Origin of the sequence: Streptomyces sp. NBC_00322, assembly GCF_036147535.1 — a bacterium.
Classification (GTDB): Bacteria; Actinomycetota; Actinomycetes; order Streptomycetales; family Streptomycetaceae; genus Streptomyces.
Genome location: NZ_CP108019.1, coordinates 6,822,511 through 7,049,029, shown reverse-complemented (window position 1 = coordinate 7,049,029; position 226,519 = coordinate 6,822,511). Strand labels below are relative to the sequence as shown.

Here is a 226,519-nt window from a genome sequence, read left to right as displayed (position 1 = left end):
GACGGCATCGATGTGGTGGTGGTCGCGGTCGGCATCTTCGCCGTCGGCGAGGCCCTGTGGGTGGCCGCGCATCTGCGAAGCAAGCCCACGGGGGTCATCCCGGTCGGCGTGCCGTGGATGGGCCGACAGGACTGGAAACGGTCATGGAAGCCGTGGTTGCGCGGCACAGCGTACGGTTTTCCGTTCGGGGCCATGCCGGCCGGCGGCGCGGAGATCCCGACGTTTCTGTCGTACGCCACTGAAAAGAAGCTGACCAAGCACCCCGAGGAGTTCGGCAAGGGGGCGATCGAGGGTGTGGCGGGCCCCGAAGCCGCCAACAACGCGTCCGCGGCGGGCACTCTGGTGCCGATGCTCGCCATCGGGCTGCCGACGAACGCGACCGCCGCGGTGATGCTCGCGGCGTTCCAGTCGTACGGCATCCAGCCGGGCCCGCTGCTGTTCGAGCGTGAGTCGACCCTTGTATGGGCGCTGATCGCCAGCCTTTTCATCGGCAACCTGTTGCTGCTCCTGCTGAACCTTCCGCTTGCGCCTGCCTGGGCCAGGCTGCTGCGCATCCCGCGCCCCTACCTGTATGCGGGGATCGTGTTCTTCGCATCCATGGGCGCCTACGCGGTCAACGCACAGCCGCTGGACCTGTTCCTCCTCCTGCTGCTGGGCCTGCTCGGATTCGCCATGCGGAGATTCGGGCTGCCGGTCCTGCCGCTGATCGTGGGCGTCATCCTCGGCCCGCGCGCAGAACTGCAGGGCCGGCGGTCGCTCCAGCTGTCGGGCGGTGACCTGTCCGGCCTGCTGGGCGGGCCGGTGTCCTACGTGATCTACACGGTGATCGTGCTGTTGCTGGCCTGGCCGCTGGTCCGCCGGTACATCGTGCGTCCGGCCCTCGAGCGACGTGCCTGAGAAGGAGGCAGCCATGACCGTACTGGTCGGATATGTACCGACGCCGGAAGGCGAGGCCGCCCTGCGGGCGGGAATCGACGAGGCCCGCACCAAGGGCGAGACCCTGCTGGTGGTGAACACAACGCGAGGCGACGCTTATGCCGACCGCGCCTTCGCGGAGCAGAGATACCTCGACCACGTCCGGCGGGAACTGACCGGGCTGGGTGTCGACTTCGAGATTCGCCAGGTGGTCGGCGGGCGCGACGCCGACGAAGAGATCCTCGACCTGGCGGCGTCGTCCGAAGCCTCCCTGATAGTGATCGGGCTGAGGCACCGCAGCCCGGTCGGCAAACTCATCATGGGCTCCGCGGCGCAGCGGATCCTCCTGGGCGCGCCGTGCCCGGTTCTCGCGGTGAAAGCCAATTCCTGACGTCCCGGCCCTGGGTAGTCCCCCGGAACATAGCCGCGTGCGGCCCCGGGGAGGCCCGTGCGAACGGGGACCCGTACACAACGATTGGGTAGCCAGTGGTACTGAAAACCTTCGGCTGGTCGTTCGCAGTCACTGCGCTCGGCCTGGTCGCTGCGGTGTTCTACGGAGGCTGGGCGGCCTTGGGGCTCGTCGCCATCCTCTCGATTCTCGAGATCTCGCTGTCCTTCGACAACGCGGTGGTCAACGCCGGCGTGCTGAAGAAGATGAGCGAGTTCTGGCAGAAGATCTTCCTCACCATTGGTGTCCTGATCGCCGTCTTCGGCATGCGGCTGATCTTCCCTGTGGTGATCGTCGCGATCACCGCGAAGATCGGGCCCATCGAGGCCGTCGACCTCGCGTTGAACAACCACGACAAGTACGAGCAGCTGGTCACCGACGCCCACCCGGCGATCGCCGCCTTCGGTGGCATCTTCCTGCTGATGATCTTCCTCGACTTCATCTTCGAGGACCGGGACATCAAGTGGCTGGGCTGGATCGAGCGTCCGCTCGCCAAGCTCGGCAAGGTCGACATGCTTTCGGCCTGCATCGCGCTGATCGTTCTGCTGGTCACCGCGGCGACCTTCGCGGTCCACGCGCACCAGTACGGCGGGGAGCACGTCGACAAGTCGGGGACGGTGCTCACCGCGGGTATCGCCGGCCTCATCACGTACATGGTCGTCGGCGGTCTCTCCGGCTACTTCGAGAACAAGCTCGAGGAAGATGAGGAGCGCGAGCACGAGGCCGAGGAGGAGGCCAGGAAGGCCGGCAAGCCGGTCTCGGCCGTCAAACTCGTCGGCAGGGCCGCCTTCTTCATGTTCCTGTACCTCGAGGTCCTCGACGCGTCGTTCTCCTTCGACGGCGTCATCGGCGCCTTCGCGATCAGCAACGACCCGGTGGTCATCGCGCTCGGCCTCGGTATCGGCGCCATGTACGTCCGGTCGCTCACGGTCTACCTGGTCCGCCAGGGCACCCTCGACGACTACGTCTACCTGGAGCACGGCGCGCACTACGCGATCGGCGCCCTCGCCGTGATCCTGCTCGTCACCATCCAGTACGAGATCAACGAGGTCATCACCGGTCTCGTCGGCGTCGTGCTGATCGCCTGGTCCTTCTGGTCCTCGGTACGCCGCAACAAGGCGCTGGCGACCGCAGATCTCTGTGCAATTTCGCAGGCTGACGGAACCGCTGCCTGACGGGGCCTGTCGGGCTGGATGCAGGCCGTCGTCGCGAAGACGGCTACCGCAGGAGCCAGTTCCTGGTCAGGGCCATGACCTCCGCGCGGCTGTGGCCGCCGTGGTCGGCGGCGATGACATAGCTGCCGATCCGCACCGAGAAGGTGAGCATGCAGCGGACCTCGACGTCGTCCTCGTCGAGACAGAACTCGCCGAACAGCGAACGCAGGTAGTCCATGCGCCGGTTGTCGGCGCGCCGCAGCCGCTCGGCGACAGCCTCGTCGCGCCGGGCCCAGTCGCGGATCGCGAGGTCGGCCGCCACTCCCGTCGTCGGCTCGTCGCCGTAGGAGGCGACGATCGTGAACAGCCGGTCCAGCCTGGCCCTGGCGTCTCCGCCGCCGCTCTCGACCCGCTCGATCACCGCCTCGGTGACCTCGCGCTCCCACGTGTCGAGCATCTCGGTGACCAGCGCGCCCCGGTTGCGGAAGTACCCGTAGAAGCCGCCCTTGCTGACGCCGAGCGCCTGCGCCAGCGACTCGATCCGGACGGCCTCCGGGCCGCCTACGGCGAGCGCCCGCAGCCCCTCCTCGATCCACTTGCCGCGAGGCGTGCGGGTCGTGCCCATGATGTGTCTCCGCTCCCGTCTCCACCCATCTATACGGTGCCGTATAGATGAGTGCTAGCCTTTTTCTATACGGCATCGTATAGATAGGGGCTTGCTCATGAGACTCCCGAAAACCGCCCACACCTCCCGTCCCTGGCGGATCCACGAGATCGCCGGTGACTTCCGCATTGAGGACGTGTGGGCACTGCCGACACCAGGCGGCCCCGACGACCTCGCACGGCTCGTGGACCAGTTCGCCAGCGGCAAGGGGGATCCCGTCCCCTCTCCCGTGGGGCGCATGCTCTTCGCACTCCGCTGGAAGCTCGGGGCCCTGCTCGGCTGGGACAAGCCCGCCGACGGCCTCGGCGGCCGGGTTCCGACGCTGCGCGACCGGCTGCCGGCGGACCTCCGCGAGGGCCCCCGCGGGCCGGACCTCAACGCGGTTCCGTTCACCTCCGTCTACCAGACACACGACGAGTGGGCGGCCGAGACAGCCAACCGGACCATGCATGGGGTGATGCACATCGGCTGGGTCCCGGACGGGGCCGGTGGCTACCGCGGCCAGATGACCGTCCTGGTGAAACCGAACGGGGTGTTCGGCGCCATATACATGCTGGGTATCAAGCCCTTCCGGTACCTGGGGGTGTATCCGGCGCTGCTTCGAGGGATCGGACGCGAGTGGGAGGCGAGGACCGGGGAGAAGAGCGCGGGCTGACGATCCGATGCGTTTGCCGAAGCGGCAACAAGACTCGCGACGACCGCGCCGAACCCCGCATGATCGGGAACAGGATCTTGGCAGACGGCGGATCGAGAGTCCCGGAGGATTCATGTCGCAGCAGTCGACGCAGCAGGCCACTTGGCAGCCCACGGAGGTCACTCACCGGCTGGTCCCCTCGCCCACGGGCCGGATCCACCTGGTGGAGCAGGGCACCGGGCCGCTGGTGCTCCTCGTGCACGGCTTCCCCGAGTCCTGGTACTCCTGGCGCCACCAGCTGCCGGTGCTGGCCGCGGCCGGGTACCGCGCGGTCGCCATCGACGTCCGCGGCTACGGCCGTTCCTCCAAGCCCGGTGGCACGGACGCGTACCGGATGCTCGATCTGGTGGCGGACAACGCGGCGGTCGTGCACGCCCTGGGCGAACAGTCCGCGGTGATCGTCGGCCACGACTGGGGGGCGGCCATCGCCGCCAACTCCGCCCTGATCAGGCCGGACGTCTTCCGCGCGGTGGGGCTGCTCAGTATTCCCTACGCCCCGCGCGGCGGACCGAGGCCCAGCGAGCTCTTCCAACAGATGGGCGGCGAAGAGGAGTTCTACGTCTCCTACTTCCAGGAGCCCGGTCGCGCCGAGGCCGAGATCGAGCCCGACGTGCGCGGCTGGCTCGCGGGCTTCTACGCCGCCCTGTCCGCCGACACCATGCCCGCACCCGGCGCGCCCGCCCCGCACTTCGTCAGCCGGGGCGGGACGCTGCGTGAGAGGTTCCCCGCCGGCCGGCTGCCCGCCTGGCTCAGTGAAAGCGACCTCGACGTCTACGCCGGGGAGTTCGAGCGGACCGGCTTGAGCGGGCCGCTCAACCGCTACCGGAACATGGACCGCGACTGGGAAGACCTCGCCGCGTTCGACGGCGCCCCCATCACCCAGCCGTCCCTGTTCATCGGCGGCAGCCAGGACGCCTCCACCACCTGGCTGGCCGACGCGATCAAGGCGTACCCCGTCACGCTGCCCGGCCTGACCGCCTCCCACATCCTCGACGGCTGCGGCCACTGGATCCAGCAGGAGCAGCCCACCGAGGTCAACCGGCTCCTGACCGACTGGCTCGCCGCCCTGCCCGTCTGAAGTCCGACTCGAAGCCCGGACACCTGTCCGGAGAGCGACTTCCCCCCTCACCCGCCAGACGTAATTCCCCCGCCGAGGTTTCGACGAGATCCGGGGCGCAGCGCAAGCGCGCACCATATGGCCGCCGCCGTCAGTGCGGCCGCGGCCATCGCACTCAGCACCGGTGTCTCCGGCCGCCAGCCCAGCGAAAGGTGGGTGCCCAGCATGGTGAGCACGACCGCGATCGGCCCCGGGGCGTAGACCGGCACCCTGGCGGCGGCAGCCCGCAGTACGGCTGCCGCCGCCAGGCCGGTCACCGTCCAGGCGACCAGATACGGCCATTTGGGCCCCGCAGCGGCGGCCGGCAGCCCGTACTCCTCGGGGCCGATACGGAACAAGGCGCCTGCCCAGCCCAGGCCCACTCCGAGGACGGTGATGCCCGCCACCCACAGGGCGTGGCGCCACAGCGGTCCGGACAGCAGGGCTTCTTCGTCATTGTCAGGGCTGGAGGGGGTGAGGAGTTCGGTCACGCCCAGAAGGACGCGCCCCGGCGGCCGCACGTTGCCCCCGAACGTCATCCGCCGCACTCGTTCAATACGTCCCACCATGAGCCCGGAGGCGTATCGTCCCGGCCGTGACCAGCGGTGGAAGCCGGTGGAACACCGGCCGCTGACGACTCTGGTGAGGACCGCGATGCGAAAGATCATCCTGATGATGTCGGTGTCCCTCGACGGCTTCTTCGAGGGCCCGGACCGCCAGATCGACTGGCACCTCGTCGACGACGAGCTGCACCGCCACTTCAACGACCAGCTCAGGACGATGGGCGCCTTCCTGCACGGCCGCTTCACCTACGAACTCATGGCGGAGTTCTGGCCCACGGCCGACGCCGACCCGTCAATTACCGCTCCCATGGCGGAGTTTGCCGGAATCTGGCGGGAGATGCCGAAGATCGTGTACTCCCGCACCCTGAAGCGGGCCGACTGGAACACGACGATCGTGCGGGACGTCGTCGTGGACGAGGTCATGGCCCTCAAGTCCCAGCCGGGCGGCGACCTGGCCCTCGGCGGGGCGGACCTCGCGGCGACCTTCATGGAGCACGACCTGATCGACGAGTACCGCGTCTACATCCACCCGGTCCTCATCGGCCGGGGCAGGCCCCTGTTCCCGATGTCGGACGCGAGGACGCCGCTCCGGCTCGCGGAAACGCGGGCGTTCGGTAACGGGGTTGTGCTCCTGCGGTACGAGCGCGCCGGGTCTCCCTCGCCCGGGTAGTCGTCGCGCAAGTACAGGGGGCCGGTGTGGAGGCGGCGGGCCTGACCGCACACGGCGTCAAGCAGTGGACGGAGTTGCTGCTGTGGCGTACCCACGCCGGGGCGAGGTGACCAAGGCTTGCTAGGCCTCGATCGCGTAGATGCCTCAGGCTGAGCCGGGCTGAGGCTCGCAGGAGTTCAAGCTGCCTGCTGGCCTGTCACTCCGGGGTGAACTCGTACTGCAGCTCGTAGAGATGTCCTGCCTTGACCATGACCGTGGCTTCGATGGGGCGGTCGTGGTCGCTGTACACCACGCGCAGGGTCCGGAGGACGGGCAGATCGCTGGGCAGTTGAAGTGCCGTGTACTGCTCCTGCGTGGGAACTCGCGCGGAGATCCTGTCCACGCTCAGCCGAGGCGGGTGTCCGAGTTCGGCGAGGAGCGTCGGTGTGCCGCCCTTGATCTTGCGGCGCTCCATCATCGCCGTACCGCGGGCAATCTCCAGTGGGTAGTAGGACGTGACCAGTTCCGCCGGCTCTTCGCCAAGCATGAGCACCTGGCGACGCATCAGCGCCGTGCCGCCCTCCGGAAGATTCAGGGCGGCGCAGACGTCCGCAGGGGGCACGGCTTCCCCGACCTCGAGCAGACGGCTCCGCGCGGGCGCGCCGTGCTTGGCAGCCTCGGTGAGCCACCGGTACGGCGCACCTGCCTCCGCCGGAGCCATGTACGACGCAGGCCGCATGGTCCGCTGCCGGTGCTCGCGGACCGTCACGGCGGCGCCTGCCCGTCCGATGACCAGGCCCTCGTCCTTGAGAAGCTGCAATGCCTTCTGCAGGTCGCGTTCGAGGCGTCGAACCTGGCCTTGAGCTGCACGGTCGATGGCAGCTTGGCCCCGGGGCCGAGGTCGCCGCTCATGATTTCGTCGCGCAGGTCGGCGGCGATCCGCTCGTGCAGGGAGCGGTGGTCGAACGCGTTCGCTTCGGTCGTGGGCACTGTCCGCGAAGACTTCCTTGTCGGCCAGTCGGTCGTTTTCTCGACCGAGGCGCTCATGCGCAGCCGGGGCGACATCGTGCACGGCCCAACCGCGCTCGTGATCGGCTTCGGCAAGCTCGGGTCCAGCATCGCCCGCCTGCTGCACGCCAAGGGTGTACGGGTCACGGTGTACGACATCGATCCCGTGCGCCGAACCCAGGCACTCTCCCAGGGCTTCACCGTGGCCCGCGACCGCGACGCCGGACTGGCCGACGCCGGGCTCGTGTTGTGCGCGACCGGGGGCGCTCTCCCTGCGCGGCGAGGACTTCCCCCGACTGCGCAACGGCGCCCACGTCGCCACCGTGACCAGCAGCGAGGACGAACTCGAACTCGAAGGCCTTCCAGACGTGTACGAGCGATCCCACATCGGTGAACACGTCACCCGCTACTTGACGACCGGCCACTACTTCTACCTGCTCAACGGCGGCAACGCCGTCAACTTCCTGCACGGCGCCGGCGTGGGCCCGTTCATCTTCCTCGTCCAAGCCGAGATACTCGCCGCCTCCACCGCACTCGCCCGAGGCGGCCTCGACCCCGGCATGCACGAGACCAGCCCCACCGATCGCGCCGCCATCGCGGCCACCTGGCTCGACTACTTCAACCGGTAAGGACACCCGTGCCCATCACGCCCGACCACATTCGCGAAACCCTCGACGACTATCTGGACGCCCACCCCGACGAGAAGTGGCAACTCGCAGTCATCGCCGAACTCCTCGACGCCGCAGCCGACCTCGCCTGCCGCAAGGAGTTCCGCGGCCACGTCACCGCCGGAGCGATCCTCACCGATCCCATCGGCCGCGTACTTCACATCAAACACCGCGCCCTCAGCCGCTGGCTCCTACCCGGCGGCCACCTCGAACCCGACGACACCAGCCTCCTCGCCGCCGCACAGCGCGAACTGACCGAAGAAACCGGCATCACCGCCTCGGTCGTCATCCCGGCCGGACGCCGCCCCCTACACATCGACGCCCACCACATCCCCGCCAACCCCACCAAGGGCGAACTCGACCACCAGCACTTCGACTTCCGATTCCACTTCCACACCTCGGCCGACGTCATCGAGCTTCAAACCGAAGAAGTCACCGCCGCCGCCTGGCACCACGCAGACACCATCGAGAACGACACCCTGCGCAACCGCATCCTCGATGCGGTTCGGTGAGCCGGCCTTTACCTCCACTGGCACAACCAGCGTTGATTGACTCCGTGGCGGCGGGCATCGCCCTTTTATTCAACGCCGCTAGCCAAGGTTTCATTCGGGACGGGTTCGGACTTCGGGAAGATCAGCCGGTAAAGGCCGGCCGCCAGGATGCCACCCGCGAGGGGGGCGATGATGAAGAGCCAGACCTGGGAAAGGGCCGTCCCGCCGACGATGAGGGCAGGACCGAGACTGCGGGCCGGGTTCACCGACGTTCCAGTGATCGGAATCCCGATGAGGTGGCACACGGCGAGCGCCAGCCCGATTGTCAGCCCTGCCACGGTGGCATTCGCGGCCTCATCGGTCGCGCCGAGGGCGACGAAGACAAAGAGAGTGGTCAGCACCACCTCGGTCAGGAAGGCGCCGCCTCCATTGATGTGGATAGCGCTGGCGGCACCCCAGCCGTCGGCCCCAAGGCCGGTGACCGAACGGCTGTACCTGGGTGAACCGGCGAACGTGGCCCACAGGAGCAAAGCCCCGAGGATGCCGCCGATGAACTGCGCAACCCAGTAACCGACCGCCTGGACCAGCGGAATTCGGCCCGTCAACAGGGCTCCGATGGTGACGGCTGGGTTGACGTGACAGCCGGAGACAGGCCCGAGCACGTACGCCAGTGCCAATAGGACGAGACCGAACGCGAGCGCGGTAGCGACCACACCAGCGGCGTAACTGCTCCCCGCAGTCCCGAAGCCGAACGACAGGGTTGCCACCCCGACGGCGAAATATACGAGCAGTCCTGTTCCCAGCAGTTCCGCAGCCAGCTTACGGATCATATTGTTCCCTTCCCGGACGGATGGGCGCCCGGCGAGTATTTCGGTCTGCGAAGTCCCGGGCTGAGCCAGAATCTCTACCCTATACATGGAGTCATCGAATAATTGCGTAGAGTGAGGCTTGTTCCAGGCCGGTCAGAGAGTGCGACGGGCAGGCACGGGAGGTGACGCCGACCGAGCACAGCCTGATTCGGGCCCTGGCCAAGGACCCTCGTCAGCTGATCCCCTGGCGCCGCAAGGTGGTGCAGGCAGGCCGCATGGGCGCGGCGGGTTGCCCGGTCTGGCGTTTCCGCGCAGTCGGTCAGGGCTTCGACCACGGCCTCGACGCGCTCGCACGCAGCTACGGAGTAGACGTCGAAGGCTCACGATGTAGGGGCACCAGGGTGGGCGGCGCCCCCACGGAGCCGGACAGCCAGTGCTGTTGGACGACTGCTCTCCCACTTCGGAGCACCGCTAAGAGGCGCCCTCGGGGTCGAGGGAGAAGTCAGCTTCGAGGTCCTCGACGTACAGGCGCTGTCCCGAGCGGTAGGTGAATCGGCATCCTTCGGTGCGCCCGGTGCCCGGAGCCGTCGTCGGCTCGACCCGGAGGTAGTAGTGGATGGGGCTCTGTTCGCCGGGGGCGATGCGCACGGGCTTGGTGGAGTAGTCCTTGTTCATGCCGGGCTCTTCGGCGAACGTTTCGTCGTAGGCGCCCAGCCCCAGGACGCCGACGTCGGTCAGGCTGACGGCCCGGACAGGGCCGGTCTTCCATACGGCCGGCGGGCCGATCAGCTCCACGTCGATCACCTCGATGGGCGCGGACGACGTGTTCTCCAAGGAGGGGCAGGTGAACCAGTATCCCTTGCCCACGGTTACCTGCCAGAAGCCGAGCGAATAGGCCGACCCTTCCGCGCCGCCGGCCAGCGCCTGTCCCGCCGCCTCGGCCCCGGACGCACCGATTCCCAGCCCCGCCACCACCATGACGGCCCCCGCAACGAGCATGCTTCGCCTCATCGCAACCCCTCCCCTTTGTTGTTCTCTGCGCAGGGGATCACACGATCTGACCAGCGCAAAGCTATTTGAGGCGCCTCAGAGGTAGGAGCGGAGGCGGGGGACGGGCGCGGCGGTCCTCCCTGGACGACCACGGACGATGAGCCGCCTTCACAGGGGGCGGGCCGCCTCAGCGCTGCCGCTTCCTGAGCCCCTCCTTACCGCGTCCTTAAACGCACCATAAGGATGGCCATCACCCCCTCCCAGCAGGCGATTTCCCCCTTCCGAGCGGCTAGCTTGCTCGTCGTCGGGGCCGGTTCGAGCGGTCGGCGCAGATGTCCTACGGGGGGCCGCGCCGCCCGGTCGGGCCCGCCGCCGGTCCCCCCATATGCCGCCGCTGAAGGAGTACGTCACCATGACCGCTCGCCGTAAGGCCATCTCCCTCGCCGCCCTCGGGTTCGCGCCCCTCGCGCTCGCCGGGGTGGCTGCGGGGCCGGCCTTCGCGCACGGGTCGATGACCGACCCGGTCAGCCGGGTGTCAGCCTGTTTCGCCGAGGGGCCCGAGAGTCCGAAGTCCGCGGCGTGCAAGGCCGCGGTCGCCGCCAGCGGGACGCAGGCCTTCTACGACTGGAACGAAGTCAACATCGCCAACGCCGCGGGCAATCACCAGCAGTTGATACCGGACGGCAAGCTGTGCAGCGCTGGCCGTGACAAGTACAAGGGGCTCGACCTGCCGCGCGCCGACTGGCCCGCCTCGACGTTCGCCTCGGGCAATCACACCTTCCACTACAAGGCGACCGCCCCGCACAAGGGGTCCTTCGAGTTGTACCTCACGAAGGACGGGTACGACCCGGGCAAGCCCCTCAAGTGGTCGGATCTGGAGGACAAGCCCTTCGCGAAGGTCTCCGACCCCAAGCTGGTCAACGGTGAGTACGTCTTCGACGGCGTCGTCCCCAACAAGTCCGGGCGGCACCTGATCTACTCCATCTGGCAGCGCTCGGACTCTCCCGAGGCCTTCTACACCTGCTCCGACGTGGTGTTCGGGCAGGACAACGCCAACACCGGCGGTGCGCCCGCGCCGACCGCGTCCGCTCCGTCCGACGAGGAGATCGCGGACGACGCCGACAAGTCCACGGTCGACCACGGCGGTCACGGGGGCGATCACGCGGAGAATTCGACGGCTCCGGAGAACACGACGGCTCCGGCTGCTCCCGCCGACAACGCTCCCGAGGTCAACGGCTCCGCCGGGTCCGAGAACCTCGCCGCGACCGGCGGCGAGAGCAGCACCCCGTACATCGCCATCGGCGGTGCCGCCGCCCTCGCCCTCGGTGCCGCGGTGATGTTCGGCTCCGTCCGCCGTAGCCGTCACTCCCGCTAGGGCAGGGCACGACTGCGGTCCGCCCCCACAGAGGGGGCGGACCGCAGTTGCGTGCTCCTAGGAGAAGACGGACGCGCAGTTCGTCGGCGACGCATGCGCCGGGTCCAGCGCGTTCGCCACCTCGTGGTACGCGATCCGGTCGAGCAGCCCGATCGCCACATGCTCCGACAGGTCGACCGCACACAGGTCCTGCAGCAGGACATTGTGTACGTTCGCCCCGTCCAGGTACTGCGAGCGCCAGGGGGTCGCCACCTCGTCGTACTTGGTGGAGATGACGGTGTAGCGCACGCCGGGCACGGTGTCGCCGCCCGCGTTGAGCTTGCTGAGGAAGTCGGAGCCGACCATCTGGTCGGCCAGCCCCGGGGTGGCCGCGTTGAGCAGGTCCTCCGCGCCCGGGAAGTACGGCAGCAGCTTGGTCAGGCCGCTCAGCGTCGTCCCGTGGTTGTCGGGCGCGAGGCCGATCAGGGCGTTCACCTTGTCCGCCCCACCCAGGAACTTGAGGTAGTAGCGCGGCATCATGCCGCCCTGGGAGTGGCCGACGAGGTCCGCTTTCGACGCGCCGGTCGCGGCGAGCACGTTGTCGACGTACGTGTCGAGCTGCTCGGCCGACTTGTCGATCGGGCCGAGGCCGTGGAAGAAGGGCACGCCGGGGAGCTGCCCGTAGTCCAGGCTGAAGACGCAGTAACCGCGGTTCACCAGGTACGGAGCGAGGGCGAGCCAGTTGTCCACGGAGTTCCCGAGGGTGCCGTGGACGAGGACGACGGGGCGGGGGTGGGTGGTGGAGGGCTTGCAGGAGTAGTTGTTCCAGCCGCTGTGGGGAGCCGATTCGGTGGCTGAATCGGCGTTCGCGGCGGCGGCGGGCGTGAGGACGGCAGACGCGGCCAGCAGTAAGGCGGCCAGCGGTCTGAGGGCACGTTTCCAGGGCAGCATCGGGCAGTCTCCTTGCGGCTCAAGGGAGTAGCGATGGCTGGTGCGATGGGCGGTCGCGATGGGTGGTCGCGATGGCTGGTTTTGCAGCTCGCTCATGTCAAATTACGCACGGGTAACCGAAGAATGGAAGTTACGCGCGAGTAAAAACTGAATCCGTGTCAATAAGCCGCGTCTGTACAGCGTTACGCGACCAGTGCGTCACGCGGCGAGTGAGCCCGGCACGACCGCCCGCGGCCCGAACCTCGCCCGCGCCCGGTCCGCCACCGCCTCGATCCGCCGCGCCCGTTCGTCCGCGGGGTCGAACGTCAGCTGTCGCGCGGCCCGTTCGACGGGTGTCAGGTCCTCGGCCCGCAGGGTGAGGCTCCGGACCCGGGCCCGCTGCAGGCCGAGCGACTCATGGATCCGGTACGCGGCATCGGTGAGCGCAGCGGAGTGGGCGGTCGGCTCGCGCAGGGTGCGCGCCCGGGTGGTCATGGACCGGTCGGCGTACCGCACGGTCAGGCTCAGCGCGCGGCACACCTGGCCCTCGCCGCGCATCCTCAGCCCCAGCTCCTCGGCGATCGAGAGCAGCGCCCTGCGATGGCGTACGGGGTCCAGCTCGTCGCGCGAGAAAGCCCGTTCGGCCGCGACCGAGCGCGCGGCGGCGTTCGGGACGACCGTCGTACGGTCGATGCCGCGCGCCCGCTCCCACAGCTCGCGGCCGGCCCGCGCGCCGACGATCCGCTGGAGCACGGCGAGCGGCGCCTCGGCGACCTTGCCGACGGAGTCGAGGCCGTACGCACACAGGGTGCGGGCCGTCGCCGTCCCCACGCCGTCCAGCGCGGCGACCGGTTTGCCGGCCAGGAACCCGGCCGTCTCGGCGTCCGTCACCACCAGGGTCGTCCCGGGCGCGGCTTCCCGTGCCGCCATCCTGGCCAGCATCGGGCCGGGGCCCGCTCCGATCGCGCAGTCCACCCCGCAGTGTGCGAGCGCCCGCACCCGCAGCAGCGAGGCGAGCTGGGCCGCGTCCCGGCCGAAGTACCGTTCGGCGCCGCGCACATCGATGAGCGCGGCGTCGGGCGGGAGCGCCTGCACGAGGGGGCTGATGTCCTCGGCCAGGCCGAGCAGGGACGGCAGGGCCGCCTCGACCCCGCCGGTTCCGAGCGCCGGGGCGAGCCGGAAGCGTACGTAGAGGATCATCCCGCGCTCCCCGGACTCTGGTGCCACAACTTCCGTCCGGTGGGGGTCCCTTCGCCCGGCGGCTGGAGGTCCGCCCAGGGGTTCATCTCATAGCCCGTCGAGAGCTGGATACGGCGGCCGCTGTCCGCCGGAGCCGCGTCCGGAACCTCCGCGGGTACGGGCTCCGCCAGCCGTGCCGCGACCGCGTCGAGCCCGCCCGTACGCCGCAGCTCCACCAGTTCCGCCAGATTCCAGGCCGCCGCGCCGACCACGCTGAGGCTGCGCGGTCCGCGCCGCTGCACCACTCCGCGTACCAGCAGCAGCCAGGAGTGGAAGACGGTGTGCGCGCACGCGGCATGGCTGTCGTCGAAGAAGGCGAGGTCGACCAGGCCCGTGCCGTCGTCGAGCGTGGTGAAGATGACCCGCTTGCCGGACCGGATCGGCGGGGTCTGGGTGGCCGCCTTCGCACCCGCGACCAGCACCGTCTGCCCGTGCTCCGCCGAGCGCAGCCGGTGTGCCGAGACCACTCCCAGCTCCTTCAGGAAGGCGTGGTGATCCGCCATCAGATGGCGGGAGGCGTCCATGCCGAGGACGCCGAGCTCGGCGCTGAGGCGTTCCGCGTCGCCCAGGTCCGGGAGGCCGACGGGGGCGGTCTTCTGCCCGTCGTCGAGCGGGAGTTGACTGCCGTACCTGCCCGAACCCCGCTGCCCGCGGTGGAGTTCGGCGAGATGCAGCAGCAGATCGCGGCGGTTCGCGCCGAAGGCGTCCAACGCACCGACCTGCGCGAGCCGTTCGGCGACCGGGCGCCCGGGACGGGCCCGCTGCCAGAAGTCCAGCAGTGAGGAGTAGGGCTGCCCGGCCTCGATCCGTGCCGCCTCGGCCTCGCTGATGCCATGGACGTCCGAGAGCGCGAGCCGCAGGCCCCACCGATCAGGAGAACCAGACACCAGTTCGATTCGATGGGCGGCCGCTGACCGGTTCACATCCAGCGGCAGCACCGGCACCCCGCGCCGCCTCGCGTCCGCCAGCAGCAGCCGCTTCGGATACATCCCGGGGTCATGCGTGAGCAGCCCGGCGTAGAAGGCCGCCGGATGGTGCGCCTTGAGCCAGGCCGACTGATAGGTCGGTACGGCGAAGGCCACCGCGTGCGCCTTGCAGAAGCCGTACGAGCCGAAGGCCTCGATGATCTCCCAGGCGCGGGCGATCACTTCGGGCGCGTACCCCTTCGCCTCCGCGTGCTGGGCGAACCAGACCTTGATCTTCCCCTGCGACTCGGGGTGGGACAGCCCGCGCCGTACCCGGTCGGCCTCGTCGCGACCGCAGCCGGTCATGATGTTCACCATCTCGATGATCTGCTCGTGGAAGACGACCACTCCGTACGTCTCCTCCAGCGGCCCCTTCAGGTCCGGGTGCGGATAGCGGACGGGCGCCCGGCCGTGCCGGGCCTCGATGAACGGCCGCACCATGTCGGCGGCGACCGGCCCCGGCCTGAAGAGCGAGATGTCGACGACCAGATCGTGGAAGTCCGACGGCTGCAGCCTGCCGACCAGATCTCGCTGGCCCGGCGACTCGATCTGGAAGCAGCCCAAGGTCTCGGTGGACTGGATGAGCCGATACGTGGCCGGGTCGCCCGGCGGCACCTGCTCCGGGTCGTCGAGGTCGAGCTCCTGACCCGTCGTGCGCCGCAGCTCCGCGACCGCGTGCGCCATCGCCGACTGCATCCGCACCCCCAGGACATCGAGCTTGAGCAGCCCAAGGTCCTCCACGTCCTCCTTGTCGAACTGCGACATGGGAAAGCCCTCGCCGCTGGTGGGCATCACCGGCGTACGGGTGAGGAGGGCGGCGTCCGAGAGCAGCACCCCGCACGGGTGCATGGCGATCCCGCGCGGCAGCGCGTCCAGCGCCTCGACCAGCTCCCACAGCCGTCCGTATCTGTCCTTCTCCCCTGCCAGCGAACGGAGTTCGGGCAGTTCCTCCATGGCCGCGCGGGCGTCGCGGGCGCGGATGTGCGGGAAGGACTTGGCGATCTTGTCGATCTCGGCCGGGTCCATGGAGAGCGCGGCGCCCACGTCCCGTACCGCATGGCGCACCCGATAGGTCTCGGGCATGGCGACGGTCGCGACCCGCTCCTCGCCGAAACGGCCGATGATCGCGCGGTAGACCTCGAGCCGGCGGGCGGACTCCACATCGATGTCGATGTCGGGCAGTACGGAACGCCGCTTGGACAGGAAGCGCTCCATCAGCAGCCCCTGCTCGACGGGGTCGGCGTGCGCGATGCCGAGGAGATGGTTGACGAGCGACCCGGCGCCGGAGCCGCGTGCCGCGACCCGGATACCCATCTTCTTTACGTCGTCGACGACTTGAGCAACCGTCAGGAAGTACGAGGCGTAGCCCCAGTGCGCGATGATGTCCAGCTCGTGATGCATCCGCTCCCAGTACTCACGACGGCCGTCGTAGCCACGCAGCACCATTCCGGCGGCGGCCCGGGAGGCCAGCACCCGCTGCGGGGTACGGCGCCCGGCGCCGACCAGATGCGGCTCTGGGAAGTGGACGGAACCGAGCCCCAGATCGTCCTCGGGGTCGACCAGGCATGCGGCCGCCGCCTCCTCCGTCATGGCGAGCAGCCGGTGCGCGGTGTCGCGGCGGAAGCCGGCGGCCTCGGCGACGCGCTCGGCGATCCGGGCCATTGCGGCCGGTTCCTTGAGCCAGCGCTCACCGCTGTCGAGGCCCTTGTGAGGGTCGATCGGGACCAGGCGGCGGGCCGAGTCGAGGACGTCGGCGACCGGGCCCTGTCCCTGGTCGGCGTACCGGACGGCATTGGTGAGCACGGCCCGTACGCCCTGTTCGGTGGCGAAGCCGAGCGTGCGGGCGGCCTGGCGCAGCGAGCCGGGCCCGGTGCCCTTGAGGCCGTGGTGCACGACCTCCAGGCGCAGACTGTCGCCGTAGCACTCCCGCCAGGGCACGAGCAGCTTGGCCGCACGGTCGGGGCGTCCCGCGGTCAGCGCACGGCCGATCTCGGAGGCCGGTCCGAGCAGCACGGTCAGGTCCTCGCCGTGGTTGTCGGCCCAGGGCAGCAGCGGGCTGCCGTCGCCGGCGGCGTGGGCGGCGGTCACCAGTCGGCACAGTTCGGCCCAGCCCTCGCGGGACCGGGCGAGATAGACCGTACGGGGCGCGGACTCGTCGACGAACGCGCCGCCGCGCACCGGGGTGCGCCGCCGCTCGGAGGGTCCCTCCTTGTGCGCCCGCTCCCCCACCGCGAGATCGACACCGAAGAGCGGCCGCACCCCCACGCCCTCTTTCGCGCAGGCCTTGGCGAAGCGGACCACGCCCGCGACGGTGTCGCGGTCGGTCAGCGCGAGGGCGTCCATACCCCTCTCGGCGGCGCGCTCCGCAAGCCGCTCCGGGTGTGAGGCCCCGTACCGCAGGGAGAACCCGGAAACGGTGTGCAGATGCGTGAACCCGGGCACCTGCACCTCCTGGATCTCAGTCCGTCTCACCTCCCCCGCTTCCACCATAGACCAAGTTTCGAACATTCGTGCGACACGTGTCACGCGCGCGCCACCTCAGCCATTCGGCCCCGTCCCACCTGCGAAAACACCGGGCGACACGGAGCGTGGGGCCCATGAACCGGACATCTGACGGCCCGCGCACCGGCTTCGTCGACGAGCTCAAGGACGCGGTGAGCGTGCGGGCGGCGGTCCTGGTCATCGGGGTGCTGGCGCTCCAGCTCGCCTTCATCACGTCGTACATCGGCGCCTTCCACAATCCGAAGCCGCACGAGATCCCTCTCGCCGTCGTCACGCCCGCGGCGCAGATCACCGACCAGGCAGTACAGCGGCTCTCCGCGCTGCCCGGCGATCCGCTCGACCCGCGGGCCGTCGAGGACGAGGCGACGGCGGTGCGTCAGATCCAGAACCGCGACGTCGACGGGGCGCTGATCGTCGACCCGCGGGGCGCCGCCGACAAACTCCTGGTCGCCGGCGCATCGGGCGCCTCGCTCTCGCAGGCTCTCACCGAGGTCATCGCCACGACGGAAAGAGCGCAGCGGCGGACGGTGGCCGTCGTGGACGTGGTCCCCAACGCCAGTGGCGACGCGCGCGGGCTCTCCTCGTTCTACCTGGTCATCGGCTGGTGCGTGGGCGGCTATCTGTGCGCCGCGATCCTCGCGATCAGCCATGGCGCGCGGCCCGCCAATACGGCGCGTGCCCTGATCAGACTGGGTGTGCTGCTCGTGTACTCGATCGCGGCCGGCCTGCTGGGTACGGTGATCGCGGGCCCGATCCTGGACGCGCTGCCCGGCAGCATCATGGCCCTGTGGGGGCTCGGCACACTGCTGGTCTTCGCGGTCGGGGCGATCACGCTGGCCTTCCAGGGCCTCGCGGGCATCGTCGGTGTCGGACTGGCGATCCTGCTGGTGGTCGTCTTCGGCAATCCGAGCGCCGGCGGGGCGTATGCCTACCCGCTGCTGCCGCCGTTCTGGCGGGCCATCGGACCGGCGCTGCCGCCGGGCGCGGGCACCTTCTCGGCGCGCTCGATCGCGTACTTCAAGGGCAACGGCATGACGGGCCCGATGTGGGTCCTCGCCGCATGGGCGGCGGGAGGGGCACTGGTCACGACGGTGCTGGCGCTGCTGCGAAGCCGTCGGCGGACGGCCTGAACCGTGGGCTTCGCCCCGGACCCAGCGCCTCGATCGGCCAAGGGTCCGGGGCGAAGCCCCCAGAGCGTCAGCCGATCTCGGCGCCGAACGTGGACAGCGCCTCCGTCACCGGCTGGAAGAAGGTCTCACCGCCCGATGAGCAGTCGCCGCTGCCGCCCGAGGTCAGCCCGATCGCGGTGTCGCCCGCGAAGAGCGAGCCGCCGCTGTCACCCGGCTCGGCGCAGACCGTGGTCTGGATGAGGCCGTTGACGATGTCGCCGTTGCCGTAGTTCACGGTGGCGTCGAGCCCGGTGACCTCGCCGTCGTGCACCTGGGTGGTCGAGCCGCTGCGGGTCACCTTCATGCCGACGGTGGCGTCGCCCGCCTTGGTGATGGCCTGCGTGCTGCCGTTGTAGAGGTTGACCTCGCTGGGGTGCTCGACATCAGCGGTGTACTTGACCAGGCCGAAGTCGTTGTCGGGGAAGCTGGACTCCGCGTTCTGGCCGATCTCCTTGCCGCTGCTGTCGGACCAGGTGGAGATCGACTCGGTGCAGTGCCCGGCCGTGATGAAGAACGGCTCGCCGTCCTTGACGACGTTGAACCCGAGCGAGCAGCGGCCGCTGCCGCCGGTGATCGCGTCGCCGCCCGCGATGAAGGGCTTGAACTCCCCTGCGGACTTCTTCAGTTCGGCCTTGCCGCCCAGAGCCTCGACGACCTGGGTGAGCTTGGTCCACCGGGCACCCTTGACCGTACGGTCGGCGGTGACGACAACCCGGTTGGTGACCGGGTCGACGGCCCACGAGGTGCCGGGGATGGTGGCCTTGGCGGTGAGGGTCTGCCGGGCGGACTTCAGCTCGGCGAGAGTGTTCTCCACGATCCGGGCCTTGCCGCCCGCCTTGCGTACGGAGTCGGCCGCCTTCTCGTCGAGGACGTTCACGACGAGCGCCTTGGTGTCGGCGTCGTAGTACGTGCCTGCGGCGTCGCCACCCAGGGTCTTGCCCAGGGTGGAGGCAAGATTTCCGGCCGCAACCGCCGACAGCGGCTTGACGGCGAACTGCTCAGTGTCGTCACTGGCGTTCGCACTCTGGAAGGTGACGCCCGCGGCCACCAGGGCGGCAACCGCGCCGCCCGCCATCGCCGCTTTTCTCTTGGGTATCCGTCGGTGCTTCAACATCGACCTCCTGTGGGGCCGCGCCCGGGCAAGTGGGGTGCCAGGACACGGAGGATGGGGCGCCCACTATTCCGATACCGACTAGTAGGACACAAGGTCGACTTCAGGACGGGCACACGACAACACAGGTGCGTTCACAGCGCCTTCACAGGAAGCGTTCACACTGGGCGGTTCCGATATGCGAACACCGCGTGCAATCGGCCCATGGGCGAGGCGTAAGGACTAGTCCTGTCCTGTTCCCGACTGCGCAGGGCCGGAATCCGGCGGCGGCAGTGGCTGCTGGGGCGGCTGTGGCTGCTGTGCCCGCTCGAGGAAGCGCAGCAGCTCCACCGGGAACGGCAGCACCAGCGTGGAGTTCTTCTCCGCCGCGACGGCCACCACGGTCTGCAGCAGCCGGAGTTGGAGCGCTGCGGGCTGCTCCGACATCACGCCGGCCGCCTCGGCCAGCTTCTTGGACGCCTGCAACTCCGCGTCGGCGTTGATGACCCTCGCCCGCCGCTCACGGTCCGCCTCCGCCTGCCGCGCCATCGAGCGCTTCATCGTCTCCGGCAGGGACACGTCCTTGATCTCGACCCGGTCGATCTGCACACCCCAGCCGATCGCCGGACTGTCGATCATCAACTCCAGCCCCTGGTTGAGTTTTTCGCGGTTCGACAGCAGATCGTCCAGATCGCTCTTGCCGATGATCGACCGCAGCGAGGTCTGCGCCATCTGCGAGACCGCGAACCGGTAGTCCTCCACCTGCACGATGGCCTCGCTGGCGTCCACGACCTTGAAGTAGATCACCGCGTCCACGCGCACCGTCACGTTGTCCCTGGTGATGCCGTCCTGCGCGGGCACCGGCATCGTCACGATCTGCATATTGACTTTACGGAGCCGGTCCACGAAGGGGACTATCAGCGTGAAACCCGGGCCGCGTACGGAAGATCGGACCCTTCCGAGCCGGAAGACCACACCTCGTTCGTACTGCTTCACGACCCGGGCCGCCGCCATGACATAGACGACGCCCGCGGACGCGACGGTCGCTGCGGCCGCCACCAGTGCCTCTACCATCACGGCCCCCTGGGGTGCGATGTGGACGCGCATGCACGTTCCTCTTCGACGGTAACCCCCAAATGACGTCAAAGGGAGTCCCGGTGAGGACCCTGATGGGTAATCATCGAATGGGCGGGGAATGCCTGGCTCAGCCTGTCTGCACAGGGCACGTACTGGCGCGGACCGGCACGTACTACGGAGGGGGGCGCGGGAGTGCTGCGACGTCGGGTGCGCGCGACGGACGGGCGGCATCTGATGGTCGAGCGGCTGGGGGATCCGCGCGGCAGACCCGTCTTCCTGCTGCACGGCACCCCGGGCAGCAGGCTCGGCCCGGCGCCGCGCGGCATGGTCCTGTATCAGCGCGGCACCCAGCTGATCGCGTACGACCGTCCCGGCTACGGCGGTTCGGACCGGCTCGCGGGCCGCAGCGTCGCCGATGTGGCCCAGGACGTACGGGCGATCGCCGACGAGCTCGGCCTGGACCGGTTCGCCGTGGTGGGCCGCTCGGGAGGGGCGCCGCACGCGCTGGCCTGCGCGGCCCTGATGCCGGAACGGATCACCCGCACCGCCGCGCTGGTAACGCTCGCGCCCAGGGACGCGGACGGGCTCGACTGGTTCGAGGGCATGGCCGCGTCGAATGTCCTGGAGTACACCACGGCGTCCGACGACCCGGCGGGGCTGACCCAGCGGTTCATCCTGCGGTCCGCCGAGATCAGAAAGGATCCGATCCGGCTCCTCAATGATCTGCGCCGGGAACTGACGGACTCCGACCGGATGGTGGTGGCGGATGCCGGCGTCAGGTCCATGCTTCTTCGCAACTACCAGGAGGCGCTGCGCACTTCGGCGTACGGGTGGATCGACGATGCGCTCGCGTTCTGCAGCCCTTGGGGGTTCGACCCGGCGGACATCAAGGGACCGGTGATGCTGTGGCACGGCGAGAAGGACGTGTTCTCGCCGGTGGGGCACTCGAGGTGGCTGGCGCAGCGGATTCCGGGGGCGACGGCGGTGCTCGAACCGGCGGCGGCGCATTTTGATGCGCTGCATGCGTTGCCACGGGTGCTGACGTGGCTGCTGGAGGCGTGACCTTTCCCCACCCCGCCCCTTCCCGAACTGGGGGCAGGCCCCCAGACCCCGAGCGGGGGCTCCGCCCCCGAACCCCCGCGCCTCAAACGCCGGCGGGGCTGGATTTTCCGCCGGTCGGCCTGAATTTTCAGGCCGACCGGCGGAAATTCAGCCCGTCCGGCGTTTGAGGACATGCGGCCGGAGGTCGCCTTCGGGGGCTTGGGGCGGAGCCCAGGGCAGGGCCGAGCCGTCGTCAGCCCACCCCGGGCCCCGGGGCGGGCATCCGGCCGGGCCCGGGGCGGAGCCCCTGTCAGACTGCCAGGGGCTCCAGGTCACGGTGGACGCGGCGTTCGTCGCGGGCGATTCGCGTCAGTGCGTGCTCCTCGCCTAGGAGCCGCTGCAGCTCCTCCACTGTCTCCGCCCTCAGCTGCGCCGACTCGTCCTTGCGGCCGAGCAGGCCGAGCGTGACGGACATGTTCGACGCGATGCCCAGCACCTCGGGATGGTGCTGCCCCAGCACGTCCCGCAGCCGGGTCACCGTCCGCTGTTCGATCTCCAGCGCCTCCTCCAGACCGCCCAGATCGGCAAGGGCGTTGGCCAGGTTGATCGTGCCGTATAAGGCGTGCGGATGGCTTTCGCCCAGGACCTCCCGCATCGTCCTGGACACCTTCAGCAGCACCGCCTCCGCGGCCTCCGCATCGCCGCAGCCCCACAGGAAGATGCCGAGGTTGTTGCTGGCGGCGAGGGTGTACGGATGCCGTTCGCCCGGCACCTTCCGGTACTGGTCGACGACCTCCTGCGCCAGGTCCCGCGCGGCCACCGGCTCCCCGGCCGCGAACAGGTCGGCCGCAAGGTTCAGATCGCAGGCGAGCGAGTCCGGGTTGGCCGAGGTGTACTTGGCGCGATAGCGGTTGCGCGTGGCGGTGGTCAGCCGGCGCGCGTCCTCCAGCCTGCCTGCCCTGCGCAGCGAGACGGCGAGGCTCTTGGCCGCGGCCAGCGTGCCGGGGAAGGTCCGGCCCAACTGCTCCTTGTAGAGCTCGTACGTGCGGCTGAGCAGCGAGACCGAGTCCTCGTACCGTCCGACCTCACGCAGGTCGCGCGCCAGGTTCATCGCAGAGGACAGGGTGTACGGGTGCTCCGGGCCCAGGACTTCGGTGCGCCGGTCGAAGACCTCCTGGTCGATCTCGCGCGCCCTGGCGTACTGGCCGACCATGCGCAGATTCAGCGCCAGGTTGTTGGCGGCGGCGAGCGTACGCGGATGGGACTCGTGGAAGATCTGGCTGAATCCCTCGTGCGCCTCGGTGGCCAGTTCCATCGCCCTGCCGTACTGGCCGAGCGTGCCCAGGTCCATCGCGAGGCCGCTGGTGGTCATGTACGTGTGCGGATGGGACGGGCCCAGAACCGCCTGCTGGCGCTCCAGGGTGACCTCGTCCAGCTCCTTGGCCTCCACGTAACGCCCTTGTGAGCGAAGGATGTTGGAGAGGTGGAAGCGCAGATACAGATACTGGAGATCGTCGTTGCCGAGCATCTCGCGCCAGCTCTCGCGCAGTTCTTCGGCGAGCGTGTACGCGGTGTTCAGGTCGCCGCGCTTCCACAGGTAGCGCACCCGGTCGATCAGCAGCCGCCGGGTCTCCGGCTCCTTGCAGAACCGGGCCTCGGAGGTGCCCAGATGCGGCCAGATGGTGGCGAACCGTGGCCATGTCTCGGGGTTGTCGATCGGCTCGTCGTCGTCGGGCCGGGCGCCGGCGAGGACGCGGTGGACGGCGTGCCGTGCGTCCTGCTGCTCCTGCTCGGTCAGCTGGGCCCGGATGACCGCCTGCACGAGCCGGTGCACCTGGATGGAGTTGGAGACCTGATCGACCTTGGCCAGCGCGAACCGGCCGATCTCGCGGATGACCCGGCCGAGGACGAGCTTCTCCTGGAGGGAGGCGTCGTACGGCTTGAGCGCGTCGATCATCTCCTTGCTGTAGAGGAGGTTTGCGGAGATCGGTTCGGGCGCGAAGAAGGCGCAGAGCTGCAGCAGGCGCACCGCGGCTGGCGAGCGTTCCTTGAGCCGCTCGATGGAGACGTTCCAGGTCGCGGCCACCGGCTCGGGGTAACCGGCGGGCTGGTTGAGCGCGAGGACGCTCGCGGCCTGGTCCTTGAGCTGTTCCAGATACTCGGCGACCGGTGTGGCGGTCTCCGCGATCCAGGCAGCGGCCTGTTCGACGGCGAGCGGCAGATCGCCGACGGCGGTGGCGACCTGGTCCGCGTCCTCGATGCTCAGCCCGCGGGCGCGCCGCTGGAGGTGCTCGATGGACTCCTCGCGCAGGAACACGTCGACGGGCAGCGCGTCCCCGTACTGCGACCAGGTCTGGTTCCTGGAGGTGACGAGGATGTGCCCGGGTCCCTGGGGCGGGAAGAACCTCTTCAGCTGCTCGGGGTCGTCGGCGTTGTCGAAGACCAGCAGCCAGCGAGAGGACGGCACTCCGCGCCGCAGCAGATCGATGGCTTCCTGGGACGCGGCGGCCATGTCCTCGCCGCCCTGGGCGCCCAGGCGTACGGCGAGTTCGGCGAGGCCCGCGACCACGTCGTCGGGCTGCTCGGAGGAGATCCACCACACCAGGTCGTAGTCCGCCATGAAGCGGTGGACGTACTCCAGGGCGACCTGGGTCTTGCCTACGCCGCCGAGCCCGTACAGCGTCTGCGGCTGGGGCAGTACCGCGGCCACCGCCATGCCGCCGCCGAGCTGGTCGCGCATCCGCTCCAGCACCACCGAGCGCCCGGTGAATCCGGGGTTGCGGGGCGGCGCGTTCCAGATCTTGGGCACCGTGCCGGGGAATCGCGGACCGGGCGATGCGCTGTCGGGCAGCTGGACCGGGCGGTCGAGTGCGCGCAGCAGCGCGGTGGTGGCGTGCACCTCGTCGAGCCGGAAGAGATCGACCGGGTTGCGGTCGATGTAGGGGGTGGTGAGTCTGACGTCCCCGACCCGGATCGGCAGCAGATGGTGCCGACCGCCGCCGGGGTCCTCGGCCGCGGCGCGCGACCATACCTCCACCGCGCGGGAGGACTTGAGATAGGCGCTGGACAGCAGCACGACGGTGCGCGCGGCGTTCTCGGCGGCGAGTTCGGCCGCGTCGGCCGGATCCCGCTCGGCCGAGACGTCGCGCGGCACGACCCGGAACCCGGCCCGGGTGAGCTGGTACTCGACCCAGTCGGCCCACATGCGGTTCTCTGCCACGTAACTGAGGTAGAGGTCGGCGGGCAGGGCAGGGCGTCGGCGGGTGAAGGCGTCCCTGATGCGGAGCCTGACCTCTTCGCCGACCGCGGGCATCGAGGTGATCCGCTGTTCGGTGACGACCGAGGTGAGCCGTTCGAAGGCGGAGAGCAGGGAGTTGGTCAGACCCGCTTCGTCACCGAAGGTGGCGAGGGTCTCCTCGTAGGCGTAGTAAGGGCGATACGGAATCTCCACCGCGCCCCAGTAGGCGGTGAGGTCCTCGCCCGCGAGACCGTTGGGGAACCGGTCGAACTTCAGCCGGGCCAGGGCCCGTCCGGCGTCCGCCTTCTCCTTCTCGCCCTCGTCGATCCGCATCGGGACCGGGTAGATCTTGATGCCGCGGCCGCCGTAGCGCTCGTCGATCTGCCGGGCCACCGCTGCCGCGCCGTCGATGGACTGGTCGCTGAGGGTGAAGCAGTCCACGAGCACGTCGGGCAGATGGACGGTGCAGATGTCGGCGATGTCGCTGAGGCCGGTACGGCTGTCGATGAGGACGTAGTCGTAGTTGGCCTTCATGTCCTCGCGCAGCGCGTCGAAGAAGTGGCCGCCGCCGAGACGGTCGTAGAAGTTGTCCCAGTCGAAGGTGGAGACGGTCGCGGAGTACTCGCGGTTCTGCTTGCCCGCGGAGACGAAGTCGAGCGTGCCCCCGTCGGGGAACTCCCAGCCCAGGTTCTCGGGGGTGAGCGAGACGGCATGTGGCTGGATACGCGCGTAGTCACGGTGCCAGTCGTCGCGGCGCGGCTCGGGGCTGGTCGCCGCCCAGGCGTACTCGGTGATCAGATCGATGACCCCGGTGGTGGCACCGAGCGTGGAGGGGTCGAGGAAGGGATGGAAGAAACGGTGCAGGCCGGGGGCTTCGAGATCCCAGTCGACCGCCAGGACCCGCTTGCCGTTCGCGGCGAGGATCCAGGCCACGTTGGCCAGGGCCATCGTGCGGCCCGTACCTCCCTTGTACGAATAGAAGGTGACGATGCGCCCGTCACGACTGGCTGTCATCCGTGTCCTCCGCATCGGGGGCGATTCCACGCGTGTTCGGGACGTAGTGAGTGGTGCCGTACTCGGCCATCGGACCGCGCAGCCGGGGCCGCTCGGACGAACGGGCTCCGGGGGGCGGCGGCGCCGCGGGCGGGAAGACCTCCGCGTGCCGCAGATACTCCTGGGCCGCCGATTCCACCACCTGGGGCAGGATCTGGCCGAAGGCCTCCATGCTGAGCACTCCTCTGGCGGCTGCCCGGCTTGCCGCCCGGCCGTGGCGCAGCTGATGCGGCATGGTCCGCTCCAGTTTCTCGGCCAACTCGGCCTCGGTGGCCCGGCTCTGCGGGTCGTCACGGTTCCAGGGGACGATCACGCTCACCCAGGGGCGCGGCTCCGCGTCGAAGGCGGCGAGGCGCTGACGGCGGTCCTCGTCCTCCAGGGCCCAGCGGTCGACGAGAAGTATCTCGGGCCGGGTGGGCGGCTGGCCGGCGTCGGGCGGCGACTCGTGGTCGAACGAGGAGACCGTCGCCTGGTAGTTGAGCGAGCGCACCAGATCCTGGGCGACATACGCCAACGGCCTCGCGGAGTCCGGGTGGTACGGATTCCAGTCCTGGGACTGTTTGCCGTAGTAGTCGGGGGCCCGTCCTTCGGGCAGGTCGTGGCTGGTCGGCGCGGCAACCGTCACATGCATCGGACGGGGGCCGCCGGTGGGCTTGCCGAAGGCGCTGGGCGCCTGCCGGTAGTCCACCGGGCTGCCGGAGCCGACGCGCGTAGTGTCGGCGACGCTGACGATGCGTTTGGCGAGTTCATAGACGGCAGCCTCGTACTCCTCTGCGAATATCCGGAGTTTGATCAGTCCGTAGAGCCCGTCGGTGACATAGCGGTCGCCGAAGGCGCGGTGATTGAACTGCAACCGCTCCGCGGGGCCCGGCAGTTGCTCCGGCGGTATGGGCACCCACAGGGCGGGCACGATCGCCTCGGCGGGTCTGTTGCTCTTCGCCTGGTGGTAGATCGCCCGCTGGGCGAAGGCGTACCACTCCTTGCCGCACATCTCGCTGGCGAAGTACCGCGGCGAGAAGAGCGGGACGAACACCCGGCAGGTGGCCAGAACTTCACCCAGCCGCTCCGACCAGCCCTCGCCCGAGCGGATCTCGCGGTCCATGAACCCGGCCGGCGCTCCGGCCGGCAGATCGGTCATGGCCATCACATGGCCGCACAGATCACGGAAGAGCCGCTCCACCCACATGTCCGGGTCCGGGCCCCCAGCCCCGTACCTCGGCGTATGCGCATAACTCAAGAAGAAGTACGGCCGATGATCCGCCGCCCGTTGCGCTGAATCCGACACACGACCCCCGTCCTGCTGAACGCCCGACCTCACACCCAGCATCGATGAGAGATGCGAGCGAATTAATCATTCCGGAGCCCGACACACTCCATCCCCCCGACGTTCAGTCAATCAACACCGCTTTTCGGTCATCCAGCGCTCCGCATGGTCGACCGCTTCCTTGATCGAGAAGAACCTTGCCGGTCTTCCCCCCAGTTGTCCCTTCTGCTCCATACCCCAGGCGAAGGCAGCGCCGATCGCGCCGAAATCGCTGTCGTCAAGTTCGATGTCTTCGTACTCAGTCCATTCGTTACCCCCACCATGTCGCTGCACCACACAACGGTAGGTCCGGGCAGGAGCACGGGTCTTGTATTCGGCGAGATGGAATGCGGTGCAGACATCGAAATCCACATTGATCATCAACACCTGGGCCCGCGCCCGGTACAGGGCTCCGAGCGGCGAGTCCTCGCCGAGATGCGAGGTCAGCGGATGCACGGCGAGCAATTCGGCGGCCCGCCGTCCCACCGCGGCGAAGGAGGTCTGCGGATGGGCGCTGCGCACGGCCCCCTCGGCGGTCCGCACGGACTCGGCCAACCGGCCCATGCCCTGACTGGGCGTCGTCGCGGCGTCGAAGGCCGGCATTTCCGCCCGGAAGGCCGCCGACTGCTCGGGTGTCATGCCGCGCACGCGGGCCCGGTACGAGGGCGAGGTGTCGGAGTTGCTTGCGGTGAAGGCGGGCACGACGAGCGTGCCGTCCTCGCCCAGCACCTCGAGGAGCGCGTCACGGAGGCTTTCCGCCTGAAGTCCGGTGGCGCGCAGGGAGGCATGGACGAGCAGCGTCATGCCGTCCTGTACGCCCAGCCCCCGTAAGGACCGCGTCAGTCCTCGCAGGGACGGCGCCAGTGCGCTTCTTGGCCCGCCCTCACCCACGGCCGGCCTCTTTCCAGAGTTCGTCCAGCAGGCGCTGCCCACCGACGGTCAGCTCCGCCGCCCGTCCCAGGGTCTCCAGCGCGCGCTTGGCCTCCTCGGCCAGGTCCGGCTCGAAGGGCGCGAGCCCCACACGCTCGTACGCCCCCGCCAGCAGCTCGGACACCACGACCGGTTCGTCCTGCCAGGGCGCGGGGTGGCGCCACGAGCCGTCCTGCGCGTACAGATCCGTGACGTCGAGCAGCGCGTGCAGCCGGGCCCGCCGAAATCCGCGCAGCAGCGCGGGCGCGAGCTCTCCGGGCGTGGCGGGCAGGGCGATACCGAGTGCCCCGAAGCCGTGCAGGCGCGCCGTCGGCTCGCCCGCGGCCAGCGGGGTCAGGGTGGTCAGACAGTCCGCGGCGTCGGTCGCCTGCTCCGGTGCGGCCCGCCGCAGCAGGGCCCATGCCTCGGCCAGCCGTGCGCCCCACAGGGCAGCCTCCCGCGAGCTGAGGCGCTCCCGTACCGGGACGCCGAAGCAGTCGCGGTACGGGTCGAGGTCGTCGAGCCGCAGCGCGGGCTGGCCTTCGGCGGCGAGTGTGCGGACGGGCCGCCAGTCGGCGCTCTCCTCGATGGTGTGTACGTGGCGCGGCTCGCGCCCCTCCACGCGTACCAGGAGCCCGTTGTCGGCGGGCCGCACCTCGGCCTCGCCCCGCCGGGCCGGGCTCGTCAGCCGCAGTTCGCCGAGCGTGGGAAGCCGGAGCCTGCCGCCCTCGTACGGCACCCGGACGGGGACGTCGAGCCCGCCCCGTACCGCTGCGGCGGCGAGGTACGCGGGCAGCCGGAGAGCGAGGGCGGGCGCCTCGGGCAGCCCGTCACGCAGGGCGGCCAGGCAGGCCTGCAGCCAGGTGTAGGTGTAGGGATGGCCGTAGACGGCGTCGAGCGCGTCGGAGCGCCCTTCCAGAGCGGAGGCCAGCTCCCAGGCCTCGTCCCAGGTTTCGCCGCCGCGCCCGTCGAGTTCCGCATGGAGGTCGGCGAGCAGCATGCGCGTCAGGTCCTGGTGCTCGGCCATGAGTACGCCGGGATCCGTGACCGCGAGGGAGACCGTCGATGCGGCCGTGCGCTGCTCGATGCCCCGGATCAGTGCTTCGAGGTCGGTGCAGTACACGGAGGTGTTGTCGAAGTCGTTGCGGGAGCTGTAGCGGTGGGTGTAGAGCCCGCCGCCGCAGGACCGTACGACGGGACACTGCCGGCAGGTCGCGCTGACTCCCGCGAGCCCCAGTTGACGCGCCCTCACACCGGGATGGGCCGCGACAGCGTCGAAGGGGTGCGTGAAGACGTCGAATCCGGTCGCTGCCGCGCCTTCGTAGGCGCTCTTGAGCGAGTCGACCTGCTCCAGGGTGCCGTCGGTTTCCACGACGACGAGGTCGGTGGGGGCAAGGCCGAGGGACTCGGTGAGGCTGGGGCCGCCGCTGAGGGTGGAGAGTACGGACTCGAAGAGCCGTACCGGCACGTTCCTGCCCTGCTGGTTCCAGCGGTCGAAGATCGCCAGGATCCAGTCGGCGTAGGCGGTGGGTGAGCCGTCGGGGCGGGCGGGCGGGTCGTCCCAGGTGCTGTGCGGCAGGAGGAAGTCGATCCGCGGGGGTTCCAGCTCGGTGAGCGCGTCGTACACGGCGATCGGGTCGTTGGCCACGTCGATCGTGCAGAGAAGGCCGAGGTAGAGATGGCGGTAGCGGTCCTGCCTGAGCAGGTCGACGGCTCTGAGGACCAGAGGGTGGCTGGTGCGGCCGTCGGCGAAGCGGCGATGGCGGTCGTTCGCGGCCTTGTCGCCGTCGAGGGAGATCCCGACCCTGACGTTAAACTCGCTGAAGAGGTCGAGGTACGAGCGGCTCAGTTGTAAGCCGTTCGTATGGATGCGAAGGTCGAGTCCGGCGACCGGGTCGAGTGCTCTCGTGAGCTCCTCACAGACGCGTCGCAGTCGTGCGGGCCCCGCCAGAAGAGGCTCCCCTCCGTGCAGGATCACTGACACGGAGGGCAGGGCATGGCTCTTGGCATGCTCGGCCAGTCGCAGAGCTGTCCAGGAAATCGCTTCGTCAGAGATTGCCTTCGGGCGGGTACGCCAGCTCTGATCAGCGTGTTCGTAGATATAGCAATGGTCACATGCAAGATCACATCTGCTGTGGACCTTCAAAACGATCTCGCGGAATGGGACCAGGGGTCCTGTCATTCCGCCAGTCTAGAGCGCCGAGTTGAAGGTGGAAGCACGCAGAGAGCGGTCGGTGGCGGCCGGGAGGACCCGGGCCAGCTTGCTCGCGGCATCGGTGCCACGCACATCGATCTGTGCCAGTGGAACGCGGTTCTTCTTCGCAGCGGCGAAGGAGGCAGAGGTTTGAAACGTCATGGAGGCCGTCCTTGATGTTGTGTCCAGCACAGATACCATGCACCGTTGCGATGCCGGCGGCACGACTTTACTCTCATGGCCACTCGCAGCAACTCAGCACGTGGATACGCAACAAAAGAGTTGCGGCGCATTCTCGCAGGACGGCACGGAACAAGCCATTCCGCCTAAAGGGTGAAGACAAAACTGCAGACGGGGGTGCACATGACCGGTTTTACCGGCCCACTGCAAAGCATGGTCTTCCGTAACACTGATCTGCCGGTTCTCTACCACCACACGGACTCCATCGCGATCGCGCGCCAGCGTGAGGCCGTGGGCGCCACGCGCTACCAGCTGCTGTTGCTGGTGGCGGGTGCCGCTCTGGCCGCGCTGCCGTCGTCGCTCAAGCTGGGCTCCAGTTTCCAACTCCCCGGCGCCCTCAGCGCGTTGGCATACGCCGGGGTGTTGATCTTCAGCTATCGCTCGTCGAGCCGTAGAGCAAAGTCGCATTGGCAACTCAACCGCTCCGCAGCGGAGTTCATCAAGTCTCTCTGCTGGCGGTACTCCGTCCATGGAGCGCCGTTCGACTCGCACTCCACCGACGCCGACGCTTTGTTCACCGTGAGGCTGGAGGAAGGACTGCGGGAGCTGACCAAGGTCGGCTGGGAGGACCCCCGCACCAGCGTGCCCAAGGTGGCCGCCGGGGAGCTGATCACGACACCGATGCGGCAATTGAGGGCCAAGTCATTCAGTGTGCGCAAGGAGACCTATGTGAGGGACCGCCTGATTGAACAGCGCAATTGGTACCACCGGCGCACGGAGATATCCCGCCGCGCCACCCTTCTGTGGTCCGCGTCCATCGGACTGCTCACGATGCTCGCGCTCTTCCTCGCCCTGCTGAGGACCTTCTCGCTCGCCGAATCGGTCGATCTGGCGGGCCTGTTGTCGGCAGCGGCGGCCGCGTGTCTGGCGTGGAGCGAGATCCGTCGCCATCAACCACTCATCGCCGCACACTCGTTGGTCGAACAGGATCTGGCGACGATGCACACGGCGATGGAGACGTCAGTGAGTGAGGTGGAGTGGCCGTCCGCGGTCTACGAGACCGAGCGCATTGTGTCCCCGCAGCACACGGACTGGCTGGTCAGACACCGCAGTTGAGGGCCACTTCAGTCACAGGCGCTCCAGACCGTCGCGCCAGATGACCGTGACGGGCTTGCCCCGGTCTCGTGCGTAACGGACGATGTCGCCCGTGCCGCCGAGGCCGCGGGCGGGGTGGCCGTCCCAGACCGCCAGGAGCCGGTCGCAGTTGTCGGCGATATAGGCGCCCGCCGCGTAATAGGCCTCGTCGGTGGAGTAGGGAAAGGCCAGCTGGATCTCCCGGCTGGCAAGGCCTCGAAGGTGCTGGAAGCGGGCCAGCTCCCCGGGGACGGTGAAGCCGTCCTCGTAGTCCCCGCTGGGAATCACCACGGTCAGCTCGGCCCCGCAGTCCAGCGCCACGTCGGCGAACAGCTGGTCGGCGCCCGCAGCAAGGCTGGAGAGGGCTTCCATCGAACCCTGATGGCCGCACAGGACGGCACGCATTCCGGCGCGGATATGGCCGTACGCCTCGGGAGGGATTCCCCTGTGGCCGGTCACTCCGATGCGTTTCACTGACCGCAACCCCCGTCCCTCCACGCCCGACCGCCCTCACATCCTCTCAAATGGGGGCGCGACGTCGAGCCCCCGTCCTGTTATACGGACGAGGGCTCGACTGCTGCCGACTGCACAAGTGGTGCGTCAGTAGACGCTGACCCCATAGGCGCTGAGCGCTTCGGTCACCGGCTGGAAGAACGTCGTGCCGCCGGAGGAGCAGTTGCCGCTGCCGCCGGACGTCAGGCCGATGGCCCGGCTGCCGGAGTAGAGCGAGCCGCCGCTGTCGCCCGGTTCGGCGCAGACGTTGGTGCGGATCATGCCGTAGACGATGTCACCGCCGCCGTAGTTGACGGTGGCGTTCAGCCCGGTGACGGAGCCGCAGTGGATGCCGGTGGTCGAGCCGCGGCGGCAGACGGACATGCCGACGGTCGCGTTGGCGGCGCTGGTGATGTCCTGGCTGCCGACCATGCCCGGGTGGGAGAGCGAGGTGTTGGAGTACCTCACGATGCCGTAGTCGTTGCCCGGGAAGCTGGATCCGGCCGTGGGGCCGATGCTCGTGGTGCGCGAGGAGTTGGTGTACCAGGGCGGGTTGCCGTCGGTGCAGTGACCGGCGGTCAGGAAGTAGTAGGTGCCGCTGCTGCTGCGGACGTTGAAGCCCAGGGAACAGCGCCAGCTGGTGGCGTAGATCGCGTCGCCGCCCGAGATGAGCTTGGAGAACTTGCCGGCGGTGCGCTCGATGCGTATCGCACCGGCATTCGCCCCGGCTTCCTTCTTGATCTTGGCGATCCCGGCCTGGGAGACGGTGCTGTCGGCCGTGACGACCAGGGTGTTGGTCGTCTTGTCGATGAGCCAGGCGGTGCCTGCCACATCCGCGTCGAGTACGGCGTCGCTCGCGGCGCTGAGCTGGTTGACGCTGAAGGTCTGTGCCTGGGTGGCGTTGGCGGCGGGGACGGCCAGCGCGGCGGCGGTGATCAGGCCAGTAGTGACGGCGAGCAGACGCAAACGTCTCGCCATGCCACTGCGTGGGGTGGTGCGCTTGATCCTCACTTGTCGTTCCTCCAGAGGGGAATCGGGGGCCCGTTGTGGGGTTCGGGGCCCGTGAGGCGCAGTCATGAAGCACGGGGGACGTGTTCGGCTTCCGGACACGACGTGCTCCTGACAAGCGCTGCTCGGGAGTATTGGGTGCGCCAACATCCCGCGCAAGGGCGTCTTTCGGCCGCTCGCTCACGCACGACGTACGGCCCCGGCAGCTCGATGGCTGCCGGGGCTGTGCCGTACGTGTCCGCCTGTAAGACGGGTCAGCCGCCGAGAAGGTTCCGTTCACCGTCGTACGAGGTCGCACCGATGGCCTTGACGGTTTACGTCGGCTTGCGCCGAGACGGATTCGGCCGGTGAGCGGCTTGCTGTCGGCGGCGGGACCGTCCTCGTGGGCGGCGGTCGGCGCTACCTCGTCGCTGTCCTCACGCCACACGCGGGGACGGCCGGAATTCGCCCTTCCGCCGCCCGGTCAGCAGCCGTCGCAGGGGCAGCAGCAGTCACAGCCACCGCAGTCGCAGTCGCAGTCCCGGCAGCAGCCCTCGCGCTTCTTGCGGGACCAGGGGCCCTCGTACTCCTTGGCGCAGCAGATCTGGCAGGTGCAGAACAGCCCGGTGAAGACCGCGCAGCCCGCCCAGAAGCCGCGCCGTTTGGGCTTGGGCGGTTCACTGCCGAACTGCGGAGGGAGCCCGCCGGGGCCGCCTGGGCCGCCCGGCGCTCCCGGGTTGCCCCCGCCGTAGGGGTTGTTCGAGCCGTACGGTCCCTGGCCGTGCGGCCCGTAGCCGCCGCCCTGGTGGGGATTCTGCGGGTCCTGCGCCGGCCCGTACCCCTGGTGCGAGCAGGTCGTGGTGCCGAAGGCACGGTTCACCGAGGTCCGCAGCTCATGGGCGAGCAGCACATGCACCAGTGCGTCGTCCACGAATCGCGCGTCGCGCAGCGCGAGGCGCACCCCGTGCACCGCGTCGTCGGCGAGCCTGCGTGCCTCGGCGAGCGAGGTGCCGGTCGCCGTGAGCGGGTTCCACGCACCCGACGTCGCGTCAGCTTCCCTGTCCTCCACGGCATCCAGCAGATGCGCGAGCCGCCCGAAGAGCTTTCCGGCCTCGGCCAGCGGCGCGATGTTCTCCGGCCGCCCGGCCAGTACGGCGGTGTGCGCGAAGGCGGCCGCGGTCGCCGTCTCGGTCGGCTCGGTGACCGTGAGCAGCGGGGTACCGGGACCGGCCAGCGCCTCGATGCCGCTCTGGCGGTCGACCGCGTCGAGCAGCACCGCCGTGTCGAAGCCGAGCTCCGCGCCGGTGCGGGCGCCCGCACGGTCCCAGCCCGCGGCGATCTTGCGGGCGGTGGCGGCCACGGGCCTGCGGGCCAACACCCCGTCCCGGTCGACGACGTGGTCGCGTATCTTCGCCGACGCCAGCACCAGCGAGACGGTGGCCGCCAGCCGTGCTCCCTCGCCCAGGGCGACGGGCGCGGTGCGCATGGCCCGCAGCGGGCAGGGGCCCGCGGTGCGCCGGGAGGCGGGGGTCCGCTCGGTCTGAGCCTCCGTCAGAACCGAGACGATCAGGCCGTCGTAGTTGGTCACGACCCGGGCGAACTGGCCGTGGTCGGCGCGAAGTGCCAGGCAGAGCCCGCAGAGATGGGCCATCCACTCGGTCTTCAGCCCCTCGCTGAGCCGGTGTGTGCATGGCCTGACGATTCCGAACACGACGGTCCCCCGAGATCGTTCGACAGTGCGGTGCGCATCGTATCGAGCAATCCGTTCACCCGTACGCCCCACGATCACCCGTCTGGCCCGACTTTCATATTTTGGGCTCGCCACGCCCCGTACGCAGCAGGAATCTTGACGAATCGCCACATGTTCTGCACCAGTACCGTCACGAATCCCCTGCGCGGCGACTATCTACTTGGCGCGCGATCCGCATTATGGACGACGATAGGGACGCGGAACGGAAGAAGACCGCAGTGAGCGGACCGCAGTGAAAGGAGGCGTCCATGGGATCTGTGCGCAAGGCGAGCGCCTGGCTGGGACTCGTCGAGGACAGCGACGAGCGTTACTACGACGACGAGTACGCCGAGGGTGCGGAGTCGAGTGAAGCGTGGGTCACCGACCCGCGGGTGCGCGTTGCCTCCGAGGCCGCCCAGGAAGAGGGCCGGCGGATCGCCACGGTGTCGCCCTCCAGCTTCCGGGACGCCCGCGGTATCGGTGAGCTGTTCCGCGACGGCGTCCCGGTCATCGTGAACCTCACGGCCATGGAGCCCTCCGACGCCAAGCGCGTCGTGGACTTCGCCGCCGGGCTGACCTTCGGGCTGCGTGGCTCCATCGACCGCGTCGCGACCCGGGTCTTCCTGCTGAGCCCCGCGGACACCCAGGTGGTCAGCGGGGAAGCCGCGGGTCGTGGGCAGGACGGTTTCTTCAACCAGAGCTGAGCAAGGGTCTCTCCGGCCGCTTCCCGGTCACCGGAAAGCGTCGAGGCCGGTGAGCGCCTTGCCCAGCACCAGCTGATGCATCTCGACGGTGCCCTCGTAGGTGAGCACCGATTCGAGGTTCGTCGCATGCCGCATCACGGGGTACTCCAGCGAAATTCCGTTCGCACCGAGGATGGTGCGCGCGGTGCGGCAGATCTCGATCGCCTCGCGCACATTGTTGAGCTTCCCGAAACTGACCTGCTCGGGCCGGAGCTTGCCGGCGTCCATGCGGCGGCCCAGATGGTGGGCGAGCAGGATGCCCTTGTGCAGTTCGACGGCCATGTCCGCGAGTTTGGCCTGGGTGAGCTGGAAGCCGCCGATCGGCCTGCCGAACTGCTCGCGCGTCTTCGAGTACTCCAGGGCCGACTCGAAACTGGACCGGGCGGCCCCCATCGAGCCCCAGACGATTCCGTAGCGGGCGTGCGTGAGGCAGCTCAACGGCCCCTTGAGGCCGGTGACGTCCGGCAGTACGGCGTCGGCGGGCAGCCGCACCTCGTCCATGACCAGTTCGCTGGTGACGCTCGCGCGCAGCGACCACTTGTGCTTGATCTCGGGTGCGGAGAAGCCGGGGGTGTCCGTCGGTACGGCGAAGCCACGAATGCCCTCGTCGGTCTGCGCCCACACCACGGCGACGCCGGCCACCGAACCATTGGTGATCCACATCTTGCGGCCGGTCAGCACCCAGTCGGAGCCGTCCCGTTTGGCGAAGGTGCGCATCCCGGCCGGGTCGGAGCCGTGGTCGGGCTCGGTGAGGCCGAAGCAGCCGATGATCTCGCCCGCCGCCATGCCGGGCAGCCAGCGCTGCTTCTGCTCCTCGGAGCCGAAGCGGTGGATCGCGTACATGGCCAGCGAGCCCTGGACTGAGACCAGCGAACGGATGCCGGAGTCGGCGGCCTCCAGCTCAAGACAGGCGAGGCCGTACTGGACGGCGGTGGCGCCCGCGCAGCCGTAGCCCTTGAGCGACATGCCGAGGGCGCCGATCGAGCCGAGTTCGCGGGCGAGTTCGCGGATGCCGGGGAGCTCGCCGCGCTCGTACCAGTCGGCGATGTACGGCAGGACCCGGTCAGCGGCCCAGCTGCGGACGGTGTCGCGGATCGCCAGTTCCTCGGGGTCGAGCAGATCGTCGATGCCGAGAGGGTCGCTCGGGTCGAAGGGCGCGGGCTTCGAGGGTGCGGACATGACATGGCCTCCGACGGCGCTCACACAGCGGAACACGAAAACTAGCAGTGTTAGTTACGGGCTCCGCCCGACGTTACGACTCAGTGTGCCGCGCGTCCAGACCCGGTCGCTTCGGCGGGCTCACGGCTCGCCGGAAGCGAGACCTCCGGGCGCCTCGGCGCCGGGCACTTCTCGGCCGCGGCCGCGCACTCCATGACCCTCGGCAGCCGCAGCGCGGCGAGCGCGCCGAGCAGCAGCAGACCAGCGCTGACCAGCAGCGTGACATGGAGACCGTTGACGAAGGAGTGGCGGGCCGTGGAGCGCAGCATCTCGCCGCTCGACCCGCCGAGGCGGTCGGCCACCTGATAGGCCTCGCCCAGGGAATTCGACGCGGCCGCGCCCACCGAGCCGGGGACGCCGCTCAGTGAGGTGAGCGCGGGCGCGTACGCGGCGTTCATGACGCTGCCGAGCAGGGCGATGCCCATCCCGGCGCCGAGCTGGTAGGAGGTCTCGCCTATCGCGGCGGCCCCGCCCGCCTGGTCCGGCGGGGCCTCGCTGAGCATCGACTCGTACGCGCCGAAGAGCGTCGTCTGCAGTCCGAAGCCGAGCAGGACGAATCCGGTGGTCAGCAGCCAGGGCCGGTCGTGCTGTCCCATCAGGGTGAGCAGCAGGACGGCCGCCGCGGTCAGGACGAAGCCCCAGGCGACCATCCGGCGCGGGCCGACGCGGTGCAGGGTGTGGGAGCCGGTGGCGCCCGCGGCCATCGCGGCGAAGGTGAGCGGCAGCAGCCGCAGGCCGGTCTCCAGCGGGCTGAGTCCGAGCACCAGCTGGAGGTACTGGACGGCGATCAGCTCCAGGCCGACCAGCGCGAGCATCGCGAGGATGATGCAGCCGACCGAGGTCGAGAACGTGGCCCTGGCGAACATCCGCATGTCGATCAGCGGGTGTTCGCGGCGCTTCTGGCGGCGTACGAACAGGGCGAGCAGCACACCGCCCAGCAGCAGCGGCCCCACGGCCTTGACATCGAGGACGCTGTCACCGGCGCCCAGGCGCTTGACGCCGAGGACCGCGCCGAGCACGCCGCCCGCGGCCATCAGCGCACCGAGCACGTCCCAGGGCCCGTCGACGCCACCGCGGGATTCGGGCAGCAGCCAGCGCCCGACGGGCAGTATCAGCGCCATCAGCGGGATGTTGATCAGGAAGACCGAGCCCCACCAGAAGTTCTCGACCAGAAAGCCGCCGAGGACCGGGCCGGTGGCGGCGCCGACCGCGGCGACGGCGGTCCATATGCCGATCGCCATGGCGCGCTCGCGCCGGTCGGGGAAGACCGCGCGGAGGATCGAGAGCGTCGCGGGCATGATCATCGCGCCGCCGACGCCGAGCAGGGCCCGCGCACCGATCAGTACTTCCGGGGTGGTCGCGAGTGCGGCGACCGCCGATGCGAGGCCGAAGATTCCGTAACCGATCAACAGCACACGGCGACGACCGAAGCGGTCACCGAGCGTGCCGAAAAGGATCAGAAGCGAGGCGCAGATGAGGGGATACGCGTCCACGATCCACAGGAGCTCGACCCCGGTGGGACGCAGATCCTCCGTGACGGCGGGGACTGCGACATGCAGCACGGTCGCGTCGAGCGCGACCAGCAGCAGGCTGATACAGAGGACGACAAGAACGACCCAGCGGTTGGCACCGCCGCCGGCGGCACGCAGTCGTGCTCCGGCCGTGGTCGTCCCGGACATGTACGTACCTCCCAATGAGTCCCTCGCGCTCGGCGGGCCAGCCGGGGACGGTGCTGCTGTCCCACAGGGCGGTCCGGCATCGACGGGCGAGTGAGCCGTCAGAGTACGCGAGTTCGGGCGCCCGTTGCATGGTCAAGCTCTCACCTCTGTGGACACAGACGTGTGGCGTGCGCCACGCCACGCCCGGCACGGAACTGAATCTTGGGTGGTCCGAACGGGGGGAAAATTCCGCACGGGGCGGCGGTGAACTGTTATTCGCGGCGCCGAAAGACCCCGGCGTGACCCGCTCCAGAGCAATATGACGGGCAGCCTGCGGGATTTCCGAATTGGCCCGGAATAAATCCCGAACTGAGAGATAGTCCACATCACATCGTCATCACAAAGCCGCTGGTTCGGCCTAGTCGCACACTCACTCGCTGTAACGTCGATTGGGTGCGTACCGACATCTTTGCCCGCCTGGACCGAGAGCCGGAACCGCCGAAGATAGAGATCCCGCGGATGAGCCGCACGCGTCTCACGCTCTTCGGCGGGACGTTGGCGTTCTATCTCGCCATCGTCGTGGCGGTGCTCGCCCCGACCTGGCTGGTGATCATCGACTGGAAGGTCATGCTCTTCCGGCCCTACCAGCAGTGGCCGGAACTCCACGCCTTTCTCGACTACTTCGTGGTGCTCGGCCAGCGCGGACCCACAGCCGTGATGGTCGCGGCCTGGCTGGGCTGGCGCTCCTGGCGTCAGCACACGCTGCGCCCCCTCCTCGCGCTCGGCGCCGCCCTGCTCCTGCTCAACGCGACGGTGGGCGCCGTCAAGATCGGTCTCGGCCGCCTCGGCCCCCACTACGCGACGGAGATCGGTTCCGCCGAGCTCTTCGCCGGCGGCGATATATTTCCCTCCGGGCACACCGCGAACGCGGTCGTGACCTGGGGAATCCTGGCGTATCTGGCCACCACTCCGCGGGCTCGGCGCTATCTGTCGGCACTCTCGGCAGTGGTCTCCCTGGGCGTCGGCCTGACCACCGTGTACCTCGGTACGCACTGGCTGAGCGATGTGCTGCTCGGCTGGGCGGCCGGGCTGCTGATCCTGCTCGCACTGCCCTGGTGCGAGACCCTGATCGGCACGGCGGAGGCCTGGATCCTCTCGTTGCGCGAGCAGTGGCGTGCGCGCCGCCGGCTCGCTCCCTCCCTGCCGGTCGCCGTCGGCGGCCTGGGGCCGGGGATATTCCCGCAGCGCGGGCCCTCGGGAGAGCAGGAGCCGGCCCGCGAGCCGGTGGCCGCCGTCGGCGGCCGCCCCACCGCACGCACGGCCACCCAACTCGACCGTCAGAGACCGCACACGGTGCGTTCCGAGCGGACGCCGGTCACGCCCTCGGGCAGCCGCCGCCCGCCCACGTCACGCCCCGTCACGGGCGGCTGAAGCCCGGCCGCTCAGCTGCGTACGGCGAAGGCCCCGACCATGACGGTCGGGGCCTTCTTCGCATGCAGTCGTCCGTCTCGCGATCCTTGTCAGCCCGGCCAGCAGCGGATGACCGTGCCGCCCTCCACCTCGAAATTGAGCCGTCCCGCCAGATACTCCATGGTGATGATCGCGCCCGGTGGCAGCGCTCTGACGGTGGTCCAGCCGCGCTCGCGGGCCAACTGCCCGGCGCTCTCGGCTTCGAGGCCGACATACGACGAGGGGGCGTCGTCGGGCTGTGCGGGAGGGGTCGGTATCGGTGCCATGACACCCACCGTAGGCGGGAGCGGACGGTGACGGAAGCCGGGACAAGGCGAGCTGCAGCAGCCTCGTGTACGCCACCGGTCACGCTTCTGTCACAGGATCCCGACACGCGTTCAGCTCAAACTCCGTCACTCGAACGAGCAGTTCAACGCCACCCGCGTGGTAATTCCACATGCCTTGCCGATCATGCTAAATTCCGCTCTGGAATTGCCCGAGGCCGGCGCCGGAGGGTGAATTGACGGACCGTGGAGAATTCACCGGTTCCTTACACAATCCACCCTCACGTTCGAACGGTCTCGCCGCAGTGGACACATCCCGCCGGGGACACACCCTGTTGGAGTGGACATCTCGGCGAGCATCATGGCCCCAGCCCGATACCGACGAGACGAAGCCCGAGCCGCGGACAGCGAGGGGGCAGGGATGGGTACGCAGACCGCCGAGGCAAAGGCCGAACCGGCGCGGGAACGGCATCCGGGCCGGGTGGTGGTGGACTGGCTGACCACCACCGACCACAAGAAGATCGGGCACCTGTACCTGATCACCTCGTTCGTCTTCTTCCTCATCGCCGGCCTGCTGGCCATGATGATGCGCGCCGAGCTGGCCCGTCCCGGGCTGCAGCTGATGAGCAACCAGGAGTTCAACCAGGCCTTCACGCTGCACGGCACGATCATGCTGCTGCTCTTCGCGACCCCAACCTTCGCGGGGTTCGCCAACGAGATCGTGCCGCTGCAGATCGGCGCGCCCGACGTCGCCTTCCCGCGGCTGAACATGTTCTCGTACTGGCTGTTCCTCTTCGGCGGGCTGATGGTGGTCGGCTCCCTGCTGGTGCCCAGCGGTCCCCCGGCCTTCGGCTGGACCGCCTACGCGCCGCTCAACGGCCTGGAGCGGTCCCCCGGCATCGGCGCCGACCTGTGGATCATGGGCCTTGCTCTCTCCGGCTTCGGCACGATCCTGACCTCGGTGAACTTCCTGGCCACCATCGTCGGGATGCGCGCGCCCGGCATGACGATGTTCCGGATGCCGATCTTCACCTGGAACATCCTCTTCACCACGATCCTGGTGCTGATGGCCTTCCCCGTACTGGCCGCGGCGCTGCTGGTACTCGAGGCGGACCGGCGCTTCGGATCGGTGGTCTTCGACGCGGAGAACGGCGGGGCGCTGCTGTGGCAGCACCTGTTCTGGTTCTTCGGCCATCCCGAGGTCTACATCATCGCGCTGCCGTTCTTCGGCATCATCTCGGAGATCATCCCGGTCTTCTCGCGCAAGCCGATCTTCGGTTACATCACCCTGATCGGCGCGACCATGACGATCACCGGGCTCTCGGTGGTGGTGTGGGCGCACCACATGTTCGTCACCGGAGCGGTGCTGCTTCCGTTCTTCTCACTGCTGTCCTTCCTGATCGCGATCCCGACCGGGGTGAAGTTCTTCAACTGGACGGGCACGATGCTCAAGGGCTCGCTGTCCTTCGAGACGCCGATGCTGTGGGCGGTCGGCTTCCTGGTGACGTTCCTCTTCGGCGGTCTCACCGGCGTCATCCTGGCCTCGCCGCCGATGGACTTCCAGGTCACGGACTCGTACTTCGTCGTGGCGCACTTCCACTACGTGGTCTTCGGCACCGTCGCCTTCGCGACCTTCGCCGGCTTCCACTTCTGGTGGCCCAAGTTCACCGGCAAGATGCTCGACGAACGGCTCGGCAAGATCCATTTCTGGACCCTGTTCGTCGGCTTCCACACCACCTTCCTCGTGATGCACTGGCTGGGCGCCGAGGGCATGCCCCGGCGGTACGCCGACTATCTGGCCGCCGACGGCTTCACGGTCCTCAACACCATCTCGACCATCGGCTCGTTCCTGCTCGGCCTCTCGACGCTGCCGTTCCTCTACAACGTCTGGAAGACCACCAAGTACGGCAAGAAGATCGAGATGGACGACCCGTGGGGCTTCGGCCGCTCGCTGGAGTGGGCGACCTCCTGTCCGCCGCCCCGGCACAACTTCATCACCATCCCCCGCATCCGCACCGAGTCGCCCGCCTTCGATCTGCACCACCCGGAGTTCGCGGCCATCGAGCACGATGTGGCAGAGGCGGGCCGGCTCAGTCGAGGGCCCGGGACAGGCGGTCCCGGACCGTCCTGATATGCTCGGTCAGCTCTTCGGGCTCGACCACCTCGAAGTCGACGCCCATGAGCATCACATGGATCACCAGCACGTCCAGGCTCGCGGCCCCGGTGCGCAGCAGACAGGTCTTCTCGTCGACCGCCTCCAGCGCGCCGTCGGACGGTCCGACGACCTGGGCGGCCAGTTCGGCGGAGGTGTGCAGCCGGATGACCGCCTGGGCGGCGTAGGCGTGCGTGGAAACGCCCTTCGAGACATACGCGGCCAGATCCTCGGCCGGCGGGGTGCGCGGGGCGAAGCGCGGGCCGTGCGGCGGCTTCGGGGTGATCCGGTCAGCACGGAACGTACGCCAGTCACCGCGGTCCAGGTCCCAGGCGACCAGATACCAGCGGCGCTCGGTGCACACCAGACGGTGCGGCTCGACGCTGCGGCGGGTGGCGGAGCCGCCGTGGTCGCGGTACTCGAAGCGCAGCCGCTCGCTGTCGCGGCAGGCGTTGGCCAGCTCGGTGAGGACGGAAGGGTCGACCTGCGCCTGCGGGGCCCGCATCATCGGCACGGTGAACGCGTTGAGCGCGCCCACGCGTCGGCGCAGCCGGCTCGGCAGCACCTGCTCCAGCTTGGCCAGGGCGCGTACGGAGGTCTCGCCGATGCCCTCGATGCCCTGGCCGGCGGCGGTACGCAGGCCGACCGCGACGGCCACCGCCTCCTCGTCGTCGAGCAGCAGCGGCGGCAACTCGGCCCCCGCGCCGAGCTGATAGCCGCCGCCGGTGCCGGGGCTGGCGTTCACCGGATAGCCGAGCTCGCGCAGCCGGTCGACGTCGCGCCGCACGGTGCGCGGCGTGACGCCGAGCCGGTCGGCGAGATCGGCGCCGGACCAGTCGCGGTGGGCCTGGAGGAGTGAGAGCAGGCGGAGGAGTCTTGCGGAGGTCTCCAGCATGGGGTCGAGTGTGGCAGGGGTTGAGGACGGTTTCTGTCCGCGAGGTGGAGCGGGGCGGGGGCGCCTGCGGCGGGCTTGTTCCCCACCCCGCCGCTTCCCGTGACTGAGGCTTCGCCCCAGACCCCGTACGCGCTTCGCGCGTGTCCTCGAACGCCGGACGGGCTGAACATCCAGCCCCGTGGGAGTCCCCCCGGACGAAGTCTGGGGGAGTTTGAGGCGCGGGGGTCCGGGGGCAGCGCCCCGCCACGCGGCGGAGCCGCAAAATGTCACAGCGGGAAGGGGCGGGGTGGGGAACAAGCCCCGGGCAGCGGCCCTCGCTCAGCGCGCCGCGGTGAGGCGGACACACAAGTCGTTGTCGACCGTGTAGCACGGCTCCGCGAACTGCCCCGTCTCCGTCCGCTGCTTCGGGTACACGAAGACATTCCGCCTGTCCCAGACGTCGTCGAGGACGCGGGACACCCGCACCGCCGCGGCCCCGGCCGCCGGGACCAGCCACAGGTCCCACCACTGATCCTTGCCGCCCGACGCCTCGGCCAGCGGGGCGAACGGCAGTGTGAAGCCGAAGGCCCCGTCCTTGCCCGTCGCCGGGACCCGGTGCACCAGGTCGCCGCCGCGCAGGCGGGCCTCGGCGGCGGCTCCCTCGCCCACTTCGGTTCCGTACAGCCGGCCCTCGACCGTCATCGCGCAGTGCTCCGCCACCACGCCGATGTCCCCGGCCTCGGCGTGCGGCGCGCGCACCCAGCAGCGCAGGGCGAGGCTGCCTCCCGCCGTGGGATACGGGACGCGTGGGGCGATCCGGTCGGTGTCCGGCGTGCGGTCGAGGAGGGCCCGGACGTCCCGGATGCCGGACTCGACAGGCCGGTCCCCGGCATACGCGTCCCAATGGCCTTCGGCCAGCTCGACCGTCCCGGGCAGTACGGCACGCGAAGTCCCGTCGCCCGACGGCGTGAGCGGCAGTCGCGTCTCGTCCTGCTCCCCCTCGCAGCCGCGCCGCCTCAGCACGAGTTCGGCGTCGCTCGCGCCGATGCCCGCCAGGTCGAAGGTGACGGCGCCCGCCGCGTCGGCGAGACAGTCGGCGCGCGGAGTGCGCCGCTCGGTGTCCGTGGTCATCAGGACTTCTTCCCCTTACGGATCGCGTCGGTTGCCCTGTAGCGCGCGGAGTAGATCCCGTCGTACAGCGCGCTCCTGCCACGGCGCAGCGTGTCGCGTACCGCGCCGCGCCAGAATCCGCTCCCTCCCTGTCCGACGAGTTCGGTGAACATGGCCTCGTGGCGCTCGGCGATCCGCGCCGGGTCGAAGCGGGCGGAGGCGGCGAGCGCCGCCTGTCCGGTGCGGCGGCGCAGTTCGTCGTCCTCGATCAGGGCGATGAGGGCGTCGGCGATAGCGTCCACGTCGCCGACCGGCACGAGACGGCCGTCGACGCCGTCCTCGATGATCTCGCCGGGCCCGTGCGGGCAGTCGGTCGAGACGACGGGGACGCCGCAGCGCATCGCCTCGACGATGGTCATGCCGAAGGACTCCAAGCTGGAGGTGACCGCGGCGATCGAGCCCTTGACCCACTCCGGCTCCAGCGGGTTGGCGGGCCCCATCAGGTAGACGTGGTTGTGCAGTTGGCGCTCTTCGACGAGGGCGAGCAGCGCGTTTCTCTCGTTGCCCGTCGCGTCTGGGCCACCGTAGATCCGCAGCCGCCAGTCGGGGTGCGCGGCGACCACCTTGGAGAAGGCCTTGACCAGCAGGTCGTACCGCTTGACCTTGGTCAGCCGGCCGGCCGCGACGATCCACTTGCTTTCGTGGTCCGCGGGCGCGACGGTCAACGCGGGCACACTGTTGGGCACGGCTACGACCCGTACGCCGGGCAGCTTCAGCTGGGCGCGGTAGGCCCGCGCGTCCGCCTCGGTGACGGTGGTGACCGCGTCCAGGAGCGGGTAGCGGTGCCCGATCTCGCGGCGCAGCCGGTGGCCGTGGCTGTCCAGCGTGAGATGTTCCTGGGCGATGCGGACCGGGCCGCGGCGGGTCTGGCGGGCGATGTGCACATTGAGCCCGGGGCGGGTGCCGACGACGACATCGGCCCGCAGGGAGCCGAGATGGGCGGCGATCCGGGCGTCGCTGAGGCGGCTGTACTGCTTGTAGCGGCCCTCGCCGCGCGGGAAGACCCGGGCGGGTCGTTTGTGGTCCGGGTGGTCGCCGTCGTAGCCGGGGCTCTTTCCGCGCAGATCCACGAGGTGCTTCATGGTGACGCCGGCGGGCGCGCCCATCATGGGTTCGTCACGGTGCCGGAACACGGAGACGATCTCGACGTCATGACGCTCGGCCAGGTTCCGGGCGAGGTTGAACGTCGTGCGGATCGTGCCGCCGATGCCGTACGCGTTGTGGAGCAGAAAAGAGATGTGCATGCGCCGTAGCGACCCCCGTTATTCGTATGTGCAAAGAGGGACTGTACTTGTCGGCTAGGGCCGATAGGGGAGCTGGGGCACGGTGAAGCAGTTCTTGGTCATGTCGCCCTCGGTGACCCAGCCCTTGCCGTCCTGCCAGCGTGCGACGGACAGACAGGTGTGGCGGGTCTTCGGCGGCTCGGCCAGTTTCTCGAAGACCACGGGCAGCAGCAGGCCGCGCGCGGTGTACGGCTCGGGCCGGTTGACGAAGCGTTCGACGCAGTCGCGGGTGAGATCGGCCGTGCAGGAGCGGGCCGCGTCGGTGAACCACATGGCGGCGGCCCAGCCCTCCAGCTGCCACTGGGAGAGCTGACGGCCCTTCATCGCCTCACGGAACTCACGTACGGCGGGCTGATCGGCGTCCTCGTAGTTGCGGCTCGATCCGGTCACCCACAGGGCGTTTCGGCAGCTCGGCGCGTTCTTGAAGTCCTTCGGTACCGAGGAGTCCCAGTTCTGCACGTTGGTGACCTTGGCGGTGACATGCACGCCGACCGCGTCCATCGCCTCGCACAGCTGGGCGTTGCCGTGGGTGTCCATCGCGTCGAAGACCAGGTCGGCGCCCTGCTGTTGGAGGTCGGCGGCGACGGCGCGGAAGTTCGGCAGCGCGAAGTCGACCTGTTCGGTGACCACGCGATAGCCCTCGGCTTTCAAGCCTTGGGTGATCAGCCGGGCGTACGCGGCGGACGAGGCCTGGTTGTAGGAGACGACGGCGGCGGTACGGGCGCCCTGCGTGCTCTTGAAGTAGCGGTAGACCTCGGTGCCGCCGTACAGCGTGCCGTGCCAGCCGGGGGCGTCGCCGGTGCGCGGGGCGAGGCTGCCGTAGATCCCGTACAGATGCGGATAGGTGTCGTACGCGGGGCCGATCGGCTGGCCGCCGATGTCGGGGACGCCCGCCTTGGCGACGAGGGGTGCGCCCGCGTAGTCGAGTGCGGTCGTCGCGACGAGCGCGAAGACCTTCTTCTCGTCGAGCAGCTTGTGCACGCACTCGTTGTTGCCGACGCCGCTGCCGCCGTCGTCGCAGGTGATCACCTCGATACGGCGGCCGTCGATGCCGCCCTTCGCGTTCAGCGCGTCGAAGTAGGCCTTGGCCCCGTCCCCCGGGCCGGAGAAGGCGGCGCCGCCGACCGGGCTGGTGGCGCTGCTGATGATCCCGATGCGGATCGGCTGGGCAGCGCTACTGCGTACGGGTGGCGCCGAGCTCTCGAAGGCGCTCTCGGGCAAGCGGCTGCCGCAGGCGGCGCTCCCGGTCAGGAGAGCCGCGAGCAGCAGGGCTTCAGCAGCCGGGCGCGGCCGCATTACCGCTGAGCTTGACCAGGGCGCACAGGGTCTTCACGGAGACCTTCCAGGTCTGGTCCTGGTAGATCGCCGTGCCCTTGGAGCCGGGCAGGGCCGGCGCGCCGCCGACCAGCAGGTCATAGGTGACCGTGGCGTCGGTGGGCGAGGTGAACTGCACGGCCGTGACCTTCACCGAGGTCTGCGCGGCGTTCTTGTCGCCGCTGAACGCGGCGAGCAGCGGACGCAGTAGCGCACCGTTCTCCAGCACCTTGACCTTGGCGTCCGTGGTCGCCTTGGGGTCGAAGAACGTCGTCCAGTTCTTCTCGATCTCCGCCTTCGCGGCCGCGGGGTCGGCCGGGCCGTTGGCGGCCGGTGCGCTGCTGGAGGGCGGGGCCGTCGCGGACGGGGTCGGCGTGGCCTTGGACCCGCCGCCGTTGTCGTCCGAGCATCCTGCCGCGGCCGGTACGAGTATCAGGACCGCGGCGGCCGCCCATGCCGCGGTTCTCGGGTGCCTGACATGGACCATCTGGCTCACCACCGGTTGTCGGCTTCCAGCGTCTGTCGGTTCAGGGCATAGTGCAAGGAATCGCCGTACATCACCAGACCGTCACCAGACCGGGAGGGCCGCGCGATGCCGACGTCCCGACTTCTGTGGTGGGGCGGGCTCGCGGCCGCCGCCGCAGGCGCCGTGCTGTCCGTGATCGGCTGGTACGGAGTGTCCGGCGAGCGCTTCGCCGAGCGGCAGATCCCCTATCTGGCCTCCTGCACGGTGCCGGGTGCGGCCCTGCTGGTGGCCGGGGCGGTGCTGCTCGCGGCGGCGGGGCGGATGGCCGGGACGACGGGCCGGGAGGAGACCGGGGCACCGACGGCGGCCGTGCCGTCCCCGGACGTGCCGCCCTTCGAACCGCCCTCGTCGGACGGGCCGGTGGTGTGCGTACCGGGCGGGACGCTGGCGCACCGGCCCGACTGCCCCCTGGTCGCGGGCAAGCCGGAGGTGGAGCCGGTCGGCGACAGAGTCCTGGGCCCGTGCCCCGTGTGCGAGCCCCAGGTCTGAACACGTGAGCTCGCTGACGTACGACCTCACCCTCGCGGGGCTCGCGGTCGGCAGTGCGGCCGCACTCACGGGGATCGGGCTGATCGTCACCTACCGGGCCACGGGTGTGCTGAACCTGGCGCAGGGCGCGATCGCGATGGTCTGCGCGTATGTGCTGCGGGAGTTCGCGGTGGAGTGGGGCTGGCCGCTGCCGCTCGCCGCCGCGGTGACACTGCTGGTCGTCGCTCCGGGGATCGGACTTGTCCTGGACCGGCTCGTCTTCCGCCCGATCGCGGTTGTGGAGATGGACCCGGCGCGCGCTCTGGTGGCGTCCATCGGTGTGTTCGTCCTGCTCGTCGGGGGCGCGGCACTGCTGTGGGGCAACGGGGCGCGGTCGGATGCGCCGGAGCTGCTGCCGGACGATCCGTGGGTGCAGCTCGGTGCCGTGCTGCTGCTCGCCGTGCTGGTCACGGCGGTCACCCGGTGGACCCGTTTCGGCCGTGAGCTGCGCGCGGTCGTCGACAACCGCGCGCTCGCGGCACTCGGCGGGATCGACGCGGACCGGGTGTCGGCGGTGGGCTGGGCGTTCGGCTCGTTCACGGCCGGTCTTACGGGTGTGCTGCTCGCGCCTTACGTACGCCTCGATCCCTACGGGCTGCCGCTGCTGGTCGTCGAGGTGATCGCGGTCGCGGTGGTGGCCCGGATGCGGAGTCTCTCGGTGGCCGTGGCCGCCGCCCTGGCGATCGGCGTGGCGCAGGCCCAGCTGACGCGGCTGCATCCCTCGGGGTGGGGCGAGCAGCTGCTCCAGGCGGTGGGGGCGAACCTCTTCGTGGTGGCACTGCTGATCGCGGCGTTGATGCTGCCGGGGGTGGGGGCGCAGAGCACGGTGGCGCGGGCGGCGGCGCCCGCGGTACGCGTCCCCGGCGTGGTCTGGTTGGTGGCCGGGATCCTGTTCCTGCTCCCGCTCGGCTTCGCGGGCACCGACCTGCACGCCTCGATCCAGGTACCGGCGCTGGCGGTGATTCTGCTGTCGCTGGTGGTCGTGACGGGGCGGGGCGGACAGATCTCGCTGGGCCAGGCGGCGTACGCGGGCCTCGGCGCGCTCTTCACGGCACTGCTGGCGGCCGGGCGCTTCCCGGGCCTGCCCGCGATGCCCGAACTGCTCGCGCTGGTCGTCGCGGTCCTGCTGGTCGCGCCCCTGGGACTGCTGACGGGGTGGCCCGCGATCGGCCGCCACGGTCTGGCGCTGGCGCTCGCGACGCTGGCGGTGGGGGTGGGGGTGAGCCGTTTCGTCTTCGCGCAGCCGTACGCGACGGCGGGGCTCTCGCTGTCCCGCCCGACAGGTCTGACGTCCGACCGCGCGTACTACGTGGTCGAACTGGCCGTCCTCGCCTGCGCGCTGCTCGCCGTCTCGGCACTGCGGCGGGGCCGCACGGGCCGCGCGCTGGCGGCCCTGCGCGACCACGAACCCGGCGCGTCGGCGGCTGGTGTGCCCGTCGCGTCCCTCAAACTCCTGGCCTTCGTCCTCGGCGCGGCTCTCGCGGCCCTGGGCGGCGGCCTGCTGGGCATGGGCGTGCGCGCCTTCGACCCCGAGGCGTACGACCCGGTACGCGGCCTGCTCTGGTTCGCCGCGGTGGTGGTCCTGGGCGCGGACAACCTCGTGGGCCCCCTGGTGGCGGCTGCGCTCCTCGTGGGCCTGGACGCGGGCACCCGCGGCGGCGTGGCAGCGGCGGTCATCGGCATCCTGGCTGTCCTGATCGGCCGCTTCCCGGACGCCCCGAGCTGGACCTTCAGACGCCTGGGCCTGACGGCCTCCCGCCACGGCCAGGCGCGTCCGACGCAGCAGCGGGCGGGGGCCGCGTCGACCGACCAAACGGGCCGCGGCGCGGCCGCACGGACCGCCGGCTTGAGTGAAGCCCGGCCCACCATGCCCGGCGGCGAAGCCCGGCCCCCGTCGGCCGGTCCGGCACCAACCCCCGGGCCCGGACCGGTCCCTCGCACCGGCGAAGCCGAGGGCCCAGCGCGCGGCAGCGGCGACCGACAGCCCGGCCGCCCGGCCCGTGGCGGAGCCACTCGTCCACCTCCCGCGCATACCCTCGTCGCCCGTGGCGTGCGGCTGCGGTACCGCGACTTCACCGCCCTCGACGGCGTCGACCTGGTCCTTCCCTCCGGCCAGGTCACCGCCCTCATCGGGGCCAACGGCGCCGGAAAGACCACCCTGTTCAACTGTCTCTGCGGGACGCTGCGGCCCGATCGCGGGAGGGTCGAGCTCGACGGGGTCGACATCACCCGGCTGGCCGCGCACGCGCGCACACGGCTCGGGATTGCCCGGACCTTTCAGCAGCTCGCCGTCTTTGCTTCGCTGACCGTCGAGGAGAACGTACGCATCGGCGCCGAGCAGGGGCACCGGCGGGACCTCTCCGCCGTCGGGCCCGTACTGCGGCTGCTCGGGCTCGACGGGCCCATGCGGGATCTGCCCGCCGCCGGGCTGTCCACCGGGGCCCTGCGCCGCGTCGAGTTGGGCCGGGCGCTCGCCGGGGGCCCGCACACGCTGCTGCTCGACGAGCCTGCCGCCGGGCTCGACGCCGTCGAGGCGGAGGCCCTCGCGCGGATTCTCTGCGCGCTCGCCGCGGACGGGATGGCCGTGCTCGTCGTCGAGCACGATCTCGATCTCGTCGCGCGCATCGCGCAGACGGTGCATGTCATGGAGGCGGGGCGGATCGTGCGATGACCGTCGAGATCGAACTCCGCGCCGCCCGCGTACGCTACGGCCCCCTGGAGGCCCTGCACGGCGTCGATCTCCCCGTGCCCGCGGCCGCCCTCACCGTCCTGATCGGGCGCAACGGCTCGGGCCGTACCACCGCGCTGCGCGCCCTGGCGGGCACCGTGCCGCTGTCCGCCGGCCGGGTGGTGTGGCGCGGCACGGACGTGAGCGGCCTGCACGCCCACGAACGGGCCCGCCGCGGGCTGTGCTTCGTACCGGATCTGCGTGCCGTGTACGACACCCTCACCGTCGCCGAGAACCTCGAACTCGCCGCGCCGGACGGGGACTTCGCCCGTGCTGTCGACGGCTATCCCGCCCTGCGCCCGCTCCTCGCCCGCCGCGCGGGCACCCTCTCCGGCGGCGAGCAGCGCATGCTCGCCGTCTCGCGCGCCCTGCTGATGCCCGCCCGCGTCGTCCTCCTCGACGAGCCCGCCCAGGGCATGTCGCCGCCCGTCGCGGCCCGTACGTACGAACTGCTGCGTGCCCTCGACGCGGCCGTCGTCGTCGCGGAACAGCGTCTGCCGCCCGGAATCGGCGACGGCCGGGGGCCGGTCCTCGTCCATGAACTGCGCCGCGGCACAGTCGCGTTCAGCGGAGAGCCCGCCGAACTCACCCCCCGATAGCCAGCATCATGCCCACCTGCAGCCGGTCCGGCGAGCTCCCGACGACGGCCTTGTTGGCCGCGTAGAGGGCCGGCCAGCCGCCCTTGACCCCGAAGCGCACCGCGATCGAGGAGAGCGTGTCGCCCGGCTGGACGGTGTGGACGCGGCCGTGGAGGCCGTATCTCACGGAGCAGACGGGCCAGGCCCCCCAGCCCTGCGTACGCAGCACGTCCTCCGCCACCGTGATCTGCTGCCGCCGGGTCGCGAGGTCGGCGCGCGGCGCGTACAGGAGACCGCCGTACTCGATCCAGGTCGGCTGCCAGAACTGCAGCCCGCCGTAGTAGCCGTTGCCCGTGTTGGCGTCCCACCGGCCGCTGCTCTCGCACTCGGCGACACAGCTCCAGGGCCACCCGGACGATGCACAGTCGGTCGTCGTGGCGTACGCACCGCTGTGTGGTACGAGGGCCAGAAGTACGGCCACCAGTGCCGCCGGCCACAATCTGATCTTCGACATCGGGCCACGCTAGGCAGCGTGGCCGGGCGAGAAGCGGTGCCGCGCCCGGGCGGCGGGCAGCCCCACCCGGTCGGACCCGGGCGGGGCTGCCGGAGCACACCTCAGAGCGCGAGCCTCTGCCCGGGCACGATGAGGTTCGGATCGCCGCCGATGACGGCCTTGTTAGCGGCAAACACGGAGCGCCAGTTCATGCCGTGCGCCGCCGCGATCCCGCTGAGGGTGTCGCCGCGCCGGACGGTGTAGTCGCCGCGGGAGCTGCCGCGGTCGGTGTGGCCCGATGCCCGCTCCGGCGCCTTTGCCAGAGCGGACGACTTCCTAGCCGAGGACCTGGGGGTGGAGGACTTCGGGGTCGAGGTCTTGTGCGAGGCGGACTCGGGCGCCGCCGGCGCCTTTCCGTACGCCCCCGCCCGCGCCGCGCAGGTGGGCCACGCACCCCACCCCTGCGCCCGCTGGACCTTCGTCGCCACCGCGATCTGCTGGCCCTTGCTCGCCCGGTCCGCGGTGGACGCGTACGCCCCACCGCCGTAGGCACGCCAGGTCCCGGCCGAGAACTGCAGCCCGCCGTAGTAGCCGTTGCCTGTGTTGATGTGCCAGTTTCCGCCGCTCTCGCACGCTGCGATGCGGTCCCATACTCCGGTGTCCGCCGCCCGGGCCTCGCCCGTGGTCGCGGCGAGCAGTGCCAGCGGTGCCACCAGTGCGGCACTGACCAGCGCCGCCGTGTCACGCCTGCGTATGGAACGGGAACTCGTGAACATCAAATTCCTCTCGAAGGACCCGGGGTCCCTCCGGGCGGTGCGGTCCTCGGCGCATCCGGCGCCTGCGTCCGCTCCGCCCAGCCCGCCTGAGGTGGTGATGCGTGGTGCTGTTGTGCGCCGCACTGGCTGTGCGGCCGGGCGGGCTGTCCCGGGCGGTGCTCTCTGCACACGACGGAGGAATCTAGGCAGCGCAGCACTCCGGTATCAACCAATCCCCTGTCATTCCAGGCCAGTTGCCCGTTACCTGAAGTAGCGGCGAAATCCGGCCACCCACTTGATTCGCTGATTTCATGATTTGTCGACCTGCCGACGAGCCGACGTGTGAGCCGCTTCACGGCCCCAACTTCCGTGCACACAGCAGCTGTTGACGGTGAGTAGTCGATTCCGCCCGCTGTCTCACCGCTTGCGTCGGATGGTTCGATTCCATTCCTCTCCGTGCGTGACTCCGGCCACAGATCGCCCGTTGAGCTCTTTATGAGCCGGGACCCGCCCGGCACACACTGATCAAGTCCGAGGAGCCACCCGTGCCGCGCATGCTCGACGTCAGCCAGGACGTCCGCGCCGAGATCGGCGACGAAGAAGCCGACCGGTTGCTCGCCGGCGAGAACGCCCCGGGCAGCTACGACTGCACCTCCTGCCGCACCCCCGGCGACTGTGAGCAGGAACGCACGAGCACCGTCCTGTTCGTCGGCGAGGAGACCGCCGTTCTCGCCTTCGCCCACGCCACCTGCATCCCCTCACAGGTCGTCCAGGTCGCCGAGGACCAGCTGCAGGGCGCCGTCAGGTCCATCACCGGCGAGGAGCCACCGCACCCCGGCGCCCCCCGGTCGGCCGGAGGTTCGGAGCAGGCCGTGCTCGGGATCACCAGCGGCCTCGTACTGATCGACGGCGAACTGCACCCCGCCCTGGTCGTCGAACCGACCGCTCCGATCGCCCGGCCCGGCACGACCGGCAACGGCGGTGACGACTTCCTCCCGCTGCTCATCGAGCAGGGCTTCGTGCCCATCTCCGAGGTCAGCCACCGGCCCACCACCCAGCTGCACGGCTGGTCCGTCCTGGTCGCCATGGGCCAGCTGCACGCCGTGCTCCAGCCCGGCACCGGCGGTGGCAGCCAGGTCGCCTGGTGGCAGGCCCATCAGCCCCTCCAGGTCACCGACGGCTGGCGTGCGGCCGCCAACAAGTCGCACACGGTGCTGGTGTTCGCCGCACCGGTCGGCTCGATCGGCCAGCAGCCGCGCGAGGATCTGCTGCGCGACGCGCTGGAGAGGGCCGCGGCGGGCGGCCGTCTGGTGGCGGCGACGATGCCGCTCGCGGGCACCTGACAGACGTTTGACGAGGGCATGAAGACCCGGGGGTGCGGAAACGCACCCCCGGCGCACGTTGCGCCTCCCCCGGAAGAATGCAGCTCCACGCAGCCCGCATCCGTCCGACGGCCGGGTCGTTGCAGGTACGTGCACTCCTCATACGACGCCTCCCGCCAGCCGTATCAGAGTCAGATCCCCGCCATGCGCCCCGCGTACGACGCGACATCCGGCCAGTCGCCAACGCCGATCTACGACGCGCTGTACTCCGAGTACCGCAGGGCCTTCAAGGCCCTGCCGGGCGACCGGAGCGGGGAGGAGGATCTCGACTTCAAGGCCTTCGGCGCCGGACTGCACAGCAGTCGTGGCGGGCCCGGCAGCCATCAGAGCCACCCGGTGCACCAGACCCATGTGGGCAGCTGGCAGCCGTACCAGGGAAGCCGTCCGCACCACGGGACGCATGTGCCGGCCGCCCTGCCGCCGAGCCCCCGCCGGGGGACGTGACGCACAAGCCGTACGCGAAGGCGCTGCCCCGGACCGTTCACCCGGTCCGGGGCAGCGCCTTCGTTCATGTCACTTCTCGTACGTCACTTCTTATACGTCACTTCTTGCGGCCGCGCTTCTCGCGCACCCGCACCGAGATGTGGATCGGGGTCCCCTCGAAACCGAACTCCTCGCGCAGTCGGCGCTCGACGAAGCGCCGGTAGCCGTGCTCCAGGAAGCCGGAGGCGAAGAGCACGAACCTCGGCGGCTTGGTGCCCGCCTGGGTGCCGAAGAGGATGCGGGGCTGCTTGCCGCCGCGGATCGGGTGCGGGTGGGAGGCGACGATCTCGCCGAGGAACGCGTTCAGCCGGCCCGTCGGGATACGCGTCTCCCAGCCGTCGATCGCGGTCTCGATCGCCGGGACCAGCTTCTCCATGTGGCGGCCGGTGATGGCCGAGACATTGACCCGGGGCGCCCAGGCGATCTGCGCGAGCTCGGTCTCGATCTCGCGCTCCAGGTAGTAGCGGCGCTCCTCGTCGAGGGTGTCCCACTTGTTGTACGCGATGACCAGGGCGCGGCCCGCCTCGACGGCCATCGTGATGATCCGCTGGTCCTGGACGCTGATGGACTCGCTGGCGTCGATCAGGACGACGGCGACCTCCGCCTTCTCGACGGCGGCCGCGGTGCGCAGCGAGGCGTAGTAGTCCGCGCCCTCCTGGAGGTGGACCCGGCGGCGGATACCGGCCGTGTCGATGAACTTCCAGGTGATGCCGCCGAGTTCGATGAGCTCGTCGACCGGGTCGCGCGTGGTGCCGGCGATTTCGTTGACGACGACGCGGTCCTCGTTGGCGACCTTGTTCAGGAGGGAGGACTTGCCGACGTTCGGGCGGCCGATCAGGGCGATACGGCGCGGGCCGCCGACAGCGTTGCCGAAGGTCTGGGCCGGGGCTTCGGGCAGCGCCTCCAGGACGGCGTCGAGCATGTCGCCCGTACCGCGGCCGTGCAGCGAGGAGACGGGGTGCGGCTGGCCCAGGCCGAGCGACCACAGGGCGGTGGCGTCCGCCTCACCGCTGGGTCCGTCGACCTTGTTGGCGCAGAGCACGACGGGCTTTCCGGCCCGGCGCAGCAGCTTGACGACGGCCTCGTCGGTGTCGGTCGCGCCGACCGTGGAGTCGACGACGAAGACGACCGCGTCGGCCGCCTCGATGGCGTACTCGGCCTGGGCGGCGACGGAGGCGTCGATGCCCAGCACGTCCTGCTCCCAGCCGCCGGTGTCGACGAGCTTGAAGCGGCGGCCCGCCCACTCGGCCTCGTAGGTGACACGGTCGCGGGTGACGCCGGGCTTGTCCTCGACGACGGCCTCACGCCGGCCGATGATGCGGTTCACCAGGGTCGACTTGCCGACATTGGGGCGGCCGACGACGGCGAGGACGGGCAGCGGGCCGTGACCGGCCTCGCCGATCGCGTCCTCGACATCCTCGACGTCGAAGCCCTCTTCCGCGGCGAGCTCCATGAACTCCGCGTACTCGGCGTCGCCAAGCGCTCCGTGCTCGTGCTCGTCGCCGGAGTGGATCTGGTCGTTCATGAAGTGCTTACCTCGTTACGTTGCATCATCGATGGACCGCTTGTCGTGCGATCCACTACTCAAGTCTTACCTAGCGCCCGGTGAGACGCTTGGCGTTTTCCAGGTGGGCGGTCAGCCGCTCCTGGATGCGTACGGTCGCCTCGTCCAGCGCCTTGCGCGTACGGCGGGCGCCGTCGCCCGCCGCGAAGGCGTCGCCGAAGACGACGTCGACCCGGCTGCGCAGCGGAGGCAGTGCCCGTACCAACCGTCCGCGGCGCTCGGTGCTTCCCAGCACCGCGACCGGGACGATCGGGGCGCCGGAGCGCACGGCGAAGTAGGCGAGCCCCGCGCGCAGCGAGGCGAAGTCTCCCTCGCCCCGGGTGCCCTCGGGGAATATCCCGAGGACGCCGCCGCCGGCCAGCACGCCGAGCGCGTTGGTGATGGCGGTCCGGTCGGCGGTCGTACGGTCCACCTTCAGCTGACCGATTCCCAGCAGGAACGGGTCCAGGGGGCCGACGAACGCCTCCTTCTTGATCAGGAAGTGCACGGGCCGGGGCGCGGTGCCCATCAGCATCGGCCCGTCGATCATGTGCGAGTGGTTCACGGCCAGGATCACCGGGCCGCTCGCCGGGACCCGCCAGGCGCCGAGCACGCGCGGCCGCCACAGCCCGTACATGAGCCCGATGCCCATGCCACGCCCGACTGCCGCGCCCCTCTCGGACGGTACGCCCTTCCCGGACGATTCGGTCACCGCGCGGCCCGCTTCTCCTCGACGAGGGTGACGACACACTCGATGACCTGCTGCAGGGTCAGGCCGGTGGTGTCCACCTCGACCGCGTCGTCCGCCTTGGCGAGCGGGGAGGTCTTACGGCTGGAGTCGGCCGCGTCCCGCTTGATCAGGGCCTCCCTGGTGGCCGCGACGTCGGAGCCCTTGAGCTCCCCGCTGCGGCGGGCGGCGCGGGCCTCGGGCGAGGCGGTCAGGAAGATCTTCAGGTCCGCGTCGGGCAGGACGGTGGTGCCGATGTCGCGCCCCTCGACGACGATGCCCTTCTCGGCGGCCGCGGCGATGGAACGCTGCAGCTCGGTGATCCGGGCGCGCACCTCGGGCACGGCACTGACCGCGCTCACCTTGGAGGTCACGTCCTGGGTACGGATCGGCCCCGAGGCGTCCTCGCCGTCGACCGTGATGGTGGGGACGGCCGGGTCGGTGCCGGAGACGATGACGGGCTTGCCTGCGGCGGTCGCGATCGCCGTGGGGTCCTGGGTGTCGACGCCGTTGCTGATCATCCACCAGGTGATCGCCCGGTACTGGGCGCCGGTGTCCAGGTAGCTGAGCCCCAGGGCGGCGGCGACAGCCTTGGAGGTGCTCGACTTGCCCGTGCCGGAGGGGCCGTCAATGGCGACGATCACGGATTCCACGGTGTCGGACACCTTCCTGGTACGCGGAGAGGGCAGGCGGAATTGCCGGTGGGCCCTGAACAAGGTTACCGAGTACTTGGGCCTGCCTTTACACACGTACGGCGGCACGGCTTCACCCGGACGCCGGGCTCGCACCACTCGGCTCCATGAGTCTCCCCGGATGCGGATGGGTGGGACCGCTGCGGGGCAGCCCGTCCGCCGCAGGAGCCAGCACCGCCGGCTACTGCCGGATCGACCAGCCCCGTTCCCGCAGTGCCGTCTTCAGGACCGTCGCGGCCGTAGGTTCCACCATGAGCTGCACCAGGCCGGCCTGCTGACCCGTGGCGTGTTCGATGCGGACGTCCTCGATGTTCACGCCCGCGCGGCCCGCGTCCGCGAAGATCCGGGCCAGTTCGCCGGGCTGGTCGCTGATCAGGACCGCGACGATCTCGTACGACGTCGGGGCCTGGCCGTGCTTGCCCGGGACCCGGACGCGGCCCGCGTTGCCGCGGCGCAGGACGTCCTCGATGCCCTCGGCGCCGCCCTGGCGCTTGGACTCGTCCGAGGACTGCAGGGCCCGCAGCGCCTGGACCGTCTCGTCCAGGTCGGCCGCGACACCGGCGAGTACGTCGGCCACCGGGCCCGGGTTGGCGGAGAGGATCTCGACCCACATGCGAGGGTCGGACGCCGCGATCCGGGTGACGTCGCGGATGCCCTGGCCACAGAGCCGTACCGCCGTGTCGTCCGCGTCCTCCAGCCGCGCAGCGACCATCGAGGAGATCAGCTGCGGGGTGTGCGAGACCAGGGCGACGGCCCGGTCGTGGGCGTCGGCGTCCATGACCACGGGGACCGCGCGGCACAGCGCGACCAGTTCGAGGGCGAGGTTGAGGACCTCGGTGTCCGTGTCGCGGGTGGGCGTGAGCACCCACGGGCGGCCCTCGAAGAGGTCCGCGGTCGCGGCGAGCGGACCGGATCGTTCCTTGCCCGACATCGGATGCGTACCGATGTAGGCGCTGAGGTCGAGGCCCAGGGCCTCCAGCTCACGGCGCGGGCCACCCTTGACGCTCGCCACGTCGAGGTAGCCGCGCGCGACCCCGGCGCGCATCGCTTCGGCGAGCGCGGTGGCGACATGCGCCGGCGGTACGGCGACGATCGCGAGGTCGACCCGCCCCTCCGGCGGATCGTCGGTCCCCGCGCCGAGCGCGGCCGCGGTACGGGCCCGCTCCGGGTCGTGGTCCACGAGGTGGACGGCGACCCCGCGCCCCGCCAGGGCCTGGGCCGCCGAGGTGCCGATCAGGCCGGTTCCGATGACGACGGCGGTTCTCACTGGGCGATGTCCTTGCGCAGGGCGGCCGCGGCACCGAGGTAGACGTGCGCGATCTCCGATTTGGGCAGGTCGGACTCGACATGCGCGAGTATCCGTACGACACGCGGCATGGCCCCGACGATGTCCAGCTCCTGCGCGCAGATCAGCGGTACGTCGACGATGCCGAGCTTGCGCGCGGCGGCCGCCGGGAAGTCGCTGTGCAGATCGGGCGTGGCCGTGAACCAGACGCTGATCAGGTCGTCCGCGACGAGTCCGTTCCGCTCGAGCACGGCGGTGAGCAGATCGCTGACCTGCTCGTCCATGTGTCCGGCGTCGTCCCGTTCCAGCTGGACGGCTCCACGGACCGCTCGTACCGCCACGTCGTGCTCCTTACTGTGCGAGTGCTTCATTCAGCGTAGTCAGGCGCGACGGAACAGGGCCGGCTCGACCGCCCTCCGAGACGAATCGCAAGGGCGACCCTGCGCGGCCCGGCCGTGCGCTACAACTGGCGGCATGCTCTTTCACGTCGTGCCCGTGGACGAATGGACGGCGGACATGGACCGTCCGTACGCCCCGGCCTCCCTCGCCACCGAAGGCTTCGTGCACTGCTCGCCGGACGGGCCCGCCGCCCTCGCCATCGCCGACGGCCCCTACCGCGACGTGCCCGACCTGCTGGTCCTCCAGATCGACGAGGCCGGGCTGAGCGCCGAGATCCGCTGGGAGGGTTCCGAGGACATGCTCTTCCCGCATGTGTACGGGCCGATCGAACGGGCGGCCGTCACCGCCGTGTTCACCGTGTGCCGGGACGCGGACGGGCACGCGCGGGAGCTCACTCCCTGGGCGTGAGGGAGCGTAACCCTGGACGCGGCGCCGCGGGTGCAGTTGCATGGGGGTCTGCGCACGCCCCACCACTCGGGGGAGGCCGTCCGTGAAGCCCTCAGGACCACTGTTCACCTTGCTGGCCGGGCTGTTGCTGGGCATTTTCATGCTGTCGCTCAATGCCACGACCGGGACGCGCGCCACATCCTCGTCCCATGACGTCACGGCGACGCCGACGCCGGCCGCACCCGTGCCGAGTACGGCACCGCCCACGTCCCCCTCCCCCACCGAGACCCTGCCCGCCGATTCCGACTACGCGGGCCGTACCGCCGACGACACCGCGTCCGTCGCCGTATCCGTACGCGACGGAAAGGCGATCGGATACTTCTGCGACGGCCGCAGCCGGGAGTCCTGGCTGAAGGGTGATGTCAAGGACGACGGCAGCATGGCGCTGAGCGGCACGGACGGCGCCCGGCTCGACGGCGTCCTGCGGGCCGGGAAGATCGACGGCAAGGTGAAAGTCGGCGACCGGACCTGGCAGTTCACCGCCGCCCCGGCCGTCAAGCCGTCCGGCCTGTACCGCGCCACCGCCGAGGTGCGCGGCGCGAAGATCGTCGGCGGCTGGATCGTCCTCCAGAACGGCCGCCAGGTCGGCATCCTCAACCGCGACGGCAAGCCCGCCGCCGCACCCCGGATCGACCCCGCGTCCGGCGCCGTCACGGTGGACGGCACCCGGCTCACCGCCCGCCCCGTCGTCCCCTGAGCCCGACAACTGAGGTGCGTCATGAGCTTCGGTCCCCCCGTCGATCCCAACGCCCGCACCACCTCGTTCCCCGCGGGCCCGAGCGGCCCCGCTCGCCCCGGCGCCGCCCGCCTCATCGTCCCGGCGCTCGCGGCCGCCGCGGTGGCTGTCGGGCTCGGGGCGTACGGAAAAGTGCACGACCCGGCAGGCACGGCGTTCAACCTCGCCGGCTTCAGCAGCACCGGGGCGGTGAAGTCCTGGCTCGGCACGGCGGCCTTCGCCTTCGCCCTCGTACAGATCGCCTCGGCACTCGCGATGTACGGACGACTGCCGGGCGTCCGGGCGGCCTCCTGGACGCCCGCACTGCACCGCTGGTCGGGGCGGATCGCGTTCCTGCTGGCCGTGCCCGTCGCCGTCCACTGTCTGTACGCGTTCGGCTATCAGACGTACAGCACGCGCGCGATGTGGCACTCGCTGCTCGGTTGCTTCTTCTTCGGTGCCTTCACCGCCAAGATGCTCCTGCTCCGAGCGGAACGACTGCCCGGCTGGCTGCTGCCGATCGTCGGCGGAGCGGTCTTCACGGCCCTCACGGTGATCTGGCTGACCTCGGCGCTGTGGTTCTTCCGCACGGTCGGGGTCACGACATAGGGAGACACGGCCATGGACGCGCGACGACGGACGGTACTGGCAGCGGGGGCGGCCGGCGCGGCCGCGCTGGTGGCGGGCTGCAGTGAGTACGGGGACGACGGCGGTGCCCCGGCGTCCGAGCAGCCGACGCCGACCGCGCCGGGCACGGGCACGAGCGGTCCGCCCGAGAGCTCGGGCGCTCCGGCGGGCGAGGAGCTCGCCAGGACCTCCGAGATCCCGGTGGGCGGCGGCAAGGTCTTCGCCGAGCAGAAGGTCGTGGTGACCCAGCCGACGGCGGGCGACTTCAAGGCCTTCTCCGCGATCTGCACGCACGCGGGCTGCACGGTCAACAAGGTCGCCGACGGCACCATCAACTGCCCGTGCCACGGCAGCAAATACGCCATCGCGGACGCCGCGGTCGTCGGCGGCCCGGCGCCCAGGCCGCTCCCGCCGAAGCAGATCACCGTCGCCGGGGACACCATCCGGCTGACCTGAAGGGCTCGCGTACTCTCTCGCGCATGACCCCGGAAGACCTGGTGCGCGACCACACGATCTACTCCTGTGTCATGGGCTCCCGCGCCTTCGGGCTCGCGACGGAGGGCAGCGACACCGACCTCCGCGGCGTCTTCCTCGCGCCCACGCCGCTCTTCTGGCGTTTCGACAAGCCGCCGAGCCATGTCGAGGGCCCTGCCGACGAGCAGTTCGGCTGGGAGCTGGAGCGGTTCTGCGAACTGGCTCTGCGCGCCAACCCCAATGTGCTGGAGTGCCTGCACTCCCCGCTCGTCGAGCACATCGACGACACCGGGCGCGAACTGCTCGCCCTGCGCGGGGCGTTCCTGTCGCGCCAGGCCCACCAGACCTTCGTGCGCTATGCGATCGGCCAGCGGAAGAAGCTGGAGGCGGATGTCCGGCAACACGGCGCGCCGCGCTGGAAGCACGCGATGCACCTGCTGCGGCTGCTGGGCTCCTGCCGTGATCTTCTGCGTACGGGCGAGCTGGTGATCGACGTGGGCGACGAGCGGAACGCCCTGCTCGCGGTCAAGCGGGGCGAGGTGGCGTGGCCACGGGTGGAGTCCTGGATAACGCGCCTGGCGGACGAGGCCTCGGCGGCGGCCCCAGGCTCCCCGCTCCCACCGGAGCCGGACCGGGCGCGGGTGGAGGACTTCCTGGTCCGGGTGCGGCGGGAGTCAGCACTCAGTGCGTCTCTTCCTCCCGCTGAGCGAGCAGCTCAGCGGTGAGGTTCCCCGGCCGCCGCACGGCCCGGACCTGTTCCGTGGCTGTTTCTACCGGGTGCGCAAGCCGCCTGCGTACGACGAAGTCGTGCAGCGCACCGTATGCCGACGGCTGGTCCGGCAGTCCCGTACCTGCCTGCGCCTCGTCCAGCACCGCATACAGTGTCTCGACGTCACTCGCCACCCGCTCCGGATCGAGCCCCATCGCAGTACCGTGCTCGGCCTCCGCCTTGGTTGCGATCAGGTCGGGCAGATACGCGGGCGCCGCCACCTCCCTGATAAGGGTCGGCAGGTCCGCCTGCACCTCGCCGCTGTGCATCAGATGGATGCCGGTCAGCAGCACACGGAACGTGTAGAGCAGCGGCTTGAGTTCACCGGTCTTCTCGAAGAGCCGCCACTGGGTGCCGGCGAACCCGCGGTAGTGGTGCGCGTGATGCGAGGTCAGCACACCGGGCACCAGCGCCACCAGCTCCGCATGCGAATCCGTGGTGTGCACCACCAGCGGCGAGAGCAGCTGCTCCAGTACGTAGCCGTTCGGGCGCAGCATCAGCCGTACGAACTTTCGCAGGTCGTGCGTGACCAGGTCCATCTCGACCCCGTCCCGGTCCCACATCCGGGACCGGGTCTCCTCCGGCTCGCGCAGACCCACCAGCGCTTCCACCGGCAGTAGATGGACCCCGCGCAGATCAATGTCCGAGTCCCGGGAGGGGAAGCCGTACAGATGGGCACCCGACACCGTCGCGAAGACCAGCGGGTCGGGCGTGCGGGCGATCGCCGACCTCAGGTCGGCGATCCTCAGCTCGATCATGCGCAAAGCATCCCAGACGGCTCACCGACCCCCAACGGAATTACGCATCCCAGAGCGCCCCCAGCGACATCAGATCGCTCCGGTACTCGATCCGCTCCGACCACTCCTTGGGCCATGCCCCCGCCCCCAGATGCGCCCCCGCGAACGCCCCCGCCAGGGCCGCGATGGAGTCCGAGTCGCCTCTCGTGCACGCCGCCCGGCGCAGCGCCATGACCGGCTGTTCCGGGAAGAGCAGGAAGCACAGCAGGGCCGTGGCCAAAGCCTCCTCCGCGATCCAGCCGTCTCCCGTCGCCAGGCACGGGTCCGTCTCCGGGTTCGCCGTGCGCACCGCGGTCGCGAGCCGTTCCAGGACCTGCAGGCACTCGTCCCAGCCGCGGGCGATGAACGCCTCGGGCGTGGGGTCGTGGGAGTAGGTCCACAGATTGCCGAGCCACTGGTGGTAGTAGTGGCCGCGCATCTCGTACGCGTACGAGCGCAACTGGCCCACGAGCCCCATCGGCTCCGCACCTTGCGCGAGCAGGAACACGGCCCGGGCCGTGAGGTCACTGGCCGCCAGCGCCGTGGGATGGCCGTGAGTGAGTGCGGACTGCAACTGCGCAGCCCCCGCGCGCTGCTCCTCGCTCAGGCCGGGTACGAGTCCCACCGGCGCGACCCGCATGTTCGCGCCGCAGCCCTTGGAGCCGATCTGACTGGCCTCCTGCCAGGGCCGGTCGCTGTCGAGCTTCTGGCAGGCGACCATGCAAGTGCGGCCTGGCGCCCGGTTGTTCTCCGGGGAGTGGTACCAGTCGACGAACTCCTCGCGCACCGGCGGGATCAGCCGCGGCGCCACGAGCAGCCCGCGGTCCATGGCCGTGCGGATGCCGCGCGCCAGGGCGAGCGTCATCTGGGTGTCGTCCGAGACGATCGCGGGCCTGACGAGCTCCATCTCCCTCCACGGCCCGCACTTGGCGAGGATCTGAGGCACATCGTTGAACTCGGTCGGGAAGCCCAGCGCGTCCCCGAGCGCGAGCCCGATCAGCGTGCCGGTGGCCGCTTGTTTGGTGACGGTCCTCGTGGTCCTGATGGCGGTCATGCCTGCCGTCCTTCCGGTCGCAGGAGTGGTGGGTGCAGTGCCGATGCGGCACCCGCCCGGTACAGCGCGGCCGGTTTCCCGCGGCCGCCGGTGCGGCGCGGCGGGCCCTCGACCTGCTCGACGAAGCCGGGCGTGGTGAGGACTTTCCGCCGGAAGTTGGGGCGGTCGAGTTCGACACCCCAGACCGTCTCGTACACCTGCTGCAGCTCACCGAGAGTGAACTCGCGCGGGCAGAAGCTGGTGGCGAGGCAGGTGTATTCGAGCTTGGCGCCGATGCGTTCGTGCGCGTCGGCGAGGATCCGGTCGTGGTCGAAGGCGAGGCGGTCGGCGGATGACAGGTCCACCCACTGGGCGTGGGCCGCGTCTCCGCCACCGCGCGGCTCTGGCAGGTCCGGTACGAGCGCGGTGTACGCGACGGACACGACCCGCATCCGGGGATCGCGGTCGGGGTCGCTGTAGGTCCGCAGCTGTTCCAGATGAAGGTCGGCGACGGTCTCGTGGGACAGGCTGGTCTCCTCCGCGAGTTCACGGCGGGCTGCCTGCCCGGCCGACTCCCTGGGGCGTACGAAGCCGCCGGGGAGCGCCCAGGCGCCCTTGTACGGGTCCTCTCCGCGCTGGACGAGCAGCACGTGCAGCCGTCCCTCGCGGACCGTGAAGACGGCGAGGTCGACGGTGACCGCGAAGGGCGGGAAGGCGCCCGGGTCGTAGCCCTCCATCAGCTGCTCCTCGTCATCTCTTCTCCGGCAGGGGGGCGGCGAGGTCCCAGCCCTCGTCGATCAGTGCGTCCACGGCGGCGACGGCGGTGGCCAGGCGCTCCTCGTGCGGTCCGGTCAGCGTGATGAACGGGCGTCCGGTGCGGGTGAGTTCGTCCCGGAAGCGCCCGGTCATCCAGGGCCGCAGCTCCTCGCCGTCACGCAGCCCGTCGTCCTCGAAGGCCACGCCCTCGTGGTCGGTGAGCAGCCAGAGGTGGCGGGTGACCCGGCCGGCGATCTCCTCGACGAGAGGATTGCGCCCGCCGACGTACCGCTCGTGCCAGACGGCGGTCGCGAAGGAGTCGGTGTCGCAGAAGAGCACGGGCGAGCCGTTGCGGGCGAGCCGGTTCTCCCTGCGGTTCTGCCGCTTGGCTATCACCGGGAACTCCTCGGAGGTGAACTCCACGTCCTCCCACTGGCCTTCCGGCCACTTCTCACGCAGCGCGGCCAGCTTCTCCTCGCTGTAGTCGCGGCCGCATTCGGGCACCCACCGCGTGCTCGACCAGACTCCGCCGCGCCGCCGGTAGTACTCGGCCAGCGCGCGGGCCATGGTGGTGGTGCCGGTGGACTCGGCCCCGAGCACGACGACCCGGCGGGTGAGCCAGGCCCGTACCGGCTGCTCCAGGTAGTCCCAGCAGCCGACGGGGTCCTTGCGGACGGCGGTCCCGGAGACCGGGAACAGCGAGCGGTCCACGTCGACGCAGACATGCTCGGCGCCGAAGCGCCGGGCGAGTTCGTCCCCGTACGGCTCCGAGGTGAAGACGGCGTCCACGGCGTCACCCCAGTCCGGAACGGCCTCCTTGAAGATCGCCATGTGGGCGTCCCAGACGGCCGGATCCGTGAGGTCCACCGGGATGTCGTCCACGGCTCCGACGACCCACACGTCCTGGTGGATCTCCTCCATCCAGCGGACGCGCTCGTGCACCGGGATCGACTCCACCGAGGCGGCGCAGACGAGGACGGTCAGCCGCTCGCAGCGGTCCTTGGCCGTGCGAACGAGATGGTGGTGCCCCGCGTGCGGCGGATAGAACTTGCCGAGGACCAGCCCGTGCCGGTAGCGCTTCATGCCCGTACCACCGCCAAGTCCCGCTGCCCGGTGGCAAGATCACGCGACCAGTTGCGCAGTCCGATGACGCAGAGGGTCATGAATCCGGCGTACAGCAGCGAGGTGAGGTAGAGCTCCTTGTACGCGTAGAGCGGGATGTAGACCACGTCGGCGGCGATCCACAGCCACCAGGACTCCAGGCGCTTGCGGCACTGCCCGTACGTCGCCATCAGCGACAGGGCGGTGGTGAGCGCGTCCCAGAAGGGGACGCCCGAGTCCGTGGCCCGGCCGAGAAGGAGCGTCAGACCGAGGGTCCCCACCACCCCCGCCGCGAGCAGCCAGGTCCACTCGGCGCGGCTCGTGCGCCGTACCGGGAGGCCGTCGGGACCTGGTCCACCCCCGTGGGTCCAGGTCCACCAGCCGTACACGGCGAGGGTGATGAAGACGATTTGCAGGCCCGCGTCGGCGTACAGGCCGGCCTGGGTGAACAGCAGGATGAAGAAGAGGTTGTTGGCGATGCCGATCGGCCAGTTGGCGATGTGCTGGCGGGCGACGAGCCACACGCAGAGCGCGCCGCTGCCGAAGCCGAGGACCTCGGTCCAGCTCACCGGGGTGTCGAGCACGGTGAACAGCGGCTGCTGCAGTGGTTCGAGGATGTCCGCGAGACTCACGCCCGCCTCCTTTATAGTCACCTTGACTATAAAGGCCAACTGGCCCGTCCCACAAGACGCGAGAAGCCCGCGGCCTGAGATGACCGCGGGCTTCGTGCGAGAACTGGTGCGAGAACTGCTGGGACTACAGGCCGACTTCCTTCATCAGCATGCCGACCTCGGTGTTGGTCAGGCGGCGCAGCCAGCCGGACTTCTGGTCGCCCAGGCCGATGGGCCCGAAGGCCGTCCGTACGAGCCGGTCGACCGGGAAACCGGCCTCGGAGAGCATGCGGCGGACGATGTGCTTGCGGCCCTCGTGGAGTGTGACCTCGACCAGGTAGTTCTTGCCGGTGTTCTCGACGACCCGGAAGTGGTCCGCGCGGGCGTAGCCGTCCTCGAGCTGAATGCCGTCCTTGAGCCGCTTGCCCAGCTCGCGCGGGAGCGGACCCTGGATCGCGGCGAGGTAGGTCTTCTTCACGCCGTACTTGGGGTGGGTCAGCCGGTGGGCCAGCTCGCCGTGGTTGGTGAGCAGGATGATGCCCTCGGTCTCGGTGTCGAGCCGGCCGACATGGAAGAGACGCGTCTCACGGTTGGTGACGTAGTCACCGAGGCACTGGCGGCCGTCCGGGTCCTCCATCGTCGACACGACACCGGCGGGCTTGTTCAGCGCGAAGAAGAGGTGCGACTGGGTGGCGACGGTCAGCCCGTCGACCTTGATCTCGTCCTTGTCGGGGTCCACGCGCATGCCCTGCTCGACGACGATCTTGCCGTTGACCTCGACGCGTGCCTGGTCGATGAGCTCCTCGCAGGCGCGGCGCGAGCCCATGCCGGCGCGGGCGAGCACCTTCTGCAGCCGCTCGCCCTCCTGCTCGGCGCCCGGGAAGGTCTTCGGGGTCTTGACCTGCGGCTTGTCGGCGTACCTGTCCCGGTTGCGCTGCTCGATCTTGGCGTCGAGCTCACGGGGGCGGGACGGGGCGCTGCCGCGCCGGGTGCCCTGGGGCTTCTGCGCGGGCTTCGGGCCGCCCTTGGCGCCGCCGCGCGCGGCCGCGCCACGGCCCTTGCGGGGGCCGGCTTCCTCGGCGGAACCGCCCACGTCGTAGCGGCGCTCCTCGGGCCGGGGGCGGCGGGGGCGCTGCCCCTCCTTGTCGTCGCGCCCCTTGGCGCCCGCTCCACGGGAGTCCCGGTTCCCGCCTGCGCCCCGGGAGTCCCGGTTGCCGCTTCCGCTGTTCCTGCCGCTGCTTCGCATCAAAATTCCGTCTTGTCGTCTGCGTCGGTGTCCGGTGCGTCCGGATCGAACGACGGCACACCCTCTTGTGTCTCGGCCTCGATCGCTTCCGCCTCGGGGAGGAAGGGCGCGAGCTCCGGGAGCTCGTCCAGGCCTCGCAGGCCCATCCGCTCCAGAAAGTAGTTCGTCGTCCTGTACAGGATCGCACCTGTTTCAGGTTCCGCGCCCGCCTCCTCGACCAGACCGCGCTGAAGGAGGGTGCGCATGACGCCGTCGCAGTTCACTCCACGTACGGCCGAGACGCGAGAACGGCTGACCGGCTGCCGGTAGGCGACGACCGCGAGGGTCTCGAGAGCAGCCTGCGTGAGCCGGGCCTGCTGCCCGTCGAGGACGAAGCGCTCGACGGCGTCGGCGTGCTCGGCGCGGGAGTAGAACCGCCAGCCGCCCGCGACGAGCCGCAGCTCGAATCCGCGGCCCTGGACGGTGTACTCGTCCGCGAGCTCGCGCAGCGCGTCGGCGACGGCTCGGCGCGGCTGCTCCAGCACCTTGGCGAGGTGCTCCTCGGTGGCCGGCTCGTCGACGACCATGAGGACCGCTTCGAGCGCGGGCTTGAGATCACTCACGCGTTCTCGTCCTCCTCCTGGTTCTCGCGAACCTCAGAATCGAATTCGTCGGTCACGGTGGGCTGATCGGCGCCCTCGCCACCGGTCCAGCGCACCATGAGCTCCCCGAGGGCGTCCTCCTGCTCCAGGACGACGGCCTTCTCGCGGTAGAGCTCCAGCAGGGCGAGGAAGCGGGCTACGACGGTGAGGGTGTCGGGAGCGTCCGCGGCGAGCTCCCTGAAGCTCACCTGCCCGGCCTCCCGCAGCCGCGCGACGACCACCTCGGCCTGCTCGCGCACGGACACGAGGGGTGCGTGGATGTGGTCGATGTACACCTGCGGCTTGGGCCGGGGCTGCATGGCCTTGACGGCGAGTTTGGCGAAGCCCTCGGCGCCGATGCTGATGACGACCTCGGGCAACAGCTCGGCGTGATGGGGTTCGAGCCCGACGGTACGCGGATACCGCCTGCTCTCGTCCTCCAGCCGCCCGCTGAAGATCTCGGCGATCTGCTTGTACGCGCGGTACTGCAACAGCCGGGCGAAGAGCAGGTCACGCGCCTCGAGCAGCGCGAGATCGGCCTCGTCCTCCACCTCGGCGGCGGGGAGCAGCCGGGCGGCCTTGAGGTCGAGCAGGGTGGCGGCGACGACGAGGAACTCGGTGGTCTGATCGAGATCCCAGTCGTTGCCCATGGCGCGGATGTGCACCATGAACTCATCGGTGACCTTGGAGAGGGCGACCTCGGTCACGTCCAGCTTGTGCTTGGAGATGAGCTGCAACAGCAGATCGAAGGGCCCCTCGAAGTTCGCGAGCCGCACCTTGAACCGCCCGTCGTCGACGACGGGGACAGCGGACGCACCACCTTCGGCGGGCTCCGGCTCACCGGCGGGACGGGCCTGCGCGGCAGCGTCGCCGCGGGAACCGGGAGCGTCCTCCGCAGCCCCGGGCTCGGCCTCGGCCGGTCGACTCTCGGCGCCCCGAAGCGGCGCACTGCGCTCGGCCGGGGCCTCGCCGACCGCCTCCGGTGCGCCGGACGGAGGGGCCTCCGCTGCCTCGGCACCGCCGGAATCAGGGGACTCTCCCCCAGCCGCAGGCTCGACCGGACGGCCGACATCCGCAGGCTCGCCGTCGTCGCGAAGCGGGCGACCAGCCGCTGAGGGTTCGCCCACGGCCTCGCCGAAGTCGGAGCCGGAAGGCTCCTCCCCATCAGCCGTCCCCGGCTCAGCCGGACGACTCCCGGCGCCGCGCAGCCGGCGGCGGGGGGCCGGGGGCTCGGCCCCGGTTTCGGGAAGGGGCGGGGTGGGGGAAACCACCACCGCCTCCCCAGGCGCACGCGCCCCGCCCCGGTCCGCGCCAGGGCCGCGGCCCAGCGAGCGGCGGGGCGGCGGGGCGGATTCGTCGGTCGTGGGCATCGTGGTCCAGGGGCAAAAGGAGCAGGCGGGGCAGCGCGCAGGCTACCGTCAGCGCCCGCGCAGGCGTCGTACGAGAATGCTCGCGTCGCCGCGCTGCTCAAGATCCGCCAGCACCACGGCCACCGCCTCGCGGACGATACGCCCACGGTCGACGGCCAGCCCGTGCTCGCCGCGCAGCACCAGCCGCGCGTGTTCGAGGTCCATGAGTTCCTCGGCCGAGACATAGACCGTGATCTTCTCGTCGTGCCGTTCGCGCCCGCTGGGGCGGCGGTTCGCGCCACGGCCGCCGCGGCGCCGCGCCTGCCCGGCCGGAGCGGCGGCAGCGGACGCCTCCTGCGGACGCCGCGGCGCCCCGCCGGAAGCCTCGGCCTCCGCCGTCCGGCTGCGCCCCTCCGCTCCGGAGTCCGCCTCGGCCGCGGAGTGCTCCGCCGAGGAAGCGGACGCTGAAGCCGAGGAGGACGGCTCGGCCGCACCGTCCCCGACCGGATCGCTCTCCCCCGCCGGCGCCGGCACCCTCGGCTCGCCGTTGGCCTGCCTGCGCGGGGACGAGGACTGGAGCGCCATGCCCCCGGTCGTACGGAACAGCTCGTCGGCCCCGGGCAGACTCACTCGGCGTGACACCGGGCGAGCACCTCCCTGGCGAGCTGACGGTACGCGGCGGCGCCCACGGAGTTCGATGCGTACGTGGTGATGGGCTCACCGGCGACCGTCGTCTCGGGGAAGCGCACCGTCCGGCCGATCACCGTGTGGTAGACGTGATCGTCGAAGGCCTCGACGACCCGCGCCAGGACCTCACGGCTGTGCACCGTACGGGAGTCGTACATCGTGGCGAGGATGCCGTCGAGCTCCAGGTCGGGGTTGAGCCGCTCCTGGACCTTCTCGATCGTCTCGGTCAGCAGAGCCACACCACGCAGCGCGAAGAACTCGCACTCGAGCGGCACGATCACCTTGTGCGCCGCGGTCAGCGCGTTCACCGTGAGCAGGCCGAGCGAGGGCTGACAGTCGATCACGATGTAGTCGTAGTCGGACATCAGCGGCTTCAGCGCACGCTGCAGCGTCGACTCGCGCGCGACCTCGCTCACCAACTGCACTTCCGCGGCCGAGAGATCGATATTGCTCGGCAGCAGGTCCATGTTGGGGACCGCGGTCTTCAGCAGTACCTCGTCCGCCGACATGCCCCGCTCCATGAGCAGGTTGTAGACGGTGAGGTCCAGCTCCATCGGATTGACGCCGAGGCCGACCGACAGGGCTCCCTGCGGGTCGAAGTCGACGAGCAGCACTCGCCGTCCGTACTCCGCGAGCGCGGCGCCCAGGTTGATCGTCGACGTCGTCTTGCCGACGCCGCCCTTCTGGTTGCACATCGCGATGATCTTCGCGGGGCCGTGAGAGGTCAGCGGGCCCGGGATCGGGAAGTACGGCAGCGGCCGCCCGGTGGGGCCGATCCGCTCGCGGCGCTGACGCGCGGCGTCAGGGGCGAGGGTGGCCGCGTACTCGGGATCGGGCTCGTACTCGGCATCGGGGTCGTAGAAGTGCCCCTCGGGGACTTCCTCGTAGGCGGCGAAGTGGGTGGACTCTCGGCCACTCTCGTTGCCGGCCATGGCGTTCACGTGTTGGCCGTCCATCATCTTCATCGTGTGGGCTGTCGTCATGTGCGTCGGGTGCGTCGTGTGCTGAAGCGTCTCGAAGGTTCGGACAGCGACGGAGCCGACAGCCTCGGGCCCGGGCTGCTCTGTTGACGGGACCCGGCCCCTCGCAGGCATCCCTGGTTGACCACCCCCGGGAGTAAATGTCGACTCATTCACAAGTCGTCTTACCTCCTTGGACGTGACCAGGACTTTATCGATAGGTCAGCGTGGCACCATGCCGACGGTTTGCGACTCTATGGCGTGTCACCGGTCCGCAGCAACACAATCCGCCGGACCCGGCCCGATGTGTCGGCAACCGAACACCCTTCTGTCAAGGGTGCTCAGGACTCACGGCGTGACCTGGGCGTCAAGTTTCGAGGGTGCGCGAAACGGTTAAAGGGTTACGTTCGAGGCGAGTTGAACGAGCGTCGCAAAGTGGTCGTATACACGTCCGGCCGGACCTTGCTCGGCAAGGTCCGGCCGTTGGCATGATGTTGACGACGCGGTTGACTGTCAGCCGAGAAGCGCGCTCAGTTCGATGCTCTGCAGGCCGTGGGCCTCGGCGACCGGGCCGTAAACGACCTGGCCGTCATGGGTGTTGAGGCCCTTGGCGAGCGCCGGGTCACGGCGCAGCGCCTCGACCCAGCCGCGGTTGGCGAGCTCCAGGATGTAGGGAAGCGTCGCGTTGGTGAGCGCGTACGTCGAGGTGTTCGGCACCGCGCCCGGCATGTTGGCGACGCAGTAGAAGACCGAGTTGTGGACCATGAAGGTCGGCTCGGCGTGGGTGGTCGGACGCGAGTCCTCGAAGCAGCCACCCTGATCGATTGCAATGTCGACAAGTACACTTCCGGGCTTCATCTTGGCGACGAGCTCGTTGGTGACCAGCTTCGGCGCCTTGGCACCCGGGATGAGAACCGCGCCGATGACGAGGTCGGCCTCCACGACGGCCTTCTCGAGCTCGTAGGCGTTGGAGACGATCGTCTTCACCTTGGTGCCGAAGATCTTGTCGGCCTCACGCAGCTTGTTGATGTCGCGGTCGAGCAGGGTCACGTGGAAGCCCATGCCGACGGCGATCTGCGTGGCGTTCCAGCCGGAGACACCACCGCCGATGACGACAGCCTCGCCGGCCGACGTGCCCGGGACGCCGCCCGGCAGGACGCCGCGGCCGCCGACCGAGCGCATCAGGTGGTACGCGCCGACCTGCGGGGCCAGCCGGCCCGCGACCTCGGACATCGGGGCGAGCAGCGGCAGCGCCCGGTTCGCGGTCTCGACCGTCTCGTACGCGATGGCGGTGGTGCCGGACTCCAGCAGGGCGTCCGTGCACTCCCGGGAGGCGGCGAGGTGCAGGTAGGTGAAGAGCGTCTGGTCCTTGCGGAGGCGGTGGTACTCCTCGGCGATGGGCTCCTTGACCTTCAGCAGCAGGTCGGCGGTCGCCCAGACCTCGTCGGCGGTGGGCAGGATCTGCGCACCCGCGGCGACGAACTCGCCATCCGTGATCGAGGAGCCGACACCGGCGTCCTGCTCGATGAAGACCTGGTGGCCGTGGCGCACCAGCTCGTGCACACCAGCGGGGGTGATGGCCACCCGGAACTCGTTGTTCTTGACCTCGCGGGGGATGCCGACCTTCACGTCGATCACGGTCCTTGGCTCAGGGGATACGGGGGCAATGCCATACATACCCGGATACGCACGGCGCACCGGAGGACACCACGAGAACATGTGGCGGAGCCAGTCTAATGAAGGATTTCCGACTGTCTAGCCTTACAAAGCATCAATCTTTGGCTGAAGTGCTGCGGATTTCGTAGGCGGAACCTTCCTCTCCGAGCAGTCTTCCCGCGGTCGCACGGTGCAGCCGGGCCGCCGCCGGGTCACCCAGCCGGTCGAGGGTGTCGGCCAGCCTGAGCTGCAGCGCTGCCTGCAGCCGGGCGTCCCCGGCCTGCCGCGCCCACTCCACCGCCTCGCGGCAGGTGTGCAGGGATTCCTCCGGCCGGCCGGCGTATTCCTGTACGCGGGCCACCTCACTCAACGCCCGCGCCTGGGACGGGAGATCGCCGAGCCTGCGGTATCCGGCCGCGGCGGCCCGCCAGCTGCGCAGGGCCTCGCCGTACCGGCCCGCATACGTGTGCGCGGTGCCGAGCCTCCCGTAGAGCCTCGCCTCGTCCGCCCGCTCGCCGCGCGTCTGGCGCTGGGCGAGCGCCCTCCCGTACCAGTCGGCGGCCCGCTGCCAGTCCCCCAGATCCTGGTGGGCAGCGCCTACGGATTCCATCGCACGGCCGGTCGCGTACGGGTCATGTGCCGCCCGTCCGGCGTCCAGAGCGGCCCGGTAGCGGACCAGCGCGTCCTTGGCACGGCCAGTCTGCGCATCCAGATCGGCGAGATTGAGCAGGGCTGCGGCCTCCTCCCGGTGCAGCCCGCGGCGCTGGGCGACGGAGAGCACCAGTTGGTGCAGACCGTAGAGATCCGGCGCCGCCGCCTCGGTGCCGCGGTGTGCGGCCAGTGCCCGGACCAAGGCGGCGACCAGCCGTCGCGCCAGGGTGTCCAGATCGCCGTCCTCGACCGCCAGACGCGCAGCGGCCAGCAGCGCGGGCCGTCGCAGCCGCAGCCACTCCGCCGCGGCGGCCGCGTTGGCGAAGCGCAGCGCGCGCGGCATCCCGGCCAGCTTCTTGACGGCCGGGGAGCCGTCCGGCTCGGTGACGGCACGGCAGGCCCGCAGCTGTCGAACGGTCCGCTCCAGCATCCGGGCCCGGGCCAGCTGCACCTCGGCCGGCCGGTCCTGCGCCTCCATCAGCGCGCGCAGCAGCGGCGCGAGGGCGCCCGGCACCTCGTACTGAACGTCCGCCGCCGTCGACGAGGGCCCCGCGACGGTGTGCAGAAAGCCCAGGGCCGCGAGTTCGTGGAGCGTCGAGCCGGCGGCCTGGACCGAGCAGCCGACCAGTGCGGACGCGGTGTGGGCGTCGGCCGTCCCACCCGGCGCGAGGGCCAGCAGTCGCAGCATCCCGGCGGCCGACGGCGGCAGGGATTCGTAGCCGAGCCGGAAGGCACGGGCGAGCGGCCGGGCACTCGTGGGCTGCTCCCCCACGTCCGGCAGTCCCCGCAGCCGCTTGGCCACGTCGGCGACCGACGCCCGCGGCCGGGCGGCCAGCCAGCCGCCGATCAGGACCAGTGCGGCGGGCAGCCCGCCGCACTCCTCGGCGATGGACTCGGCGGCCTGCGGATCCACGGTGATCCGCACCGAGCCGGTGAAGGTGCGGAGCAGCTCGATCGCGGATTTGGCGTCCATGCCGCCGAGGGTGCACGGCCGTACGTCGGGAATGCCGGTGAGCGGGCCCTGGGCCACGGCGAGGACCAGGCAGTCGGAGTTGTCGGGCAGCAGCGGGTCGACCTGTTCGGCGTCGCCGGCGTCGTCGAGGAACAGCAGCGTGCGGCGTACGGCGAGCGCCTCGCGGACCATCTCGGTCAGCTCGTCCTCGTCCGCGCCGGGCGGCGATGCGATGGAGAGGGAGTCGAGCAGTGCGCGGGCCGCCTGTTCCATGGGGACCCGTCGTCCGCCCGGCTCGGTCAGCCGGGTGCGCAGTACCCCGTCGGGGTAGTCGTCGGCGAGCCTGCGCGCCAGTTCATCGGCGAGTGCGGTTCGGCCCGATCCCGGCCGCCCGGCGATCAGGAGCACCCGGGCGCGCGGAGCCTTGCGTCCGGAGATGGTGTCCAGGCCGGCCCGTTCGATGTCGGCCCGCAGGGCCTTCAACTCCCGCTGGCGACCGAAGAATTGGTTGCCCGACGCACCGGCCTGGCCGCCCACGTCCACCGCCTGATCCGTCACGGGCCACGCTCCCGTCCAGTCCGCGCACGAGCCGAGCCCGCAGGGACTCCGCACGGGCGTTCCGAGCGTAGTTCACGCTCTGCTACGAACCGTGCGGAGCATGGCGGGCGCATCGCCCGATCGGATCAGCAGATCGTCGGACCGGAGCGGGTACCTGAGCTGGTTCAGGCCTCGAAGGGGCGGGCCGGCCAGGGAGCCTCGGCCGGGCGCAGCGAGTCGAAGCCCTCCCCGTTCAGTACCGCGGTCAGCGAGAGGACGCCCACGATCAGGCAGTTGTTGTGCAGATCGCCCGCGAGTGCGCCGTGCACGATCTCCTGGAGCGGAACCCGCGCGAGCTCCATGTCGGCCTCCTCCTCGGAGACCTCGAAGCGCTCCCCCTCCGCCTCCGACAGATCGCGGGCGAGGAAGATCCGTACGGCCTCGTCGCAGCCGCCCGGCGTGGGGTAGACGTCGGCCAGTACCCGCCAGTCCTCGGCCTTGACGTGCGCCTCCTCGTACAGCTCGCGCTGTGCGGCGTGCAGCGGGTTCTCCCCGGGCACGTCCAGGAGGCCGGCCGGGATCTCCCAGAGCTTGTGGCGCACGGGGTGACGGTACTGGCGCAGTACGAGAACACGGCCGGCGTCGTCGAGGGCGAGCACCGCCACCGAACCGGGGTGGACCTGGTAGTCACGCCGTGCCACCGTGCCGTCGGGCATGACCACGTCGTCGGTGCGGACACTGGTCTTGTTGCCCCGGAAAGGCGTCGCGGTCGCGACGACCTGCCACTGCTCGGGCGTGTCCTTGATGGTCATGAAAAACGTCCTCCCGCCACGTACATGCAGAACCGGGGCACGCGCCCGCGGGGCCTTGTGCGGGGATACCCCCGGACCCCGAGGCCCGGGCCCCGGTCAACCGTAACGCCTGTGCGCTACTTGGCCGTCTTGCGCTCCACCGCGGCCTTCACCAGACCGGCGAAGAGCGGGTGCGGACGCGTCGGGCGCGAGCGCAGTTCCGGGTGCGCCTGGGTGGCGACCAGGTAGGGGTGCACCTCGCGCGGGTACTCGACGTACTCGACGAGCCTGTTGTCGGGGGACGTGCCCGAGAAGAGGATGCCCGCCTTCTTCTCCAGCTCCGCGCGGTAGGCGTTGTTCACCTCGTAGCGGTGGCGGTGGCGCTCCTCGACGTAGGGCTGGTCGCCGTAGACCTCGCGGACGATCGAGCCCTCGGCGAGCTTGGCCGGGTAGAGGCCGAGGCGCATCGTTCCGCCGAGGTCGCCCGCGCCCTCCACATAGGCCAGCTGCTCCTCCATGGTGGAGATCACCGGGTGGGCGGTGGCGGAGTCGAACTCGGTGGAGTTGGCCTCGGGGATCTCGGCCAGGTTGCGCGCGGCCTCGATCACGATGCACTGCAGGCCGAGGCACAGGCCGAGCAGCGGGATCTTGTTCTCGCGGGCGTAGGTGATCGCGCCGACCTTGCCGTTCACACCGCGGTCGCCGAAGCCGCCGGGGATGAGGACCGCGTCGACGTCAGCGAGCTGCTTGGCGGCGCCGGCCGGGGTCTTGCAGTCGTCGGAGGTGACCCACTTGACCGTGACACGGGCCTTGTTGGCGAAGCCGCCGGCGCGCAGCGCCTCGGTCACCGAGAGATAGGCGTCAGGGAGATCGATGTACTTGCCGACCAGCGCGACCGTGACCTCGTGGTCGGGGTTGTGCACCCGGTCCAGCAGGTCGTCCCACGTGGTCCAGTCGACATCGCGGAACGGCAGGTCGAGCTTGCGTACGACATAGGCGTCCAGGCCCTCGGTGTGCAGCACCTTGGGGATGTCGTAGATCGACTTGGCGTCGATGGCCGCGACCACGGCCGCCTCGTCCACGTCGCACATCAGCGAGATCTTGCGCTTGATCGCGATCGGAACATCGCGGTCCGCTCGCAGCACGATCGCGTCTGGCTGAATACCGATGTTCCGAAGGGCGGCTACGGAGTGCTGGGTCGGCTTGGTCTTGAGCTCGCCGGAGGGGCCGATGTAGGGCAGCAGCGAGATGTGCACGACGAAGACGTTGTCCCGGCCGACCTCGTGGCGGACCTGGCGGACGGTCTCCAGGAACGGCAGTGACTCGATGTCGCCGACGGTGCCGCCGACCTCGGTGATGACGACATCGACGTCGTCGGTCGCCATGCGACGGATGCGGTGCTTGATCTCGTTGGTGATGTGCGGGATGACCTGGACGGTGTCGCCCAGGTACTCACCGCGCCGCTCCTTGGCGATGACCTGGGAGTAGACCTGCCCCGTGGTGACGTTGGCCGAGCCGTCGAGGTCGACGTCGAGGAAGCGCTCGTAGTGGCCGATGTCCAGGTCGGTCTCGGCGCCGTCGTTGGTGACGAACACCTCACCGTGCTGGAAGGGGTTCATCGTGCCCGGGTCGACGTTCAGATACGGGTCGAGCTTCTGCATGGTGACCCGCAGGCCCCGCGCCTTGAGCAGCGCGCCCAGGCTGGAGGCCGTGAGGCCCTTGCCGAGGGAGGAGGCGACACCCCCGGTGACGAAGATGTGCTTGGTCGTCATGGATTTGGGCGGCATCGCCAAGAGGGGGCTCCCGTGGTCGCGAGGTGAGGTGCGTACCGGCGTCCCTTCCGGTCGTCCGGAGGGGGCCGTCGCTGCGGTTTCGGGGCCTCTGATTCGCACAGGACGGCCACCGGTCCACGGGGTACCAGGGTATCAGCGCCGACGGGAGACTGCTTCCGGCCACGCGTCGCCACTTGCGTACGCCGCTCACCAGGACTCACCCTTGGCTCACTCGTTCGGCTGAGTTGTGTTGCCGAGACGGGCGCGCAGATCATTACTGTGCGTCGTATCCTGCTCGGACACTCGCTCGCCGAGCGATGCAGAGGGGCGCGCGAAGCGCATCGAGCAGGGTGGTGGAGGGCGACGGGTGGGACGTCACATGACACCATCATCCGTCGACCGGAACACCGCGCTCGTCGACGACCCTTGACAGCAGTAAGCGCCCCGCGGGGCGGACGTGGCCGTTCGACTGGAGATGCACGTGGCCGGGCGCATCGAGGATTACGCACTTATCGGAGACATGCAGACCGCAGCACTGGTCTGCAGGGACGGAACAGCGGACTGGCTGTGCCTACCCCGCTTCGACTCGCATGCCATTTTCGCGGGCCTCCTCGGTACCGAGGAGCACGGTTTCTGGCGGCTCGGTCCTGCGCACTCCGCGGAGGCGGGGCCTCCAGCCGCCGACCGGCGTCGCTACCGCGGTGACTCGCTGATCCTCGAATCGGAGTGGGACACGCCCCGCGGCACGGTCCGCGTGACGGACTTCATGCCGCCGCGTGACGGCGCGCCCCAGCTCATCCGGATCGTGGAGGGCGTGAGCGGGCGCGTGCCGATGCGCTCCGCACTGCGCATGCGCTTCAGTTACGGGCGTGTGGTGCCCTGGGTCCACAAGGTCGACGGGCGCACGGTCGCCGTCGCCGGACCGGACTCGGTCTGGCTGGACACCTCCACGGAGACGTACGGCAAGAACCTCACCACGTACTCCGACTTCACCGTCGCTCCCGGCGAGCGGATCGCGTTCACGATCAGCTGGCAGCCCTCGCACCACCAGCCGCCGGCGCTGCCGGACCCGGAGGGCTCGCTGGAGGCGACCGAGGACTTCTGGCGGGAGTGGGTCGAGCACTGCACGTACCACGGGCCCTACCGCGAGGCCGTGGTCCGCTCGCTGATCACGCTGAAGGCGCTGACCTACGCGCCGACGGGCGGAATCGTGGCCGCGCCGACGACCTCGCTGCCGGAGGAGATCGGCGGCGTACGCAACTGGGACTACCGCTACACCTGGCTGCGCGACGCCGCGATCACCCTGTCCTCGCTGCTGCGCACCGGCTACCGCGAGGAGGCCCGCGCCTGGCGCGAGTGGCTGCTGCGCTCGGTGGCGGGCGACCCGGAGAACCTGCAGATCATGTACGGGATCGCGGGCGAACGGGAGCTGGGCGAGGCCGAGTTGGACTGGCTGCCCGGCTATGAGAACTCCGCTCCGGTACGCGTCGGCAACGGCGCGGCGCACCAGCTCCAGCTGGATGTGTACGGCGAGGTCACCGAGGCGCTGCATCTGGCGCACATGACCGGCCTGGCGCGCAACGACTACGCCTCGCTGCTCCAGCTCAAGCTGATCCGCTACCTGGAGAAGCACTGGGACCAGCCCGACGAGGGCATCTGGGAGGTGCGCGGGCCGCGCAGGCACTTCGTGCACTCGAAGGTGATGGCGTGGGTCGCGGTCGACCGGACGATCAAGCTGATCGAGTCCGGCGACGCGGACGGTCCCATCGAGCGGTGGCGCGAGATGCGTGACGACATCCACCGCGATGTCTGCGAGAAGGGGTACGACCAGGAGCGCAACACGTTCACGCAGTCGTACGGCTCCAAGGAGCTGGACGCCTCCCTGCTGCTGATTCCGCAGATGGGCTTTCTGCCGCCGGACGACAAGCGCGTCATCGGCACGATCGAGGCGATCCAGCGGGAGCTGGGCACGGAGGACGGTTTCGTCCTGCGCTACCCGACCGCGGGCGAGGACGCCGGTGTGGACGGTCTGGAGGGCGACGAGGGCGCGTTCCTGGCCTGCTCGTTCTGGCTCGCGGACGACCTGGCGATGATCGGCCGGGTGGACGAGGCGAGGCGGCTCTTCGAGAAGCTGCTCTCGCTCCGCAACGACCTGGGGCTGCTTGCCGAGGAGTGGGACGCGAAGCTGCAGCGGCAGGTGGGGAACTTCCCACAGGCGTTCAGCCATGTCCCGCTGATCGACACGGCGCTGCGGCTGACGGCCTCGGGCGCGTACGGAGGATAGAGCGCGAGGAGCGCGGCACGACGAAGAGCGCGGCAGGACCAGGTGCGCGGCAGGACGGCTCGACCGATCATGTCTTCCTTGTCGGGACTACGATGAAAATGTCCTGTCGCGCCCTCGGAAGGGGGCCACTATGGCGCCCCAAGACATCACGGAGGTCGCGCTGGCCGGCCTCCGCAGGGAACTGACCGGCGATGCGTACGCCCCCGGCGATGCGGGGTACGACGACGCTCGCGCCATCTTCAACGGCATGATCGACCGGCGTCCCGCCGTCATCGCCCAGTGCGAGACGGGACCGGATGTCGCCAGGGCGGTCCGCTTCGGCCGCGACAACGATCTGGAGATCGCCGTCCGCGGCGGCGGCCACAGCGTCGCGGGCATGGCCGTGACCGACGGCGGAATCGTCGTCGACCTGCGCCGCATCCACACCGTGGTCGTCGATCCCCAGTCCCGGGCGGCACGGATCGGCGGTGGCGCCACCATGAGCCATCTCGACCGGGCGACCCAGCCCCACGATCTGGCGACCACCGGCGGGCGGGCGTCCACCACCGGCGTCGGCGGCTTCACACTGGGCGGCGGATCGGGCTGGCTGGAGCGCAAGTGGGGCCTGGCCTGCGACAATCTCATCGCCGTGGAGCTGGTGACCGCCGACGGCGACACCGTCCACGCCAGTGCGGACGAGAACCCGGAGCTGTTCTGGGCGCTGCACGGCGGCGGCGGCAACTTCGGCGTGGCCACAGCCATCACCCTGCAACTGCATGCGCTCCCGGCGATGTCGATGGTCATGCTGCTGTTCCAGCCCGAGGCCGGACCTGAAGTCGTGCGCGCCTACCGTGACTTCATCGAGTCCGCGCCGGACGAGGTCGGCGGTGGCTGTATCTATCTCACCGGGCCGCCCGAGCCGTTCGTTCCCGAGCACATGGTCGGCAAGCTCGTACTCGCCGTGCTGGTGACATACGCGGGCCCGGAAGCGGAGGCCCGTGATGTGAGCGAGCCGATGCTGGGTCTCGGCCACGAGGCGGAAGTCATCGCCGAACTGCCGTACGCGGAGCTGCAGTGCATGCTCGACGACCCGCCGCTCATGCGTAACTACTGGTCCGCGGAGTTCATGGCGGGTTTCCCGGACGAGGCCGTCGACGCCTACTGCTCCCGCGCGGCCGACATGCCCATACCCACCGGCACACAGCACGTCCTGTTCCCGATGGGCGGCGCGGTGGCCAGGGGCCCGGCCGACTATCCGGTGCCCTGGCGCGAGGCGCCGTGGGCCGTGCATCCTTTCGGGATCTGGGAGAGCCCCGACGACGACGAGCGCGCCAAGCAGTGGGTGCGGGACGTACGCGCCGATGTGAAGCCCTGGTCGCTGAGCGCGACGTATCTGAACTTCATCGGGAACGAGGGACAGGAGCGCGTGGTCGCCGCCTACGGCGAGGACAACTACAAGCGCCTGGCCGCGGTCAAGGCGGAGTACGACCCCGAGAACGTGTTCCGGCTGAACCACAACATCAAACCAGCGTCCCCGAACGGGGCATGACGATTGCCCGCGGGGCCCTGGTGATGAGCGCGGACGCACCGGCCCGGTAGCGTCCGCGTCGCCGGTCCGGCCCGAGTGAAAGCGCGAGGCGACAGTCAGTGGAGACCCAAGGTGGCATCACGGTGCAGCGGGCGCTGGAACTGCCCGGACTGCGCGCCGGACTTCCGGAGGTCGTCGCCGGCGCGGACCGGCTGCAGCGGACGGTGCGCTGGGTGCACGCCGGCGAGGTGCCCAACATCGCCTCCCTGCTCAAGGGCGGAGAGCTCCTGCTCACCACGGGCATGGGGCTCGGCACCCGGCCCGCCGAACAGCGGGCCTTCGTACGCCGGCTCGCGGACCGCGGCATCGCCGCGCTCGTGGTGGAGCTGGGGCCGCGCTTCAGCCGACTGCCCTCGGTGGTCGTGGAGACCGCGCGGGCGGCCGGACTGCCGCTCGTGCAGTTGCACCGCGAGGTGCCCTTCGTCTCGGTGACCGAGGAGGTCCACACCGAGATCGTCAACGGGCACTACGCCCTGCTGCGGCAGGCCGAGGAAGTGCACCGGCGGTGTACGGAGGTGCTGCTCGACGGGGGCGGGGTGCCCCAAGTGCTGCGTATCCTCGCCGACTTCACCGCGAACCCCGTCTTCCTGGAGACGGCGGACGGACAGCTCCTGTACGCGGCCGGATCCGATTCGGGGCGGGCCGGGGCGGATCCGCTCCAGGTCTGGGACGGGCTGCGGGGCCAGCGTGCGGCACGGGAGTCGCCGCCGGCCGGGACGGTCCTGGTTGACGTCCCCGGCGGCGGGCAGGGCGCCGCGTCGGTACGCGCCCGCCTCGTCCTGCTGGCCGTCGGATCCCCGCCGCTGACGGTGCACCGGATGGCGGCGGAGCGGGCGGCCGGGCTGCTGGCGGTCGTCCTGATGCAGGCCCGCCAGGAGGAGGAGCTGGCGGCGCGCGGCCGCGGCGACTTCCTGACGGACCTCGCGGAGGGCCGCATCACGGCGGAGGACGCACCGGCCCAGGCGAAGGTCCTTGGCTTCAAGCCGGGCGAGGGACCGCTGCTGCCGGTCGTCATGCGCCTGGCCGCGGAGCTCTCGCCGTCCGGGAACTGGGCGTTGCTCGCCCGCGCGGTGCTGGAGGAGCTGTCGGCGGTCGGGGTACCGGTGCTGCTGGGCGTACGCCCCGTGGAGGGCCGGGTTCCGCTCCTGCTCGGCCTGCGCTCCGAGTCCGAACGCACAGCCGTCGCCGACCGGGTCGCCGCGGCGCTGCGGGCGGGTGTCGAACGGGCCGGCCTGGAACGCGCGGGCGCGCACCCGCCGGTCGTGGTCGTCGGCATGGCGGGCGGCTGGGCGGCGGCATCGGCGGGCCTGCGCCACGCCTCCGAGGCGGCGACGGCGGCGCAGGGCCTCTCGGACCGCCCGTGGTACGACGCCCGCCGCCTGGACATCGACCTCCTGCTGTGGCGCTTGCGGGACCACCCGGACCTGTCGGCCTTCGTGGAGCGCGCGATCGGGCCCCTGCGCGACCACGACGCGTCTTCGCGCCCGCCGCTGCTCCCGACGCTGCAGACGTACTTGGCCCACGCGGGCCGCAAGGCGGAAACGGCCCGCGAACTCCACCTGAACCGCCAGACGCTGTACAACCGCCTGGCGCGCATCTCGGAACTCCTGGGCACGGACTTGGACGACCCGCAGACGGTACTGGCCTTGAGCCTGGCGCTGAGGGCGAGGCGGCACGTGGGGTGAGGCGCGGGTCTTGGGGGTGCGGGCTTTGGGGGTGCGGGCTTTGAGGGCCCGGTGCCGTGGGGTGGGAGCGTTGGCGGTGCGGGTCGCGGGGTTGCCCGGTGCCGCGGGGTTGCCGTTTGGGGTCCGCTCCGGAGTGGAGCCGGGACTGCACGATTTACGGCGCGTCTCTGGCGTGCTGCGAGGCGCGGGCGTCCCCGCGCCACACATCACGCTCTACGTCCCGACTCCACCCGCTCCGCAGCCCCCATACCGGCGCCGCAGTTGGTCGCCCCGCGCGGCGGTGTGGATGCGCCGCGAACCGTCAGCTCGCGCCGCGGAGCCCGCGCGCCGGTTGGCGCTCAGTCCGCCCCGCGAAGCGGGCGCACTTGGGGTGTGGGGGCAGCAGCCCCACGTTCCGCTTTCCCCTCTGGGGGTTGGGGTGTGCGCCGCGAAGCGGGCGCATCGGGGTGTGGGGCGTCAGCCCCCACATAACCCGAGGGGTCCGGGGCCGAGCCCCGGTTCGGGAAGGGGCGGGGTGGGGGAGATTCACCGCCCCGCCACCACCTCGTCGTACACGCTCAGAACCTGCGCGATCGTCTCGTCCTCCGTCGGCCACGTCCCCGCCTGCACCCGCCCCGCCGCCGCCAGTTCCCCCCGCCGCCCCTCGTCCGCCAGCAGTCGTGTCACCGCGTCGGCCAGCGCGGCCGCGTCCCCGTACGGGACCAGTTCCGCCGCGTCACCCACAAGTTCCGGGATGCCGCCGACCGCCGTCGCAACCAGAGGGACGCCCAGGCGCAGGGCCTCCTGGGCGAGCAGGGAGCGGGCCTCCCAGCGGCTCGGGAGGAGGGCGACGTCCGCCGCCGGGAGGAGGTCGCCGATGTCGTCCCGGCGGCCCACCAGCCGGACCGGAAGACCCTCCGCCTCGATGCGGCGCTGGAGCGCACCCCGCTCCCGCCCCTCCCCCGCGATCACCACCAGCGGCAGCGGGTCGAGGCCGCGCCACAGCCGGGCCGCGTCCAGCAGGGTCCCGTACCCCCGGTGCGGCACGAGGCTGCCCACCGCCATCAGCAACGGCCGGTCCACCGCGCCCAGTTCGGCCCGTGACTTGTCCTCGGCGTGGCCCGGACGCCCCCGCGGTGCGGGCACCGCGACCGGTGCGAGGCGGGCGTCTCGCGCGCCGCGCCGGCGGGCCCGGTCGACCAGTTCGGAGCAGGTGCCGAACACAACCGCCGCCGCCCGCACGGCCCTTCGCTCCAGCAACCGCAGCACCTGACCGCGCGCGCCCTCGTCGTGCGAGCGGGTGTGCCAGGTGACGACGAGCGGCACGCGCTGCCCGCTGAGCGCCAGCGTGGCGCGTACGGCGGCGTGCAGCCCGTGCGCGTGCACGACGTCCGCCTTCGCGCAGGCCGCGCGCAACGCCCCGATCGCCGCCGGATCGCTTCGCCGCGGTACGGCGGCGAAGTGCGCCCCGGCGCCGGGGAAGTCGTAGAGGTGCTTCAGTTCGGCGGGGGCGCACACCGTCACCCGCACGCCCCGCGCCACCAGCCCCGCGGCCAGCGACCTGACGTGCGCGCTGCTGCCCGCACTGCCGCCGCCCAGCACCTGGACCGTACGCAGCTGTGTCACGCGCCAAGGATGCCAGCCCGTACGCACGTTCCGGCACTGTCGGGGTGTCGTTGACGTGTCCCGGCCGGGCGGCGCGGGGCGCGGTGTCACTCACATGGGTGATCCCGCGAGCCTGCTGACCTCGTCCCCGTACACGGCCGCCGCGATCAGGCCCGCCGCGTGAACGGCAAGCCCGGCACGGCCGTTGCCCGCGACGATCGCGGTGCCGAGTGCCGCGCCCAGGGCATGCGCCCCGGTGTCGCCGAGCATGGTCCGCTCGCCCAGGTCCTCGGTGACGATCGCGGCGGCGGCTCCCATGGGCGCGGCGGCGAGCGCACCGGCGGCGCCCCGGCGCAGCAGGCCGGGCGCGCCGATCCCGAGCACGGCGACGGCGGCCCGTCCCGGCGCGACGTCCACGAGGTTGACCAGGTGGGCCGTGCCTGCGATCACGATCCCGGCGAGGAGCTTGTCGACGGGCCGCTCCTTGAGCAGCGCCCCCGCGGCGAGCCCCGCGGCCCCGATCCCGAAGAGCTTCACGGCCCCGCTGGTCACCTCGCCCTGCCCAAGCGCGCTCAGGTGCGCCCTGAAGCCGCGCCGGTGGTCGCCCTTCACATCGTCGTACGCCCCGCACGCCCCCGCCGCGACCACCGCGACAGCCGCCGGGCCCGAAGCCGCCAGCGCGGCCCCGACCGCGGCGGCCGGTCCGGCGTAGAGGTCGACCGTGCGGCCCGCGTAGTTCTTGCGCTGCCACCGCGCGGGGTCACCGGGCGCCCGCCTGCGCAGCACCTCGTACACCGACCGGGTCGCCCCGAAGGCGGTGGCGAACGCGGTCGCGCGCCTCATCAGCCGTCCGCCCGCGCCGTGGCGAGCAGTTCCTCCGCGTGCGCCCGCGCCGTCTGGGAGTCCTCCTGGCCCGCCAGCATCCGCGACAGCTCGCGCACCCTGTCCTCCCCTTCGAGAACCGTGACTCCGGACCGGGTCACCGACCCGTCGTTGGTCTTCTCGACCAGCAGCTGCCGGTCGGCGAACGCCGCCACCTGCGGCAGATGTGTCACGACCACCACCTGCGCCGTCTTCGCGAGCTTCGCCAGACGGCGCCCGATCTCGACCGCGGCCTTTCCGCCCACGCCCGCGTCGACCTCGTCGAAGAGATACGTCGGCACCGGGTCGGTCCCGGCGAAGACGACCTCGACCGCGAGCATCACGCGCGAGAGCTCACCGCCCGAAGCCCCCTTGGCGATCGGCCGCGGCGGCGCGCCCGGGTGCGGGGCCAGCAGCAGTTCGACCTCGTCGACGCCGGAGGGGCCGTACGCCACGGTGCGGCCGCCGACCTCGACGCCCTCCGGGTCCTCACTCTGGCGGATCTCGAACGACACGCGCGCGTGCGGCATCGCGAGCGAGGCCAGCTCCTCGGTGACCGCTTCGGCGAACCGCGCCGCCGCCTCCGTACGTGCGTCGGTCAACGTCTGTGCCAGGCCCGACAGTTCGCTGCGCAGCGCGTCCCGCTCGGCCGCCAGCTCCCCGATCCGGTCGTCGTCGCCGTCCAGCTCGGTGAGGCGCTCGGCGCTCTGTTCCGACCACGCGAGTACGCCGTCGATATTCGCGCCGTACTTGCGCGTCAGCGCGGTCAGCGCCGCCCGCCGTTCCTCCACAGCGGCGAGGCGCAGCGGATCGGCGTCCAGATTGTCCGCGTACCCGGCGAGCTCCCCGGCCACATCGCCGAGCAGGATGGAGATCTCGCCCATCCGGTCGGCGAGCGCGGCGAGCGCCGGGTCGTGGGAGCGCACGGCGTCCAGCGCCCGTCCCGCGCCCGCTACGAGCGTCGTGGCGTCGACGCCCTCCGGGTCCTCGGGATTGCCCGCCAGCGCGGCGTGGGCGACGGACGCGGCGGAGGCGAGGGCCTCGGCGTGCCCGAGCCGTTCGGCCTCGGCGGCGAGTTCGACATCCTCGCCCGCGCGCGGCTCGACGCCCTCGATCTCGCTGAGACCGAAACGCAGCAGATCGGCTTCCTGCGCTCGCTCACGCGCGCGCGTGGTCAGCTCGTCCAGCTCCACGGAGACGGCCCGCAGCCGCCGGTACGCGGCCGCGTACTTGGCATGCGGCCCGGTGACCGCGTCGCCCGCGTACCGGTCGAGTGCCTCCCGCTGCCGCGCGGGCCGCAGCAGCCCCTGCTGGTCGGTCTGGCCGTGTACGGCCACGAGCTCGTCGGCCAGCTCGGACAGCATGCCCACCGGCACGGACCGCCCGCCGATGTGGGCGCGCGAGCGCCCCTCCGCCGAGACGGTTCTGCTGATCAGCAGGGTGCCGTCGTCGAGTTCCGCCCCGGCCTCCTCGGCCCGCAGCGCGGCGGGGGCACCCGGGGACACGCTGATCCGCCCCTCCACCACCGCCGACTTGGCGCCGATCCGCACCAGCGCGGGGTCGGCGCGCCCGCCGAGCAGCAGCCCCAGGCTGGTGACGACCATGGTCTTGCCCGCGCCCGTCTCGCCGGTCACCGCGGTGAAACCGGGCGACAGCTCGACGACAGCGTCGTCGATGACCCCGAGCGACCGTATCCGCATCTCCTCCAACACGGACACGACCTTACGAGGTCCGGGGCCCGCTGTGCGACGGACCCCGGGCCCTGGTTCACTCTCCCGGGCCGAGACCACGTAAAACGCCGGGGGTCCGGGGGTTGCCCCCCGGAAAGACACAGCACTCGACCGGGAAGAACCGCGTGACCCGCCGATGCGTGGGGTCTAGGCCGTGTCTGACAAATCTCGCCTGGCGCGCGACGCCCGGCACGCACACTCGCTGCGTTGTCGGAGTCATCCAAGTACGTCCAGTACGAGGATGGTCCTCCGCCTTGCGATTGCACGCACCGGACGCCGCGCACCCCGCCCTGCGGGCGGACGGCGCTATTTGTCAGACACGGCCTAGTGCGGCTTGCCCCGCCACCCCGACACCGGCAGCGCGAACTTCGCCACGAGCCGGTCCGTGAACGACGCGTGATGCAGCCGTGCCAGCCGCACCGGAACAGCCCCACGCCGCACCTCAACCCGTGCCGCGGGCGGCAGTTCGATGGTCCGGCGCCCGTCGCACCACAGCACCCCGTGCGGAGTGTTCCGCTGCACCTCGACCGCGAGCACCGACGTCGGAGACGTCACCAGCGGCTTGGCGAACAGCGCGTGCGCGCTGATCGGCACCATCAGCAGCGCCTCCACCTCCGGCCAGACCACCGGCCCGCCCGCCGAGAAGGCGTACGCCGTCGAGCCGGTCGGTGTCGCGCAGACGATGCCGTCGCAGCCGAAGCCGGTCACCGGGCGCCCGTCGATCTCCAGGACGACCTCCAGCATCCGGTCGGGCGAGACCTTCTGCACGGCTGCCTCGTTCAGCGCCCAGTCCCGGTGCACGACATCGCCGTTGGTGTGCACGACGACATCGATGGTCATGCGCTCCTCGACCTCGTACGCGCGCGTGACGACCCGGTCGACGACCTTGTCGAGGTCGTCGCGCTCGGCCTCCGCGAGAAAGCCGACCCTCCCCAGGTTGACGCCGAGCATCGGCACCCCGGACGCACGGGCGAACTCGGCGCCGCGCAGCAGCGTTCCGTCCCCGCCGAGGACGATCAGCAGCTCACAGCCGTCGAGCACTTCCGGGGTCGCCTCGTTCACCGTCTCGACGGACGGCGGCAGCGGCAGATCGGCCGCCTCCGCCGCCAGTACGCGTACGCCGAGACCGCTGCGCAGCAGCCCCTGTACGACGAGTTCCGCGCTGCGGATCGCCGCCGGGCGGCCGGTGTGCGCGAGCAGGAAAACGGTGCGCGCCGGTGTCGCTGCTGGTGTCTTGGTCAACGAGGTCCCTCCGCCACTGCACGGTCGACATCCGCCGGATCGAGCTGGGGCGCTCCGGCCCGGAGCCACAGAAAGTACTCGACGTTTCCGGAGGGTCCCGGCAGCGGACTGGCCGTGACGCCCTGCACGCCGAGACCGAGCTCGGCGGCCTTGCGCGCCACGGCCTTGACCGCGTCCGCGCGCAGCTCGGAGCTGCGGACGACCCCGCCGCTGCCGAGGCGGTCCTTGCCCACCTCGAACTGCGGCTTGACCATCAGCACCAGGTCCGCGTCGGGCGCGGCACAGCGCGCAAGCGCGGGCAGCACAAGACCGAGCGGAATGAACGACAGATCGCCCACCACAAGGTCCACCGGCACTCCGTCGATCGACTCCAATGTCAATTCACGCACGTTGGTACGGTCTTTGACACTCACGCGTTCATCACTCTGAAGAGACCACGCGAGTTGCCCGTAGCCGACGTCGACGGCCACGACATGTCCGGCACCCGATCGCAGCAGTACGTCCGTGAAGCCGCCCGTCGACGCACCCGCGTCCAGCGCCCGCCGTCCCTCGATCTTGAGACCGAGCGGCATGAACGCGGCGAGCGCCCCGGCGAGCTTGTGGCCGCCGCGCGAGACGTAGTCGGGGTCGCTGTCGTCGGAGGCGACGACGATGGCCGCGCTGGTCTCGACCTGGGTGGCGGACTTCGTCGCGGTGTTGCCGCCGACGGTCACCCGCCCCGCGGCGATCAGCTGGCTCGCGTGCTCGCGCGAGCGCGCGAGGTTGCGGCGTACCAGCTCGGCGTCGAGACGGCGGCGGGCCACTCCTGCCACGTTCGGTTCAGCTCCTGTGGTTGTACGAAGGCGAGGGCAAGGGCCCCGCGGGTGCGGGCGCCGGGCGTGCGTCGAGCGCGGTCAGCGCGTCCCGCAGCCCCCGGTGTACATCCTCGTACACCTCGAGATGTCCGTCCGCCGGGAGGTGGTCGGCGTCGGCCAGCCGCTCCAGCTGGGCGTCCACGCCTGCGTTGCCGGTGGGCACGCGCTGGACGCCCAGGGGCGCCGGCCCGGCGGGCTCGTACGGCTGAGGCACGGCGGGTTCGTACGCCTGAGGGGCAGTGGATTCCGCGTGGATCCCCTGCTCGTCGATCTGCGGTCCCGGCAGCGAGTCGCTCATGCCCAGACGCTACCGCGAAGCCCTGCGGTACGGTCGATCACGATGGCGACGACGGAAGAGTGCCGCAGCGCACTCGACAAACTCTCGGACAACCTGGCACAGGCGGACGGCGATGTGCGGGGCGCGGCCGCGCTCGACCGTTCCCTCAGCTGCCACATCAAGGACCTGGACATCACCTTCACCGGCCGTCTCGACGACGGCCGGATCGAGGTGACGGACACCGTCCAGGGGCCGCCGCTCGAGAAGGCGCAGATCCGCCTCGCGATGAGCGGCGACGACCTGGTGGCGATGGTGAACGGCGAGCTCAACTTCGCGAAGGCCTGGGCCTCGGGCCGGGTAAGGCTCGAGGCGGGCTTCCGCGATCTGCTGCGTCTGCGGACGCTGCTGTAGCCAGTACGAGGGCAGCCGCTACGACGCGGTGGTGGCGCGCCTGCGTGCCGCCGGCACCACCAGCGGCGTTCCGGACTCCGGATCGTCGATGACCTGGCTCTTCACCCCGAAGACCTGTTCCACCAGCTCGGCGGTGACCACGTCGGCGGGTGTGCCCTCGGCGACGACCGTCCCCTCGCGCAGGGCGATGAGGTGCGTCGCGTAGCGGGCGGCCTGGTTGAGGTCGTGGAGTACGGCGACGAGTGTGCGCCCCTGCGTCTCGTGCAGCTCGGCGCACAGGTCGAGCACCTCCAGCTGATGCTGGATGTCGAGGAAGGTCGTGGGCTCGTCGAGCAGGAGCAGCGGCGTCTGCTGGGCGAGCGCCATCGCGATCCATACGCGCTGGCGCTGGCCGCCGGACAATTCGTCGACATAGCGCTCTGCCAGTTCGCCGACTCCGGTCGCGGCCATCGACTCCTCGACAATCCGCTCGTCCAGCGGTGACCACTGGCGCAGCAGCCCCTGGTGCGGATAGCGGCCGCGCGCGACCAGGTCGGCGACGGTGATCCCGTCCGGCGCGATCGACGACTGCGGCAGCAGGCCGAGCGTCCTGGCGACCTTCTTGGCGGGCAGGGAGTGGATGGAGTGTCCGTCGAGCAGGACGCGGCCGTGGGACGGCTTGAGCATCCGGGACAGGGCGCGCAGCAGTGTCGACTTTCCGCAGGCGTTGGGGCCGACGATCACCGTGAAGGAGTTGTCCGGGATCTCCACCGAGAGGTTCTCGGCGATGACGCGCTGGTCGTAGCCGAGGGTGACCGATTCCGCGGTGAGGCGCTGCATGGGGGGCGTACTCCTGGATTCGTTGTTCACGGGGTTCATATGCGGCCCGCCTTGCGTTCGGTGACCAGCAGCCAGAGCAGATAGCAGCCGCCCAGCACCCCGGTGACCACGCCGACCGGCAGCTGGCGGTCGCCGAAAGCGGTGGTGGCGGCCCAGTCGGCGATCAGCAGCAGCGCGGCACCCATCACGGAGGCCGCGGCCAGGTTCGGCCCCGGCGAGCGGGTCAGCCGGCGGGCGAGCTGCGGGGCGCTCAGGGCCACGAAGGCGATCGGCCCGGCGGCCGCCGTCGCGACCGCGATGAGCAGGACGCCCGAGCCCATGAGCACCAGGCGGGTGCGCTCGACGGGCACTCCCAGGGCGTACGCGGCGTCGTCGCCCATCTCCAGCATCCGCAGCGGCCGTCCGTGCGCGAGGATCACCGGGACGAGTGCGGCGAACACGCCGAGCAGCGGCCAGACCTGCGCCCAGTCGCGGCCGTCGAGCGAGCCGGTCATCCACAGCGTGGCCTGAGTGGCGTCGACCAGGCTGGCCTTGGTGACCAGGTAGTGGTTGGCCGCGGTGAGCATCGCGGCGATGCCGATGCCGACGAGGACGAGGCGGTAGCCGTGCACACCGCGCTTCCACGCCAGAACGTAGACCCCGACACCCGTCACCAGTCCGCCGACGACCGCGCCGCCCGCCACCGCGAGCGATCCGCCGTCGAAAAGGACGATCACGGCGAGCGCGCCGACGGTGGCACCCTGCCCGAAGCCGATCACATCCGGACTGCCCAGCGGATTGCGGGAGATGGACTGGAAGATCGCGCCGCTGAGGGCGAGCGAGGCGCCGACGAGCAGCCCGACCAGCACGCGCGGCAGCCGCAGGTCCTGGACGATGAACTCCTGGGCCTGGGTGCCGTTCCCGAGCAGCGTGGCGACGACCTCGCCGGGTGAGATGGGGAAGTCGCCGCTGCCGATGAGTACGACTCCGGCCGCCACGGTGACCGCGGCCAGCAGCAGAAGAACGGCAACCGACCGCGGATCGACCCGCAGGGAGAGCCCGCCGGGGGTCCGTATGGCTTTCACGGCTTTCACAGCTGGGCCATCCTCTTGCGGCGTACAAGGTGAATGAAGACCGGCCCGCCGATCAGCGCGGTGACTACGCCGACCTGCAGCTCGGAGGGGCGGGTGACGACCCGGCCGATGACATCGGCGCCCAGCAGCAGAACCGGCGACAGGATCGTGGCGTACGGCAGGATCCACCGCATGTCGGGCCCCGTGAGGGAGCGCACGAGATGCGGGATCATCAGCCCGATGAAGACGATCGGCCCGCAGGCTGCGGTCGCGGCCCCGCACAGCAGGGTGACGGTGAGCATCGCCAGTGCGCGCGTACGGTTCAGATGGGCGCCGAGCGCGCGGGCGGTGTCGTCGCCCATCTCCATCGCGTTGAGCGGCCGTGCGAGCAGCAGCGCGAGCACTACGCCGATGCCGATGAAGGGCGCGATCTTACGGATGGTCTCCATGTCGGCCGATGCGAGCGAGCCGACCGTCCAGAACCGGAGCCGTTCGAGCGCGGCCGAGTCCAGCAGTTGTACGGCGTTGATGTAGCCGTAGAGCGCGGCGGTGGCAGCGGTCCCGGCGAGGGCGAGTCGTACCGGAGTCGCGCCGCGGCTGCCGCCGAGGACGTACACGAGTACGGAGACGACGGCAGCGCCGATGAACGCGAACCAGACATATCCGGTCAGCGATGTGACGCCGAGGAAGCTGACGGCGGAGACGACCGCGGCCGACGCCCCCGCGTTCACGCCCAGCAGGCCGGGTTCCGCCAGCGGGTTGCGCGTCAGGGCCTGCATCACCGCGCCCGAGAGCCCGAGGGCGGCGCCGACGATCAGTCCGAGCAGGGTCCGCGGCACCCGGACATCGTGGATGATCACGTCGTTGCCGACGCCCGCGTTGTGGAACAGCCCGTGCCACACCTCGGAGAGCGGAATCGACTTGGCACCGACGACGATGCTCGCGACGCAGATCAGCAGCAGGACGCCGAGAGACACGAGCAACCCGGCGGCGCGCAGGGCATGGCGCTTGCGGGGCCCGGTCGCGGATATCGGCTCCGCGCTCTGTTTGGGGGGACTGTCGACCAACACGAGGTTAGGTTAGCCTACCCTCCCATCGCGACAGGTGCGGAGCTGCAAGCTCAACCCCCGGGCGAGCACCCCCGATTCGCGCGCCGAGCGGTCCTACAGCCCCAGCCGGGACAGCGCCTTGCCCGTGTCCAGCGTGCACACCCCGTCCCCGGCCTGCGTCCAGGCCGCCGCACACAGCGCCCTCAGCGCGTCCAGCGGCTCACCCTCACCGTCGAGAGCGAGCGCATCGTCCCGTACGGACGCGGTCCACCCTCCGCACACGAATCCACCGTCCGTCTCGGCCACTTCGGGCTGCCCGGTCAGCATCCCGCGCAGATCGGCGTCCACATAGGTCGGCCGGTGCTCGGGCGGCGCGGCCAACAGTTGCGCACCGTCGGTCACCCCGGTCAGTACGAGCAAGGAGTCGACGCCTCCGTTGAACGCGCCCTCGATGTCCGTGTCCAGCCGGTCCCCCACGACCAGCGGCCGGCGCGCGCCCGTCCGCAGGATCGTCTCCTTGTGCATCGGCGGCAGCGGCTTCCCGGCCACCTGCGGCTCCGCGCCCGTCGCTATCCGTACGACCTCCACGGCCGCGCCGTTTCCGGGCGCGATGCCCCGGGCGCTGGGAATCGTCAGATCCGTGTTGGACGCGAACCACGGCACACCGCGCGCGATCGCGTAGCACGCCTCCGCGAAGCGCCCCCACGTCAGATCCGGCCCGCCGTACCCCTGCACCACCGCGGCCGGATCGTCGTCGGCGGACTCCACCGGCACAAGACCCCGCTCACGCAGGGCGACCCGCAGCCCTTCCCCGCCGATCACCAGCACCCGGGACCCGGCCGGCACCTGCTCGGAGATCAACCGGGCGACCGCCTGCGCGGAGTTGATGACATCCGCCGCAACGGTCGGGACACCGAGCTCGGTGATGTGCTCGGCCACGGCCTCGGGCGGCCGCAGCGCGTTGTTCGTCACATACGCGAGGTGCATCCCGCCCTCGCGCGCCGTCAGCAGCGAGTCCACTGCGTGTGCGATCGCCTCACCGCCCGCGTAGACCACCCCGTCCAGGTCCAGCAGCGCCGTGTCGTACGCCTCGCTCAGCGCCGTCCCACTCCCGCTCGGCCGGGTCCTGTGCTGCTGACTCATTCGCATACGCTCCTCGTTCCGGGCCACTCCCCCGATCATCGCTCATCCCCGGAGCGCACATACGATGCTCAAATGAACACCGAAGGTCCCGCGGCCAACGACGGTCTGCACCTGATCCCGTTCCGTGGGCTGCGCTATGTCCCCGAGCGGGTCGGCAGCCTCGCCGCCGTGACCTCGCCGCCGTACGACGTCGTCGTCAGGCCCGACGGCCTGCACCACCTGGAGTCGGCGGACCCCCACAACATCGTCCGGCTGATCCTCCCGCAGGCGAACTCCACCGGCGACCGCAACCAGAAGGCCGCCGACACCCTCGCCCGCTGGCTGACCGAGGGCATCCTGGCCGCGGACCCGGAGCCCGCGCTGTATGTGTACGAGCAGCGCCAGGGCGATCTCCTGCAGCGAGGCGTCATCGGCGCGCTCGCCCTGTCCGAACCGTCCGAGGGAGTCGTTCTCCCCCACGAGGACGTGATGCCGGACATCGTCGCGGACCGCGCGGCCCTGATGCGTACGACCGCCGCCAACCTGGAACCACTGCTGCTGACGTATCGCAGCATGGGCAGCCCGACCGGCGCGACCGTCGTCATCGAACGCACCGTCCTGCGCTCCCCGCTCCTGGAGACCACCACCGAGGACGGCTTCAGCCACCGTCTGTGGTCGGTGACGGACCCCGCCGATCTGGCCGAGATCCGCTCCGACCTGTCCGAACGTCAGGCCCTGATCGCCGACGGCCACCACCGCTGGGCGACCTACCTGCGGCTGCGCGCCGAGCACCCCACGCCCGGCCCCTGGAACTACGGCCTCGTCCTGCTGATCGACACGGCCCGCTACCCGCTGCGGGTGCGCGCCATCCACCGTGTACTGCACCGCCTCCCGGTCTCCGAAGCACTGGCGGCCGTGGGCGACTCCTTCCGCGCCCGGCGCCTGGACGTGCCGCTCCCGCAGGCGCTGGAGGCGCTCGGGGAGGCTGCCGCGGAGGGGAACGCCTTCCTGCTCGCGGGCGACGGCCCCTTCCACCTCCTCGACCGCCCGGACCCGGAGCTGCTGTCCCGCACGGTGCGCGCCGACCGTCCCGAAGCCTGGCGCACGCTCGATGCGACGGTCCTGCACTCCACGCTCCTGGACCACATCTGGCGGATCCCGGACACCCCGGAGTACATCGCGTACATCCACGACACCGAGGCGGCCGTCACCCAGGCCGAACGCCGGGGCGGGACCGCGGTGTTGATGCATCCGGTACCGGAGGACGTCGTACGGGACCTCGCCCGCGAGGGCGTCACGATGCCCCGAAAGTCCACGTCCTTCGGCCCGAAGCCGGCGACGGGGCTGGTGCTGCGGAGCCTGACGCTGGACTGAAACGAGAAAGGGCGGCACCCGCTGGGGTGCCGCCCTTCTTCGTTTACGTCCTGCTACTCGGACTTGTCGCCCTCGACGTCGCCCGACTCATCGCCCGACTCATCGTCCGACTCGTCGTCCGACTCGTCATCGGAGAGGTCATCGGAGTCGGCTTCCGGCTCGGCGTCCACGTCACCCTCGTCGATGGCGTCGACGAACTCGACACCGTCCAGCTCGGCCAGCCGGTCCGACGCGTCGGTCGCCCCGTCCTTGTCGGCCTCGAGCGCCTTGGCGAACCACTCACGCGCCTCGCCCTCGCGCCCGGCCGCCAGCAGAGCGTCGGCATAGGCGTAGCGCAGCCGCGCGGTCCAGGGCTGTACGGAGCTGGACGCGAGCTCCGGGCTCTGCAGGGTCACGATGGCGGCCTCGATCTGCCCCATGTCCCTGCGCGCACCGGCCGCGACCAGCCGCATCTCGACCTGACCCGCCTTGTCGAGCTTCTGTACCTCGGGCTCACCGGCCATCGCCATCGCCCGCTCGGGCCGCCCGAGTCCGCGCTCGCAGTCCGCCATGACGGGCCACAGCTCGACACTGCCGGTCATCCGCTTGGCCGCCCGGAACTCGGCCAGCGCCTCCGCGTACTTCTGGTTCGCGTACGCGGCGAAGCCGGCGGCCTCGCGCACAGCGGCCACACGCGAGGCGAGCCGCAGCGCCACCTTGGAGTAGGCGTACGCCTGCTCCGGGTCCTCGTCGATCAGATTGGCGACCATGACGAGGTTCCTCGCGACGTCCTCGGCAAGACCCTTCGGCAGGCTCTGCAGCTCCTGCCGTACGTCCTTGTCGATCTCGTCGCCCGTGACGTCGTCGGGAATCGGCAGCCGCTTGATCGGCTCGCGGTCGGGGCGGTCGCGCTCGTCACGGCGTCCGTAGCCACCACGGTCGTCGCGCTGTCCGCCGCGGTACCCACCGCGGTCGTCGCGACGGTCGTCACGACGCGGTCCGCTCGGGCGCTCGTCGCGGCGTCCGTAGCCGCCGCCACCGCTGGGGCGCCCGCTGGGACGTCCACCGCGGTCGTCATCGCGACGGGGCCCGCTCGGCCGCTCGTCCCGACGCCCATAGCCACCGCTGCTGGGGCGTGAGCCGCCACGGTCGTCGCGCTGCCCACCGCGGTAGCCACCACGGTCACGGTCGTCATCACGACGGAACGACGGACGCTCATCACGCCGGTCATCACGACGCGGCCCACTCGGACGCTCATCACGACGTCCGTAACCGCCACCGCCACTGGGGCGCTCGTCACGACGGTCATCGCGGGGGCGCTCGTCGCGGCGTCCGTAACCGCCACCGCCACTGGGGCGCCCACCACGGTCGTCATCGCGGCGCGGCCCACTCGGGCGCTCGTCACGGCGGAACCCGCCCGGACGCTCGTCACGACGGTCGTCGCGCGGTCCTCGGTATCCACCACCGGAGCGGTCGTCACGCCGGAAACCGCCACCACCACCGCTGCTGCTGCTGGGGCGTGAGCCGCCACGGTCGTCGCGCTGCCCACCGCGGTAGCCACCACGGTCACGGTCGTCATCACGACGGAACGACGGACGCTCATCACGCCGGTCATCACGACGCGGCCCACTCGGACGCTCATCACGACGTCCGTAACCGCCACCGCCACTGGGGCGCCCACCACGGTCGTCATCGCGACGCGGCCCGCTCGGCCGGTCATCACGACGCCCATAGCCACCGCCGCCACCGGAACGGTCGTCACGCCGGAAACCGCCGCCACCACCACTGCTGCTCGGGCGCGAGCCGCCACGGTCGTCGCGCTGCCCACCGCGGTAGCCACCACGGTCACGGTCATCATCACGACGGAACGACGGACGCTCATCACGACGGTCATCACGACGCGGCCCACTCGGACGCTCATCACGACGCGGCCCACTCGGGCGGTCGTCACGACGCGGCCCACTCGGGCGGTCGTCACGACGGTCGTCGCGCGGACCGCGGTAGCCACCACGGTCGTTGTCACGCCGCGGCCCACGGTCCCGGTCGTCACGGCCACCGCGGAAGCCGCCCCGGTCACCACCGTCCCTACGACGCGGCTCGCGCTCCGGACGGTCGTCGGGAGAGTTGGTGGACATCGGCGTAACTCCTGTCTTCGGGTACTGCAGTCATTCTCGCGCAGCCGGCCATCGGACGCGCTTCGGAAAAGCAAGCAAACAAAAAAGGACCCGTGGTCCAGCGTGAACGCTGGACCACGGGTCCTTGAAAGATTGTTCGGCGGCGTCCTACTCTCCCACAGGGTCCCCCCTGCAGTACCATCGGCGCTGAAAGGCTTAGCTTCCGGGTTCGGAATGTAACCGGGCGTTTCCCTAACGCAATGACCACCGAAACCCTATCGGGCTCTAGCGAACAAGCACACTTTTCAATTAAGTAAATTAATTAGTGAAACTGGTTCAACCGGTGCGACTGTTCGCAACCCGGGAACCACACAGTGGACGCGAGCAACTGAGGACAAGCCCTCGGCCTATTAGTACCAGTCAGCTCCACCCCTTGCGGGGCTTCCACATCTGGCCTATCAACCCAGTCGTCTACTGGGAGCCTTAACCCCTCAAAGGGGGTGGGAGTCCTCATCTCGAAGCAGGCTTCCCGCTTAGATGCTTTCAGCGGTTATCCTTTCCGAACGTAGCCAACCAGCCATGCCCTTGGCAGGACAACTGGCACACCAGAGGTTCGTCCGTCCCGGTCCTCTCGTACTAGGGACAGCCCTTCTCAAGACTCCTACGCGCACAGCGGATAGGGACCGAACTGTCTCACGACGTTCTAAACCCAGCTCGCGTACCGCTTTAATGGGCGAACAGCCCAACCCTTGGGACCGACTCCAGCCCCAGGATGCGACGAGCCGACATCGAGGTGCCAAACCATCCCGTCGATATGGACTCTTGGGGAAGATCAGCCTGTTATCCCCGGGGTACCTTTTATCCGTTGAGCGACGGCGCTTCCACAAGCCACCGCCGGATCACTAGTCCCGACTTTCGTCCCTGCTCGACCCGTCGGTCTCACAGTCAAGCTCCCTTGTGCACTTACACTCAACACCTGATTGCCAACCAGGCTGAGGGAACCTTTGGGCGCCTCCGTTACCCTTTGGGAGGCAACCGCCCCAGTTAAACTACCCATCAGACACTGTCCCTGATCCGGATCACGGACCCAGGTTAGACATCCAGCACGACCAGAGTGGTATTTCAACGACGACTCCACCTGAACTGGCGTCCAAGCTTCACAGTCTCCCACCTATCCTACACAAGCCGAACCGAACACCAATATCAAACTGTAGTAAAGGTCCCGGGGTCTTTCCGTCCTGCTGCGCGAAACGAGCATCTTTACTCGTAGTGCAATTTCACCGGGCCTATGGTTGAGACAGTCGAGAAGTCGTTACGCCATTCGTGCAGGTCGGAACTTACCCGACAAGGAATTTCGCTACCTTAGGATGGTTATAGTTACCACCGCCGTTTACTGGCGCTTAAGTTCTCAGCTTCGCCACACCGAAATGTGACTAACCGGTCCCCTTAACGTTCCAGCACCGGGCAGGCGTCAGTCCGTATACATCGCCTTACGGCTTCGCACGGACCTGTGTTTTTAGTAAACAGTCGCTTCTCGCTGGTCTCTGCGGCCACCCCCAGCTCACTGTGCAAGACAGATCACCAGTGATGGCCCCCTTCTCCCGAAGTTACGGGGGCATTTTGCCGAGTTCCTTAACCATAGTTCACCCGAACGCCTCGGTATTCTCTACCTGACCACCTGAGTCGGTTTAGGGTACGGGCCGCCATGAAACTCGCTAGAGGCTTTTCTCGACAGCGTAGGATCATCCACTTCACCACAATCGGCTCGGCATCAGGTCTCAGCCTTAATGTGTGACGGATTTGCCTATCACACGGCCTACACCCTTACCCCGGGACAACCACCGCCCGGGCTGGACTACCTTCCTGCGTCACCCCATCGCTTACCTACTACCACCTCGGTTCGGCGGCTCCACCACTCCCCTTTGCCCGAAGGCTCCGGGGCGGCTTCACGGCCTTAGCATTAATGGGCTCGATACTGGGCGTTTCAAAGCGGGTACCGGAATATCAACCGGTTGTCCATCGACTACGCCTGTCGGCCTCGCCTTAGGTCCCGACTTACCCTGGGCAGATCAGCTTGACCCAGGAACCCTTAGTCAATCGGCGCACACGTTTCTCACGTGTGTATCGCTACTCATGCCTGCATTCTCACTCGTGAACCGTCCACCACTCGCTTACGCGGCGGCTTCACCCGGCACACGACGCTCCCCTACCCATCCGTACTCCCGTTGGGGATATATGTACGAATGACACGACTTCGGCGGTACGCTTGAGCCCCGCTACATTGTCGGCGCGGAATCACTTGACCAGTGAGCTATTACGCACTCTTTCAAGGGTGGCTGCTTCTAAGCCAACCTCCTGGTTGTCTCTGCGACTCCACATCCTTTCCCACTTAGCGTACGCTTAGGGGCCTTAGTCGATGCTCTGGGCTGTTTCCCTCTCGACCATGGAGCTTATCCCCCACAGTCTCACTGCCGCGCTCTCACTTACCGGCATTCGGAGTTTGGCTAAGGTCAGTAACCCGGTAGGGCCCATCGCCTATCCAGTGCTCTACCTCCGGCAAGAAACACACGACGCTGCACCTAAATGCATTTCGGGGAGAACCAGCTATCACGGAGTTTGATTGGCCTTTCACCCCTAACCACAGGTCATCCCCCAGGTTTTCAACCCTGGTGGGTTCGGTCCTCCACGAAGTCTTACCTCCGCTTCAACCTGCCCATGGCTAGATCACTCCGCTTCGGGTCTTGAGCGCGCTACTAAACCGCCCTGTTCGGACTCGCTTTCGCTACGGCTTCCCCACACGGGTTAACCTCGCAACACACCGCAAACTCGCAGGCTCATTCTTCAAAAGGCACGCAGTCACGACGCACAGAGTAAACTCTGCGCGCGACGCTCCCACGGCTTGTAGGCACACGGTTTCAGGTACTATTTCACTCCGCTCCCGCGGTACTTTTCACCATTCCCTCACGGTACTATCCGCTATCGGTCACCAGGGAATATTTAGGCTTAACGGGTGGTCCCGCCAGATTCACACGGGATTTCTCGGGCCCCGTGCTACTTGGGTGTCTCTTAAACGAGCCGCTGATGTTTCAGCTACGGGGGTCTTACCCTCTACGCCGGACCTTTCGCATGTCCTTCGCCTACATCAACGGTTTCTGACTCGTCTCATCGCCGGCAGACGATGACAAAGAGATCCCACAACCCCGTATGCGCAACCCCTGCCGGGTATCACACGCATACGGTTTGGCCTCATCCGGTTTCGCTCGCCACTACTCCCGGAATCACGGTTGTTTTCTCTTCCTGAGGGTACTGAGATGTTTCACTTCCCCTCGTTCCCTCCACACTGCCTATGTGTTCAGCAGCGGGTGACAGCCCATGACGACTGCCGGGTTTCCCCATTCGGAAACCCCCGGATCAAAGCCTGGTTGACGGCTCCCCGGGGACTATCGTGGCCTCCCACGTCCTTCATCGGTTCCTGGTGCCAAGGCATCCACCGTGCGCCCTTAAAAACTTGGCCACAGATGCTCGCGTCCACTGTGCAGTTCTCAAGCAACGACCAGCCACCCACCACCCCACCCAACAGGGCGAGTTCACTGGGGCCGGCATCGCGAAGGTCCAGACGTTTCAGTCCGTACCCTCAGACACCCAACAGCGCGCCCGGCAGGTCTCCCGCCCCGGGCTCCGTTCCACGCTCCGAAGAGCAGTACTGGAAGACCGAGTTGGTCAGACCTGCCGAATAGTCAACGTTCCACCCATGAGCAACCAGCATCGGACGTACGCCGATGTACTGGCCTCTGGACCGGCGGAGCCGGCCTAGAAGTGCTCCTTAGAAAGGAGGTGATCCAGCCGCACCTTCCGGTACGGCTACCTTGTTACGACTTCGTCCCAATCGCCAGTCCCACCTTCGACAGCTCCCTCCCACAAGGGGTTGGGCCACCGGCTTCGGGTGTTACCGACTTTCGTGACGTGACGGGCGGTGTGTACAAGGCCCGGGAACGTATTCACCGCAGCAATGCTGATCTGCGATTACTAGCAACTCCGACTTCATGGGGTCGAGTTGCAGACCCCAATCCGAACTGAGACCGGCTTTTTGAGATTCGCTCCGCCTCGCGGCATCGCAGCTCTTTGTACCGGCCATTGTAGCACGTGTGCAGCCCAAGACATAAGGGGCATGATGACTTGACGTCGTCCCCACCTTCCTCCGAGTTGACCCCGGCAGTCTCCTGTGAGTCCCCATCACCCCGAAGGGCATGCTGGCAACACAGAACAAGGGTTGCGCTCGTTGCGGGACTTAACCCAACATCTCACGACACGAGCTGACGACAGCCATGCACCACCTGTATACCGACCACAAGGGGGGCACCATCTCTGATGCTTTCCGGTATATGTCAAGCCTTGGTAAGGTTCTTCGCGTTGCGTCGAATTAAGCCACATGCTCCGCTGCTTGTGCGGGCCCCCGTCAATTCCTTTGAGTTTTAGCCTTGCGGCCGTACTCCCCAGGCGGGGAACTTAATGCGTTAGCTGCGGCACCGACGACGTGGAATGTCGCCAACACCTAGTTCCCAACGTTTACGGCGTGGACTACCAGGGTATCTAATCCTGTTCGCTCCCCACGCTTTCGCTCCTCAGCGTCAGTAATGGCCCAGAGATCCGCCTTCGCCACCGGTGTTCCTCCTGATATCTGCGCATTTCACCGCTACACCAGGAATTCCGATCTCCCCTACCACACTCTAGCTAGCCCGTATCGAATGCAGACCCGGGGTTAAGCCCCGGGCTTTCACATCCGACGTGACAAGCCGCCTACGAGCTCTTTACGCCCAATAATTCCGGACAACGCTTGCGCCCTACGTATTACCGCGGCTGCTGGCACGTAGTTAGCCGGCGCTTCTTCTGCAGGTACCGTCACTTGCGCTTCTTCCCTGCTGAAAGAGGTTTACAACCCGAAGGCCGTCATCCCTCACGCGGCGTCGCTGCATCAGGCTTTCGCCCATTGTGCAATATTCCCCACTGCTGCCTCCCGTAGGAGTCTGGGCCGTGTCTCAGTCCCAGTGTGGCCGGTCGCCCTCTCAGGCCGGCTACCCGTCGTCGCCTTGGTAGGCCATCACCCCACCAACAAGCTGATAGGCCGCGGGCTCATCCTTCACCGCCGGAGCTTTCAACCCCCAAGATGCCTCGGGAGGTGGTATCCGGTATTAGACCCCGTTTCCAGGGCTTGTCCCAGAGTGAAGGGCAGATTGCCCACGTGTTACTCACCCGTTCGCCACTAATCCACCCCGAAGGGCTTCATCGTTCGACTTGCATGTGTTAAGCACGCCGCCAGCGTTCGTCCTGAGCCAGGATCAAACTCTCCATGAATGTTTACCCGTAATCGGGTCGAACACCACAAGAGCGGGACGACCGGTCGGAATAAGACCGATCGTCCACAGCGTCCTCGCTGTGTCATTGCCTGCCCGCCACAAAGGACCGACAGGACTTTCAAAGGAACCTCAACCCACCGAAATGGGCCGGGGTTGTCAATCTGGCGTTGACTTTTGGCACGCTGTTGAGTTCTCAAGGAACGGACGCTTCCTTCGTACTCACCCTCACGGGCTTTCCTCCGGGCGCTTCCCTTCGGTCTTGCGTTTCCAACCCTACCAGACTCTTTTTCCATTCCGTTTCCGGTGAGGAATTCGAATCCAGTGGCCGTTGGAAGGCCTTTGCCTTTCGGCGTGTTCACTACTTTAGCCGATTCCCCCGGCGACTCATAATTGAGTCACTGGGCTTGAATTTCGGCATGCCGAAACCGCACCCGGTTGGGGTTCGTCGTAAAGGAGTGGATGGCCGCTCCGGGTTGCTGAACAGCAGGGCCCGTTTCAAGCGGCTCGGGCTACGTTAGGCGTCGCGCCAACCAGAGTCAAGTTGCCCTGCGCCGCCTCATATGGGCCCGGTAAGGGCTGACCGTGGGGTCGTCCTCGATCCAGAAGCGCCAGGGGTGGTGTGCCCCGTCGCCGCCCACCCCCGTGCGGGGGCCGTTGCGCACCAGGTCAGGGTCGGGCGGGGTGCCCCGTAGCAGGGACAGGGGGGCGTCGCCGCCGGCGCAGAGGTCGGTGCCGTTCAGGGCGCGGTCGACATCGAGGGCCGTGGCCAGGCGTGCCGGGCCTTTGGCGAGTTCCTTGTCATGACGGGCCGAGAACCGACGTCTGCGGGCGTGGTCGGCGCCCACAAGGATCTCGCCTGCGCGCAGCAGGATCCCGCTCGCTCTGCCCTCCGGGCCGCACACCACATTGAGGCAGTGCCACATGCCGTAGGTGAAGTAGACGTACGCATGACCCGGCGGACCGAACATCACCTCGTTTCGCGCGGTGCGTCCGCGGTACGCGTGGGACCCCGGATCGAGCTCCCCCGCGTACGCCTCCACTTCGGTGAGCCGCACCTCGATGGGTCCGTCGTCGGTGAGGCGTGCCAGGGTGCAGCCAAGGAGTTCGGGCGCGACCTCCAGCACAGGGCGGTCGAAGAACTCCCGGGGCAGCGGCGTACGGTCGGGGCTCTCGATCATGGCGTCCGAGGGTACCGGGGAACCGGTTACGGTCGTCGCGCGTATGTAGTGGTCAAGACGAAGAAGGAGTGGACATGGGGTTCAAGAAGCTGCTCGCGAGCCTGGGCGCCGGTGGCGCGTCCGTCGAGACGGTGCTCACCGAGGCGAACGTCGTACCGGGCGGTGTCGTCCAGGGCGAGGTACGCATCCAGGGCGGCTCGGTGGACCAGCAGATCGAGGGGCTCTCCGTCGGTCTGCAGGCGCGGGTCGAGGTCGAGGGTGGTGACCAGGAGGTCAAGCAGGACATCGAGTTCACCAAGCAGCGGCTCGGTGGCGCGTTCGAGGTGAAGGCCGGGGCGGTGCATGTGGTGCCGTTCGGTCTTGAGATTCCGTGGGAGACCCCGGTCACCAGCATCGCGGGACAGCAGCTGCGCGGGATGAACATCGGTGTGACGACGGAGCTGGAGATCGCGCGGGCCGTTGACTCGGGCGACCTGGACCCGATCAATGTGCACCCTCTGCCGTCGCAGCAGGCCATCCTGGACGCGTTCATCCAGCTGGGCTTCCGCTTCAAGAGCGCGGACATGGAGCGCGGGCACATCCGTGGGACGCGGCAGCGGCTGCCGTTCTACCAGGAGATCGAGTTCTTCCCGCCGCAGCAGTACCGCGGACTGAACCAGGTCGAGCTGACCTTCGTCGCGGACGACCGCGAGATGGACGTCATCCTCGAAATGGACAAGAAGCCGGGCCTGTTCAGCGAGGGCAGCGACTCGTACAAGGCCTTCAAGGTGGGGCACCACGACTTCCACTCGACCGACTGGGCCGGATTCCTCAACCAGTGGCTGGCGGATGTCGGCGGGCGCCGTAACTGGCTCTAGGCTCGGATTCGGCAGAGCACGCAGGGCAGACAGAACAGCCGAATCGGAGGTTCAGACGTGACCGAGCTCAAGAGGGCGCCCCTTCCGCACGACTTCCATCCTGCGGTGCCGTCGTTCACGGTGGTGAGCGATGACATCGCGCCGGGGTCGGTGCTGAAGGACGCCCAGGTCTACGCGGCGGGCAACACCTCGCCGCACCTGCGGTGGGAGGGCTTCCCGGCACAGACCAAGAGCTTCGCCGTGACGTGCTTCGATCCGGACGCGCCCACGGGCAGCGGGTTCTGGCACTGGGTGCTCTTCGATATCCCGGCATCGGTCACTGAGCTGTCGGCCGGTGCGGGCAGCGGGAAGTTCGAGGGGCTGCCCAAGGGCGCCGTTCAGGTCCGTAACGACTACGGGTCGAAGGATTTCGGCGGAGCGGCTCCCCCGGCGGGCGAGAACCACCGGTATGTGTTCACGGTGTACGCGGTGGACAAGGAGAAGCTCGGCCCTGGTGATGATGTGTCGGCGGCGGCCGTGGGCTTCAATCTCCGCTTCCACACGATTGCGCGTGCGCAGCTGGTCGCGGAGTACGAAGCTCCTTCGAAGAGCTGATCGTTCGTTTGTTGTTTGCCCTGCCCTGGTCTTGGAGAGATCAGGGCAGGGCATCTTTTATTGCGTTGTCCATCTCGGCGCGCCCGGCCAGAGTTGATCCAAGCCCAAGGCCCGCAACGGGTTGGGCCGGCGAACGGGAGGTGGGCGAGATGCGGGACACGCTGGTACTGAATGCGAGCTTCGAGCCGCTGTCGACGGTGACACTCAACCGCGCGGTGGTTCTGGTGCTGCAGGACAAGGCCGTCGTCGAGCAGGCCCACCCCGGACTCCGTGTGCGTGCGGCCGCAGTTGATCTTCCGGTGCCGCGGGTGATCAGGCTCTGCCGGTATGTCCGGGTGCCGTTCCGAAGACAGGCGCCGTGGTCCAGGCGGGGTGTGCTGGTACGGGACCAGCACCGGTGCGCGTACTGCGGAAGGCGCGCCACGACCGTGGACCATGTGGTGCCGCGGTCGCACGGTGGTCAGGACAGCTGGCTGAATACGGTGGCCTCCTGTGCCGAGGACAACCACCGCAAGGCCGACCGTACGCCGGATCAGGCGGGGATGCCGCTGCTGCACGAGCCGTTCGTACCGTCTCCGGCGGACGCGATGCTGCTGGGCCTGCGGGCCGGTGAGCGGTCGGCGCTGCCTGAGTGGCTGGCGGCGCAGCCCGCCGCGTAAGTGGTGACGTGCGAAAGCCCGCTCCCTGTCGGGGGCGGGCTTTCGCGTGTCAGCGCAGCAGGAGCTGGATGATCGCGAAGGTGCCGACCACGACGATCAGCGCGCGCAGCGCTGTCGGCGGCAGACGGCGGCCGATCTTGGCGCCGAGCTGGCCGCCGATGGCGGAGCCGACCGCGATCAGTGCGACCGCCGTCCAGTCGAAGTCCGCGACGAAGAGGAAGAAGACCGCGGCGATGCTGTTGACGACGGCGGCAAGGATGTTCTTGGTGGCGTTGAGGCGCTGGAGGGTGTCGTCGAGCAGCATGCCCATGAGAGCGAGGTAGATGATCCCCTGGGCCGCGGTGAAGTAGCCGCCGTAGACGCTGGCGAGCATCAGTCCGACGAAGAGCAGCGGGCCGCCGTCGGGGTTGGTGGGTGTGCCCTTGCGGTCGCGGCGGCGCTGCACGGCTTTGGTGATGCGCGGCTGGAGGATCACCAGGACCAGGGCGAGTGCCACCAGGACCGGGACGATCGTCTCGAAGGCGGTGGAGGGGAGCATCAGGAGCAGTACGGCTCCGCTGAGGCCGCCGATCGCGGCGGCGATGCTCAGGCGCAGGACGCGGCTGCGCTGGCCGGTGAGTTCGGCGCGGTAGCCGATGGCCCCGCTGATCGAGCCGGGGATCAGGCCGAGCGCGTTGGAGACGGTGGCGGTGACCGGGGGCAGGCCGGTGGCGAGGAGCACCGGGAAGGTGATCAGTGTCCCCGAGCCGACGATGGTGTTGATGGTGCCGGCGCTGATGCCCGCGGCGAAGACGGCGAGCATCTCCCAGATGGTCACGCTGTGCCCCTCGATGATCGGTGCCGGATGCACCGATCATGCCTGAGGGGTGCCCGGGTCAGTCGATGGGGGGCTGTTCGCGGCGCTCCGTGCCGTTTCCGCCGCCGGACTTGCCGGAGGATCCCGAGCCCGAGCCGCCGCCCATTCCGGCCATCGGGTTGAAGTTGCCCATGGCGCCGGAGAGTCCCTTGAGGGCGTCGCCGATCTCGCTGGGCACGATCCAGAGCTTGTTGGCGTCGCCCTCGGCGATCTTCGGAAGCATCTGGAGGTACTGGTAGGCGAGGAGCTTCTGGTCCGCGTCTCCGGCGTGGATGGACTCGAAGACCGTACGGATCGCCTGGGCCTCGCCCTCCGCGCGCAGGGCGGCCGCCTTGGCCTCACCTTCTGCGCGCAGGATCGCGGACTGCTTCTCGCCCTCGGCGGTGAGGATCGCGGACTGCCTGATGCCTTCCGCGGTGAGGATCGCGGCGCGCTTGTCACGGTCGGCGCGCATCTGCTTCTCCATCGAGTCCTGGATGGAGGTGGGCGGTTCGATCGCCTTCAGCTCGACGCGGTTGACGCGGATGCCCCACTTGCCGGTGGCTTCGTCGAGGACGCCGCGCAGGGCCGCGTTGATCTCCTCGCGGGAGGTGAGGGTCCGCTCCAGGTCCATGCCACCGATGATGTTGCGCAGGGTGGTGACGGTGAGCTGCTCGATCGCCTGGATGTAGCTGGCGACTTCGTAGGTCGCGGCGCGGGCGTCGGTCACCTGGTAGTAGATGACGGTGTCGATGTTGACGACCAGGTTGTCCTGGGTGATCACCGGCTGGGGCGGGAACGGGACGACCTGTTCACGCAGATCGATGCGGTTGCGGATCGAGTCGATGAACGGGACGACGATGTTCAGGCCCGCGTTGAGGGTGCGGGTGTAGCGCCCGAAGCGCTCAACGATGGCGGCGCTGGCCTGCGGGATGACCTGGATCGTCTTGATCAGGGCGATGAAGACCAGCACCACCAGAATGATCAGGACGATGATGATCGGTTGCATCGAGTTCCCTGTGCCCTTCGCTGCCGGATAATTCTGATGATCGAGTTTCCCAGAACACGGGCTGGTATGGGGGGCGTTCGGCATTCATTTGTCACATGACCACGGCAGTGGCTCCGTCGATCTCCACGACATCGACCTGCTGGCCCACCTCGAAGGACATTCCCGCGTCGAGTGTGCGCGCGGACCAGATCTCACCGGCGAGTTTGATACGGCCCCCGCCACTGTCGACTCGTTCGAGCACAACGGCCTGGCGGCCCTTGAGCGCGTCAACTCCGCTGGCGAACTGGGGCCGTTGGGCGCGGTGCCGGGTCGCGATGGGCCGTACGACGGCGATGAGCGCGACGGAAACCACGGCGAACACGAGGACTTGGGCGACCGTGCCGCCGCCGAGCGCCGCGACGATCGCCCCGGCCACCGCTCCGGCGGACAGCATTCCGAACTCCGGCATCGCCGTCAGGACGAGCGGAATGCCCAGTCCGACCGCGCCGATCAGCCACCACACCCATGCGTCGATTTCCACATGGTCATGGTAGGTCCGGCGGTCGCGGTCGGGACAGGGGGCGAAAGCGGGGGCGGGATCAGGTCAGCCGCTCCGGCCGGACGCCGGGTCAGCCGAGCGGGAGGCCCTGGGCGGTCCAGCGCTCGCCGTTGCGCTCGACGAGCAGCGGGAGGCCGAAGCAGAGCGAGAGGTTGCGGGAGGTGAGTTCGGTCTCCATCGGACCGGCGGCCAGCACCTTGCCCTGACGGATCATCAGGACGTGGGTGAAGCCCGGGGCGATCTCCTCGACATGGTGCGTCACCATCACCATGGAGGGGGCGAACTGGTCGCGGGCCAGGCGGCCGAGCCGGCGCACCAGGTCCTCGCGGCCGCCGAGGTCGAGACCGGCGGCGGGCTCGTCGAGGAGCAGCAGTTCGGGGTCGGTCATCATGGCGCGGGCGATCAGGGTGCGCTTGCGCTCGCCCTCGGAGAGCGTGCCGAACTTGCGGTCCAAGTACTCGGTCATGCCGAGCCGGTCGAGGAAGGCACGGGCGCGCTCCTCGTCGACGGCGTCGTAGTCCTCGTGCCAGGTGGCGGTCATTCCGTAGGCGGCGGTGAGGACGGTCTGGAGCACGGTCTGGCGCTTGGGCAGCTTCTCGGACATGGCGATGCCGGCCATGCCGATACGCGGGCGGAGCTCGAAGACGTCGACGGCGCCGAGGCGCTCGCCCAGGATCGTCGCCGTGCCGGTGGTCGGGAAGAGGTAGCTGGACGCGATGTTGAGGAGGGTGGTCTTGCCGGCGCCGTTCGGGCCGAGGATGACCCAGCGCTCGCCCTCCTTGACCGACCAGGAGACGTCGTCCACCAGAGCGCGTCCGTCGCGGACCACGGATACGTCCACCAGCTCCAGTACATCGCTCATGAGCGCGTTGTCTCCCCATGCAATCGTCTTGAGGTATTGGGGGCGGTTTATGCACCTGTGGGCACAGCTCCCAGGGAAAACCTACGCCACCGGCCGAGTAGCCCTGCCCCCCGGTCCGGTACCTAGGCTGGGTCCATGCTTTCCGAACCACGCTCAGGACGGCTGGCCGCATGGGGAAACGCCCTGTTGGCCGGATTTGTATCACCCGACGACGCGGCGCTCGCGATCGTCGGCGACGACGCGGTGCACCGGGTCGAAGGTCTGCCGGGCGAGACGGGCCCCGTCGGGCTCACCCTCGCGCTGGGGCGCCTGCGGGCGCTCGGGGTGACCGGGTACCGGGTCGCGCTGCCCGCGCCGGGGCATCCGCTGGGGCTCAGTGGACCACCCGACTTCAACGCGCGGGCGCTCGACGCGGAGGAGGCCGTGGTCGCCTCGGGCGGGGCGTACGGGCTGGTGCCCGAGGTGTACGAGGCCGGGCCCGCGGGTGATGTGCACGTCGAGGTCGTCTGGCACTGCCTGCCGGTACGGGAGGCGCCACCGGCGGACGTGCCCTCGCTCGGGGAGGCGGAGCGGGAGCTCGCGGAGGCCCTGCGCGATGCGACGGACGTGCTCTCGCGCCTCGACGTGGCGGCATCGGGACCGGTGGCGGAGGCGGCGATCGACGCGTACCGGGCGCGGGCGTCGCGGGGCGCGGGCGAGACGCTGGCCCCCGGATATCCGCCGCGTGCGGTACGCGTGCTGGAGCTGGCCCAGCGGATCGGGCTGCTGATCTCGGTGGCGTACGAGAACGGGCACGGCGGGGCGGTGAGCGCGTCGGAGATGGCGGCTCGGGGGGAGGCGCTGCGGCCGGTGGAACGGGTGGCGAGGCGGGCGCAGGTGGCGGCGTACAACGCGTATGTGGAGGAGCGGGAGCGGGGGCGCTGACGGGGCCTCGCGGTGGGGGTGCGGGTCGCCTGCGGCGGGCCTGTTCCCCTACCCGCCCTCCCCCAGACTCCGTCCGGGGGGACCCCCAACCTCCCCGCTCCTCAATCGCCGGAGGGGCTGGATATGCGGCTCGGCCGCACATACAGCCCGTCCGGCGATTGAGGACAAGCTCGCACCGCAGGGTGGTAGGTGACCGTCAGCCGTTGTAGCCCTCGTTGGCGAACGCCGGGTTCAGCGCGCCGATCACGTTGACCGTGTTGCCGACCACGTTCACCGGGACGTGGACGGGGGCCTGGACCAGGTTGCCCGAGAGGACACCCGGGGAGTTCACGGCGTGGCCGTCGGCGTACGCGCCGTCCGTGGCGGAGGCGACACCCGCGCCCGCGGCGAGCAGGCTGCCGGCGATCATGGTGAGGGCAGCGGCCTTCTTGACGTTCTTCACTTCGAAATCCTCCTGAGCATTCGCTGCGGCCGGCCGCCGCAGCACGCCATGGAGAACGCCGCCGAGTCGATCAGGATGCGCCGGACGGGTGACATACACCCGACAGTATGAATCTCGGATCGGAGGGAGACGGTCCGGTTAGTCCGTCAGGCCATGTCTGACCGCCCACAACGCCGCCTGCGTGCGATCCGCCAGGTCCAGCTTCATCAGGATGTTCGAGACGTGCGTCTTGACGGTCTTCTCCGACAGGACGAGCGCGCGGGCGATCTCCCGGTTGGAGCGGCCGTCGGCGATCAGGCCCAGGACCTCGCGCTCGCGTTCGGTGAGGGTGGTGCCGCGGCCCGTCCCGCTGCTCTGGTCGTCCTGGGAGAGAAGAGCTCCCGCGACCTCCGGCTGGAGCAGTACATGGCCCGCGTGGACGGAGCGGATGGCGCCGGCCAGCGCCTCGGGGTCGACGTCCTTGTACACGTAGCCCGAAGCACCCGCGCGCAACGCGGGGACGACCGTGCGCTGTTCGGTGAAGCTCGTGACGATCAACACCTTGGCGGGGTTGGCCAGTTCGCGCATTTTGCGGAGCGCGTCGATGCCGTCCATGCCGGGCATCTTGACGTCCATCAGGACGACGTCCGGCTTCAACTCCTCGGCGCGGGCGACCCCTTCAGCCCCGTCCGCCGCTTCGCCGACGACCTCGATGTCGTCCTGGACCTCGAGGAAGGTGCGCAGGCCGCGGCGGACCACCTGGTGGTCGTCGACCAGGAGGACGTGAATCGTCTTGTCAGCCACCGGGGACCTCCATCTCGATCGTCGTGCCCTTTCCGGGCGCTGATTGAACGGTGAGCCGTCCGCCGACACCGCTCGCCCGGTCCCGCATCGAGACGAGTCCCAGATGGCGGCCCGCCCGGCGGACCGCCCTCGGCTCGAAGCCCCTGCCGTTGTCGGTGATGCTGAGGACCGTGCCCTGGCCTCGGCGGACCAGCACCACATCGACCTCGCCGGCGCCGGAGTGCCGCAGGGCATTGTGCAGCGCTTCCTGCGCGACCCGGAGCAGAGCCTCCTCCTGCGCGGCGGGCAGGGCGCGGATGCCGCGGCTGTCGAAGGTGACCTTGGCGCTGTGCGCGCGGTCGAGGACCTGTATATGCGTACGGAGGGTGTTGACCAGGCCGTCCTCGTCGAGGGCGGCGGGGCGCAACTCCACGACCGCGGCGCGCAGTTCGTCCGCCGCCTCGGCGGCGAGCACCGCGACCTGCTGCAGTTCCCCCTTGGCGCGGGCCGGATCGCGGTCCACCAGGGCGGCCGCGGCCTGTGCGGTGAGGCGGAGTGAGAAGAGCTTCTGGCTCACCGCGTCGTGCAGCTCGTGGGCGAGGCGGGAGCGCTCCTCGGCGATGGTGAGCTCGCGGCTGCGCTCGTAGAGCCGGGCGTTGGTCAGGGCTATCGCCGCGTGCTGGGCGAGGATCGAGAGCAGTTCCTCGTCCTCTTCCGTGAAGCCGCAGCTGCCTTGCGCCTTCGGACACCTCTTGTTCGCGAGGAACAGCGCGCCGATCGTCTCCTCGCCGTCCTTGACGGGCAGGCCGAGGAAGTCGGACATGTCGGGGTGGGCGGCCGGCCAGCCCTCGAAGCGGGGGTCTTCGCGGACATCCGCGAGCCGCTCGGTCTTCGCGTCGCGCAGCATCGCGGCGAGGATGCCGTGCTGGCGCGGGAGCGGGCCGATCGCCTTCCACTGCGCGTCGGTGACGCCGTCGACCACGAACTGCGCGAAGCCTCCGTGGTCGTCGGGCACGCCCAGTGCCGCGTACTCGGCGTCGAGGAGCTCGCGCGCGGACGCCACGATCGTCTTCAGGACGTCACGCACCTCGAGATGCCTGCTCATCGCGAGGAGGGCGGTGCTCACGGCTGCCAGGCCCGAGCTGGGTCGATGGCTCATGACCTCACCGTACCGGCGGGGTGTGACAGTCCGTATCGGCCCGGGGACGGGGCCGCTCAGGGCTGAGGTCGTAGGTCGAATTGCCTTGTCCGATGGGGCCCCGCGCACGAGGCGGCGGGCCGGGCCGCGTTCCTACGTTGGGGACATCGACGCGGAACAGCGCAAGATCCGGACAAGGGGATGGACATCATGCCGGTAGCGGTGATCACTGGAGCTTCCAAGGGACTGGGGCGTGCTCTCGCGGCGGCCCTGGCCGAGCGCGGCTGGGATCTGGTGCTGGGGGCCAGGACCGCGAGCGTCCTGGAGGAGAGCGCGCGTCACATCGGTACGGCGTACGGGACGCGGGTGGTAGCAGTGGCGGGGGACGTCACCGACGGCGGGCACCGTACGGAGCTGGTGGCCGCGGCCCGCGGGCTCGGCGGGCTCGATCTGCTGGTGAGCAACGCGAGCGCGCTGGGCGCCGAGCCGCTGGTGCGGCTGGAGGCGCTGTCGCTGGATGGCCTGCGGGCGGCTCTGGAGACGAATGTGGTGGCGGCGCTCGGACTCGTACAGGAGGCACTGCCGCTGCTGCGGGCGGCCGAGGCGGGCACGGTGATCGCGGTCAGCTCGGACGCCGCGGCGGAGGCGTACGAGACGTGGGGCGGCTACGGGGCGTCCAAGGCGGCGCTCGACCATCTGGCGGCAGTCCTCGCGGTCGAAGAGCCGCAGCTGCGGGTGTGGACGGTCGACCCGGGTGACATGCAGACGGACCTCTACGCGGCGGCCGTGCCCGGAGACGACGATCCGCGCCCCTCGCCCCACTCGGTGGTGCCGGGCTTCCTGCGCCTGCTGGACGCACGGCCCGTGAGCGGCCGGTACACCGCCCCCGCGCTGCTCCAGGTGGCTCGATGAGAGCCGGGCCGACACCGGGAGGAGCCGCCGTGCTGGAGGCCTTGGTGGTGCCCGACGAGCTCTCGGCCCGTGTGCCCCCGGAGGTGCGCGGGTCGGGGCGGGACGACGTGCGGCTGATGGTCTCGCGCGGGATGGAGGTGTCCCACCACGCCTTCCGGGACCTGCCCGGGCAGCTGCGGGCCGGTGACGTCCTGGTGGTCAACACGTCCACCACACTGCCCGCGGCCGTCAACGGGCGGGTCGGCGGCGAGGCGGTCGTGGTGCACTTCTCGACCCGCGGCGACGACGGGCGCTGGGCGGTGGAGCTGCGCAGCCCCGACGGCTCGGGCAGCACCGTGAGGCGGGCCGGGGGCCCTGTGGGGGCCGTCGTACGTCTTCCCGGAGGCGAGCACCTCGTACTGGACGCGCCCCTGGGCCCCGGCGCGGACCGGCTGTGGTGGGCGACGGTGTCCGTGGAGGTGCCGGGACTGCTGTACCGGTACGGCCGCGCGATCCGGTACCGGTACACGGCACAGGATCAGTCCCTGTCCGCGTATCAGACGGTCTTCGCGCTCCCCTCCCCCGGCGGCGCGGGCTCGGCGGAGATGCCGAGCGCGGCGCGGCCCTTCACGACGCGGCTGGTGGCGGAGCTGGTGAGCCGTGGTGTGCAGTTCGCTCCGCTCACCCTGCATACGGGGGTGGCCTCGGCGGAGGCGCACGAGCCGCCGTATCCGGAGCGCTTCGAGGTGCCGGCGACGACGGCGTGGCTGGTGAACGCCGCTCGGGCGGGCGGAGGGAGGATCCTCGCGGTCGGCACGACGGCCGTACGCGCCCTGGAGTCGGCCGTGGATGCCGATGGGGTGGTGCGGGCGGCCGCGGGCTGGACGGACCTGGTCATCACGCCGGGGCGCGGGGTGCGCGCGGTGGACGGGCTGCTGACCGGGCTGCACGAGCCGGAGGCCTCGCATCTGCTGATGCTGGAGGCGATCGCCGGGCGGGAAGCCCTTGTCCGTTCGTACACCGAGGCGCTGCGGCGTCTCTATCTCTGGCACGAGTTCGGCGACATCCACCTCATTCTTCCAACGACACTCCTCACGCTTTGAATTGCTGGAGCAACACCTGGTGAAACCGTTACGTGCCCGATGTGAGCCCGCACATAGGACGCAGATCACTTACGAACGGCTCTAGTGGATATATAAAGGACGCGTGAGCGGGAACTATGCAGGAGGAACAGCACCATTCGGACACCCTGATCCACTATTGCGGATAGTACGTCACACCTTTGCCACAGCATTTTGCTGGCGCTAAGAATTGCAGCCGTCGCCCGCCGAGGAGCGCAGCGCCGCTCCGGCCTGATGCGACTTCCGCTATTCGAAGAGGTACGACTGTATGTCCGCGTCCAGCACCCGCCTGACCAAGACTCACAAGGTCTCGATCGCCGGCATCGCCGCCGCCGCCGTTGCAGCCGTCACGTTCTCCCTCGTTCCGGGCAACGCCTCCGCCGGCACGGAGACCGAGGCCCTGTCCTCCACCCCCGTCGCCCAGACGAGCGTCGCCAAGCAGCAGACGGCCCTCGCTGCCAAGGCCAAGGCTGACGCCGCCGCCAAGGCCAAGGCTGAGGCCGCTGCCAAGGCCAAGGCCGCCGCTGCCGCCAAGGCCAAGGCTGCCGCTGCCGCGGCCAAGAAGAAGGCCGAAGCCGCGGCCAAGAAGAAGGCTGCTGCCAAGGCCGCCGCCAAGGCCGCCGCGAAGAAGCGCGCGAAGCAGCAGGCCGCCAGCCGTGCCGCCGCTCGCAAGCCGATCTACGCCAACAACCTTGACGGCTGGATCAAGGAGTCGCTGGCCATCATGAAGAAGCACCACATCCCCGGCACGTACAACGGGCTGCACCGCAACATCATTCGTGAGTCCAGCGGCAACCCGAACGCCATCAACAACTGGGACATCAACGCGATCAACGGCGTCCCGTCGATCGGCCTGCTGCAGGTCATCAAGCCGACGTTCGACGCGTACCACGTCGCCGGCACCAAGCACAGCCAGTACGACCCGGTCGCCAACATCGTCGCCGCGGCCAACTACGCCGCCGACCGTTACGGCTCGATCGACAACGTCAACAGTGCCTACTGAGCCGACCTGACGCGAAGCTCAGCAGACGCCGGAGGGCGGCACCCAGTGCGGGGTGCCGCCCTTCGGCGTATCGCGGATGCCGCTTCGGCGGATGGTGCTTACTTGCGCATGACCTCGGGCTCGTGGCGGCGCAGCAGTCGCGCGACCGCGACACCACAGATGACGCCGATCACGAGCAGGATGGTGATGTTCATGCCCCACTGGCCCGCCGAGTGCTCCCACAGGGGGTCCAGGTCGGTGGGCTTGTTCGGGTCCCACGGCGGCATCAGGTGCGACAGGTCGAGGGTCGCGCCCGCACCGGCGATGGCCCAGCGGGACGGCATCAGCCAGGCGAACTGCTCCAGGCCGGGCGAACCGTAGACCTGGAAGAGGATGCCGGTGAAGACGACCTGGACGATGGCGAACATGACCAGCAGCGGCATGGTCTTCTCGGCGGTCTTCACCAGCGCGGAGATGACCAGGCCGAACATCATCGAGGTGAAGCCCAGCGCGATGACGACGAGGCAGATCTCGACGGCCGGCGGCATGATCAGGCCCTCTTCGGGCAGCTCGCGGGTGGCGAAGCCGATCGCGCAGATGATGACGCCCTGGATGGCCGTGATCACGCCGAGGACGATCACCTTGGACATCAGATACGCCGAGCGGGCCAGGCCGGTGGCCCGTTCCCGTTCGTAGATGACCCGTTCCTTGATCAGTTCTCGAACGGAGTTGGCGGCGCCCGAGAAGCACATGCCGACCGCGAGGATCAGCATGATCGTGCCCGCGTCGCCGTTGAACTTGCTCGGCGGCGTGGGCGGCGCGAGGCCGAACTTCGCCGGGATGACCACGCTGACCAGGCCGAGGACCGCGGGCAGGATCACCATCAGGCCCATGAAGCCCTTGTCGGACGCGATGACCGAGGAGTAGCGGCGGATCAGCGTCCACAGCTGGGAGCCCCAGCTCTGCGGCTTCGGCGGGCGCATCTGCTGCGGCGGCGGCATGTGCACCGACTGCGCGGCGACGGCGTCGATGTCGGCCGCGTACATCTGGTAGTGCTGCGAGCCGCGCCAGCGGCCCGCCCAGTCGTAGTCGCGGTAGTTCTCGAACGCCGAGAAGACATCCGCCCAGGTGCTGTAGCCGAAGAAGTTGAGCGCTTCCTCCGGCGGACCGAAGTACGCCACCGAGCCGCCGGGGGCCATGACGAGGAGCTTGTCGCACAGCGCCAGCTCGGCCACGGAGTGGGTGACCACCAGGACCGTACGGCCGTCGTCGGCGAGGCCGCGCAGCAGCTGCATGACGTCGCGGTCCATGCCCGGGTCGAGGCCGGAGGTCGGCTCGTCCAGGAATATCAGCGACGGCTTGGTCAGCAGCTCCAGGGCGACGGAGACGCGCTTGCGCTGGCCGCCGGAGAGCGAAGTGACCTTCTTTTCCTTGTGGATGTCGAGCTTGAGCTCGCGCAGCACCTCGTCGATACGGGCCTCGCGCTCGGCCTCGGCGGTGTCACCGGGGAAGCGGAGCTTGGCCGCGTACTTGAGCGCCTTACGGACCGTGAGTTCCTTGTGCAGGATGTCGTCCTGCGGGACCAGACCGATGCGCTGGCGCAGTTCGGCGAACTGCTTGTAGAGGCTGCGGTTGTCGTAGAGGACGTCGCCCTGGTTGGCGGGCCGGTAGCCGGTGAGCGCCTTGAGCAGGGTGGACTTGCCGGAGCCGGAGGGGCCGATGACGCCGATGAGCGACTTCTCCGGTACGCCGAAGGAGACGTCCCGCAGGATCTGCTTGCCGCCGTCGACCGTCACCGTGAGGTGGCGGGCGGAGAAGGAGACCTCACCGGTGTCGACGAACTCCTCGAGCCGGTCGCCGACGAGACGGAACGTCGAGTGGCCGACGCCGACGATGTCGTTCGGGCCGATGAGCACCGTGCCGGACTTGGCTATCGGCTGACCGTTGACGTACGTGCCGTTGTGGGATCCGAGGTCCCGGATCTCGAAGCGGCCGTCGGGCGTGGCCACGAACTCGGCGTGGTGGCGCGAGACCTGGAGGTCGGAGACGACCAGTTCGTTCTCGAGCGCACGACCGATACGCATCACGCGGCCCAGCGCCAGCTGGTGGAAGGTGGTCGGGCTGCGGTCCCCGTACACCGGCGGGGCCCCCGCGACACCGCCGGCACCGCCGGGTCCTTGCTGGTGCGGGACCTGCGCCTGGGGCTGCGGCCAGGCCTGCTGTGGCTGTTGGGCAGGGGCCTGCGCCTGCTGCGGCCAGGCTTGTTGCGGCTGGGCCGGGGCCTGGTGGGCCGGGGCCTGCTGCTTGACCGCCTGCTGCTGCGGTGCCTGCTGGGGCGCGGCACCCTGGGCGCTGTAGGCACCGGCCGCCGCGGCCGAAAGGTTCAGCCTGGGGCCGTCGGTGGCATTGCCCAGGTGCACGGCCGAGCCGGGGCCGATCTCCATCTGATGGATGCGCTGGCCCTGCACGTATGTGCCGTTGGTACTGCCGTGGTCCTCGATCACCCAACTGCGGCCGCCCCAGCTGATGCTGGCGTGCCGCCACGAGACCCTTGCGTCGTCGATCACCAGGTCGCCCTGCGGATCACGTCCGAGGGTGTATGACCTGGACGGATCGAGAGTCCAGGTCCTTCCGTTCAATTCCAGTACGAGTTCCGGCACTCCATGCCCCACTAGTTGTCCCCCGAGTTACCCCCATCACAGGGAGTCTAGGGATGGCGAACATCGTGAGGAACTATTTCAGGCGTCGTCCCGTAACCGAAAGCCGGGCCATGTGAAGACCGTGTCCGGGATGACCGTTGACGGAGGAGAAACGCGCACGGAGCATGGTAAGCGCCCATGAGTGCGTACGGATCATGCGCGAATAGGGGTAACTGGGGCAAACCCAGCAAGGATCGGGGGGTCCGATGGACGCAGGCGGCAGTGGCGAGAGGGTGCCATGGGTCGATGTGCTGCTGGCGTCGATTGCCGCGGTGAGCTGGGCGCTCGTGGGAATGGTGGGCGCGGCCGCGCTCGGACTGCATCTGCTGGGCGCGGATTCGGCGGGGTCGCTCGGGCCGATGACCGCGGCGGTGGTGGTGCTCGCGGTGGGCGGATCGGTCACTCCCACAGGCGATGTGTCCGCGTTCGGGCTGGAAGGTGCGCAGGCGCGGACGGCCGTCGAGATCACGCCACTTGGGATCGGTCTCGTCGGGGCACTGTTCCTTGCGTACTTCTTTCTACGTTCGCTGCGGCGCGCGGGGCCGTACATCTCGGGGAGTGAACTCGCCGCGCGGGCGGGCGGGGTGGTGATCCTGTTCGTCGCGACGATCGGCGGCTTGGCGTGGGCAGGTCACGACGTCATCACGATCGACGGAGCAGAGCTGGGTCTTCACGATCTGCCGGGCGGCGGGGGCGGGGGCGACGGCGGCATCGAAGTGCCGGGGCTCGGCGACATCGGTGACATCGGAGGGCTGCTGCCCGACCGGCTCGGCGACTTGGTGGACGCGAAGGCGGCGGTGGGGTTCAGCGTGAACACCGCGGATTCGCTGGCGGGCGCGCTGTTCTGGGTGCTCGGGGTGCTTGTCGTCTCGCTGCTCGCCTCGCGCCGTTCGCCGCTGCCGGGCGGGGCTCTGGCCGCGGCGGTGCGGCGGAACGTACGTCCGGCGGCGTCCGCGCTCGTGGCGGTGCTGCTGGTCGCGGTCCTCGCGGGGTACGCGGCTGCGGGGTACGCGGCGATCGGCGACGACCACCCGAAACGGATCGCGGGCGCCGCGCTGCTCGGGGCGCCGAACGGGGTGTGGCTCGGTGTGCCGCTGGGGTTGTTCGTGCCGTGGGACGGCAAGGCGACGGGCGAACTCGCGAAACTGCTGCCGGATCCCCTCGACGAACTGCTGAGGGTGTCCGCGGACGAGCCCGTGACCGTCGGCAGGCTGGCCGAGCTGGACGGGCGGGTGTGGCTGCTGGCGGTCGCGGCGGCGGTGATGATGCTGTACGCGGGGGTGCTGGCGGCGGCCCGTACGCCTGCGGGCTGCGGGGTTCTTGAGTTCGCGGGACGGTGCGCGGTGCGGCTGGGCCTGGTCACGGCCCTGGCCCTGCCCCTGTTGGTGTGGCTGACCGACGTCTCGGCGGACGCGTCGCTGTCGGTGCTCGGCTTCGACGCGTTCGGCGCGGGCATCGAGCTGCACGGGGCGCTGGGGATGGCGCTGCTGCTGGGGGCGGCGTGGGGGGCGGGGGCCGGTGGGCTGGGGGCGGTGCTGGTGTACGCGACGCGGGGTGGCGGCGTGGCGGAGGTGCCGGGGCCGTCGGTGGCGGAGGTGCCGGGGCCGTACCGTCCGGCGCCGCCGTACCGGCCGTCGAACGACGACACGAACCCGTATCTGCGCCCTCCGCCGGAGATCCACGGCGCGCCGACGATGGCGGGCCCTTTCCCGACCCCGCCCCCGCCTCCACCACGCCCGCGCCCGCCGGTGCCCCCGGAGGACGGCCCGCCACCCCCTCCGCGCCCACCGACGAGGGGCCGCTGAGGACGCGTCGGGGTGCGGGGTGGCCGTCCGGCGGTGCGGGTGGCCGTCCGGGGTTCGGGTCGCGGGGGTGCCCGGTGCCGCGGGCGTGCCGTTTGGGGTCCGTGACCGCAGGTGCGTGGCCCCGCGCCGCGAAGCAGGCGGCTTCCAGGGTGTGGGGGCGTCCCCCAGGGGTCCGGGGCGCAGCACCGGTTTCGGGAAGGGGCGGGGTGGGGGAACAAACCCGCGCCGGACGGTCAGCTCACACGGCCGCCCCGCCTCGTGGCGAAGCCGCAAAGCGCACCCAGCGCCGCCCCGCCCCGGGGGTTCGGGGCGCAGCCCGGTCCGGGACCCCCGCCGCGTCCGGCAGGCGGGACGGCCCGTCTCGTGTCCGCCCGCGCCCGATACGGTGGAAGCACCATGAGCGCATCGCAGACCTCCGACGTACGTACCCTCCTCGTCAAGATCTTCGGGAAGGACCGTCCCGGGATCACCGCCGGGCTCTTCGACACCCTCGCCGCCTACTCCGTCGATGTCGTCGACATCGAGCAGGTCGTCACCCGGGGCCGCATCGTGCTGTGCGCCCTCGTCACCGCCCCGACCGCCGGTGTCGCCACCGAGGGGGAGCTCCGGGCCACCGTCCACAGCTGGGCCGAGTCGCTGAAGCTGCAGGCCGAGATCATCTCGGGCACCGGCGACAACCGCCCCCGTGGCAGCGGACGTTCGCATGTCACCGTCCTCGGGCACCCGCTGACCGCCGAGTCGACCGCCGCCATAGCGGCGAGGATCACCGCCACCGGCGGGAACATCGACCGGATCTTCCGGCTGGCCAAGTATCCGGTCACCGCCGTGGAGTTCGCGGTGTCCGGTGCGGAGACCGAGGCGCTGCGGACCGTGCTGGCGACGGAGGCCGCCGGGATCGGGGTCGATGTCGCCGTCGTGTCGGCCGGGCTGCACCGTCGTGCGCAGCGACTGGTCGTGATGGATGTGGATTCGACGCTCATCCAGGACGAGGTCATCGAGCTGTTCGCGGCGCACGCGGGCTGCGAGGACAAGGTCGCCGAGGTCACGGCCGCCGCGATGCGCGGGGAGCTGGACTTCGAGCAGTCGCTGCACGCGCGCGTGGCGCTGCTCGCCGGGCTCGACGCCTCGGTGGTGGACAAGGTGCGCGAGGAGGTGCGGATGACTCCCGGCGCCCGCACCCTGATCCGTACACTCAAGCGGCTCGGCTTCCAAGTGGGCGTCGTGTCGGGCGGGTTCACGCAGGTCACAGACGACCTCAAGGAGCGGCTCGGGCTCGATTTCGCCTCGGCGAACACGCTGGAGATCGTGGACGGGAAGCTCACGGGACGGGTGACCGGCGAGATCGTGGACCGCGCGGGCAAGGCGCGGCTGCTGCGGCGGTTCGCCGCGGAGGCGGGTGTGCCGCTCGCGCAGACCGTCGCGATCGGCGACGGCGCGAATGATCTGGACATGCTGAACGCGGCCGGTCTGGGCGTGGCCTTCAACGCCAAGCCCGTGGTCCGCCGCGCGGCCCACACCGCGGTCAATGTGCCATTCCTGGACACCGTGCTGTATCTGCTGGGCATCACCCGCGAAGAGGTCGAGGCCGCGGACGACCCGGGCGCGGAGCACTAGCCCGGCAAGATCCAAACGACAGGCCCTACTAGGTCCTGTCCGGTCGATCGAGCCCGGCAAGATCGACCGGACAGGAACTGGCCCGTACGGCAGAAGGCCCCGGTGCGAGGACTCGCGCCGGGGCCGTTTGTCGGATCGGGGGTGTTACTCGTGAGGCGCCCAGTAGTCGAGCAGCGTGCCCACACCGTGCTCCACTGACTTCCAGGAGCCGGTGAAGCCGACCACCGCGAAGGCCGCGGTCGGGAAGCCGGTCTTGGTCATCCGGGCCGGTGCTTCGCCCTCGGCCTTGCCGGCGAGCGCGTCCGCGAGGGCGTGCATCCCGGGGTTGTGGCCGATGACGAGCAGCTCGTTCACCTCGTCGGGGGTCTCGTTCAGCAGCGCGAGAAGTTCGCCGAGGGAGGCGTCGTACAGCCTCTCCTCGTACACCGTCTTCGGGCGGTGCGGCAGCTCGTGGACCGCCAGCTTCCAGGTCTCGCGGGTTCTGCTCGCGGTCGAGCACAGTGCCAGGTCGAAGGCGATACCTGTATCGGCCAGCTTGCGGCCTGCCACCGCCGCGTCCTGACGGCCGCGCTCGGCGAGCGGGCGGTCGTGGTCGGACACCTGCGGCCAGTCCGCCTTCGCATGCCGAAGGAGGACGATCCTGCGGGATTCGGGAGATCCGGGGGCTGTCCCCCCGGAAGACACGGCGTCGCTCATGCACCCCAGCTTCGCATGAAATGAGCCAGCGGGCGCAGGGTGTTGACGCGCTCCCCCGTCATGGGTGAATACGTCACCGGGACAGGGTCTGCTGGATGCGCTCCAGGATCTGGCCGACCGCGGGCTCGCCGCCCGCGGCCTGCGCCTGGGCGGGGTCGGCGATCAGCAGGAACAGTACGGCGAAGGCGAGCATCGGCAGGGCGAGGGCCCACCACGGCAGCCGGATGTCGACGCCGCCGGTGGCCTTGGGGTGAGGCCGGGTGTGCGTGTGGGCCGACATGGCCGCCTCCGTGACTCCGTAGGTCTGCGGTTCGATGCTTCAAACCTACGGATCATGGGGTCCTTGGCCCATCCGGTGACCCACCCACTTCACCCTGAGCCTGACCCCCTAGGGGATGGTGGTGCTAGCCCCCCTTTTCGTGTGGCTCGGTTCGCCTCCGGGGCACTCGCCGGGCGGCGGCCAACTCCCGGGTCAGGGCGAGGCGATGGAGGCGATGATCGCGATCACGACGGTAATGGCGATCATGGCTCCGAAGACGTAGAGGAGCTTCTTCTGGCCGTCTTGGGGGTTCGGGTCGAGCACAGGCATGGAACCAGTCTCGCACCTCAGCATTCGTCCTCGATCGTCCGGTCCCGCCCGGCCAGGACGCCGACCGCCATCTGCGGCACGATCAGCCCCGCCATCAGCGCGATCGGCAGTTCCCAGCCGCCGCTGTGCTGGTAGAGCACGCCCACCAGCAGCGGGCCGGGGATGGAGATCAGATAGCCGGTGGACTGCGCGAAGGCCGACAGGCGCCCGACTCCGGCGCCGGTGCGCGAGCGCATGCCGATCATGGTGAGGGCCAGCGGGAAGGAGCAGTTGGAGATGCCGAGCAGCAGCGCCCACGCCCAGGCTCCGGCGGCGGGTGCGAAGAGCAGGCCCGTGTATCCGGTCAGCCCGCACAGGCCGAGGGCGACGACGATCGGGCCCTGGGTCCTCATCCGGGTGGCGAGCCGCGGGATGACGAAGGCGAGCGGTACGCCCATCACCATGGTCACGGCGAGCAGCACTCCCGCCGTGCCCGCCGGGACCCCGGCGTCGCGGAAGATCTGCGGCATCCAGCCCATGGTGATGTACGCGCCGGTGGCCTGGAGGCCGAAGAAGCAGGCCAGCGCCCAGGCGGTGGGGCTGCGGGTGATCCGGGGCGCCGGGGAGTCCTGGGCCTGTGCGGCGAGCGTGCTCCGCGCGGCCGCGCCGCGGTCGCGGGCGAGGCCGATCCAGGGCAGTACCGCGAGGACGGCGAGGAGGGCCCAGATCCCGAGGCCGACGCGCCAACTGCCGCCCAGCGCCGCGGTCATGGGCACGGTCGCGGCCGCGGCGACGGAGGTGCCGAGCGCCAGTGCCATCGAATAGAGCCCGGTCATGGAGCCGACGCGGTCGGGGAAGTACCGCTTGACGATCACCGGCATCAGGACGTTGCTGACGGCGATGCCCATCAGGGCGAGCGCGCTGGCGGCGAGGAAGCCCGCCGTACCGCCGGCGAAGGGCCTGATCAGCAGGCCGGTGGCGATGGCCGCCATGCCGGCGCAGACGACGGCGCCCGGGCCGAAGCGGCGGGCGAGCCGGGGTGCCGCGATCCCGAAGATCGCGAAGCAGAGCGGCGGCACGGAGGTCAGGACGCCGGCCACGCTGCCGCTCATGTGCAGTCCGACCCGGGCCTCTTCGAGGAGTGCGCCGAGGCTGGTGATGGCGGGGCGGAGATTGAGGGCCGCGAGGACGATCCCGACGATCACGAGGCGGGTGAGCCAGATCGCGGGCCGCCGGTCCGCAGCGACCACGGCGGTACGGTCGGTGAGGGCGGGGCTATGGGCCGGGGGCTCGGTCAGGGTCTGGGTCCGGGTCTCGTCCTGCATGAGGCCATCATAGAATCATGGGATGATTGGTTGTCCAATCCTTCACCACTCTCGTACGCAAGGAGCACCATGGCGCTGACCTCTCCCCGGCGTTCCGCGCTCTCCGATCAGGTGATCGCCGAGCTGCGGAACCAGATCACCTCGGGCGAGTGGCCGGTGGGCTCGCGCATCCCCACCGAACCGGAACTGGTCGAGCAGCTGGGCGTGGCCCGCAACACCGTCCGCGAGGCGGTCCGCGCACTCGCCCACAACGGCCTTCTGGACATCCGCCAGGGCTCGGGGACGTATGTCGTGGCGACGAGCGAGCTGGCCGGCGTCATGCACCGCCGCTTCGCCGACGCCGACCCGCGGCACATCGCCGAGCTGCGCTCCACGCTGGAGTCCTCGGCGGCCAGGCTGGCCGCGCAGCGGCGTACGGCCAAGGACCTGAAGCAGCTGGACACGCTTCTGGCCCGGCGCGAGGAGGCCTGGGCCTCGGGGGACGCGGAGCGGTTCGTCGCCGCCGACGCGACCTTCCATCTCGCGGTGGTGGCGGCCTCGCACAACGAGGTGCTCAGCGAGCTCTACGCGGACCTGGGCGATCTGCTGCGCGACTGGCTCCGCGACGACGTGGGCCACGAGCTGCGCCCGGAGCACCACATGGATCACGCGCGGATGGTCGAGGCGATCCGCGAGGGCGACGGCGACACGGCGGCGACCGAGGCGGCGGGCTATCCGTTCATGTGCCTGCGGACTCCTGCAGCGGCTGATGGCTGACCCAGACGGCGCCGATCTCTTTCCAGCAGCGGTCGGTGAGTTCCGCGTAGTCGGCGGGGCCCACCTCGACGGGCGCGCTGTCCGCGTCGATGTCCCACCAGCGCTCGCACTCGACATGCAGCCGGACGCGGTCGATGGAGGGGTACGGATTGTGGCAGTAGGCGGTGGCCCGGGAGCCCTCTACGACGGTGCGGCAGTCGGCCTCGTGCATCTGAGGCCGGGGCGGGGGCTCCGGCTCTTGGCGGTGCGGCTGGGAGACGGCGGCCGGCGCCGCCCACACGAGGACGGTCACCGTGGCCGGTACGAACGCGGAGCGCCAGGTCGTACGCACAAGCGGGACCTCCTCGGCCGTACTGCGGCAGGGTAGCCGCGGCTGCACCACAAGGGGGATTGCCCCTCAAGCCTCGCCGCCGGGGCGCGGTACCGCGCGGCTTTGGGGGCCGAACGGGCGACGCCCCGTCCCCCGCACGCTGCGGGGGACGGGGCGTCGATGCCGTACGAAATACGGAAGGCCGTACGAAGGGGTCGTACGAGAGGCTAGGCGCCCATCATGTGCACGCCGCCGTCGACGTGGACGATCTCGCCGGTGGTCTTCGGGAACCAGTCCGAGAGCAGGGCGACGACACCGCGGCCGGTCGGCTCCGGGTCCGCCATGTTCCACTCCAGCGGGGAGCGGTGGTTCCACACGTCCGCGAGCTCCGAGAAGCCCGGGATGGACTTGGCGGCCATGGAGCCGATGGGTCCGGCCGAGATCAGGTTGCAGCGGATGTTCTGCTTGCCCAGGTCACGGGCGAGGTAGCGGGAGGTGGCCTCCAGCGCCGCCTTCGCCGGGCCCATCCAGTCGTACTGCGGCCAGGCGAACTGTGCGTCGAAGGTGAGGCCGACGACCGAACCGCCCTCCTGCATCAGCGGCAGGCAGGCCATCGTCAGCGACTTCAGGGAGAACGCCGAGACGTGCATCGCGGTCGAGACGGACTCGAACGGGGTGTTGAGGAAGTTGCCGCCGAGGGCGTCCTGCGGCGCGAAGCCGATGGAGTGGACGACACCGTCGAGGCTGCCGAGCTCCTCACGGACCAGGTCGGCGAGCCGGTCCAGGTGCTCGCTGTTGGTCACATCCAGCTCGATGACCTTGGCGGGCTTGGGCAGCTTCTTGGCGATGCGCTCGGTCAGCGTGGGCCGGGGAAAGGCGGTGAGGATGACCTCGGCGCCCTGCTCCTGTGCCAGCTTCGCGGTGTGGAAGGCGATGGAGGACTCCATCAGCACACCGGTGATCAAGATGCGCTTGCCGGCGAGGATTCCACTCATGTGATCAGTGACCCATGCCCAATCCGCCGTCAACGGGGATGACGGCTCCAGTGATGTACGAGGCGTCGTCGGAGGCGAGGAAGCGCACCGCGGCGGCGATCTCCTCCGGCTGCGCGTAACGGCCGAGCGGCACCTGCGAGACGATGCCCGCGCGCTGCTCGTCGTTGAGCACCTTGGTCATGTCGGTGTCGACAAAACCGGGCGCGACGACGTTGAAGGTGATGTTCCGCGAACCGAGTTCGCGGGCCAGCGAGCGGGCGAAGCCGACGAGACCCGCCTTGGAGGCGGCGTAGTTGGCCTGTCCCGCCGAGCCCAGCAGCCCGACCACGGAGGAGATCAGCACGACACGGCCCTTCTTGGCACGCAGCATGCCGCGGTTGGCGCGCTTGACGACCCGGAAGGTGCCGGTGAGGTTGGTGTCGAGGACGGAGGTGAAGTCCTCCTCGGACATCCGCATCAGCAGCTGGTCCTTGGTGACACCGGCGTTGGCCACCAGCACCTCGACGGGACCGTGCTTCTCCTCGATCTCCTTGTAGGCCTGCTCCACCTGCTCGGAGTCGGTGATGTCGCACTTGACGGCCAGGAAGCCGGCCGGCGGCTCGCCCGAGCGGTAGGTGATCGCGACCTTGTCGCCGGCCTCGGCGAACGCGCTGGCGATGGCGAGGCCGATGCCCCGGTTTCCTCCGGTGACGAGAACCGAGCGGCTCAACGGATCACCCTTTCGATAGCGGTCTGGTACTCGAAAACCTATCGGTCCCGCACCCCCCGCGGAGAATCGGGCCCTGACAGCGCCTTCATCCAGTCACTGTCGGGTCCCTACAGAATGGCGCTGGGCAAGGGCCCCTCCGGCGCGACATGATCGGAACGACCGTCTCAACGACAGGAGACATCCGTGCCTCATTCCCTCGACGAAGCCTTCACAGCGCTGCCGCTGCGGGCCCTCGCCGACGCGGCACTCGCCCGGGCGCGTGCGCTCGGCGCCGAGCACGCCGACTTCCGCTTCGAGCGCGTACGCAGTGCGGCGTGGCGGCTGCGCGACGCCAAGCCCGCAGGATCGTCCGACACCACCGACATCGGGTACGCGGTGCGGGTGGTGCACGGCGGCGCCTGGGGGTTCGCCTCCGGGGTCGACATGACCATGGACGCGGCCGCCCGGGTCGCGGGCCAGGCGGTCGCGATGGCCAAGCTGTCGGCGAAGGTGATCGCCGCGGCCGGCTCCGACGAGCGGGTGGAGCTGGCCGAGGAGCCGGTGCACGCGGACCGCACCTGGATCTCCTCGTACGAGATCAACCCGTTCGAGGTACCCGACGAGGACAAGACCGCGCTGCTCACCGAGTGGAGCACACGGCTGCTGCGGGCGGAGGGCGTGGCGCATGTGGACGCGTCGCTGCTCACCGTGCAGGAGAACAAGTTCTACGCGGACACGGCGGGCACCGTCACCACCCAGCAGCGGGTGCGGCTGCATCCGGCGCTCACTGCCGTCGCGGTCGACGAGACGACCGGTGAGTTCGACTCGATGCGCACGATCGCCCCGCCGGTGGGCCGCGGCTGGGAGTACCTGACCGGCACGGGCTGGGACTGGGACTCCGAACTGGAGCAGATCCCGGGGCTGCTGGCGGAGAAGATGCGCGCGCAGAGCGTCGAGGCCGGGCGGTACGACCTGGTGGTCGACCCGTCGAATCTCTGGCTGACCATCCATGAGTCGATCGGCCACGCCACCGAGCTGGACCGGGCGCTGGGGTACGAGGCGGCCTACGCGGGGACGTCCTTCGCCACCTTCGACAAGCTGGGGAAGCTGGCGTACGGCTCGTCGGTGATGAATGTGACCGGCGACCGGACCGCCGAGCACGGGCTCGCGACCATCGGCTACGACGACGAGGGCGTCGAGGCGCAGTCGTGGGACCTGGTCAAGGACGGGACGCTGGTGGGCTACCAGCTGGACCGGCGGATCGCGAAGCTGACGGGCCTCGGTCGTTCCAACGGCTGCGCGTTCGCGGACTCCCCCGGTCATGTGCCGGTGCAGCGGATGGCGAACGTGTCGCTGCAGCCGGATCCGGGCGGGCTCTCCACGGAGGATCTGATCGGCGGGGTGGAGCGCGGGATCTATGTGGTCGGCGACCGGTCGTGGTCGATCGACATGCAGCGCTACAACTTCCAGTTCACCGGGCAGCGCTTCTTCCGTATCGAGAACGGCAAGCTGGCGGGTCAGCTGCGCGATGTCGCGTACCAGGCGACGACGACGGACTTCTGGGGCTCGATGGAGAAGGTGGGCGGCCCACAGACCTATGTCCTGGGCGGCGCCTTCAACTGCGGCAAGGCCCAGCCGGGCCAGGTCGCGGCGGTCTCCCACGGCTGCCCGTCCGCGCTGTTCCGCGGCGTGAACATTCTCAACACGACTCAGGAGGCCGGTCGATGAGCGCCGACCGCGCCCGCACCGCCCCTTGCTGGGGGTCCGGGGGTCGTCCCCCGGGCAAGCACAGTCTCAACACGACTCAGGAGGCCGGTCGATGAGCCGCAACAGCAAGCCGCACGAGATCGTCGAGCGGGCCCTCGAACTGTCCACCGCCGACAGTTGCGTCGTCATCGCCGACGAGCACTCCTCCGCCAATCTGCGCTGGGCGGGCAATGCCCTGACCACCAACGGCGTCACCCGCGGCCGCACCCTCACCGTCGTCGCCACCGTCGACGGCTCCGAGGGCACCGCGTCCGGTGTCGTATCGCGCTCCGCCGTCACCGCGGACGACCTGGAGCCGCTGGTGCGCGCCGCCGAGGCCGCCGCGCGCGGGGCGGCCCCCGCCGAGGACGCCCAGCCACTCGTCGAAGGGGTCCCCGCGTCCCCCGACTTCACTGACGCGCCCGACGAAACCTCCTCCGCCGTCTTCGCGGACTTCGCTCCCGCGCTGGGCGAGGCGTTCGCCCGCGCACGGGCCGGCGGGCGTGAGCTGTACGGCTTCGCCAACCACGAGCTCACCTCCACCTACCTCGGTACGTCGACGGGGCTGCGGCTGCGCCACGACCAGCCCAACGGCACGCTGGAGCTCAACGCCAAGTCCCCCGACCGCTCCCGTTCCGCCTGGGCGGGCCGCTCGACGCGGGACTTCAAGGACGTCGACCCCGCGCTGCTCGACGCGGAGCTCGCAGGCCGGCTCGGCTGGGCCGAGCGCCGGATCGATCTGCCCGCGGGCCGGTACGAGACGCTGCTGCCGCCCACCGCGGTGGCCGATCTGCTGATCTACCAGCTGTGGTCGTCGGCGGCCCGGGACGCGGCCGAGGGCCGTACGGTCTTCTCCAAGCCGGGCGGCGGCACCCGTATCGGCGAGACGCTCTCGCCCCTGCCGCTGACCCTGCGCAGCGACCCGAACGAACCGGGTCTGGAGTCCGCGCCGTTCGTGATCGCCCACTCCTCGGGCGACGACGCATCGGTCTTCGACAACGGCCTGCCGTTGTCGGCGACGGACTGGGTACGCGACGGAAAGCTGGAGCACCTGGTCACCACCCGGCACAGTGCCGCCCTGACCGGCCTGCCCGTCGCGCCCGGAGCGGGCAATCTGATCCTGGACGGCGGCGGCGAGCGCTCGCTGGACGAGATGGTCTCGGCGACCGCCCGCGGGCTGCTGCTGACCTGCCTCTGGTACATCCGCGAGGTCGACCCGGCCACGCTGCTGCTGACCGGGCTGACCAGGGACGGCGTCTACCTGGTGGAGAACGGCGAGGTGGTCGGCGAGGTGAACAACTTCCGCTTCAACGAGTCGCCCGTCGATCTGCTCTCGCGGACCACCGAGGCGGGACGTACCGAGAAGACGCTGCCGCGCGAGTGGGGCGACTGGTTCACCCGGGCCGCGATGCCCGCGCTGCGCATCCCCGATTTCAATATGAGTTCGGTCAGCCAGGGCGTATAACCTCGTACTCGACCCTGGACACACCGAACGATGGCACATCGAAGGAGACGCGAGAGACGTGACGGACATCGTCGACGAACTGCAGTGGCGTGGGCTGATCGCCCTCTCCACTGACGAGGACGCATTGCGCAAGGCGTTCGCGGACGGTCCCGTCACGTTCTATTGCGGCTTCGACCCGACCGCGCCCAGCCTGCACCTGGGCAATCTGGTCCAGATCCTCACCATGCGCCGGATCCAGCTGGCGGGGAACCGCCCGCTGGGTCTGGTCGGCGGCGCCACCGGTCTGATCGGGGACCCGAAGCCGAACTCCGAGCGCACGCTCAACGCGCCGGAGGTCGTCGCGGGCTGGGTGGAGCGGCTGCGCGGGCAGATCGAGCGCTTCCTCGACTTCGAGGGACCGCACGCCGCGACCATGGTCAACAACCTGGACTGGACGTCGGGCCTGTCGGCGATCGACTTCCTGCGCGACGTCGGCAAGTACTTCCGGGTCAACAAGATGATCGCCAAGGAGGCGGTCGCCCGGCGACTGAACTCCGACGCGGGCATCAGCTACACCGAGTTCAGCTACCAGATCCTGCAGGGCATGGACTTCCTGGAGCTGAACCGGCGCTACGGCTGCACGCTGCAGACCGGCGGCAGCGACCAGTGGGGCAATCTGACCGCGGGCACCGACCTGATCCACCGGGTCGAGCCGGAGGCCGAGGTGCATGCGCTGGCCACCCCGCTGATCACCAAGGCGGACGGTACGAAGTTCGGCAAGACGGAGACCGGCACGGTCTGGCTCGACCCGGAGCGCACGACTCCGTACGCCTTCTACCAGTTCTGGCTGAACGCGGACGACCGGGACGTCTCCAAGTTCCTGCGGATCTTCAGCTTCAGGTCCCGCGAGGAGATCGAGGAGCTGGAGACGCTGACCGAGGAGCGGCCGCAGGCGCGTGCCGCGCAGCGGGCGCTGGCGGAGGAGCTGACGACGCTCGTGCATGGCGCGGACGAATGCGCGGCCGTCGTCAATGCCTCGAAGGCGCTGTTCGGGCAGGGGGAGCTGGCAGGGCTCGACGAGCCGACGCTGCGGGCGGCGCTCTCCGAGCTGCCGCATGCCCAGGTCGCCGAGCTGGCTCCGGTCGTGGACCTGTTCGCGGAGGTGGGGCTCGTGGCCAGCAAGTCGGCCGCCCGCCGCACCGTGAAGGAGGGTGGAGCCTACGTGAACAACGTCAAGGTCGCCGCGGAGGACGCGGTGCCGGCGCGTGAGGATCTGCTGCACGGGCGCTGGCTGGTGCTGCGCCGGGGCAAGAAGAACCTGGCCGCGGTCGAGGTCACCGCGGGCTGACCGGCTGTGGCAATGGCTCCGCCCCGAACCCCCGCTGCGGGGTTCGGGGCGGAGCCTTTGCCGGCGCTCAGGCTCTCTGCCTGTTGCCGCGTACGGCGGTGTAGGCCATGTCTCCCAGGAGCACGATCACCACGGCCGCCGCGAGCTGGAGTACGTGACGCCCCCAGTCGATGCCGCTGGTCTCGTCGATGCCGAACCCACGCGCCAGCGCATTGCCGATCAGGGCGCCGATGATGCCGAAGATGGTGGTCAGCCAGAGCGGACTGTGCTGCTTGCCCGGGATGATCGCCTTGGCGAGCAGACCGAGCACGAATCCCACGATGATCGCCCACAACCAGCCCATGGCTGCCTCCTCGTAAGGCTCTGCGTGTGCAGTTACGCCTCAGTCTCGGCCTGCCCGCCGTACAGCGCATGTCGGGCACAGCCGTACGCACTACGGCGCAGCCGCGACCACGCAGGTGGGGCCCGCCCCGGTCTCGTAGGTGTCCGATGCGCGGCGTACGGTGGAAGGCGTCAGGACCGGGGAGTGTCCGACGCGGAAATCGGGTGGTGGAACGTGATGCGGAAGCATGGCAGCACGGAGGTCTTCCGGATCACCGGAGCGCGCCAGGGTCTCGCGGACGATGTGCGCGGACGGCAGCGCCGCTATGTGATCTCGATGTCGGTTCGAACCGTGGCGGTGATCCTTGCCGCGGTCCTGTGGAATGTGGAACGCCCTGTGGCCATCGTGGCACTCGTGCTCGGCGGGATTCTCCCGTACATTTCCGTGGTGATCGCCAACGCGGGCCGGGAGAGCGCCCCTTCAGCACCCTCGACGTTCGTCCCCGCCCCGTCCCGGCCGGTGATCGCGCCGGTCACGCCCACCGCCGCGGAAGGAGAGCCGGAAGCCGACGGAGCCCGGCAGGAGGCCCATGGGCGGGAACAGAGCTGATTCCAGGGGGCTCCCGAAGCTCAGGAAAAGCTCAGCCAATCGTGAAGTTCCAGTGCACCTCACCCCACTCCCCGTGACATACTTCGTAGGCGCTCCGCATCCCCCGTCGGAGCGACGGACCGACGCCGGGCAGCTCCCCCCGTGGCTGCTCGGCGTCGCCATGTGGTGGCCACTTCGGTACGGACGTAAGAGTGAGTGACGAGACCCCGATCTGCTCCGCGAAGGGCTGCCGCGCCGAGGCCGTCTGGGTGCTCGCGTGGAACAACCCGAAGCTGCACACTCCGGAGCGCCGCAAGACCTGGCTCGCCTGTGACGAGCACCGCGAGCACCTGTCCAACTTCCTTGGCCTGCGCGGCTTTCTGAAGGATGTCGTGACGCTCGACGAATGGGAGCGGAAACAGCCCTAGGCGGCCCTTCTCGAGCGCCCTCGACCACCGATCACCGCACAACTCAGCGCGCATTGCTGACCGTTGGCGCGGTCAGCCGGCTCCCGCTCAGCCGCCGATCGCCGACATCGGGCGGTCGGGCTGCAGGAACGACGGGTCGTCGAGGCCCGAGCCCGCCTTCTTGCCCCACATCGCCAGCTTCCAGATGCGGGCGATCTCCTCGTCCGGCGCGTCCGAGCGCAGGGCGGCCCGCAGGTCCGTCTCCTCACGGGCGAACAGACAGGTGCGCACCTGGCCGTCGGCGGTGAGCCTGGTGCGGTCGCAGGCGGAGCAGAAGGGGCGGGTGACGGAGGCGATGACTCCGACGCGGTGCGACCCGCCGTCCACGATCCAGCGCTCGGCGGGCGCGGAGCCGCGCTCCTGCTCGCCCTCGGCGGTGAGGGTGAAGCGCGTACGCAGCGACTCGAGGATGTCGCCCGCGGTGATCATGCCGTCGCGCTTCCAGCCGTGCTGGGCGTCCAGCGGCATCTGCTCGATGAAGCGCAGCTCGTAGTCATGAGCAACGGCCCAGGCCAGCAGCTCGGGGGCCTCGTCGTCATTGAGGCCCGGCATCAGGACCGTGTTGACCTTGACCGGGGTGAGGCCCGCCTCGCGGGCGGCCTCCAGGCCGTCCAGCACGTCGTGGTGGCGGTCCCGGCGGGTGAGGGTCTTGAAGACCTCGGGCCGCAGGGTGTCCAGCGAGACATTGACCCGGTCCAGACCCGCCGTCTTGAGGGCGGCAGCGGTGCGCTTGAGGCCTATGCCATTGGTGGTCAGGGACATCTTGGGGCGGGGTGCGAGAGCGGCGCAGCGCTCCACTATCCCGACCAGGCCGGGCCGCAGCAGCGGCTCCCCACCGGTGAAGCGGACCTCGGTGATGCCGAGATCGGTGACGGCGATACGGATCAGCCGGACGATCTCGTCGTCACTGAGCAGATCTGGCTTGGCAAGCCACTGCAGGCCCTCTTCCGGCATGCAGTACGTACACCGCAGATTGCAGCGGTCGGTCAGTGAAACACGCAGGTCAGTGGCCACACGGCCATAGGTGTCGATGAGCACGGTGGGCCCCCTCCCCTGTTCAGCGGATCTTATTGCTACCGAGCCTACGCCAGGGCACCGACAACGCACGGGGCCCGATTGTCACGAGGAGCGGTGCGGCCGCGTCGTAGGACTCTACGACGCGGCCGCGGCACGAACTCGTACGATGCCGTCTCTCAGTGGGCTCCGGTGCCGGTGAGGGACTTGACCTCGAGCTCCGCGTACTTGCCCTTGTCGGGCTCCTCCTTGGACAGCACGGTGCCGAGCCAGCCGAGCAGGAAGCCCAGCGGGATCGAGACGATGCCCGGGTTCTCCAGCGGGAACCAGTAGAAGTCCGCCTCCTTGAACATGGAGGTGGGCTTGCCGGAGACGACCGGCGAGAAGAGCACCAGCACCACGGCCGAGGTCAGACCGCCGTAGATGGACCACAGCGCGCCCTGCGTGGTGAACCTCTTCCAGAACAGGCTGTAGAGGATCGTCGGCAGGTTCGCGGACGCGGCGACCGCGAAGGCGAGGGCGACCAGACCGGCGACGTTCAGATCGCGGGCCATCGCGCCGAGCGCGATGGAGACGATGCCGATGGCGACCGTCGCCCAGCGGGCCGCCCGGACCTCTTCCTTCTCGGTCGCCTTGCCCTTGCGGATGACGTTGGCGTAGATGTCGTGCGCGAAGGAGGACGAGGAGGCCAGGGTCAGGCCCGCGACCACCGCGAGGATGGTGGCGAAGGCGACCGCGGAGATCACCGCCAGCAGGACGGAGCCTCCCGTGGAGCCCGAGCCGCCGCCGATCTCCAGGGCCGCCAGTGGCGCCGCCGTATTGCCCGCCTTGTTGGAGGCGATGATGTCGCCCGGCTTGAGCAGGGCCGCCGCGCCGAAGCCGAGCACGATGGTCATCAGATAGAAGGCGCCGATGATGCCGATCGCCCAGTTGACCGACTTACGCGCGGCCTTGGCGGTGGGCACGGTGTAGAAGCGGATCAGGATGTGCGGCAGTCCCGCGGTGCCGAGCACCAGCGCGATGCCGAGCGAGATGAAGTCCAGCTTCGATGTGCCGGTCTTGCCGTACTTGAGCCCCGGCTCCAGGAAGGACGCTCCCTTTCCGCTGTTCTCGGCCGCCTTGCCGAGCAGGTCGGAGAGGTTGAAGTTGAACTTCAGCAGGATCAGGAAGGTGATGAGCACGGTGCCCGCGATGAGCAGGACGGCCTTGACCATCTGCACCCAGGTGGTGCCCTTCATGCCGCCGATGGTCACGTACACGATCATCAGTACGCCGACCAGCGCGACGATCGCGATCTTGCCCGCGTCGCTGGTGATGCCGAGCAGCAGCGAGACCAGCACGCCCGCGCCCGCCATCTGCGCCAGCAGATAGAAGATCGAGACGACGATGGTGGAGGTGCCGGCGGCGGTACGGACCGGGCGCTGGCGCATGCGGTAGGCGAGGACGTCGCCCATCGTGTAGCGGCCGGAGTTGCGGAGCGGTTCGGCGACCAGCAGCAGCGCGACCAGCCAGGCGACGAGGAAGCCGATCGAGTAGAGGAAGCCGTCGTAGCCGAAGAGGGCGATGGCGCCCGCGATACCGAGGAAGGACGCGGCCGACATGTAGTCGCCGGAGACCGCGAGCCCGTTCTGGAATGCGGTGAACTGGCGGCCGCCCGCGTAGAAGTCGGCGGCGCTCTTGGTCTGGCGTCCGGCCCACACGGTGATGAACAGGGTGGCGACGACGAAGCATGCGAAGAGCGTGATGATCAGCGGCCGGTGTTCGCTCGCTTCTTCGGCGGCGAGCTGGACCGTGGGATAGGCGGCGTACGCGGCGCTCATGCGTCGTCCTCCATGCGGGACTTGATCGCCTCGGCCTTGGGGTCGAGCTTCTCGGCTGCGTGACGCGAGTAGAGCCAGGCGATGAGGAACGTGGTGGCGAATTGGGCGAGTCCGAAGACGAGGGCGACATTGATGTTGCCGAATAGCTTGGTGCCCATAAAGCCGCCGGCGTAGTTGGACAGCAGTACGTAGAGCAGGTACCAGGCGATGAAGGCGACGGTCAGGGGGAAGGCGAAGGAGCGGTATGCGCGGCGCAGTTCGCCGAATTCCGCACTCTCCTGCACCTCGACAAACGACTCTGTCGTGGGCTGAACGGGGCTGGTGTCCGTACCGCCCTGGGGCGGCGGTGCATCGGTGGCCACGGAATCTCCTCGCGACGCGGGTGCGGTGGGGTTGGACATGGGGACCTCACTGGTCGGGGGTGGTTTTGATGTTGCTCCACCCCCTGACAACGGCACGGAGAGCACGCCGGGCCGGTTCAACATCGGCCTTTTTCTTACCGATTTCTTCCAGAACTCATTGATGGCGGCCCATGATCGGCGATAGCTTCGCTGGTCATGTACCCGCCCATTCACAGGGGTCTGGGCGGTTGACACGGATGATGTGGAGAACCCATGGCTCATCTGGGATCCAGACGGCGGCGCGCACTCGCTCTGCCCGCAGGTCTGGCGCTCACAGCCTCGCTCGGTTTCCTTCCCGCGGGAGCCGCATCGGCGGCCCAGGCGGACGAGGTACCCGCCGCGGTCGTGACCGACGGCCCGAAGCTGTCGTACGTCGTGAACGTCAAGGGCGGGCACCACACCGCCACATCGGTGAAGAAGGCGATAGCCAAGGCCGGCGGCACGGTGGTGATCGCCTATGACCAGATAGGCGTCATCGTCGTCCACTCGCAGAACCCCGACTTCGCCAAGACGATCCGTCAGGTCCGGGGCGTGGCCTCGGCGGGCGCGACGCGCACCGCGCCGATCGCCCCCGCGAGCGACACGGCGATCGACTCCGAGCGCCCGCTGACCGCCGACGAGGCGAAGACCGCGGCCGCACAGGCGGACGCCGGTCAGGACCCGCTCGAGCCCCTTCAGTGGGACCTGCCCGCCATCAAGGCGGACAAGGCACACGAGAAGACGCTGGGCAGCAAGAAGGTCACGGTCGCGGTCATCGACACCGGTGTCGACGACACCCACCCCGATCTCGCGCCCAACTTCGACGTCGGGGCGTCCGCCAACTGTGTGAGCGGCAAGCCCGACACGACTCCCGGCTCCTGGCGGCCGGCCGCCAACGAGAGCGACCACGGCACGCATGTCGCGGGCACGATAGCCGCGGCCAAGAACGGCGTCGGCATCACGGGTGTCGCCCCGGGCGTCAAGGTCTCCGGCATCAAGGTGGCGACCACGGACGGCTTCTTCTACACCGAGGCCGTCGTCTGCGGCTTCGTGTGGGCCGCCGAGCACGGCGTCGATGTGACCAACAACAGCTACTACACGGACCCGTGGCTGTTCAACTGCAAGAACGACCTCGACCAGGGCGCTCTCGTCGAGGCGCACCGCCGGGCCATCGGCTACGCGGAGCACAAGGGCGTGGTGAACGTCGCCGCGGCCGGCAACTCGAAGATGGACCTCGCCGCCGACGAGCTCACCGACACGACGAGCCCGAACGACACCACCCCGGGCACGCGGGTCATCAACCCCCGTGAGTGCCTGGACATTCCGACCCAGATTCCCGGGGTCGTCACCGTCTCGGCGCTGGGTGCGAAGAACCTGAAGTCCTCGTACTCCAACTACGGTCTCGGCGTCATCGACATCTCCGCCCCCGGCGGTGACTCGACCGCCTTCCAGAAGCCGGACGCGCCGGCCGTCGACGGCCGGATCCTGTCCACGCTGCCGGGCGGCAAGTACGGCTACAAGGCCGGTACGTCGATGGCCTCGCCGCATGTCGCGGGCGTCGTCGCGCTCATCAAGTCGCAGCACCCGCACGCTTCGGCGGCTGCGGTGAAGGCCCTGCTGTACGCGGAGGCGGACGACACGGCCTGCACGAACCCGTACGACATCAACGGCGACGGCACGGTCGACGCGGTGTGCGAGGGCGGCACGCGCAAGAACAGCTTCTACGGCACCGGTGTCGCGGACGCGCTGGACGCGGTTCGCCGCTGACGGCTGAGGAGTTCAGGGGGCCGGACGCGCAGGTCGCGTCCGGCCTCTCTGCGCTGTGTCACGGCTTGATGAGGACCTTCAGCGCGGTGCGCTCGTCCATCGCCCGGTAGCCCGCGGGAACACCGTCGAGGCCGACCGACAGGTCGAAGACCGGCGACGGGTCGATCGTGCCGTCCAGGATGTCGGGCAGCAGCTCGGGGATGTACGCGCGCACGGGCGCGACGCCGCCGCGCAGGGCGATGTTCCGGTCGAACATGACGCCCAGGTCCAGGCCGGTGCCGCTGCCGTGGGGCACCCCGACATAGCCGATCGCGCCGCCGTCGCGGGCGATCCCGACGGCCGTACGCATCGACTGCTCGGTGCCGACGGCCTCGATCACGGCATGCGCGCCCTGCCCGCCGGTCAGTTCACGGACGGCCGCGACGGCCCCGTCGCCGCGCTCGGCGACGACATCGGTGGCGCCGAAGGTCCTGGCGATGTCGGTACGCACCTGGTGGCGGCCGAGCGCGATGATCCGCTCGGCGCCGAGCCGCTTGGCGGCCAGCACTCCGCACAGGCCGACCGCGCCGTCGCCGACGACCGCGACGGTGGAGCCTTTGGTGACCCCCGCGCCGATGGCGGCGTGGTGCCCCGTGCCCATGACGTCGGAGAGCGCGAGCAGCCCGGTCAGCAGCCGGTCGTCGGACGCGGCGTCCGCGGGGAGCTTGACGAGGGTGCCGTCGGCGAAGGGAACGCGTACGGCCTCGCCCTGACCGCCGTCGGACGCCTGGCCCCCGGCGTCGATCGAGCCCCAGAAGCCGCCCTGCGGGCAGGAGGTCTGCAGGCCTTCGGCGCAGTACTCGCAGCTGCCGTCGGACCAGACGAACGGAGCGACGACCAGATCGCCGGGCTCGAAGCCGGTGACCGCGGAACCGGCCTCCTCGACCACGCCCAGGAACTCGTGGCCGATGCGCTGCCCCGGCTGCCGGGCCGACTCACCTCGGTACGCCCACAGGTCGCTGCCGCATATACAGGCGCGCAGGACGCGCAGCACCACGTCGGTCGGCTGCCGGATCGCCGGATCGGGCACCTCCTCCACGCGGATGTCGTGCGGGGCGTGGATGACGGTGGCGCGCATGAGGCAGGTCCTTGCTGATCAGACGGTGAAACGTGGAACGGGCCTTTCACGGTACGCCTGTGCGAGCAGTGCCTGTGCGCCGAGATAGGTCAGCATGATCCAGAAGTCGGGGCGCGGCAGCTGCGGCCACTCCGCGACACCGGTGGCGATGAGCATGTCGGAGAGCAGGAAGAGCGCCCCGCCGAGCCCGACCACGAGCCCGAGCCGCGAGGAGCGGTATGCCATGGCGGTGAGCAGCACGCTGTATCCGGCGACCGGAATGCGCAGATCGGCCGGAAGGTCCGGCCAGAGCGCGGCAACGGCCGCGACCAGTGCGATGCCGTAGCCGATGCCCAGCCCGGGGTGTGTACGTCCCCGCCCGAAGAGCAGCAGGTAGCAGACGTGCCCGGCCGCGAAGCACCCCATACCGAGAAGGAAGGCGATGTCGGCCGAGGCCAGCAGGAACACGTCCCCGCCCCAGCCGCAGAGCAGCGCGGCGACCAGCAGCCGCCGCCCGCCCCGTGCGTACACATGGCCCGCGAGCAGCGGCATGAGCAGGGGCTTGGCGATCTGGTGACCGGCCTCGGTCCCTGCGAGGAGGGATCCGAGGTCGACGGCGACGGCGAGGCCGAAGGCGATGAGCAGGACACGGGCGAGCGCCTCGCGGCCCGAGCGGGATTCCGCGGCCGCCTGCCGTCGGACCAGGTCGCGGGCGCCGACGCCTTCCGGTGTGCTCACGCGGCAGGCTCCGCGGCCGTTTTGGCCACCGGTGCGACAGCCGGCTGCGTGGCGGCGGGCTGCCAGCCGGGCCCGCGGAAGATGCGCCCGGCCCGCTCGCGCCAGGTGCCGGCCGCCCGTACGTCCCTCGCGATGGCCGCGTACTCGTGTGTCGCGACCCGCAGCGGGTTGTACGTCTCGATGTTCTTGGTGAGCCCGAAGACGGGCCGCTCGGTCTCCGGTGCGAAGGACCCGAAGAGCCGGTCCCACACGATGAGGATCCCGCCGAAGTTCCGGTCCAGGTAGCCGCCTTGGGAGGCGTGGTGCACCCGGTGGTGGGAGGGCGTGTTCAGTACGTACTCGAAGGGCCGCGGCAGCTTGTCGATCCGCTCGGTGTGCACCCAGAACTGGTAGACGAGGTTGGCCGAGGAGCAGAAGGCGAGCGCGGCGGGATGCACTCCGCACGCGATGAGCGGCAGATAGAACGGCCAGACGGTCAGACTCGTCCAGGGCTGGCGCAGCGCGGTGCTGAGGTTGAACTTCCGGCTGGAGTGGTGCACGACATGGCAGGCCCACAGGATCCGGATGACGTGGTGGCCTCGGTGGGACCAGTAGTAGAAGAAGTCCTGCGCGAGCAGCATCAGCAGCACGGTCCACCACAGGACGGGGACGCGGGCCGGGGTGAGCTCGTAGACCGCGGTGTAGATCGCGACGATGGGGATCTTCCAGAGGAAGTCGAAGGCGAGACTGCCGAGCCCCATACCGATGCTGGTGGCGGCGTCCTTGGTCTCGTAGCCTGCGGCGTCCTCGTCGGGATGGATCCGGTAGCTCACGACCTCCAGGACGGTGAGCAGCACGAAGGCGGGTATCGACCACAGCACGGCATCGGGCAGGTTCGGCATGCGAGCACCGTAGAGGCGGGGGCGGGGCTCGGCTAGATGTTGCTACCGACAAGTATGTGAGACGACTTGTCAGCTGCAGTTGGTGACTTCTGCCAACCTGCCCCTCAAACCCCCACCGCGCCGAGCAGCGACCCCGCCCCATAGGTGACCGCCATCGCCAGCGCTCCCCCGCCCACGTTCCGCAGCACCGCGGGCCCCGCCGACGCGGCGCCCAGGCGGGCGCTCCACCAGCCCGTCAGGGCCAGGGCCGCGAGGACCGAGAGGACCGTGACCGGCAGGCGCAGCCACGAGGGCGGAAGCACGATCGCCAGCAGGGGCAGCAGCGCGCCCGCCGTGAACGCGAGGAAGCTCGCGCCGGCCGCATGCCACGGGTTGGCAAGATCGTCCGGGTCGATGCCGAGCTCCACGCGCGCGTGGGCGCGCAGGGCGTCGCGTTCGGTGAGCTGCTCGGCGGCCTCGCGGGCCACGTCCTGCGACAGGCCGCGGGCCACCAACAGGCCGGTCAGTTCCTCCAGTTCCTCCTCCGGCTCCTCCCGCAGCTCGCGCCGTTCCACGGCCAGGGCCGCCTTCTCGGAGTCGCGCTGGGTGGAGACGGAGACGTACTCGCCGGCCGCCATGGACATCGATCCGGCAAGCAGTCCCGTGAGGCCCGCCGTGAGGAGGGTGGCGCGCGAGTCGGTGGCGCCTGCCACGCCGACGACGAGACCCGCGGTGGACACGACGCCGTCGTTGGCGCCGAGGACCGCGGCACGCAGCCAGTTGAGGCGCGCGCCGAGAGCCCCGCCGTGGGCTTCGTCGTGCGGTGTGTCGGTCACCACGGGAGGGTCTCACCCTCCCTCTCACCAGACGCGCACCGACCCGCCCCGGGCGAACGCGGGGCTGGTCGCCGCCGCCGGGATCTCGGTCAGGGGCTCGGCGATCTCCTCGACCGTCGGGCCGACCTTGGCCGCGATGGGGTCGAGTACGCCGAGGTCGAAGCCGTAGACCCGGGCGGCGTTGCCGCCGGCCATCGCCGCGACCTCGTTCCTCGGCAGCCCCGCGTAGGCGATGCGGAGGCCTTCGCGGGAGTAGGGAGTGGTGCCTTCGTCGTGCGGATAGTCGCAGCCCCACATGATCTTGTCGAGGCCGATCCGGTCGCGCAGCGGCACTTCGTGCGGGCGCATGAAGCTCGCGCCGACGAAGCAGTTCTCGCGCCAGACCTCACTCGGGCCCCTGCCCATCGAAGCGGCAAGCCCCGCGCCGAACTTGGACTCCGCGGTGGCGGCTCTCGTCGCCGCGGCCACCAGGCGCGCGTGGTAGTAGTCCAGCATGTCGAGCACGCCCGGGATCCAGCCCGAGCCCTGTTCGGTGAGGACCAGCTTCAGCTCCGGGTGGCGGCGGAAGGCCCCGCCGAAGATCAGATGCCACAGGGCCCGGTGCGAGAACCAGGTCGTCTCCACCATGAACACCGCACGGGCCGCCGGTTCTTCACCCAGTGGCGGGGACGCCGAGCCGCCGTGGTGGTTGACGGGTACGCCGAGCTCGTCGCAGACCGCCCAGATCGGGTCGTACGTCCCCGAGTACAGCTCAGGTAGGCCCGAGCCGGGTGGTGTGCCCGGCAGCAGGATCCCGCCGGTGAGGCCCGCCCGGCTCGTGCGGCGGATCTCGCGGACCGCCTCGTCGACGTCGTTGAGCAGGATCTGTGCCACGCCCGCCCGCCGTCCGGGCGCCGCCGCGCAGAAGTCGGCGAGCCAGCGGTTGTGGGCACGCAGCCCGGCCCAGCGCAGTTCGTATTCCTCCCGCGTGGGCGCCGGGGCCATCAGCGAGGCGCTGGGGAAGAACGGCGGGATGGTGTTGGGGAAGACGACCTCGGCGACGATGCCGTCGGCCTCCAGCTCACTGAGGCGGCGCTCCGAGTTCCAGTTGCGGTCGGCGGTGTCGGCGAGCAGATCCTCGTACGGATTGACGTAGGTGGCCGCCCAGGCGTCGAAGTCGTCGTGGTACCTCTTCTCCAGATACGGCTTGTAGTCGAGGAGATCGGCCCCGGCGTGACAGTCGGCGGAGATGACGGTGTAGCGGTCGGCTCCGTCTCTCATGACGAGGCTCCCAGGACAGGGAAGTCGTGCTCGGTCAGCCAGTGGCGGCCCACCTCCCGCGACCTCGCCCAGGATGCCTCGACGGCCGACTGGTCCTCGGACTGGCCCAGTTCGGCCGGGGTCGGGCCGATGCGCCGGGCGATCGGGGCGAGCTTTTCGGTGTCGAAGCCGAAGACGTCCGCGGCGGCCAGGCCCAGCATGCGGCGGGTCTCGGCGACGGGGATGTCGTGGAAGGTTTTCGCCAGCCACGCGCGCGTGTCGGGCCAGGTGCCCTCGGGGTGCGGGAAGTCGCTGCCCCACAGGATGTTGTCGACGCCGATCTCGTAGCGCTGGGCGAGTTCGCGCCGCTTGGTGTTGGTGGCGCAGATGAAGATCTGCCGGTCGAGATACTCGCTCGGCGGCCGCTTCAGCTCGGCGAAGGGCGAGAGCTTCTTGCCGCCGTGCGCACCGAGATAGAGCCGGTCCATGAACCAGAGCTGGTTGGGAAGCCACCAGCAGCCGGACTCGGCGACGCCGAACTTCAGGCCGGGATGGCGCTCGAAGACGCCGGACCAGAGCAGGAACCACAGCGGCCGCGCCGGCCACCAGGTGACCTCGGAGACATAGATGCCGAGGTGGTCGCCATACTCGTGGCGCGGCGCCGCGCCGGAGTGGGTGACCACCGGCATCCCGCTCTCCGCGGCGGCAGCCCACACCGGGTCGTAACGCCGGTCGTGGTACGGCTCCTTGTCGACCCACATCGAGGGGATCATCAGCGCGCCGAGCCCGGACTCCTTGGCGCGGTGGATCTCGGCGACGACCTTCGCGGGCTCCGCCGTGATGGGCAGCAGGGCGACCCCGCAGTGGCGCTCCGGATTCTGGCCGACGAATTCGGCCAGCCAGCGGTTGTGCGCCTGCGCACCCGCCATGCCGAGTCCGGGGTCCTGGTCGCCGCTCAGGCCGAGCCCCACTCCGAAGGGCGCCGCGGTCTGGCTGTCGACGGCGTCCGCGTCCGGGAAGACGACCTCGGCCGCCACTCCGTCGCCGTCGAGCTCCTTGAGCCGCTGGGCGGTGTCCCAACCGCCCTTGAGGCCTTCCTCGTTGTCGCTGAACCACTTGTCGGCGAAGGCTTCGTTGCGTACGCCGAGCCGGGTCATCTCCTCGCGGCGGCGGCCCTGCCCGGCGAGGAAGGCGTCGAAGTCCCGGTGGACGCGGGACTCCAGATAGGGCCGGTACTGCTCGGTCGGCAGTCCGGCGTGGCAGTCGGAGGAAATGATCAGGTACGGGTCTGACCTCACGTCTGACATCAGGTGTCCCTCAGTCGAGAATGAAGCTTTCCAGGTACGACGGGTCCGCGCGGTCGAGCATCGACTGCGACCTGGCGCGGATCTGCCGGTCGCTGTGCTCGCTCGCGGGCAGCATCCAGAAACGGTCCGCTCGGATCGAGTCCACGACGAAGTCGGCGACCTCCTCGACCGGGGTGAACCTCACCTCCTGGCCGGCGTCCTTCATCGCCTTCTCCCACTGGTCCAGGCTGCGGTACGGCGTCTTGCGCGGGCGCTCCTTCGCGTACCGCCGGGGCCGGTTGCGGTGCGACTCCCACAGTCCGGTGCGCAGCATGTGCGGCCCCGGGAAGAGGACGGACGCGCCCACGCGCGCGTGCTCCGCCTTCAGATGCGCGTACAGCGACTCCGTCATCGTCACCACCGCCGACTTGGTGACCGCGTACACGGACGCGGTGGGCAGGGGTGCGATCCCGCCGTCGCCGGACGAGGTGTTGACGACATGGCCCGGCTCGCCGCTCGCGATCATGCGCGGCACGAAGGCCTGGATGCCGTGGAAGACACCCCAGACGTTGACGGCGAAGGCCCATTTCCAGTCGTTGGGCTCGTGCTCCCACATCCGGCCCTCGGCGCCGGAGCCGACCCCCGCGTTGTTGCACAGCACATGGACGGCGCCGAAGGTCTCATGCGCGGCGTCGGCAAGCTCGAAGACGGAGGCGCGGTCCGCCACGTCGACGGTGTGCGCGAGCACCCGCGCCCCGTCCGCGGTGAGTTCGTCCGCCGCCTTGTGCAGGGCCTGTTCCTCGACGTCAGCGAGGACGACCCTGAGCCCTTCGGCCGCGAACCGCCGTGCCATGGCGAGCCCGATGCCGCCGGCCGCGCCCGTGACGACGGCGACCTGTCCCTGCCTCAGCCGCATCAGACGCTCCCCGCAGGGGGACCGTCGAGGATCTGCTGCGGGTCGTCGTAGCGCTGGTGGATGTAGGGCAGCAGGGCCTGGGCGCTCACCCGCTCGGCGACTCTGCCCTTCTGGTCGGTGGTCTTGTCGCCGATGGTGAGCTCGACGACACGGCGCACGGGCAGGTCCGCGACGGGGTCGTACATCGACTCGCGCAGCACCACATCGCCGGTGAGCTTCTCCAGCTTGCGGAACTTCTCGTTGCGCGTGCAGTGCACGAGGACGGGGTCGGCGTCGAAGCCCTGTCCGTCGACCGCGGGCAGGAACTTGAAGTAGAAGTCGAGCTTCGCCGCCGGTTCGGGCAGCGGAAGCGGGCCGTCCACCGCTCCGCGCACCTCGACGAAGGCGATGCCGTGCCGGGCGAGCACGGCCCGTACGACCAGTCCGTCGCGTTCGACACCGACCTCGCCCAGCTTCTTCGGCTCGCCGAAGACTTCCCGTCCCCCGATCAGCGCGCGCTCATGGGTCATCGGCATGACGAGCGGGTACCAGCCCTCGCGCCCGTCGTGCAGCGCCGCGACGGCCACCGAGCCGGCGCCTGGGGGTACCTCCCGCGCCGAAGGCTGTGGGGGAGGATAGCCGGGCAGGTCGACCTTGCTGATACTGGCCCGCACCAGGGGCCGTTCGGTGGGTTTGAGCGGCGGCGGAAGTACGGCCGCCACCGCGTCGGGGTCGCTCTCCCAGACCGCCACGACGCCGGTGGACCAGATGTCGGGGAGCTTGGTGCTGGATGCGCGGGCCGCGGCGATCTCCGCCTCGGTGCGCGCGCCGTACCGTACGCGTGCCATGTCGTACCGCCCTTCGTCAGTCGGCCTGTAACACAGTTACACCGGGGGCGATGAAGGGTAAAGAGCCATGCACGTACCGGAATTGGGGGCACCATGCCGAGAACCGCGCTGACCCGCGAGGAGGTACTCGAAGCCGCCGCCTCGCTCGTCAAGCAGCACGGGCCGGGGGCCCTCACCATGCGCAAGCTCGCCGCCGAGCTCGGCACGGCCGTCACCTCGATCTACTGGCACGTCGGCAATCGCGAGTCGCTGCTCGACGCACTGGTGGAGCGGACGGTTCAGGAGATGGGCGCGATCCGGCCCGTCGGCCGTACGCCCGCACAGCGCATCGTCTCGGTCGCCCGGCGGCTGCGCCGTGAGCTGCGCGAGCGCCCCCATCTGATCGCGATGGTCCATGAACGGGGGCTCACGGAACGGATGTTCCTGCCCGCGCAGCAGGCGCTCGTCCACGAGGTGCACGCCGCGGGACTGCGGGGGGCGCGCGCGGCCGAGGCGGTGCGCGCCGTCCAGTTCCAGGTCGTCGGCTTCGTGCTCGTCGAGCGCAACCGGGAACGCTCGCCGGTCCAGTCGCCCGGGGAGCAGGAACTGTGGGACACGAGGACGGCGGAGCACGACCCGGCGCTGGCCCGCGCGCTGGCGCGGCCCGCCGATCCGGAGAAGCTGTTCACCGCCTCCGCCAGGGCACTGGTGAGCGCGCTGCTCGCACCCGCGCGACACACGGTCAGGTGACACCCGGTCGGGCGACACTGGCCTTATCTCGCCTGCCGCCGGGGCCTGTTGACGGCGGTGGCCTGGAACAGCGCACTGCCGGGCACCTCGTCGCCGCGCCGGACCGGCCGGCCGACGGACCGGGCCCATCCTGAGTTGTCAGTGCGGGCCCGTATTCTCTGTGACCATGCTCGACGACCGTACAACCGCAGCTACAGCGTGGCCGACCGCGTATCCCCAGGGATACGCGGTCGTCGACGTGGAGACCACCGGACTCGCTCGCGACGACCGGATAATCTCCGCTGCTGTGTACCGTCTCGACGCCCGGGGAAATGTCGAGGACCACTGGTACACCCTCGTCAACCCGGAACGGGATCCGGGTCCGGTGTGGATCCACGGTCTGACGAGCGATGTGCTGGAAGGCGCACCGCTCTTCGGTGATATCGCCGAAGAGTTCTCCGAGCGGCTCGACGGCCGGGTCCTCGTCGCGCACAACGCCATCTTCGACTGGTCGATGATCTCCCGGGAGTACGCGCGCGCGAGCACCACCGCGCCCACCCGGCAGCGGCTCTGCACCATCGCGCTCTCCAAGGAGCTGCGGCTGCCGCTGCCCAATCACAAGCTGGAGTCGCTCGCCGCGCACTTCGGCGTCGTACAGCAGCGGGCCCACCACGCCCTGGACGACGCCCGCGTGCTGGCCGAGGCGTTCCGCCCGAGTCTGCACACCGCGGCGCGTGACGGGGTGCGGCTGCCGCTGCTCGAATGCCGTCCGCTGACCGAGTGGTCGGACTCGCCCGCGACCCCGAGGATCGGTTACCAGGCTTCGTACGGCCAGAGCGCGTACGGGCACAGCAGCTGGCGGCCCTCGCGCAAGCGCCCCGCGTGCCCCTACCCCAACCCGGGACGGTACGAGGTGGGCGAGGCGCTCGTGCAGGGCATGCGGGTGGCCTTCTCCGGCGACACCTCCGTCGACCGCGAACTGCTGGAGGACCGGGCGATCGAGGCGGGCCTGCATGTCGCCACGAGCGTGTCCCGGCTGACGAGCCTTCTGGTGACCAACGATCCCGGGGCCTCGACGTCGAAGACGGTGAAGGCGAAGGCGTACGGCACGCCGGTCATCGACGAGGCGGCCTTCACCCACCTGTTGCGGGACGTGGCTCAGGCACCCGCATCGGAGTGAACCGGACGCGACTCGCCCGCCGCCCGCTCGCACCGCGGCCGCCTCGCGTCCCACCCTGTGGCGCATGGCACGTTGCGAGGTTTGCGGAAACGACTACGGCATGTCCTTCGAGGTGCACGCGCAGGGCGCGATTCACGTCTTCGACTGCTTCTCCTGCGCCATTCACCGCATGGCGCCCATCTGTGAGCACTGCCGGGTCCAGATCATCGGACAGGGCGTCGAGGTCGAGGGCCACTGGTACTGCGGCGGGCACTGCGCCCGCGCGGAGGGGAGGGCGGGCATCGTCGACAAGGTCTGACCCGGCTGCGCCCCGGTCGTTGAGCACCACGCCGCGGCGAGCGCGACGGGCTCCGGTCCCCGCGACAGCTGGTTCGCGGGCCCGGGCGGGACCCCCGCTCCGGGCCCCGGCGCCGCAGCGGGTACGGTCGAAGCCGTGTACCGCTTCCTGTTGTCCCGCCAGTGGGTGATCCTCACCCTCATCGGCCTCGTACTCATCCCCACGATGATCGAGCTGGGCTTCTGGCAGCTCCACCGGCATCAGCACCGGGTCGCGCAGAACACACTCATCGCGAAGAACCTCCGGACGAAGCCCGTCCCCGTGACCGAGCTCACCTCCCCCGGGCACACCGTCCCCAGCGCCGACTACTGGCGCCGGGTCACCGCCACCGGCACTTTCGACACCGCGCACGAAGTCGTCGTACGCCGCCGCACCTCCGCCGACGAACGCATCGGATTCCATGTCCTGACCCCGCTGGTCCTCGCCGACGGCCGGGCGGTCCTGATCAACCGCGGCTGGATCCCGACGGCGGCCGAGCAGCAGGCCTTCCCCTCCGTGCCGCCCGCGCCCAAGGGGACGGTGACGGTGACCGGCCGGCTCAAGGCCGACGAGACGACGAAGGCCAGCGGCATCAAGGACCTCGCCGGTCTGCCGCCCCGCCAGATCATGCTGATCAGCAGCGCGCAGCAGGCGAAGGCGCTGGGCCGCACCGTGCTCGGCGGCTATCTGGAGCAGACCGCGCCCGAGCCCGCGGGCAGCAGCCCGGAACTGATCCCGGACCCCGACCACGACTCCATCGGCTCGCACATGGCGTACGCCGTCCAGTGGTGGCTGTTCACCGCGGCGGTACCCGTCGGCTGGGTGATTCTCGTACGCCGCGAGAAGCGCGACCGCGAGGCCTCCGCGGCGCAAACGGCACAGGAGCCGGCCCCCGCGAACGCCTAGCCGTGGCCCCGGCCCAGCTCCGCGGCTGCTTAATCACCGCGCTGGGCGGGAACACGCGAATGCGTGACCCTACGCATCGAGGACTACGCCCTCATCGGCGATCTCCAGACCGCCGCGCTGGTGGGCAACAACGGCTCCATCGACTGGCTGTGCCTGCCCCGCTTCGACTCCGGAGCCTGTTTCGCCGCGCTGCTCGGGAACAAGGACAACGGCCACTGGACGCTCGCGCCCAAGGGCGCCGGTCCCTGCACCCGCCGCGGCTACATCGGGGAATCGCTCGTCCTGGAGTCGGTGTGGGAGACGCGTACCGGCACGGTCAAGGTCATCGACTTCATGCCGCAGCGCGACACGGTCCCCGATGTCGTCCGCATCGTGGAGGGCGTCAGCGGCTCGGTCGAGATGAGCGGCACGCTGCGGCTGCGCTTCGACTACGGCTCCGTGGTGCCGTGGATGCGCAGGGCGGAAGGTCACCGGGTGGCGGTCGCGGGCCCCGACTCCGTATGGGTGCGCAGCGAGCCGGACGTCAAGACCTGGGGGCAGGAGTTCAGCACCCGCACGTCATTCACGGTCGGCGAGGGCGAGTCGGTGGCGTTCGTCATGACCTGGCATCCCTCGAACGAGCCGCGGCCGACCCTCATCGATCCGTACGACGCGTTGCGCAGCAGCCTGGACGACTGGGCCGAATGGTCCCGGCGCTGCCGGGGCGGGGGTCCCTACCGCGAGGCCGTGGTCCGCTCGCTCATCACGCTGCGGGCGCTGACCTACGCCCCGACCGGCGGGATCGTCGCCGCGCCCACCACCTCCCTGCCGGAGGAGCTCGGCGGCGTACGCAACTGGGACTACCGCTACTGCTGGCTGCGGGATGCCACCCTCACGCTGGGCGCGCTGGTGATGGCGGGCTACCAGGAGGAAGCCTGGGCCTGGCGCAACTGGCTGCTGCGGGCGGTGGCCGGAGACCCGGCGGATCTGCAGATCATGTACGGGCTGTCGGGAGAGCGCCGACTGCCCGAGACGGAGCTGGAGTGGCTGAGCGGCTACGAGGGCTCCGCGCCGGTCCGCACGGGCAACGAGGCGGTCAAGCAGCTGCAGCTCGATGTGTACGGAGAGGTGCTCGACTCCCTCTTCGTGGCCCGGGAGGCGGGTCTGCCCGCGGAGAAGCACGCCTGGAATCTGCAGCTCAGCCTGCTCGGCTTCCTGGAGTCCAAGTGGCGCGAGCCGGACGAGGGGCTGTGGGAAGTACGGGGCCCCCGGCGCCACTTCGTGCACTCCAAGGTGATGGCGTGGGTGGCGGCGGACCGAGCCGTGCGCACCCTGGAGAGGCATCGTTGGCTGCACGGCGACGCGGACCGGTGGCGCGCGATGCGCGACGAGGTGCACCGGGAGGTGTGCGAGAAGGGGTTCGACCCGGTGCGGAACACCTTCACGCAGTCCTACGGCTCCGTCGAACTCGACGCGGCTGCACTGCTGATCCCACGGGTCGGCTTTCTGCCGCCGGACGACCCGAGGGTGATCGGGACGGTGGACGCGGTGCGCGAGGAGCTGGGGACGGCAGGTCTCGTACGCCGCTACAGCACCGACAGCCGGACGGTGGACGGGCTGCCCGGGAGCGAAGGGGCGTTTCTGGCCTGCTCGTTCTGGCTGGTCGACGCGTTGCGGCTGACGGGGCGGGTGAAGGATGCGCGGGAGCTGTTCGAGCGGCTGCTCGCCCTGCGCAACGACGTCGGGCTGCTGGCCGAGGAGTACGACCCCGTGGCCGGCCGGCAGGTCGGGAACTTCCCGCAGGCGTTCAGCCATATCGGGCTGGTCGTCTCGGCCCTCGCGCTGGCCGGGGAGGAGACGGCAGGATAGGCCCATGGATCTTGGACTGAAGGACCGCGTCTATGTCGTCACTGGCGCGTCGCGGGGACTGGGGAACGCGTCGGCGCGGGCGCTCGTGGCCGACGGCGCGAAGGTCGTCATCACCGGCCGCGACAAGAAGTCGGTCGCGGACGCGGCGGCCGAGCTGGGCCCGAACGCCATCGGTATCGCCGCGGACAATGCCGACCCGGCGGGCGCCGAACGCCTCGTCGCCGCGGCACGGGCACACTTCGGGCGCTTCGACGGCATCCTGATCAGCGTGGGCGGCCCGGCACCGGGCTTCGCCGCGGACAACACGGACGAGCAGTGGCTCATGGCGTTCGAAGCGGTGTTCCTGGGCGCGGTACGGCTGGCCCGCACGGCGGCTGCGGCGCTGGACGAGGGCGGCGTGATCGGCTTCGTCCTGTCCGGCTCGGTCCACGAACCGATCCCCGGCCTGACGATTTCCAACGGCCTCCGCCCGGGCCTCGCGGGCTTCGCGAAGTCCCTGGCGGACGAACTGGGCCCCCAGGGCATCCGGGTCGTCGGCCTGCTCCCCTCCCGCATCGACACGGACCGCGTCCGCGAACTCGACGCCCTGTCGGGCGACGCGGAGGCGGCCCGCACGGCGAACGAGTCCCGCATCCCGCTGCGCCGCTACGGCACGCGGGAGGAGTTCGGCAACACGGCGGCGTTCCTGCTGTCACCGGCGGCGTCGTACCTGACGGGCGTCATGCTCCCGGTGGACGGTGGCGCGCGCCACGGCTTCTGACGGGCCGCGGGCGGTCGGTGCCCCGCGGCTCGTGGCGGGAGGCTCGCCCCACCCACCCGCCCGATCACCGCGTTTCGCAGGTGCGGGGTTTGTGCGGTGCGTCGGCGCTGCGGCCGCCCGCCCGGGTGGCCGGTGCCCCGCGCTCCGCGCGGTCGGCTCGTCCCACCCATCCGCCCGATCACCGCAGTCCGCAGGTGCGGGGTTGTGCGATGCGTCGGCGCCGCGGCCGCAGCGCTCGCGATGCTCGCTGCACAGAGGCTCGCCCCCGAGGGCAGGTGGCGAGCCAGCAGCGAACGCTGCGGCGCCGAACAGTGCGCCCATCCGGGAGATGCCGCAGCTGTCGCCGCTGGAGGTGCCGGTGATCGGTGCCCGCGCTCCGCGCGGGCGGCCGTCCCATCCATCCGCCCGATCACCGCGGTGCGCAAGCGCGGGTCGCGCGTTGCGCCCGCGCTGCAGCGCCAAGCAGCCCGCGCTCGGCGAGGACTTGCCGTCCCAGCAGCGCCAAGCAGCCCGCGCTCGGCGAGGACTTGCCGTCCCAGCAGCGCCAAGCTGCCGACCCCGGCAGGGACTGGCACGCGCCGGGGCGCGAAGCCCCCGGCCCTGCCTCCGACGGCAAGTGGCGAGCTCGCCGACAATCCGCCGCCACGGCGCCAAGCAGCCGCGCTCGGCCGGGACATGCCGTGCACCCGCGGCGCAAAGCTGCCGCCCCCCGGGGCCTTTGGGTACCCCGCACCCCCACCTCACCTCAGTGGGTCCTGGGCGCAGCCCCCCACGCGGCGGAAAGGCCCCGCGCAGCGGCCGGGTCGCCCGGCTCCGCGTCAGCTCACCCGCTCCGCACCGTGCTTCGCCGCCCTCAGCCGCACCTCCGCCGGCAGCACCTCCAGCCCCGCCGAGTCCCTCGCGTGCCCCACCGCTTCCTCCGTCAGCCGCTGCAGCGACTCCCCGGGGGAGGCGTGCGGCTCCAGCAGCAGCGCGACCCGCGCCGACGGCGTGCTGCGGCGGCCCGTCAGGGTGACGTGGGCTCGGGACACGCCCTTCAGGGACTCCGCCTCGCTCTCCAGGACGCCCTCCAGCGCCCGCCCCCGCAGCAGCGCGCCCTCCCCGTCGCCGCTGTCCACGAGCACCTCCGCCAGCCGGGCGCGCCGCAGTTGGGCGATCAGCCACCACAGGGCGAGCAGCACGAGCACCGCGAGCGCGGCGATGACCGCGGGCCACCACCAGCCCTCGTCACGCCAGCGGTAGCGGTCCGCTTTGCTCAGCAGTACGTCGTTCGGCCCGTCCCAGGGCCACCAGGACGGCACCGCCCATCCGGCCCCCGCCGCGAGCACCCCGCCGCCCACGCACAGCAGCACCAGCCCGGCCAGAGCGAGCAGTACGCGATTGACGATCCCGAGCATCCGCCCTCACCTCTTCTTCGCCGACGGCCGGGCGACGTGCACGGTCAGAGCAGGCGGCCTGGTGAGGCCGAGTTCCTTGATGCCGCCGGCCAGCGCCACGTCCAGGTCCGCCCGTACGTCGTCGAGTTCGCGGAAGTGTGAAAGGGCCCGCACGGAAACCTTCGTGCGCCGCATCCGGACCCGTACGGACTGCACCCCGGAGATCTCCATCGCCCGGTCCCGCAGTACCAGCGCCGCGGCGTCCCGGTCGAGCCCCGCCCGTACGGAGGCGACGTCGCGCCGCATCGGCAGCAGCGCCCGCAGTCCGGGCGTGACGGCGATGACGACGAGGCAGACGCCGAGGACCATCGCGGCCACCGCGACGGCCAGCACCCCCAGCTCGTCCAGCCGCCATTTCGCGAGGTCCGCCGCGAACACCCTCCGCCAGTGCATGGCGGGGCGGTCGGCCCGTACCGCCGCGATGTCGTACAGCAGGAGTCCCGCGCCACCGAGCACCACGAGGGCCACAAGCCCGGCCGGAATCCTGCGCTCGGACCAGAAGCGCCCTGCCCTGCCTCCGTCGCCCTCGGCCTGACCGGAAGAGTGATAGGCCGCAGCCGACGCCGACTGGTCCAGTTCGAGTACGGGCCGTTGCGGCTCGCTCATCGGATCCTCCCCTGTGCCGCCCTGCGCGAGTGCACCGAGTGCAGCCGCTCGACCAGCACCGCGACCTCGGGCACATCCATCCCCGCCAACGCCTTTACCCGCTGTGCGACTCGATGACGCACGGCCCCGCACTGACCGCCGATGTCGGAGGGATAGCCGAGCTCCAGGCTGACCCGGACCCGGGCCATGTCATGGTGCACCGTGACCGTGGCCCGGGGTGCCGTGCTGCCCTCCGGTACGACGTCGAGCGCTTCCCGCGCCGCCTGCGCGGCGATCTTCGCGACGACCCGGTCGGCGATCGCGGTCGCCCCGCGCTCCGCGGCTTCGACGCGGTCGGCGGCTTCGACGCGGTCGGCGGCCACCGCGGCTCACCGCCGCCGGTCGCCGCGCTCGCGGCCGCGGAAGAAGTCGCCGGGTTCGAGGTCGCCGTCCAGGAACCGGCCTGCCACAAAGCCGACCGCCCCCAGTGCGGCGACCAGCAGAAAGGCACCGAACCCGCCGAAGTATCCGGCGAAGCCGAGTGCCATGCCGGCGATCATGCCGGCCACAGCCATGCTCATCGTGGGCTCCTCTACTGGAGACGCTGTTCCGGCTCTTCCTCTTCCTCATCGGGCAGTTTCACATCGCTGACCGCGATATTGACCTCGACGACCTCGAGTCCCGTCATGCGTTCCACCGCGGCGATGACGTTCTCGCGGACCGCGCGGGCGACCTCGGTGATGGAGACGCCGTAGTCGACGACGATCTCCAGGTCGAGGGCCGTCTGCACCTCGCCGACCTCGGCCTTCACACCGCGGGTGACGCTGGACTTGCTGGCACCCGGAACCCGGTCGCGGACAGCGCCGAAGGTGCGGGAGATGCCGCTGCCCATCGCATGGACTCCGAGAACATCGCGGGCGGCGAGTCCGGCGATCTTCTCGACGACGCCGTCGGCGATGGTGGTACGGCCACGGGATGCGGGATCCCCGCCGCCGCGCTTGGTCGTGGAGGTTCTCCTGGGTTCGTCGCCCGTGCCCGACGGTTCGTTGGGCTCGGGCCGGTTGCGCTGAGCGGTGTCGGTCATCGTCGTGCGTCCTTTCCGGGCGGGTTGGACTCCGTTGTCCACATTAAGTGCGCTTGCCCGCTCTCGCGCCGGGGATGCGGCACGCTGGAGCAATGACCACCGCTGATGCAGTACGGCGACGGCTCGGGCTCGGCAGGCTGCTTCCGCTGGGCGGGGCCGCTGACGGGGCGTGGCTGGCGGAACAGGCGGCCGACGCGGTGCTTCGGCACGCGGCGGCCCAGGTGCCCGGGGTGGCGCCGGGCAGGCTGAGGCTGGCGCTCGCGGATCCGGACACGGCGGGCCTTCCCTCCGTACCGCCACCGCCGAGCGCGCTGCCGCCGGGGCCGCTGCGCATCGAGGCGGATTTCGCGGGGGTGGCGTGGGAGCCGCTCCCGGTGACGGCGTCCCTGCTGCGTGCGGCGCTGTTCACGGCTGCGGCGGACCTGCTGGATCTGAGGGTCACGGAGGTGGATCTGCGGGTGACGGACGTACTGGACGCCGCTCCGGAAACCCCGCAGGCCACTCCCCCACCCGGTGTACGGGTCGCCGCCCCGAAGGATCCAGCGGGATGGGCCACGTCCGGGGCCCCGGGAGTGGCCCATCTGACGGCGTCCCTGGGCGCGGCGGTGCATCTCGCCCCGGACCATGTCCGTGTCGAGGTGGCGACGGCGAGGGGTCACCGTCCGCTGGCGGTGGTCCGGGCGGTCCGCGAGGCGGTGACGGCCGCGCTCGCGGACGGCCGCCCGGTGTCGGTACTGGTCACGGCCGTGGAGCCATGACCTGGGCCGCGCCCACGGCGGACCGGGCGGGCCAGGCGGACCCGGCGGATCAGTCGCCGATGCCGGCGAGGTCGCGCAGTCGGCGCGCCTGCGCCGCCCGCTCGGCGGTGCGCTGTTCCTCGTAGGAGCGGCCGCTCACACCCTGCAGCAGCGTCTTGGTCTCGATCACCGCGTCCCGCGGCGCCGCGAGCAGTGCCGCCGCCAGGTCCCGTACCGCGCTGTCGAGCTCGTCACCGGGCACGACAAGGTTGGCCAGCCCGGTGCGCTCGGCCTCCTCGGCATGGACGAAGCGGCCGGTGGCGCAGATCTCCAGCGCACGGGCATAGCCGACCAGCGAGACGAGCGGGTGCGTGCCCGTGAGGTCGGGGACGAGCCCGAGGCTGGTCTCGCGCATGGCGAACTGCACGTCCTGCGCGACGACCCGAAGGTCGCAGGCGAGGGCGAGCTGGAATCCGGCACCGATCGCATGACCCTGGACGGCCGCAATGGTGACGATGTCACTGCGGCGCCACCAGGTGAACGCCTCCTGGTACTCGGCGATGACCGCGTCGAGCTCCGCGTCGGAGCCGCGCGCGAGGTCGAGAAAGGACGGCTCGCCGTCGAAGCCCTCGGGCGTGAACGCCTGCCGGTCGAGCCCCGCGGAGAAGGACTTGCCCTCGCCGCGCAGCACCACGACCCGCACGTCGCCCGGCAATGACCGACCCGCCTGCGCCAACGCCCGCCACAGAGCGGGAGATTGGGCGTTGCGCTTGTCCGGGTTGGTCAGGGCCACCGTGGCAACCGCGTCCTCGACGGTGAGCCGTACGCCGTCCTTGTCGAGCACAGAGTCGAGCGAAGTCATGGGGCGCCTCCGGTTCGGGTGCAGTCACTGCATACGAAGCTAAGTGACTGCACAGTAACCACCCGGCCGACCCTGCGACCGACCGGGTGGCCACCGTTGGAAACCGGTGGACCGGAGGAGCCTCGACGGTCAGGCCGAAGCTTTCTTGCCTCGCGTCGCTCCGCCGCGTCCCCGCAGCGTGACTCCGGACTCACTGAGCATCCGGTGGACGAATCCGTAGGAGCGGCCGGTCTCTTCGGCCAACGCCCGGATGCTCGCACCGGAGTCGTACTTCTTCTTCAGGTCTGCCGCGAGCTTGTCGCGCGCGGCGCCGGTTACCCGGCTGCCCTTCTTCAGAGTCTCGGCCACCCGTGCCTCCTCATGGGAAGTGCGCTCTGGACTCTCATGATCACCCCTCGGGGGCTTCCTGGCCACCCATTCGGCAAGGTCCGTGCGACAAGCTTTGGCGTCCGATATGAGGCCGACACGAGCGGAATCTCTAATTCCGCGTGCGGCTGTCCGCACGCCCGCACGGATTCCCCGTAGAAGTCGCAGGTCAGCGCCGCGCGAGCGGGATGGACGGGGCAGCGCACCGGACGGAGCGGATCCGCTCGGTGCCACGCCGGGGTACGAGACGTTCTCACTCAGATGATGGATCACGCGTAGGCCGAATGATCCATACGGAGTGGATCAGAGCCCGACCGGACCGGAAAAGGCCGGTCCGGCACGGGTGCGGCATCGGTCCGGCACGGTTGAAACCCCATCCGGCACGCCTGAGGCACCGGTCCGGGGACCGGTCAGGCCAGCGCCACCAGGTCCGCGTAGTCCGCGCCCCACAGGTCCTCGACGCCGTCCGGCAGCAGGATGATGCGCTCGGGCTCCAGCGCCTCGACCGCTCCCTCGTCGTGCGTGACGAGGATGACCGCGCCCTTGTAGGTGCGCAGCGCGCCGAGGATCTCCTCGCGGCTGGCCGGGTCGAGGTTGTTGGTCGGCTCGTCGAGGAGCAGGACGTTCGCGGACGAGACGACCAGGGTGGCCAGCGCCAGACGGGTCTTCTCACCGCCGGAGAGCACCCCGGCCGGCTTGTCGACGTCGTCGCCGGAGAACAGGAAGGAGCCCAGCGTCTTGCGCACCTGGACCAGATCGAGGTCCGGCGCGGACGAGCGCATGTTCTCCAGAACCGTGCGCTCCGGGTCCAGCGTCTCGTGCTCCTGGGCGTAGTAGCCGAGCTTGAGGCCGTGGCCGGGGGTGACCGCTCCGGTGTCCGGAGTTTCCACGCCCGCGAGCAGGCGCAGCAGTGTCGTCTTGCCCGCGCCGTTGAGGCCGAGGATGACGACCCGGGAGCCCTTGTCGATCGCGAGGTCCACGTCGGTGAAGATTTCGAGGGAGCCGTACGACTTGGACAGGCCCTCGGCGGTCAGCGGCGTCTTGCCGCAGGGTGCGGGCTCCGGGAAGCGCAGCTTGGCGACCTTGTCGGAGACGCGGACCTCGTCGAGCCCCGCGAGCAGCCGCTCGGCCCGCTTGGCCATGTTCTGCGCGGCCACGGTTTTGGTGGCCTTGGCGCGCATCTTGTCGGCCTGGGAGTTGAGGGCCGCCGCCTTCTTCTCGGCGTTCTGCCGCTCGCGCTTGCGGCGCTTCTCGTCGGCCTCGCGCTGCTGCTGGTAGAGCTTCCAGCCCATGTTGTAGACGTCGATCGTGGAGCGGTTGGCGTCCAGGTAGAAGACCTTGTTGACGACCGTCTCGACGAGGTCGACATCGTGGGAGATGACGATGAAGCCGCCGCGGTAGGTCTTGAGGTAGTCGCGCAGCCAGACGATCGAATCGGCGTCGAGGTGGTTGGTGGGCTCGTCGAGCAGCAGGGTGTCGGCGTCCGAGAAGAGGATGCGCGCGAGCTCGACGCGGCGGCGCTGACCACCGGAGAGCGTATGGAGCGGCTGGCCGAGGACCCGGTCGGGCAGGCCGAGCGCGGCGGCGATGGTGGCTGCCTCGGCCTCGGCGGCATAACCGCCCTTGGTGAGGAACTCCGTCTCCAGGCGCTCGTACTTCTTCATCGCCTTCTCGCGGGTGGCGCCCTTGCCGTTCGCCATCCGGTCCTCGTTCTCCCGCATCTTCTTCAGAACGGAGTCGAGGTCACGGGCCGAGAGGATGCGGTCGCTGGCGAGGGTCTCGAGGTCGCCGGTGCGCGGGTCCTGCGGAAGATAGCCGACCTCGCCGGAGCGGGCGATGGCGCCGGCCGCGGGGATGCCTTCGCCCGCAAGGCATTTGGTGAGGGTGGTCTTGCCCGCTCCGTTGCGGCCTACCAGGCCGATGCGATCGCCTTTGGCGATACGGAAGGAAGCGGACTCGATGAGGACACGTGCGCCGGCGCGCAGCTCGATGCCGGAAGCGGTGATCACGGAAAGACTCCAGGGCGGTATGGACGGCGGAAGGGACGGGCGCGGGAGCTTCGACGCCGCCTAATGCGCAAGGAGAATTGCCATACGGGCCAGTCTACCGGGGCCCTGCAAGTGGTTTTGCGCCAGCTTTCGCTGCCGCGGCCCCAGGGGCAGAGGGGGCGGACGACGACGACTTCACCAACGGCGACATGGCCCGGTGCAACACCTGCGGCTGACTGTCAGTGGCGACTGTCAGACTGAGATGCAGATCACATTTCCACCGTCGAGCCTGAGGAGTGATCGAGATGACTCAGTCACCAAGTATCTGTCCGACGTTGAGGTACGCCGACGCGAAGGCCGCGATCAAACAGCTCAACGAGGCCTTCGGCTTCACCGAGCACGCGGTGTACGAGGACGAGGCGGGCGCCGTGGTGCATGCCGAACTGACCTTCGGCAACGGCATGGTGATGCTGGGCAGCAAGGGCACCGGCAGCGAGTTCGACAAGCTGATGGAGAGCGGCGGGCCGATGGGGGTGTTCGTCCATGTCGACGACGTCGACGCGCACCACAGCAGGGCGCTGGAGCACGGCGCGGACGTCGTGATGCCGCCGACCGACCAGGACTACGGGGCGCGGGACTACATGGCGCGGGACATCGAGGGCAATGTGTGGAGCTTCGGGACATACGCGCCGGGGGCGGAGGGGTCGTAGCCCCCGCCCCCGGACAACCGTTACGCGCCGCCGGTGTGCACCTGGAACGCCGCCCGGCGTACGGCCTTCGCGAGGGCCGGGTCCGGGTGCGCGGCGGCCAGGGCGACCAGGACCTGCACCGTGCGGGGGTGACCCCCGGCACGGACCTCGTCGAGCAGCGCGGGGACTGTGCCCTGGACCGCGGAGTCGAGATGGCGCAGCAGCAGCTGGGGCTCGCCGTGGTCGGCGACGGCCGCCGCGGTGTCCACCCAGAGCCAGGTGGCTTCCTCGCGGGTGAGGACGTCGGCGGCGTCCTCGGGGTCCGCGCCCTCGTGCTCGGCGAGCCAGAGCAGGACGTAGGGACGCAGCGAGGGCTCGTCGGCGGCGACGCGGACCTCCCCCTCGGCGGGGGCGCCGACGACACGCAGCGCCTCGAAGGCGAGGCCGCGCAACAGGGCGTCCTCGCCGCGGGCGACGCCCAGGAGTTCGGCGACGGCGCTGGAGACGGTGCGGGCGGCGAGCCAGGCGCGGTACTCGGCGCGGGCCGGGCCGGGGGTGAGGCGGGCGCAGCCGCGCAGCATGTCCTCGGCGGACTGCTCGATATTGCCCGCCGGGCTCTGGGCGGCGACGCAGATCTGCTCCAGCTTGACCCAGACCGCCCAGTTGCCGAGCGGGGTCAGGGTGGCCGAGCGGCCCTTGTCGAGCGTGAGCGCGCCGACGGCCGACAGCCCTTCCAGGGCCCAGTCGAGCAGGAGGGCGACGGGTACGGGAGTACCAGCGTCGGGTTCGGGGTCGGGTTCGGAGTCAGACCCGCGGTCGGGGTCGGCGTCGGCGTCCTCGGGCTGAGGGCCGTAGGGGACTTCGCAGCGCTCCTCGCGCAGTTCGGCTACCCGTTGCTGGAGCAGATCGAGCAGCACCGGTACGAGCACAGGGCCGGCCGAGAGCTGGAGGAGGGAGAGGACCTGGGGCACGGCCTCGACGACCTCGGCGACCGCCGTGGGGGCGACGTCATCGGGAGCCGGGTGGACCAGCGACCAGGCGTCGAAGAGTGCGACCCAGCCACGCAGTACGGCCATGTCGTCGCGGTCCCAGGCGCGCAGCCGCCAGCCGGGGCGGGCCGTGTCGCCGTGCAGCTCGACGAGTCCGGCCAGGCGGGCACGGTCCCAGCCGGCGCGCACCTGGAGCGCGGTCAACTCCAGTGCGACGGCGGCCCGTTCCTGGGTCCGCCCGGTGAGCTGGGCGGTGCTGGGGTCCCTCTCGACCGCCGCCCAGCGGGCGATGCGGACGGCGTCGGCGAGGACTGTCCTGGCCTGTCGGGCCAGTTCCGAGGGGGCCGGGGTGCCCTCGGGAGGCCGGGGGGCCGGCCTGGTACCCCGGGTCGTCACGGCCCGCCGTGCGGTGGCCAGCGATCGCGGGCGGACAAGACGGAGTCTGGAGTTGCGCGCCAATTGCTCATCAGGCTTTCGGGACGTCACGGGGAGCAGTCTTCCCGCTGACGGCCCGAAAGCCCAAACGGAACCACCTCGGTCCGTTCAGGAGCCCTCCCGGCAGGGTCGGCGCAGGGCGCCGCCGGACACCTCCGAAGGACGGCAGGGCGCTACATCAGGGGGGTGAGGAAGCGGCGGAGGGCCTCTTCGTAGCGTTCCGGGTCCGCGTTCCACATGGCGGCGTGCGGCGCGTTCCGCACGGTGTGAAGGCTGACCAGTTCGGGGCGGCGTGCGGCGAGTTCGCGGGAGAGCTGCCAGGAGGCCAGGGCGTCGTCCGGGCCGTGGAAGATCAGGGTCGGCACCCGCATGGCCTTGGGATCGGCGGCTTCGAGCAGCCGGTCGCCGTGCAGTCCCGTCCTGCCCTGGGCCGCCCTGACGGCGAGCGGCAGCAGGGGCGCCGGGGTGCCGCGGGCGGCCGCCAGGCTGCGCAGCGTGGCTTCCCAGTCGAGGACCGGGGAGTCCAGGACGAGGCCCCTGATCCGGCCGCGCAGGGCTGAGTTGGCGGCGGCGTGCAGGGCCATCGACGCGCCGGTTGACCAGCCGTGCACGATGACGCGCTCGGCGCCCTGGCTCACGGCGTAGCGGATGGCCGCGTCCAGGTCGCGCCACTCGGAGTCGCCGAGGTGCCCGAGCCCGTCGGGCGGCGGAGGTGCGCCGGGGTCTCCGCGGTAGCCGAGGTTGAGCACCGGGAAACGCAGGGTGTGCAGGAACGGCAGGAGGTTCAGCGGATGTTCCCGGGTGGCGCCCAGACCGTGCACCGTGATGACCCAGGTCCCGCGGGGACCCGGCACGAACCAGGCGGGCAGCGTGCCGAGTTCGCCGGGTATGTCGAGGTCCTTGTGGTCGAGGCCGAGCGCGCTGGACGGGTCGCCGTCGTGCACGCGCGGGGTGAGCCGGACCTTGGTGCCGGGCTCGAGGCTGCCGTGGCTGACCCGCTCCAGCCGGCGTACGACGGTGTCGGCGCGGCGCGGCACCTCGTCGAGTATGGCCCCGATGACGGCGTGGACGTCCTCGCCCTCGATTCCGTACCGGCCGGGGCGCTGGGTGGCGAGGCTGCGGGTGAGCGTCACATGACCGGCGGCCGTGGAGTGCACGGTGAGCCGCGGGTCGCCGGGCAGCGGGCGTCCCGGCGTCGCCTTGAGCGCGGCGTCGCTTGCGTAGCGGCCGGCCGCGATCACGGCCGCGCCGACGCCGATCAGTGTGGTGACGGCTGCTGCCGTCGCGGTAACCGGGCGCACCGTTCCAGTGTCGGCACCCGCGGGCCGCCCTGCCAGCGGAGGGAGCCGTCGGTGTCCGGACACCCCCTAACCCGGTTGCCCGTAACTTCGGAGCTTCTCGGACGCCTCGTGCAGCTGCGAGCTCGTCAGGAGGGTGGGCGCGTGTCCGGGCACGGACGCGGCGGTGAGCCAGAGGCGGCACATCCACTCCAGCTGGGCGGTGCGGTCGTAGGCCTGGTCGAGGGAGTCCGCGTAGGCGACGGTTCCGTGGTTCTGCAGGAGGCAGGCGGTGCGGTCGCGCAGGGCGCGGAGCATGTTCTGGGCCAGTTCCTCGGTTCCGTACAGGGCGTACGCCGCGACCCTGACGGGCCCTCCCATGGCCCCGGACATGTAGTGGATGGGCGGGAGTTCGGGGACGAGGGTGGAGACGGCGGTGGCGTGCACGGCATGCGTGTGGACCACGGCGCCGGCGGAGGTGTTGCGGTAGAGCTCCAGGTGAAGGGGCAGCTCGCTGGTGGGGGCGAGGTCACCGCGGACCTGGTTGCCGTCGAGGTCGACGGCAACGGCGTCCTCCGGGGTGAGCCGGTCGTACGGGACTCCACTCGGGGTGACCAGGACGAGAGGGCCGACCCGTACCGAGACATTGCCCGACGTGCCCACCACCAGGCCTTCCGTCGCCGTCCTGCGGGCCGTGGCCACGAGGTCCCGCCACGCCCGCTCGATCGCGTCCTGCCGCTCCTGATCGGTCATGCGGCGATCCTGTCAGGCGTGGGCCGGTGCCACGGGACGGGCGGGTGACAGAGATCACGCGAATCCCCACGAAAGCCGTATGTCAGCGGTACTGCCGCCACCCCCGACAAGCGGAGCGCCAAATCCCCACTTCAGAACACCTTGAAGCCCACCCCAGTTCACCTTACGTTCATCCAGGTTAACTACGTTCACCGCGCCACTGACGTCAAGAGATTGCCTGGGTAAATGGAACACATCACGCTGCTGCTAGCGATCGTGATCGTGACAGCTCTCGTGTTCGATTTCACAAACGGTTTCCACGACACCGCCAACGCGATGGCGACGACCATCTCGACCGGCGCCCTGAAGCCCAAGACGGCGGTGGCCATGTCCGCCGCGCTCAATCTCGTCGGCGCGTTCCTGTCCGTCGAGGTCGCCAAAACGATATCCAGCGGCATCGTCACCGAGTCCGGCATCACTCCGGAAGTCATCTTCGCGGCGCTCGTCGGCGCCATCCTCTGGAACCTGATGACCTGGCTGATCGGTCTGCCGTCCAGCTCCTCGCACGCCCTGATGGGCGGACTGATCGGCGCCACCGTCGCCTCGGTCGGCATCGGCGGCGTCAACGGCGGCACCGTCGTCACCAAGGTCCTGATCCCCGCGATCGCCGCCCCCCTGGTGGCCGGCATCGCCGCGTTCCTGGCCTCCCGCCTGACGTTCAAGATCGGCAAGAACGCCGACGAGAAGGCCACGGCGAAGGGCTACCGCGCCGGCCAGATCACCTCGGCGGGCCTCGTCTCACTGGCCCACGGCACCAACGACGCGCAGAAGACGATGGGCATCATCACGCTGGCGCTCATCGCCGGCGGCGTGCTCTCGCCCGGTTCCAACCCCCCGATGTGGGTCATCCTCTCCGCCGGTCTCGCGATCGCGATGGGCACCTACCTCGGCGGCTGGCGCATCATCCGCACCATGGGCAAGGGCCTGACGGACCTTCGGCCGCAGCAGGGCTTCGCCGCCCAGACCAGTGCGGCCAGCGTCATCCTCGCCTCCTCCAACCTCGGCTTCTCGCTGTCGACGACGCACTCCTGCTCCGGCGCCGTGATGGGCGCGGGCCTGGGCCGCAAGGGGGGCGTGGTCCGCTGGTCCACCGCCACCCGGATGTTCGTCGCCTGGGGCCTGACGCTGCCCGCCGCCGCTCTGGTCGCCGCGGGCTCGGAGTTCGTGACCAAGCAGGGCGACTGGGGTGTCGCGGTCGTCGCGGCCTTCCTGATCGGCGCCTGCGCCGCGATCTGGTTCGTCTCCCGCCGCCAGGTGGTCGACCACACCAACGTCAATGACACGGACGCCGAGCCCGCGGGCGTCGTGACCGCCGCCATCGCGGCCGTCACGCCGCCGCCGGTTGGCACGCCCGCGCAGGACTTCAAGACGACCATCCCGGCTCCGGCCCCCGCCTCCGGCTCCGAGCCGACGCGTTCGGCCACGGTGTAAGGACAGATCAGCATGAAAATCGACTGGGCAGCACTCGGCTCCGTCTTCGGCGTGAGCCTCGTCGCCACCGTCGCCCTGGTGGGTCTGTTCACCCTGGGCGTGGTGGGCCTGACCAAGCAGGAGTCCGCGGCCACGAGCGGCGGCTCCGCGGTTCTGGCGCGCACCGGGGCGTACGCGTGCTTCGCGCTCTGCGCGGCGGCTGTGGCGTACGGGATCTATCTGATCGTCACCTGACAGCCGTTTCCGATACATCGGGTCCGGGCCGGGTCACCCCATCGGGTGACCCGGCTCGCGTGTGTGCCCCAACACACTCTTCCCATGCAGGTCAAAGGCCAGTTGACGCCCGTTCTCGCAGCGTGGTGGACTGCCGGAGCCATCTACGGCGGCAGAAGAGGAAGCCGGTGCGAATCCGGCGCGGTCCCGCCACTGTCACGGGGGAGCACTCCTCCGGAAGCCAGGAACTCTCACCGCCGGTCACGTCGAACCAGGGCGCGGACACCCTGAGTGAGGACATATCGCCATGCGCGGCTGCGGTTCGGTTCCTGCTGTGAGTACGAGGTTCCAACGAGGCGGAACGACGGCCTGAACCCATGCGTGCCGACCGCCGATTCGTGTACGGCGCCACCGCCGGCCTGGCCGGTGACCTGCTTCTGGGCGATCCCCGCCGAGGGCATCCGGTCGCCGCGTTCGGGCGGGCCGCGGGTGGTGTCGAGCGTGTGCTGTGGCGTGACCACCGGGGGTGGGGCGCGCTGCACACCGTGGTGTGCGCCGGAGGCGCCGCTGCTGCCGCCGCACTGCTGAGCCGTGGAGTACGGGGCCGCTCGGCCACCTCCGTCGCACTGACCGCCGCCGTCACCTGGGCCGTCGTCGGCGGCACGTCGCTGGGCCGGGAGGCACGCGCCATCGGTGGCGCGCTGGCCGCCGGGGACGTGGAGGTGGCCAGGGAACGGCTGCCGCATCTGTGCGGGCGCGATCCGCAGGCCCTGGACGAGCAGCAGATCGCGCGAGCGGTCGTCGAATCCGTCGCGGAGAACACCTCCGACGCCGTGGTGGGCGCGCTGGTCTGGGGGGCGCTCGCGGGCGTGCCGGGGCTGGTCGGCTTCCGGGCGGTCAACACCCTGGACGCGATGGTCGGCCACAAGTCGCTCCGCTACCGGCGGTTCGGCTGGGCCTCGGCCCGGCTCGACGACGTCGTGGGCTGGCCGGGCGCCCGGCTCACCGCGGCGCTGGCGGTGCTCGCGGGCGGGGACGCGCACGGAGCCGCCCGGGCCTGGCGAGACGACGCGAAGAAGCATCCGAGCCCCAACGCGGGCCCGGTCGAGGCGGCTTTCGCCGGTGCACTCGGTGTACGGCTCGGCGGAACGCTCTCCTACGCCGGACGCGTCGAGCACCGTCCCGTACTCAACGGTGATGGCCGCGCTGTCCAGTTCGGCGACATCGAACGTGCCGTGCGGCTCTCGCGCCGCGTCGGCTGGCTGACACTCGCGACCTGCGCGGCGGGGCGCCTCGCGGGGCATGCGCTGCGTGCGCGGCGCGCGGGAAAGGGGCGGGGATGAGCGGGCACAGGGGCGGCGGACTGATGGTCGCGGGGACCACGTCCGACGCGGGCAAGAGCGTCGTGACGGCAGGGATCTGCCGCTGGCTGGTGCGGCAGGGGGTGAAGGTCGCGCCCTTCAAGGGGCAGAACATGTCGCTCAACTCGTTCGTGACGCGCGAGGGCGCGGAGATCGGACGGGCGCAGGCCATGCAGGCGCAGGCGGCCCGCGTGGAGCCGAGCGCGCTGATGAACCCGGTGCTGCTCAAGCCCGGCAGCGACCGCTCCAGTCAGGTCGTGCTGATGGGCAGGCCGGTGGGTGAACTCAGCGCCCGCGGCTACCACGGCGGGCGGCAGGAGTCCCTGTTCGGGACCGTCGTGGAGTGCCTGGAGGAGCTGCGGGGCACGTATGAAGCCGTGATCTGCGAGGGGGCGGGCAGTCCGGCCGAGATCAATCTGCGGCGTACGGACATCGTGAACATGGGCATCGCACGGGCCGCGCGCCTGCCGGTGCTCGTGGTCGGAGACATCGACCGCGGCGGCGTCTTCGCCTCCTTCTTCGGTACGACCGCACTGCTCGCCCCCGAGGACCAGTCGCTGATCGCGGGCTATCTCGTCAATAAGTTCCGGGGCGATGTGACGCTCCTCGAACCCGGCCTGGAGATGCTGCACGGGCTGACCGGGCGGCACACCTATGGCGTGCTGCCCTTCGCGCACGGCCTCGGCATCGACGAGGAGGACGGTCTGCGGGTCTCGCTGCGCGGCGCGGTACGGGAGTCGGTGGTCGCGCCGCCCGTCGGCGAGGACGTGCTGCGCGTCGCCGTGTGTGCCGTACCGCTGATGTCGAACTTCACGGACGTGGACGCGCTCGCCGCCGAACCCGGCGTCGTCGTGCGCTTCGTGGACCGGGCCGAGGAGCTGGTCGACGCCGATCTGGTGGTCGTGCCGGGCACGAGGGGCACGGTCAAGGCGCTGGCGTGGCTGCGCGAGCGCGGGCTCGCCGACGCTCTGGCACGCCGGGCCGCCGAGGGGCGCCCGGTGCTCGGCATCTGCGGCGGCTTCCAGGTGCTGGGGGAGCACATCGAGGACGAGGTCGAGTCGCGCGCGGGCGCCGTCGACGGACTCGGGCTGCTGCCGGTACGGGTGCGGTTCGCCCGGGACAAGACCCTCGCGCGGCCCGTGGGCACGGCGCTCGGCGAGAGCGTCGAGGGGTACGAGATCCATCACGGGGTCGCCGAAGTGCTGGGCGGAGAAGCGTTCATCTCTGATGAGAGTGGACACAGCTTGGACGGCTGCCGGGTGGGGTCGGTGTGGGGCACGCACTGGCACGGCTCGCTGGAGAGCGACGGCTTCAGGCGCGCCTTTCTGCGGGAGGTGGCAGCGGCCTCCGGACGGCGATTCGTACCAGCGCCGGACACCAGCTTCGGGGCGCTGCGCGAGGAGCAGCTGGACCGTCTCGGCGATCTGATCGAAGAACACGCGGACACGGACGCGCTGTTGCGGCTCATCGAGTCGGGCGCTCCGAGGGGACTGCCCTTCATTCCACCGGGAGCGCCATGAGCACCGTGCTGTTGCTGTCCACCGCCGACACCGATCTGCTGGCGGCCCGGGCCTCCGGGGCGCCGTACCGGATCGGCAACCCCACCCGTGTCGACGTGACCGAGGAACTGCCCGCGCTGATCGAGGGCGCCGACATCGCCGTCGTACGTCTCCTTGGCGGGAAGCGGGCCTGGGAGGACGGCCTCGCGGCCCTGCGTGCCGCGCGGATCCCGACGGTGCTGCTGGGCGGAGAGGCCGTCCCGGACGCGGAGTTGATGGCCGAGTCCACGGTGCACGCGGGTGCGGTGACGGAGGCGCTGCGCTATCTGGTCGAGGGCGGTCAGGGGAACCTCGTCGAGCTGGCGCGCTTCCTCCTCCAGGACGTGCTGCTGACGGGGCACGGTCGTGCCGGAGGCGCGCAGAACAGGCACAGCGCCGAGCCGCAGAAGATGCCCGAGTGGGGCGTGCACGGCACGCGCGCGTATGTCGAGGGCCGGCCGACTGTGGGCGTGCTCTTCTACCGGGCGCACCAGCTCTCGGGGAACACCGCCTTCGTCGACACGCTCTGCGACCGCATCGAGGAGCGGGGCGCCAACGCCCTTCCCGTGTACTGCGGTTCGCTGCGCGGCGCCGACCCCGGGCTGTACGAGCTGCTCGGCAGGGCCGACGCGCTGATCGCCACCGTGCTCGCCGCCGGCGGCACGCGCGCGAGCGACGCCAGTGCGGGCGGCGACGACGAGGCCTGGGACATCGGGGCGCTCGCCGAGCTCGACATCCCGGTGCTCCAGGGTCTGTGCCTGACGTCCTCGCGGGCGCTCTGGGAGGCGTCGGACGCGGCGCTGTCCCCGATGGACGCGGCGATGCAGGTGGCGATCCCGGAGTTCGACGGGCGGCTGATCACGGTCCCGTTCTCCTTCAAGGAGCAGGGCCCCGACGATGTGCCGGTGTACGTCGCCGACCCGGAGCGGGCCGGGCGGGTCGCCGGAATCGCCGTGCGCCACGCGGAGTTGAAGCACAAGCCGAACGCGCAGAAGCGGCTTGCGCTGGTCTTCACCGCCTACCCGACCAAGCACTCACGCGTCGGCAACGCGGTGGGCCTGGACACCCCGGCCTCGGCGGTACGGGTCCTGGACGCCCTGCGCGATGCCGGTTACGCCGTCGAAGGCCACCCGGACAACGGCGACGAGCTGATCCACCGGCTCATCAACGCCGGTGGCCACGACGTCGAGTGGCTGACCGAGAAGCAGTTGGCCGCTGCCCCCGCGCGCGTGCCGCTCGCCGACTACCGGGCCTGGTTCGACACCGTGGATCCCGGGCTGCGCGAGGCGATGCTGGAGCACTGGGGCGAGCCGCCGGGCTCGCTCTATGTCGACGGCGACGACATCGTGCTGGCCTCGCTCCGGTTCGGGAACGTCGTGGTCATGATCCAGCCGCCGCGCGGCTTCGGCGAGAACCCGATCGCGATCTACCACGACCCGGACATGCCGCCCTCGCACCACTACCTGGCGGCGTACCGCTGGCTGGAGGCCCCGGCATCGGAGGGGGGCTTCGGCGCGGACGCGATCGTGCACATGGGCAAGCACGGCACCATGGAATGGCTGCCGGGCAAGGGCCTCGGCCTGTCGGCGGGCTGCGGACCGGACGCCGTGCTGGGCGAACTGCCGCTGATCTACCCCTTCATCGTCAACGACCCGGGCGAGGGCACCCAGGCCAAGCGCCGCGGCCACGCCACTGTCGTGGACCATCTCGTGCCGCCGATGGCTCGTGCGGACACCTACGGCGATCTGGCAAAGCTCGAACAGCTCCTGGACGAGTACGCCCTCGTGTCCGATCTCGATCCGGCGAAGGCCCCGGCCGTACGGGCACAGATCTGGACGCTCGTGAAGGCCGCCGAGCTCCACCACGACCTGCATGTCGACGAACAGCCGGACGACGGCGAGTTCGACTCGTTCGTCATGCACATCGACGGCTACCTCTGTGAGATCAAGGACGTCCAGATCAGGGACGGTCTGCACATCCTGGGCGGCGGCCCCGAGTCGGAGGCCCGGGTCAATCTCGTCCTGGCCGTGCTGCGCGCCTCCCAGGTGTGGGGCGGACAGTCCAACGCGCTGCCGGGGCTGCGGGCCGCGCTCGCCGAGCACTTCGGGCTCGTCGAGAAGGATCTGCTCGCCGAGCCGGGCGCGCCGGTGAAGGTCCCGGTGGAGCTGACCGCGCTGGTCGGCGGTCCGGCCAGGACCGGCGCCGACGCGATCGATCTGCTGGAGCAGCTGTGCCGACGGCTCGCCGAGGGCATGGAGGAGCGCGGCTGGTCCACCGACGACTGCGCGGCTCTGGTGCGCGACACTCTCGGCACCGAGCTCCCCGCCGCCGTCGCCGTGCTGGGCTTCGCCTGCGAGGAGGTCGTGCCGCGCCTCGCCCGTACGACCGACGAGATCGGCAACATCCTGCGGGCCCTGAACGGCGGCTATGTGCCCGCCGGCCCCTCCGGCTCGCCGACGCGCGGCCTCGTCAACGTCCTGCCGACCGGCCGCAACTTCTACTCCGTCGACCCCAAGGCGATCCCGTCGCGGCTGTCCTGGGAGGTCGGCCAGGCGCTCGCCGACTCGCTGGTGGCGCGCTTCCTGACGGACACCGGCGCCTACCCGAAGTCGGTGGGCCTGACGGTGTGGGGCACCTCCGCGATGCGCACCCAGGGCGACGACATCGCCGAGATCCTGGCGCTGCTCGGCTGCCGCCCGGTCTGGGACGACGCGTCCCGGCGCGTGACGGGCTTCGAGGTGGTGCCGCTGCGGGAGCTCGCGCGGCCGCGCATCGATGTGACGGTACGCATCTCCGGCTTCTTCCGGGACGCCTTCCCTCATGTGGTGGGGCTGATCGACGACGCCGTACGGGCGGTGGCCGAGCTGGACGAACCGGCCGAGTCCAACTACGTACGGGCGCACGCGGAAGAGGACACGGCCCTGCACGGCGACCGGCGGCGGGCCACGGCGCGGATCTTCGGCTCCAAGCCCGGGGCGTACGGAGCGGGTCTGCTGCCGCTGATCGACGCACGGAACTGGCGCTCCGACGCGGACCTCGCGGAGGTGTACGCGGTGTGGGGCGGATACGCGTACGGGCGCGGGCTGAACGGGCGTGCGGCACGCGGGGACATGGAGACGGCGTTCCGCAGGATCGCGGTCGCCGCGAAGAACGTGGACACGCGGGAGCACGATCTCGTCGACGCGGACGACTACTTCCAGTACCACGGCGGGATGGTCGCCATGGTGCGCCATCTGACGGGCGACTCGCCCGAGGCGTACGTGGGCGACTCGGCGGTCCCGGACCAGATCAGGACACGCACCCTGGGCGAGGAGACGCACCGCGTGTTCCGGGCGCGGGTGGTCAACCCGCGCTGGATGGCGGCGATGCGGCGGCACGGCTACAAGGGCGCGTTCGAGATGGCCGCGACGGTGGACTATCTGTTCGGGTACGACGCGACGGCGGGTGTCGTCGACGACTGGATGTACGAGAAGTTGTCGGCGGAGTACGTCTTCGATCCGGAGAACCGGGAGTTCATGCAGAAGTCCAATCCCTGGGCGCTGCGGGGGATCACGGAAAGGCTGCTGGAGGCGGCGGAGCGGCGGCTGTGGGCGGAGCCGGACGAGGGGACGCTGGAGCGGCTTCGGGCGACGTACCTGGAGCTTGAGGGCGAGCTGGAGGGGGACGCGTGAACGTCTTTTCCTGCTGGGGGCTCCGCCCCCGGACCCCGCGCCTCAATCTCCCCCAGACTTCGTCCGGGGGGACCCGCACGAGGCTGATCTTTACCACCAAGGAGACCGCATGAGCACCCCCTACCCCTTCACCGCCATCGTCGGGCAGGACGACCTGCGGCTCGCGCTGCTGCTGAACGCCGTGTCGCCCGCCGTCGGCGGTGTGCTCGTGCGCGGTGAGAAGGGGACCGCCAAGTCGACCGCCGTACGCGCCCTTTCCGCGTTGATACCGGAGGTCCCCGTGGTCCCCGGGTGCCGGTTCTCCTGCGACCCGGCCGCGCCCGACCCGGCATGTCCTGATGGGCCTCACGAGACGGGCGGCGGCACGGCGCGCCCCGCGCGGATGGTCGAGCTGCCCGTCGGGGCGTCCGAGGACCGGCTCGTCGGCGCGCTCGACATCGAGCGGGCGCTCGCCGAGGGCGTGAAGGCCTTCGAGCCGGGGCTGCTCGCCGACGCGCACCGCGGGCTCCTCTACGTCGACGAAGTGAACCTGCTCCACGACCACTTGGTGGACCTGCTCCTCGACGCGGCGGCCATGGGCGCCTCGTACGTCGAGCGTGAAGGCGTCTCGGTACGGCATGCGGCTCGCTTCCTGCTGGTCGGGACGATGAACCCCGAAGAGGGCGAGCTGCGGCCGCAGTTGCTGGACCGGTTCGGGCTCACCGTCGAGGTCGCGGCCTCCCGCGAGCCCGAACAGCGGGTCGAGGTGGTGCGCCGCCGCCTCGCGTACGACGACGATCCCGGCGGCTTCACCGGGCGCTGGGCGGACGACGAGACGGCTCTGCGGGCGCGGATCGTGGCCGCACGGGCGCTGCTGCCCGAGGTGCGGCTCGGCGACGGCGCGCTGCGGCAGATCGCCGCGACCTGCGCGGCCTTCGAGGTCGACGGCATGCGCGCGGACATCGTGATGGCGCGGACGGCCACGGCGCTGGCCGCGTGGGCGGGGCGGAGCGACGTACTGGCCGAGGACGTGCGCCAGGCCGCGCTGCTGGCACTCCCCCACCGGCGGCGGCGCAATCCCTTCGACGCGCCCGGTCTCGACGAGGACAAGCTCGACGAGACGCTGGAGGAGTTCGGCGACGACGATCCCGACACCGATCCGGACGGGCCGGGCGGGGGTGGTGGGCAGCCGCCGCAGGACGGTCCGGGCACGCCGCCGCAGGGCGACGCGAGCCAGGGTGACACTCCCGCCGAGCCGCAGGAGGCCGAAGGCGGTCGGCCGCAGGCCGCGGGCGGCGGTGAGCAGCAGCCCGTACGGGCCGCGGAGCCGTTCCGTACGAAGGTGCTCAGCGTGCCCGGGCTCGGCGAGGGCGCGGCGGGGCGCAGGTCCCGTGCGCGGACCGAGCACGGGCGGACGACGGGAGCCCGGCGGCCACGGGGGGCGCTCACCAAGCTGCACTTGGCGGCGACCGTGCAGGCGGCCGCTCCGCACCAGCGGGCGCGCGGGCGCAGCGGCCGCGGTCTGGTGGTCCGGCGTGACGACCTGCGGCAGGCCACCCGGGAGGGGCGGGAGGGGAACCTCGTGCTGTTCCTGGTGGACGCCTCGGGTTCGATGGCGGCCCGGCAGCGGATGAGCGCGGTCAAGGGCGCCGTGCTGTCGCTGCTGCTCGACGCGTATCAGCGGCGCGACAAGGTCGGGCTGATCACCTTCCGCGGCAAGGACGCGGAGGTGGCGCTGCCGCCGACCTCGTCGGTGGACGCGGCCGCGGCCCGTCTCGAACTGCTGCCCACGGGTGGCCGGACGCCGCTGGCGGCCGGGCTGCTGCGGGCGCACGACGTACTGCGCGTGGAGCGTCTGCGCGATCCGGCGCGCCGCCCGCTGCTCGTCGTGGTGACGGACGGCCGCGCTACGGGCGGCGTCGATCCGGTGGCGCTCGCCTCGCGGTCCGCGCGGCTGCACGCCGCCGAGGGCACAGCCTCGGTCGTCGTGGACTGCGAGTCGGGGCCGGTGCGCCTCGGGCTCGCCGGGGAACTCGCCCGTGATCTCGGCGGCACCGCCGTCACCCTGGACGAGCTGCGCGCCGACAGCATCGCCGGACTCGTCAGGGACGTCACCGCAACCAGGAGGGCCGCTTAATGCCGCAGGGACAGCCGACCGTCGTTCCCCAGGACGGGCTCACCACCCGCCAGCGCCGCAACCGGCCGCTGGTGATGGTGCACACGGGGGTGGGCAAGGGGAAGTCGACGGCCGCCTTCGGGATGGCGCTGCGCGCCTGGAACCAGGGCTGGCCGGTCGGGGTGTTCCAGTTCGTCAAGTCCGCGAAGTGGAAGGTCGGCGAGGAGAACGCCCTGAAGGTCCTCGGCGCGAGCGGCGAGGGCGGCAAGGTGGACTGGCACAAGATGGGCGAGGGCTGGTCCTGGATCCAGCGCGCACCCGCGGACGGCGAGGTGTCGAACGAGGAGAAGGCGCGCGAGGGCTGGGAACAGGTCAAGCGCGACCTGACCGCCGAGTCGTACAAGTTCTACGTCCTGGACGAGTTCGCGTATCCGATGCACTGGGGCTGGGTGGACCCCGCCGAGGTGATCCAGGTGCTGCGCGACCGCCCCGGCACCCAGCATGTCGTGATCACCGGCCGCAACGCGCCCGCCGAACTCCTCGACTTCGCCGACCTCGTCACCGACATGTCCAAGGTCAAGCACCCGATGGACGCGGGTCAGAAGGGGCAGCGGGGCATCGAGTGGTAGCACGTCTCGTCATCGCCGCGCCGTCCTCGGGCAGCGGCAAGACCACCGTCGCGACGGGCCTGATGGCGGCCTTCGTTGCGGCGGGCCTGACCGTGTCCCCGCACAAGGTCGGCCCGGACTACATAGACCCCGGCTACCACTCGCTCGCGACGGGACGCCCGGGACGCAATCTCGACGCGTACATGTGCGGTACGGAACTGATGGAACCGCTGTTCGCGCACGGCGCCGCGGGGTGCGACGTGGCCGTCGTCGAGGGCGTGATGGGGCTCTACGACGGCGCGGCGGGCGCGGGTGAACTGGCCTCCACGGCCCAGGTGGCGAAGCTGCTGCGGGCGCCGGTGGTGCTGGTGGTCGACGCGTCGTCGCAGTCGCGGTCGGTGGCGGCGCTGGTGCACGGTTTCGCGTCGTGGGACCCGCAGGTGCGGATCGGTGGCGTGATCCTCAACAAGGTCGCGTCGGACCGGCACGAGGAGCTGCTGCGGGAGGCGCTGGAGGAGTCGGGGGTGCCGGTGCTGGGGGTGCTGCGGCGGGTGCCTCAGGTCGCCTCGCCATCGCGGCACCTTGGTCTTGTGCCGGTGGCCGAGCGGCGGGCGGAGGCGGTGGACGCGGTTGCCGCGATGGCCGAACAGGTTCGGCGTGGCTGCGACTTGGAGGGGTTGCTGGGGTTGGCGCGGTCGGCTCCGCGGCTGGGTGCGGCGGCGTGGGACGCGGAGGCCGCCGCCGTCCCCCAGACTCCGTCCGGGGGGACCCCCAAGCTCCCCGCTCCTCAAACGCCGGAGGGGCTGAAAAACAGGCGCCCCCTCGTCGCCGTCGCCGGCGGACCCGCCTTCACCTTCTCCTACGCCGAGCACTCCGAACTCCTCACCGCCGCCGGCGCCGACGTCGTCCCCTTCGACCCCCTGCGGGACGAGCAACTACCCACCAACACCGCCGGACTCGTCATCGGCGGTGGATTCCCCGAGGTGTACGCCCCCGAGCTGTCCGCCAACGAACCCCTCCGCAAGGCCGTCGCCGAGTTCGCGCACTCCGGCGCGCCCGTCGCCGCCGAGTGTGCCGGGCTGTTGTATCTCGCCCGTTCTCTGGACGGGCAGCCGATGTGCGGTGTGCTGGACGCCGAGGCGCGGATGAGCGGGCGGCTGACGCTCGGCTACCGGGAGGCCGTTGCCGTCAGCGACAGCGTCCTCGCCGCGGCCGGGACGCGGCTGCGCGGGCACGAGTTCCACCGGACCGTCATCGAGCCCGCCGCAGGACCCGACCCCGCCTGGGGCGTGCACCGGCCGGAGCGCCGGGTCGAGGGGTTCGTCCAGCGGGGCGTGCATGCGAGCTATCTGCATACGCACTGGGCCTCCGCACCCGGTGTCGCCCGCCGATTCGTTGAGGGGTGTGCGCGATGAGCAGGCTGATCGGTGTCGGAGTGGGGCCGGGCGACCCGGAGTTGGTGACCGTGAAGGGCGTGCGCGCGCTTCAGGAGGCCGATGTCGTCGTCGTACCGGTGATGGACACGCTGGAGCGGGGCCGCGCCGAGGCGACGGTCCTGCACTACGTCGGCGCCGAGAAGGTCGTACGGGTCGTGTTCGCGCTCAACGAGCGCACCGACCGGGCCCGTCGTGAGGCCGCCTGGGACGCCGCGGGCGAGCGCGTCGCCGAACTCCTGCGCGCTCACGACGTCGTCTCCTTCGCGACGATCGGCGACCCGAACGTGTACTCCACGTTCACCTATCTCGCGCAGACGATCGGCGAACTGGTCCCGGGGACGGCCGTGGAGACCGTGCCCGGTATCACCGCGATGCAGGATCTGGCGGCCCGCAGCGGCGCGGTCCTCACCGAGGGCACCGAGCCGCTGACCCTGGTGCCGGTGACGGCCGGTGCGGCCGTTCTGAAGGGTGCCCTGGAGGGGCCCGGGACGGTGGTGGCATACAAGTTCGGGCGACTGGCCGCCGAGGTGGCGACCGCCCTGCGGGAGACGGGACGTACCGAGGGCGCGGTGTGGGGCTCGGCGCTCGGGCTGCCGGAGGAGTCGATCCGGCCTGCCGCCGAGCTGGCCGAGGGCCCGTTGCCGTATCTGTCGACGCTGATCGCGCCGGCCCCGCGGGACAGCGGCCGTGGGGGCAAGTTGTGAACGCGTCACTCGGACAGGCCGACCACGCCGAGCATCAGCCCGCCCGCCAGGCCGAGCACGAGGTGGCGGCGGTCGGTGACGCGCCCGGCCGTCCAGCCGCCGAACAGCGTCATGAGGAACGCGCCGAGCGCGACGAACACCGCCATGCGCCCTTGCTAGCGGATTGACCTGCTCCTTCGCACATCAAGGACCACCGGATCCACCCGAATGACACGAGAGGACAGCCGCTCATGGCCGAAGCCGACACCCGTGGGAAGGTGACCTTCGTCGGCGCCGGCCCGGGCGCCGCCGATCTGCTGACGTTCCGGGCCGCGCGGGCCATCGCGGAGGCCGACATCGTCATCTGGGCGGCGAGCCTGGTGCAGGCGGACGTCCTCGACCACGCGCGCGAGGGGGCCGAGATCCTCGACTCGGCGGCGATGTCGCTGGAAGACGTCGTCGGGGTGTACGAGCGGGCGTACGAGGGGGACTTGAGGGTCGCCCGTATCCACTCCGGCGACCCCGCACTGTGGGGCGGTACGCAGGAGCAGCTCGACCGCTGCGTGGAGCTGGGTCTCGCGGTCGAGATCGTGCCGGGTGTCTCGTCGTTCTCGGCGGTCGCCGCGATCGCGCAGCGCGAGCTGACGATCCCGGAGGTCGCGCAGTCGGTGGTCCTGACCCGGCTCGGCGGCGGCAAGACGCCGATGCCGCCGGGCGAGGAGGTACGGGAGTTCGCGCGGCACGGCACGACGATGGCGCTGTTCCTGTCGGCGGCGAGATCCGGCCAGTTGACGCAGGAACTGCTGGAGGGCGGCTATCCGACGAGCACGCCGGTTGTCGTCGCGTATCAGGCGACGTGGCCCGAGGAGCTGATCCTGCGCTGCACGATCGGCACGCTGGAGGAGACCGTCAAGGAGCACAAGCTCTGGAAGCACACGCTGTTCCTGGTCGGGCCCGCGCTGGCGGCTGCGGGGACGCGTTCGCATCTCTACCACCCGGGTCACTTCCATGGTTTCCGGAAGGCGGATCCGGCCGCCCGCAAGGCACTTCGCGCACAGGGAGCGGCTCAGTGATCGGCCTGATCTCCGCGACGGCTGCGGGTGCCGCGGCCCGCGACCGGCTGGCCGCGGCCTGGCCCGGACGCACCCGGGTGTACGAGGGTCCGGTGGGCCGGTCGGTGGAGCTGGCGTTCGCCGAGTGCGATCAGCTGGTGTGTTTCCTCGCTACGGGCGCGGTCGTGCGGCTGATCGCCCCGCTGCTCGCGGGCAAGTCCGCCGACCCCGGTGTGGTGTGCGTGGACGAGGGGCAGCGGTACGCGGTGTCCCTGCTCGGCGGCCACGGCGGCGGCGCGAACGAGCTGGCGGCGCAGGTCGCCGATGTTCTCGGCTGCGCCCCGGTGGTGACGACGGCGACGGATGCGGCCGATGTCCCGGGTCTGGACACCCTGGGATGGCCGGTGGAGGGCGCGGTCGCGCCCGTGACCCGGGCGGTGCTGGACGGCGAACCGGTGGCGCTGCGTGCCGACGCGGTGTGGCCGCTGCCGCCGCTGCCGGGAAATGTGGGTGCCGACGGCGACGCGGTTCTGCGGGTAACGGACCGGGTCGTCGAACCGGGCGCGCGGGAGGCCGTGTTGCGGCCGCCGTCGCTCGTCGTCGGAGTCGGGGCCTCCAAGAACGCTCCCCTCGACGAGGTCCTCGGCCTGGTCGAGGAGACCCTGCGCGATGCGGGACTCTCGGCGCTGAGCATCTCCGCGCTGGCGACCGTCGACGCGAAGGCGCAGGAGCCGGGGATCGTCGGGGCGGCACAGCGTCTTGGCGTGCCACTGGTGACGTACGCCCCCGAACGGCTCGCGTCGATCACCGTGCCGAACCCGTCCGGCGCGCCGCTCGCCGCCGTGGGCACCCCGTCCGTCGCCGAGGCCGCGGCGCTCGCGGAGGGCGGTGAACTCCTCGTCCCGAAGCGGAAGTCCCGGACGCCCCCTGGCCCCGCCGGCCGGGCCGCGATGGCGACCTGCGCCGTGGTGCGCCGGGCGCCGCGCGGCCGCCTCGCCGTGGTCGGAGTCGGCCCCGGCGCCCGCGATCTGCTCACCCCGCGCGCCACGCGGGAGCTTCGCCGCGCCGCCGTCCTGGTCGGGCTCGATCAGTACGTCGACCAGATCCGCGATCTGCTCAGGCCCGGCACCCGGATCGTCGAATCCGGCCTGGGCGCCGAGGAGGAGCGGGCCCGTACGGCTGTCGCCGAGGCACGCGCCGGTCATGCGGTCGCGCTGATCGGCAGCGGTGACGCGGGCGTGTACGCGATGGCCTCACCGGCGCTCGCCGAGGCGTCCGGCGACATTGACGTCGTCGGCGTGCCGGGGGTGACCGCGGCGCTGGCCGCCGCCGCGGTCCTGGGCGCGCCGCTCGGGCACGACCATGCCTCGATCAGCCTCTCGGACCTGCACACACCGTGGGAGGTCATCGAGCGCCGGGTGCGGGCGGCTGCGGAGGCGGACATCGTCGTGACCTTCTACAACCCCCGTAGCCGCGGGCGTGACTGGCAGCTTCCGAAGGCGCTGTCGATCCTCGCGGAGCACCGCGATCCGGGCACACCGACAGGTGTCGTACGCAATGCGTCCCGGGCGGACGAATCCAGCCGCGTCACCACACTGGCCGGACTGGATCCGGCGACGGTGGACATGATGACGGTCGTGACGGTCGGCAACACGGCGACGCGAGAGGTCGCGGGCCGCATGGTGACCCCGCGGGGCTACCGCTGGCAGTCATGATCACGCACGTCACGACCACGCAGGTCACGAAATCGCATGTTCCGAGGGCGAGTCCCCGCCGTACCCTCGCCGCAGCCGTCGCCACGCGGAATGCTCTGCCGTACCACCCCCACTTCAAGGAGAACGCGTGACCACCCCGCCCGCACTGCTCATCGCCGGTCACGGCACCCGTGACGAAGCCGGGGCCGAGGCCTTCCGTGACTTCGTACGGGAGCTGGGGCGGCGCCATCCCGAACTCCCCGTCGGGGGCGGCTTCATCGAGCTGTCCCCGCCGCCCCTCGGCGAGGCCGTCGCCGGGCTGGTCGAGCGGGGAGTGACCCGCTTCGCCGCGGTGCCGCTGATGCTGGTGTCCGCGGGGCACGCCAAGGGCGACATCCCGGCCGCGCTGGCCCGCGAGCGGGAGCGTCACCCCGGGATCTCGTACGCCTACGGCCGTCCGCTGGGCCCGCACCCCTCGCTGCTGCGCGTCCTGGAGCGGCGGCTGGACGAGGCGCTGGGCTCCGCGACCCGCAGGCCCGGGGACCGCGCGGATGTGACGGTGCTGCTGGTGGGCCGCGGTTCGACCGATCCGGACGCCAACGCCGAGGTGCACAAGGCGGCCAGGCTGCTGTGGGAGGGGCGGGGTTACGCCGGCGTGGAGACGGCGTTCGTCTCGCTCGCCGCGCCCGATGTGCCCAGCGGCCTGGACCGGTGCGTGAAACTGGGCGCCCGGCGGATCGTGGTGCTGCCGTACTTTCTGTTCACCGGGGTCCTGCCGGACCGGGTGCATCAGCAGACGCAGGGCTGGGCGGAGGCGCACCCCGGGGTGGAGGTCGTCTCGGCCGATGTGATCGGCCCGACCGAGGAGTTGCTCGACCTGGTGCTCGACCGCTACCGGGAGGCCGTCGAGGGCGACATCCGGATGAACTGCGACTCGTGCGTCTACCGGATCGCGATGCCGGGCTTCGAGGACAAGGTCGGTGCTCCGCAGCGGCCGCACTTTCACCCCGCCGACGACGGCCACGGCCACGACGGCCACACCCACCACAGCCACGGCAGCCATGCACACGCACACTGACGCACACGACCTGCGCCACCACGGTGACGCGGAGGTACGGGACGCCGGTCTCATCGACCTCGCGGTCAATGTCCGCGCCGGGACTCCCCCGGACTGGCTCCGCGCGCGCATCGCGGACTCGCTGACCGGACTCGCCGCGTATCCGGACGCCCGGGCGGCACGGGCAGCGGTCGCGCGGCGCCACGGGCTGCCGGTGGAGCGCGTGCTGCTGACGGCGGGGGCGGCGGAGGCTTTCGTCCTGCTCGCGCGCGCCCTGAAGGTACGTCACCCGCTGGTCGTGCACCCGCAGTTCACGGAGCCGGAGGCGGCGCTGCGGGACGCGGGGCACGAGGTCGCGCGGCTGCTGCTGCGCGAGGAGGACGGCTTCCGGCTCGATCCGGCGGCCGTGCCCGAGACGGCGGACCTGGTGATCATCGGCAATCCCACCAACCCCACGTCCGTGCTGCACCCGGCCGACGACATCGCCGAACTGGCCCGCCCCGGGCGGCTGCTGGTGGTGGACGAGGCCTTCATGGACGCGGTGCCGGACGAGCCCGAGGCACTGGCGGGCCGGACCGACATCCCTGGGCTTGTGGTGCTGCGCAGCCTCACCAAGACCTGGGGGCTCGCGGGCCTGCGCATCGGCTATGTACTGGCCGACGCGGACACGATCGCAACGCTGGAGCGGGCGCAGCCGCTGTGGCCGGTGTCGACTCCCGCGCTGGCGGCTGCCGAGGCGTGCATGGAGCCCGCCGCGCTCAAGGAGGCGGCGCGGGCGGCGCAGTTGCTCGCGACGGAGCGGGCGCATCTGCTGGCGGGGCTCGCGGAGTTCGACGAGGTACGGGTGGTGGCGTCGGCGGAGGGCCCGTTCGTCCTGGCCCACGTCCGCCGGGGCGCCGAGGTCCGCGTGCGCCTGCGCGCCCTGGGCTTCGCCGCCCGTCGCGGCGACACGTTCCCGGGCCTGGGCCCCGGCTGGCTGCGGCTGGCGGTCCGCGACCGGGCGACGACGAACCGCTTCCTGCAGGCGCTGGACCAGGCGTTGACGGTGGTGGGTGGGTAGGGGGTTTCCAGGGTCCGTGGTGAACCTGGGCCAGGGGGCGTTGGTGGTTGCTGCCCGGTGGGTGGTTTCGCGGGCGAACCCGGACGCCCCGCGCCCCTTCCAACGCCGGAGGGGCTGAAGTTCAGCCTGCCCCCAGTTCGGGATGGGGGTACATCCCACGGCCGCCAGGCCGTTGGGGGAGGGCGGGTCGGGGAACAGGCCCGCCGCAGGCGCACCCCCTCAGCCGATCACCCTCCCGTTCAGGACCACCCGCCGCGGCCCCGCCAGCACCCTGACGTCCGCCCGCGGGTCCTCCTCGTACACCACCAGATCCGCCGGTGCGCCCTCCTCCAGGACCGGGCGGCCCAGCCACTGGCGCGCGCCCCAGGTCGTCGCCGACAGCGCCCGGATCGGCGGGATGCCCGCCTTCACCAGTTCGGCCACCTCCGCCGCGACCAGACCGTGGGCCAGCGAGCCACCCGCGTCCGTGCCGACGAAGACCGGGATACCGGCGTCGTAGGCCGCGCGCACGGTGTCGTAACGGTTTTCGTGCAGCCGCCGCATATGGGCGGACCACTTCGGGAACCTGGACTCGCCGCCCGCCGCGAGCGCCGGGAACGTGGCGATGTTGACGAGGGTCGGCACGATCGCGACGCCCCGCTCGGCGAACAGCGGGATCGTGTCCTCGGTCAGCCCGGTGGCGTGCTCGACGCAGTCGATGCCCGCCTCGACGAGGTCCCTCAGCGAGTCCTCGGCGAAGCAGTGCGCTGTCACCCGGGCGCCGAGCCGGTGCGCCTCCGCGATCGCCGCCTCGACCGCTTCCCGCGGCCAGCAGGCGGTCAGGTCGCCGGCGTCCCGGTCGATCCAGTCGCCGACGAGCTTGACCCAGCCGTCGCCGCGGCGGGCCTCCTGGGCCACGTAGGCGACCAGGTCGTCCGGCTCGATCTCGTGGGCGAAGTTACGGATGTAGCGCCGGGTGCGTGCGATGTGGCGGCCCGCCCGGATGATCTTCGGCAGATCCTCACGGTCGTCGATCCAGCGGGTGTCGGCCGGGGATCCGGCGTCGCGGATGAGCAGCGTGCCCGCGTCCCGGTCGGTGAGCGCCTGTTTCTCGCTGGTCGCTTCGTCCACGGCGCCATGGTGGTCGAGCCCGACATGGCAGTGTGCGTCGACCAGCCCGGGCAGCGCCCAGCCGCGCACGGTGACGGCCTCGGCGCGCGGCCGTTCGTACGAGATGCGGCCGTCGACCACCCACAGCTCGTCCTTCACCTCCTCGGGTCCGACGAGCACCCGTCCCTTCACATGCAGCACCGCGTGATCGCTCATACGAGCACTGTACGAGGCTCGCGGGCGCCGCGGCCCGTCAGTGCGGACAGCGGTGAACAGCATTTCCCCGGACAGCAAAGTCGGCGTTAATTCGAAATTCCGGAAGCTGCTTTATTACGGGCAGCTTCCCGTATTCGTCTGCCCCCGTTTCGCGAGTCTAAACACCAAGGTTTCGTCAGGGTCGAAGGCCGTAATTCGGACGGGTCTCACGGTGGTTACAGATATGTGACCGACTCCACAAGCCTGCCCGATTCACCCCTTATTTGCCGCACAAATCGCCCGAAAAGACCACCGGCCGACCTGGGTGTCCGCGCACGCGCGATAACACAGCCGAGCACTTCACCCAACCCCTTCCCTCAATGCATTTTCGAAATTAGCTGGGTAAATTTCCTCGACATGACCGCCGCGCAAGAAGACCTTGTACGAGCCAACCCCCAAAGCGAATTCACGGAGATCGACAGCCCACGAGTGGAGGACGGAGCCGCGATCTGGCGCATCGCCCGCGACTCCGAGGTCCTGGACCTCAACTCCTCGTACAGCTATCTGCTGTGGTGTCGCGACTTCGCGGCCACCTCCCTGGTGGCGCGCGGCGCCGACGGCGAGCCCATCGCCTTCGTCACCGGTTACGTACGCCCCGACCGCCCCGAGGCCCTGGTCGTCTGGCAGGTCGCCGTCGACCACGCGCACCGCGGCCGGGGACTGGCCGGTGTGCTGCTCGACGCGCTGACCTCGAGGGTGAGGGGCGGGCGCGGGGTGCGGGAGGTCGAGACGACCATCACGCCCGACAACACCGCGTCCGACCGGCTGTTCACGTCGTACGCGAAGCGCCACGACGCCCCCCTTGCGCGCGAAGTCCTCTTCGACGGCGGGCTGTTCCCCGAGGGGACGCACCAGCCGGAAGTCCTGTACCGCATCGGCCCCTTCTCCGCCTGACACCCCCCACACCTGGAGACTTGCTGTGACCATCACCCCGCCCGCCCTGAGTGTCTTCGAGACCCTGGAGTCCGAGGTGCGCAGCTACTGCCGCGGCTGGCCCGCCGTGTTCGACCGTGCGCAGGGCAGCTACCTCCACGACGAGGACGGCCACACCTACCTCGACTTCTTCGCCGGCGCCGGATCACTCAACTACGGCCACAACAACGCGGTGCTGAAACGCGCGCTGATCGACTACATCGAGCGCGACGGCATCACCCACGGCCTGGACATGGCCACCACCGCCAAGCGCGCCTTCCTGGAGTCGTTCCAGAACGTGGTCCTGCGGCCGCGCGACCTGCCCTACAAGGTCATGTTCCCCGGCCCGACCGGCACCAACGCGGTCGAGTCGGCGCTCAAGCTGGCCCGCAAGGTGAAGGGACGCGAGTCCGTCGTCTCCTTCACCAACGCCTTCCACGGCATGTCACTCGGCTCGCTCGCCGTCACCGGCAACGCCTTCAAGCGGGCCGGCGCCGGCATCCCGCTGGTGCACGGCACGCCCATGCCGTTCGACAACTACTTCGACGGCCAGGTCCCGGACTTCCTCTGGTTCGAGCGTCTGCTGGAGGACCAGGGCTCCGGCCTCAACAAGCCCGCCGCCGTCATCGTCGAGACCGTGCAGGGCGAGGGCGGCATCAATGTCGCCCGGCCGGAGTGGCTGCGCGCGCTCCAGGAGCTGTGCCACCGCCAGGACATGCTCCTGATCGTCGACGACATCCAGATGGGCTGCGGCCGCACCGGTGGTTTCTTCTCCTTCGAGGAGGCGGGCATCACGCCGGACATCGTCACCCTGTCGAAATCCATCAGCGGCTACGGACTGCCCATGGCGCTCTGCCTGTTCAAGCCGGAGCTGGACATCTGGGAGCCGGGCGAGCACAACGGCACCTTCCGCGGCAACAACCCCGCCTTCGTCACCGCGGCCGCCGCGCTGGAGACCTACTGGGCGGACGGCCAGATGGAGAAGCAGACCCTCGCGCGCGGCGAGCAGGTCGAGCAGGCGCTGCTGGCCATCGTGGCCGAGAGCACCGAGGACGGGGTGAGCTTCAGGGGCCGCGGTCTGGTGTGGGGCCTGGAGTTCGCGGACAAGTCGCGTGCCACCGCGATCTGCGCCCGCGCCTTCGAGCTGGGGCTGCTGCTGGAGACCTCGGGCCCGGAGAGCGAAGTGGTCAAACTGCTGCCGGCGCTCACGGTCTCGCCCGACGAGCTCGACGAGGGCCTTCGCATCCTGGCCCGGTCCGTACGCGAGACCGCCTGACACCCCCGTACGAGAAAGGCAACAACTCACCGTGATCGTCCGATCGTTCAAGGACATCGAGAACACCGAGCGCCACGTGAAGGCCGCGTCCGGCACCTGGGAGAGCAAGCGCATCGTGCTCGCCAAGGAGAGGGTCGGCTTCTCGCTCCACGAGACCACGCTGTACGCGGGTACGGAGACGTCGATGTGGTACGCGAACCACATCGAGGCCGTGCTCTGTGTGGAGGGCGAGGCCGAGCTCACCAACGACGAGACCGGCGAGACCCACTGGATCGAGCCCGGCACGATGTATCTGCTGGACGGCCATGAGCGTCACACCATGCGTCCCAAGACCGATTTCCGCTGTGTCTGCGTCTTCAACCCGCCCGTCACCGGACGGGAGGACCACGACGAGAACGGCGTCTATCCGCTGCTGACCGAGTCCGAGGAGGGCTGAGAAATGACCACCGCCGCTGTACGCGCCGACCTGTACCCGACCCGTGGCGTGGGCGAGGTGACGACCCCGCGCCAGGACCCGGTCCTCTGGTCCGCGCCCGGCGTGCCGGGGCCGATCGTCCCGTCCGAGCTGATGGGCTTCGAGCGGGACGGCTTCCTGACCGTCGACGAGCTGATCTCGCAGGACGAAGTCGCCCTGTACCGCAGCGAGTTGGACCGGCTGATCGCCGATCCAGCCGTCCGGGCGGATGAGCGCTCGATCATCGAGCCGAAGTCGAGGGACGTACGCTCGGTCTTCGAGGTGCACCGGCTCAGCGAGGTCTTCGCCTCGCTGGTGCGGGACGAGCGGGTGGTGGGCCGGGCCCGGCAGATCCTCGGTTCCGATGTGTATGTCCACCAGTCGCGGATCAATGTGAAGCCGGGCTTCGGCGCGTCGGGCTTCTACTGGCACTCGGACTTCGAGACCTGGCACGCCGAGGACGGACTGCCGAACATGCGCGCCGTCTCGGTCTCGATCGCCCTGACCGAGAACCGTGACACCAACGGCGGCCTGATGATCATGCCCGGCTCGCACAAGACGTTCCTGGGCTGCGCGGGCGAGACGCCGAAGGACAACTACAAGAAGTCGCTGCAGATGCAGGACGCGGGCACCCCGTCGGACGCTGCGCTGACCCGTTTCGCGGACCGGCACGGCATCCGGCTGTTCACCGGCCGGGCCGGGTCCGCGACCTGGTTCGACTGCAACTGCATGCACGGCTCCGGGGACAACATCACCCCGTATCCGCGCAGTAATGTCTTCATCGTCTTCAACAGCGTGGAGAACGCGGCGGAGGAGCCCTTCGCGGCGCCGGTGCCGCGGCCCTCCTTCATCGGTGCGCGGGACTTCACACCGGTGCGCTGACCGTACGACCCGTGCGCTGACCGCCGCGCGGCACGAGGGCGGGGCCGGTCCGATGGGACCGGCCCCGCCCTCGTGCCGCGCGGCGGTCAGTTCGCGCTCAGCGCCGGGTAGTCGATGTAGCCCTTGTCGTCACCGCCGAAGAAGGAGGCGGTGTCCGGGGTGTTGTACGGGCCCTCGGACTTGAGCCTCACCGGCAGGTCGGGGTTGGCCAGGAACAGCGCGCCGAAGGCGAGGATGTCCGCGGTCCCGTCCTCGATCAGCCCGAGCGCCGCGTGGTCGGTCGGGCCCTCGGTCGCCGGGTTGAGGATCAGGGTGCCGCTGAACTTCTCGCGCAGCTCCCGCGTGATCTCCCGGTAGCCGGGGACCATCTCGACGATGTGCAGATATCCGATGCCCAGCGGCTCGATCTCGTTGATCAGCGCGGGGTAGACCGCCTCGGTGTCGGTCTCGGCGATGTCGTTGTACGCGTTGCCGGGAGAGACGCGCAGTCCGGTCCGCTCCGGGCCGATCGCCTCGGCCACGGCCTTGGTCACCTCGACGGCGAAGCGGATGCGGTTCTCGACGGAGCCGCCCCACTCGTCGGTGCGCAGATTGGTGTTGGGGGCGAGGAACTGGTGGATGAGATAGCCGTTGGCGCCGTGCAGCTCGACACCGTCGAAGCCGGCGGCGACGGCGTTACGGGCCGCCTCGACGAACTCCGCGATGATGGCCGGGATTTCGTCGGCGCCCAGCTCTCGCGGGGCGATGAAGTCCTTGGGTCCCTCGTGCGTGTACAGCTGCCCGGCGGGGGCGACGGCCGAGGGCGCCACACTGACCAGTTCCTGGTCCGGCCAGAGCACCGGGTGGCCGATGCGTCCGGCGTGCATGATCTGGGCGAAGATCTTGCCGCCCTTGGCGTGCACGGCGTCGGTGACCTTGCGCCAGGCGGCGACCTGCTCGTCGCTGTGCAGGCCCGGAGTGTTCGGGTATCCCTGGCCCAGTACGGAGGGCTGGATGCCCTCGGTGACGATCAGCCCGGCCGATGCGCGCTGGCTGTAGTACTCGACGGTGGACTCGGTGACCGTGAGGCCGTCGCCGTACGCGCGGCTGCGGGTCATCGGCGCCATGGCGATGCGGTTCGCGAGCTGCGTGCCGGACAGTTCGATGGGGTCGAACGCGGTGGTCATGGGTGCTCCCAAAGAGTTATATGGTCGGCCAAGTATTCGCGCCGGATGCCACTGTAGACCATTAATTGGCCGACCAAGGTAAAATTTTCGGAGACACTGTCCACGCGACAGTCGCACCCCTGCCGAGGAGGCCCCGATGACGCCCGAGACCGCGGCCGATCCCGTCTGTACCGAGTCGCTGCCGACCGCCGCCCTCGGCGGACCCGTCAGCCTCGCCGTCTCCCGGGTCGCCCGGCTGCACCGCATGGCGGCGGGCAAGCTGCTGCGGGGAGCCGGGCTCTACCCGGGGCAGGAACTGGTGATGATGCATCTGTGGGACGCCGGTGCCGTGCGCCAGTCGGAGCTGATCAAGGCCGTCGAGCTCGACCCGTCCACCGTGACCAAGATGCTCCAGCGACTGGAACAGGCCGGACACGTCCGCCGCCGCCCCGACCCCTGCGACCGGCGCGCGGTGCTGGTCGAGGCGACCCAGGACAGCTGCGCCCTGCACTCCGCCGTCGAGGCGGCCTGGGCGAACCTGGAGGAGCACACGCTCGCCGGGCTCGACCCCGACGAGCGCCGTGAGCTGACCCGGCTGCTCGGGAAGGTCGAGGAGAATCTCTGCATGCAGACCGCGGACTGCCCCGGCCGGCCTCAGCCGGACAGCACGTCCAGCACCCAGTCGACGTCGGCGGCCGTGTTGTAGAGATGGAAGGCGGCGCGCAGATTGCCCGCCCGCTCCGAGACGATCACTCCCGCACCGGCCAGACCGGGGACCCGGTCGCCGAGCCCCGGCACGGCCACGATCGCCGAATCGCCGGGCACCGGCCGGTGCCCGAGCTCCGTCAGGCCGTCCCTGAACCGCCTGGCGAGCGCCGTGTCATACGCGTGTACGGCGTCGATGCCGGTCTCTTCGAGCAGCGCGAGGGACTCCTTGGCGCCGTGGTACGAGAGGAATGCGGGCGGTTCGTCGAACCGGCGGGCCGAGCGGGCCAGTTCCTCGATCCGCCCGTAGGTGGTGGCCCACAGATCCTCGGCGGCGTAGGTCCCGGCGTGGATGGGCACCAGGGTCTCCTGGGCCTCCTCGGTCATCGTGAGGAACGAGACGCCGCGCGGGCAGAGCAGAAACTTGAAGGCGCCGGTGACGGTGAAGTCCCAGGAGGCCGCGTCCAACGGCAGCCAGCCCGCCGACTGGCTGGCGTCGACGAGCGTACGGGCCCCGTGCGCGGCCGCGGCGGCACGGATGGCGGGCATATCGGCGATCCGGCCGTCCGAGGACTGCACCGAGGAGAAGGCCACCATATAGGTGCCCGGACCCACCGCGTCGGCCAGATGTTCCAGCGGGGCGTACCGCACCTTGAGATCGCCGCGCACGGTGAAGGGCGTGATGACCGAGGCGTACTCCCCCTCCGGGAAGAGGACTTCGGCGCCGGGGCGCAGTGAGGACGCGATCAGCCCGACGTGCACCGAGACCGAACCGCCGACGGCGACGCGCCCCTCGTCCACACCGCTCAGCCGGGCGAAGGACTGGCGGGCGGCGGTCACCGCCGACCATTCACCGGCGCCGCCCGGACGCCCTGCCGCGAGCTCGTCGGCGAGCAGCTTCACCGCCTCGACGGTCCGGCGCGGCAGCAGCCCGCACGTGGAGGTGTTCAGATAGGTCATCTGCGGCGCGAACTCGGCGCCGCCCAGGGTCTCCATGAGATCACCCTGCGGCGCCCTCAACGCCAGGTCAATCGCGAATCTTTGAGACACACCCCTCAGCAGCGCTTAAGCATGGGCTCCGGCCTGCGGAACCTCACACGAACCGTCGGCGTCGCAGGCCGCCGCGTCCGCGCCGATCGGGGTGATGACCCGGCCCTGCCACGCCTGCTCCAGCGCCTTTGTGAAGACCTCGGCGGGCTGGCCGCCCGAGAGCCCGTAGCGCCGGTCCAGCACGAAGAACGGCACCCCGGTCGCGCCCAGCTCGGCGGCCTCGCGCTCGTCGGCCCGTACGTCGTCGGCGTACGCGTCCTCGTCGGCGAGGACCGCCCGGGCCTCGTCCGCGTCCAGACCCGCCTCGAGCGCGAGGTCCACCAGGATCTCGGGGTCGAAGACGGACCGCTCCTCGGCGAAGTTCGCCCGGTAGGCGAGGTCGAGCAGCTCGTCCTGACGGCCGCGGGCCCTGGCCAGGTGCAACAGTCGGTGGATGTCGAAGGTGTTGCCGTGGTCACGGCCCTCGGTGCGGTAGCCGAGCCCCTCGGAGCGCGCGTTGGCGGCCACGTGCTCCTCCATCGACCGCGCCTCTTCGAGGGTCCGTCCGTACTTCAGCGCGAGCATGTCGATGACCGGGGCGGTGTCGCCCTTGGCCCGGCCCGGGTCGAGCTCGAAGGAGCGGTGCACGACCTCGACCTCGTCGCGGTGGGCGAAGGCCGCGAGCCCCTTCTCGAAGCGGGCCTTGCCGATGTAGCACCAGGGACAGGCGATGTCGCTCCAGATCTCGACGCGCATGCTTCATTCACTCCAGGGTCGTGCGGGGGCGGGGCTGTGCGGAGGCATCCTCCGCTGCGGGCTCAACGCGCTGCGGGCACCCTTCATTCCGCCGCGGGCGGCACTGTGAAGCGCAGCACCAGATGGTCGCCCGCGCGCGGCTCGTCCCGGTCGGGGAGCCAGCCCTGGCGGGCGTAGAAGGACTGGGCGCGTGTGTTGTGCTCGAAGACCTCCAGGCGGACCGAGTCCACGCCCGCGCACTGCCAGGCCCCTACGCAGGCACTGTGCAGGGCGGCACCGATGCCGACGCGCCACAGCCCGGGGTCGACATGGAGCTGGGTAAGTGTCATGACCGTGTCGACCTCGCGGAACGCCGCCACTCCGGCAACGGTCCCGTCCTGCTCTGCGCACAGCACCGCGCCGCGCTCGATGGCCGCCGCCCAGCCCGCTCGGGTGCGGGCGTGCTCGGCGGGGCTGTCAAACGCCTCGTCCGGGATATGACCGCGGTAGTAACTGGCGCGGGCTGCTGCGTGCAGGTCGGCGATGGCGTCCAGGTCAGCGGGGGTGGCAGGCCTGATCATGGTGATAGGGACGAGCGACGTCAGCCCGCGGTTGCACGCCGCGTGAAGGCCGCACGTCAGCTGCCGTCGCGCAGCCCGTCCGGCCAGCCCGGCCGGAACTCGATCCGGTCGAAGGTCACCACACAGCCCTCGCCCACCGGGGACTGCGCCAGAAAGCCGACGAGCGCGGCCCCGGCCTGCTCCTCGGCGCCCAGGGCGAAGATCCGTACGAAGGTCCAGTGCTCGCCGTCCGTCGACGCGTGGAAGGCGAAGGCCTTGCCCGTGCGGCTGACCCGCAGCCACGCGCTGTCGCCGTCGACCGCGAAGGAGTTGGCGTCGTCGGAGTGGCCGCGGGTGACGACCGTGCAGATGGTGGGCTTGTCCGGGGAGAGTTCCAGGCAGAGCTTGGCCCACTCCCTTTCGCCGACGTGCAGATAGAGCACGCCGGCGTCGAAGGCCGCTGCGAAGCCGACCGTGACCCGCGCGATGAGCTGGAAGTCGCCCTCCGGCGCGCCGAGCAGGCGCGGCGCGTCGGATGCCGGTTCCAGCGCATCGCCCGCGGGCGGGACGAAACGGTCCTGCCGGGCTCCGGCCCAGCCGGTCAGCACGCCCTTCTCGTACGACCAGTTGGCGTCGGGGCCGTAGGGGCGCAGTGGGAAGGGGAGTTCGGGCAGTTCGATCTGGTCGCTCACAGCGCTCAGCTTCGCGGAGTCTCCTGGCGGCCGTCCACCCGACGCGGCAGACCGAGCGGGTTGTCGTCGCGCAGCTCCGGCGGAAGCAGCGCCTGAGGCGTCGTCTGGTACGTCACCGGGCGCAGCCAGCGCTCGATCGCGGTCGCGCCGACCGAGGTGGAGGTGGAGGTGGTGGCCGGGTAGGGGCCACCGTGGTGCTGGGCGGGGGCGACGGCGACGCCGGTGGGCCAGCCGCCGACCAGGACGCGGCCCGCGAGCGGGGTGAGTTCGGCGAGCAGCTCGGCGCCCCGGCCCTCGCCCGCGGCCTCGCCGTCGGAGAGGTGGAGGGTGGCGGTGAGGTTGCCCGGGAGGCGGCCGAGGACCCCGGTGATCTCGGCGTCGGACTCGTAGCGCGCGACGACGGTGACCGGCCCGAAGCACTCTTCGAGCAGCAGGTCGTGCGGGCCTTCGGCGGCCAGCAGCCTGGCCGGTACGGAGAGGAAGCCCGCGCTGACGGTGTGCTCGCCGCCCGCGCCGGGGGTGATGGGGGCCTCCACCTGAGGCAGTGCTGCCCGCTCCCGTACGCCGTCGACGAAGGCCGCGCGCATCCGGTGGTCGAGCATCACGCCGGGTTCGGTCTCGCTGACGGCGTCCGTCAGGGACTTCAGCAGCCGGTCGCCCGCGTCACCGGCGGGGGCCAGGACGAAGCCGGGCTTGGTGCAGAACTGGCCCTCCCCCAGGGTCATCGAGCCCGCGAGCCCGGCGCCGAGCTCCTCCGCGTGCTCCCCGGCCGCCGCCTCGGTGACCACGACGGGGTTGAGGGAGCCGAGTTCGCCGTGGAAGGGGATGGGCGCGGGCCGGGCGGCCGCGGCGTCGAACAGCGCTCGCCCGCCGCGTACGGATCCGGTGAATCCTGCCGCCGTGATCAACGGGTGGCGCACCAGCTCGATGCCCGCTTCGAAGCCGTGCACCAGGGCCACGACGTCCTCGGGCAGGCCGACGTGCTGGGCGGCCCTGCGCAGGACGGACGCGCACAGTTCGGAGGTGCCGGGGTGGTCGGGGTGCGCCTTGACGACGACGGGGCAGCCGGCAGCGAGGGCGCTGGCGGTGTCGCCGCCGGGCACGGAGAAGGCGAGCGGGAAGTTGCTCGCGGCGTAGACGGCGACGACACCGAGGGGGATCTTGTAACGGCGCAGGTCCGGCCAGGGCGGCGTGCGGCTGCCGTCCGCGTGGTCGATGTGGATGTCGAGATAGGCGCCCTCGTCGACGATGTCGGCGAAGGCACGCAACTGGCCGGTGGTGCGGGCGAGTTCTCCGGTGAGGCGGGTCGGGCCGAGCGCGGTCTCGGCGTCGGCGGCCTCGATGACGTGCTCGCGCGCCTCGTCGAGGAGGTCGGCGGCGGTACGCAGCAGGAGCGCGCGTACACTCCGGTCGGCGAGCGCGGGGCGGGCGGCGTGTGCGGCGCGGACCGCGCGGTCGATCTCCTCGGTTGTGGACTCCACCGCAACCTGCTCACGCGGGTTCCCGGTTCGGGGGTCGACACTCCAGACTGGTGCTGCTGCCACCGCGGCTTCCTTCCCGCTCTACTGCCACCCATCAGGGCTTTTGTTCGGTATTCTGAACAAAGTTCCTGATGATGAATGTGTGGGGACTCTATTTCCGGGCGTTCTGCGCGGTCAAGAAGGGGCGAGGAGCAATGACAACTGCCGATTCCGGTGGGGCACAGGTCAAGTCCGCGGTGCGGACGGTGGAATTGCTCGAGTATTTCGCCGGACGCCCCGGCATGCACTCCCTCGCCGCGGTCCAGGAGGCGGTCGGCTACCCCAAGTCCAGCCTCTACATGCTGCTGCGCACCCTGGTGGAGCTCGGCTGGGTGGAGACGGACGCGACCGGTACGCGCTACGGCATCGGCGTACGGGCACTGCTTGTGGGCACCTCCTACATCGACGGCGACGAGGTCGTGGCCGCCGCCCGGCCCACCCTGGACCGGCTCTCCGACGACACCACGGAGACGATCCACCTCGCCCGGCTCGACGGCACCAATGTCGTCTATCTCGCCACCCGGCAGTCGCAGCACTATCTGCGCCCCTTCACCCGTGTCGGCCGCCGGCTGCCCGCCCACTCCACCTCGCTGGGAAAGGCGCTGCTCGCCACCCACAGCGACGAGCAGGTGCGCAAGATGCTGCCCGAGACCCTGGCCTCGCTGACCGAGCACACGATCACCGACCGCGAGAAGCTCATCGAGGAGCTGCATCTGATCCGCGAGCAGGGCTATGCGGTGGACCGCGAGGAGAACACTCTCGGGCTGCGCTGCTTCGGCATCGCGATTCCCTACCGCACCCCGGCGCGCGACGCGATCAGCTGCTCGGTGCCGGTGGCCCGGCTCACTCCCGGCCACGAGCAGATGATCAAGGACGCGCTCTTCGACGCCCGCGACCGGCTCACCCTCGCCACCCGGAGGCTCTGAATGTCCCTGTCCATAGCCCTGCGCGAGGTCATCGACAGCGATGTGCCGGAATTCTTCCGGCACATGAACGACCCCGAGTCGAACCGGATGGCCGCTTTCACCAGTGAGAACACTGCCGACCGTGCCCTCTTCGACGCCCACTGGGCACGGATCCGCGCCTCGGACGCCATGACACGGACCGTGCTGGCCGACGGTGTGGTCGTCGGCCACACCGCGGTCTACGGACCGCCCGAGGAGCGCGAGGTCACGTACTTCATCGACCGCGCGTACTGGGGCCGCGGCGTCGCCACCGCCGCACTGCGCGCGCTGCTCGAACTCGTACCGACGCGTCCGCTGCACGCCCGCGCCGCCGCCGACAACGCGGGCTCGATCCGGGTCCTTGAGAAGTGCGGATTCACCGTCACCGGCAAGGACCGGGGCTTCGCGCACGCCAGAGGTGCACAGACCGACGAGCTGCTCCTCACCCTGGCGGGCTGAGCCTCCTCCGCCGTGCGGCGGAGGGGAATCGTCGCAGCGCATGAGGTGCCGGAAGGGCCGTGCCGGGAGCGTGGTCGCTATGACACGGACACCGCTCGCTCCCGTCTCGGGGGCCCCCGTTCCGCTTCGCGCCCCGCGTGTGCGCAGGGTGCTGCGCACCGTCACCGTCGCCTCCTGCGTCCCGTATCTCTCGCTCAAGATCGCCTGGATCGCGGGCAGCCGGATCGGCATCCCCGACGGAAGCGTGCTGCTGGAGCACCGCGGTCTGATGGCCGTCGCCAACAGCGTCACCGTCCTGATGGACGGCGCCGTCGTCGTCCTGGCGCTGCTGCTCACCCAGGCCTGGGGCCGCCGCGTCCCCGCCTGGCTGCTTGTCACGCCCGTGTGGATCGCCGGCGGTCTGCTCGCCCCGATCATGGTCGGCTTCCCGGTCCAGTTGCTGACCCAAGCCCTCACCGGAGCCCGGTCCCAGCCGGCCGGGGACAAACCCTTCCTCGACGAGTGGGTCTTCGGGGTCGTCTACCCGGGCTTCATCGTCCAGGGCCTGGCCCTGGGAACTCTCTTCGTGCTGTACGCCCGGGAGCGCTGGAGCCATGTGTGGCGGGGCCGGATCTGGGACCTGCCCAGTGCCGCCACCGGGCGGACGCTGAAGGTGACCGCCGTGGCCGGCGCCGTGCTGGCGCTGTTCCCCGCCACGATGCACCTACTGTGGGCCTGCGGCGCGACGACCGGTCTCTCCGCGAAGCGGATCGAGCAGCGTACGGCCGACTTCTATGTGCTCGAGGCGATCGACGTCGTGTTCGTGGCCGTCGCCGTGGCCGGAGCGCTGCTGCTCGCCTTCCGCCCGGTCCCCGAACTGCCGCTGAAGACTCCGCTGGCCATGGCATGGCTGGGCTCGGGCACGGTGGGCTGCTGGGGCATCTGGCTGCTGATCGCCGCGGTACTGCCGGGCGCCGAAGAGGGCGAGCGGGCATCGGGGTTGATGGCCCTGACCTACGCTGTGGGCATGATCGTCGGTCTGCTCGTCGTCACCGGAACCGCCTCGTTCGTGCGGCGGCGCGGCGCGTGAGGAGAGCGCTCAAAGCGTCCGCCCGGGCGCTGTTCGGGACGCGGGCCGGGCTTCGCTGGCTCCATCTGATCCTGGGCGGCGCCCTGTTGATGCCGTACTGGCTGGTGGGCACGGTGATCGTCGGCCCGGTCGTCGGCGCGAAGAGCCTGTTCTCCGACTCCCTCGCCCTGCAGTTCGGTGCGTACGCAATCGCGCTGCCGACAGCCGCGGTGACCGCGCTGTTCTTCCCGCTCACCAGACCGCTGGCCGTCGGCCTGGCGAAGGCGCTGTGCGGGGTGCCCGCCGAGCGCTTCGCGGAGGGGCCGGCACGCTCACGGGCCGCGCGGCTGCGGGCCTCGGGCTGGTTCACGCTGCATGCGGGAATCGGCGCGCTGATCAGCGGCGCCACGCTGGCGCTGCCGCCGTTCGCCGTGAGCCTGATGGTGCTGCCGTTCTTCCCTGCGCTGCGGGGCCGGCTCGAGTTGCCCCACTACCCTGCCTGGCAGCTGGCTCTGTTCCCGTTCGCCGGAGTGGCCATGCTGATCGCGCTCGCGGGCTGTGCGGCGGCGGCCGGGGCACTGCTGGCCCGCCAGGCGCCGGTCCTGCTCGGCCCCACACCCGCGGACCGGCTGGCCGCCGCTGAGCGCCGGGCCACCGAACTGGCCGAGCGCAACCGGCTCGCCCGCGAACTGCACGACTCGGTGGGCCACGCCCTGAGCGCCGTCACCCTGCAGGCGGGCGCGGCCCGCCGGGTCCTGGACAGCGATCCGGGGTTCGTACGGGAAGCGCTGGCCGCGATCGAGGAGACCACCCGGCGCACGGTGGGCGAACTCGACTCCGTACTGGGCCTGTTGCGCCAGGACGACGACAACACCACCCAGCTCGACGGCCCGACCCTGGACACCCTGGACGGACTTCTCGCGCGCAGTGGCGTCCCGGTGTCGCTCAGCGCCGACGGCGACCTGGCCGCCGTCCCCGCGCCCGTCTCGCGCGAGGCGTACCGCATCGTCCAGGAGGGGCTGAGCAACGCCCTGCGCCACGCCGGGGCGTCCCCGGTGACCCTGTGGATCGCCCTGCGCGGCGAGGAGTTGGAGATCATGATGGAGAATCCGCTGCCCGACACGGCCCCGGTGGTCCGCCCGGGAGGCGGCCGCGGAGTGCGCGGCATAGCCGAGCGGGCCGCGCTGCTGGGCGGACGGGCGCAGGCGGGAGCGCAGGGCGCGGTGTGGCTGCTGTGCGCGCGGCTGCCGCTGGGCGGTGACCGGTGAACGTGATCCGGATCGTCCTCGCCGACGACGAGCGCATGGTACGTACGGCGCTGCGCGTCATCCTGGATGCCGAGCCCGACCTGGAGGTGATCGGCGAGGCGTCCACCGGCGCGGAGGCGGTGCCGGTGGTGCGTCAGCTGCGCCCCGACGTGGTCCTGATGGATGTGCGGATGCCGGAGATCGACGGCATACGGGCCACGGAGCAGATCCTGGCCACGCTCGACGAACCGCCGCGGATCCTTGTGGTGACGACCTTCGAGAACGACTCCTATGTGTACGACGCGCTGCGCGCGGGGGCCGCGGGCTTTCTGCTCAAGCGCGCGGCGGCCGAGGAACTCGTCCAGGCGGTCCGTCTGGTGGCCCGCAGCGACTCGCTGCTCTTCCCGGCGGCCGTGCGCTCGCTGGCCGCCGAGTACGGGGGCCGCCGCACCACCGCCGCACCACCGTGGGCGGCGCGGCTGACCGAGCGCGAGGCCGAGGTGCTGCGGCTGATGGCGACGGGGCTGACGAACGCGGAGATCGCCGGGCGGATGGGCGTGGGTCCCGCGACGACCAAGACGCATGTGGCCTCGGTCCTGGCGAAGACCGGCGCCAGGGACCGTACCCAGGCGGTGATCGCGGCGTACGAGTCGGGGTTCATCTCACCGGGCTGAGGCACGGCTCGTCACCGCGCTGAGGCACGGCTCGCGGATGAGGATTCCCTGAGAAGCCCGGCCGGCCGGAACGCCACGTCCCGCCCGGGCGTCCCCCATATGGGATGAACAAGACGATCAGGAACGCCGCGGTCTTCTCGCTGCTGCTGGTGCTCGCCCTGCTGATACGGGCGACCTGGGTGCAGGCGTACGAAGCCCGGGCCCTCGCGGACGACGAACACAACCGGCGGAAGATCATCGCGCAATACGCGCAGCCGCTGGGCGACATCATCGTGGCCGGGTCACCGATCACGGGCTCGAAGAGGACGGAGGGCAGCGACCTCGCCTACAAACGCACCTACACCGACGGCTCGCTCTACGCCGCGGTCACCGGTTACAGCTCTCAGGCATACGGCGCGACCCAGCTGGAAGGCATCTACAGCCATGTCCTGGACGGCACGGACAGCCGGCTGAAGAACCCCGTCGACGCGCTCACCGGCAAGCAGCAGGAACCCGGCGACGTGCTCACCACCATCGACCCCGCGGTGCAGAAGGCGGCCTACGAAGCGCTCGGCGACACCAAGGGCGCGGCCGTCGCCATCGACCCGAAGACCGGGAAGATCCTGGGCATGGTCAGCACGCCCTCGTACGACCCCTCGAAGATCAGCGGGACGACGAACGGCGACGCCTGGAAGAAGCTGCTGTCCGACAAGGACAAGCCGCTGGTCAACCGCGCGCTGCGGCAGCCGCTGCCGCCCGGTTCCACCTTCAAGCTGGTGGTCGCGGCGGCGGCCCTGGAGGACGGTCTCTACGACTCGGTGGACACGAAGACGGACAGTCCCGATCCGTATACCCCGCCCGGCACGACCAGGGTCCTGGAGAACGAGAACAAGTCCGCACCCTGCGAGAACGCGAGCCTGCGCACCGCGCTCCAGTACTCCTGCAACAACGTCTTCGGGAAGCTGGCGGTCGACCTCGGCCAGGACAAGGTCCGGGCGATGGCGGAGAAGTTCGGCTTCAACGACGAGAAGCAGGACTCCCCGGTGCGGGCCCTGCCCAGTGTGTATCCGACCGGGATGGACAAGCCCTCGACCGCCTACAGCGGCATCGGCCAGTTCGATGTGACCGCGACCCCGATGCAGCTCGCCATGGTCTCCGCGGCGATCGCCGACGACGGCGTCTTGCAGGCGCCGCACATGGTCTCCAAGGTCGTGGACGCGGACGGCAACACGCTTCAGTCGTACGAGGACGCGGCATCGAAGCGGATCGTCTCCTCGTCCACCGCCGAGCAGCTGCGCAGCGCGATGGTGACCGTCGTGGAGGACGGCACCGGGACCAATGCCAAGGTCGAAGGCGCCGAGGTGGGCGGAAAGACGGGCACCGCCCAGCACGGCGAGAACAACAGCAAGACGCCGTACGCCTGGTTCACGTCCTACGCCAAGGACTCCGACAGCGGCAAGGAGGTCGCGGTCGCCGTCCTGATCGAGGACTCGGGCGCGGCCCGCTCCGAGGTCAGCGGCAACGGGCTGGCCGCGCCCATCGCCCAGAAGATGATGGCCGCGGCCCTGAAGTCCTGACCGCCCACGGCGGCTTGAAGCCCGACGGCTACTTCACGCCGAAGAGCGCGGGCGCCGCCGCCTGGGCGGGGACGACCGTGGCGAGCGCGGGGTCAACCCGCGTACGGATCCGGGCTCTTGCCCTGTCTGGCAAGGAATGCGAAGTCGCAGCCGGTGTCCGCCTGGGTGATCTGCTCGCCGTAGAGGGCGCCGTACCCCCGCTCGTACCGCTCGGGCGGCGGCGTCCAGGCGGCCCTGCGCCGCGCCAGCTCCTCGTCCGTGATCTCCAGCCGCAGCGTGCGCGCGGCGACGTCCAGGGTGATCAGGTCGCCGTTCTCGACCAGCGCCAGCGGTCCGCCGACGTGCGACTCGGGCGCGATGTGCAGCACACAGGTGCCGTAACTCGTCCCGCTCATCCTGGCGTCCGAGATCCGCACCATGTCCCGTACGCCCTGCTTGAGGAGATGGTCGGGCAGCGGCAGCATCCCGTACTCGGGCATGCCGGGGCCGCCCTTGGGGCCCGCGCCCTGGAGCACCAGTACATGGTCGGCGGTGATCCCGAGTTCCGGGTCGTTGATGGTCCGCTGCAGGGTGCGGTAGTCGGGGAAGACCACCGCGGGGCCCGTGTGACGGAGGAGCCGGGGCTCGGCGGCGATGTGCTTGATGACCGCGCCGTCGGGGCAGAGGTTGCCGCGCAGCACCGCCACACCGCCCTCCTGGGCGAGGGGGTTGTCGCGCGGGCGGATGACATCGGGATTGTGGACGCGGGCGCCCGCGAGCTGCTCGCGCAGGGTCGGATACGCGACGGTGGGCCGGTCCAGATGCAGTACGTCGGTCAACTGCCCCAGAAACGCCGGGAGTCCGCCCGCGAAGTGGAAGTCCTCCATCAGATACCGGCCGCCGGGCCGGAGGTCGGCGAGCACCGGCACCGTACGGGCGATGCGGTCGAAGTCGTCGAGCGTGAGCCGAACCACCGAGCGTCCGGCCATGGCGATCAGATGGATCACGGCGTTCGTCGAGCCGCCGAGGGCGAGGACGGTGGCGACCGCGTCCTCGTACGCCTCCCGCGTGAGGATCTTCGACAGCTTCAGGTCCTGCCGCACCAGCTCGACGATCCGGCGGCCGGACGCGGCCGCCATCCGCTCGTGCCCGGAGTCGACGGCGGGGATCGAGGACGCGCCGGGGACGGTGACACCGAGCGCTTCCGCGGCGGCGGTCAGGGTGGATGCGGTGCCCATGGTCATACAGGTGCCCGGCGAGCGGGCCAGGCCGTTCTCCAGCTCGGCCAGCTCGGCTTCCCCGATCAGTCCGGCTCGCTTGTCGTCCCAGTACTTCCACATGTCCGTGCCGGAGCCGAGCACTTCATTGCGCCAGTGGCCCGGCAGCATCGGCCCCGCCGGTACGAAGACGGCGGGCAGATCGGCGCTGGCGGCTCCCATCAGCAGCGCGGGCGTGGACTTGTCGCAGCCGCCCATCAGTACCGCGCCGTCCACCGGATAGGAGCGCAGGAGCTCTTCCGTCTCCATCGCCAGCATGTTGCGGTAGAGCATCGGGGTCGGCTTCTGGAAGGTCTCGGAGAGCGTGGAGACCGGGAATTCGAGGGGGAAGCCGCCCGCCTGCCAGACGCCGCGCTTGACGGCCTGGGCCCGCTCGCGCAGGTGGACATGGCAGGGGTTGATGTCGGACCAGGTGTTGAGGACGGCGACGACCGGCTTGCCGAGGTGTTCCTCGGGGAGGTAGCCGAGCTGGCGGGTGCGGGCTCGGTGGCTGAACGAGCGCAGTCCGTCCGTGCCGTACCACTGCTGGCTGCGGAGTTCCTTGGGGCGCCTGGCGGTCATGCGTCCCATCCCGCGACCAGGGCGGCGACCTCGGCGCGCTGGTCCGCGGGCAGGGTGCGGCCGGGCGGGCGCACCTCGCGGCGGCACAGGCCGAGGGAGGCGAGGGCCTCCTTGACGACGGTCACGTTGTTGGCGGACTGGTAAGCCGCGCGCAGTTCCTCGAAGGGCCTGATCCGCTCCCAGACGGTCATGGCGTCCGCGTAGCGACCTTCGCGCAGCGCGTCGCGCATGGCGAGCGAGACGGCGGGGGCGACATTGACGAGCCCCGAGGTGAAGCCGGTCGCGCCGGCGGACCAGTAGGAGGGCGCGTACAGCTCGGCGAGTCCGGCCACCCAGACGAAGCGGTGCAGGCCGGCGTCGCGCGCGAAGGCGGCGAAGCGGGCCGCGTCGGGGACCGCGTACTTGACGCCGACGACATTGGGGCAGTGGTCGCCGAGCTCGGCCAGTGCCCGGCCCGCGAGCAGGGGATTGCGGATGTACGCGACGACGCCGAGTCCGGGAACGGCGTCGGCGATCGCCCGGTGATAGTCGATCCAGCCGTCCTGTGCGACGTACGGGTGCACGGGCTGGTGCACCATCACCAGCTGGGCGCCCGCGTCGCGCGCGTGCAGCGCGGCGGCGACGGCCGTGGGCACCTCGTGACCCACCCCGGCCACGATCGTCGCGGCTCCCGCGGCCTCCTCGGCGGTCAGCTCGACGGCGCGCCGGCGCTCGTCGGGGGTGAGGGCGTAGAACTCGCCGGTGTTGCCGTTCGGCGTCAGGGTGGTGACCCCGGCGTCGAGCAGCCGCCGCAGCACGGCTCGCTGGGCCTTCTCGTCGACGCTGCCGTCCGCGGCGAACGGCGTCACCGGGATCGCCACCACATCGGCGAGCGCCGTGCGCAGGGCGGGGAGTTGGGGCTCGGTCATCGCGTCCTCCTCATACGGGGTCTGGGGCGAAGCCCCTTGTACGGGATGGGGGTACCTCCCACGGCGGCCAGGCCGAAGGGGGAGGGCGGGGTGGGGAACGAAACCCCCTTCAGCCCAGCCGCGACAGCGCCGCCCCCACCGCCGCCAGGTCCGTGTCCGACGCCAACCCCGCGTGGTACAGCCGCAGTTCATTCGCCCCCAGAGCCGCCGCACGCGCCGCGTCCTCCCCCAGCGTCCCCGGGCTGCCGCCCATCCCGCTCACGACCGTGAGGTTCGCCGCGAGCACCGACCCGGCCGCCTCCTGTTCCGCGAAGGGCAAGACCGGCGCAGGCCCGCCCGTGCACGGCACGACCACGCCGTCGGCGACGGATAGGATGTGCGCCGGGTCGACGCCCGCGTTGGCGCCGCAGTGGTGGGCGACCGGGTCGGCGTGCAGCAGGACCTGGAAGCCGTCGGGAGCCGCCGCCCGCACCGCGGTGACGGCGGCCTCCTGGAGGGTGCGGGCCGTCCGCGCCCTGAACTCCAGTGTCGTCGCGGTCAGTTCGCGGCCGAGCAGCTTCTCGATCCCGGCGTCGGCCGGCGCCGCACCCGCCCAGACGGGCTCGAGCGCGTTGCGTACGGCCGCGGCCAGCAGCTCCGCCTCCAGGCCATGCCCCGCGTAACCGTCCCGGCACGAGCCGCAGAAGCACAGGGACATCAGATACTGCGCCGCGTCGCCGAGCGCGACGCCCGCGGTCTTGTCGTGGGCGTGCAGATGCGCGAGGCCGTACCAGCCGCAGGACTCCAGCTCGGTGCCGCGGGCACCTGGCCGGTTCGCCGCCTCGGCCGCGAGGTCGACCAGGAGGGCACGGACAGCGGGTTGGGCGATGCACGGCGCCCAGGGGTAGCGGTCGCCGTACGCGTTGACGACGGAGGTGTCCGGATGGTCGGCGCCCAGGCGGGAGTTGTGGGCGAGGACCACCCAGGTGTGGACCTCGAGCCCGGCGTCCGCGAGGGCCGATGCGGCTTCCCCGTACGCGTCCCCGACGGCCCAGTCCCCCGCGGCGTACGGGCGCAGCTCGCGGCCCGCCCAGCGCTGCTCGTCCGGCTCGTAGAGCACGGCGGCGTGCTGCGCGGTGACGATCCGGTGCCGGGGGTGGCGCGGGGTCAGGGCGCGCGTGGAGTGGTAGGCGGCGGCGAGGGTGACCTGCTGGACGCCGAGATCGGCGACGCGGGCCGCGGCGTCGGGGTCGCCGAGGACGTCCCAGGGGTAGAGGAAGGCGGCGGTCCTCACGCGCCGTCCTCCAGCAGCGCGCGGCCCCGTTCGATGAGGTCGGCGAGGGCGGTGATGTGCTCGGGGAGGGGTTCGCTCAGCGGCGGCCGCACTTCGCCGACGTCGAGCCCCTCGAGCCGTACGCCCGCTTTGACGAGGGAGACGGCATAGCCGCGGCCGAGATTGCGCAGTTCGACCAGGGGTCCGTAGAAGCCGTCGAGCAGCCGGCCCACGGTCTTGTCGTCACCGGTGATCAGCGCGCGGTAGAAGGCGAGGGCGATGTCGGGCGCGAAGGCGAAGACGGCCGAGGAGTACAGGGTGATGCCGATGCCGCGGTAGGCGAGGCCGGTGAGTTCGGCGGTGGGCAGTCCGTTGAAGTAGAGGAACTCCTCGTCGGGCAGGTCGCGGCGGACGGCGCCGACGATGCGCTGCATCAGGTCGAGGTCGCCGTAGCCGTCCTTGAGGCCGATGATGCCGTCGGCCCGGGCGAGTTCGACGACGGTCTCGGGGGTGAAGACGGCGTTGTCGCGCTGGTAGACGATGACGTCGAGGGAGGTGGCTTCGGCGAGCGCGGTGTAGTGCCGCAGCAGTCCGTGCTGGTCGGCGACGACGAGATAGGGCGGCATCGCGAGCAGTCCGTCCGCTCCCGCGGCTTCGGCGATCTTCGCGAACCGGACGGCGAGCGCGGTGCCGTAGCCCGCGCCGGCGACGACCGGCACCTCGCCCGCGGTCTCGGCGACGGCCGCGGCGACGCATTCGCCGAACTCCTCGGGGGTCAGGGCGTGGAACTCGCCCGTGCCGCAGCACGCGAAGACCGCGGCCGCACCGGCGTCGATGCCGCGTCTGACATGGGTGCGGAAGGCATCGAGGTCCAGGGCGCCGTCCGGTCCGTACGCGGTGACGGGGAAGAACAGCGGTCCTTGGACCCGGGTGAGCCGGGCGGCGAGCGGGGCTGAGGTCACGGGCGCTCCCTGGGCGTGCACCGAGCCTACGACACGTGCACAATTCTGATCGACGTCCATATTCCTGAACGCCATAACGCTAGGGCAGCCGCGAAGGGCGGGTCAAGACGGAAAGCCGCAACTCAGAGGCGAAGTCGACCCGTCCGCGCCACACTTGACAGCGGTCGGACCACTTCCCCGCACGTCCATGCATGTGAATTCCATCTATGGACCTGAGCTTCGAGGAGAACCATCCATGCCCGCTCCCCGCACCGTCCTGCTCACCGGCGCCGCCGGCGGCCTCGGCACGCTGATGCGGGGGCTCCTGCCCGCGTACGGCTACGAGCTCCGGCTCTTCGACGCCACCTCCATGGAGGGCGTGCCGGACGCGATCACCGCAGACCTCGCCGACAAAGAGGCGCTGCGCGAGGCGGTACGGGGCGTCGACGCGATCATCCACCTCGCCGGTATTTCCCTGGAAGCCCCGTTCGAGAAGATCCTCCGCGCCAATATCGAAGGGACGTACAACCTCTACGAGGCGGCCCGCGAAGAGGGCGTGGAGCGCATCGTCTTCGCCTCCAGCAACCACGCCGTCGGCTTCACCCCGCGCCCCCAGGGGGACGACCCCCTGATCCCCGTCGACACCCCGCGCCGCCCGGACACCTTCTACGGTCTGTCGAAGTGCTTCGGTGAGGACCTGGCCCAGCTGTACTGGGACCTGCACGGCGTTCAGACCGTCTCCGTCCGCATCGGCTCCTGCTTCATGGAGCCCACCTCGGTGCGGATGCTGTCGGTCTGGCTGAGCCCCGGCGACTGCGCCCGCCTCTTCCACGCGGCGCTCACCGCCGAGAACGTCGGCCACACCGTCGTCTACGGCTCGTCCGCCAACACCCGCCTGTGGTGGGACCTGTCGACGGCGCGCTCGCTGGGCTACGAGCCGCAGGACGACTCGGAGCAGTACGCCGAGAAGCTCGTCGCCGAACAGGGCGAACTCGACCCGGACAACCCGGACCACGCGCATCTGGGCGGCCACTTCACCACCAACCCGCCCCGGTGGCCGTACTGACCGGTCGCGCCGGGCATCCACGGGGGGAGGAAAAATCGCGTGCCGAACGGGCCGTGCCCCGGCCAGGATGTCGGGCATGGCCAAGCCCTTCGGATTCAGTTACGCGCAGCACGGCGACGGCAGCGTTGTCATCGCCCACCGCGGCCGCGCGGCCGGGACGCTGCGCGGCACTCGCGCCGAGAAGTTCCTGGCCGAGGTGGGCTCGGGCGACCCCCAGTTGGTCATGGCCCGCTGGACCGGCGCGTACAAATTCGGCAACGAGCGGACGGCCCGCAACCACCCGCGCAACCGATAGCGCGGGAGATGAATCGAGAGTCGGCCCAAAGGTAAGGGAACGGTAAAGCGCGTTCGCTCGTTACATCTGGCATGACAGCTATGACCCCCGGCTCGAACATCCCTCTCTCCGCCGCCCGCGTGGCGGTGGACGTCGCCGCCCCGGTGCGGCTCGACGTATCGGGCCTGCTGCTCACCGCCGACGGCAAGGTGCGCTCCGACGACGACTTCATCTTCTACAACCAGCCGGCGGGCCCCGGCGTCAGCTACCGCTCCGGCGGGGGCACCGCCCCCGACGCGATCGTGGTGGACACCTCCGCCGTCCCGACCGGCATCGAGAAGATCGTCGTCACGGCGAGCCCGGACGCCGCCGGCCAGACCTTCCAGGGCATCGAGCCCACCGCCACCATCCGCAATGCCGACGACGGCAGCGCGCTGGCCACCTTCACCCCGCCGCAGCTCGGCCCCGAGACCGCGCTGGTCGTCGTGGAGATCTATCGGCGCAACGGCGTCTGGAAGGCCCGTGCGGTCGGCCAGGGCTATGCGAACGGGCTGGCGGGCATCGCCACGGACTTCGGCGTCTCCGTCGACGAGGAGCCCGCGGTCGCACCCTCAGCCCCCACTCCCGTCGCCCCGGCACCGGTCGCACCCGCCCCGCCTGCCGATCCGCTTCTCTCCGCGCCCGTGCCGCCCCCGCCGAGCGCTCCCCCCGCGGCTCCGGCCCCCGGCGCCGGGAAGATCAACCTGGACAAGGGACGGGTCAGCCTCCAGAAGAACCAGACGGTCTCGCTGGTCAAGGGCGGCCGCCCGCTGCTCTCCCAGGTCAAGATGGGCCTCGGCTGGGAGCCCGCCTTCCGCGGCAAGGACATCGACCTCGACGCCTCCGTCATCGCCTACGGTCCGAACCGCAACCACGTGGACAGCTGCTACTTCGGCAAGCTGTCGATCCTGAACGGCGCGATCAAGCACTCCGGCGACAATCTGACGGGTGAGGGTGCGGGTGACGACGAGGTGATCGTCGTGGATCTCGGCCGGATCCCGGCCGATGTGACGGGTCTGGTCTTCACCGTCAATTCGTTCTCGGGACAGAAGTTCACCGAGGTCGCCAAGGCCTACTGCCGGCTGATCGACGCGGCGTCGGGCGAGGAGCTGGTCCGCTTCGACCTGACCGGCGCGGAGCCGCAGACCGGCGTGATGATGGCCAAGCTGATCAAGCAGTTCTCCGGCGAATGGGAGATGACCGCGATGGGCGACTTCGCGAAGTCCCGCACGGTGCGGGGCATGGTCAAGCCCGCCGCCCAGGCGCTGTGACCAGGACAGCCCCCTACGACCGACACCGCCGGGTCCGCCACCGCTTCTCAGGTGATGGCGGGCCCGGCGGCCACGGTCTTCAGAGTTTGGCCAGCTTGGAGTATGGGCTCAGGATTCTTCCCTGGCGCCCCGAGAAGTCGACAAGCACGGCGGCGTTGTCTCCTTCGACTGCGATGACTCTTCCGAGCCCGAACTGGTCGTGCGAGACCCGGTCGCCCACTTCGTACTGCTCAATCGGCGGGGCGGCCGCGGCCGGTTTGTTGAAGGGACTGGAGGGCAAATAGCGGCGGGATCCGGCTGACTTTGTCATTACCTGGAGTATGGGCCCTCGGGGGCCCGCCACGCCACGTCGGAACCGCGCGCTGTCGACGCTGAGCGCCGGCCGGCCGCCGAGACAGGCCGGAAACACCCTCGGTACCGCGCCGATTTCCCCGCGTTTGACCAGGTCGTTCAGGCTCCAGCTCGATGTCCGTGTCCCTCAGTGCGCGCTCCACTCCGATGAGTGAGGCGGCGTTCGGGAGCCCCGAAATCCCGCGGCCGTCCCGGCCTGTGTGCTGCCGGTCACCGAGCACACCACCACGGTGTCGAAGAACACACGGCAATCGGCGGCGCTCAGGCCCAGGGCCAGTCGGCGTCCCGGCCCCGCATAAGGAGCGGCACCATACGGAAAGCCGCGTCCGTGAGGCCCCCGAAGGTGTGCCGGTTCGGCTTGCCCGAGGGCGCGTGCCCCGCCCGGTACCCCGCCAGGTTCCAGGTGTAGACCGGGATGTGCGCCGGGACCTGCTCGGTCGGGTCGCCGTAGTAGCTGTACGCCGCCTGCTCGTCGGTGACGATCAGCACCCGGTCGTGCTTCTTGTAGTGCTTACGGACGGCTTCGGTGGTGTTGGTGCCGCCGAGCTCGCCGAAGCGCCCGAGGACCTTCAGTACGGACTCGCCCGAGCGGTACTTCACCCGCGCGCTGCCCGTGCCGAACTCGACGAGGTCCGCGCTCTGAGCCCGCATGGCCACCGCCGCGCCGAACACCGCGGCGGCGTCCGCCCGGTTGAGCTCGGAGCGGTCCGAAAGGCGCGACCACATGGAACCCGAGCGGTCGACCAGGATCAGCGTCCGGCCGGGCAGCGCGGGCACATTGGCCAGCGAGTGGCCGAGCGCCTTCTCCAGTGCGTACGCCCAGCGCAGCGACGGGGCGTGCTGATACGCCGCGAGATAGCGGAACGGGAACTGCCGCGACGCCGCGACGACTTCGGGGTCCGAGATCTGCGCCGCGATCTGGGCCGCGACCGTGTCCGAGACCCCGGCCTGGTCGAAGTTCCGCAGATTGCGCAGCAGTGCCATCGCTCCCATGGACGGGATGACGGCCTCCCAGGCCGCCGCGTCCATCGGGCCCTGCAGCCAGCCCGCCAGCGCCTCCCAGGTCATCCCCGCCTCGGCGAGCCGCTCGGCGGCGCCGGGCGCGGTGATCACCGCGCGCCGCTCGGCGACCGGCAGGGCCATCAGCGCCCGATGGGCGGTGAGGGTACGGATCGAGGCGGGCGGCTCGGCGCTGTCCGGGTTGTGCCGGCGGTCGAGGGCGTACTGAAACAGCGCGCCCTGCCACGGCTTCGCGGGATCGGGCGCCGCGTGCACCAGATTGAGGATGTCGCCGAAGCGATAGCCCTTGGACGCGGTGTCGTACTTCAGCAGCGACTTTCCGCTGTAGAGGCGCGCCACGGCATCCGCGATGCCGCGCTTGACGGGCTTGGGCACATTGCGGCCGTACTGCGAGGTCCAGTAGCCGAGCAGTTCGCCGGGCTCGTCGGCGCGGCGCAGTACGGAATCAACGACCTGACGGTTCGTCGGACCCGCGGTCGCGGATGCGTCGAGGCGCGCCTTGACGTATTCGGCGGCACCGACGATGGAGGCGGTTCGCATATTGCCCTCGCCGCGCAGCCAGCCGAGCAGTCCCGCGGTCCACGCGGGGTCCTCGACAGCGAGCTTGCGCACAAGACGGGTGAAGCGGTCGTCGCGGCCGCCGGCGGACTCGTAGAAGGTCTGCTGCGAAACGAAGTTGGCGACGGCGAGCAGAAAGAGCTCGGAGCGTGCGTCACGCTCGGAGCCGGTGCCGCCCTGATGGGTACGCAGGGCGCGGCCGGTCGAGCGCACGGGCGAGGTCGCTCCCGCCTTCGCGGTGCGGGTGTTGAAGCGTGCCATGTGAATTCCCCCGAATTCCTGGGGAAAGCGCAGCAAAAGGGGTGCCCGAGATCAGGGGTCGGCGACGGACTGTAGCCGGGCGAGCTTCCTGATTGCTCCACCAACCGTGGCTGGGCGGGATTTGAACCCGCATCCTCCCGGTCCGAGAAGTAACCGTTGCCTGCGCACCGGGCATCCCGAATGCTGAGCCTCCCGAGATCAAAGGTGGCGGCGGCGTGATTTCGTAAGAGGAAGTAGCCGCAGCCTGCGCACCGGGAGGTGCATGAGTTTGTGATGTCCCGGAAAGGCCCTGCCTTCCCCCTCGGACATGGATCACTCTAGGAGGGCAACCTTCGGCTGCGCCAAGGGTTTTACGGCCGCGGGTGGGATGACGCGGCGGGCTGGTACGCCCGCACCGCGAAGACGGTACGGGCGTACAACCGCGTCGTCTGACGCCTGTTCCTAGTCGCGCTGCGCGTGGCGCTTCCAGGGCCCGGTGATCGCGAGCATGATGCCCGGGGTCTGGATGTTGGCGTAGAGCGTCCGTCCGTCGGGCGAGAAGACGACACCCGTGAACTCGCTGAACTCCGGCTCCTCCTCGGTGCCGATGTTCAGTTCGTTGCGGGCGATCGGGTAGGTGCGCCCGCGGTCGGTCGCGCCGAACAGGTGCTGGACACCCTCGCCGTCCTCGGCGATGACCAGGCCGCCGTACGGAGAGACGGTGATGTTGTCGGGGCCGTCGAACGCGCCGTCCTTGGACGGGTCGGGGTTGACGCCGAGCAGCACCCTCAGGGTGAGGGTGCGGCGCTTGGGGTCGTAGAACCAGACCTGGCCGTCGTGCGCCGCGCCGGGGCTCTCCGCGCGGGCGTAGGAGGAGACGATGTACACGCCGCCGTCGCCCCACCACATGCCTTCGAGCTTGCGGGCGCGGGTGATGTCCTTGTCCGCGAACTGCTTGCGTACGGGGGTCGTGCGGCCGTCGCGGTCGGGCACGTCGACCCAGTCGACGCCGTAGACCGTGCCGATCTTCGTGGCGCGGGACAGGTCGTCGACGAAACGGCCCCCGGAGTCGTAGCACTTGGTCGCCTGGAGTACGCCCGCGTCGTCGGCGAGGTGCCGGAGGTGCCCGCGGCCGTGCTTGAAACCGTGCGGCGGGACCCAGCGGTAGAGCAGGCCGTTCGGGCCGGAGGCGTCCTCGGTCAGATAGGCGTGGTCGCGCTTGGGGTCGATGACGACGGCCTCGTGGGCGTACCGTCCGAAGGCCTTGACGGGCTTCGGGTCACGGTTGACGCGCCGGTCGTAGGGGTCGACCTCGAAGACGTAGCCGTGGTCCTTGGTCATGCCGTTCTTGCCGGCGAGATCCTCGGTCTCCTCGCAGGTGAGCCAGGTGCCCCACGGGGTGTGGCCGCCGGCGCAGTTGGTGGAGGTGCCCGCGATGCCGACCCACTGGGCGACCTCGCCGCTGCGGTGGACCTCGACGACCGAACAGCCGCCGGACGCGGCCGGGTCGTAGACGAGACCCTCGGCGAGCGGCACCGGGTACTTCCAGCCGGAGCGGGGGCCCTTGAGCTCGTGGTTGTTGACGAGGAGGGTCACCCCGCGCGGCCCGTCGAAGGTGGCCGTGCCGTCGTGGTTGGAGGGGGTGAACTCACCCGAGTCCAGTTTGGTGACGCCACTGTGCGTGATGATCTGGTAGCTGAATCCGGCGGGCAGCGCGAGGATCTGCTTCGGGTCGGGGATCAGCGGCCCGTAGCCGGGCTCGTGGTGGCCGTGACCGGCGGTCTCGGCGGTCTCGGCCGTGTCCTCCGCGGCGAGCGCGCCGGGCGCGGTGGCGAGCGAGCCGACGACGCCGGTGAGGGCGACGCCGGCGCCGGTGAGCGCGGACTGTTTGGTGAATTCCCTGCGGGTGAGCGGCATCGAGTACTCCTGAAGGAACACATCCGGCTGGCTGATGACGGGCACACACTTCCGCGCGTGCCTGAACGGCGATTGAACTCCGGCCGACATTGAGAGGCCCCGACGAGCATGAATGCCTCCGGAGGGTTGGGCAACCTCAACTCGGCTTTGCGTCCGCGTACTTGACGACCCGTCCGAATAATCTTCATAAAGAAGGTCATCAGGAACGGATCATAACCAAACCCATGATTTAGTGCGGTACTCCTTGACCCCCGAGGGCCCTGGCAATAGACATGCCCTACACCTGCACCACCTGCGGGGGGAGGCGAGCCATCGCGGATGGACGTGAAACGGGCTCGCGAACTCCATGAGAGCCGGCTCATGCGGCTGGCCAATGTGACCGGTGTCGGCACCGGGAGGGACGAGCACTCGGGCGTGGACGTGATCGTCGTCTTCGTCACCCGCAAAGTGCCCCGTGACCGGCTCCGGGAAGAAGACGTGGTTCCCGCACAGCTCGAGGGCGTACCGGTGCGCGTGCTCGCCATCGGTGATGTGACCGCCCATGACCAGGAGCGCTGAGGGAACCCCTTCGGACCAGGGGAAGAGGTGGACTGGCGTGACAAGCCAGCCCGAAATGATGCGAGGACCGACCGGCGGGCAGGTCAGTGACAGCTCGCGGCAACAAGCGATGAGCGACTTCCTGCGACCGCAGGCGCCGCTCGCCAATGTCGTCGGCTTCGGCCACGGCGTGAAGTGGAGTGACGGACGCGCGACGGGCGAAGAGGCCGTGCTCGTCTTCGTGACCCAGAAGGTCCCGGAGTCGATGCTGCCCGAACGGGATGTGATCCCACGGCAGATGGACGACGGAACGCCGACCGATGTGATCGCGGTCGGTCATGTCTCCGCGCAGCGCCGGCAGCGGCAGCAGCCGCGTCGCGGGGTGGAGCCGGAGGCGGCGTACCGGCCCGACGGCAGTGTCGCCGACCAGCTCTCACAGCTGTCGCAGCCGCTGCTCGAAGAGCTCCGTGAGATGGGCACGCTGGAGCCCCAGCTCCTGCGGCGCCGGCTGCGGCCCGCGCCCTCCGGGATCTCGGTGGGCAATGTACGGGTGACGGCCGGAACGCTCGGCACCGTGGTGTACGACTTCCTGCCCGGGGCCACGACGGATCCGCCGGGGCCGGGGCTCGGTCTGCCGGGGAAGTTCTACATCCTCAGCAACAACCACGTGCTCGCGGACTCCAACCGCGCGCAACTGGGCAGCCCGATCGTGCAGCCCGGTGTGTTCGACGGAGGTCAGGACCCGGCGGACCGGATCGCGACGCTGGACCGGTTCATCACCATCCAGTTCGCACCGCAGATCCCGCTGGACCGGCACAACAACGTCGTCGACGCGGCGCTCGGCAAGGTCGAGTTCGAGGACGCGACGCGCGAACAGTACTTCGGCGCGGCGCCGCGGGCCTGGCGGCGCAGGGCGAATGTGGCGGTCGGCGACCTGGTCAAGAAGACCGGGCGTACGACGAACGTCAGCTTCGGCCGGATCGTGGCGGTCGACGCGACGATCGACGTCAACTACGGCACGGCGGGTACGGCCCGCTTCAAGGACCAGATCCTCACGACGAACATCTCGGCGGGCGGCGACTCCGGCTCGCTGGTGACCTCCTTCGACAATGTCGCGGTCGGTCTGCTGTTCGCGGGTTCGTCGGTCGTGACCGTGGCGAACCACATCGAGAACGTCCGCGCGCTGCTGCGCGTCGAAATCGCCGAGCAGCTGGCCTGACGGGAGGGGGCACCATGACCACGCAGGCACGCAAGCAGAAGGGCGGCGCGCAGGCTCACGCCGAGCACCGCTATCTCAACCCGCAGGGCGCGGAGGTCAAGACGCGCGACGAGGCGTTCGCCAGGCCGATGGAGGTCTCCGCGGAGGCGCTCCAGGCGACGGCGAAGCTGGAACTGCACAACGGCCAGGTGACGTTCGCGATCGAGCTGAAGTACAACCCGAACACCTACCCGCATGTGGTGACGGGCGGCCAGATCACATCCGGCATCTGCGGCGCGCCGTGGAACATCACGGGCGGCACGATCGGCGACCAGCTCCGGCTGGACGCGAAGCGGGCGGGCCAGGGCTCGTGCGCGAACACGATCACGATCGTCGGTGAGTACCAGAACCCGCCGGCGTACCGGGGTACGTACGGCTTCGAGGGCGCGACGTCGTCGTTCAAGCACACGACCCGGTACGAGTGCTGACGATCCCCTGGCGGTTCGCCTGATGAACCGGGGCTCCGCCCCGGACCCCGCGCCTCAAACTCCCCCAGACTTCGTCCGGGGGGACCCCCACGGGGCTGAATGTGCGGCCCTGCCGCACATTTCAGCACCGTCCGGCGTTTGAGGACATGCGGCCGAAGGTCGCATACGGGGGTCTGGGGCGGAGCCCCACCGCGCCGCGAAGCGTGCGCGCCCCGGGGGGACCTGGGGGCGTCAGCCCCCTGTCCCCTCCTCCCCCGAGGGGTCTGGGGGCTCGCCCCCAGTTACGGGAAGGGCGGGGTGGGGGAATCTCAACCCCCCGACCGCGACCGCGCCTTGAACGCCGCCTTGCGCGCCTCCTTCGCCACCCGCTTGTCCGGGTGCAGCCTCCCCATCGCCTCCAGCACATCCGCCGTCCCCGGGTGCTCCACCCGCCACGCCGCGTCGAAGAAGCCGCTGTGCTGGCCCACCAGGCCCTCGACGAGGCCCTGGAGCTCCTCCAGGTCCCCGTCCGACGCGTCCAGTTGCGCCGCGATCGTGTCGATGGCCAGCCAGAAGATCATCGACTCCGGCGGCGCCGGCACGTCCGAAGCGCCGCGTTCCGCCAGCCAGACCCGTGCCAGGCCGCCCAGTTCCACATCGTCGAGGACCGCCCGGACCGCCGGTTCGGCCTGCGGGCCGACCAGGGTCAGCGCCTGCTGGCAGTGCAGGCGCCGCAGCGGGGCGCCAGTGTCCGCGCCCCGCGCCGCCGCCAGCAGATCGCGTGCCGAGTCGGCGGGCTCACGCCGGGCGAGCCACTGTTCCGTCTCGGCCCGCGCCGCCAGTTCGGGGTAGCGCGCGAGCCCGTCGAGCAGCACGTCCGCGCCCTTGCCGGCCAGCTCCCCGACCGCCGGCGCGTCGATCCCCGCCTCCAGCATCCGCGCCCGGATGCCGTAGAGCCCGAGCGGCGTGAGCTTGACCATCCCGTACCGGGAGACGTCCTCGTCGTCCACGGGCGGTGCGGGCTCCTCGCCCTCCTCCGCCATCAACGCCTCGTCCACGGGGCGGTATTCGACCAGGCCGACCGGCTCGAACAGCTGGAACTGGTCGTCCAGACGCATCATCGCCACCGACACCTGCTCCAGGACGTCGTCGGTCGGCTCGCCCATGTCGTCGGGGACAATCATCGACGCGGCGAGCGCGGGCAGCGGCACCGGCTCGTCCCCCGCGCCGCCCTCCGTGACGGTCAGCAGATACAGGTTCCCGAGGACCCCGTCGAGGAATTCGGCCTCCGCGTCCGGGTCCCAGTCCAGCGACTCGTAGTCGATCTCGCCGTCCTCACGGATCGCGTCGGCCAGGTCGTCGAGGAGCGGCGCGATGGCATCGGCGTGCACGGCCTCCAGCGCGTCCAGCCAGATCGCGAGGATGTCCTGCGGCGAGCCCGAGGTGATCACCGCGAGGTTCTCGCCCTCCGTGACCGTGCCGTGCTCGGCATCGTCGTCGGCGGGGTCGTGGACCTCGACGAGCCCGGTGTCGACGGCTGCCCGCCACGCCTCACTGGCATACGCGGGGCCGTCGCCCTCGGCCCCGAGGCCCAGCTCTTCGGCGGCCGCGGGAAGCTGCTCGTCGACGAGTTCGCCGCCCGCGCCGACCCGCGTGTCCGGCCCCGCCCAGCGGGCGAGCCGAACGGCCCTGGTCAGCAGCGGCGTGGCCAGCGCGTCCCGCGCCAGCTCAGCTTCCGAGTGCAGACGAACCGGCGGGAGGGTGGGGCGGTCTTCGGGCATCTGGTGCTTCTCCTCGCGGGCATACGGGGTCCGGGCGGCACCCAGCGTAGACGTATTTCACCGGGTTTCGCCGCGCCCGGACACTGCGCGCGGGACAGCCGCCCAGGGCGTGTTTCAGAAGTAGCGCCGTCCCCCCGCGGGGCAGGCCAGATCCCAAAACACGCCCTGGCGCCCAGGGCAGTCCTGCCCGACGCCACCCCGCCCGCACCCGGGTTCACCGTCCCGTCCCCCTCCGTACACCCGTCGACTCTTGACAACTCCCCCGCCCAGCAAAGAGATTGACGCGCGTAGAACTTTGGCACCACCCCTCATCCCTCACATCCGGAGAACCCTTGATGCCTTCCTCCGTCGTACCGAGAACCGCCGCCGTCGCGGCCGTCGTCTCCGTCGCGCTGGCCGCCGGCCTGCTCGCAGGCTCCTCCGCCGCATCCGCCGCCGCCGGAGTCCGGATCCATGACATCCAGGGCGCCACCCGGATATCCCCGCTGGCCGGCCAGCAGGTGACCGAGGTCCCCGGCATCGTCACGGGCGTACGGACCTACGGCTCCAAGGGCTTCTGGTTCCAGGACCCGCAGGCCGACGACAACCCGGCCACCAGCGAGGGCGTCTTCGTCTACACGGGCTCCGCCCCCACCGTCGCGGTCGGCGACAGCGTGCTCGTCTCTGGCACGGTCGGCGAGTACATCCCCGGCGGCACGTCCTCCGGCAACCAGTCGCTCACCCAGATCGCCAAGCCCGCGGTCACCGTGGTCTCCTCCGGCAACGCGCTGCCCGCGCCGGTCACGGTCTCCGCCCGGTCGGTGCCCTCGGCGTACGCCCCCACCGGCGACGCCGCCGCGGGCAACAGCATCAACGCGCTCCCGCTCGACCCCGACACGTACGCCCTGGACTACTACGAGTCCCTGGAGGGCACCGACGTACGCATCGGCACCTCCCGCGTCGTCGGCGCCACCGACCCGTACGCCGAGCTGTGGGTGACGGTGAAGCCGTCCGAGCACCGCACCCCCCGCGGCGGCACGCTCTACGGCTCCTACACCGCGCAGAACACCGGCCGGCTCCAGATCCAGCAGCTGGCGCCGCTCGCCGAGAAGCCCTTCCCCAAGGCGAACGTCGGCGATGTGCTCTCCGGCACGACCGAAGGCCCCCTGGACTTCAACCAGTTCGGCGGCTACACGATCACCGCGCGCACGCTGGGCACGGTCACCGACCAGGGCCTGAAGCGTGAGTCGACGCGCAAGCAGAGCCGCGGCGAACTCGCGGTCGCCACGTACAACGTCGAGAACCTCGACCCGAGCGACCCGCAGGAGAAGTTCGACGCGCTCGCAGCCGCGGTGGTCGACAACCTCGCCTCGCCCGACATCCTCGCCCTGGAGGAGATCCAGGACGACAACGGCGCCAAGAACACCGGCGTCGTCACGGCGGGCGAGACGCTGAAGAAGTTCACCGCGGCGATCGCGGCAGCCGACGGCCCGGCGTACGAGTGGCGCAGCATCGACCCCGAGAACAACAAGGACGGCGGCGAGCCCGGCGGCAACATCCGCCAGGTCTTCCTCTTCAACCCCGAGCGGGTCTCCTTCACGGACCGTCCGGGCGGCGACGCGAAGACGGCGACCGCCGTCGTCGAGGGGGAGCGGGGCCGTGCGGCCCTGACGCTCTCCCCCGGCAGGATCGACCCGGCGAACACCGCCTGGGAGAATAGCCGCAAGCCGCTGGCCGGTGAGTTCACCTTCCGCGGCCGCACGGTCTTCGTGATAGCCAACCACTTCGGTTCGAAGGGCGGCGACGAGAGCCTGGTCTCGCACCACCAGCCGCCGAACCGGTCCTCCGAGGCAAAGCGCCTGCAGCAGGCGCAGGCCGTGAACACCTTCGTCAAGGACATCATCAAGACCGACTGCCGCGCCGACGTCCTGGTCCTGGGCGACATCAACGACTTCGAGTTCTCGGCGACGACGAAGGCGCTGACCGACGGCGGCGCGCTGTACCCGGCGGTCAAGTCCCTGCCGCGCTCGCAGCGTTACTCGTACGTCTTCCAGGGCAACAGCCAGGTTCTGGACCAGATCCTGACCAGCCCGGCGATCGACGACTTCAGTTACGACAGCGTGCACATCAACGCAGAGTTCGCGGACCAGAACAGCGACCACGACCCTCAGGTCCTGCGCTTCCGCCCGTAGGCCGTATGCCGGTACACGCCCGCGCGGTAGCTCAGCGCGGGCGTGTACCGGTCAACCATCAACGTTGGCTGAGGTCAACAGCCCAGGCCGTGACGTCCAGTTCGGCCGCGGTGCCCATGTCGAGCGTGAAGGGCAGCGTCTGCTTCTCCTCGTCCGCGGACGGCGCGATCACCAGATACGCGCCGGGCTTCGGCGGGTCGAAGGAGGTGACGCGGTTCGTCCAGTTCAGCACGGACACCGCGCTCTTCCCGGGCGCGAGCGTGATCGGCTCAGGGCCCCGGACCCTGCCCGCGTCCGCCTCACCGTGTGTGATCTTCAGTTTGAGTTGTTCGCGATCCTTGTCCAGGGCCCCCACCTGCGGATAGCCGTTGACGTGGTACGCGCTTCGCCCGCAGTTCCGCAACGTGATCACGGTGGCCCGGCGGCCCGTCGCGGCGTTCACCTCACCGCTGGTGATCACCACACCGGAGGCGGGGCACGCCGTCGGCGTGGGCGTCGGACCCTGCGTCGGAGTCCCTGGCAGCGCACCGTACTGGGGGACGGGGGACGCGGACAGCGAGTCGGGCTTCACCCGCCACTTCCAACTGGGGTCCGCCGCGCCCCGCGGCGGCTCCTTCTCGCTCGTACAGCCGCCCAGCACCACAGCCGCCATCAGAGCCGCCGTCACCACTCCGGTCCGCTTCACAGCAGATGCCCCCCATGTCGGTCCTGCCTCGCCCGGAACCCGATCATGTCAGAGGTGAACGCGCAAGCCATGCCTGCCCGTTCAAGGTGATGCCGGCGGGCCGCCGAGTGCCACTCTTGAGCACTGCTTGCCCCTCACCCCAAGCAGATCTAAGTGGACCTTCACTGTCCAGCGGGCCGACACTGCGGAACATGAGCCCTTCACGCCCTTTCGGCCGCGCGCTCTGCGCGATGATCACGCCCTTCACCGCCACCGGGGAGCTGGACCTGGAGGCGGCCGCCCGCCACGCGGCCCATCTGGTGGCCGAGGGCTGCGACGGACTGGTCCTGAACGGCACCACCGGCGAGTCCCCGACCACGACCGACGCCGAGAAGACGGCGCTGGTACGCGCCGTGCGCGAGACGGTCGGTGACACCGCGTCCGTCGTGGCGGGCGTCGGCAGCGCGTCCACGCGACACACGGTCGAGCTGGCACGCGCGGCCGAACAGGCGGGCGCGGACGGCCTGTTGGTGGTCACTCCGTACTACAGCCGCCCGCCGCAGGACGCGATCGAGGCGCACTTCCTTACGGTCGCGGACGCGACGGCACTGCCGGTGATGCTGTACGACATCCCCGGGCGCACCGGCACCCGTATCGAGGTCGACACGATGCTGCGCCTGGCCTGTCATCCTCGGATCGTCGCCGTCAAGGACTGCGCGTACGACCTGCTCGGCTCGGCCAAGGTGATCACCCGCACCTCGCTGGCGTACTACTCGGGCTGCGAGGAGCTGAACCTGCCGCTGTACGCGGTGGGCGCCGCGGGCTATGTCAGCACGGTCGCGAACGTCGCACCGCGCCGGTTGCGCGCGGTGCTCGACGCGTACGACAAGGGCGACACCGCCGAGGCCGCCCGCCTCAACGGCCGCACGCTCCCGCTGGCCGAACTGATGATGGCCTCGGGCCTGCCGGGCACGGTGACGGCGAAGGCCCTCCTGGACGCGGGCCCGGTCCGCGAGCCGCTGCGGCCCGCGGGGCGCGAGGCGGTCGACCGGCTGCGTGCGGCGTACGAGGAGCTGGAACCCGGCCCCTCCGGCGTTTGACGGAGGAGCTGAGGAGTCCGGGGGCCGGAGCCCCCGGCCGGCTAGTTGTGGCTGTGCAGGACCTCGTTGAGTCCGCCCCACACCGCGTTGTTCGGACGCGCCTCCACCGACCCGGTGACCGAGTTCCGGCGGAAGAGGATGTTGCTCGCGCCGGAGAGCTCGCGCGCCTTGACGATCTGCCCGTCGGGCATCGTGACCCGGGTCCCCGCCGTGACGTACAGCCCCGCCTCGACCACGCACTCGTCGCCGAGCGCGATCCCGACGCCCGCCTCGGCACCGATCAGGCAGCGCTCGCCGATGACGATCCGGACGTTGCCGCCACCGGAGAGCGTGCCCATCGTGGACGCGCCGCCGCCGATGTCGGAGCCGTCGCCGACGACGACGCCCGCGGAGATGCGGCCCTCGACCATCGACGTACCGAGCGTGCCGGCGTTGAAGTTCACAAAGCCCTCGTGCATGACGGTCGTGCCCTCGGCGAGGTGCGCGCCGAGGCGGACGCGGTCGGCGTCGGCGATGCGCACGCCCTTGGGCGCGACGTAGTCCGTCATCCGCGGGAACTTGTCGATGCTGGTCACGGCGAGGTGCAGGCCCTCGGCGCGGGCGTTGAGACGCACGGTCTCGACCTGGTCGACGGCGACCGGGCCGAGCGAGGTCCAGGCGACGTTGGAAAGCAGCCCGAAGACGCCGTCCAGGTTCTGGCCGTGCGGCTGGACGAGCCGGTGGCTCAGCAGGTGCAGGCGCAGATACGCGTCGTGTGCGTCCAGCGGCTTGTCGTCGAGCGAGGCGATGACCGTACGGACGGCCACGACCTCGACGCCACGGCGGGCGTCCGGGCCGATGGCCTTGGCGGCGCCCTCGCCGAGCAGCTCGACGGCACGCTCGGCGGTCAGCCGCTCGGTCCCGGCGGGGCCGGACTCGGCGGACAGCTCGGGGGCGGGGAACCAGGTGTCGAGTACGGTGCCGTCGGTGGTGAGGGTGGCGAGCCCGGCGGCGACGGCGCCGGTGGTGCGAGGAGCAGTGGTGTCGGTCATGAGGAGAACCTAACCGGCGAGGGCGGGCGGGTGCGAACCGGTCTCACGTCGCGGTCGCGGGCCCGCCGTCAGGCAGCGCCCCGATGATCCGGGCCAGCATCTCCCGCGCGTACTCGGCCTCGTACGGCGTGTCCGTCAGCAGCACCTGCAGACAGATCCCGTCCATCAGCGCCACCAGCGCCCGTGCCGTGACCGGATCGGTCCGCCGGGCCAGGATCTCGGCGAGGCCCTCGCACCACTCCGCGGCGACCGGCCGCAGCGCGGGCCGCCGCAGGGCCGCCAGATAGAGCTCGTACTCCAGCTCCACGCCGGTGCGCTCCCCGGCGAGCCACTCCCCCATCAGCCGGGCGAGTTCCTCGGCGACATCGGCGCCGGGGTCGGCGAGCGCGCCGCTGTCCCGTACCGCCGCCCCGAATCCCTCGTTGGTCCGGCGCAGCGCGGCGACCATCAGCTCGTCCAGAGAGGCGAAGTGGTAGGTCGTCGAGCCGAGTGGAACATCCGCCTCGGCCGCGACCGTGCGGTGGCTGAGTCCCCCGATGCCGTTCGTGGCGACCACCCGGATCGCCGCGTCGATGATGCGCCGGCGCCGCTCGGGGTCGTACCGCCGCGCCATCAGTGCGCACCGCCCAGGGTGAGCACGACGACCCCGACGATCACCAGGGCGATCCCGGCGAGCTTGACGAGGCTGGTCGACTCGCCCAGGAAGAGCATGCCGATCGCGGCGACGGCGGCCGTGCCGACGCCCGCCCAGATCGCGTACGCGGTGCCCACCGACAGGGTCTTGAGCGTCTGCGCGAGCAGTGTGAAGGCGAGCAGATAGCCCGCGACGGTGAGCAGCGAAGGCCACAGCCTGGTGAAGCCCTCGCTGTACTTCATGGCCGTCGTCCCGGCCACCTCCGCCGCGATCGCCGCGGCCAGCAGTCCGTATCCCATGTGTACGAGGGTACACATCGTTGCGTACGCTCGTACACATCGGCGGATCGGGCAATATATATGTACGGGCGCAAGCAACCGGCAGGGTAAGACCCGACGAAAGGCGGCGGACGATGTCCGACCAGGACGAGCTCGCACGCATCCACCGCTCCTATCTGACCGCCGTCGTCCTGCACGGCCAGGCCGCCGCCGCGACCCTCGGCCAGAACCCCACCGATGTCTACGCCCTCAGCACACTGGAGCTCGCGGGCCCCCTCACCACCGGCGGGCTCGCCGAGCGCATCGGCCTCTCGCAGAGCGCCACCACCCGGCTCGTCGACCGGCTGGAGCGGGCCGGCCGGGTCCGCCGCGGCCTGGACGCCGCCGACCGCCGCCGGGTCGTGGTCGAGTCCGTGCCCCTCACCCCGGAGCAGGACGAGGCGGCGTTCGGCGCCGCCCGCCGCCGGATGGCCGAGGTCTTCGCGGGCTTCAGCCCCGACGAACTGCGCGTCCTGGTCCGCTACTTCGAGCAGGCCACACCCGCGCTGCGCAAGGCGACGGCCGAGACGAGAGAGGCGAAGCGGGGGGCACGGTGACCCGGCCCGCCCCATCCCGCTACGGTGTCCCGTCCGACCAGGCAGAACACACCGGGGCTCATGGCGCCCGGGCCGACGACGCGCGGGAGACAACTCAGTGGCATACGGAAACACACCTCCGCCCGGACCACCTCCGGGGTGGGGCGGCTGGACGCCCCCGCCGCCGCCCAGGCCCGGGGTGATCCCGCTGGCCCCGCTCGGCCTCGGCGACATCCTCGGCGGGGCCTTCAGCACGATCGGCCGCTACTGGAAGCAGCTGTTCGGCATAGCCGCGGCCGTCTACGGCGCGGCGGCGGTCGCTGTCGGTGTCGCACTGGCGATCATGTACGCCGTCGTCGGCGACCACCTGCGCGCGATCTACGACGCGACGCGCGACGAGCCTCCCGTCTGGGACGACATCCGTCCGCTGCTCTTCGCCTTCCTCGCCGTCTGGGGCATCGGCATGATCACCTTCCTGCTGGCCACCGCGATGGTGTACGCCTCCGTTCCGGCGATCCTCCAGGATGCGGTGCTGGGCAGGCCGACCACGTTCGGCGTCGTCTGGCGGCGGGCGGCAGCCCGCGTACCGGCCGTGATCGGCACGGTGTTCCTCGTCGCCCTGGTCTCCGTGATCCCGGTCGCCCTGTTCCTCACCGCTTTCGTCGGCCTGATGATCGCGCTCCTGGCCGCAGGCACGGGGCCGCTGATCGTGCCCCCGCTGGCCTTCGTCGGCGCCATGGCGACGGCGCCGCTTGCCGTCTGGCTGTGGGTGAAGTTCTCCCTCGCCCCGGCCGCCGCGGTCTTCGAGGGCCAGGGCGCGATCGCGGCGATGCGCCGCTCGTCGAAGCTGGTCCGCGGCGACTGGTGGCGGATTTTCGGCATCACGCTGCTCACCGGCGTCATGGCCGGTATCGCGGCCTATGTCATCCAACTGCCGCTCAGCCTCGTCCAGATGCTCCCCGGCGCGATCGGCAGCTCGGACCTCGGCTCCGACCCGACCGGATCGCAGGTCATGGTCTTCCTCGGTGGTGCGATCGTCCTGAGTCTGGTGAGCCAGCTGATCGGACAGGTGGTGGTCGCCGCGTTCCCGCAGCTGATCGCGAGCCTGCTCTACATCGACCGCCGCATCCGCACGGAGAACCTGGCCCCGACCCTCGCCGAGGCCGCCGCCGTACCGCCCGCCGGCTACTAGGGCGTGTTTTAGAAGTCGCGCCTGCCCCGCGACGCCTGGCACGCACACTCGCGGTGTTGTCGGAGCCGCCCAAGTACGTCCAGTACGAGGGCGATCCTCCGCCTTGCGATTGCACGCACCAGACGCCGCGGGGCCCGCCCTGCGGGCGGACGGCGCTACTTCTAAAACACGCCCTAGTCGAGCAGCGTCTTCTTCGGACGCAGTACGCAGAACTCATTGCCCTCGGGGTCGGCGAGCACCACCCAGGTCGCTTCCGGCCCCTGCCCGGCGTCGGCCCGCCGGGCCCCGAGCCCGATGATCCGCTCGACCTCGGCGGCCTGGTCGTCGGGTGTGAGGTCGATGTGCAGCCTGTTCTTGACGGTCTTGCGCTCGGGGACGGGCACGAAGGTGATCCCCGGCAGGGAGAACTCGTCCGCGCCGATGGTGATCTCGTCCTCGGCCTCGAAGACCATCTTCCAGTCCAGGACCTGGCTCCAGAAGCGGGCGAGCGCCGGCAGATCGTGGGCGTCGATGACGACGGTGTACAGCGAAACGGCCATGCCCGCCAGTGTGCCTGGCATGCATGGCCGTTTCGAGGATCTTGGGACAATCCGGCCCGGACGTTGAAGCTCGTACGTTGAAGCTCAGACGTTGAAGCCCAGCGCGCGCAGCTGCTCGCGCCCGTCGTCCGTGATCTTGTCCGGGCCCCACGGCGGCATCCAGACCCAGTTGATCTTCAGCTCGTTGACGATGCCGTCCGTCGCCGCCTTCGCCTGGTCCTCGATCACATCGGTCAGCGGGCAGGCCGCGGAGGTCAGTGTCATGTCCAGGGTGGCGATGTTGGACTCGTCGATGTGGATGCCGTAGATCAGGCCGAGGTTGACGACGTCGATGCCCAGCTCGGGGTCGACGACGTCGTACAGCGCCTCGCGGACCTCCTCCTCGGAGGCCGGCTTCATCGTGGCGGTCTCGTTGTCAGTCATGCCGTTTTCCCTTCGGACAGCGCCTGCGCCGTCGCGTCCTTCCACGCCATCCAGCTCAGCAGAGCACACTTCACCCGGGCGGGGTACTTGGAGACGCCGGCGAACGCGACCGCGTCCTCCAGCACCTCCTCCATCGCGTCGTCGGGCTCGATCTGGCCCTTGGACTGCATCAGCTCCAGGAACGTCGCCTGGATCTTCTGCGCCTCGGCCAGCTCCTTGCCGACCAGCAGCTCGTTCAGTACGGAGGCGGAGGCCTGGCTGATCGAGCAGCCCTGGCCCTCGTACGACACGTCCTCGATCCGAGTACCGTCGTACTTCACCCGGAGCGTGATCTCGTCACCGCACGTCGGATTGACGTGGTGCACCTCGGCGTCGCCATCGCGCAGACCACGCCCGTGGGGGTGCTTGTAGTGGTCCAGGATGACTTCCTGGTACATCGAATCCAGCTTCACGCGTCAGTCCCTCATCCGAAGAAGTTACGGACGTGCTCCAGGCCGTCGATCAAGGCATCGACCTCGCCGGGCGTGGAGTACAGATAGAACGACGCCCGCGTGGTCGCAGGAATTCCGTACCGCAGGCAGACCGGCCGCGCGCAGTGGTGGCCGACCCGGACCGCGATGCCCTGCTCGTCGAGGACCTGGCCCACGTCGTGCGGGTGGATGTCTCCCAGGGTGAAGGAGATCGCGGCGCCGCGCTCCTCGGCCGTGGTGGGGCCGATGATCCGCAGGTCGGGGACCTCCAGGAGACGCTTCACCGCGTACTCGGTGAGGGCGTGCTCATGCTGGGCGATCTTGTCCATGCCGATCGAGGTGAGGTAGTCCACGGCCGCGCCGAGGCCGACGGCCTGGGCGATCGGGGGCGTACCGGCCTCGAACTTGTGCGGCGCGGGAGCGTACGTGGAGGAGTGCATCGAGACGGTCTCGATCATCTCGCCGCCGCCGAGGAACGGCGGAAGGTCCTCCAGCAGCTCCTGGCGGCCCCACAGCACGCCGATGCCCGTCGGGCCGCACATCTTGTGGCCGGTGAAGGCCACGAAGTCGGCACCGAGCGCCTGTACGTCCAGAGGCATGTGCGGCGCGGCCTGCGAGGCGTCGATGAGGACCAGCGCGCCCACGTCCTGCGCTCGGCGCACGAGCGCATCGACCGGGTTGACCGTGCCCATGATGTTGGAGACCAGCGTGAAGGAGACGATCTTCGTCTTCTCGGTGATGATCTCGTCGATGTTGGACAGGTCGAGGCGGCCGTCGTCGGTGAGGCCGAACCACTTCAGCTTCGCGCCGGTGCGCTGCGCGAGCAGCTGCCACGGGACGATGTTGGAGTGGTGCTCCATCTCCGTGATGACGATCTCGGTCTCGTGGTCCACGCGGTAGGGCTCGTCCGCCCAGCCGAGCATGTTGGCCACGAGGTTGAGCGACTCGGAGGCGTTCTTGGTGAAGATCACCTCGTCGCGGCTCGGCGCGTTGATGAAGGCGGCGACCTTGTCGCGGGCACCCTCGTACAGCGCCGTGGCCTCCTCGGCGAGCACATGGATACCGCGGTGGACGTTGGCATTGTGCTGTTCGTAGTACTCGCTCAGCACATCGAGCACCTGGCGCGGCGTCTGGGACGTCGCCGCGTTGTCCAGGTACACGAGCTTCTTCCCGTCGTGGATCAAGCGGTCCAGGATCGGGAAGTCCTTGCGGATCGCCTCGGTGTCGAGGAGGCCCGGCAGCTGTGTCACGCGGATACGCCACCCTTCGTGTATGCCTCGTAGCCCTCGGCCTCGAGCTTGTCGGCGAGCTCGGCGCCGCCGGACTCGGCGATGCGGCCGTTCGCGAACACGTGCACGAAGTCGGGCTTGATGTAGCGCAGGATGCGCGTGTAGTGGGTGATCAGCAGGGTGCCGACCTCGCCGCTCGCGTGGACGCGGTTGACGCCCTCGGAGACCTGGCGCAGCGCGTCGACGTCCAGACCGGAGTCGGTCTCGTCGAGGATCGCGATCTTCGGCTTGAGCAGCTCCAGCTGAAGGATCTCGTGGCGCTTCTTCTCACCGCCGGAGAAGCCCTCGTTCACATTGCGCTCGGCGAAGGCCGGGTCCATCTGGAGCGTCTCCATCGCGGACTTGACCTCCTTCACCCAGGTACGCAGCTTGGGGGCCTCGCCGCGGATCGCCGTCGCCGACGTACGCAGGAAGTTGGAGACCGAGACGCCGGGGACCTCGACCGGGTACTGCATGGCCAGGAACATGCCGGCGCGGGCGCGCTCGTCGACGGTCATCTCAAGGACGTCCTCGCCGTCCAGGGTCACGGTGCCACGGGTGATCGTGTACTTGGGGTGGCCCGCGATGGAGTACGCGAGGGTCGACTTGCCGGAGCCGTTGGGGCCCATGATGGCGTGGGTCTCGCCCTGTTTCACGGTCAGGTCGACGCCCTTGAGGATCTCCCGGGGGCCGTTCTCGGCCTCGACGGAAACGTGCAGGTCGCGGATTTCAAGCGTTGCCATGGGTGACTCAGGACTCCTGGGTGACGGAGACGAGCACATCGTCCCCTTCGATCTTGACGGGGTATACGGGGACGGGGCGCGTCGCCGGGAGGCCGGACGGCTTGCCGGTGCGGAGGTCGAAGCTGGAGCCGTGCAGCCAGCACTCGATCTGGCAGTCCTCCACCTCGCCCTCGGACAGCGAGACATTCGCGTGCGAGCAGACGTCGTTGATGGCGAAGACCTCGCCATCGGTCCGGACGACGGAGATCGGCGTGCCGTCGAGTTCCACCCGCTTGGGGGTGTCCTCCTCCAGCTCGCTCAGCCCACAGGCTCGGACGAAGGCGGCCATCAGACGGAAGCCTCCAGCTCCGCGTCGATCTTGGCGAGCAGGCGCTCCTCGACGTCGGGCAGACCGATCTTCTGGACCAGCTCGGCGAAGAAACCGCGGACCACGAGGCGGCGGGCCTCGTCGGCGGGGATGCCACGGGACTGGAGGTAGAAGAGCTGCTCGTCGTCGAAGCGGCCGGTGGCGGAGGCGTGACCGGCGCCGACGATCTCGCCGGTCTCGATCTCCAGGTTCGGTACGGAGTCGACCCGAGCGCCGTCGGTGAGGACGAGGTTGCGGTTCATCTCGTAGGTGTCCGTGCCCTCGGCCTTCGCCTCGATGAGGACATCGCCGATCCACACCGCGTGCGCGTCCTGGCCCTGCAGCGCGCCCTTGTAGGCGGCGTTGGAGCGGCAGTGCGGGGCGTTGTGGTCGACCATGAGCCGGTGCTCCTGGTGCTGGCCGGCGTCGGTGAAGTAGAGGCCGAGGAGCTCGGCCTCGCCGCCGGTGCCCGCGTAGGAGACGCGCGGGTGCAGACGTACGAGATCGCCGCCGAAGGTGACCACGATCGACTTGAACGAGGCGTCGCGGCCGACCAGCGCATTGTGCTGGGAGACGTGGACGGCCTTGTCGTCCCAGTCCTGGACGGAGACGACAGTGAGCTTCGCGCCGTCGCCGAGCAGGTAGTCGACATTGGCGGCGAGGACCGCGTCGCCGGTGTGGTCGATGACCACGACGGCCTCGGCGAAGGCGCCGAGCTCGATGATCTGGTGGGCGAAGGCGGTGCCGCCCTCGCCGTGGACGGCGATCCGGACCGGCTCGGTGAGCACGGTCTCCTTGGGCACGCTGACGACCGAGGCCTTCTCGAAGGAGGAGTACGCCTGGGCGGCCACGCGGTCCACCGGGGTGCCGGCCTTGCCGAGCCGCGCGTCGTCCCGGCCCACGGTCTCGACGACGACGCCGTCGGGCGCGTCGATGTCGACCTTGATGCCGGTGCCGTTCGCGACGGCGGTGCCGTCGTGCAGACCGGCCAGCCGCTCCAGCGGAGTGAAACGCCACTCCTCCTCGCGGCCGTGCGGGACCGGGAAGTCCGCCACGTCGAAGGACGGCGGCGCACTCATGCGGGTGGCGACGGTCGACTCGGCGGCCACCGCGATCGAGCCGGCAGTGGTGGACCCCGCCGGAATGTTCTGAGCCTCAGCCATGGCTGTCGTCGTGCTCTCTCTCTGCCTCTGCGTAAGAAATCAGTCGCTGCTGGGGAGGGCGGGCGCTAGCCGACCGACCCCTCCATCTGCAGCTCGATCAGCCGGTTGAGCTCCAGTGCGTACTCCATGGGGAGTTCCTTGGCGATCGGCTCGACGAAGCCGCGCACGATCATCGCCATCGCCTCGAACTCCGTCATGCCACGGCTCATCAGGTAGAAGAGCTGGTCCTCGGAGACCTTGGAGACGGTCGCCTCGTGGCCCATGGACACGTCGTCCTCGCGCACGTCCACGTAGGGGTACGTGTCGGAGCGGGAGATCGTGTCGACCAGCAGCGCGTCACAGAGCACGTTGGACTTCGCGCCCGGAGCGCCCTCGCCGATCTCGATCAGACCGCGGTAGGAGGTACGGCCACCGCCTC

210 protein-coding genes, 3 rRNA genes, 4 pseudogenes and 1 riboswitch (2 of these 218 running past the window's edge) are annotated in these 226,519 nt (G+C 70.3%); of the genes and pseudogenes, 88 read left to right on the top strand and 129 right to left on the bottom strand.

Features of this window, described 5'->3' with window-relative positions; translation table 11 throughout:
• The 3 genes from OG905_RS32170 to OG905_RS32160 form a co-directional block, all read left to right on the top strand.
• A protein-coding gene (locus tag OG905_RS32170) for a tripartite tricarboxylate transporter permease (RefSeq protein WP_328679626.1) crosses the window boundary here: on the top strand, window positions 1-897 show its 3' portion. The gene continues 603 nt to the left of window position 1, outside the view; 897 of the gene's 1,500 nt are visible here — the last part of the coding sequence; the start codon falls outside the window, past its left edge; the stop codon is at window positions 895-897.
• A gap of 13 nt (window positions 898-910) precedes the next feature.
• Window positions 911-1,306 (top strand): universal stress protein, encoded by a 396-nt coding sequence (locus OG905_RS32165; protein ID WP_328679624.1) that lies wholly within the window; start codon window positions 911-913, stop codon window positions 1,304-1,306.
• Between the two features lie 95 nt (window positions 1,307-1,401).
• Entirely contained in the window at window positions 1,402-2,538 is a 1,137-nt protein-coding gene (locus OG905_RS32160; RefSeq protein WP_328679622.1) for a DUF475 domain-containing protein, read from the top strand.
• Window positions 2,539-2,581: 43 nt separating this feature from the next.
• Here OG905_RS32160 and OG905_RS32155 read toward each other — a convergent pair whose 3' ends face one another.
• The gene (locus OG905_RS32155) at window positions 2,582-3,142 is read right to left on the bottom strand and encodes a TetR/AcrR family transcriptional regulator (protein WP_328679620.1); all 561 of its coding nucleotides are present in this window, start codon (window positions 3,140-3,142) and stop codon (window positions 2,582-2,584) included.
• A 97-nt stretch (window positions 3,143-3,239) separates the two neighbouring features.
• Here OG905_RS32155 and OG905_RS32150 point away from each other — a divergent pair, with 97 nt between their 5' ends.
• Window positions 3,240-3,836, top strand: a complete 597-nt coding sequence (locus tag OG905_RS32150) for a DUF2867 domain-containing protein (RefSeq protein WP_328679618.1) — start codon at window positions 3,240-3,242, stop codon at window positions 3,834-3,836.
• A 112-nt stretch (window positions 3,837-3,948) separates the two neighbouring features.
• A complete protein-coding gene (locus OG905_RS32145; RefSeq protein WP_328679617.1) occupies window positions 3,949-4,953 on the top strand; it encodes an alpha/beta fold hydrolase in 1,005 nt (334 codons plus the stop codon).
• Between the two features lie 47 nt (window positions 4,954-5,000).
• Here OG905_RS32145 and OG905_RS32140 read toward each other — a convergent pair whose 3' ends face one another.
• Window positions 5,001-5,510, bottom strand: a complete 510-nt coding sequence (locus tag OG905_RS32140; RefSeq protein WP_328679615.1) for a hypothetical protein — start codon at window positions 5,508-5,510, stop codon at window positions 5,001-5,003.
• 115 nt (window positions 5,511-5,625) lie between these two features.
• Here OG905_RS32140 and OG905_RS32135 point away from each other — a divergent pair, with 115 nt between their 5' ends.
• Window positions 5,626-6,204, top strand: coding sequence for a dihydrofolate reductase family protein (locus OG905_RS32135; protein WP_328679613.1), 579 nt, complete (start codon window positions 5,626-5,628; stop codon window positions 6,202-6,204).
• Window positions 6,205-6,400: 196 nt separating this feature from the next.
• On the opposite strand, the pseudogene OG905_RS32130 reads toward OG905_RS32135, so the two are convergent.
• Window positions 6,401-7,230: pseudogene (locus OG905_RS32130) on the bottom strand (GntR family transcriptional regulator).
• Between OG905_RS32130 and OG905_RS32125 the strand changes: the two are divergent.
• Together OG905_RS32125 and OG905_RS32120 are read left to right on the top strand one after the other, a co-directional pair.
• A pseudogene (locus OG905_RS32125) lies at window positions 7,181-7,820 on the top strand (adenosylhomocysteinase); the annotation flags it as partial. The pseudogenes OG905_RS32130 and OG905_RS32125 overlap by 50 nt on opposite strands.
• A gap of 8 nt (window positions 7,821-7,828) precedes the next feature.
• Window positions 7,829-8,371 carry an NUDIX hydrolase gene (locus tag OG905_RS32120; RefSeq protein WP_328679611.1) on the top strand — a complete coding sequence of 181 codons (543 nt, stop codon included), beginning with the start codon at window positions 7,829-7,831 and terminating at the stop codon, window positions 8,369-8,371.
• A gap of 65 nt (window positions 8,372-8,436) precedes the next feature.
• On the opposite strand, the gene OG905_RS32115 is transcribed toward OG905_RS32120, so the two are convergent.
• Window positions 8,437-9,180, bottom strand: a complete 744-nt coding sequence (locus tag OG905_RS32115; protein ID WP_328679609.1) for an aquaporin — start codon at window positions 9,178-9,180, stop codon at window positions 8,437-8,439.
• Between the two features lie 450 nt (window positions 9,181-9,630).
• A complete protein-coding gene (locus OG905_RS32110) occupies window positions 9,631-10,158 on the bottom strand; it encodes a hypothetical protein (RefSeq protein ID WP_328679605.1) in 528 nt (175 codons plus the stop codon).
• A 403-nt stretch (window positions 10,159-10,561) separates the two neighbouring features.
• On the opposite strand from OG905_RS32110, the gene OG905_RS32105 reads away from it, so the two are divergent.
• The gene (locus OG905_RS32105; protein ID WP_328679603.1) at window positions 10,562-11,524 is read left to right on the top strand and encodes a lytic polysaccharide monooxygenase auxiliary activity family 9 protein; all 963 of its coding nucleotides are present in this window, start codon (window positions 10,562-10,564) and stop codon (window positions 11,522-11,524) included.
• 57 nt (window positions 11,525-11,581) lie between these two features.
• Here OG905_RS32105 and OG905_RS32100 read toward each other — a convergent pair whose 3' ends face one another.
• The 3 genes from OG905_RS32100 to OG905_RS32090 form a co-directional block, all read right to left on the bottom strand.
• A complete protein-coding gene (locus OG905_RS32100; protein ID WP_328679601.1) occupies window positions 11,582-12,454 on the bottom strand; it encodes an esterase/lipase family protein in 873 nt (290 codons plus the stop codon).
• Between the two features lie 198 nt (window positions 12,455-12,652).
• The gene (locus tag OG905_RS32095) at window positions 12,653-13,633 is read right to left on the bottom strand and encodes a DNA polymerase Y family protein (RefSeq protein WP_328679598.1); all 981 of its coding nucleotides are present in this window, start codon (window positions 13,631-13,633) and stop codon (window positions 12,653-12,655) included.
• Window positions 13,630-17,079, bottom strand: a complete 3,450-nt coding sequence (locus OG905_RS32090; RefSeq protein ID WP_443044101.1) for a DNA polymerase III subunit alpha — start codon at window positions 17,077-17,079, stop codon at window positions 13,630-13,632. The genes OG905_RS32095 and OG905_RS32090 overlap by 4 nt, the downstream gene beginning before the upstream one ends.
• 155 nt (window positions 17,080-17,234) lie before the next feature.
• Between OG905_RS32090 and OG905_RS32085 the strand changes: the two genes are divergently transcribed.
• The gene (locus OG905_RS32085) at window positions 17,235-18,269 is read left to right on the top strand and encodes a DUF3533 domain-containing protein (RefSeq protein WP_328679594.1); all 1,035 of its coding nucleotides are present in this window, start codon (window positions 17,235-17,237) and stop codon (window positions 18,267-18,269) included.
• A 67-nt stretch (window positions 18,270-18,336) separates the two neighbouring features.
• On the opposite strand, the gene OG905_RS32080 is transcribed toward OG905_RS32085, so the two are convergent.
• Window positions 18,337-19,419: a S1 family peptidase gene (locus OG905_RS32080; protein WP_328682722.1), complete on the bottom strand. Its 1,083-nt coding sequence runs from the start codon at window positions 19,417-19,419 to the stop codon at window positions 18,337-18,339.
• 222 nt (window positions 19,420-19,641) lie between these two features.
• Complete coding sequence (locus OG905_RS32075) at window positions 19,642-20,472, bottom strand: slipin family protein (protein WP_328682720.1); 831 nt, start codon at window positions 20,470-20,472, stop codon at window positions 19,642-19,644.
• A 198-nt stretch (window positions 20,473-20,670) separates the two neighbouring features.
• On the opposite strand from OG905_RS32075, the gene OG905_RS32070 reads away from it, so the two are divergent.
• A complete protein-coding gene (locus OG905_RS32070) occupies window positions 20,671-21,537 on the top strand; it encodes an alpha/beta fold hydrolase (RefSeq protein ID WP_328682718.1) in 867 nt (288 codons plus the stop codon).
• A 289-nt stretch (window positions 21,538-21,826) separates the two neighbouring features.
• Here OG905_RS32070 and fxsT read toward each other — a convergent pair whose 3' ends face one another.
• The 5 genes from fxsT to fxsA form a co-directional block, all read right to left on the bottom strand.
• On the bottom strand, window positions 21,827-25,768 hold the full coding sequence (gene fxsT / locus OG905_RS32065) for an FxSxx-COOH system tetratricopeptide repeat protein (RefSeq protein WP_328679592.1): 3,942 nt from the start codon (window positions 25,766-25,768) through the stop codon (window positions 21,827-21,829).
• Complete coding sequence (locus OG905_RS32060; RefSeq protein WP_443044019.1) at window positions 25,752-27,134, bottom strand: TIR-like protein FxsC; 1,383 nt, start codon at window positions 27,132-27,134, stop codon at window positions 25,752-25,754. Before OG905_RS32060 ends, fxsT begins: the two co-directional genes overlap by 17 nt.
• A gap of 69 nt (window positions 27,135-27,203) precedes the next feature.
• Complete coding sequence (locus OG905_RS32055; protein WP_328679588.1) at window positions 27,204-27,914, bottom strand: aminoglycoside N(3)-acetyltransferase; 711 nt, start codon at window positions 27,912-27,914, stop codon at window positions 27,204-27,206.
• A 79-nt stretch (window positions 27,915-27,993) separates the two neighbouring features.
• On the bottom strand, window positions 27,994-30,201 hold the full coding sequence (gene fxsBH, locus OG905_RS32050; protein ID WP_328679585.1) for a radical SAM/SPASM protein FxsBH, inactivated beta-hydroxylase extension form: 2,208 nt from the start codon (window positions 30,199-30,201) through the stop codon (window positions 27,994-27,996).
• Between the two features lie 9 nt (window positions 30,202-30,210).
• On the bottom strand, window positions 30,211-30,375 hold the full coding sequence (gene fxsA / locus OG905_RS32045) for an FxSxx-COOH cyclophane-containing RiPP peptide (RefSeq protein ID WP_266478029.1): 165 nt from the start codon (window positions 30,373-30,375) through the stop codon (window positions 30,211-30,213).
• 231 nt (window positions 30,376-30,606) lie between these two features.
• On the opposite strand from fxsA, the gene OG905_RS32040 reads away from it, so the two are divergent.
• On the top strand, window positions 30,607-31,509 hold the full coding sequence (locus OG905_RS32040; RefSeq protein ID WP_328679582.1) for a DUF4231 domain-containing protein: 903 nt from the start codon (window positions 30,607-30,609) through the stop codon (window positions 31,507-31,509).
• 12 nt (window positions 31,510-31,521) lie between these two features.
• On the opposite strand, the gene OG905_RS32035 is transcribed toward OG905_RS32040, so the two are convergent.
• From OG905_RS32035 to OG905_RS32025, 3 genes are all read right to left on the bottom strand, one after another.
• Window positions 31,522-32,001, bottom strand: coding sequence for a hypothetical protein (locus tag OG905_RS32035; RefSeq protein ID WP_324987446.1), 480 nt, complete (start codon window positions 31,999-32,001; stop codon window positions 31,522-31,524).
• A gap of 126 nt (window positions 32,002-32,127) precedes the next feature.
• Window positions 32,128-33,030, bottom strand: coding sequence for a S1 family peptidase (locus tag OG905_RS32030; protein ID WP_328679579.1), 903 nt, complete (start codon window positions 33,028-33,030; stop codon window positions 32,128-32,130).
• A 460-nt stretch (window positions 33,031-33,490) separates the two neighbouring features.
• Window positions 33,491-34,717, bottom strand: coding sequence for a DUF5685 family protein (locus OG905_RS32025; protein WP_328679577.1), 1,227 nt, complete (start codon window positions 34,715-34,717; stop codon window positions 33,491-33,493).
• 287 nt (window positions 34,718-35,004) lie between these two features.
• On the opposite strand from OG905_RS32025, the gene OG905_RS32020 reads away from it, so the two are divergent.
• Window positions 35,005-35,439: a cell division protein SepF gene (locus OG905_RS32020; RefSeq protein ID WP_328679575.1), complete on the top strand. Its 435-nt coding sequence runs from the start codon at window positions 35,005-35,007 to the stop codon at window positions 35,437-35,439.
• 27 nt (window positions 35,440-35,466) lie between these two features.
• Here the strand turns inward: OG905_RS32020 and OG905_RS32015 are convergent, their stop codons facing one another.
• Both OG905_RS32015 and OG905_RS32010 read right to left on the bottom strand, forming a co-directional pair.
• Window positions 35,467-36,657, bottom strand: a complete 1,191-nt coding sequence (locus OG905_RS32015) for an acyl-CoA dehydrogenase family protein (RefSeq protein WP_328679574.1) — start codon at window positions 36,655-36,657, stop codon at window positions 35,467-35,469.
• Window positions 36,658-36,737: 80 nt separating this feature from the next.
• Window positions 36,738-38,375 (bottom strand): MFS transporter, encoded by a 1,638-nt coding sequence (locus OG905_RS32010; RefSeq protein ID WP_328679572.1) that lies wholly within the window; start codon window positions 38,373-38,375, stop codon window positions 36,738-36,740.
• 432 nt (window positions 38,376-38,807) lie between these two features.
• On the opposite strand from OG905_RS32010, the gene OG905_RS32005 reads away from it, so the two are divergent.
• Window positions 38,808-39,785 (top strand): phosphatase PAP2 family protein, encoded by a 978-nt coding sequence (locus OG905_RS32005; RefSeq protein ID WP_328679570.1) that lies wholly within the window; start codon window positions 38,808-38,810, stop codon window positions 39,783-39,785.
• Window positions 39,786-39,874: 89 nt separating this feature from the next.
• On the opposite strand, the gene OG905_RS32000 is transcribed toward OG905_RS32005, so the two are convergent.
• A complete protein-coding gene (locus OG905_RS32000; RefSeq protein WP_328679568.1) occupies window positions 39,875-40,090 on the bottom strand; it encodes an I78 family peptidase inhibitor in 216 nt (71 codons plus the stop codon).
• 418 nt (window positions 40,091-40,508) lie between these two features.
• Between OG905_RS32000 and ctaD the strand changes: the two genes are divergently transcribed.
• Complete coding sequence (gene ctaD, locus OG905_RS31995; protein ID WP_328679567.1) at window positions 40,509-42,218, top strand: aa3-type cytochrome oxidase subunit I; 1,710 nt, start codon at window positions 40,509-40,511, stop codon at window positions 42,216-42,218.
• Here ctaD and OG905_RS31990 read toward each other — a convergent pair.
• The 5 genes from OG905_RS31990 to OG905_RS31970 all read right to left on the bottom strand — a co-directional run bounded on the left by OG905_RS31990 (window position 42,178) and on the right by OG905_RS31970 (window position 47,367).
• A complete protein-coding gene (locus tag OG905_RS31990; RefSeq protein ID WP_328679565.1) occupies window positions 42,178-43,134 on the bottom strand; it encodes a helix-turn-helix transcriptional regulator in 957 nt (318 codons plus the stop codon). The genes ctaD and OG905_RS31990 overlap by 41 nt on opposite strands.
• A 318-nt stretch (window positions 43,135-43,452) precedes the next feature.
• Window positions 43,453-44,244, bottom strand: coding sequence for a hypothetical protein (locus OG905_RS31985; RefSeq protein ID WP_328679563.1), 792 nt, complete (start codon window positions 44,242-44,244; stop codon window positions 43,453-43,455).
• The gene (locus OG905_RS31980; protein ID WP_328679561.1) at window positions 44,244-45,527 is read right to left on the bottom strand and encodes a glycosyltransferase family 4 protein; all 1,284 of its coding nucleotides are present in this window, start codon (window positions 45,525-45,527) and stop codon (window positions 44,244-44,246) included. The genes OG905_RS31985 and OG905_RS31980 overlap by 1 nt, the downstream gene beginning before the upstream one ends.
• Window positions 45,528-45,581: 54 nt before the next feature.
• Window positions 45,582-46,862, bottom strand: a complete 1,281-nt coding sequence (locus OG905_RS31975) for an ABC transporter substrate-binding protein (RefSeq protein WP_328679559.1) — start codon at window positions 46,860-46,862, stop codon at window positions 45,582-45,584.
• Window positions 46,840-47,367, bottom strand: coding sequence for a hypothetical protein (locus OG905_RS31970; RefSeq protein WP_328679558.1), 528 nt, complete (start codon window positions 47,365-47,367; stop codon window positions 46,840-46,842). The genes OG905_RS31975 and OG905_RS31970 overlap by 23 nt, the downstream gene beginning before the upstream one ends.
• 105 nt (window positions 47,368-47,472) lie before the next feature.
• Here OG905_RS31970 and OG905_RS31965 point away from each other — a divergent pair, with 105 nt between their 5' ends.
• From OG905_RS31965 to OG905_RS31955, 3 genes are read left to right on the top strand one after another with little or no spacing between them, the layout of a single operon-like run.
• Window positions 47,473-47,895, top strand: a complete 423-nt coding sequence (locus OG905_RS31965; protein WP_328679557.1) for a hypothetical protein — start codon at window positions 47,473-47,475, stop codon at window positions 47,893-47,895.
• A gap of 4 nt (window positions 47,896-47,899) precedes the next feature.
• On the top strand, window positions 47,900-50,605 hold the full coding sequence (locus tag OG905_RS31960) for an ABC transporter permease subunit (RefSeq protein ID WP_328679555.1): 2,706 nt from the start codon (window positions 47,900-47,902) through the stop codon (window positions 50,603-50,605).
• Entirely contained in the window at window positions 50,602-51,261 is a 660-nt protein-coding gene (locus tag OG905_RS31955) for an ATP-binding cassette domain-containing protein (RefSeq protein ID WP_328679553.1), read from the top strand. The genes OG905_RS31960 and OG905_RS31955 overlap by 4 nt, the downstream gene beginning before the upstream one ends.
• Here OG905_RS31955 and OG905_RS31950 read toward each other — a convergent pair.
• Together OG905_RS31950 and OG905_RS31945 are read right to left on the bottom strand one after the other, a co-directional pair.
• Window positions 51,248-51,754: a LysM peptidoglycan-binding domain-containing protein gene (locus OG905_RS31950; protein ID WP_328679552.1), complete on the bottom strand. Its 507-nt coding sequence runs from the start codon at window positions 51,752-51,754 to the stop codon at window positions 51,248-51,250. The two genes, OG905_RS31955 and OG905_RS31950, sit on opposite strands and share 14 nt — an antisense overlap.
• Window positions 51,755-51,855: 101 nt before the next feature.
• Window positions 51,856-52,509, bottom strand: coding sequence for a transglycosylase family protein (locus OG905_RS31945; RefSeq protein WP_328679549.1), 654 nt, complete (start codon window positions 52,507-52,509; stop codon window positions 51,856-51,858).
• Window positions 52,510-53,033: 524 nt separating this feature from the next.
• Here OG905_RS31945 and OG905_RS31940 point away from each other — a divergent pair.
• Complete coding sequence (locus tag OG905_RS31940) at window positions 53,034-53,831, top strand: hypothetical protein (RefSeq protein WP_328679547.1); 798 nt, start codon at window positions 53,034-53,036, stop codon at window positions 53,829-53,831.
• Window positions 53,832-54,014: 183 nt separating this feature from the next.
• Window positions 54,015-54,314: a hypothetical protein gene (locus OG905_RS31935; RefSeq protein WP_443044018.1), complete on the top strand. Its 300-nt coding sequence runs from the start codon at window positions 54,015-54,017 to the stop codon at window positions 54,312-54,314.
• Between the two features lie 97 nt (window positions 54,315-54,411).
• Here OG905_RS31935 and der read toward each other — a convergent pair whose 3' ends face one another.
• The 5 genes from der to aroH form a co-directional block, all read right to left on the bottom strand.
• On the bottom strand, window positions 54,412-55,878 hold the full coding sequence (gene der, locus OG905_RS31930) for a ribosome biogenesis GTPase Der (RefSeq protein WP_328679543.1): 1,467 nt from the start codon (window positions 55,876-55,878) through the stop codon (window positions 54,412-54,414).
• Window positions 55,879-55,948: 70 nt separating this feature from the next.
• Window positions 55,949-56,548 (bottom strand): lysophospholipid acyltransferase family protein, encoded by a 600-nt coding sequence (locus OG905_RS31925; protein ID WP_328682716.1) that lies wholly within the window; start codon window positions 56,546-56,548, stop codon window positions 55,949-55,951.
• 56 nt (window positions 56,549-56,604) lie between these two features.
• Window positions 56,605-57,288: a (d)CMP kinase gene (gene cmk / locus OG905_RS31920; protein WP_328679541.1), complete on the bottom strand. Its 684-nt coding sequence runs from the start codon at window positions 57,286-57,288 to the stop codon at window positions 56,605-56,607.
• Between the two features lie 208 nt (window positions 57,289-57,496).
• A complete protein-coding gene (locus tag OG905_RS31915) occupies window positions 57,497-58,582 on the bottom strand; it encodes a prephenate dehydrogenase (RefSeq protein WP_328679540.1) in 1,086 nt (361 codons plus the stop codon).
• Entirely contained in the window at window positions 58,579-58,941 is a 363-nt protein-coding gene (gene aroH, locus OG905_RS31910; protein WP_142216291.1) for a chorismate mutase, read from the bottom strand. The genes OG905_RS31915 and aroH overlap by 4 nt, the downstream gene beginning before the upstream one ends.
• Window positions 58,942-59,074: 133 nt before the next feature.
• Between aroH and OG905_RS31905 the strand changes: the two genes are divergently transcribed.
• From OG905_RS31905 to OG905_RS31885, 5 genes are all read left to right on the top strand, one after another.
• A complete protein-coding gene (locus tag OG905_RS31905; protein ID WP_328679536.1) occupies window positions 59,075-59,407 on the top strand; it encodes a DUF952 domain-containing protein in 333 nt (110 codons plus the stop codon).
• Between the two features lie 82 nt (window positions 59,408-59,489).
• The gene (locus OG905_RS31900) at window positions 59,490-60,143 is read left to right on the top strand and encodes a hypothetical protein (protein WP_328679534.1); all 654 of its coding nucleotides are present in this window, start codon (window positions 59,490-59,492) and stop codon (window positions 60,141-60,143) included.
• 21 nt (window positions 60,144-60,164) lie between these two features.
• Window positions 60,165-60,770 (top strand): DUF6529 family protein, encoded by a 606-nt coding sequence (locus OG905_RS31895; RefSeq protein ID WP_328679532.1) that lies wholly within the window; start codon window positions 60,165-60,167, stop codon window positions 60,768-60,770.
• 12 nt (window positions 60,771-60,782) lie between these two features.
• Window positions 60,783-61,244 carry a Rieske (2Fe-2S) protein gene (locus OG905_RS31890; RefSeq protein WP_328679530.1) on the top strand — a complete coding sequence of 154 codons (462 nt, stop codon included), beginning with the start codon at window positions 60,783-60,785 and terminating at the stop codon, window positions 61,242-61,244.
• A 23-nt stretch (window positions 61,245-61,267) separates the two neighbouring features.
• Window positions 61,268-61,987, top strand: a complete 720-nt coding sequence (locus OG905_RS31885; RefSeq protein ID WP_328679529.1) for a nucleotidyltransferase domain-containing protein — start codon at window positions 61,268-61,270, stop codon at window positions 61,985-61,987.
• On the opposite strand, the gene OG905_RS31880 is transcribed toward OG905_RS31885, so the two are convergent.
• The 14 genes from OG905_RS31880 to OG905_RS31815 all read right to left on the bottom strand — a co-directional run bounded on the left by OG905_RS31880 (window position 61,944) and on the right by OG905_RS31815 (window position 77,543).
• Window positions 61,944-62,789 carry a nucleotidyltransferase domain-containing protein gene (locus OG905_RS31880; RefSeq protein WP_328679527.1) on the bottom strand — a complete coding sequence of 282 codons (846 nt, stop codon included), beginning with the start codon at window positions 62,787-62,789 and terminating at the stop codon, window positions 61,944-61,946. The two genes, OG905_RS31885 and OG905_RS31880, sit on opposite strands and share 44 nt — an antisense overlap.
• A gap of 40 nt (window positions 62,790-62,829) precedes the next feature.
• Window positions 62,830-63,861 carry an ADP-ribosylglycohydrolase family protein gene (locus OG905_RS31875; protein ID WP_328679525.1) on the bottom strand — a complete coding sequence of 344 codons (1,032 nt, stop codon included), beginning with the start codon at window positions 63,859-63,861 and terminating at the stop codon, window positions 62,830-62,832.
• Window positions 63,858-64,577: an NUDIX hydrolase gene (locus OG905_RS31870; protein ID WP_328679523.1), complete on the bottom strand. Its 720-nt coding sequence runs from the start codon at window positions 64,575-64,577 to the stop codon at window positions 63,858-63,860. The genes OG905_RS31875 and OG905_RS31870 overlap by 4 nt, the downstream gene beginning before the upstream one ends.
• Before the next feature lie 13 nt (window positions 64,578-64,590).
• Window positions 64,591-65,679: an AAA family ATPase gene (locus OG905_RS31865; protein ID WP_328679521.1), complete on the bottom strand. Its 1,089-nt coding sequence runs from the start codon at window positions 65,677-65,679 to the stop codon at window positions 64,591-64,593.
• On the bottom strand, window positions 65,676-66,329 hold the full coding sequence (gene pnuC, locus OG905_RS31860; protein ID WP_328679519.1) for a nicotinamide riboside transporter PnuC: 654 nt from the start codon (window positions 66,327-66,329) through the stop codon (window positions 65,676-65,678). Before pnuC ends, OG905_RS31865 begins: the two co-directional genes overlap by 4 nt.
• A gap of 124 nt (window positions 66,330-66,453) precedes the next feature.
• The gene (locus OG905_RS31855; protein ID WP_328679517.1) at window positions 66,454-67,554 is read right to left on the bottom strand and encodes a pseudouridine synthase; all 1,101 of its coding nucleotides are present in this window, start codon (window positions 67,552-67,554) and stop codon (window positions 66,454-66,456) included.
• Window positions 67,554-68,120, bottom strand: a complete 567-nt coding sequence (gene scpB, locus OG905_RS31850; RefSeq protein ID WP_360881515.1) for an SMC-Scp complex subunit ScpB — start codon at window positions 68,118-68,120, stop codon at window positions 67,554-67,556. The genes OG905_RS31855 and scpB overlap by 1 nt, the downstream gene beginning before the upstream one ends.
• Window positions 68,121-68,152: 32 nt before the next feature.
• Window positions 68,153-69,301 carry a segregation/condensation protein A gene (locus OG905_RS31845; protein WP_443044017.1) on the bottom strand — a complete coding sequence of 383 codons (1,149 nt, stop codon included), beginning with the start codon at window positions 69,299-69,301 and terminating at the stop codon, window positions 68,153-68,155.
• A 291-nt stretch (window positions 69,302-69,592) separates the two neighbouring features.
• Window positions 69,593-70,153: a hypothetical protein gene (locus tag OG905_RS31840; RefSeq protein WP_328682714.1), complete on the bottom strand. Its 561-nt coding sequence runs from the start codon at window positions 70,151-70,153 to the stop codon at window positions 69,593-69,595.
• Window positions 70,150-71,304 (bottom strand): ParA family protein, encoded by a 1,155-nt coding sequence (locus tag OG905_RS31835; RefSeq protein WP_328679511.1) that lies wholly within the window; start codon window positions 71,302-71,304, stop codon window positions 70,150-70,152. The genes OG905_RS31840 and OG905_RS31835 overlap by 4 nt, the downstream gene beginning before the upstream one ends.
• A 378-nt stretch (window positions 71,305-71,682) precedes the next feature.
• The gene (ald, locus tag OG905_RS31830; RefSeq protein WP_328682712.1) at window positions 71,683-72,798 is read right to left on the bottom strand and encodes an alanine dehydrogenase; all 1,116 of its coding nucleotides are present in this window, start codon (window positions 72,796-72,798) and stop codon (window positions 71,683-71,685) included.
• Window positions 72,799-72,940: 142 nt separating this feature from the next.
• Window positions 72,941-74,986 (bottom strand): tetratricopeptide repeat protein, encoded by a 2,046-nt coding sequence (locus OG905_RS31825; RefSeq protein ID WP_328679509.1) that lies wholly within the window; start codon window positions 74,984-74,986, stop codon window positions 72,941-72,943.
• A gap of 164 nt (window positions 74,987-75,150) precedes the next feature.
• On the bottom strand, window positions 75,151-75,777 hold the full coding sequence (locus OG905_RS31820) for an NUDIX hydrolase (protein WP_328679508.1): 627 nt from the start codon (window positions 75,775-75,777) through the stop codon (window positions 75,151-75,153).
• Between the two features lie 116 nt (window positions 75,778-75,893).
• Entirely contained in the window at window positions 75,894-77,543 is a 1,650-nt protein-coding gene (locus tag OG905_RS31815; protein ID WP_328679506.1) for a CTP synthase, read from the bottom strand.
• A gap of 466 nt (window positions 77,544-78,009) precedes the next feature.
• Here OG905_RS31815 and OG905_RS31810 point away from each other — a divergent pair, with 466 nt between their 5' ends.
• The 3 genes from OG905_RS31810 (at window position 78,010) to OG905_RS31800 (ending at window position 83,064) form a co-directional block, all read left to right on the top strand.
• The gene (locus OG905_RS31810) at window positions 78,010-79,812 is read left to right on the top strand and encodes a glycoside hydrolase family 15 protein (RefSeq protein WP_328682710.1); all 1,803 of its coding nucleotides are present in this window, start codon (window positions 78,010-78,012) and stop codon (window positions 79,810-79,812) included.
• Between the two features lie 130 nt (window positions 79,813-79,942).
• On the top strand, window positions 79,943-81,340 hold the full coding sequence (locus OG905_RS31805) for an FAD-binding oxidoreductase (RefSeq protein ID WP_328679505.1): 1,398 nt from the start codon (window positions 79,943-79,945) through the stop codon (window positions 81,338-81,340).
• A 98-nt stretch (window positions 81,341-81,438) separates the two neighbouring features.
• Window positions 81,439-83,064 carry a PucR family transcriptional regulator gene (locus tag OG905_RS31800; RefSeq protein ID WP_328679504.1) on the top strand — a complete coding sequence of 542 codons (1,626 nt, stop codon included), beginning with the start codon at window positions 81,439-81,441 and terminating at the stop codon, window positions 83,062-83,064.
• A gap of 525 nt (window positions 83,065-83,589) precedes the next feature.
• Here the strand turns inward: OG905_RS31800 and OG905_RS31795 are convergent.
• The 6 genes from OG905_RS31795 to OG905_RS31770 form a co-directional block, all read right to left on the bottom strand.
• A complete protein-coding gene (locus OG905_RS31795) occupies window positions 83,590-84,669 on the bottom strand; it encodes a glycosyltransferase family 4 protein (protein ID WP_328679503.1) in 1,080 nt (359 codons plus the stop codon).
• 90 nt (window positions 84,670-84,759) lie between these two features.
• Window positions 84,760-85,491, bottom strand: a complete 732-nt coding sequence (locus OG905_RS31790; RefSeq protein ID WP_328679502.1) for a hypothetical protein — start codon at window positions 85,489-85,491, stop codon at window positions 84,760-84,762.
• Complete coding sequence (recN, locus tag OG905_RS31785; protein WP_328682708.1) at window positions 85,491-87,209, bottom strand: DNA repair protein RecN; 1,719 nt, start codon at window positions 87,207-87,209, stop codon at window positions 85,491-85,493. The genes OG905_RS31790 and recN overlap by 1 nt, the downstream gene beginning before the upstream one ends.
• 354 nt (window positions 87,210-87,563) lie before the next feature.
• Window positions 87,564-88,481 (bottom strand): NAD kinase, encoded by a 918-nt coding sequence (locus OG905_RS31780; RefSeq protein WP_328679500.1) that lies wholly within the window; start codon window positions 88,479-88,481, stop codon window positions 87,564-87,566.
• Window positions 88,478-89,293: a TlyA family RNA methyltransferase gene (locus OG905_RS31775; RefSeq protein WP_328679499.1), complete on the bottom strand. Its 816-nt coding sequence runs from the start codon at window positions 89,291-89,293 to the stop codon at window positions 88,478-88,480. The genes OG905_RS31780 and OG905_RS31775 overlap by 4 nt, the downstream gene beginning before the upstream one ends.
• Window positions 89,294-89,300: 7 nt before the next feature.
• Window positions 89,301-89,633: a hypothetical protein gene (locus OG905_RS31770; protein WP_328679498.1), complete on the bottom strand. Its 333-nt coding sequence runs from the start codon at window positions 89,631-89,633 to the stop codon at window positions 89,301-89,303.
• A 42-nt stretch (window positions 89,634-89,675) separates the two neighbouring features.
• Between OG905_RS31770 and OG905_RS31765 the strand changes: the two genes are divergently transcribed.
• A complete protein-coding gene (locus OG905_RS31765) occupies window positions 89,676-90,023 on the top strand; it encodes an SCP2 sterol-binding domain-containing protein (RefSeq protein ID WP_328679497.1) in 348 nt (115 codons plus the stop codon).
• 18 nt (window positions 90,024-90,041) lie between these two features.
• Here the strand turns inward: OG905_RS31765 and OG905_RS31760 are convergent, their stop codons facing one another.
• From OG905_RS31760 to OG905_RS31745, 4 genes are all read right to left on the bottom strand, one after another.
• Window positions 90,042-90,842, bottom strand: coding sequence for an ABC transporter ATP-binding protein (locus OG905_RS31760; RefSeq protein WP_328679495.1), 801 nt, complete (start codon window positions 90,840-90,842; stop codon window positions 90,042-90,044).
• Window positions 90,843-90,877: 35 nt separating this feature from the next.
• Window positions 90,878-91,915: a FecCD family ABC transporter permease gene (locus tag OG905_RS31755; RefSeq protein ID WP_328679493.1), complete on the bottom strand. Its 1,038-nt coding sequence runs from the start codon at window positions 91,913-91,915 to the stop codon at window positions 90,878-90,880.
• Window positions 91,912-92,925: a FecCD family ABC transporter permease gene (locus tag OG905_RS31750; RefSeq protein WP_328682705.1), complete on the bottom strand. Its 1,014-nt coding sequence runs from the start codon at window positions 92,923-92,925 to the stop codon at window positions 91,912-91,914. Before OG905_RS31750 ends, OG905_RS31755 begins: the two co-directional genes overlap by 4 nt.
• 132 nt (window positions 92,926-93,057) lie before the next feature.
• Window positions 93,058-94,086 (bottom strand): HAD hydrolase-like protein, encoded by a 1,029-nt coding sequence (locus OG905_RS31745; protein WP_328679491.1) that lies wholly within the window; start codon window positions 94,084-94,086, stop codon window positions 93,058-93,060.
• Between the two features lie 72 nt (window positions 94,087-94,158).
• Here OG905_RS31745 and OG905_RS31740 point away from each other — a divergent pair, with 72 nt between their 5' ends.
• On the top strand, window positions 94,159-95,439 hold the full coding sequence (locus OG905_RS31740; RefSeq protein WP_328679489.1) for a DUF1015 domain-containing protein: 1,281 nt from the start codon (window positions 94,159-94,161) through the stop codon (window positions 95,437-95,439).
• 53 nt (window positions 95,440-95,492) lie between these two features.
• Here OG905_RS31740 and OG905_RS31735 read toward each other — a convergent pair whose 3' ends face one another.
• The 6 genes and pseudogenes from OG905_RS31735 to OG905_RS31710 form a co-directional block, all read right to left on the bottom strand.
• On the bottom strand, window positions 95,493-96,296 hold the full coding sequence (locus OG905_RS31735) for a hypothetical protein (protein ID WP_443044100.1): 804 nt from the start codon (window positions 96,294-96,296) through the stop codon (window positions 95,493-95,495).
• Between the two features lie 624 nt (window positions 96,297-96,920).
• Window positions 96,921-97,535 (bottom strand): annotated as a pseudogene (locus tag OG905_RS39240) (tetratricopeptide repeat protein); the annotation flags it as partial.
• 152 nt (window positions 97,536-97,687) lie between these two features.
• Window positions 97,688-97,804, bottom strand: a 5S ribosomal RNA gene (gene rrf / locus OG905_RS31725).
• Between the two features lie 118 nt (window positions 97,805-97,922).
• Window positions 97,923-101,046, bottom strand: a 23S ribosomal RNA gene (locus OG905_RS31720).
• 313 nt (window positions 101,047-101,359) lie between these two features.
• A 16S ribosomal RNA gene (locus OG905_RS31715) occupies window positions 101,360-102,884 on the bottom strand.
• The 16S, 23S and 5S rRNA genes sit together here, the layout of an rRNA operon.
• Before the next feature lie 538 nt (window positions 102,885-103,422).
• On the bottom strand, window positions 103,423-104,064 hold the full coding sequence (locus tag OG905_RS31710) for a DNA-3-methyladenine glycosylase (protein ID WP_328679481.1): 642 nt from the start codon (window positions 104,062-104,064) through the stop codon (window positions 103,423-103,425).
• Window positions 104,065-104,138: 74 nt separating this feature from the next.
• On the opposite strand from OG905_RS31710, the gene OG905_RS31705 reads away from it, so the two are divergent.
• The 3 genes from OG905_RS31705 (at window position 104,139) to OG905_RS31695 (ending at window position 106,174) form a co-directional block, all read left to right on the top strand.
• Window positions 104,139-104,921, top strand: coding sequence for a sporulation protein (locus OG905_RS31705; protein ID WP_328679480.1), 783 nt, complete (start codon window positions 104,139-104,141; stop codon window positions 104,919-104,921).
• Between the two features lie 57 nt (window positions 104,922-104,978).
• Complete coding sequence (locus OG905_RS31700; RefSeq protein ID WP_328679477.1) at window positions 104,979-105,515, top strand: YbhB/YbcL family Raf kinase inhibitor-like protein; 537 nt, start codon at window positions 104,979-104,981, stop codon at window positions 105,513-105,515.
• Between the two features lie 149 nt (window positions 105,516-105,664).
• On the top strand, window positions 105,665-106,174 hold the full coding sequence (locus OG905_RS31695) for an HNH endonuclease (protein WP_328679475.1): 510 nt from the start codon (window positions 105,665-105,667) through the stop codon (window positions 106,172-106,174).
• A 49-nt stretch (window positions 106,175-106,223) separates the two neighbouring features.
• On the opposite strand, the gene OG905_RS31690 is transcribed toward OG905_RS31695, so the two are convergent.
• The 4 genes from OG905_RS31690 to OG905_RS31675 form a co-directional block, all read right to left on the bottom strand.
• Window positions 106,224-106,991, bottom strand: a complete 768-nt coding sequence (locus tag OG905_RS31690; protein WP_328679474.1) for a sulfite exporter TauE/SafE family protein — start codon at window positions 106,989-106,991, stop codon at window positions 106,224-106,226.
• Between the two features lie 58 nt (window positions 106,992-107,049).
• Window positions 107,050-108,018, bottom strand: coding sequence for an SPFH domain-containing protein (locus OG905_RS31685; protein ID WP_328679473.1), 969 nt, complete (start codon window positions 108,016-108,018; stop codon window positions 107,050-107,052).
• 91 nt (window positions 108,019-108,109) lie between these two features.
• Window positions 108,110-108,538 (bottom strand): NfeD family protein, encoded by a 429-nt coding sequence (locus OG905_RS31680; protein WP_328679472.1) that lies wholly within the window; start codon window positions 108,536-108,538, stop codon window positions 108,110-108,112.
• Window positions 108,539-108,626: 88 nt separating this feature from the next.
• The gene (locus OG905_RS31675; protein ID WP_328679471.1) at window positions 108,627-109,418 is read right to left on the bottom strand and encodes an ABC transporter ATP-binding protein; all 792 of its coding nucleotides are present in this window, start codon (window positions 109,416-109,418) and stop codon (window positions 108,627-108,629) included.
• Between the two features lie 135 nt (window positions 109,419-109,553).
• Between OG905_RS31675 and OG905_RS31670 the strand changes: the two genes are divergently transcribed.
• Complete coding sequence (locus OG905_RS31670; protein ID WP_328679470.1) at window positions 109,554-110,342, top strand: hypothetical protein; 789 nt, start codon at window positions 109,554-109,556, stop codon at window positions 110,340-110,342.
• Between the two features lie 196 nt (window positions 110,343-110,538).
• Here OG905_RS31670 and OG905_RS31665 read toward each other — a convergent pair whose 3' ends face one another.
• The 3 genes from OG905_RS31665 to OG905_RS31655 form a co-directional block, all read right to left on the bottom strand.
• Window positions 110,539-110,784: a chaplin gene (locus OG905_RS31665; RefSeq protein ID WP_328679468.1), complete on the bottom strand. Its 246-nt coding sequence runs from the start codon at window positions 110,782-110,784 to the stop codon at window positions 110,539-110,541.
• Window positions 110,785-110,922: 138 nt separating this feature from the next.
• The gene (locus OG905_RS31660; RefSeq protein WP_328679466.1) at window positions 110,923-111,567 is read right to left on the bottom strand and encodes a response regulator transcription factor; all 645 of its coding nucleotides are present in this window, start codon (window positions 111,565-111,567) and stop codon (window positions 110,923-110,925) included.
• Window positions 111,560-112,705 carry a GAF domain-containing sensor histidine kinase gene (locus OG905_RS31655; RefSeq protein WP_328679465.1) on the bottom strand — a complete coding sequence of 382 codons (1,146 nt, stop codon included), beginning with the start codon at window positions 112,703-112,705 and terminating at the stop codon, window positions 111,560-111,562. The genes OG905_RS31660 and OG905_RS31655 overlap by 8 nt, the downstream gene beginning before the upstream one ends.
• A 189-nt stretch (window positions 112,706-112,894) precedes the next feature.
• Here OG905_RS31655 and OG905_RS31650 point away from each other — a divergent pair, with 189 nt between their 5' ends.
• The 3 genes from OG905_RS31650 (at window position 112,895) to OG905_RS31640 (ending at window position 115,699) form a co-directional block, all read left to right on the top strand.
• Window positions 112,895-113,596 (top strand): SDR family NAD(P)-dependent oxidoreductase, encoded by a 702-nt coding sequence (locus OG905_RS31650; RefSeq protein WP_328679463.1) that lies wholly within the window; start codon window positions 112,895-112,897, stop codon window positions 113,594-113,596.
• Between the two features lie 29 nt (window positions 113,597-113,625).
• A complete protein-coding gene (locus OG905_RS31645) occupies window positions 113,626-114,678 on the top strand; it encodes an S-adenosylmethionine:tRNA ribosyltransferase-isomerase (protein ID WP_443044016.1) in 1,053 nt (350 codons plus the stop codon).
• A 286-nt stretch (window positions 114,679-114,964) separates the two neighbouring features.
• Complete coding sequence (locus tag OG905_RS31640) at window positions 114,965-115,699, top strand: transglycosylase SLT domain-containing protein (RefSeq protein ID WP_328679461.1); 735 nt, start codon at window positions 114,965-114,967, stop codon at window positions 115,697-115,699.
• A gap of 98 nt (window positions 115,700-115,797) precedes the next feature.
• On the opposite strand, the gene OG905_RS31635 is transcribed toward OG905_RS31640, so the two are convergent.
• Complete coding sequence (locus OG905_RS31635; protein ID WP_328679459.1) at window positions 115,798-118,350, bottom strand: ABC transporter ATP-binding protein/permease; 2,553 nt, start codon at window positions 118,348-118,350, stop codon at window positions 115,798-115,800.
• A 233-nt stretch (window positions 118,351-118,583) separates the two neighbouring features.
• On the opposite strand from OG905_RS31635, the gene OG905_RS31630 reads away from it, so the two are divergent.
• Both OG905_RS31630 and serB read left to right on the top strand, forming a co-directional pair.
• A complete protein-coding gene (locus tag OG905_RS31630) occupies window positions 118,584-120,182 on the top strand; it encodes a streptophobe family protein (RefSeq protein ID WP_328679458.1) in 1,599 nt (532 codons plus the stop codon).
• Between the two features lie 396 nt (window positions 120,183-120,578).
• Window positions 120,579-121,796, top strand: a complete 1,218-nt coding sequence (gene serB, locus OG905_RS31625; protein WP_328679457.1) for a phosphoserine phosphatase SerB — start codon at window positions 120,579-120,581, stop codon at window positions 121,794-121,796.
• Between the two features lie 144 nt (window positions 121,797-121,940).
• Here the strand turns inward: serB and OG905_RS31620 are convergent, their stop codons facing one another.
• From OG905_RS31620 to OG905_RS31605, 4 genes are all read right to left on the bottom strand, one after another.
• Window positions 121,941-122,492, bottom strand: a complete 552-nt coding sequence (locus OG905_RS31620) for a SixA phosphatase family protein (RefSeq protein ID WP_328679456.1) — start codon at window positions 122,490-122,492, stop codon at window positions 121,941-121,943.
• Between the two features lie 73 nt (window positions 122,493-122,565).
• Window positions 122,566-122,772: a hypothetical protein gene (locus OG905_RS31615; RefSeq protein ID WP_328679455.1), complete on the bottom strand. Its 207-nt coding sequence runs from the start codon at window positions 122,770-122,772 to the stop codon at window positions 122,566-122,568.
• Between the two features lie 192 nt (window positions 122,773-122,964).
• Window positions 122,965-123,081 (bottom strand): SGM_5486 family transporter-associated protein, encoded by a 117-nt coding sequence (locus OG905_RS31610; protein ID WP_266477891.1) that lies wholly within the window; start codon window positions 123,079-123,081, stop codon window positions 122,965-122,967.
• Window positions 123,082-123,098: 17 nt separating this feature from the next.
• Window positions 123,099-124,385, bottom strand: a complete 1,287-nt coding sequence (locus OG905_RS31605) for a CynX/NimT family MFS transporter (protein ID WP_328679451.1) — start codon at window positions 124,383-124,385, stop codon at window positions 123,099-123,101.
• A 69-nt stretch (window positions 124,386-124,454) separates the two neighbouring features.
• Between OG905_RS31605 and OG905_RS31600 the strand changes: the two genes are divergently transcribed.
• A complete protein-coding gene (locus OG905_RS31600; RefSeq protein WP_328679449.1) occupies window positions 124,455-125,141 on the top strand; it encodes a FadR/GntR family transcriptional regulator in 687 nt (228 codons plus the stop codon).
• On the opposite strand, the gene OG905_RS31595 is transcribed toward OG905_RS31600, so the two are convergent.
• The 3 genes from OG905_RS31595 to fabG all read right to left on the bottom strand — a co-directional run bounded on the left by OG905_RS31595 (window position 125,104) and on the right by fabG (window position 127,155).
• Window positions 125,104-125,472 (bottom strand): hypothetical protein, encoded by a 369-nt coding sequence (locus tag OG905_RS31595; RefSeq protein ID WP_328679448.1) that lies wholly within the window; start codon window positions 125,470-125,472, stop codon window positions 125,104-125,106. The genes OG905_RS31600 and OG905_RS31595 overlap by 38 nt on opposite strands.
• A 206-nt stretch (window positions 125,473-125,678) precedes the next feature.
• Complete coding sequence (gene fabI, locus OG905_RS31590) at window positions 125,679-126,446, bottom strand: enoyl-ACP reductase FabI (RefSeq protein WP_324973262.1); 768 nt, start codon at window positions 126,444-126,446, stop codon at window positions 125,679-125,681.
• 4 nt (window positions 126,447-126,450) lie between these two features.
• Entirely contained in the window at window positions 126,451-127,155 is a 705-nt protein-coding gene (fabG, locus tag OG905_RS31585; protein ID WP_324973265.1) for a 3-oxoacyl-[acyl-carrier-protein] reductase, read from the bottom strand.
• 183 nt (window positions 127,156-127,338) lie between these two features.
• Between fabG and OG905_RS31580 the strand changes: the two genes are divergently transcribed.
• The 3 genes from OG905_RS31580 to tyrS all read left to right on the top strand — a co-directional run bounded on the left by OG905_RS31580 (window position 127,339) and on the right by tyrS (window position 131,672).
• Window positions 127,339-128,862: a TldD/PmbA family protein gene (locus OG905_RS31580; RefSeq protein ID WP_328679444.1), complete on the top strand. Its 1,524-nt coding sequence runs from the start codon at window positions 127,339-127,341 to the stop codon at window positions 128,860-128,862.
• A gap of 91 nt (window positions 128,863-128,953) precedes the next feature.
• A complete protein-coding gene (locus OG905_RS31575; RefSeq protein WP_328679443.1) occupies window positions 128,954-130,345 on the top strand; it encodes a metallopeptidase TldD-related protein in 1,392 nt (463 codons plus the stop codon).
• Window positions 130,346-130,403: 58 nt separating this feature from the next.
• Window positions 130,404-131,672 (top strand): tyrosine--tRNA ligase, encoded by a 1,269-nt coding sequence (gene tyrS, locus OG905_RS31570; RefSeq protein ID WP_328679441.1) that lies wholly within the window; start codon window positions 130,404-130,406, stop codon window positions 131,670-131,672.
• Window positions 131,673-131,739: 67 nt separating this feature from the next.
• On the opposite strand, the gene OG905_RS31565 is transcribed toward tyrS, so the two are convergent.
• Window positions 131,740-132,015: a GlsB/YeaQ/YmgE family stress response membrane protein gene (locus OG905_RS31565; RefSeq protein WP_328679439.1), complete on the bottom strand. Its 276-nt coding sequence runs from the start codon at window positions 132,013-132,015 to the stop codon at window positions 131,740-131,742.
• Window positions 132,016-132,228: 213 nt separating this feature from the next.
• Between OG905_RS31565 and OG905_RS31560 the strand changes: the two genes are divergently transcribed.
• Together OG905_RS31560 and OG905_RS31555 are read left to right on the top strand one after the other, a co-directional pair.
• The gene (locus OG905_RS31560; RefSeq protein WP_328682703.1) at window positions 132,229-132,603 is read left to right on the top strand and encodes a DUF3099 domain-containing protein; all 375 of its coding nucleotides are present in this window, start codon (window positions 132,229-132,231) and stop codon (window positions 132,601-132,603) included.
• A gap of 191 nt (window positions 132,604-132,794) precedes the next feature.
• Complete coding sequence (locus OG905_RS31555; protein ID WP_328679437.1) at window positions 132,795-133,010, top strand: hypothetical protein; 216 nt, start codon at window positions 132,795-132,797, stop codon at window positions 133,008-133,010.
• Window positions 133,011-133,097: 87 nt separating this feature from the next.
• On the opposite strand, the gene moaA is transcribed toward OG905_RS31555, so the two are convergent.
• The 3 genes from moaA to OG905_RS31540 all read right to left on the bottom strand — a co-directional run bounded on the left by moaA (window position 133,098) and on the right by OG905_RS31540 (window position 136,245).
• Window positions 133,098-134,087, bottom strand: a complete 990-nt coding sequence (gene moaA, locus OG905_RS31550) for a GTP 3',8-cyclase MoaA (protein WP_328679435.1) — start codon at window positions 134,085-134,087, stop codon at window positions 133,098-133,100.
• A gap of 155 nt (window positions 134,088-134,242) precedes the next feature.
• A complete protein-coding gene (locus OG905_RS31545; RefSeq protein ID WP_328679433.1) occupies window positions 134,243-135,883 on the bottom strand; it encodes a solute symporter family protein in 1,641 nt (546 codons plus the stop codon).
• On the bottom strand, window positions 135,880-136,245 hold the full coding sequence (locus OG905_RS31540) for a DUF485 domain-containing protein (protein ID WP_328679431.1): 366 nt from the start codon (window positions 136,243-136,245) through the stop codon (window positions 135,880-135,882). The genes OG905_RS31545 and OG905_RS31540 overlap by 4 nt, the downstream gene beginning before the upstream one ends.
• 252 nt (window positions 136,246-136,497) lie before the next feature.
• Between OG905_RS31540 and OG905_RS31535 the strand changes: the two genes are divergently transcribed.
• Window positions 136,498-138,030 (top strand): S8 family peptidase, encoded by a 1,533-nt coding sequence (locus tag OG905_RS31535; protein ID WP_328679429.1) that lies wholly within the window; start codon window positions 136,498-136,500, stop codon window positions 138,028-138,030.
• 58 nt (window positions 138,031-138,088) lie between these two features.
• Here the strand turns inward: OG905_RS31535 and OG905_RS31530 are convergent, their stop codons facing one another.
• The 8 genes from OG905_RS31530 to OG905_RS31495 form a co-directional block, all read right to left on the bottom strand.
• On the bottom strand, window positions 138,089-139,147 hold the full coding sequence (locus tag OG905_RS31530; protein ID WP_328679427.1) for a zinc-dependent alcohol dehydrogenase family protein: 1,059 nt from the start codon (window positions 139,145-139,147) through the stop codon (window positions 138,089-138,091).
• A gap of 18 nt (window positions 139,148-139,165) precedes the next feature.
• On the bottom strand, window positions 139,166-139,831 hold the full coding sequence (locus OG905_RS31525; RefSeq protein ID WP_328682701.1) for a lysoplasmalogenase: 666 nt from the start codon (window positions 139,829-139,831) through the stop codon (window positions 139,166-139,168).
• Between the two features lie 29 nt (window positions 139,832-139,860).
• Window positions 139,861-140,745 carry a sterol desaturase family protein gene (locus tag OG905_RS31520; RefSeq protein ID WP_328679426.1) on the bottom strand — a complete coding sequence of 295 codons (885 nt, stop codon included), beginning with the start codon at window positions 140,743-140,745 and terminating at the stop codon, window positions 139,861-139,863.
• Between the two features lie 104 nt (window positions 140,746-140,849).
• Window positions 140,850-141,560: a VIT1/CCC1 transporter family protein gene (locus OG905_RS31515; protein WP_328679423.1), complete on the bottom strand. Its 711-nt coding sequence runs from the start codon at window positions 141,558-141,560 to the stop codon at window positions 140,850-140,852.
• Window positions 141,561-141,584: 24 nt separating this feature from the next.
• Window positions 141,585-142,820: an amidohydrolase family protein gene (locus OG905_RS31510; RefSeq protein WP_328679421.1), complete on the bottom strand. Its 1,236-nt coding sequence runs from the start codon at window positions 142,818-142,820 to the stop codon at window positions 141,585-141,587.
• Window positions 142,817-144,106, bottom strand: a complete 1,290-nt coding sequence (locus OG905_RS31505) for an amidohydrolase family protein (protein WP_328679419.1) — start codon at window positions 144,104-144,106, stop codon at window positions 142,817-142,819. Before OG905_RS31505 ends, OG905_RS31510 begins: the two co-directional genes overlap by 4 nt.
• 10 nt (window positions 144,107-144,116) lie before the next feature.
• Window positions 144,117-145,001: an SDR family NAD(P)-dependent oxidoreductase gene (locus OG905_RS31500; protein ID WP_328679417.1), complete on the bottom strand. Its 885-nt coding sequence runs from the start codon at window positions 144,999-145,001 to the stop codon at window positions 144,117-144,119.
• Window positions 145,001-145,828, bottom strand: coding sequence for an acetoacetate decarboxylase family protein (locus tag OG905_RS31495; RefSeq protein WP_328679415.1), 828 nt, complete (start codon window positions 145,826-145,828; stop codon window positions 145,001-145,003). Before OG905_RS31495 ends, OG905_RS31500 begins: the two co-directional genes overlap by 1 nt.
• Window positions 145,829-145,921: 93 nt before the next feature.
• On the opposite strand from OG905_RS31495, the gene OG905_RS31490 reads away from it, so the two are divergent.
• From OG905_RS31490 to OG905_RS31465, 6 genes are all read left to right on the top strand, one after another.
• Window positions 145,922-146,557, top strand: a complete 636-nt coding sequence (locus OG905_RS31490) for a TetR/AcrR family transcriptional regulator (protein WP_328679413.1) — start codon at window positions 145,922-145,924, stop codon at window positions 146,555-146,557.
• Between the two features lie 166 nt (window positions 146,558-146,723).
• Window positions 146,724-147,716: a DEDDh family exonuclease gene (locus OG905_RS31485; RefSeq protein ID WP_443044015.1), complete on the top strand. Its 993-nt coding sequence runs from the start codon at window positions 146,724-146,726 to the stop codon at window positions 147,714-147,716.
• 64 nt (window positions 147,717-147,780) lie between these two features.
• Window positions 147,781-148,014 carry a hypothetical protein gene (locus tag OG905_RS31480; protein WP_324973319.1) on the top strand — a complete coding sequence of 78 codons (234 nt, stop codon included), beginning with the start codon at window positions 147,781-147,783 and terminating at the stop codon, window positions 148,012-148,014.
• Window positions 148,015-148,149: 135 nt separating this feature from the next.
• Window positions 148,150-148,938, top strand: coding sequence for an SURF1 family cytochrome oxidase biogenesis protein (locus OG905_RS31475; protein ID WP_328679410.1), 789 nt, complete (start codon window positions 148,150-148,152; stop codon window positions 148,936-148,938).
• Between the two features lie 63 nt (window positions 148,939-149,001).
• Window positions 149,002-150,786 carry a glycoside hydrolase family 15 protein gene (locus OG905_RS31470; RefSeq protein WP_328679408.1) on the top strand — a complete coding sequence of 595 codons (1,785 nt, stop codon included), beginning with the start codon at window positions 149,002-149,004 and terminating at the stop codon, window positions 150,784-150,786.
• A 4-nt stretch (window positions 150,787-150,790) separates the two neighbouring features.
• Window positions 150,791-151,546, top strand: a complete 756-nt coding sequence (locus tag OG905_RS31465) for an SDR family oxidoreductase (RefSeq protein WP_328679406.1) — start codon at window positions 150,791-150,793, stop codon at window positions 151,544-151,546.
• Window positions 151,547-152,364: 818 nt separating this feature from the next.
• Here the strand turns inward: OG905_RS31465 and amaP are convergent.
• From amaP to OG905_RS31440, 5 genes are read right to left on the bottom strand one after another with little or no spacing between them, the layout of a single operon-like run.
• On the bottom strand, window positions 152,365-152,943 hold the full coding sequence (gene amaP / locus OG905_RS31460) for an alkaline shock response membrane anchor protein AmaP (RefSeq protein WP_328679404.1): 579 nt from the start codon (window positions 152,941-152,943) through the stop codon (window positions 152,365-152,367).
• Between the two features lie 6 nt (window positions 152,944-152,949).
• Window positions 152,950-153,588 carry a DUF6286 domain-containing protein gene (locus OG905_RS31455; RefSeq protein WP_328679402.1) on the bottom strand — a complete coding sequence of 213 codons (639 nt, stop codon included), beginning with the start codon at window positions 153,586-153,588 and terminating at the stop codon, window positions 152,950-152,952.
• Window positions 153,585-153,950, bottom strand: a complete 366-nt coding sequence (locus OG905_RS31450) for a hypothetical protein (RefSeq protein ID WP_328679400.1) — start codon at window positions 153,948-153,950, stop codon at window positions 153,585-153,587. The genes OG905_RS31455 and OG905_RS31450 overlap by 4 nt, the downstream gene beginning before the upstream one ends.
• Before the next feature lie 6 nt (window positions 153,951-153,956).
• A complete protein-coding gene (locus OG905_RS31445; protein WP_266477809.1) occupies window positions 153,957-154,148 on the bottom strand; it encodes a hypothetical protein in 192 nt (63 codons plus the stop codon).
• An 11-nt stretch (window positions 154,149-154,159) separates the two neighbouring features.
• Window positions 154,160-154,651, bottom strand: coding sequence for an Asp23/Gls24 family envelope stress response protein (locus tag OG905_RS31440; protein WP_328679395.1), 492 nt, complete (start codon window positions 154,649-154,651; stop codon window positions 154,160-154,162).
• A gap of 92 nt (window positions 154,652-154,743) precedes the next feature.
• Here OG905_RS31440 and OG905_RS31435 point away from each other — a divergent pair, with 92 nt between their 5' ends.
• On the top strand, window positions 154,744-155,409 hold the full coding sequence (locus OG905_RS31435) for a hypothetical protein (protein WP_328679393.1): 666 nt from the start codon (window positions 154,744-154,746) through the stop codon (window positions 155,407-155,409).
• A gap of 49 nt (window positions 155,410-155,458) precedes the next feature.
• On the opposite strand, the gene OG905_RS31430 is transcribed toward OG905_RS31435, so the two are convergent.
• From OG905_RS31430 to OG905_RS31420, 3 genes are all read right to left on the bottom strand, one after another.
• Window positions 155,459-156,250 (bottom strand): enoyl-CoA hydratase/isomerase family protein, encoded by a 792-nt coding sequence (locus OG905_RS31430; protein WP_328679392.1) that lies wholly within the window; start codon window positions 156,248-156,250, stop codon window positions 155,459-155,461.
• Window positions 156,251-156,379: 129 nt separating this feature from the next.
• Complete coding sequence (locus tag OG905_RS31425; RefSeq protein ID WP_019060653.1) at window positions 156,380-156,598, bottom strand: helix-turn-helix domain-containing protein; 219 nt, start codon at window positions 156,596-156,598, stop codon at window positions 156,380-156,382.
• A gap of 428 nt (window positions 156,599-157,026) precedes the next feature.
• A complete protein-coding gene (locus OG905_RS31420; protein ID WP_328679359.1) occupies window positions 157,027-158,625 on the bottom strand; it encodes an ABC-F family ATP-binding cassette domain-containing protein in 1,599 nt (532 codons plus the stop codon).
• Between the two features lie 284 nt (window positions 158,626-158,909).
• On the opposite strand from OG905_RS31420, the gene OG905_RS31415 reads away from it, so the two are divergent.
• Window positions 158,910-159,314, top strand: coding sequence for a VOC family protein (locus OG905_RS31415; RefSeq protein WP_328679357.1), 405 nt, complete (start codon window positions 158,910-158,912; stop codon window positions 159,312-159,314).
• A gap of 20 nt (window positions 159,315-159,334) precedes the next feature.
• Here OG905_RS31415 and OG905_RS31410 read toward each other — a convergent pair whose 3' ends face one another.
• The 3 genes from OG905_RS31410 to OG905_RS31400 form a co-directional block, all read right to left on the bottom strand.
• Entirely contained in the window at window positions 159,335-160,768 is a 1,434-nt protein-coding gene (locus OG905_RS31410) for a hypothetical protein (RefSeq protein WP_443044014.1), read from the bottom strand.
• A 122-nt stretch (window positions 160,769-160,890) separates the two neighbouring features.
• The gene (locus OG905_RS31405) at window positions 160,891-162,018 is read right to left on the bottom strand and encodes an alpha/beta hydrolase (RefSeq protein WP_328679355.1); all 1,128 of its coding nucleotides are present in this window, start codon (window positions 162,016-162,018) and stop codon (window positions 160,891-160,893) included.
• A 66-nt stretch (window positions 162,019-162,084) separates the two neighbouring features.
• A complete protein-coding gene (locus tag OG905_RS31400) occupies window positions 162,085-162,747 on the bottom strand; it encodes a class II aldolase/adducin family protein (RefSeq protein ID WP_328679352.1) in 663 nt (220 codons plus the stop codon).
• 225 nt (window positions 162,748-162,972) lie between these two features.
• On the opposite strand from OG905_RS31400, the gene OG905_RS31395 reads away from it, so the two are divergent.
• The 9 genes from OG905_RS31395 (at window position 162,973) to cobI (ending at window position 175,843) form a co-directional block, all read left to right on the top strand.
• Complete coding sequence (locus tag OG905_RS31395; RefSeq protein ID WP_328679349.1) at window positions 162,973-164,217, top strand: inorganic phosphate transporter; 1,245 nt, start codon at window positions 162,973-162,975, stop codon at window positions 164,215-164,217.
• A gap of 12 nt (window positions 164,218-164,229) precedes the next feature.
• Window positions 164,230-164,451 carry a hypothetical protein gene (locus OG905_RS31390; RefSeq protein ID WP_266477759.1) on the top strand — a complete coding sequence of 74 codons (222 nt, stop codon included), beginning with the start codon at window positions 164,230-164,232 and terminating at the stop codon, window positions 164,449-164,451.
• Between the two features lie 109 nt (window positions 164,452-164,560).
• Window positions 164,561-164,700, top strand: a riboswitch (cobalamin riboswitch).
• A gap of 107 nt (window positions 164,701-164,807) precedes the next feature.
• Window positions 164,808-165,773: a cobalamin biosynthesis protein gene (locus OG905_RS31385; protein ID WP_328679347.1), complete on the top strand. Its 966-nt coding sequence runs from the start codon at window positions 164,808-164,810 to the stop codon at window positions 165,771-165,773.
• On the top strand, window positions 165,770-167,311 hold the full coding sequence (locus tag OG905_RS31380) for a cobyric acid synthase (RefSeq protein ID WP_328679345.1): 1,542 nt from the start codon (window positions 165,770-165,772) through the stop codon (window positions 167,309-167,311). Before OG905_RS31385 ends, OG905_RS31380 begins: the two co-directional genes overlap by 4 nt.
• Window positions 167,308-171,000, top strand: coding sequence for a cobaltochelatase subunit CobN (gene cobN, locus OG905_RS31375; protein ID WP_328679343.1), 3,693 nt, complete (start codon window positions 167,308-167,310; stop codon window positions 170,998-171,000). The genes OG905_RS31380 and cobN overlap by 4 nt, the downstream gene beginning before the upstream one ends.
• 109 nt (window positions 171,001-171,109) lie before the next feature.
• On the top strand, window positions 171,110-173,116 hold the full coding sequence (locus tag OG905_RS31370) for a putative cobaltochelatase (RefSeq protein ID WP_328679341.1): 2,007 nt from the start codon (window positions 171,110-171,112) through the stop codon (window positions 173,114-173,116).
• A complete protein-coding gene (gene cobO, locus OG905_RS31365) occupies window positions 173,116-173,724 on the top strand; it encodes a cob(I)yrinic acid a,c-diamide adenosyltransferase (protein ID WP_328679340.1) in 609 nt (202 codons plus the stop codon). Before OG905_RS31370 ends, cobO begins: the two co-directional genes overlap by 1 nt.
• Window positions 173,718-175,118 carry a cobyrinate a,c-diamide synthase gene (locus OG905_RS31360; RefSeq protein ID WP_328679338.1) on the top strand — a complete coding sequence of 467 codons (1,401 nt, stop codon included), beginning with the start codon at window positions 173,718-173,720 and terminating at the stop codon, window positions 175,116-175,118. The genes cobO and OG905_RS31360 overlap by 7 nt, the downstream gene beginning before the upstream one ends.
• A complete protein-coding gene (cobI, locus tag OG905_RS31355) occupies window positions 175,115-175,843 on the top strand; it encodes a precorrin-2 C(20)-methyltransferase (protein ID WP_328679335.1) in 729 nt (242 codons plus the stop codon). The genes OG905_RS31360 and cobI overlap by 4 nt, the downstream gene beginning before the upstream one ends.
• Window positions 175,844-175,857: 14 nt before the next feature.
• Here the strand turns inward: cobI and OG905_RS31350 are convergent.
• A pseudogene (locus tag OG905_RS31350) lies at window positions 175,858-175,989 on the bottom strand (permease); the annotation flags it as partial.
• 84 nt (window positions 175,990-176,073) lie between these two features.
• Here OG905_RS31350 and cobM point away from each other — a divergent pair.
• From cobM to cobC, 4 genes are all read left to right on the top strand, one after another.
• Window positions 176,074-176,895, top strand: a complete 822-nt coding sequence (cobM, locus tag OG905_RS31345; protein ID WP_328679333.1) for a precorrin-4 C(11)-methyltransferase — start codon at window positions 176,074-176,076, stop codon at window positions 176,893-176,895.
• Window positions 176,892-178,589, top strand: a complete 1,698-nt coding sequence (cobJ, locus tag OG905_RS31340; protein ID WP_328679331.1) for a precorrin-3B C(17)-methyltransferase — start codon at window positions 176,892-176,894, stop codon at window positions 178,587-178,589. The genes cobM and cobJ overlap by 4 nt, the downstream gene beginning before the upstream one ends.
• 127 nt (window positions 178,590-178,716) lie before the next feature.
• Window positions 178,717-179,646 carry a sirohydrochlorin chelatase gene (locus OG905_RS31335; protein ID WP_328679330.1) on the top strand — a complete coding sequence of 310 codons (930 nt, stop codon included), beginning with the start codon at window positions 178,717-178,719 and terminating at the stop codon, window positions 179,644-179,646.
• Complete coding sequence (cobC, locus tag OG905_RS31330; protein WP_328679328.1) at window positions 179,630-180,685, top strand: Rv2231c family pyridoxal phosphate-dependent protein CobC; 1,056 nt, start codon at window positions 179,630-179,632, stop codon at window positions 180,683-180,685. Before OG905_RS31335 ends, cobC begins: the two co-directional genes overlap by 17 nt.
• Window positions 180,686-180,904: 219 nt before the next feature.
• On the opposite strand, the gene OG905_RS31325 is transcribed toward cobC, so the two are convergent.
• Window positions 180,905-181,990, bottom strand: coding sequence for an amidohydrolase family protein (locus OG905_RS31325; protein ID WP_328679325.1), 1,086 nt, complete (start codon window positions 181,988-181,990; stop codon window positions 180,905-180,907).
• Window positions 181,991-182,386: 396 nt separating this feature from the next.
• Here OG905_RS31325 and ectA point away from each other — a divergent pair, with 396 nt between their 5' ends.
• The 4 genes from ectA to thpD are packed head-to-tail and all read left to right on the top strand — an operon-like array spanning window position 182,387 to window position 185,553.
• Window positions 182,387-182,923, top strand: a complete 537-nt coding sequence (ectA, locus tag OG905_RS31320; RefSeq protein ID WP_328679324.1) for a diaminobutyrate acetyltransferase — start codon at window positions 182,387-182,389, stop codon at window positions 182,921-182,923.
• Between the two features lie 25 nt (window positions 182,924-182,948).
• The gene (gene ectB / locus OG905_RS31315) at window positions 182,949-184,217 is read left to right on the top strand and encodes a diaminobutyrate--2-oxoglutarate transaminase (RefSeq protein ID WP_328679322.1); all 1,269 of its coding nucleotides are present in this window, start codon (window positions 182,949-182,951) and stop codon (window positions 184,215-184,217) included.
• Between the two features lie 31 nt (window positions 184,218-184,248).
• The gene (locus OG905_RS31310) at window positions 184,249-184,653 is read left to right on the top strand and encodes an ectoine synthase (protein ID WP_142216390.1); all 405 of its coding nucleotides are present in this window, start codon (window positions 184,249-184,251) and stop codon (window positions 184,651-184,653) included.
• A gap of 3 nt (window positions 184,654-184,656) precedes the next feature.
• On the top strand, window positions 184,657-185,553 hold the full coding sequence (gene thpD, locus OG905_RS31305) for an ectoine hydroxylase (RefSeq protein ID WP_328679320.1): 897 nt from the start codon (window positions 184,657-184,659) through the stop codon (window positions 185,551-185,553).
• 86 nt (window positions 185,554-185,639) lie between these two features.
• On the opposite strand, the gene OG905_RS31300 is transcribed toward thpD, so the two are convergent.
• Window positions 185,640-186,719 (bottom strand): alkene reductase, encoded by a 1,080-nt coding sequence (locus OG905_RS31300; RefSeq protein WP_328679318.1) that lies wholly within the window; start codon window positions 186,717-186,719, stop codon window positions 185,640-185,642.
• Between the two features lie 136 nt (window positions 186,720-186,855).
• Between OG905_RS31300 and OG905_RS31295 the strand changes: the two genes are divergently transcribed.
• Window positions 186,856-187,404 (top strand): MarR family winged helix-turn-helix transcriptional regulator, encoded by a 549-nt coding sequence (locus OG905_RS31295; protein ID WP_328679316.1) that lies wholly within the window; start codon window positions 186,856-186,858, stop codon window positions 187,402-187,404.
• Here OG905_RS31295 and OG905_RS31290 read toward each other — a convergent pair.
• The 5 genes from OG905_RS31290 to OG905_RS31270 all read right to left on the bottom strand — a co-directional run bounded on the left by OG905_RS31290 (window position 187,353) and on the right by OG905_RS31270 (window position 191,963).
• Window positions 187,353-188,399: an aminotransferase class V-fold PLP-dependent enzyme gene (locus tag OG905_RS31290; protein ID WP_328679313.1), complete on the bottom strand. Its 1,047-nt coding sequence runs from the start codon at window positions 188,397-188,399 to the stop codon at window positions 187,353-187,355. The genes OG905_RS31295 and OG905_RS31290 overlap by 52 nt on opposite strands.
• Before the next feature lie 69 nt (window positions 188,400-188,468).
• Window positions 188,469-189,188 carry a DsbA family oxidoreductase gene (locus tag OG905_RS31285; protein WP_328679312.1) on the bottom strand — a complete coding sequence of 240 codons (720 nt, stop codon included), beginning with the start codon at window positions 189,186-189,188 and terminating at the stop codon, window positions 188,469-188,471.
• 83 nt (window positions 189,189-189,271) lie between these two features.
• A complete protein-coding gene (locus OG905_RS31280; protein WP_328679310.1) occupies window positions 189,272-189,748 on the bottom strand; it encodes a GNAT family N-acetyltransferase in 477 nt (158 codons plus the stop codon).
• A 56-nt stretch (window positions 189,749-189,804) separates the two neighbouring features.
• Window positions 189,805-190,419: a DUF1349 domain-containing protein gene (locus OG905_RS31275; RefSeq protein ID WP_328679308.1), complete on the bottom strand. Its 615-nt coding sequence runs from the start codon at window positions 190,417-190,419 to the stop codon at window positions 189,805-189,807.
• Between the two features lie 5 nt (window positions 190,420-190,424).
• The gene (locus OG905_RS31270; RefSeq protein WP_328679306.1) at window positions 190,425-191,963 is read right to left on the bottom strand and encodes an aldehyde dehydrogenase (NADP(+)); all 1,539 of its coding nucleotides are present in this window, start codon (window positions 191,961-191,963) and stop codon (window positions 190,425-190,427) included.
• A 131-nt stretch (window positions 191,964-192,094) separates the two neighbouring features.
• Between OG905_RS31270 and OG905_RS31265 the strand changes: the two genes are divergently transcribed.
• The 6 genes from OG905_RS31265 (at window position 192,095) to OG905_RS31240 (ending at window position 197,867) form a co-directional block, all read left to right on the top strand.
• Window positions 192,095-192,865 carry an IclR family transcriptional regulator gene (locus OG905_RS31265; RefSeq protein WP_142216396.1) on the top strand — a complete coding sequence of 257 codons (771 nt, stop codon included), beginning with the start codon at window positions 192,095-192,097 and terminating at the stop codon, window positions 192,863-192,865.
• Between the two features lie 6 nt (window positions 192,866-192,871).
• Window positions 192,872-193,342 carry a GNAT family N-acetyltransferase gene (locus tag OG905_RS31260; protein ID WP_328682700.1) on the top strand — a complete coding sequence of 157 codons (471 nt, stop codon included), beginning with the start codon at window positions 192,872-192,874 and terminating at the stop codon, window positions 193,340-193,342.
• A gap of 79 nt (window positions 193,343-193,421) precedes the next feature.
• Entirely contained in the window at window positions 193,422-194,411 is a 990-nt protein-coding gene (locus OG905_RS31255; RefSeq protein WP_328679303.1) for a hypothetical protein, read from the top strand.
• Window positions 194,408-195,658, top strand: coding sequence for a sensor histidine kinase (locus OG905_RS31250; protein WP_328679301.1), 1,251 nt, complete (start codon window positions 194,408-194,410; stop codon window positions 195,656-195,658). Before OG905_RS31255 ends, OG905_RS31250 begins: the two co-directional genes overlap by 4 nt.
• A gap of 35 nt (window positions 195,659-195,693) precedes the next feature.
• Complete coding sequence (locus OG905_RS31245) at window positions 195,694-196,311, top strand: response regulator (protein ID WP_443044097.1); 618 nt, start codon at window positions 195,694-195,696, stop codon at window positions 196,309-196,311.
• Window positions 196,312-196,415: 104 nt separating this feature from the next.
• Window positions 196,416-197,867 (top strand): peptidoglycan D,D-transpeptidase FtsI family protein, encoded by a 1,452-nt coding sequence (locus OG905_RS31240; protein ID WP_328679299.1) that lies wholly within the window; start codon window positions 196,416-196,418, stop codon window positions 197,865-197,867.
• A 92-nt stretch (window positions 197,868-197,959) separates the two neighbouring features.
• Here the strand turns inward: OG905_RS31240 and araD are convergent, their stop codons facing one another.
• The 4 genes from araD to OG905_RS31220 all read right to left on the bottom strand — a co-directional run bounded on the left by araD (window position 197,960) and on the right by OG905_RS31220 (window position 202,806).
• Complete coding sequence (araD, locus tag OG905_RS31235) at window positions 197,960-199,684, bottom strand: L-arabinonate dehydratase (RefSeq protein ID WP_328679297.1); 1,725 nt, start codon at window positions 199,682-199,684, stop codon at window positions 197,960-197,962.
• Complete coding sequence (locus OG905_RS31230; RefSeq protein ID WP_328679296.1) at window positions 199,681-200,592, bottom strand: dihydrodipicolinate synthase family protein; 912 nt, start codon at window positions 200,590-200,592, stop codon at window positions 199,681-199,683. The genes araD and OG905_RS31230 overlap by 4 nt, the downstream gene beginning before the upstream one ends.
• Window positions 200,593-200,701: 109 nt before the next feature.
• A complete protein-coding gene (locus OG905_RS31225; RefSeq protein ID WP_328679295.1) occupies window positions 200,702-201,865 on the bottom strand; it encodes a hypothetical protein in 1,164 nt (387 codons plus the stop codon).
• On the bottom strand, window positions 201,862-202,806 hold the full coding sequence (locus tag OG905_RS31220; protein ID WP_328679294.1) for a 5-dehydro-4-deoxyglucarate dehydratase: 945 nt from the start codon (window positions 202,804-202,806) through the stop codon (window positions 201,862-201,864). The genes OG905_RS31225 and OG905_RS31220 overlap by 4 nt, the downstream gene beginning before the upstream one ends.
• 235 nt (window positions 202,807-203,041) lie before the next feature.
• Here OG905_RS31220 and OG905_RS31215 point away from each other — a divergent pair, with 235 nt between their 5' ends.
• From OG905_RS31215 to OG905_RS31205, 3 genes are all read left to right on the top strand, one after another.
• Complete coding sequence (locus OG905_RS31215) at window positions 203,042-203,851, top strand: NAD-dependent epimerase/dehydratase family protein (protein WP_328679293.1); 810 nt, start codon at window positions 203,042-203,044, stop codon at window positions 203,849-203,851.
• 76 nt (window positions 203,852-203,927) lie between these two features.
• Window positions 203,928-204,146 carry a hypothetical protein gene (locus OG905_RS31210; RefSeq protein ID WP_328679291.1) on the top strand — a complete coding sequence of 73 codons (219 nt, stop codon included), beginning with the start codon at window positions 203,928-203,930 and terminating at the stop codon, window positions 204,144-204,146.
• Window positions 204,147-204,217: 71 nt separating this feature from the next.
• The gene (locus OG905_RS31205) at window positions 204,218-205,435 is read left to right on the top strand and encodes a TerD family protein (protein ID WP_328679290.1); all 1,218 of its coding nucleotides are present in this window, start codon (window positions 204,218-204,220) and stop codon (window positions 205,433-205,435) included.
• A gap of 79 nt (window positions 205,436-205,514) precedes the next feature.
• On the opposite strand, the gene OG905_RS31200 is transcribed toward OG905_RS31205, so the two are convergent.
• From OG905_RS31200 to OG905_RS31190, 3 genes are all read right to left on the bottom strand, one after another.
• Window positions 205,515-205,745: a hypothetical protein gene (locus OG905_RS31200; protein WP_215093417.1), complete on the bottom strand. Its 231-nt coding sequence runs from the start codon at window positions 205,743-205,745 to the stop codon at window positions 205,515-205,517.
• A gap of 302 nt (window positions 205,746-206,047) precedes the next feature.
• Window positions 206,048-207,625 (bottom strand): TROVE domain-containing protein, encoded by a 1,578-nt coding sequence (locus OG905_RS31195; protein WP_328679289.1) that lies wholly within the window; start codon window positions 207,623-207,625, stop codon window positions 206,048-206,050.
• Between the two features lie 441 nt (window positions 207,626-208,066).
• A complete protein-coding gene (locus tag OG905_RS31190; RefSeq protein ID WP_328682698.1) occupies window positions 208,067-209,521 on the bottom strand; it encodes an alkaline phosphatase PhoX in 1,455 nt (484 codons plus the stop codon).
• A 318-nt stretch (window positions 209,522-209,839) separates the two neighbouring features.
• Here OG905_RS31190 and OG905_RS31185 point away from each other — a divergent pair, with 318 nt between their 5' ends.
• The 3 genes from OG905_RS31185 to OG905_RS31175 are packed head-to-tail and all read left to right on the top strand — an operon-like array spanning window position 209,840 to window position 211,744.
• Window positions 209,840-210,079, top strand: coding sequence for a hypothetical protein (locus tag OG905_RS31185; RefSeq protein ID WP_328679287.1), 240 nt, complete (start codon window positions 209,840-209,842; stop codon window positions 210,077-210,079).
• Window positions 210,080-210,137: 58 nt separating this feature from the next.
• Window positions 210,138-211,277, top strand: coding sequence for a hypothetical protein (locus OG905_RS31180; protein ID WP_443044096.1), 1,140 nt, complete (start codon window positions 210,138-210,140; stop codon window positions 211,275-211,277).
• A 14-nt stretch (window positions 211,278-211,291) separates the two neighbouring features.
• Window positions 211,292-211,744: a hypothetical protein gene (locus tag OG905_RS31175; RefSeq protein WP_328679284.1), complete on the top strand. Its 453-nt coding sequence runs from the start codon at window positions 211,292-211,294 to the stop codon at window positions 211,742-211,744.
• A 308-nt stretch (window positions 211,745-212,052) separates the two neighbouring features.
• On the opposite strand, the gene OG905_RS31170 is transcribed toward OG905_RS31175, so the two are convergent.
• Window positions 212,053-213,504, bottom strand: coding sequence for a hypothetical protein (locus OG905_RS31170; RefSeq protein ID WP_328679283.1), 1,452 nt, complete (start codon window positions 213,502-213,504; stop codon window positions 212,053-212,055).
• Between the two features lie 335 nt (window positions 213,505-213,839).
• Here OG905_RS31170 and OG905_RS31165 point away from each other — a divergent pair, with 335 nt between their 5' ends.
• Window positions 213,840-215,675, top strand: coding sequence for an endonuclease/exonuclease/phosphatase family protein (locus OG905_RS31165; RefSeq protein WP_328679280.1), 1,836 nt, complete (start codon window positions 213,840-213,842; stop codon window positions 215,673-215,675).
• Between the two features lie 58 nt (window positions 215,676-215,733).
• Here OG905_RS31165 and OG905_RS31160 read toward each other — a convergent pair whose 3' ends face one another.
• Window positions 215,734-216,360 carry a DUF4232 domain-containing protein gene (locus tag OG905_RS31160; RefSeq protein ID WP_328679278.1) on the bottom strand — a complete coding sequence of 209 codons (627 nt, stop codon included), beginning with the start codon at window positions 216,358-216,360 and terminating at the stop codon, window positions 215,734-215,736.
• A 191-nt stretch (window positions 216,361-216,551) separates the two neighbouring features.
• Between OG905_RS31160 and dapA the strand changes: the two genes are divergently transcribed.
• On the top strand, window positions 216,552-217,439 hold the full coding sequence (dapA, locus tag OG905_RS31155; RefSeq protein WP_328679276.1) for a 4-hydroxy-tetrahydrodipicolinate synthase: 888 nt from the start codon (window positions 216,552-216,554) through the stop codon (window positions 217,437-217,439).
• A gap of 41 nt (window positions 217,440-217,480) precedes the next feature.
• On the opposite strand, the gene dapD is transcribed toward dapA, so the two are convergent.
• Genes dapD through OG905_RS31140 form a run of 3 tightly spaced genes read right to left on the bottom strand, consistent with a single transcriptional unit; the run spans window position 217,481 to window position 219,403 of the window.
• A complete protein-coding gene (gene dapD, locus OG905_RS31150; protein WP_328679274.1) occupies window positions 217,481-218,470 on the bottom strand; it encodes a 2,3,4,5-tetrahydropyridine-2,6-dicarboxylate N-succinyltransferase in 990 nt (329 codons plus the stop codon).
• Window positions 218,471-218,513: 43 nt separating this feature from the next.
• Complete coding sequence (locus tag OG905_RS31145) at window positions 218,514-219,083, bottom strand: TetR/AcrR family transcriptional regulator (RefSeq protein ID WP_328679273.1); 570 nt, start codon at window positions 219,081-219,083, stop codon at window positions 218,514-218,516.
• Window positions 219,083-219,403: a DMT family transporter gene (locus OG905_RS31140; RefSeq protein ID WP_328679270.1), complete on the bottom strand. Its 321-nt coding sequence runs from the start codon at window positions 219,401-219,403 to the stop codon at window positions 219,083-219,085. The genes OG905_RS31145 and OG905_RS31140 overlap by 1 nt, the downstream gene beginning before the upstream one ends.
• Window positions 219,404-219,516: 113 nt before the next feature.
• Between OG905_RS31140 and OG905_RS31135 the strand changes: the two genes are divergently transcribed.
• Together OG905_RS31135 and OG905_RS31130 are read left to right on the top strand one after the other, a co-directional pair.
• Window positions 219,517-219,978 carry a MarR family winged helix-turn-helix transcriptional regulator gene (locus OG905_RS31135; RefSeq protein ID WP_328679268.1) on the top strand — a complete coding sequence of 154 codons (462 nt, stop codon included), beginning with the start codon at window positions 219,517-219,519 and terminating at the stop codon, window positions 219,976-219,978.
• Between the two features lie 97 nt (window positions 219,979-220,075).
• A complete protein-coding gene (locus OG905_RS31130; protein ID WP_328679266.1) occupies window positions 220,076-221,149 on the top strand; it encodes a DUF7847 domain-containing protein in 1,074 nt (357 codons plus the stop codon).
• Window positions 221,150-221,322: 173 nt separating this feature from the next.
• Here the strand turns inward: OG905_RS31130 and OG905_RS31125 are convergent, their stop codons facing one another.
• From OG905_RS31125 to sufB, 8 genes are all read right to left on the bottom strand, one after another.
• The gene (locus tag OG905_RS31125; protein ID WP_328679264.1) at window positions 221,323-221,688 is read right to left on the bottom strand and encodes a VOC family protein; all 366 of its coding nucleotides are present in this window, start codon (window positions 221,686-221,688) and stop codon (window positions 221,323-221,325) included.
• Between the two features lie 84 nt (window positions 221,689-221,772).
• Window positions 221,773-222,111: a metal-sulfur cluster assembly factor gene (locus OG905_RS31120; protein ID WP_266477654.1), complete on the bottom strand. Its 339-nt coding sequence runs from the start codon at window positions 222,109-222,111 to the stop codon at window positions 221,773-221,775.
• A complete protein-coding gene (gene sufU, locus OG905_RS31115; RefSeq protein WP_324990233.1) occupies window positions 222,108-222,563 on the bottom strand; it encodes a Fe-S cluster assembly sulfur transfer protein SufU in 456 nt (151 codons plus the stop codon). The genes OG905_RS31120 and sufU overlap by 4 nt, the downstream gene beginning before the upstream one ends.
• An 11-nt stretch (window positions 222,564-222,574) precedes the next feature.
• A complete protein-coding gene (locus OG905_RS31110; RefSeq protein ID WP_328679255.1) occupies window positions 222,575-223,831 on the bottom strand; it encodes a cysteine desulfurase in 1,257 nt (418 codons plus the stop codon).
• Window positions 223,828-224,592, bottom strand: a complete 765-nt coding sequence (gene sufC / locus OG905_RS31105; protein ID WP_142216415.1) for a Fe-S cluster assembly ATPase SufC — start codon at window positions 224,590-224,592, stop codon at window positions 223,828-223,830. The genes OG905_RS31110 and sufC overlap by 4 nt, the downstream gene beginning before the upstream one ends.
• 7 nt (window positions 224,593-224,599) lie before the next feature.
• Entirely contained in the window at window positions 224,600-224,920 is a 321-nt protein-coding gene (locus tag OG905_RS31100) for a bifunctional 3-phenylpropionate/cinnamic acid dioxygenase ferredoxin subunit (RefSeq protein WP_328679251.1), read from the bottom strand.
• Entirely contained in the window at window positions 224,920-226,101 is a 1,182-nt protein-coding gene (gene sufD, locus OG905_RS31095; protein ID WP_328679249.1) for a Fe-S cluster assembly protein SufD, read from the bottom strand. The genes OG905_RS31100 and sufD overlap by 1 nt, the downstream gene beginning before the upstream one ends.
• A gap of 65 nt (window positions 226,102-226,166) precedes the next feature.
• Window positions 226,167-226,519 carry the 3' portion of a Fe-S cluster assembly protein SufB gene (gene sufB / locus OG905_RS31090; RefSeq protein ID WP_328679248.1) on the bottom strand. It continues 1,069 nt past the right edge of the window, so 353 of the gene's 1,422 nt are visible here — the last part of the coding sequence; the start codon falls outside the window, past its right edge; its stop codon occupies window positions 226,167-226,169.

Bases quoted from the DNA above. Each gene is read 5' to 3' on its own strand.
- OG905_RS32165 (WP_328679624.1), top strand. From the start codon at position 911: ATGACCGTACTGGTCGGATATGTACCGACGCCGGAAGGCGAGGCCGCC.
- OG905_RS32155 (WP_328679620.1), bottom strand. From the start codon at position 3,142: ATGGGCACGACCCGCACGCCTCGCGGCAAGTGGATCGAGGAGGGGCTG.
- OG905_RS32150 (WP_328679618.1), top strand. From the start codon at position 3,240: ATGAGACTCCCGAAAACCGCCCACACCTCCCGTCCCTGGCGGATCCAC.
- OG905_RS32145 (WP_328679617.1), top strand. From the start codon at position 3,949: ATGTCGCAGCAGTCGACGCAGCAGGCCACTTGGCAGCCCACGGAGGTC.
- OG905_RS32140 (WP_328679615.1), bottom strand. From the start codon at position 5,510: ATGACGTTCGGGGGCAACGTGCGGCCGCCGGGGCGCGTCCTTCTGGGC.
- OG905_RS32135 (WP_328679613.1), top strand. From the start codon at position 5,626: ATGCGAAAGATCATCCTGATGATGTCGGTGTCCCTCGACGGCTTCTTC.
- OG905_RS32115 (WP_328679609.1), bottom strand. From the start codon at position 9,180: ATGATCCGTAAGCTGGCTGCGGAACTGCTGGGAACAGGACTGCTCGTA.
- OG905_RS32110 (WP_328679605.1), bottom strand. From the start codon at position 10,158: ATGCTCGTTGCGGGGGCCGTCATGGTGGTGGCGGGGCTGGGAATCGGT.
- OG905_RS32105 (WP_328679603.1), top strand. From the start codon at position 10,562: ATGACCGCTCGCCGTAAGGCCATCTCCCTCGCCGCCCTCGGGTTCGCG.
- OG905_RS32100 (WP_328679601.1), bottom strand. From the start codon at position 12,454: ATGCTGCCCTGGAAACGTGCCCTCAGACCGCTGGCCGCCTTACTGCTG.
- OG905_RS32095 (WP_328679598.1), bottom strand. From the start codon at position 13,633: ATGATCCTCTACGTACGCTTCCGGCTCGCCCCGGCGCTCGGAACCGGC.
- OG905_RS32085 (WP_328679594.1), top strand. From the start codon at position 17,235: ATGAACCGGACATCTGACGGCCCGCGCACCGGCTTCGTCGACGAGCTC.
- OG905_RS32075 (WP_328682720.1), bottom strand. From the start codon at position 20,472: ATGGTAGAGGCACTGGTGGCGGCCGCAGCGACCGTCGCGTCCGCGGGC.
- fxsT (WP_328679592.1), bottom strand. From the start codon at position 25,768: ATGACAGCCAGTCGTGACGGGCGCATCGTCACCTTCTATTCGTACAAG.
- OG905_RS32060 (WP_443044019.1), bottom strand. From the start codon at position 27,134: ATGCTGGGTGTGAGGTCGGGCGTTCAGCAGGACGGGGGTCGTGTGTCG.
- OG905_RS32055 (WP_328679588.1), bottom strand. From the start codon at position 27,914: ATGACGCTGCTCGTCCATGCCTCCCTGCGCGCCACCGGACTTCAGGCG.
- fxsBH (WP_328679585.1), bottom strand. From the start codon at position 30,201: ATGACAGGACCCCTGGTCCCATTCCGCGAGATCGTTTTGAAGGTCCAC.
- fxsA (WP_266478029.1), bottom strand. From the start codon at position 30,375: ATGACGTTTCAAACCTCTGCCTCCTTCGCCGCTGCGAAGAAGAACCGC.
- OG905_RS32040 (WP_328679582.1), top strand. From the start codon at position 30,607: ATGGTCTTCCGTAACACTGATCTGCCGGTTCTCTACCACCACACGGAC.
- OG905_RS32020 (WP_328679575.1), top strand. From the start codon at position 35,005: ATGGGATCTGTGCGCAAGGCGAGCGCCTGGCTGGGACTCGTCGAGGAC.
- OG905_RS32015 (WP_328679574.1), bottom strand. From the start codon at position 36,657: ATGTCCGCACCCTCGAAGCCCGCGCCCTTCGACCCGAGCGACCCTCTC.
- OG905_RS32010 (WP_328679572.1), bottom strand. From the start codon at position 38,375: ATGTCCGGGACGACCACGGCCGGAGCACGACTGCGTGCCGCCGGCGGC.
- OG905_RS32000 (WP_328679568.1), bottom strand. From the start codon at position 40,090: ATGGCACCGATACCGACCCCTCCCGCACAGCCCGACGACGCCCCCTCG.
- ctaD (WP_328679567.1), top strand. From the start codon at position 40,509: ATGGGTACGCAGACCGCCGAGGCAAAGGCCGAACCGGCGCGGGAACGG.
- OG905_RS31990 (WP_328679565.1), bottom strand. From the start codon at position 43,134: ATGCTGGAGACCTCCGCAAGACTCCTCCGCCTGCTCTCACTCCTCCAG.
- OG905_RS31985 (WP_328679563.1), bottom strand. From the start codon at position 44,244: ATGACCACGGACACCGAGCGGCGCACTCCGCGCGCCGACTGTCTCGCC.
- OG905_RS31980 (WP_328679561.1), bottom strand. From the start codon at position 45,527: ATGCACATCTCTTTTCTGCTCCACAACGCGTACGGCATCGGCGGCACG.
- OG905_RS31975 (WP_328679559.1), bottom strand. From the start codon at position 46,862: ATGCGGCCGCGCCCGGCTGCTGAAGCCCTGCTGCTCGCGGCTCTCCTG.
- OG905_RS31970 (WP_328679558.1), bottom strand. From the start codon at position 47,367: ATGGTCCATGTCAGGCACCCGAGAACCGCGGCATGGGCGGCCGCCGCG.
- OG905_RS31965 (WP_328679557.1), top strand. From the start codon at position 47,473: ATGCCGACGTCCCGACTTCTGTGGTGGGGCGGGCTCGCGGCCGCCGCC.
- OG905_RS31955 (WP_328679553.1), top strand. From the start codon at position 50,602: ATGACCGTCGAGATCGAACTCCGCGCCGCCCGCGTACGCTACGGCCCC.
- OG905_RS31950 (WP_328679552.1), bottom strand. From the start codon at position 51,754: ATGTCGAAGATCAGATTGTGGCCGGCGGCACTGGTGGCCGTACTTCTG.
- OG905_RS31945 (WP_328679549.1), bottom strand. From the start codon at position 52,509: ATGTTCACGAGTTCCCGTTCCATACGCAGGCGTGACACGGCGGCGCTG.
- OG905_RS31935 (WP_443044018.1), top strand. From the start codon at position 54,015: ATGCGCCCCGCGTACGACGCGACATCCGGCCAGTCGCCAACGCCGATC.
- der (WP_328679543.1), bottom strand. From the start codon at position 55,878: ATGAACGACCAGATCCACTCCGGCGACGAGCACGAGCACGGAGCGCTT.
- OG905_RS31925 (WP_328682716.1), bottom strand. From the start codon at position 56,548: ATGGGCATCGGGCTCATGTACGGGCTGTGGCGGCCGCGCGTGCTCGGC.
- OG905_RS31905 (WP_328679536.1), top strand. From the start codon at position 59,075: ATGCTCTTTCACGTCGTGCCCGTGGACGAATGGACGGCGGACATGGAC.
- OG905_RS31895 (WP_328679532.1), top strand. From the start codon at position 60,165: ATGAGCTTCGGTCCCCCCGTCGATCCCAACGCCCGCACCACCTCGTTC.
- OG905_RS31890 (WP_328679530.1), top strand. From the start codon at position 60,783: ATGGACGCGCGACGACGGACGGTACTGGCAGCGGGGGCGGCCGGCGCG.
- OG905_RS31885 (WP_328679529.1), top strand. From the start codon at position 61,268: ATGACCCCGGAAGACCTGGTGCGCGACCACACGATCTACTCCTGTGTC.
- OG905_RS31880 (WP_328679527.1), bottom strand. From the start codon at position 62,789: ATGATCGAGCTGAGGATCGCCGACCTGAGGTCGGCGATCGCCCGCACG.
- OG905_RS31875 (WP_328679525.1), bottom strand. From the start codon at position 63,861: ATGACCGCCATCAGGACCACGAGGACCGTCACCAAACAAGCGGCCACC.
- OG905_RS31870 (WP_328679523.1), bottom strand. From the start codon at position 64,577: ATGGAGGGCTACGACCCGGGCGCCTTCCCGCCCTTCGCGGTCACCGTC.
- OG905_RS31865 (WP_328679521.1), bottom strand. From the start codon at position 65,679: ATGAAGCGCTACCGGCACGGGCTGGTCCTCGGCAAGTTCTATCCGCCG.
- OG905_RS31855 (WP_328679517.1), bottom strand. From the start codon at position 67,554: ATGCGAAGCAGCGGCAGGAACAGCGGAAGCGGCAACCGGGACTCCCGG.
- scpB (WP_360881515.1), bottom strand. From the start codon at position 68,120: ATGGTCGTCGACGAGCCGGCCACCGAGGAGCACCTCGCCAAGGTGCTG.
- OG905_RS31835 (WP_328679511.1), bottom strand. From the start codon at position 71,304: ATGCCTGCGAGGGGCCGGGTCCCGTCAACAGAGCAGCCCGGGCCCGAG.
- OG905_RS31820 (WP_328679508.1), bottom strand. From the start codon at position 75,777: ATGACCATCAAGGACACGCCCGAGCAGTGGCAGGTCGTCGCGACCGCG.
- OG905_RS31815 (WP_328679506.1), bottom strand. From the start codon at position 77,543: ATGCCGCCCAAATCCATGACGACCAAGCACATCTTCGTCACCGGGGGT.
- OG905_RS31805 (WP_328679505.1), top strand. From the start codon at position 79,943: ATGGCGCCCCAAGACATCACGGAGGTCGCGCTGGCCGGCCTCCGCAGG.
- OG905_RS31790 (WP_328679502.1), bottom strand. From the start codon at position 85,491: ATGAGGCGCGCGACCGCGTTCGCCACCGCCTTCGGGGCGACCCGGTCG.
- recN (WP_328682708.1), bottom strand. From the start codon at position 87,209: ATGCGGATACGGTCGCTCGGGGTCATCGACGACGCTGTCGTCGAGCTG.
- OG905_RS31770 (WP_328679498.1), bottom strand. From the start codon at position 89,633: ATGAGCGACTCGCTGCCGGGACCGCAGATCGACGAGCAGGGGATCCAC.
- OG905_RS31765 (WP_328679497.1), top strand. From the start codon at position 89,676: ATGGCGACGACGGAAGAGTGCCGCAGCGCACTCGACAAACTCTCGGAC.
- OG905_RS31760 (WP_328679495.1), bottom strand. From the start codon at position 90,842: ATGCAGCGCCTCACCGCGGAATCGGTCACCCTCGGCTACGACCAGCGC.
- OG905_RS31745 (WP_328679491.1), bottom strand. From the start codon at position 94,086: ATGAGTCAGCAGCACAGGACCCGGCCGAGCGGGAGTGGGACGGCGCTG.
- OG905_RS31740 (WP_328679489.1), top strand. From the start codon at position 94,159: ATGAACACCGAAGGTCCCGCGGCCAACGACGGTCTGCACCTGATCCCG.
- OG905_RS31710 (WP_328679481.1), bottom strand. From the start codon at position 104,064: ATGATCGAGAGCCCCGACCGTACGCCGCTGCCCCGGGAGTTCTTCGAC.
- OG905_RS31705 (WP_328679480.1), top strand. From the start codon at position 104,139: ATGGGGTTCAAGAAGCTGCTCGCGAGCCTGGGCGCCGGTGGCGCGTCC.
- OG905_RS31695 (WP_328679475.1), top strand. From the start codon at position 105,665: ATGCGGGACACGCTGGTACTGAATGCGAGCTTCGAGCCGCTGTCGACG.
- OG905_RS31685 (WP_328679473.1), bottom strand. From the start codon at position 108,018: ATGCAACCGATCATCATCGTCCTGATCATTCTGGTGGTGCTGGTCTTC.
- OG905_RS31675 (WP_328679471.1), bottom strand. From the start codon at position 109,418: ATGAGCGATGTACTGGAGCTGGTGGACGTATCCGTGGTCCGCGACGGA.
- OG905_RS31670 (WP_328679470.1), top strand. From the start codon at position 109,554: ATGCTTTCCGAACCACGCTCAGGACGGCTGGCCGCATGGGGAAACGCC.
- OG905_RS31655 (WP_328679465.1), bottom strand. From the start codon at position 112,705: ATGAGCCATCGACCCAGCTCGGGCCTGGCAGCCGTGAGCACCGCCCTC.
- OG905_RS31650 (WP_328679463.1), top strand. From the start codon at position 112,895: ATGCCGGTAGCGGTGATCACTGGAGCTTCCAAGGGACTGGGGCGTGCT.
- OG905_RS31640 (WP_328679461.1), top strand. From the start codon at position 114,965: ATGTCCGCGTCCAGCACCCGCCTGACCAAGACTCACAAGGTCTCGATC.
- OG905_RS31630 (WP_328679458.1), top strand. From the start codon at position 118,584: ATGGACGCAGGCGGCAGTGGCGAGAGGGTGCCATGGGTCGATGTGCTG.
- serB (WP_328679457.1), top strand. From the start codon at position 120,579: ATGAGCGCATCGCAGACCTCCGACGTACGTACCCTCCTCGTCAAGATC.
- OG905_RS31620 (WP_328679456.1), bottom strand. From the start codon at position 122,492: ATGAGCGACGCCGTGTCTTCCGGGGGGACAGCCCCCGGATCTCCCGAA.
- OG905_RS31615 (WP_328679455.1), bottom strand. From the start codon at position 122,772: ATGTCGGCCCACACGCACACCCGGCCTCACCCCAAGGCCACCGGCGGC.
- OG905_RS31610 (WP_266477891.1), bottom strand. From the start codon at position 123,081: ATGCCTGTGCTCGACCCGAACCCCCAAGACGGCCAGAAGAAGCTCCTC.
- OG905_RS31605 (WP_328679451.1), bottom strand. From the start codon at position 124,385: ATGCAGGACGAGACCCGGACCCAGACCCTGACCGAGCCCCCGGCCCAT.
- OG905_RS31600 (WP_328679449.1), top strand. From the start codon at position 124,455: ATGGCGCTGACCTCTCCCCGGCGTTCCGCGCTCTCCGATCAGGTGATC.
- fabI (WP_324973262.1), bottom strand. From the start codon at position 126,446: ATGAGTGGAATCCTCGCCGGCAAGCGCATCTTGATCACCGGTGTGCTG.
- OG905_RS31575 (WP_328679443.1), top strand. From the start codon at position 128,954: ATGAGCCGCAACAGCAAGCCGCACGAGATCGTCGAGCGGGCCCTCGAA.
- OG905_RS31565 (WP_328679439.1), bottom strand. From the start codon at position 132,015: ATGGGCTGGTTGTGGGCGATCATCGTGGGATTCGTGCTCGGTCTGCTC.
- OG905_RS31545 (WP_328679433.1), bottom strand. From the start codon at position 135,883: ATGAGCGCCGCGTACGCCGCCTATCCCACGGTCCAGCTCGCCGCCGAA.
- OG905_RS31535 (WP_328679429.1), top strand. From the start codon at position 136,498: ATGGCTCATCTGGGATCCAGACGGCGGCGCGCACTCGCTCTGCCCGCA.
- OG905_RS31530 (WP_328679427.1), bottom strand. From the start codon at position 139,147: ATGCGCGCCACCGTCATCCACGCCCCGCACGACATCCGCGTGGAGGAG.
- OG905_RS31520 (WP_328679426.1), bottom strand. From the start codon at position 140,745: ATGCCGAACCTGCCCGATGCCGTGCTGTGGTCGATACCCGCCTTCGTG.
- OG905_RS31510 (WP_328679421.1), bottom strand. From the start codon at position 142,820: ATGAGAGACGGAGCCGACCGCTACACCGTCATCTCCGCCGACTGTCAC.
- OG905_RS31505 (WP_328679419.1), bottom strand. From the start codon at position 144,106: ATGTCAGACGTGAGGTCAGACCCGTACCTGATCATTTCCTCCGACTGC.
- OG905_RS31500 (WP_328679417.1), bottom strand. From the start codon at position 145,001: ATGCGGCTGAGGCAGGGACAGGTCGCCGTCGTCACGGGCGCGGCCGGC.
- OG905_RS31495 (WP_328679415.1), bottom strand. From the start codon at position 145,828: ATGGCACGCGTACGGTACGGCGCGCGCACCGAGGCGGAGATCGCCGCG.
- OG905_RS31490 (WP_328679413.1), top strand. From the start codon at position 145,922: ATGCCGAGAACCGCGCTGACCCGCGAGGAGGTACTCGAAGCCGCCGCC.
- OG905_RS31485 (WP_443044015.1), top strand. From the start codon at position 146,724: ATGCTCGACGACCGTACAACCGCAGCTACAGCGTGGCCGACCGCGTAT.
- OG905_RS31480 (WP_324973319.1), top strand. From the start codon at position 147,781: ATGGCACGTTGCGAGGTTTGCGGAAACGACTACGGCATGTCCTTCGAG.
- OG905_RS31465 (WP_328679406.1), top strand. From the start codon at position 150,791: ATGGATCTTGGACTGAAGGACCGCGTCTATGTCGTCACTGGCGCGTCG.
- amaP (WP_328679404.1), bottom strand. From the start codon at position 152,943: ATGCTCGGGATCGTCAATCGCGTACTGCTCGCTCTGGCCGGGCTGGTG.
- OG905_RS31455 (WP_328679402.1), bottom strand. From the start codon at position 153,588: ATGAGCGAGCCGCAACGGCCCGTACTCGAACTGGACCAGTCGGCGTCG.
- OG905_RS31445 (WP_266477809.1), bottom strand. From the start codon at position 154,148: ATGAGCATGGCTGTGGCCGGCATGATCGCCGGCATGGCACTCGGCTTC.
- OG905_RS31440 (WP_328679395.1), bottom strand. From the start codon at position 154,651: ATGACCGACACCGCTCAGCGCAACCGGCCCGAGCCCAACGAACCGTCG.
- OG905_RS31435 (WP_328679393.1), top strand. From the start codon at position 154,744: ATGACCACCGCTGATGCAGTACGGCGACGGCTCGGGCTCGGCAGGCTG.
- OG905_RS31430 (WP_328679392.1), bottom strand. From the start codon at position 156,250: ATGACTTCGCTCGACTCTGTGCTCGACAAGGACGGCGTACGGCTCACC.
- OG905_RS31415 (WP_328679357.1), top strand. From the start codon at position 158,910: ATGACTCAGTCACCAAGTATCTGTCCGACGTTGAGGTACGCCGACGCG.
- OG905_RS31400 (WP_328679352.1), bottom strand. From the start codon at position 162,747: ATGACCGATCAGGAGCGGCAGGACGCGATCGAGCGGGCGTGGCGGGAC.
- OG905_RS31395 (WP_328679349.1), top strand. From the start codon at position 162,973: ATGGAACACATCACGCTGCTGCTAGCGATCGTGATCGTGACAGCTCTC.
- OG905_RS31390 (WP_266477759.1), top strand. From the start codon at position 164,230: ATGAAAATCGACTGGGCAGCACTCGGCTCCGTCTTCGGCGTGAGCCTC.
- OG905_RS31385 (WP_328679347.1), top strand. From the start codon at position 164,808: ATGCGTGCCGACCGCCGATTCGTGTACGGCGCCACCGCCGGCCTGGCC.
- OG905_RS31380 (WP_328679345.1), top strand. From the start codon at position 165,770: ATGAGCGGGCACAGGGGCGGCGGACTGATGGTCGCGGGGACCACGTCC.
- cobN (WP_328679343.1), top strand. From the start codon at position 167,308: ATGAGCACCGTGCTGTTGCTGTCCACCGCCGACACCGATCTGCTGGCG.
- OG905_RS31370 (WP_328679341.1), top strand. From the start codon at position 171,110: ATGAGCACCCCCTACCCCTTCACCGCCATCGTCGGGCAGGACGACCTG.
- cobO (WP_328679340.1), top strand. From the start codon at position 173,116: ATGCCGCAGGGACAGCCGACCGTCGTTCCCCAGGACGGGCTCACCACC.
- cobI (WP_328679335.1), top strand. From the start codon at position 175,115: ATGAGCAGGCTGATCGGTGTCGGAGTGGGGCCGGGCGACCCGGAGTTG.
- cobM (WP_328679333.1), top strand. From the start codon at position 176,074: ATGGCCGAAGCCGACACCCGTGGGAAGGTGACCTTCGTCGGCGCCGGC.
- cobC (WP_328679328.1), top strand. From the start codon at position 179,630: ATGCACACGCACACTGACGCACACGACCTGCGCCACCACGGTGACGCG.
- OG905_RS31325 (WP_328679325.1), bottom strand. From the start codon at position 181,990: ATGAGCGATCACGCGGTGCTGCATGTGAAGGGACGGGTGCTCGTCGGA.
- ectA (WP_328679324.1), top strand. From the start codon at position 182,387: ATGACCGCCGCGCAAGAAGACCTTGTACGAGCCAACCCCCAAAGCGAA.
- thpD (WP_328679320.1), top strand. From the start codon at position 184,657: ATGACCACCGCCGCTGTACGCGCCGACCTGTACCCGACCCGTGGCGTG.
- OG905_RS31300 (WP_328679318.1), bottom strand. From the start codon at position 186,719: ATGACCACCGCGTTCGACCCCATCGAACTGTCCGGCACGCAGCTCGCG.
- OG905_RS31295 (WP_328679316.1), top strand. From the start codon at position 186,856: ATGACGCCCGAGACCGCGGCCGATCCCGTCTGTACCGAGTCGCTGCCG.
- OG905_RS31290 (WP_328679313.1), bottom strand. From the start codon at position 188,399: ATGGAGACCCTGGGCGGCGCCGAGTTCGCGCCGCAGATGACCTATCTG.
- OG905_RS31285 (WP_328679312.1), bottom strand. From the start codon at position 189,188: ATGCGCGTCGAGATCTGGAGCGACATCGCCTGTCCCTGGTGCTACATC.
- OG905_RS31280 (WP_328679310.1), bottom strand. From the start codon at position 189,748: ATGATCAGGCCTGCCACCCCCGCTGACCTGGACGCCATCGCCGACCTG.
- OG905_RS31265 (WP_142216396.1), top strand. From the start codon at position 192,095: ATGACAACTGCCGATTCCGGTGGGGCACAGGTCAAGTCCGCGGTGCGG.
- OG905_RS31255 (WP_328679303.1), top strand. From the start codon at position 193,422: ATGACACGGACACCGCTCGCTCCCGTCTCGGGGGCCCCCGTTCCGCTT.
- OG905_RS31245 (WP_443044097.1), top strand. From the start codon at position 195,694: ATGGTACGTACGGCGCTGCGCGTCATCCTGGATGCCGAGCCCGACCTG.
- OG905_RS31240 (WP_328679299.1), top strand. From the start codon at position 196,416: ATGAACAAGACGATCAGGAACGCCGCGGTCTTCTCGCTGCTGCTGGTG.
- araD (WP_328679297.1), bottom strand. From the start codon at position 199,684: ATGACCGCCAGGCGCCCCAAGGAACTCCGCAGCCAGCAGTGGTACGGC.
- OG905_RS31230 (WP_328679296.1), bottom strand. From the start codon at position 200,592: ATGACCGAGCCCCAACTCCCCGCCCTGCGCACGGCGCTCGCCGATGTG.
- OG905_RS31215 (WP_328679293.1), top strand. From the start codon at position 203,042: ATGCCCGCTCCCCGCACCGTCCTGCTCACCGGCGCCGCCGGCGGCCTC.
- OG905_RS31210 (WP_328679291.1), top strand. From the start codon at position 203,928: ATGGCCAAGCCCTTCGGATTCAGTTACGCGCAGCACGGCGACGGCAGC.
- OG905_RS31205 (WP_328679290.1), top strand. From the start codon at position 204,218: ATGACAGCTATGACCCCCGGCTCGAACATCCCTCTCTCCGCCGCCCGC.
- OG905_RS31200 (WP_215093417.1), bottom strand. From the start codon at position 205,745: ATGACAAAGTCAGCCGGATCCCGCCGCTATTTGCCCTCCAGTCCCTTC.
- OG905_RS31195 (WP_328679289.1), bottom strand. From the start codon at position 207,625: ATGGCACGCTTCAACACCCGCACCGCGAAGGCGGGAGCGACCTCGCCC.
- OG905_RS31190 (WP_328682698.1), bottom strand. From the start codon at position 209,521: ATGCCGCTCACCCGCAGGGAATTCACCAAACAGTCCGCGCTCACCGGC.
- OG905_RS31185 (WP_328679287.1), top strand. From the start codon at position 209,840: ATGGACGTGAAACGGGCTCGCGAACTCCATGAGAGCCGGCTCATGCGG.
- OG905_RS31180 (WP_443044096.1), top strand. From the start codon at position 210,138: ATGCGAGGACCGACCGGCGGGCAGGTCAGTGACAGCTCGCGGCAACAA.
- OG905_RS31175 (WP_328679284.1), top strand. From the start codon at position 211,292: ATGACCACGCAGGCACGCAAGCAGAAGGGCGGCGCGCAGGCTCACGCC.
- OG905_RS31170 (WP_328679283.1), bottom strand. From the start codon at position 213,504: ATGCCCGAAGACCGCCCCACCCTCCCGCCGGTTCGTCTGCACTCGGAA.
- OG905_RS31165 (WP_328679280.1), top strand. From the start codon at position 213,840: ATGCCTTCCTCCGTCGTACCGAGAACCGCCGCCGTCGCGGCCGTCGTC.
- dapA (WP_328679276.1), top strand. From the start codon at position 216,552: ATGAGCCCTTCACGCCCTTTCGGCCGCGCGCTCTGCGCGATGATCACG.
- dapD (WP_328679274.1), bottom strand. From the start codon at position 218,470: ATGACCGACACCACTGCTCCTCGCACCACCGGCGCCGTCGCCGCCGGG.
- OG905_RS31145 (WP_328679273.1), bottom strand. From the start codon at position 219,083: ATGGCGCGGCGGTACGACCCCGAGCGGCGCCGGCGCATCATCGACGCG.
- OG905_RS31140 (WP_328679270.1), bottom strand. From the start codon at position 219,403: ATGGGATACGGACTGCTGGCCGCGGCGATCGCGGCGGAGGTGGCCGGG.
- OG905_RS31135 (WP_328679268.1), top strand. From the start codon at position 219,517: ATGTCCGACCAGGACGAGCTCGCACGCATCCACCGCTCCTATCTGACC.
- OG905_RS31125 (WP_328679264.1), bottom strand. From the start codon at position 221,688: ATGGCCGTTTCGCTGTACACCGTCGTCATCGACGCCCACGATCTGCCG.
- OG905_RS31120 (WP_266477654.1), bottom strand. From the start codon at position 222,111: ATGACTGACAACGAGACCGCCACGATGAAGCCGGCCTCCGAGGAGGAG.
- sufC (WP_142216415.1), bottom strand. From the start codon at position 224,592: ATGGCAACGCTTGAAATCCGCGACCTGCACGTTTCCGTCGAGGCCGAG.
- OG905_RS31100 (WP_328679251.1), bottom strand. From the start codon at position 224,920: ATGGCCGCCTTCGTCCGAGCCTGTGGGCTGAGCGAGCTGGAGGAGGAC.
- sufD (WP_328679249.1), bottom strand. From the start codon at position 226,101: ATGGCTGAGGCTCAGAACATTCCGGCGGGGTCCACCACTGCCGGCTCG.